The sequence below is a fragment of the Dickeya ananatis genome (assembly GCF_019464615.1).
Classification (GTDB): Bacteria; Pseudomonadota; Gammaproteobacteria; order Enterobacterales; family Enterobacteriaceae; genus Dickeya; species Dickeya oryzae.
The window spans coordinates 4,377,883-4,608,568 of record NZ_CP040816.1 but is presented as its reverse complement, the minus strand read 5'-3'; the positions used below and the strand labels follow the sequence as shown (position 1 = coordinate 4,608,568).

200 protein-coding genes, 8 tRNA genes, 3 rRNA genes and 1 pseudogene (1 of these 212 cut by a window edge) are annotated in these 230,686 nt (G+C 55.0%); 80 read left to right on the top strand and 132 right to left on the bottom strand.

Features of this window, described 5'->3' with window-relative positions; all coding sequences use genetic code 11:
* Together glgX and glgB are read right to left on the bottom strand one after the other, a co-directional pair.
* Positions 1 to 1,146, bottom strand: the 5' portion of a protein-coding gene (gene glgX / locus FGI04_RS20575) for a glycogen debranching protein GlgX (RefSeq protein WP_407337182.1). Its footprint begins 825 nt before the window's first position; the window shows 1,146 of its 1,971 coding nt (coding positions 1–1,146); it begins with the start codon at positions 1,144 to 1,146; the stop codon falls past the left edge of the window.
* Positions 1,146 to 3,329 (bottom strand): 1,4-alpha-glucan branching protein GlgB, encoded by a 2,184-nt coding sequence (glgB, locus tag FGI04_RS20570; protein WP_407337181.1) that lies wholly within the window; start codon positions 3,327 to 3,329, stop codon positions 1,146 to 1,148. The genes glgX and glgB overlap by 1 nt, the downstream gene beginning before the upstream one ends.
* Before the next feature lie 380 nt (positions 3,330 to 3,709).
* On the opposite strand from glgB, the gene FGI04_RS20565 reads away from it, so the two are divergent.
* Positions 3,710 to 5,395 carry a sensor histidine kinase gene (locus tag FGI04_RS20565; RefSeq protein ID WP_407337370.1) on the top strand — a complete coding sequence of 562 codons (1,686 nt, stop codon included), beginning with the start codon at positions 3,710 to 3,712 and terminating at the stop codon, positions 5,393 to 5,395.
* A 171-nt stretch (positions 5,396 to 5,566) separates the two neighbouring features.
* Here FGI04_RS20565 and cspE read toward each other — a convergent pair whose 3' ends face one another.
* The 3 genes from cspE to asd form a co-directional block, all read right to left on the bottom strand.
* Positions 5,567 to 5,779 carry a transcription antiterminator/RNA stability regulator CspE gene (gene cspE, locus FGI04_RS20560; RefSeq protein WP_012768004.1) on the bottom strand — a complete coding sequence of 71 codons (213 nt, stop codon included), beginning with the start codon at positions 5,777 to 5,779 and terminating at the stop codon, positions 5,567 to 5,569.
* Between the two features lie 367 nt (positions 5,780 to 6,146).
* Positions 6,147 to 6,563, bottom strand: coding sequence for a nickel-responsive transcriptional regulator NikR (gene nikR / locus FGI04_RS20555; RefSeq protein WP_407337180.1), 417 nt, complete (start codon positions 6,561 to 6,563; stop codon positions 6,147 to 6,149).
* A gap of 247 nt (positions 6,564 to 6,810) precedes the next feature.
* Positions 6,811 to 7,911 (bottom strand): aspartate-semialdehyde dehydrogenase, encoded by a 1,101-nt coding sequence (gene asd, locus FGI04_RS20550; protein ID WP_342699307.1) that lies wholly within the window; start codon positions 7,909 to 7,911, stop codon positions 6,811 to 6,813.
* 199 nt (positions 7,912 to 8,110) lie between these two features.
* Here asd and FGI04_RS20545 point away from each other — a divergent pair, with 199 nt between their 5' ends.
* Positions 8,111 to 8,704 carry a YhgN family NAAT transporter gene (locus tag FGI04_RS20545; RefSeq protein WP_019845825.1) on the top strand — a complete coding sequence of 198 codons (594 nt, stop codon included), beginning with the start codon at positions 8,111 to 8,113 and terminating at the stop codon, positions 8,702 to 8,704.
* A gap of 99 nt (positions 8,705 to 8,803) precedes the next feature.
* On the opposite strand, the gene gntT is transcribed toward FGI04_RS20545, so the two are convergent.
* On the bottom strand, positions 8,804 to 10,120 hold the full coding sequence (gene gntT / locus FGI04_RS20540) for a gluconate transporter (RefSeq protein ID WP_407337179.1): 1,317 nt from the start codon (positions 10,118 to 10,120) through the stop codon (positions 8,804 to 8,806).
* Positions 10,121 to 10,176: 56 nt separating this feature from the next.
* On the opposite strand from gntT, the gene FGI04_RS20535 reads away from it, so the two are divergent.
* Together FGI04_RS20535 and FGI04_RS20530 are read left to right on the top strand one after the other, a co-directional pair.
* Complete coding sequence (locus FGI04_RS20535; RefSeq protein ID WP_342699309.1) at positions 10,177 to 10,317, top strand: hypothetical protein; 141 nt, start codon at positions 10,177 to 10,179, stop codon at positions 10,315 to 10,317.
* Between the two features lie 107 nt (positions 10,318 to 10,424).
* The gene (locus FGI04_RS20530) at positions 10,425 to 10,943 is read left to right on the top strand and encodes a gluconokinase (RefSeq protein ID WP_342699310.1); all 519 of its coding nucleotides are present in this window, start codon (positions 10,425 to 10,427) and stop codon (positions 10,941 to 10,943) included.
* Positions 10,944 to 10,951: 8 nt separating this feature from the next.
* On the opposite strand, the gene gntR is transcribed toward FGI04_RS20530, so the two are convergent.
* Positions 10,952 to 11,950 carry a gluconate operon transcriptional repressor GntR gene (gene gntR, locus FGI04_RS20525; RefSeq protein ID WP_342699311.1) on the bottom strand — a complete coding sequence of 333 codons (999 nt, stop codon included), beginning with the start codon at positions 11,948 to 11,950 and terminating at the stop codon, positions 10,952 to 10,954.
* Between the two features lie 533 nt (positions 11,951 to 12,483).
* Here gntR and FGI04_RS20520 point away from each other — a divergent pair.
* Entirely contained in the window at positions 12,484 to 12,906 is a 423-nt protein-coding gene (locus FGI04_RS20520; RefSeq protein WP_407337178.1) for a mucin protein, read from the top strand.
* A gap of 59 nt (positions 12,907 to 12,965) precedes the next feature.
* Here the strand turns inward: FGI04_RS20520 and FGI04_RS20515 are convergent, their stop codons facing one another.
* The 4 genes from FGI04_RS20515 to glpA all read right to left on the bottom strand — a co-directional run bounded on the left by FGI04_RS20515 (position 12,966) and on the right by glpA (position 18,322).
* Positions 12,966 to 13,664 (bottom strand): pirin family protein, encoded by a 699-nt coding sequence (locus tag FGI04_RS20515; RefSeq protein ID WP_342699313.1) that lies wholly within the window; start codon positions 13,662 to 13,664, stop codon positions 12,966 to 12,968.
* Positions 13,665 to 14,239: 575 nt separating this feature from the next.
* The gene (gene glpC / locus FGI04_RS20510; RefSeq protein ID WP_342699314.1) at positions 14,240 to 15,442 is read right to left on the bottom strand and encodes an anaerobic glycerol-3-phosphate dehydrogenase subunit GlpC; all 1,203 of its coding nucleotides are present in this window, start codon (positions 15,440 to 15,442) and stop codon (positions 14,240 to 14,242) included.
* The gene (gene glpB, locus FGI04_RS20505; protein ID WP_407337177.1) at positions 15,439 to 16,689 is read right to left on the bottom strand and encodes a glycerol-3-phosphate dehydrogenase subunit GlpB; all 1,251 of its coding nucleotides are present in this window, start codon (positions 16,687 to 16,689) and stop codon (positions 15,439 to 15,441) included. The genes glpC and glpB overlap by 4 nt, the downstream gene beginning before the upstream one ends.
* Positions 16,679 to 18,322 carry an anaerobic glycerol-3-phosphate dehydrogenase subunit A gene (gene glpA / locus FGI04_RS20500; protein ID WP_210175189.1) on the bottom strand — a complete coding sequence of 548 codons (1,644 nt, stop codon included), beginning with the start codon at positions 18,320 to 18,322 and terminating at the stop codon, positions 16,679 to 16,681. The genes glpB and glpA overlap by 11 nt, the downstream gene beginning before the upstream one ends.
* Before the next feature lie 300 nt (positions 18,323 to 18,622).
* Between glpA and glpT the strand changes: the two genes are divergently transcribed.
* The gene (glpT, locus tag FGI04_RS20495; RefSeq protein WP_407274171.1) at positions 18,623 to 19,972 is read left to right on the top strand and encodes a glycerol-3-phosphate transporter; all 1,350 of its coding nucleotides are present in this window, start codon (positions 18,623 to 18,625) and stop codon (positions 19,970 to 19,972) included.
* 186 nt (positions 19,973 to 20,158) lie between these two features.
* Positions 20,159 to 21,247, top strand: coding sequence for a glycerophosphodiester phosphodiesterase (glpQ, locus tag FGI04_RS20490; protein ID WP_407337176.1), 1,089 nt, complete (start codon positions 20,159 to 20,161; stop codon positions 21,245 to 21,247).
* Here the strand turns inward: glpQ and yigL are convergent.
* Both yigL and pldB read right to left on the bottom strand, forming a co-directional pair.
* Positions 21,226 to 22,035 carry a sugar/pyridoxal phosphate phosphatase YigL gene (gene yigL, locus FGI04_RS20485; protein ID WP_407337175.1) on the bottom strand — a complete coding sequence of 270 codons (810 nt, stop codon included), beginning with the start codon at positions 22,033 to 22,035 and terminating at the stop codon, positions 21,226 to 21,228. The two genes, glpQ and yigL, sit on opposite strands and share 22 nt — an antisense overlap.
* A gap of 52 nt (positions 22,036 to 22,087) precedes the next feature.
* Positions 22,088 to 23,080 (bottom strand): lysophospholipase L2, encoded by a 993-nt coding sequence (gene pldB, locus FGI04_RS20480; protein WP_407321914.1) that lies wholly within the window; start codon positions 23,078 to 23,080, stop codon positions 22,088 to 22,090.
* A gap of 113 nt (positions 23,081 to 23,193) precedes the next feature.
* Here pldB and rhtB point away from each other — a divergent pair, with 113 nt between their 5' ends.
* On the top strand, positions 23,194 to 23,814 hold the full coding sequence (gene rhtB, locus FGI04_RS20475) for a homoserine/homoserine lactone efflux protein (RefSeq protein WP_016942899.1): 621 nt from the start codon (positions 23,194 to 23,196) through the stop codon (positions 23,812 to 23,814).
* 58 nt (positions 23,815 to 23,872) lie between these two features.
* Here the strand turns inward: rhtB and rhtC are convergent, their stop codons facing one another.
* From rhtC to pldA, 3 genes are all read right to left on the bottom strand, one after another.
* Positions 23,873 to 24,496, bottom strand: a complete 624-nt coding sequence (gene rhtC / locus FGI04_RS20470) for a threonine export protein RhtC (RefSeq protein WP_168361269.1) — start codon at positions 24,494 to 24,496, stop codon at positions 23,873 to 23,875.
* Positions 24,497 to 24,609: 113 nt separating this feature from the next.
* Positions 24,610 to 26,454 (bottom strand): ATP-dependent DNA helicase RecQ, encoded by a 1,845-nt coding sequence (gene recQ / locus FGI04_RS20465; RefSeq protein WP_434964874.1) that lies wholly within the window; start codon positions 26,452 to 26,454, stop codon positions 24,610 to 24,612.
* A 183-nt stretch (positions 26,455 to 26,637) separates the two neighbouring features.
* Positions 26,638 to 27,507 (bottom strand): phospholipase A, encoded by an 870-nt coding sequence (gene pldA, locus FGI04_RS20460; RefSeq protein ID WP_342699322.1) that lies wholly within the window; start codon positions 27,505 to 27,507, stop codon positions 26,638 to 26,640.
* A 224-nt stretch (positions 27,508 to 27,731) separates the two neighbouring features.
* Between pldA and FGI04_RS20455 the strand changes: the two genes are divergently transcribed.
* Both FGI04_RS20455 and rarD read left to right on the top strand, forming a co-directional pair.
* On the top strand, positions 27,732 to 28,202 hold the full coding sequence (locus FGI04_RS20455; RefSeq protein ID WP_023640956.1) for a thioesterase family protein: 471 nt from the start codon (positions 27,732 to 27,734) through the stop codon (positions 28,200 to 28,202).
* A gap of 101 nt (positions 28,203 to 28,303) precedes the next feature.
* The gene (gene rarD / locus FGI04_RS20450) at positions 28,304 to 29,227 is read left to right on the top strand and encodes an EamA family transporter RarD (RefSeq protein ID WP_342699323.1); all 924 of its coding nucleotides are present in this window, start codon (positions 28,304 to 28,306) and stop codon (positions 29,225 to 29,227) included.
* Here rarD and FGI04_RS20445 read toward each other — a convergent pair.
* From FGI04_RS20445 to lptM, 8 genes are all read right to left on the bottom strand, one after another.
* Positions 29,183 to 30,241 carry an AbrB family protein gene (locus FGI04_RS20445; protein WP_342699324.1) on the bottom strand — a complete coding sequence of 353 codons (1,059 nt, stop codon included), beginning with the start codon at positions 30,239 to 30,241 and terminating at the stop codon, positions 29,183 to 29,185. The two genes, rarD and FGI04_RS20445, sit on opposite strands and share 45 nt — an antisense overlap.
* A 176-nt stretch (positions 30,242 to 30,417) precedes the next feature.
* Entirely contained in the window at positions 30,418 to 31,368 is a 951-nt protein-coding gene (gene corA, locus FGI04_RS20440) for a magnesium/cobalt transporter CorA (RefSeq protein WP_038905912.1), read from the bottom strand.
* Positions 31,369 to 31,740: 372 nt separating this feature from the next.
* Positions 31,741 to 33,903 (bottom strand): DNA helicase II, encoded by a 2,163-nt coding sequence (gene uvrD / locus FGI04_RS20435; protein WP_038905913.1) that lies wholly within the window; start codon positions 33,901 to 33,903, stop codon positions 31,741 to 31,743.
* 86 nt (positions 33,904 to 33,989) lie between these two features.
* On the bottom strand, positions 33,990 to 34,706 hold the full coding sequence (yigB, locus tag FGI04_RS20430) for a 5-amino-6-(5-phospho-D-ribitylamino)uracil phosphatase YigB (RefSeq protein WP_342699326.1): 717 nt from the start codon (positions 34,704 to 34,706) through the stop codon (positions 33,990 to 33,992).
* Positions 34,706 to 35,614, bottom strand: coding sequence for a tyrosine recombinase XerC (gene xerC, locus FGI04_RS20425; protein WP_038905916.1), 909 nt, complete (start codon positions 35,612 to 35,614; stop codon positions 34,706 to 34,708). Before xerC ends, yigB begins: the two co-directional genes overlap by 1 nt.
* On the bottom strand, positions 35,611 to 36,312 hold the full coding sequence (locus FGI04_RS20420) for a DUF484 domain-containing protein (RefSeq protein WP_342699328.1): 702 nt from the start codon (positions 36,310 to 36,312) through the stop codon (positions 35,611 to 35,613). The genes xerC and FGI04_RS20420 overlap by 4 nt, the downstream gene beginning before the upstream one ends.
* Positions 36,309 to 37,133 carry a diaminopimelate epimerase gene (dapF, locus tag FGI04_RS20415; RefSeq protein ID WP_342699329.1) on the bottom strand — a complete coding sequence of 275 codons (825 nt, stop codon included), beginning with the start codon at positions 37,131 to 37,133 and terminating at the stop codon, positions 36,309 to 36,311. Before dapF ends, FGI04_RS20420 begins: the two co-directional genes overlap by 4 nt.
* 88 nt (positions 37,134 to 37,221) lie before the next feature.
* Entirely contained in the window at positions 37,222 to 37,389 is a 168-nt protein-coding gene (gene lptM, locus FGI04_RS20410) for an LPS translocon maturation chaperone LptM (protein WP_020477063.1), read from the bottom strand.
* Between the two features lie 77 nt (positions 37,390 to 37,466).
* On the opposite strand from lptM, the gene cyaY reads away from it, so the two are divergent.
* A complete protein-coding gene (gene cyaY, locus FGI04_RS20405; protein ID WP_012886475.1) occupies positions 37,467 to 37,787 on the top strand; it encodes an iron donor protein CyaY in 321 nt (106 codons plus the stop codon).
* 134 nt (positions 37,788 to 37,921) lie between these two features.
* Here cyaY and FGI04_RS20400 read toward each other — a convergent pair whose 3' ends face one another.
* Entirely contained in the window at positions 37,922 to 40,480 is a 2,559-nt protein-coding gene (locus FGI04_RS20400; protein WP_407340033.1) for a class I adenylate cyclase, read from the bottom strand.
* A 328-nt stretch (positions 40,481 to 40,808) separates the two neighbouring features.
* Between FGI04_RS20400 and hemC the strand changes: the two genes are divergently transcribed.
* The 4 genes from hemC to hemY all read left to right on the top strand — a co-directional run bounded on the left by hemC (position 40,809) and on the right by hemY (position 44,916).
* Entirely contained in the window at positions 40,809 to 41,747 is a 939-nt protein-coding gene (hemC, locus tag FGI04_RS20395; protein WP_407337174.1) for a hydroxymethylbilane synthase, read from the top strand.
* A complete protein-coding gene (gene hemD / locus FGI04_RS20390) occupies positions 41,744 to 42,484 on the top strand; it encodes a uroporphyrinogen-III synthase (protein ID WP_407337173.1) in 741 nt (246 codons plus the stop codon). Before hemC ends, hemD begins: the two co-directional genes overlap by 4 nt.
* Positions 42,485 to 42,589: 105 nt before the next feature.
* Complete coding sequence (gene hemX, locus FGI04_RS20385) at positions 42,590 to 43,717, top strand: uroporphyrinogen-III C-methyltransferase (protein ID WP_407337172.1); 1,128 nt, start codon at positions 42,590 to 42,592, stop codon at positions 43,715 to 43,717.
* Positions 43,718 to 43,719: 2 nt separating this feature from the next.
* On the top strand, positions 43,720 to 44,916 hold the full coding sequence (gene hemY, locus FGI04_RS20380) for a protoheme IX biogenesis protein HemY (RefSeq protein WP_407337171.1): 1,197 nt from the start codon (positions 43,720 to 43,722) through the stop codon (positions 44,914 to 44,916).
* A 710-nt stretch (positions 44,917 to 45,626) separates the two neighbouring features.
* Here hemY and FGI04_RS20375 read toward each other — a convergent pair.
* The 8 genes from FGI04_RS20375 to FGI04_RS20340 all read right to left on the bottom strand — a co-directional run bounded on the left by FGI04_RS20375 (position 45,627) and on the right by FGI04_RS20340 (position 52,169).
* Positions 45,627 to 46,787, bottom strand: coding sequence for a M20 peptidase aminoacylase family protein (locus FGI04_RS20375; RefSeq protein WP_407274184.1), 1,161 nt, complete (start codon positions 46,785 to 46,787; stop codon positions 45,627 to 45,629).
* Between the two features lie 64 nt (positions 46,788 to 46,851).
* Positions 46,852 to 47,613 carry an amino acid ABC transporter ATP-binding protein gene (locus tag FGI04_RS20370; protein ID WP_342699343.1) on the bottom strand — a complete coding sequence of 254 codons (762 nt, stop codon included), beginning with the start codon at positions 47,611 to 47,613 and terminating at the stop codon, positions 46,852 to 46,854.
* A gap of 9 nt (positions 47,614 to 47,622) precedes the next feature.
* Positions 47,623 to 48,294: an amino acid ABC transporter permease gene (locus FGI04_RS20365; protein WP_342699344.1), complete on the bottom strand. Its 672-nt coding sequence runs from the start codon at positions 48,292 to 48,294 to the stop codon at positions 47,623 to 47,625.
* A gap of 72 nt (positions 48,295 to 48,366) precedes the next feature.
* A complete protein-coding gene (locus tag FGI04_RS20360) occupies positions 48,367 to 49,146 on the bottom strand; it encodes an amino acid ABC transporter substrate-binding protein (protein WP_407337170.1) in 780 nt (259 codons plus the stop codon).
* A gap of 13 nt (positions 49,147 to 49,159) precedes the next feature.
* On the bottom strand, positions 49,160 to 49,684 hold the full coding sequence (locus tag FGI04_RS20355; RefSeq protein ID WP_210193522.1) for a GNAT family N-acetyltransferase: 525 nt from the start codon (positions 49,682 to 49,684) through the stop codon (positions 49,160 to 49,162).
* An 11-nt stretch (positions 49,685 to 49,695) separates the two neighbouring features.
* On the bottom strand, positions 49,696 to 51,060 hold the full coding sequence (gene purB, locus FGI04_RS20350) for an N-acetyl-S-(2-succino)cysteine lyase (RefSeq protein ID WP_342699347.1): 1,365 nt from the start codon (positions 51,058 to 51,060) through the stop codon (positions 49,696 to 49,698).
* A gap of 344 nt (positions 51,061 to 51,404) precedes the next feature.
* Positions 51,405 to 51,743: a nuclear transport factor 2 family protein gene (locus tag FGI04_RS20345; RefSeq protein WP_407321933.1), complete on the bottom strand. Its 339-nt coding sequence runs from the start codon at positions 51,741 to 51,743 to the stop codon at positions 51,405 to 51,407.
* Positions 51,744 to 51,821: 78 nt separating this feature from the next.
* A complete protein-coding gene (locus FGI04_RS20340; RefSeq protein ID WP_407337169.1) occupies positions 51,822 to 52,169 on the bottom strand; it encodes a dehydroquinate synthase/iron-containing alcohol dehydrogenase family protein in 348 nt (115 codons plus the stop codon).
* Between the two features lie 255 nt (positions 52,170 to 52,424).
* Between FGI04_RS20340 and FGI04_RS20335 the strand changes: the two genes are divergently transcribed.
* Positions 52,425 to 53,234: an amino acid ABC transporter substrate-binding protein gene (locus FGI04_RS20335; protein ID WP_407337168.1), complete on the top strand. Its 810-nt coding sequence runs from the start codon at positions 52,425 to 52,427 to the stop codon at positions 53,232 to 53,234.
* 101 nt (positions 53,235 to 53,335) lie between these two features.
* On the opposite strand, the gene FGI04_RS20330 is transcribed toward FGI04_RS20335, so the two are convergent.
* From FGI04_RS20330 to trxA, 17 genes are all read right to left on the bottom strand, one after another.
* Positions 53,336 to 53,412: transfer RNA gene (locus FGI04_RS20330), tRNA-Pro, on the bottom strand.
* A gap of 36 nt (positions 53,413 to 53,448) precedes the next feature.
* Positions 53,449 to 53,534, bottom strand: a tRNA-Leu gene (locus FGI04_RS20325).
* 19 nt (positions 53,535 to 53,553) lie between these two features.
* Positions 53,554 to 53,629: transfer RNA gene (locus FGI04_RS20320), tRNA-His, on the bottom strand.
* Positions 53,630 to 53,711: 82 nt separating this feature from the next.
* Positions 53,712 to 53,788 (bottom strand) — tRNA-Arg (locus tag FGI04_RS20315).
* A 147-nt stretch (positions 53,789 to 53,935) separates the two neighbouring features.
* Positions 53,936 to 55,330, bottom strand: coding sequence for a bifunctional threonine/serine APC transporter ThrP (gene thrP, locus FGI04_RS20310; RefSeq protein ID WP_407340035.1), 1,395 nt, complete (start codon positions 55,328 to 55,330; stop codon positions 53,936 to 53,938).
* Between the two features lie 289 nt (positions 55,331 to 55,619).
* Entirely contained in the window at positions 55,620 to 56,354 is a 735-nt protein-coding gene (wecG, locus tag FGI04_RS20305) for a lipopolysaccharide N-acetylmannosaminouronosyltransferase (protein WP_407321940.1), read from the bottom strand.
* Positions 56,351 to 57,691 carry an ECA oligosaccharide polymerase gene (gene wzyE, locus FGI04_RS20300; RefSeq protein WP_407337167.1) on the bottom strand — a complete coding sequence of 447 codons (1,341 nt, stop codon included), beginning with the start codon at positions 57,689 to 57,691 and terminating at the stop codon, positions 56,351 to 56,353. Before wzyE ends, wecG begins: the two co-directional genes overlap by 4 nt.
* Complete coding sequence (locus FGI04_RS20295; RefSeq protein ID WP_407337166.1) at positions 57,684 to 58,769, bottom strand: TDP-N-acetylfucosamine:lipid II N-acetylfucosaminyltransferase; 1,086 nt, start codon at positions 58,767 to 58,769, stop codon at positions 57,684 to 57,686. The genes wzyE and FGI04_RS20295 overlap by 8 nt, the downstream gene beginning before the upstream one ends.
* The gene (gene wzxE / locus FGI04_RS20290) at positions 58,766 to 60,016 is read right to left on the bottom strand and encodes a lipid III flippase WzxE (protein ID WP_342699355.1); all 1,251 of its coding nucleotides are present in this window, start codon (positions 60,014 to 60,016) and stop codon (positions 58,766 to 58,768) included. Before wzxE ends, FGI04_RS20295 begins: the two co-directional genes overlap by 4 nt.
* Entirely contained in the window at positions 60,016 to 61,146 is a 1,131-nt protein-coding gene (gene rffA / locus FGI04_RS20285) for a dTDP-4-amino-4,6-dideoxygalactose transaminase (protein WP_407337164.1), read from the bottom strand. The genes wzxE and rffA overlap by 1 nt, the downstream gene beginning before the upstream one ends.
* 34 nt (positions 61,147 to 61,180) lie before the next feature.
* Positions 61,181 to 61,885, bottom strand: a complete 705-nt coding sequence (gene rffC / locus FGI04_RS20280; protein ID WP_342699357.1) for a dTDP-4-amino-4,6-dideoxy-D-galactose acyltransferase — start codon at positions 61,883 to 61,885, stop codon at positions 61,181 to 61,183.
* Positions 61,886 to 61,932: 47 nt separating this feature from the next.
* Positions 61,933 to 63,195, bottom strand: coding sequence for a UDP-N-acetyl-D-mannosamine dehydrogenase (gene wecC / locus FGI04_RS20275; protein ID WP_407337162.1), 1,263 nt, complete (start codon positions 63,193 to 63,195; stop codon positions 61,933 to 61,935).
* Positions 63,192 to 64,322, bottom strand: a complete 1,131-nt coding sequence (gene wecB / locus FGI04_RS20270) for a non-hydrolyzing UDP-N-acetylglucosamine 2-epimerase (protein ID WP_407274197.1) — start codon at positions 64,320 to 64,322, stop codon at positions 63,192 to 63,194. The genes wecC and wecB overlap by 4 nt, the downstream gene beginning before the upstream one ends.
* Positions 64,323 to 64,414: 92 nt before the next feature.
* A complete protein-coding gene (wzzE, locus tag FGI04_RS20265) occupies positions 64,415 to 65,443 on the bottom strand; it encodes an ECA polysaccharide chain length modulation protein (protein ID WP_407337161.1) in 1,029 nt (342 codons plus the stop codon).
* A gap of 230 nt (positions 65,444 to 65,673) precedes the next feature.
* Entirely contained in the window at positions 65,674 to 66,747 is a 1,074-nt protein-coding gene (gene wecA, locus FGI04_RS20260) for a UDP-N-acetylglucosamine--undecaprenyl-phosphate N-acetylglucosaminephosphotransferase (RefSeq protein WP_407337160.1), read from the bottom strand.
* A gap of 238 nt (positions 66,748 to 66,985) precedes the next feature.
* The gene (gene rho / locus FGI04_RS20255) at positions 66,986 to 68,245 is read right to left on the bottom strand and encodes a transcription termination factor Rho (RefSeq protein WP_042873323.1); all 1,260 of its coding nucleotides are present in this window, start codon (positions 68,243 to 68,245) and stop codon (positions 66,986 to 66,988) included.
* A gap of 412 nt (positions 68,246 to 68,657) precedes the next feature.
* Entirely contained in the window at positions 68,658 to 68,984 is a 327-nt protein-coding gene (gene trxA, locus FGI04_RS20250) for a thioredoxin TrxA (protein ID WP_012886502.1), read from the bottom strand.
* 119 nt (positions 68,985 to 69,103) lie between these two features.
* Here trxA and rhlB point away from each other — a divergent pair, with 119 nt between their 5' ends.
* The 3 genes from rhlB (at position 69,104) to FGI04_RS20235 (ending at position 73,937) form a co-directional block, all read left to right on the top strand.
* On the top strand, positions 69,104 to 70,390 hold the full coding sequence (rhlB, locus tag FGI04_RS20245) for an ATP-dependent RNA helicase RhlB (protein WP_168366668.1): 1,287 nt from the start codon (positions 69,104 to 69,106) through the stop codon (positions 70,388 to 70,390).
* A gap of 7 nt (positions 70,391 to 70,397) precedes the next feature.
* The gene (gene ppx, locus FGI04_RS20240; RefSeq protein ID WP_407274199.1) at positions 70,398 to 71,894 is read left to right on the top strand and encodes an exopolyphosphatase; all 1,497 of its coding nucleotides are present in this window, start codon (positions 70,398 to 70,400) and stop codon (positions 71,892 to 71,894) included.
* Positions 71,895 to 72,122: 228 nt separating this feature from the next.
* Positions 72,123 to 73,937 carry a glycosyl hydrolase family 28 protein gene (locus FGI04_RS20235; protein ID WP_407274200.1) on the top strand — a complete coding sequence of 605 codons (1,815 nt, stop codon included), beginning with the start codon at positions 72,123 to 72,125 and terminating at the stop codon, positions 73,935 to 73,937.
* A gap of 68 nt (positions 73,938 to 74,005) precedes the next feature.
* On the opposite strand, the gene rep is transcribed toward FGI04_RS20235, so the two are convergent.
* On the bottom strand, positions 74,006 to 76,030 hold the full coding sequence (gene rep / locus FGI04_RS20230) for a DNA helicase Rep (protein ID WP_342699363.1): 2,025 nt from the start codon (positions 76,028 to 76,030) through the stop codon (positions 74,006 to 74,008).
* Positions 76,031 to 76,213: 183 nt separating this feature from the next.
* Between rep and ppiC the strand changes: the two genes are divergently transcribed.
* A complete protein-coding gene (gene ppiC, locus FGI04_RS20225; protein ID WP_012767933.1) occupies positions 76,214 to 76,495 on the top strand; it encodes a peptidylprolyl isomerase PpiC in 282 nt (93 codons plus the stop codon).
* 362 nt (positions 76,496 to 76,857) lie between these two features.
* Here ppiC and putA read toward each other — a convergent pair whose 3' ends face one another.
* Positions 76,858 to 80,835, bottom strand: coding sequence for a trifunctional transcriptional regulator/proline dehydrogenase/L-glutamate gamma-semialdehyde dehydrogenase (gene putA / locus FGI04_RS20220; protein WP_407337157.1), 3,978 nt, complete (start codon positions 80,833 to 80,835; stop codon positions 76,858 to 76,860).
* Between the two features lie 393 nt (positions 80,836 to 81,228).
* On the opposite strand from putA, the gene putP reads away from it, so the two are divergent.
* A complete protein-coding gene (gene putP / locus FGI04_RS20215; protein ID WP_210174832.1) occupies positions 81,229 to 82,728 on the top strand; it encodes a sodium/proline symporter PutP in 1,500 nt (499 codons plus the stop codon).
* A gap of 38 nt (positions 82,729 to 82,766) precedes the next feature.
* Here putP and FGI04_RS20210 read toward each other — a convergent pair whose 3' ends face one another.
* Both FGI04_RS20210 and ilvC read right to left on the bottom strand, forming a co-directional pair.
* Positions 82,767 to 83,153 carry a hypothetical protein gene (locus FGI04_RS20210; protein ID WP_342699365.1) on the bottom strand — a complete coding sequence of 129 codons (387 nt, stop codon included), beginning with the start codon at positions 83,151 to 83,153 and terminating at the stop codon, positions 82,767 to 82,769.
* Between the two features lie 105 nt (positions 83,154 to 83,258).
* The gene (gene ilvC / locus FGI04_RS20205) at positions 83,259 to 84,737 is read right to left on the bottom strand and encodes a ketol-acid reductoisomerase (RefSeq protein WP_407337155.1); all 1,479 of its coding nucleotides are present in this window, start codon (positions 84,735 to 84,737) and stop codon (positions 83,259 to 83,261) included.
* A gap of 163 nt (positions 84,738 to 84,900) precedes the next feature.
* Here ilvC and ilvY point away from each other — a divergent pair, with 163 nt between their 5' ends.
* The gene (gene ilvY / locus FGI04_RS20200) at positions 84,901 to 85,788 is read left to right on the top strand and encodes an HTH-type transcriptional activator IlvY (protein WP_407337153.1); all 888 of its coding nucleotides are present in this window, start codon (positions 84,901 to 84,903) and stop codon (positions 85,786 to 85,788) included.
* Positions 85,788 to 86,552 (top strand): lysozyme inhibitor LprI family protein, encoded by a 765-nt coding sequence (locus FGI04_RS20195; RefSeq protein WP_342699367.1) that lies wholly within the window; start codon positions 85,788 to 85,790, stop codon positions 86,550 to 86,552. Before ilvY ends, FGI04_RS20195 begins: the two co-directional genes overlap by 1 nt.
* A 3-nt stretch (positions 86,553 to 86,555) precedes the next feature.
* On the opposite strand, the gene FGI04_RS20190 is transcribed toward FGI04_RS20195, so the two are convergent.
* The 8 genes from FGI04_RS20190 to FGI04_RS20155 form a co-directional block, all read right to left on the bottom strand.
* The gene (locus FGI04_RS20190) at positions 86,556 to 87,296 is read right to left on the bottom strand and encodes a DUF2461 domain-containing protein (protein ID WP_342699368.1); all 741 of its coding nucleotides are present in this window, start codon (positions 87,294 to 87,296) and stop codon (positions 86,556 to 86,558) included.
* Between the two features lie 110 nt (positions 87,297 to 87,406).
* The gene (gene ilvA, locus FGI04_RS20185; RefSeq protein ID WP_342699369.1) at positions 87,407 to 88,951 is read right to left on the bottom strand and encodes a threonine ammonia-lyase, biosynthetic; all 1,545 of its coding nucleotides are present in this window, start codon (positions 88,949 to 88,951) and stop codon (positions 87,407 to 87,409) included.
* A 5-nt stretch (positions 88,952 to 88,956) separates the two neighbouring features.
* Positions 88,957 to 90,807, bottom strand: coding sequence for a dihydroxy-acid dehydratase (ilvD, locus tag FGI04_RS20180; protein WP_407337152.1), 1,851 nt, complete (start codon positions 90,805 to 90,807; stop codon positions 88,957 to 88,959).
* A gap of 72 nt (positions 90,808 to 90,879) precedes the next feature.
* Positions 90,880 to 91,806 (bottom strand): branched-chain-amino-acid transaminase, encoded by a 927-nt coding sequence (ilvE, locus tag FGI04_RS20175; RefSeq protein ID WP_016943923.1) that lies wholly within the window; start codon positions 91,804 to 91,806, stop codon positions 90,880 to 90,882.
* A gap of 23 nt (positions 91,807 to 91,829) precedes the next feature.
* Positions 91,830 to 92,087, bottom strand: a complete 258-nt coding sequence (gene ilvM / locus FGI04_RS20170; protein WP_012886517.1) for an acetolactate synthase 2 small subunit — start codon at positions 92,085 to 92,087, stop codon at positions 91,830 to 91,832.
* Positions 92,088 to 92,122: 35 nt separating this feature from the next.
* Positions 92,123 to 93,769: an acetolactate synthase 2 catalytic subunit gene (gene ilvG / locus FGI04_RS20165; protein WP_342699371.1), complete on the bottom strand. Its 1,647-nt coding sequence runs from the start codon at positions 93,767 to 93,769 to the stop codon at positions 92,123 to 92,125.
* Between the two features lie 139 nt (positions 93,770 to 93,908).
* Positions 93,909 to 94,007 (bottom strand): ilv operon leader peptide, encoded by a 99-nt coding sequence (ilvL, locus tag FGI04_RS20160; protein WP_071526243.1) that lies wholly within the window; start codon positions 94,005 to 94,007, stop codon positions 93,909 to 93,911.
* A gap of 131 nt (positions 94,008 to 94,138) precedes the next feature.
* Complete coding sequence (locus FGI04_RS20155; protein ID WP_342699372.1) at positions 94,139 to 95,362, bottom strand: MFS transporter; 1,224 nt, start codon at positions 95,360 to 95,362, stop codon at positions 94,139 to 94,141.
* A 347-nt stretch (positions 95,363 to 95,709) separates the two neighbouring features.
* Between FGI04_RS20155 and FGI04_RS20150 the strand changes: the two genes are divergently transcribed.
* A complete protein-coding gene (locus tag FGI04_RS20150) occupies positions 95,710 to 97,236 on the top strand; it encodes a YifB family Mg chelatase-like AAA ATPase (RefSeq protein WP_342699373.1) in 1,527 nt (508 codons plus the stop codon).
* A gap of 62 nt (positions 97,237 to 97,298) precedes the next feature.
* On the opposite strand, the gene FGI04_RS20145 is transcribed toward FGI04_RS20150, so the two are convergent.
* Positions 97,299 to 97,637 carry a MaoP family protein gene (locus FGI04_RS20145; protein WP_434964873.1) on the bottom strand — a complete coding sequence of 113 codons (339 nt, stop codon included), beginning with the start codon at positions 97,635 to 97,637 and terminating at the stop codon, positions 97,299 to 97,301.
* Positions 97,638 to 97,756: 119 nt separating this feature from the next.
* On the opposite strand from FGI04_RS20145, the gene hdfR reads away from it, so the two are divergent.
* Positions 97,757 to 98,584, top strand: coding sequence for an HTH-type transcriptional regulator HdfR (gene hdfR / locus FGI04_RS20140; RefSeq protein ID WP_342699374.1), 828 nt, complete (start codon positions 97,757 to 97,759; stop codon positions 98,582 to 98,584).
* A gap of 363 nt (positions 98,585 to 98,947) precedes the next feature.
* Here hdfR and FGI04_RS20135 read toward each other — a convergent pair.
* The 11 genes from FGI04_RS20135 to pepQ form a co-directional block, all read right to left on the bottom strand.
* Positions 98,948 to 99,023 (bottom strand) — tRNA-Trp (locus FGI04_RS20135).
* A gap of 8 nt (positions 99,024 to 99,031) precedes the next feature.
* A tRNA-Asp gene (locus FGI04_RS20130) sits at positions 99,032 to 99,108 on the bottom strand.
* A gap of 67 nt (positions 99,109 to 99,175) precedes the next feature.
* A 5S ribosomal RNA gene (gene rrf, locus FGI04_RS20125) occupies positions 99,176 to 99,291 on the bottom strand.
* Between the two features lie 125 nt (positions 99,292 to 99,416).
* Positions 99,417 to 102,322, bottom strand: a 23S ribosomal RNA gene (locus FGI04_RS20120).
* A 167-nt stretch (positions 102,323 to 102,489) separates the two neighbouring features.
* Positions 102,490 to 102,565, bottom strand: a tRNA-Ala gene (locus FGI04_RS20115).
* Between the two features lie 112 nt (positions 102,566 to 102,677).
* Positions 102,678 to 102,754, bottom strand: a tRNA-Ile gene (locus FGI04_RS20110).
* Positions 102,755 to 102,823: 69 nt separating this feature from the next.
* Positions 102,824 to 104,365: ribosomal RNA gene (locus tag FGI04_RS20105) — 16S ribosomal RNA — on the bottom strand.
* Together the 16S, 23S and 5S rRNA genes with 4 tRNA genes alongside form the textbook arrangement of a ribosomal RNA operon.
* Positions 104,366 to 104,739: 374 nt before the next feature.
* Positions 104,740 to 105,279, bottom strand: a complete 540-nt coding sequence (gene hemG / locus FGI04_RS20100; protein WP_407322040.1) for a menaquinone-dependent protoporphyrinogen IX dehydrogenase — start codon at positions 105,277 to 105,279, stop codon at positions 104,740 to 104,742.
* A 19-nt stretch (positions 105,280 to 105,298) separates the two neighbouring features.
* The gene (gene trkH, locus FGI04_RS20095) at positions 105,299 to 106,750 is read right to left on the bottom strand and encodes a Trk system potassium transporter TrkH (protein ID WP_016943417.1); all 1,452 of its coding nucleotides are present in this window, start codon (positions 106,748 to 106,750) and stop codon (positions 105,299 to 105,301) included.
* Between the two features lie 40 nt (positions 106,751 to 106,790).
* Positions 106,791 to 107,405 (bottom strand): IMPACT family protein, encoded by a 615-nt coding sequence (locus FGI04_RS20090; RefSeq protein WP_407322041.1) that lies wholly within the window; start codon positions 107,403 to 107,405, stop codon positions 106,791 to 106,793.
* Positions 107,405 to 108,736 carry a Xaa-Pro dipeptidase gene (gene pepQ / locus FGI04_RS20085; RefSeq protein ID WP_342699183.1) on the bottom strand — a complete coding sequence of 444 codons (1,332 nt, stop codon included), beginning with the start codon at positions 108,734 to 108,736 and terminating at the stop codon, positions 107,405 to 107,407. The genes FGI04_RS20090 and pepQ overlap by 1 nt, the downstream gene beginning before the upstream one ends.
* Positions 108,737 to 108,920: 184 nt before the next feature.
* Here pepQ and fadB point away from each other — a divergent pair.
* Positions 108,921 to 111,112: pseudogene (gene fadB / locus FGI04_RS20080) on the top strand (fatty acid oxidation complex subunit alpha FadB).
* Positions 111,113 to 111,124: 12 nt separating this feature from the next.
* Positions 111,125 to 112,288, top strand: coding sequence for an acetyl-CoA C-acyltransferase FadA (gene fadA / locus FGI04_RS20075; protein WP_342699022.1), 1,164 nt, complete (start codon positions 111,125 to 111,127; stop codon positions 112,286 to 112,288).
* A gap of 209 nt (positions 112,289 to 112,497) precedes the next feature.
* Here the strand turns inward: fadA and fre are convergent, their stop codons facing one another.
* Both fre and ubiD read right to left on the bottom strand, forming a co-directional pair.
* Complete coding sequence (gene fre / locus FGI04_RS20070; RefSeq protein WP_342699023.1) at positions 112,498 to 113,199, bottom strand: NAD(P)H-flavin reductase; 702 nt, start codon at positions 113,197 to 113,199, stop codon at positions 112,498 to 112,500.
* Between the two features lie 49 nt (positions 113,200 to 113,248).
* Positions 113,249 to 114,745: a 4-hydroxy-3-polyprenylbenzoate decarboxylase gene (gene ubiD, locus FGI04_RS20065; protein ID WP_407274208.1), complete on the bottom strand. Its 1,497-nt coding sequence runs from the start codon at positions 114,743 to 114,745 to the stop codon at positions 113,249 to 113,251.
* 330 nt (positions 114,746 to 115,075) lie between these two features.
* Between ubiD and rfaH the strand changes: the two genes are divergently transcribed.
* Complete coding sequence (gene rfaH / locus FGI04_RS20060) at positions 115,076 to 115,564, top strand: transcription/translation regulatory transformer protein RfaH (RefSeq protein WP_342699025.1); 489 nt, start codon at positions 115,076 to 115,078, stop codon at positions 115,562 to 115,564.
* Positions 115,565 to 115,636: 72 nt separating this feature from the next.
* On the opposite strand, the gene hemB is transcribed toward rfaH, so the two are convergent.
* From hemB to argC, 12 genes are all read right to left on the bottom strand, one after another.
* The gene (hemB, locus tag FGI04_RS20055; protein ID WP_012882944.1) at positions 115,637 to 116,659 is read right to left on the bottom strand and encodes a porphobilinogen synthase; all 1,023 of its coding nucleotides are present in this window, start codon (positions 116,657 to 116,659) and stop codon (positions 115,637 to 115,639) included.
* Positions 116,660 to 116,661: 2 nt separating this feature from the next.
* Positions 116,662 to 117,456, bottom strand: coding sequence for a 3'-5' ssDNA/RNA exonuclease TatD (gene tatD, locus FGI04_RS20050; RefSeq protein WP_342699026.1), 795 nt, complete (start codon positions 117,454 to 117,456; stop codon positions 116,662 to 116,664).
* A gap of 113 nt (positions 117,457 to 117,569) precedes the next feature.
* Positions 117,570 to 118,340 (bottom strand): Sec-independent protein translocase subunit TatC, encoded by a 771-nt coding sequence (gene tatC, locus FGI04_RS20045; protein WP_012882942.1) that lies wholly within the window; start codon positions 118,338 to 118,340, stop codon positions 117,570 to 117,572.
* A gap of 3 nt (positions 118,341 to 118,343) precedes the next feature.
* On the bottom strand, positions 118,344 to 118,973 hold the full coding sequence (gene tatB, locus FGI04_RS20040) for a Sec-independent protein translocase protein TatB (RefSeq protein ID WP_407274209.1): 630 nt from the start codon (positions 118,971 to 118,973) through the stop codon (positions 118,344 to 118,346).
* A gap of 3 nt (positions 118,974 to 118,976) precedes the next feature.
* Positions 118,977 to 119,231 (bottom strand): Sec-independent protein translocase subunit TatA, encoded by a 255-nt coding sequence (gene tatA / locus FGI04_RS20035; RefSeq protein WP_342699028.1) that lies wholly within the window; start codon positions 119,229 to 119,231, stop codon positions 118,977 to 118,979.
* Positions 119,232 to 119,319: 88 nt separating this feature from the next.
* Positions 119,320 to 120,957, bottom strand: a complete 1,638-nt coding sequence (gene ubiB / locus FGI04_RS20030; protein WP_342699029.1) for a ubiquinone biosynthesis regulatory protein kinase UbiB — start codon at positions 120,955 to 120,957, stop codon at positions 119,320 to 119,322.
* Positions 120,954 to 121,562, bottom strand: coding sequence for a ubiquinone biosynthesis protein UbiJ (gene ubiJ / locus FGI04_RS20025; protein ID WP_342699030.1), 609 nt, complete (start codon positions 121,560 to 121,562; stop codon positions 120,954 to 120,956). Before ubiJ ends, ubiB begins: the two co-directional genes overlap by 4 nt.
* A gap of 13 nt (positions 121,563 to 121,575) precedes the next feature.
* Positions 121,576 to 122,331: a bifunctional demethylmenaquinone methyltransferase/2-methoxy-6-polyprenyl-1,4-benzoquinol methylase UbiE gene (gene ubiE, locus FGI04_RS20020; RefSeq protein WP_026357851.1), complete on the bottom strand. Its 756-nt coding sequence runs from the start codon at positions 122,329 to 122,331 to the stop codon at positions 121,576 to 121,578.
* A gap of 134 nt (positions 122,332 to 122,465) precedes the next feature.
* Positions 122,466 to 124,007, bottom strand: a complete 1,542-nt coding sequence (gene rmuC / locus FGI04_RS20015) for a DNA recombination protein RmuC (protein WP_407322045.1) — start codon at positions 124,005 to 124,007, stop codon at positions 122,466 to 122,468.
* 211 nt (positions 124,008 to 124,218) lie between these two features.
* Positions 124,219 to 125,592: an argininosuccinate lyase gene (argH, locus tag FGI04_RS20010; protein WP_407337150.1), complete on the bottom strand. Its 1,374-nt coding sequence runs from the start codon at positions 125,590 to 125,592 to the stop codon at positions 124,219 to 124,221.
* A gap of 116 nt (positions 125,593 to 125,708) precedes the next feature.
* Positions 125,709 to 126,482: an acetylglutamate kinase gene (gene argB / locus FGI04_RS20005; protein WP_407337149.1), complete on the bottom strand. Its 774-nt coding sequence runs from the start codon at positions 126,480 to 126,482 to the stop codon at positions 125,709 to 125,711.
* Positions 126,483 to 126,506: 24 nt separating this feature from the next.
* Entirely contained in the window at positions 126,507 to 127,511 is a 1,005-nt protein-coding gene (gene argC, locus FGI04_RS20000; RefSeq protein ID WP_015848217.1) for an N-acetyl-gamma-glutamyl-phosphate reductase, read from the bottom strand.
* 214 nt (positions 127,512 to 127,725) lie between these two features.
* Here argC and argE point away from each other — a divergent pair, with 214 nt between their 5' ends.
* Positions 127,726 to 128,877 (top strand): acetylornithine deacetylase, encoded by a 1,152-nt coding sequence (gene argE / locus FGI04_RS19995; protein WP_342699035.1) that lies wholly within the window; start codon positions 127,726 to 127,728, stop codon positions 128,875 to 128,877.
* A gap of 376 nt (positions 128,878 to 129,253) precedes the next feature.
* Positions 129,254 to 131,893 (top strand): phosphoenolpyruvate carboxylase, encoded by a 2,640-nt coding sequence (gene ppc, locus FGI04_RS19990; protein WP_407274213.1) that lies wholly within the window; start codon positions 129,254 to 129,256, stop codon positions 131,891 to 131,893.
* Between the two features lie 60 nt (positions 131,894 to 131,953).
* Here the strand turns inward: ppc and FGI04_RS19985 are convergent, their stop codons facing one another.
* Both FGI04_RS19985 and udp read right to left on the bottom strand, forming a co-directional pair.
* The gene (locus FGI04_RS19985) at positions 131,954 to 132,736 is read right to left on the bottom strand and encodes a tyrosine-protein phosphatase (RefSeq protein WP_407337147.1); all 783 of its coding nucleotides are present in this window, start codon (positions 132,734 to 132,736) and stop codon (positions 131,954 to 131,956) included.
* 295 nt (positions 132,737 to 133,031) lie between these two features.
* Positions 133,032 to 133,793 carry a uridine phosphorylase gene (udp, locus tag FGI04_RS19980; protein WP_038903005.1) on the bottom strand — a complete coding sequence of 254 codons (762 nt, stop codon included), beginning with the start codon at positions 133,791 to 133,793 and terminating at the stop codon, positions 133,032 to 133,034.
* A gap of 300 nt (positions 133,794 to 134,093) precedes the next feature.
* On the opposite strand from udp, the gene FGI04_RS19975 reads away from it, so the two are divergent.
* Positions 134,094 to 134,921, top strand: coding sequence for a dienelactone hydrolase family protein (locus FGI04_RS19975; protein ID WP_016943442.1), 828 nt, complete (start codon positions 134,094 to 134,096; stop codon positions 134,919 to 134,921).
* A gap of 169 nt (positions 134,922 to 135,090) precedes the next feature.
* On the opposite strand, the gene metE is transcribed toward FGI04_RS19975, so the two are convergent.
* Positions 135,091 to 137,358 (bottom strand): 5-methyltetrahydropteroyltriglutamate--homocysteine S-methyltransferase, encoded by a 2,268-nt coding sequence (gene metE, locus FGI04_RS19970; protein WP_407274214.1) that lies wholly within the window; start codon positions 137,356 to 137,358, stop codon positions 135,091 to 135,093.
* A 104-nt stretch (positions 137,359 to 137,462) separates the two neighbouring features.
* On the opposite strand from metE, the gene metR reads away from it, so the two are divergent.
* Entirely contained in the window at positions 137,463 to 138,401 is a 939-nt protein-coding gene (metR, locus tag FGI04_RS19965; protein WP_016943444.1) for an HTH-type transcriptional regulator MetR, read from the top strand.
* Here metR and FGI04_RS19960 read toward each other — a convergent pair.
* The 6 genes from FGI04_RS19960 to FGI04_RS19935 form a co-directional block, all read right to left on the bottom strand.
* On the bottom strand, positions 138,304 to 139,203 hold the full coding sequence (locus tag FGI04_RS19960) for a carboxylate/amino acid/amine transporter (RefSeq protein WP_407337146.1): 900 nt from the start codon (positions 139,201 to 139,203) through the stop codon (positions 138,304 to 138,306). The two genes, metR and FGI04_RS19960, sit on opposite strands and share 98 nt — an antisense overlap.
* A gap of 110 nt (positions 139,204 to 139,313) precedes the next feature.
* A complete protein-coding gene (pagP, locus tag FGI04_RS19955; protein WP_407337145.1) occupies positions 139,314 to 140,009 on the bottom strand; it encodes a lipid IV(A) palmitoyltransferase PagP in 696 nt (231 codons plus the stop codon).
* 258 nt (positions 140,010 to 140,267) lie between these two features.
* The gene (gene cysE, locus FGI04_RS19950; protein ID WP_012882922.1) at positions 140,268 to 141,089 is read right to left on the bottom strand and encodes a serine O-acetyltransferase; all 822 of its coding nucleotides are present in this window, start codon (positions 141,087 to 141,089) and stop codon (positions 140,268 to 140,270) included.
* A 130-nt stretch (positions 141,090 to 141,219) separates the two neighbouring features.
* Entirely contained in the window at positions 141,220 to 142,239 is a 1,020-nt protein-coding gene (gene gpsA / locus FGI04_RS19945) for an NAD(P)H-dependent glycerol-3-phosphate dehydrogenase (RefSeq protein ID WP_407337143.1), read from the bottom strand.
* Complete coding sequence (gene secB / locus FGI04_RS19940) at positions 142,239 to 142,709, bottom strand: protein-export chaperone SecB (RefSeq protein ID WP_342699041.1); 471 nt, start codon at positions 142,707 to 142,709, stop codon at positions 142,239 to 142,241. The genes gpsA and secB overlap by 1 nt, the downstream gene beginning before the upstream one ends.
* Before the next feature lie 97 nt (positions 142,710 to 142,806).
* Positions 142,807 to 143,238, bottom strand: a complete 432-nt coding sequence (locus FGI04_RS19935; RefSeq protein WP_342699042.1) for a rhodanese-like domain-containing protein — start codon at positions 143,236 to 143,238, stop codon at positions 142,807 to 142,809.
* A 237-nt stretch (positions 143,239 to 143,475) separates the two neighbouring features.
* Here FGI04_RS19935 and envC point away from each other — a divergent pair, with 237 nt between their 5' ends.
* Both envC and FGI04_RS19925 read left to right on the top strand, forming a co-directional pair.
* Positions 143,476 to 144,750, top strand: a complete 1,275-nt coding sequence (gene envC, locus FGI04_RS19930) for a murein hydrolase activator EnvC (protein WP_407337142.1) — start codon at positions 143,476 to 143,478, stop codon at positions 144,748 to 144,750.
* 2 nt (positions 144,751 to 144,752) lie between these two features.
* Positions 144,753 to 145,682 carry a divergent polysaccharide deacetylase family protein gene (locus tag FGI04_RS19925; RefSeq protein WP_407274216.1) on the top strand — a complete coding sequence of 310 codons (930 nt, stop codon included), beginning with the start codon at positions 144,753 to 144,755 and terminating at the stop codon, positions 145,680 to 145,682.
* Positions 145,683 to 145,718: 36 nt separating this feature from the next.
* Here FGI04_RS19925 and tdh read toward each other — a convergent pair whose 3' ends face one another.
* Both tdh and FGI04_RS19915 read right to left on the bottom strand, forming a co-directional pair.
* Complete coding sequence (gene tdh / locus FGI04_RS19920; RefSeq protein ID WP_038902995.1) at positions 145,719 to 146,747, bottom strand: L-threonine 3-dehydrogenase, zinc-binding type; 1,029 nt, start codon at positions 146,745 to 146,747, stop codon at positions 145,719 to 145,721.
* A 10-nt stretch (positions 146,748 to 146,757) separates the two neighbouring features.
* Positions 146,758 to 147,954, bottom strand: coding sequence for a glycine C-acetyltransferase (locus FGI04_RS19915; protein WP_407322049.1), 1,197 nt, complete (start codon positions 147,952 to 147,954; stop codon positions 146,758 to 146,760).
* A 278-nt stretch (positions 147,955 to 148,232) separates the two neighbouring features.
* Between FGI04_RS19915 and rfaD the strand changes: the two genes are divergently transcribed.
* From rfaD to FGI04_RS19890, 5 genes are read left to right on the top strand one after another with little or no spacing between them, the layout of a single operon-like run.
* Positions 148,233 to 149,165 (top strand): ADP-glyceromanno-heptose 6-epimerase, encoded by a 933-nt coding sequence (rfaD, locus tag FGI04_RS19910; RefSeq protein ID WP_038902993.1) that lies wholly within the window; start codon positions 148,233 to 148,235, stop codon positions 149,163 to 149,165.
* A gap of 30 nt (positions 149,166 to 149,195) precedes the next feature.
* Complete coding sequence (rfaF, locus tag FGI04_RS19905; RefSeq protein WP_407274218.1) at positions 149,196 to 150,248, top strand: ADP-heptose--LPS heptosyltransferase RfaF; 1,053 nt, start codon at positions 149,196 to 149,198, stop codon at positions 150,246 to 150,248.
* Positions 150,245 to 151,216 carry a lipopolysaccharide heptosyltransferase RfaC gene (rfaC, locus tag FGI04_RS19900; RefSeq protein ID WP_407274219.1) on the top strand — a complete coding sequence of 324 codons (972 nt, stop codon included), beginning with the start codon at positions 150,245 to 150,247 and terminating at the stop codon, positions 151,214 to 151,216. Before rfaF ends, rfaC begins: the two co-directional genes overlap by 4 nt.
* Positions 151,217 to 151,228: 12 nt before the next feature.
* Complete coding sequence (gene rfaQ / locus FGI04_RS19895) at positions 151,229 to 152,314, top strand: putative lipopolysaccharide heptosyltransferase III (protein WP_038902988.1); 1,086 nt, start codon at positions 151,229 to 151,231, stop codon at positions 152,312 to 152,314.
* Entirely contained in the window at positions 152,311 to 153,429 is a 1,119-nt protein-coding gene (locus FGI04_RS19890) for a glycosyltransferase family 4 protein (protein ID WP_342699047.1), read from the top strand. The genes rfaQ and FGI04_RS19890 overlap by 4 nt, the downstream gene beginning before the upstream one ends.
* Positions 153,430 to 153,479: 50 nt before the next feature.
* Here the strand turns inward: FGI04_RS19890 and FGI04_RS19885 are convergent, their stop codons facing one another.
* The 3 genes from FGI04_RS19885 to FGI04_RS19875 are packed head-to-tail and all read right to left on the bottom strand — an operon-like array spanning position 153,480 to position 156,915.
* Positions 153,480 to 154,688 carry an O-antigen ligase family protein gene (locus FGI04_RS19885; RefSeq protein ID WP_342699048.1) on the bottom strand — a complete coding sequence of 403 codons (1,209 nt, stop codon included), beginning with the start codon at positions 154,686 to 154,688 and terminating at the stop codon, positions 153,480 to 153,482.
* Positions 154,685 to 155,794 carry a glycosyltransferase family 9 protein gene (locus FGI04_RS19880; protein WP_342699049.1) on the bottom strand — a complete coding sequence of 370 codons (1,110 nt, stop codon included), beginning with the start codon at positions 155,792 to 155,794 and terminating at the stop codon, positions 154,685 to 154,687. The genes FGI04_RS19885 and FGI04_RS19880 overlap by 4 nt, the downstream gene beginning before the upstream one ends.
* Positions 155,791 to 156,915 carry a glycosyltransferase family 4 protein gene (locus tag FGI04_RS19875; RefSeq protein WP_407322054.1) on the bottom strand — a complete coding sequence of 375 codons (1,125 nt, stop codon included), beginning with the start codon at positions 156,913 to 156,915 and terminating at the stop codon, positions 155,791 to 155,793. The genes FGI04_RS19880 and FGI04_RS19875 overlap by 4 nt, the downstream gene beginning before the upstream one ends.
* A 544-nt stretch (positions 156,916 to 157,459) precedes the next feature.
* On the opposite strand from FGI04_RS19875, the gene waaA reads away from it, so the two are divergent.
* The 3 genes from waaA to coaD are packed head-to-tail and all read left to right on the top strand — an operon-like array spanning position 157,460 to position 159,997.
* Positions 157,460 to 158,737, top strand: a complete 1,278-nt coding sequence (waaA, locus tag FGI04_RS19870) for a lipid IV(A) 3-deoxy-D-manno-octulosonic acid transferase (protein ID WP_342699051.1) — start codon at positions 157,460 to 157,462, stop codon at positions 158,735 to 158,737.
* Entirely contained in the window at positions 158,737 to 159,528 is a 792-nt protein-coding gene (locus FGI04_RS19865) for a glycosyltransferase family 2 protein (RefSeq protein ID WP_342699052.1), read from the top strand. Before waaA ends, FGI04_RS19865 begins: the two co-directional genes overlap by 1 nt.
* Entirely contained in the window at positions 159,518 to 159,997 is a 480-nt protein-coding gene (gene coaD / locus FGI04_RS19860) for a pantetheine-phosphate adenylyltransferase (RefSeq protein ID WP_016943464.1), read from the top strand. Before FGI04_RS19865 ends, coaD begins: the two co-directional genes overlap by 11 nt.
* Positions 159,998 to 160,055: 58 nt before the next feature.
* Here the strand turns inward: coaD and mutM are convergent, their stop codons facing one another.
* The 4 genes from mutM to radC form a co-directional block, all read right to left on the bottom strand.
* On the bottom strand, positions 160,056 to 160,865 hold the full coding sequence (gene mutM / locus FGI04_RS19855; RefSeq protein WP_016943465.1) for a bifunctional DNA-formamidopyrimidine glycosylase/DNA-(apurinic or apyrimidinic site) lyase: 810 nt from the start codon (positions 160,863 to 160,865) through the stop codon (positions 160,056 to 160,058).
* Between the two features lie 139 nt (positions 160,866 to 161,004).
* Positions 161,005 to 161,172: a 50S ribosomal protein L33 gene (gene rpmG, locus FGI04_RS19850; RefSeq protein WP_012763802.1), complete on the bottom strand. Its 168-nt coding sequence runs from the start codon at positions 161,170 to 161,172 to the stop codon at positions 161,005 to 161,007.
* A gap of 11 nt (positions 161,173 to 161,183) precedes the next feature.
* Positions 161,184 to 161,420 (bottom strand): 50S ribosomal protein L28, encoded by a 237-nt coding sequence (gene rpmB, locus FGI04_RS19845; RefSeq protein WP_012763801.1) that lies wholly within the window; start codon positions 161,418 to 161,420, stop codon positions 161,184 to 161,186.
* 238 nt (positions 161,421 to 161,658) lie between these two features.
* The gene (radC, locus tag FGI04_RS19840) at positions 161,659 to 162,324 is read right to left on the bottom strand and encodes a RadC family protein (RefSeq protein ID WP_023638639.1); all 666 of its coding nucleotides are present in this window, start codon (positions 162,322 to 162,324) and stop codon (positions 161,659 to 161,661) included.
* A gap of 210 nt (positions 162,325 to 162,534) precedes the next feature.
* Here radC and FGI04_RS19835 point away from each other — a divergent pair, with 210 nt between their 5' ends.
* The 4 genes from FGI04_RS19835 (at position 162,535) to slmA (ending at position 165,562) form a co-directional block, all read left to right on the top strand.
* The gene (locus FGI04_RS19835; protein WP_342699053.1) at positions 162,535 to 163,020 is read left to right on the top strand and encodes a ferritin-like domain-containing protein; all 486 of its coding nucleotides are present in this window, start codon (positions 162,535 to 162,537) and stop codon (positions 163,018 to 163,020) included.
* A 153-nt stretch (positions 163,021 to 163,173) separates the two neighbouring features.
* Positions 163,174 to 164,430, top strand: coding sequence for a bifunctional phosphopantothenoylcysteine decarboxylase/phosphopantothenate--cysteine ligase CoaBC (gene coaBC / locus FGI04_RS19830; RefSeq protein WP_050570875.1), 1,257 nt, complete (start codon positions 163,174 to 163,176; stop codon positions 164,428 to 164,430).
* Positions 164,399 to 164,857 carry a dUTP diphosphatase gene (gene dut / locus FGI04_RS19825; protein WP_012882898.1) on the top strand — a complete coding sequence of 153 codons (459 nt, stop codon included), beginning with the start codon at positions 164,399 to 164,401 and terminating at the stop codon, positions 164,855 to 164,857. Before coaBC ends, dut begins: the two co-directional genes overlap by 32 nt.
* 108 nt (positions 164,858 to 164,965) lie before the next feature.
* Entirely contained in the window at positions 164,966 to 165,562 is a 597-nt protein-coding gene (slmA, locus tag FGI04_RS19820; protein ID WP_012882897.1) for a nucleoid occlusion factor SlmA, read from the top strand.
* A gap of 48 nt (positions 165,563 to 165,610) precedes the next feature.
* On the opposite strand, the gene pyrE is transcribed toward slmA, so the two are convergent.
* On the bottom strand, positions 165,611 to 166,252 hold the full coding sequence (gene pyrE, locus FGI04_RS19815; protein ID WP_342699054.1) for an orotate phosphoribosyltransferase: 642 nt from the start codon (positions 166,250 to 166,252) through the stop codon (positions 165,611 to 165,613).
* A gap of 98 nt (positions 166,253 to 166,350) precedes the next feature.
* Positions 166,351 to 167,067 (bottom strand): ribonuclease PH, encoded by a 717-nt coding sequence (rph, locus tag FGI04_RS19810; RefSeq protein WP_016943471.1) that lies wholly within the window; start codon positions 167,065 to 167,067, stop codon positions 166,351 to 166,353.
* Positions 167,068 to 167,245: 178 nt separating this feature from the next.
* Here rph and FGI04_RS19805 point away from each other — a divergent pair, with 178 nt between their 5' ends.
* From FGI04_RS19805 to FGI04_RS19755, 11 genes are all read left to right on the top strand, one after another.
* Positions 167,246 to 167,647, top strand: coding sequence for a YidH family protein (locus tag FGI04_RS19805; RefSeq protein ID WP_050570758.1), 402 nt, complete (start codon positions 167,246 to 167,248; stop codon positions 167,645 to 167,647).
* Positions 167,648 to 167,652: 5 nt separating this feature from the next.
* The gene (locus tag FGI04_RS19800) at positions 167,653 to 167,985 is read left to right on the top strand and encodes a DUF202 domain-containing protein (protein WP_342699055.1); all 333 of its coding nucleotides are present in this window, start codon (positions 167,653 to 167,655) and stop codon (positions 167,983 to 167,985) included.
* 251 nt (positions 167,986 to 168,236) lie between these two features.
* The gene (gene dgcN, locus FGI04_RS19795; RefSeq protein ID WP_226100712.1) at positions 168,237 to 169,244 is read left to right on the top strand and encodes an N-acetyltransferase DgcN; all 1,008 of its coding nucleotides are present in this window, start codon (positions 168,237 to 168,239) and stop codon (positions 169,242 to 169,244) included.
* 4 nt (positions 169,245 to 169,248) lie between these two features.
* Positions 169,249 to 170,214 carry an N-acetyl-D-Glu racemase DgcA gene (gene dgcA, locus FGI04_RS19790; protein ID WP_407337141.1) on the top strand — a complete coding sequence of 322 codons (966 nt, stop codon included), beginning with the start codon at positions 169,249 to 169,251 and terminating at the stop codon, positions 170,212 to 170,214.
* 20 nt (positions 170,215 to 170,234) lie between these two features.
* Positions 170,235 to 172,127, top strand: a complete 1,893-nt coding sequence (locus FGI04_RS19785) for an ABC transporter ATP-binding protein (RefSeq protein WP_407274226.1) — start codon at positions 170,235 to 170,237, stop codon at positions 172,125 to 172,127.
* A gap of 218 nt (positions 172,128 to 172,345) precedes the next feature.
* Positions 172,346 to 173,902: a glutathione ABC transporter substrate-binding protein gene (locus FGI04_RS19780; protein WP_342699058.1), complete on the top strand. Its 1,557-nt coding sequence runs from the start codon at positions 172,346 to 172,348 to the stop codon at positions 173,900 to 173,902.
* A gap of 17 nt (positions 173,903 to 173,919) precedes the next feature.
* A complete protein-coding gene (locus tag FGI04_RS19775) occupies positions 173,920 to 174,840 on the top strand; it encodes an ABC transporter permease (protein ID WP_342699059.1) in 921 nt (306 codons plus the stop codon).
* Positions 174,841 to 174,848: 8 nt separating this feature from the next.
* Positions 174,849 to 175,751: an ABC transporter permease subunit gene (locus FGI04_RS19770; protein WP_038902969.1), complete on the top strand. Its 903-nt coding sequence runs from the start codon at positions 174,849 to 174,851 to the stop codon at positions 175,749 to 175,751.
* 11 nt (positions 175,752 to 175,762) lie between these two features.
* Positions 175,763 to 176,818 (top strand): DmpA family aminopeptidase, encoded by a 1,056-nt coding sequence (locus FGI04_RS19765; protein ID WP_407337140.1) that lies wholly within the window; start codon positions 175,763 to 175,765, stop codon positions 176,816 to 176,818.
* Positions 176,819 to 176,849: 31 nt separating this feature from the next.
* The gene (locus FGI04_RS19760; protein ID WP_342699061.1) at positions 176,850 to 177,671 is read left to right on the top strand and encodes a M55 family metallopeptidase; all 822 of its coding nucleotides are present in this window, start codon (positions 176,850 to 176,852) and stop codon (positions 177,669 to 177,671) included.
* 29 nt (positions 177,672 to 177,700) lie between these two features.
* Positions 177,701 to 178,663 (top strand): isoaspartyl peptidase/L-asparaginase family protein, encoded by a 963-nt coding sequence (locus tag FGI04_RS19755; RefSeq protein WP_407337138.1) that lies wholly within the window; start codon positions 177,701 to 177,703, stop codon positions 178,661 to 178,663.
* A gap of 81 nt (positions 178,664 to 178,744) precedes the next feature.
* On the opposite strand, the gene FGI04_RS19750 is transcribed toward FGI04_RS19755, so the two are convergent.
* Genes FGI04_RS19750 through FGI04_RS19725 form a run of 6 tightly spaced genes read right to left on the bottom strand, consistent with a single transcriptional unit; the run spans position 178,745 to position 185,342 of the window.
* The gene (locus FGI04_RS19750; RefSeq protein ID WP_407337137.1) at positions 178,745 to 180,256 is read right to left on the bottom strand and encodes a serine hydrolase domain-containing protein; all 1,512 of its coding nucleotides are present in this window, start codon (positions 180,254 to 180,256) and stop codon (positions 178,745 to 178,747) included.
* Positions 180,253 to 180,993: an ABC transporter ATP-binding protein gene (locus tag FGI04_RS19745; protein WP_168363820.1), complete on the bottom strand. Its 741-nt coding sequence runs from the start codon at positions 180,991 to 180,993 to the stop codon at positions 180,253 to 180,255. Before FGI04_RS19745 ends, FGI04_RS19750 begins: the two co-directional genes overlap by 4 nt.
* 13 nt (positions 180,994 to 181,006) lie before the next feature.
* Positions 181,007 to 181,837 carry an ABC transporter ATP-binding protein gene (locus tag FGI04_RS19740; protein ID WP_342699064.1) on the bottom strand — a complete coding sequence of 277 codons (831 nt, stop codon included), beginning with the start codon at positions 181,835 to 181,837 and terminating at the stop codon, positions 181,007 to 181,009.
* The gene (gene nikC, locus FGI04_RS19735; RefSeq protein WP_342699065.1) at positions 181,838 to 182,740 is read right to left on the bottom strand and encodes a nickel transporter permease; all 903 of its coding nucleotides are present in this window, start codon (positions 182,738 to 182,740) and stop codon (positions 181,838 to 181,840) included.
* Entirely contained in the window at positions 182,737 to 183,747 is a 1,011-nt protein-coding gene (locus FGI04_RS19730; RefSeq protein WP_016943495.1) for an ABC transporter permease, read from the bottom strand. Before FGI04_RS19730 ends, nikC begins: the two co-directional genes overlap by 4 nt.
* On the bottom strand, positions 183,747 to 185,342 hold the full coding sequence (locus FGI04_RS19725) for an ABC transporter substrate-binding protein (protein WP_168364642.1): 1,596 nt from the start codon (positions 185,340 to 185,342) through the stop codon (positions 183,747 to 183,749). The genes FGI04_RS19730 and FGI04_RS19725 overlap by 1 nt, the downstream gene beginning before the upstream one ends.
* 200 nt (positions 185,343 to 185,542) lie before the next feature.
* Between FGI04_RS19725 and FGI04_RS19720 the strand changes: the two genes are divergently transcribed.
* From FGI04_RS19720 to FGI04_RS19705, 4 genes are all read left to right on the top strand, one after another.
* Positions 185,543 to 186,625: a dipeptidase gene (locus FGI04_RS19720; RefSeq protein WP_407322061.1), complete on the top strand. Its 1,083-nt coding sequence runs from the start codon at positions 185,543 to 185,545 to the stop codon at positions 186,623 to 186,625.
* Between the two features lie 127 nt (positions 186,626 to 186,752).
* The gene (locus FGI04_RS19715; RefSeq protein ID WP_342699068.1) at positions 186,753 to 187,661 is read left to right on the top strand and encodes a LysR family transcriptional regulator; all 909 of its coding nucleotides are present in this window, start codon (positions 186,753 to 186,755) and stop codon (positions 187,659 to 187,661) included.
* A 129-nt stretch (positions 187,662 to 187,790) separates the two neighbouring features.
* Positions 187,791 to 188,654: a YicC/YloC family endoribonuclease gene (locus tag FGI04_RS19710; protein ID WP_407322062.1), complete on the top strand. Its 864-nt coding sequence runs from the start codon at positions 187,791 to 187,793 to the stop codon at positions 188,652 to 188,654.
* Positions 188,655 to 188,870: 216 nt separating this feature from the next.
* The gene (locus tag FGI04_RS19705) at positions 188,871 to 189,602 is read left to right on the top strand and encodes an NYN domain-containing protein (RefSeq protein WP_407337136.1); all 732 of its coding nucleotides are present in this window, start codon (positions 188,871 to 188,873) and stop codon (positions 189,600 to 189,602) included.
* A 238-nt stretch (positions 189,603 to 189,840) separates the two neighbouring features.
* Here the strand turns inward: FGI04_RS19705 and FGI04_RS19700 are convergent, their stop codons facing one another.
* Positions 189,841 to 190,146 carry a hypothetical protein gene (locus FGI04_RS19700; protein ID WP_407322063.1) on the bottom strand — a complete coding sequence of 102 codons (306 nt, stop codon included), beginning with the start codon at positions 190,144 to 190,146 and terminating at the stop codon, positions 189,841 to 189,843.
* A 1,034-nt stretch (positions 190,147 to 191,180) separates the two neighbouring features.
* Between FGI04_RS19700 and FGI04_RS19695 the strand changes: the two genes are divergently transcribed.
* The gene (locus tag FGI04_RS19695) at positions 191,181 to 191,513 is read left to right on the top strand and encodes a helix-turn-helix domain-containing protein (protein ID WP_407322207.1); all 333 of its coding nucleotides are present in this window, start codon (positions 191,181 to 191,183) and stop codon (positions 191,511 to 191,513) included.
* 7 nt (positions 191,514 to 191,520) lie between these two features.
* Here the strand turns inward: FGI04_RS19695 and FGI04_RS19690 are convergent, their stop codons facing one another.
* Positions 191,521 to 191,778 (bottom strand): helix-turn-helix domain-containing protein, encoded by a 258-nt coding sequence (locus FGI04_RS19690; protein ID WP_038909282.1) that lies wholly within the window; start codon positions 191,776 to 191,778, stop codon positions 191,521 to 191,523.
* Between the two features lie 98 nt (positions 191,779 to 191,876).
* Here FGI04_RS19690 and FGI04_RS19685 point away from each other — a divergent pair, with 98 nt between their 5' ends.
* Positions 191,877 to 192,197: a helix-turn-helix domain-containing protein gene (locus FGI04_RS19685; protein WP_407322067.1), complete on the top strand. Its 321-nt coding sequence runs from the start codon at positions 191,877 to 191,879 to the stop codon at positions 192,195 to 192,197.
* 464 nt (positions 192,198 to 192,661) lie between these two features.
* Here FGI04_RS19685 and bhsA read toward each other — a convergent pair whose 3' ends face one another.
* Positions 192,662 to 192,907, bottom strand: coding sequence for a multiple stress resistance protein BhsA (bhsA, locus tag FGI04_RS19680; protein WP_038906679.1), 246 nt, complete (start codon positions 192,905 to 192,907; stop codon positions 192,662 to 192,664).
* Between the two features lie 584 nt (positions 192,908 to 193,491).
* Between bhsA and FGI04_RS19675 the strand changes: the two genes are divergently transcribed.
* The gene (locus FGI04_RS19675) at positions 193,492 to 194,130 is read left to right on the top strand and encodes an acyl-homoserine-lactone synthase (RefSeq protein ID WP_012882863.1); all 639 of its coding nucleotides are present in this window, start codon (positions 193,492 to 193,494) and stop codon (positions 194,128 to 194,130) included.
* On the opposite strand, the gene FGI04_RS19670 is transcribed toward FGI04_RS19675, so the two are convergent.
* Positions 194,096 to 194,848: a helix-turn-helix transcriptional regulator gene (locus tag FGI04_RS19670; protein WP_038902957.1), complete on the bottom strand. Its 753-nt coding sequence runs from the start codon at positions 194,846 to 194,848 to the stop codon at positions 194,096 to 194,098. The genes FGI04_RS19675 and FGI04_RS19670 overlap by 35 nt on opposite strands.
* 642 nt (positions 194,849 to 195,490) lie before the next feature.
* Here FGI04_RS19670 and FGI04_RS19665 point away from each other — a divergent pair.
* From FGI04_RS19665 to FGI04_RS19595, 15 genes are all read left to right on the top strand, one after another.
* On the top strand, positions 195,491 to 195,802 hold the full coding sequence (locus FGI04_RS19665; RefSeq protein ID WP_342699070.1) for a hypothetical protein: 312 nt from the start codon (positions 195,491 to 195,493) through the stop codon (positions 195,800 to 195,802).
* Positions 195,795 to 197,129 carry a type III PLP-dependent enzyme gene (locus tag FGI04_RS19660; RefSeq protein WP_407322068.1) on the top strand — a complete coding sequence of 445 codons (1,335 nt, stop codon included), beginning with the start codon at positions 195,795 to 195,797 and terminating at the stop codon, positions 197,127 to 197,129. Before FGI04_RS19665 ends, FGI04_RS19660 begins: the two co-directional genes overlap by 8 nt.
* Positions 197,126 to 198,055, top strand: coding sequence for a hypothetical protein (locus FGI04_RS19655; RefSeq protein ID WP_407337135.1), 930 nt, complete (start codon positions 197,126 to 197,128; stop codon positions 198,053 to 198,055). Before FGI04_RS19660 ends, FGI04_RS19655 begins: the two co-directional genes overlap by 4 nt.
* Before the next feature lie 9 nt (positions 198,056 to 198,064).
* On the top strand, positions 198,065 to 199,648 hold the full coding sequence (locus FGI04_RS19650; protein ID WP_407337134.1) for a class I adenylate-forming enzyme family protein: 1,584 nt from the start codon (positions 198,065 to 198,067) through the stop codon (positions 199,646 to 199,648).
* Between the two features lie 5 nt (positions 199,649 to 199,653).
* The gene (locus FGI04_RS19645) at positions 199,654 to 199,962 is read left to right on the top strand and encodes an acyl carrier protein (protein WP_342699074.1); all 309 of its coding nucleotides are present in this window, start codon (positions 199,654 to 199,656) and stop codon (positions 199,960 to 199,962) included.
* Positions 199,959 to 201,518, top strand: a complete 1,560-nt coding sequence (locus FGI04_RS19640; RefSeq protein ID WP_342699075.1) for an AMP-binding protein — start codon at positions 199,959 to 199,961, stop codon at positions 201,516 to 201,518. The genes FGI04_RS19645 and FGI04_RS19640 overlap by 4 nt, the downstream gene beginning before the upstream one ends.
* Complete coding sequence (locus FGI04_RS19635; RefSeq protein ID WP_342699076.1) at positions 201,499 to 203,022, top strand: AMP-binding protein; 1,524 nt, start codon at positions 201,499 to 201,501, stop codon at positions 203,020 to 203,022. The genes FGI04_RS19640 and FGI04_RS19635 overlap by 20 nt, the downstream gene beginning before the upstream one ends.
* 137 nt (positions 203,023 to 203,159) lie before the next feature.
* Positions 203,160 to 203,591 carry a VOC family protein gene (locus FGI04_RS19630; protein WP_038902949.1) on the top strand — a complete coding sequence of 144 codons (432 nt, stop codon included), beginning with the start codon at positions 203,160 to 203,162 and terminating at the stop codon, positions 203,589 to 203,591.
* Positions 203,588 to 204,721: an acyl-CoA dehydrogenase family protein gene (locus FGI04_RS19625; protein ID WP_407274254.1), complete on the top strand. Its 1,134-nt coding sequence runs from the start codon at positions 203,588 to 203,590 to the stop codon at positions 204,719 to 204,721. Before FGI04_RS19630 ends, FGI04_RS19625 begins: the two co-directional genes overlap by 4 nt.
* 64 nt (positions 204,722 to 204,785) lie before the next feature.
* The gene (locus FGI04_RS19620) at positions 204,786 to 205,235 is read left to right on the top strand and encodes a hypothetical protein (protein WP_407337368.1); all 450 of its coding nucleotides are present in this window, start codon (positions 204,786 to 204,788) and stop codon (positions 205,233 to 205,235) included.
* A 93-nt stretch (positions 205,236 to 205,328) separates the two neighbouring features.
* On the top strand, positions 205,329 to 206,252 hold the full coding sequence (locus tag FGI04_RS19615; RefSeq protein WP_342699079.1) for a 3-oxoacyl-[acyl-carrier-protein] synthase III C-terminal domain-containing protein: 924 nt from the start codon (positions 205,329 to 205,331) through the stop codon (positions 206,250 to 206,252).
* A 100-nt stretch (positions 206,253 to 206,352) separates the two neighbouring features.
* Entirely contained in the window at positions 206,353 to 207,489 is a 1,137-nt protein-coding gene (locus tag FGI04_RS19610) for an acyl-CoA dehydrogenase family protein (protein ID WP_407322073.1), read from the top strand.
* Positions 207,473 to 208,330 (top strand): hypothetical protein, encoded by an 858-nt coding sequence (locus FGI04_RS19605; RefSeq protein WP_434964872.1) that lies wholly within the window; start codon positions 207,473 to 207,475, stop codon positions 208,328 to 208,330. The genes FGI04_RS19610 and FGI04_RS19605 overlap by 17 nt, the downstream gene beginning before the upstream one ends.
* On the top strand, positions 208,330 to 209,280 hold the full coding sequence (locus FGI04_RS19600) for a beta-ketoacyl-[acyl-carrier-protein] synthase family protein (RefSeq protein ID WP_407274256.1): 951 nt from the start codon (positions 208,330 to 208,332) through the stop codon (positions 209,278 to 209,280). The genes FGI04_RS19605 and FGI04_RS19600 overlap by 1 nt, the downstream gene beginning before the upstream one ends.
* A gap of 303 nt (positions 209,281 to 209,583) precedes the next feature.
* The gene (locus FGI04_RS19595) at positions 209,584 to 210,246 is read left to right on the top strand and encodes a GIN domain-containing protein (protein ID WP_407274257.1); all 663 of its coding nucleotides are present in this window, start codon (positions 209,584 to 209,586) and stop codon (positions 210,244 to 210,246) included.
* 69 nt (positions 210,247 to 210,315) lie between these two features.
* On the opposite strand, the gene FGI04_RS19590 is transcribed toward FGI04_RS19595, so the two are convergent.
* The 5 genes from FGI04_RS19590 to FGI04_RS19570 form a co-directional block, all read right to left on the bottom strand.
* Positions 210,316 to 211,083 carry a 4'-phosphopantetheinyl transferase family protein gene (locus FGI04_RS19590; protein ID WP_407337133.1) on the bottom strand — a complete coding sequence of 256 codons (768 nt, stop codon included), beginning with the start codon at positions 211,081 to 211,083 and terminating at the stop codon, positions 210,316 to 210,318.
* The gene (gene vfmI, locus FGI04_RS19585) at positions 211,052 to 212,371 is read right to left on the bottom strand and encodes a two-component system sensor histidine kinase VfmI (protein ID WP_342699085.1); all 1,320 of its coding nucleotides are present in this window, start codon (positions 212,369 to 212,371) and stop codon (positions 211,052 to 211,054) included. Before vfmI ends, FGI04_RS19590 begins: the two co-directional genes overlap by 32 nt.
* Positions 212,364 to 213,764, bottom strand: a complete 1,401-nt coding sequence (vfmH, locus tag FGI04_RS19580) for a two-component system response regulator VfmH (protein WP_342699086.1) — start codon at positions 213,762 to 213,764, stop codon at positions 212,364 to 212,366. Before vfmH ends, vfmI begins: the two co-directional genes overlap by 8 nt.
* A gap of 199 nt (positions 213,765 to 213,963) precedes the next feature.
* On the bottom strand, positions 213,964 to 216,405 hold the full coding sequence (locus tag FGI04_RS19575) for an ADOP family duplicated permease (RefSeq protein ID WP_342699087.1): 2,442 nt from the start codon (positions 216,403 to 216,405) through the stop codon (positions 213,964 to 213,966).
* 4 nt (positions 216,406 to 216,409) lie between these two features.
* The gene (locus tag FGI04_RS19570) at positions 216,410 to 217,117 is read right to left on the bottom strand and encodes an ABC transporter ATP-binding protein (RefSeq protein WP_012882842.1); all 708 of its coding nucleotides are present in this window, start codon (positions 217,115 to 217,117) and stop codon (positions 216,410 to 216,412) included.
* A gap of 566 nt (positions 217,118 to 217,683) precedes the next feature.
* Here FGI04_RS19570 and vfmE point away from each other — a divergent pair.
* Positions 217,684 to 218,247: an AraC family transcriptional regulator VfmE gene (gene vfmE / locus FGI04_RS19565; RefSeq protein ID WP_012882841.1), complete on the top strand. Its 564-nt coding sequence runs from the start codon at positions 217,684 to 217,686 to the stop codon at positions 218,245 to 218,247.
* Positions 218,248 to 218,334: 87 nt separating this feature from the next.
* Here the strand turns inward: vfmE and FGI04_RS19560 are convergent, their stop codons facing one another.
* The 9 genes from FGI04_RS19560 to FGI04_RS19520 all read right to left on the bottom strand — a co-directional run bounded on the left by FGI04_RS19560 (position 218,335) and on the right by FGI04_RS19520 (position 230,463).
* Positions 218,335 to 219,366, bottom strand: a complete 1,032-nt coding sequence (locus FGI04_RS19560) for an alpha/beta hydrolase (protein WP_407337132.1) — start codon at positions 219,364 to 219,366, stop codon at positions 218,335 to 218,337.
* Entirely contained in the window at positions 219,353 to 220,708 is a 1,356-nt protein-coding gene (locus tag FGI04_RS19555; RefSeq protein ID WP_407337131.1) for an MATE family efflux transporter, read from the bottom strand. The genes FGI04_RS19560 and FGI04_RS19555 overlap by 14 nt, the downstream gene beginning before the upstream one ends.
* Positions 220,709 to 220,730: 22 nt before the next feature.
* Entirely contained in the window at positions 220,731 to 221,342 is a 612-nt protein-coding gene (locus tag FGI04_RS19550; RefSeq protein WP_342699090.1) for a VfmB protein, read from the bottom strand.
* Positions 221,332 to 221,598, bottom strand: a complete 267-nt coding sequence (locus FGI04_RS19545) for an acyl carrier protein (RefSeq protein ID WP_023638599.1) — start codon at positions 221,596 to 221,598, stop codon at positions 221,332 to 221,334. Before FGI04_RS19545 ends, FGI04_RS19550 begins: the two co-directional genes overlap by 11 nt.
* Before the next feature lie 13 nt (positions 221,599 to 221,611).
* Positions 221,612 to 222,544, bottom strand: a complete 933-nt coding sequence (locus FGI04_RS19540) for a 3-oxoacyl-[acyl-carrier-protein] synthase III C-terminal domain-containing protein (protein WP_342699185.1) — start codon at positions 222,542 to 222,544, stop codon at positions 221,612 to 221,614.
* 348 nt (positions 222,545 to 222,892) lie between these two features.
* Positions 222,893 to 227,365: an indigoidine synthase IndC gene (gene indC / locus FGI04_RS19535; RefSeq protein ID WP_407337130.1), complete on the bottom strand. Its 4,473-nt coding sequence runs from the start codon at positions 227,363 to 227,365 to the stop codon at positions 222,893 to 222,895.
* A 147-nt stretch (positions 227,366 to 227,512) separates the two neighbouring features.
* Positions 227,513 to 228,205, bottom strand: a complete 693-nt coding sequence (locus tag FGI04_RS19530; RefSeq protein ID WP_342699092.1) for an HAD family hydrolase — start codon at positions 228,203 to 228,205, stop codon at positions 227,513 to 227,515.
* 11 nt (positions 228,206 to 228,216) lie between these two features.
* Positions 228,217 to 229,167, bottom strand: coding sequence for a pseudouridine-5'-phosphate glycosidase (locus FGI04_RS19525; RefSeq protein ID WP_342699093.1), 951 nt, complete (start codon positions 229,165 to 229,167; stop codon positions 228,217 to 228,219).
* Between the two features lie 402 nt (positions 229,168 to 229,569).
* Entirely contained in the window at positions 229,570 to 230,463 is an 894-nt protein-coding gene (locus FGI04_RS19520) for a carboxylate/amino acid/amine transporter (RefSeq protein WP_342699094.1), read from the bottom strand.
* Between the last annotated feature and the right edge of the window lie 223 nt (positions 230,464 to 230,686).

The window sequence follows — 230,686 nt, the reverse complement described above, 5'->3', positions numbered from 1 at the left end:
CTGGCCCAGTTGGTAGCCACCAGGGCCAATATCCCAGGGCTCAGCGATCAACTTGCAGTCGCGCAGCGAGCGGTGGTTACGCAGCGCGGTAAAGAACGGGGCCGAAGAAGAAAAGTCCGGCGTGCGCCCCAAAATTGTCGCCAGATCAAAACGGAAGCCATCCACATGGCAGGTTTCATGCCAGAACGTCAGGCACTCAATCACCCACTGCAACACCGCCGGGTTATCCAGCCGCAACACGTTGCCGCATCCCGCCCAGTTGTAATAATCGCCCTCCCCGGTCAGCCAGTAGTAACTGGTGTTATCGATGCCGCGCAGCGACAGCGTAGGGCCGTCTACGTCCAGCTCTGCGCTATGATTGAACACCACATCCAAAATCACCTCGATGCCCGCTTTATGCAGCGCCCGCACCGTGTCACGGAATTCGTTGAGCGGGTCATCCCCCGCCGCCAGGCTGCTGTCCACCGCGAACGGCAGCAGCGTGTTGTACCCCCAGTAATTGCGCAATCCCATCGACTGCAACCGGGGCTCGTCGGCATGCTGCTGGACAGGCATCAACTCCAGTGTGGTCACACCCAATTGCGTCAGGTACTCCAGCATCACAGGATGCGCCAGCGCAGCGTAGGTGCCACGTATCGATGCCGGAATGCGCGGGTGGCGTCGGGTCAAGCCGCGTACATGCGCTTCGTACAACACGGTGTGATGCCAGGGCGTGCGCGGAAAGGCATCGCCCTGCCAGTCGTAGCGTTCATCCACCACCACGCTGCGTGGCATCACTTCCGCGCTGTCCTCGGCATCGGGGTAGTCGTAACCGCCGTGCAGCCGCTCGTCATCCACCACCCAGCCATCCATCTGGCGAGCGCAGGGGTCAAGCAACAGTTTCCTGGCATTGAAACGCAGGCCACGTTTCGGGTCGAACACACCATCAACACGGTAGCCGTAACACAAGCCCGGCTGGGCATCCGGCAAATAGCCATGCCAGATATCACCGGTACGGGCCTTCAGCGGCAGGCGTTGTTCCCGCAGACCGTCAAAAATACACAATTCCACCTTCGAGGCTCCGCAAGAGAACAACGCAAAGTTCACCCCTTCGCCATCAAAGTAAGAGCCTAACGGTCGGGGACGACCCGCCAGCAGTTCAACCATTACGCCTCCCTCACCAAATACAGGGTGGAGAGCGGTGGCAGTGTTAATACCAGCGATTGTGGCCGGGAATGGCTGCCGACCGCTTCGCTGCGTACCAGTCCCTGATTGCCAATATTGCTGCCGTGATAATGCATGGAGTCGGTATTCAGCACTTCGTGCCAGTGCCCCGGCTGATTGATACCGACGCGATATCCGTCCCTCGGTACCGGCGTAAAGTTGCTGATAACCAGCATTTCATTGCCGTCAGCATCGCGCCGGATAAAAGCGAATACCGAATTCTCGCGATCGTCTACCACCACCCATTCGAATCCCTGATGCAGGTAATCGCATTGATAAAGCGGCGGGTGTTGGCGATAGCAATAGTTGAGGTCGCGCACCAGTTGCTGTACACCGGCATGCCAGCCCTCGGGCTCATCCAACAGATGCCAGTCGAGGCTGGTGTCGTGATTCCATTCTCGTCCTTGCGCAAACTCGCTGCCCATAAACAGCAGTTTCTTACCGGGATACGCCCACATGAAACCGTAATAGGCGCGCAGGTTGGCGAACTTCTGCCAGGCATCGCCCGGCATCCGGTCGAGCAAAGAGCGCTTGCCATGCACCACTTCATCGTGCGACAGCGGCAGGACGAAGTTCTCGCTATAGGCATACAACATGCCGAAGGTCAGCAGGTCGTGGTGGTATTTGCGATGCACCGGGTCCAGTTGCATATAGGCCAGCGAGTCATGCATCCAACCCATGTTCCATTTGTAGTGAAACCCCAAACCACTGTGTTCCGGCGGCAGCGTCACTCCGGCATAATCGGTAGATTCTTCGGCGATAGTGACCGCACCGGCACGGTGCTGACCCAGCATCTGGTTGGTGTAACGCAGAAAACCGATCGCCTCCAGGTTCTCTTTACCACCGTAGTGGTTCGGCACCCATTCGCCGTCACGGCGGCTGTAGTCCCGGTAAATCATCGACGCCACCGCATCCACCCGCAGTCCATCGACGCCAAACCGTTCGGTCCAGTACAACGCGTTACCCGCCAGATAGTTACGCACTTCGTGGCGGTCAAAGTTATAAATCAGCGTGTTCCAGTCCTGGTGGTAGCCCTCTTTCGGGTCGGCATATTCGTACAAGGCGGTGCCGTCAAACCGCGCCAGACCGTAGCTGTCGGTCGGGAAATGGCCGGACACCCAATCCAGCAGCACATTGATGCCCGCCTCATGAAACGCATTGACCAGATAACGGAAATCCTCCGGTGAGCCGAAACGACGAGTCGGCGCATACAGCCCCAATGGCTGATAGCCCCAACTGGCATCAAACGGATGTTCATGCACCGGCATCAGTTCAACATGGGTAAAGCCCATTTCTTTCACATAAGGCACCAGTTGGTCCGCCAGTTCGCGGTAGCTGAGCCAGAAATTATTGTCGGTATGCCGCCGCCATGACCCCAGATGCACCTCGTAGATGGAAATCGGCGACTGCAAATCGTTGGCGGATTGCCGCGCCTCATCTACCGGCAGCGCAGGCGGCAGCCCACTCACCACTGAGGCGGTATCCGGGCGCATCTGTGAGGCAAAGGCATACGGGTCGGATTTCACCAGCACATTGCCGTAGCAATCGATAATTTCGAATTTGTACAACTGCCCTACCCTAACGCCTGGGACAAACAGCTCCCACACGCCGTTCTCACGCCGCAAACGCATCGGATGGCGACGCCCATCCCAAAAATTGAAATCGCCCACCACCGAGACCCGCTGGGCGTTCGGTGCCCAGACGGCAAAACAGGTGCCCTCAACACCATCCAACGTGGACGGATGTGCACCCAGTGTTTCAAACGGTCGTAAATGGCGCCCCTCCGCCAGCAACCAGATGTCTAACTCCTGCAATAACGGGCCAAACCGATAAGGGTCATCAATGACATATGTCTCCTGCTGCCAGGTGACCGCCAGCCGATAGCTGAATGGTTTTTTACGACGAGGAATTACTGAAGCGAAAAAACCACGTGGGTCCTGACACGCTAAGTGCGCCACTTTGCGTCCGCTGTGTGCATCCACCACGTGAACTTCACTGGCGTCTGGAAGCAGTGCGCGTACTTCCAGCCCTGACGATGTGACGTGCATACCCAATACTGCAAAAGGATCGGCGTAATGGCCGGAAACAAGGAGATTAATGATGTTCCGATCGGAAAATCCTGACATGGCATCCGTCCTCTGAATTAACCATCTGAATAAATTAAAGATGTTAAAGATACAGGTCACTTCTTCAGCACTCTTATTGGTATGCGAATGCCCTGAGTCAATAACAGAAAAGGAACCAGCCTGACCCCCATAAAAAGAGAGCCGACCTGAAAAGGTGCAACAGCACCGTAATAGTTGATGCTGAAAAGTATTCTTCAGGTAAGCCTAAGATTCAGCTTAGTCAAGAAAAGAGAAAATATTTGAGATATTGGATAAATTTTTACTTCCAACAACTATAAGAAAAAATAATTAATCATAGCGTTAGCGAATATTGATCTTATTCGGGTTACCTTGGTGTACAACACGTAGAATTGCTTGATCCAACAAGGAGGTGTGTGGAGATGGTTAGCCAGGTTGATTTGATTCTGTCATTGCTGCAACAAACGTGCGTCTATCTGGTCATCGCTTATTTGCTGAGCAAAACGCCGCTGTTTATTCCGCTGACGCAGGTTACCCTTCGTTTGCCGCACAAACTGATCTGCTACCTGACGTTTTCCATGTTTTGCATCCTCGGCACCTATTTCGGCCTGCATATTGACGACTCCATCGCCAATACTCGCGCCATCGGTGCACTGTTGGGCGGCGTGCTGGGGGGGCCAACGGTCGGCGTACTGGTCGGGCTGACCGGCGGTCTGCACCGCTATTCATTAGGTGGCATGACCGCACTGGCGTGCATGGTGTCCACCATCATGGAAGGGTTGGCCGGTGGCCTGCTACACCGTTATATGCTGCGTCGCCACCGTATCGACCTGTTGTTCCAGCCGTTGGTTATCGCGGCTGTTACGCTGCTAGTGGAAATACTGCAGATGAGCGTCATCCTGCTGTTGTCGCACCCGTTTGGCGAGGCGCTGACGCTGGTTAAGAACATCGCCTTGCCAATGATCATCACCAACAGTATCGGGGCAGCCATGTTCATGCGGATCCTGTTGGACCGCCGGGCCATGTTTGAGAAATACACATCGGCGTTTTCTGCGCGCGCCTTGCAGATTGCGGCAAGGGCGGAAGGGGTATTACGGGAAGGATTTAATCCGGATACCGGCCTGCGGGTAGCCCATATCTTGTATGAAGAACTGGGTGTTGGTGCCGTCGCCATCACCGATCGGGAAAAGCTGCTGGCTTTTGTCGGCACCGGCGACGATCACCACACCACCGGTTCGCTGATTATGTCGTCCTATACCCATCAGGCTATCGACAACAATCAGGTGGTGTACGCTGACGGTAACGAAGTACCGTTTTGCTGCCCGTTGTCGTCACACTGCAAATTGGGGTCTACACTGGTTATCCCACTGCGTGGCGAAGAGCAACGAGTCATCGGCACCATCAAGCTGTATGAACCGAAAAACAAGTTATTCTCCAGCATAAACCGCACGCTGGGCGAAGGTATCGGCCATTTGCTGTCGGCTCAAATCTTCGCGGGTCGTTTCGAGCAGCAAAAGCAGTTACTGGCACAATCCGAAATCAAACTCCTGCATGCACAGGTGAACCCACATTTCCTGTTTAACACCCTAAATACCTTATCGTCGATTATCCGCCGCAATCCGGATCAGGCCCGTCAGTTGGTGTTATCGCTATCGACCTTTTTTCGTAAAAACCTCAAACGTAGCGGTGATGAAGTCGCGCTCAGTGACGAACTGGAGCACATCAACGCCTATCTTGATATTGAAAAGGCCCGTTTCGCCAATCTGCTGACAGTGGAAATCGCCGTTCCAACGTCGCTCAGGGCCGCCAGATTACCCGCCTTTTCCCTGCAACCGCTGGTGGAAAATGCCATCAAGCACGGCATCGCCCACATGCTGGATAACGGTTATTTGCGCATTGGTGCCCGTACTCACGCCAATATGTTGGAGCTCACGATAGAAGATAACGCCGGGACTTATTACCCCCGCAACGGTAGTGACGGGCTGGGGATGAATCTGGTAGACCGACGTATCAAGGCGCGCTACGGCCATCATTACGGCATTACCGTCACCAGCGAACCGGAACGCTTTACCCGCGTTCGGGTTCGCGTACCGCTGAGGGTAGGATAAGAGCGTGTCAGGCTGGCGCAGTCATACTCATGCCTGAAATAAAACTCATGCCTGAAATAAAAAACGGCTTCCCCTGGGGGAAGCCGTTCTTAGGCTGATCTCGGCATCACATCACGTCACTGCTCCGGCTAACGCCATCTTCGCTATCGTCGGTGAGGATGACCCGGGAAATTACAGCCCTACTACGTTCTCAGCAGAAGGACCTTTCGGACCGTTGCCGATAACGAATTCCACTTTCTGGCCTTCGTACAGCGTTTTGAAGCTGTCGCTCTGAATTGCAGAGAAATGTACGAATACGTCTTTGCTGCCATCAGCCGGGCTGATAAAGCCAAAACCTTTAGATTCGTTAAACCATTTTACTGAACCAGTCATTTTATTAGACATCATATTACCTCGTAATTTTTTTCCAGCCCGTTTAAGGGCAACAGGGGTCTGCAATGCAGGAAATACTTATGAGCAAGAAAAAAAGAGATTCAGGGGAAGTGATATCTGGGGATAACGCTTGGACTGAGGACTACTTTAGTAAAATGCCTGACATAAATAGGTCTGACTAACAAACCGTGCGGCTATTAACGCATTCATCAGGCATGAAAGCAAGCATTATGTATTATTACGGCTGGAAAATATTTTATATTTTTTATAATTCATACGGTTAATGGGTTGGCCCCGGTACGTTTTCGCCACGACCACAACCGACGCTGACACCAGCCTGACCCACAAACCGGCTGACGATCTATCTGTGTCGCCGTATTTATGCCTTAGCGCTCTGTTCCATCGGGATCAGATTCAGCTGTCCGTGACGCACGCCGGTCTGAGCGATGACCGAAGCGGCAAACTGCTCTACACGATCGGTAGGGCCACGCAAAATCACGGTTTCCACGCATTCATCATGGCTGAGGTGGGTGTGCATGGTGGACACCGTCAGGTGATGGTGTTCATGCTGCATACCGGCCAGTCGGCTCGATAACTGACGCTCGTGATGATCATACACATAGCTCAGCACCGCCACACACTCGGCATTTTTATCCTGTGCTACCGTCATTTCGCCCAATTCACGCCGCAACATGTCGCGAAACGCTTCCGATCGGTTGGCATAGCCTTTTCGCAGCATCAGTGCATCCAACGCCTCAGCCAGCGGGTCATCCAGAGAAATCGTCAATCGTTGCATCTCAGCCTCACAAAAAAGCGCAAAAAATCCTCCGGCGTGGTGCCACGCAGGCCGTCCCATTATGCCGGGGTTCATCATGATGATCGTGATTCAGCGCAAAACGGCGCTCAAATCCCTGACGGACAAACAAGAATGGACAATACCGCGAACCATTGCCAGAAAAAGATCGCCACCTCCTAAGGAGAAGGTATGGGGATAGGAAGAACAGTAAAACGCGCCCAACGGGCGCGTTTTAGCGGGAACGGAATTACAACAGGATGCGCAGCATGCGGCGCAGCGGTTCGGCAGCGCCCCACAGCAGCTGGTCACCAACGGTGAAAGCGGACAGGTACTGCGGCCCCATGTTCAGTTTACGCAGACGGCCCACCGGGGTAGACAACGTGCCGGTCACCGCTGCCGGGGTCAGTTCACGCATGGTGATTTCGCGGTCGTTCGGCACCACTTTCACCCAGTCATTGTGGGTAGCCAGCATGTGCTCGATTTCCGGAATCGACACATCTTTTTTCAGCTTCAGCGTGAACGCCTGGCTGTGGCAGCGCAGCGCGCCGATACGCACGCACAAACCATCCACCGGAATGGTGCTGGCGGTATTCAGGATCTTGTTGGTTTCCGCCTGGCCTTTCCACTCTTCACGGCTCTGGCCGTTTTCCAGTTGTTTGTCGATCCACGGGATCAGGCTACCCGCCAGCGGCACACCGAAGTTTTCCACATCCAGACCGCCGCGTGACAATGCCGTCACTTTGCGCTCGATATCCAGAATGGCGGAAGCCGGGTCACTCAGTTCAGCGGCGACTTCAGCGTTCAACTGGCCCATCTGAATCAGCAGTTCACGCATATTGCGCGCACCAGCACCGGACGCCGCCTGATAGGTGGCAACGGATGCCCACTCCACCAGATCGTTGGAGAACAGGCCACCCAGCGACATCAGCATCAGGCTGACGGTACAGTTACCACCGACAAACGTTTTGATGCCTTTATCCAGACCAGACTGGATAACGCCGTGGTTAACCGGGTCCAGAATAATAATCGCGTCATCTTTCATTCGCAGAGAAGATGCTGCGTCGATCCAGTACCCCTGCCAGCCACTTTCACGCAGCTTTGGGTAGATTTCATTGGTATAATCGCCGCCCTGACAGGTGATGATAATATCCAGCGCGCGCAGCGCGTCGAGATTGTAGGCATCCTGCAGGACACCCTGCTGGCCGCCCAGCGCCGGTGCTGGCTGACCGTGCTGCGACGTAGAAAAGAATACCGGGCGGATTAAATCAAAATCGCGTTCTTCCACCATGCGCTGCATGAGTACCGAACCGACCATTCCGCGCCAGCCAACAAAACCAACATTTTTCATGGTAACCGTCCTGCCTGGGGGTGACAAAAAGCAATCCGACTGCCATTTCAGGCAGGGAGCATAGTTTAAAGTGATGTCTGTCAACCTTACAAAATGTATCAGAAGTCGCAAGTGAATTTATTCGATGACTCAGGCGTTTTCAGCAACAGGCCTAATGTGCCTGCCAGAAGACGGAGGATGAAAGGAGCTTACCACCACCATGACTGAAATGATCTCGGCAACCGTCCTGTTGCTGTTAATTATGGATCCGCTCGGCAACCTGCCAGTGTTTATGTCTGTTCTGAAACACCTGGATCCCAAACGGCGACGTGTGGTGCTGATTCGGGAGATGATCATCGCACTGGGGGTGATGCTGGTGTTCCTGTTCGCGGGCGAGAAGATTCTGGCAATACTGAATCTGCGTACCGAAACCGTGTCTATTTCCGGCGGTATCGTGCTGTTTTTGATTGCCATCCGCATGATTTTCCCAACGCAGGAAGGCTTTACCAGCGGCTTGCCCGCCGGCGATGAGCCGTTTCTGGTGCCGTTGGCTATTCCGATGGTGGCCGGGCCATCGATTCTGGCCGCACTGATGCTGCTCTCCCACCAGTACCCGAATCAATTGCCGCATCTGACACTGGCGCTGCTTATTGCCTGGGCCATTACGGTGGTCGTGCTGCTGTTATCGAACCTGTTCCTGCGATTGTTGGGCGACAAAGGCGTCAATGCGCTGGAACGGCTGATGGGGCTGGTACTGGTCATGCTCTCCACACAAATGTTTCTGGACGGTATTCGGGCCTACCTGAAACTGTAGCATCTGGACGTTGTTGCCTCAGGCCATTCTCTCAGTCTCCCGCACCAGGCGGAGACTGAGAGAGAAGGGTTATCCCCGACCCAGATTAATCACACTCAATCACACCACGTAGCTCAGCAGCAGGGTGCCAACCAGACCACACACCGCGATAATGGTTTCCAGCGCTGACCACGACTTCAACGTTTCCGGAATGCTCAGGTTGAAATACTCCTTGAATAGCCAGAAACCGGGGTCGTTGACGTGAGAGAAAATCACGCTGCCGGAGCCCACAGCGATCACCATCAATTCCGGGCTGGCACCGGTAGTAGCGATAAGCGGCGCGACAATCCCGCCCGCAGTCAGCGCAGCCACGGTGGCAGACCCTAATGCCAGGCGCAGCACGGCGGCGATAAGCCAACCCAGCAGCAACGGCGACACGCTACTACCGTGCATCATCCCGGCGATGTACTTGTCTACGCCGCTGTCTACCAGCACCTGTTTAAACGCGCCGCCACCACCGAGGATCAGCAACATCATGGCGATGATTTTAATCGAGTCGGTAATGGTGCCCATCACCTCATCCATGCTGCGACCACGGTTCAGGCCGAAGGTAAAAATCGCGATCAGCACCGCAATCAGGGTCGCCATCACCGGGTCGCCGAAGAACTCGGCATACGGCAGCAATGCATGTCCCTTCGGTAATATCATTTCCGCCACGGCGCGCAGCGCCATCAGGATAACCGGCACCAGTGCAGTCATTACGCTGACGGCAAAGCCCGGCATTTCCTCTTCGGTGAACTGTTTCGGGTTATACAGCCCTTCCGGAATCGGCTTATCGATCTTTTTCAGAAAACGGGCGTAAACCGGCCCCGCCAGAATCACCGTCGGGATCCCCAGCAACGTACCGTAGAGCAGGGTTTTGCCCATGTCGGCATGGAATAGCGAAGCAATCGCTGTTGGCCCTGGATGGGGCGGCAGAAAACCGTGGGTGACAGACAATGCCGCCGCCATCGGCACACCAGCGTACAGTAATGGGATGCGGGCTGAGGCCACAATGCTGAACACCAGCGGCAACAGCAGTACAAACCCCACTTCATAGAACAGCGCGAAACCGACGGTAAACCCGGTCAGCACAATCGCCCACTGGATATGTTTACGGCCAAAGCGATGAATCAACGTGGTGGCGATCCGCTGTGCACCGCCGCAGTCCGCCAGCAATTTTCCCAGCATAGCGCCAAATCCCATGATCAGCGCCAGGCTACCCAGCGTACCGCCCACCCCGTTTTTGATGGAAGTCATCACTTTTTGCACCGGCATTCCCTGCATGACGCCCACAGCCAGTGCAACCAGAATCAATGCGATAAAACCATTCAGTTTAAAGCGGATCATCAGCACCAACAGCAGTGCGACACCCACAGCGACAATCACGAGTGGCATAACTCTCTCCGGCAACCCCTGTCTGCGCGAGCCGGGCAACAACAGGGGATTTTCTTATGTTTTGCGAAGGCTCCCGGTGTGACATCGGCACCTTCGCTACAGTAGTGGCGTACCTGCGTCATGACAGGCATGCATCGTTGCATCCCGTCGGGAGCATCCACCCATGTGATGGCTGTCATGTGGCGGCTATCGCGTGACAACTATCACAATGCACGATGTTACCGGTATCATGATACCGGTAACATGTTAAAATACGAAACCTGCGCGACGCATTTAATTTACAGTTTGGGATAGAGATCAAATTATGTCAGGACAAAGTATTATTCTGATGGGGGTTTCCGGCAGCGGGAAATCCAGCGTGGGAGCCCAGTTGGCACGAGCCATTCACGCCAAGTTTATTGATGGCGACGATCTGCATCCCAGGGCCAATATCCAGAAAATGGCCAGCGGCCAGCCGCTCAATGACGATGACCGCGCCCCCTGGCTGGAGCGCCTGAACGATGCTGCCTACAGCCTGCTGCATAAAAATGAAACCGGCATTATCGTCTGCTCCGCCTTAAAAAGGCGCTACCGCGATCGGCTACGCGACGGCAACGATGGCATGGTCTTTCTCTACCTGAAAGGCAGTTTTGACGTCATTTTGCAACGCCATCAGGCACGCGCCGGCCATTTTATGCCGACGGGTCTGCTGCAAAGTCAGTTTGATGCACTGGAAGAGCCGGACGAAACCGAAGCCGATGTCATCACCGTGGATATCAACGGCCCGATGGACCAGGTGGTAGCGCGGTGTGTCGAGGCATTGCGCGCTCGCCTGCCACGCTGACCTAGGGCCTAGACGCTTTCGCCCACCTGCAGGGTAAAGCCGACGTCCACACGGGTCGTCGGCAAGGTTTCACCGTGCAGACGCGCCAACAGTTGTGCCGCACCGAGCTCGCCAATTCGCTTACGCGGTGTCAGTACGCTGGTGAGCCGTGGTACCGTGGTTTGTCCAATATCATGGCCGTGGAAACCGGCAATCCCCATCTGTTCGGGAACGCGTAACCCCTGCCGCTGGCATTCGAACATGGCACCAATCGCCAGGTCATCATTAGTACAGAACAGGCTATCGAGCTGTGGGTATTCCGCCTGCGCACGACGCAACAGATCGCCGCCCAACGTGTAAGACGAAGGGCTTTCACTCATCACGCTGTAGCTGGCAAGCCCAGCCTCCGCCATCGCTTGTTCGTAACCTCGCTTCTTTAATAACGTGCGTTCATCCTGACGTGCGCCGAGGTACACCACGCGGCGGCGACCACGCGCAATCATATAACGCGTCATCTGGCGTGCGGCGTCCACATTATCAAACCCCACCGCCATATCGAGGCAGGGGGAGACCGAGTCCATCAATTCCACGACCGGGATCCCAGCCACCGCAATCATCTGACGGGTACGCGCCGTATGGCTGCGCTCAGCAAGAATCAACCCGTCGATGTTATAAGCCAGCAGCGACATCAGACGCCGTTCTTCCACTTCCGGCTGGTAGCCGTAATGCGCCAGCATGGTTTGATAGCCTTGCGATTCCGCCACTTTTTCAATGCCACGCAACACCTCGGCAAACACCTGGTTGGTGAGCGATGGCAGCAACACGCCGATGGCCCGGCTGGTGGAATTAGCGAGAATATGCGGCGTTCGGTTGGGAATGTAACCCAATTCATCCAGCACAGCGGCGATTTTGCCTCGCAACGCTTCAGAGACCTGTTCCGGGTTACGCAAATAGCGGCTGACCGTCATTTTAGTCACCCCAACCCGGTCGGCGACATCCTGCAACACCGGTCTTTTTTTCTTTATCATCCGTTGACATCCCCGCGACTCAAAACGCCGATTGTACTAAAGAAATGGTTAGCAGAATATCTATCTGAACACCGGTGATAACAATCGCATGACAGTATCCCGAAACCAACTTACTTATATTATTTCTTTATTATTAATTAATTTTGCAATAAATAGACATGCCAATAAATTAATTTCATTTTTAATAAAGTAATACGGTCATAAATGATTTTTTATTATAAGTCGTTTCACATACTACTATTGTATTCTTGCCGGAATGGCACCCATCATTACATGCCATAAAAAATGTCGGGAGACAGAAAATTGGCTTTCTGTGAAAGCGAACAAATCTGAATAGATACCCTCAATAAGTCGAGTTACCGGGCAACACGCTCACGTGTTGCACCGCACAATGCGTTGCGCCCTTTCAGGGCGAGTAATACGACCAACACAGCTATAACGTCAGCGCACCTACAACGTGAAGTATGACGGGTATCGATGCTGATCAATCTGGCTGCCACTGGCAGCATTAATAACACTCTGGAGACGATAATATGACTGGCATTTCTCAACTTGGAACGCACGTCCCAACCGTAGGATTAAGTCCGAAAATTACGGTCACCAAATCTGAAGAAACGGGCGGATATAATATCAATATAGATTCAATATCAGTTAACCCGGATATTACGCCCGAAAGCGGCGAGGAAGCCGTGCGTAGATTTCAGGCGCATATTGAAGCACAAAAAGCAGGTACCGAGCCGCCCCAGTCTGCCTACGTGACCATTTCAGAAGGCAAGCCCGTCACCGTGACCTACGGCGACTTGTCAAAAAAAGTCACCAGTACCGATAATCCTGTCACTACCACGGCGGGTCGCGCCGTTTATACGCCAGGCACCTCCAGCGACGGCATTACCATCCAGTCGATACCGGTGACAACCAGCAGCGAAGCGGATACTCCAACAACTCAGCCATCGTAAGTCTTGCCATCAAAAATAAAGGCGAGCTCACTGGGCTCGCCTTGACTGACATGCGCTGGTTACTTTACCGGCGGCAAATCAAACAACAGGATTTCGCTGTCTTCGCTGGCACGCACCGTGATGGCGTCTTCATCCCAGATAGCCAGCGCATCGCTGGTGGTCGCCTGCTGACCATTGATCTCAACCGTGCCTCGTACCACCTGAATCCATAACACACGGCCCTGTTGAGTCTGGTAGGACGAGGCTTCCTGCACCTTCAGCGCCCAGCGCCATAACGTCATGTCCTGAAATACTTTCAGCGATCCGTCGCGGGCATCCGGTGACAACACCAGCTGGCGGCCTTGCGGCGCATCGAAACGGCGCTGCTCATAACGCGGTGTCAGACCGGTTTTTTCCGGGATCACCCAAATCTGGTACAAATGCAGCAGTTTGTCCTGGCTGGCGTTGTACTCGGAATGGCGGATCCCGGTGCCAGCGCTCATTATTTGGAACTCACCCGCCGGGATCTGTTCCTTGTTGCCCATACTGTCCTGATGTTCCACGGTACCTTCCAGCACATAGGTGAGAATTTCCATATCCCGGTGCGGGTGGGTTCCAAAACCCTGCCCACCTTCGATATAGTCTTCATTGATCACCCGCAGTGCGGAAAACCCCATAAAATCCGGATCGTAGTAATCGGCAAACGAAAACGTGTGCCAGCTATCCAGCCAGCCGTGGTTAGCATGGCCGCGATCTTGTGCTTTGCGTAAATAAATCATGTTGCGCTCCTCGAATGTTTTTTTCAGTCTAGCGACCAGCCGGGAATAAGAAAGCCTAAAAAACTCACCGCTCTGTTCAAAAAATTTCCGGGAGAAATTTTTGATATCGCAATGCGATAGCCCGTAGGGTGGCGGCCAGGGATGGCTGCAACAGCATTAGCAGGAACAATATTTGGAAATCAGATTCCAAAAAATTCAGGATAAAAAAAAGCCAGCACCCGAGCTGGCTAAGTAATACTGGAAGCAATGTGAGCAATGTCGTGCCTTCACAGCAAAACCGCGATGAGTCACAGAGATGGATTCATTAGGCTTTCCCGGAACGCATGACAATAATAATCATTATCATTTGCATCTGTAAAGCGATTTCTTGTTCAATCTAAAGAAAATGTTCGCCGGGCAGCCAGTTCCGACTGACGTGCCGGTTATTCCTGCCAGTATCCAAAAAAATTATTTTTCAGAATCAAGTGGTTAATGTTTAACCATTGAAAAAGGAAGGGAAATAGCGCGGTGCGCCCTCCCGGAGCAAATAACCGGGAGGGCGAGGTGCAACATTGGCGCTTTACGCGGGCAGTACTTTATGCGGGCAGCGCTCTAGCCAGTAAGCTGAAGGGGTGTTCGCAGGTTTTACTGGTCGACATTTCAATCTGCCATTTGCAGGTCTCACAATCGGTAATCACCAGATCAGCACCACTGGCTTCGATCTGTCGGAACAACGGCGCGCCAATCCCCTGCGCGGTGTCATAGTTTTCCTTTTTAAAACCGTAAGTTCCGGCGATACCGCAGCACTGAGAATCCAGTACCTGTAACTCCAGCCCCGGAATGCGTCGCAGTAATTCCAGGGTATACGCCGTCCACCCCATTCGTTCGAGATGACAAGGCGTGTGATACACCACCCGCAGCGGCAACGGTTGCAACGGCAATGTTCGGCCTTGCTCCAGCAAGCGATAAAGGTGGCGAGTCGCCAGTTCTATGCCATCACGCACGTGGTGGTTGTCCAGCCCCAACAGATGGGGGTATTCATCGCGTAGCGTAAAGGTACAACTGGACGATGTTGCAATAACCGGCAGACCGCGACTGTTGATAGCCTCATCCAGAGAAGCCAGATTGAAGTTCGCCTGCTTGCGGGCCTTATCGAGAAAACGGTTGGCGATAAGCGCCACACCGCAGCACTTCTCTTTGGTGAGCAACTGAACCCCGACGCCCATCGCGTTAAACACACGGATCAGGTCACGGCCCAGTTGTGGATGATTGTAGTTAACGTAGCACCCGTGGAAATAAGCGACTTGCTCGGCAAACTGCAACTGCTGTGCCGCCTGCCGACGGTACCAACTGCGGAAAGTACCGTGGGAATAGCGCGGCAACTGGCGGCGATGGTCAATTTTCAGCGCCTTATCCAGCAACTGACGCATGGGTTTCAGCCCAGTTAGCGTATTCACCAGCGGCGCAAATGGCGTCGCGACAGACCCCATCAAATCAGTGTGGCTGAGAATGGCGTCACGCAACGTCGGACGATGCTGGCTATGGCTGGCTTTGGCACGCTGAATGATGTCGCCAATTTTGACATCCGATGGGCACGCCACCTCGCAGCGTTTGCAGTTGGTGCAGTACTTCAACGCTTCGTCAAATAATGCCGGGTCTTTGCGCCGTAGCCGCTCGCCATCTGGCCCCGCTTGTTTTGGCCCTGGGTAGAACGGATTGACGCGTGCGACCGGGCAGGCAGTAGTACAGACGGTACATTTGATGCAATTCTCAAAACTGGTGTCAGACCGGCTCATCATCGGTTCTCCCTTGTGATCATCTCCGCGGCGTATAGCGCGCTCAGCAGTGAAACCCCGCCGCCACATCCCTGCCGTAACGGGTCATACCCCCGCAATACCGAGCCAATCGCATACAAGCGGTGTTGGGTGTGACCGTCGATAGCCGGGTGTAACTGCTCGTCCGCGATGACCCCAAATTGCAGATAGGGTTGAGCAGCAAACAGGTTGGACTGACTCCAGTCCTCGTGGGTCGGCAGGAAATCGACATCCAGGCCAAACACCGGCTCCACCACCCGATCGCGTTCCGCCACCAGACCGTTGCTGAAAAAACTTCCACTTGCCAGTACCACGTGCTCAGCACGCAGCGGTACCTCGCCGTGGCTGCGGGTATACAAGGCGACGCCCGCTTCACGTGCTTGTGCTGACAACACTTTATCTCCCGGCATCAGTGTCCCGCCGGTCTGGCGAAAACGCCCCAGCAGCGCCTGATGCAAGCGCATGCCCGGCAACGAAGGGGGTAACGTTGCCAGCAGTCCGACCGGTTTGCCCAATGCAGCATTCAATTGCCCCTGGGCTTCCAGCCCCAGACAGGCAGGCAATATAACGGCATCATTGCCGCTCGCCCGCGTCATCAGCTCTTCCGCCAGCGCCGCGATACCGGCCGGGGTATCCAGCACACGAGCGATAGCCAGTGAACGGAACTCACTGGCGTTCTGCCGTTGCGCATCCAGCTGCGGTAAGCGCAGATCATCGGCGCGTGCCGCAATCCCCTGTGCCTGCAATTCTCCGGCGACCAGCCGGGACTGAAAATCCATAAACCCTTCAATGCCAGCAACCAACGGCTGTCGCCACGCGGGTGACCCCGACAAGCCACGCGTAACGCTATCTGACGGGCTTAACCAGCAGGGGTGCCATTTGCCCAACGGGGTCAGGCGCTGGTGGTTGCCACCACTATCGCCGCGCAACCACAAACCACAGCGCGCCAGCAAGGCTTCGGCATCCGCCGCCAGCTGGCTGACTCGCGCTTTGCCCATCAGGGTATAAGGGTGGTAGGGTGCCTGCGCGGCCAGTTCATCCAGCGCGGTCAGCGGCTGCTCGACCGCAGTGCCGTCCGGCAATGTCGCCAGCAGATCCAGTGCGCCGGAGGCGAAGGTCAACGCACTTTGCCCGACGCTGACCACAGCACAGCGCTTGCCCTGCTCTTGCAGGCGAATGCCGCAGGTTAACCCCGCCAGCCCGCCGCCAATGATCACCACGTCATAATGCATCGCCGTTCTCCTGCTCCGGGCGTTCGGTCAGTCCGCACAAACCCTGATAAATCCAACTGGTAAATTCGCTTTCCCGCAACGTGTTTCCCCAGGCGATGGGCCGCATGCCCTTCCAGCGCTCGTTAAGGAACTGGCTCAGTTGCGACACCGCCTGTTGCGGCGTGGATTGCCCCAGTCGGCACAACAGGCCAGCGGCACGGCAGGCACACAATTCCCCCTGACAGGTCCCCATGCCGACGCGGGTACGTCGGCGCAGGTCAGTCAGGTTGTTCACCTGTAGCGACTCAACTGCGTAACGCACCTCGCCTGCCGTCACGGCTTCGCATTCGCACACCAGACTGCTGTCCACCCGGTGACCGGAGACCAGCGGCGCGGCACGATGCCCGTGGCGGTAAATCGCCGAACCACGCAGCGGTGCTGAAAGCGACGAAGCTGCCTGCGGTCTGTCCGGTTCCGTGGTTTCCGACCCCGGCAACGGGCGAGACGCCGTCGTACATTCGGCGCGGTGACCAAGCTTTTCGCAGACTTTGTTGGTTACCCATTCCGCCATCAGCCGATAGGTCATCAGCTTGCCGCCAGTGATGGTCACAAAGCCCTCCAGCCCGTCACGGCTGGCATGGTCCAGCAACACGATGCCGCGGCTGACGCTACGCCCGGAGGGGTCGTTATCACTCGCCACCAGCGGTCGCACCCCGGCGTAAGCACGTAAAATACGGGTCTGTGCCAGCTGCGGTGCCAGCATGCTGCCTTCGCGAATCAGCGTATCCACTTCCTCCGGCGTCACCGTCATGTGGTCAATCTGGTCGTAGTCGATACGGGTCGAGGTAGTACCAATCAGCGAGATAGTATCGCCGGGTACCAGAATGTCGGCATCAGCCGGTGGGCGGCAGCGGTTAATCACCCGGTTATTGATGCGGTGCCCCAAAATCAGCAACGCGCCTTTGGCAGGGAACATACGCACATTCAGGTCGGCATATTCGGCGATACGTTGCCCCCAAATGCCGCCCGCATTCACCACCACTTGTGCATAAATTTCACTGGCCACCTGACGTTTATGGTCGAAAACGCGCACGCCAACGACACGATCGCCCTGACGGAGTAACCCAATGACCTCGTGGTAAGTCAGCACTTCCGCACCGTGTTCACAGGCATCGATCATATTGGCGGCGGTTAACCGGAAGGGATCAACCGTACCGTCCGGCACGCGCACAGCACCGATCAACGCCGGATTCGCAGCGGGCTCCAGCCGCAAAGCTTCCTGTGGGTCGATGGCCTGCGCCCGGATACCCGCGCGCTGACAAGCGGCGATAAACCGGGTTTGATAGTCGATATCATCCTGCGGCAAGGTCAAAAACAGCCCATCGGTCGGCTCGATACAGTGACGGGCGATGCGCCGCAGAATCTGGTTTTCCTCAATACACTCACGGGCAGACTCCGCATCGGTAACCGCATAGCGCGCACCGCTGTGTAGCAATCCATGATTGCGTCCAGTGGCACCGGTGGCGATGTCATGCCGTTCCAGCAACAGACAGCGCAACCCGCGCAACGCGCAATCGCGGGCTGTCCCCGCCCCCGTGGCGCCGCCGCCGATAATCACTACATCCGTTTCTCGCCGCAAACCGTTGTTTGCCATTGCCGTTTTACCTCAGTCCGGATCATGCCTGTCTGTAGTGGGACATAAATCAGCGCCACAATGATTGATAAAGAACAAAAACACTCAAAAAACGAAAATAAAACCCGGAGACAACCGCAGATATGTGATTCAAATCACCCAAAAATGGAAAATCATTATTTCATTTGTGTTACTTAAAGCTCAAAATAGCGCCCGTCGTCATAAAAGTGTAACAATTGCGTACTGACTCACATTGACGATGACGCGCATTCGCTACGCTGACGCGCGTTATAGAAAATAACTATCGGGGATCGTTTATTTATGCTGAGTATTTTCAAGCCTGCGGCACATCGCCCGCGCGTGGCGGAACACCAGGTAGACCCGCTCTACCGCCGGTTGCGCTGGCAGATTTTTCTGGGGATCTTTTTTGGCTACGCCGCCTACTATCTGGTCAGAAAGAACTTCGCGCTGGCGATGCCCTATCTGGTCGAACAGGGTTTCTCCAAAGGTGATCTCGGGTTTGCACTGTCCGGTATTTCCATTGCCTACGGGTTTTCCAAATTTATCATGGGGTCGGTATCAGACCGCTCCAATCCGCGAGTCTTTCTGCCTGCCGGTCTGATTCTGGCCGCCGCGGTCATGCTGTTTATGGGCTTCGTGCCGTGGGCGACATCCAGCATCATGGTGATGTTTGTGCTGTTGTTCGTTTGTGGTTGGTTCCAGGGCATGGGCTGGCCGCCGTGCGGCCGTACTATGGTGCACTGGTGGTCACAGAAAGAGCGTGGCGGCATCGTGTCTATCTGGAACTGCGCCCATAACGTGGGTGGCGGCATTCCGCCGTTACTGTTCCTGCTGGGGATGGCCTGGTTCAACGACTGGAAAGCCGCACTCTATATGCCGGCCTTCGCCGCCATTCTGGTCGCGCTGTTCGCTTTCGCCATGATGCGTGACACCCCGCAATCCTGCGGTCTGCCGCCGATCGAAGAATACAAAAACGATTACCCGGTGGATTACAGTGAGAAAGATGAACAGGAACTGACCGCGAAAGAAATCTTCATGCAGTATGTGTTCCCCAACAAACTGTTGTGGTACATCGCTTTCGCCAACGTGTTCGTCTACCTGCTGCGTTACGGCATTCTCGACTGGTCGCCAACCTACCTTAAAGAAGTGAAGCACTTCGCACTGGATAAATCGTCCATCGCTTACTTCCTGTACGAATACGCCGGTATTCCAGGCACCTTGTTGTGCGGCTGGATGTCCGACAAAGTGTTCAAGGGTAACCGTGGCGCGACCGGGGTGTTCTTCATGACACTGGTGACCATCGCCACCGTGGTGTACTGGCTGAACCCGGCCGGCAACCCCAACGTGGATATGATCTGCATGATCGTCATCGGCTTTCTGATTTACGGCCCGGTTATGCTGATTGGCCTGCACGCGCTGGAACTGGCACCGAAGAAAGCTGCCGGTACGGCTGCGGGCTTCACCGGCCTGTTCGGTTATCTGGGCGGTTCGGTCGCTGCCAGCGCCATCGTCGGCTACACCGTCGATTTCTTTGGCTGGAACGGCGGCTTCATGGTCATGATCGGCGGTAGTGTGCTGGCGGTATTGCTGCTGGTGCTGACTATGATCAACGAGAGCAAACACAAAGCAGAACTGGCGAAACGCGCCTGATTCTGTCATCACGCCATGGTTTACTCACTGAAACCTCATTGACGGTGAAACCATGAGCCTTCTCCCCACCGGGTCGAACTGGCCCGGCGGGGGGTTATCAACACGCATTCATATGAAACAACCTGCTCATGTGAAACGCTGCAACACACACAGCTTATCTTTCTTCCACTGAAAAAGGACGCTGACATGATTCCTCTGTTCAAACCGTTATTGGCCGGTGTCGCACTGGCGATATCCCTCGGCGCACTGGCGCAAACCGGCGATAAAATCGTGATTGCTCACCGGGGTGCCAGTGGTTACCTCCCAGAACACACCTTGCCCGCCAAAGCGATGGCGTATGCGCAAGGGGCGGACTATCTGGAGCAGGACCTGGTGATGACCAAAGATAATGCGCTGGTGGTGTTGCACGATCACTACCTTGACCGGGTGACCGACGTAGCCAGCCGCTTCCCCGACCGTGCTCGCGCCGACGGCCGCTACTACGCCATCGATTTTACGCTGGCAGAAATCCGCTCGCTTAAATTCACCGAAGGGTTTGACCTGAAAGACGGCAAACCGGTGCAGAGCTACCCCAACCGCTTCCCAATGGGTAAATCGGATTTTCGTGTTCACACCTTTCAGGACGAAATCGAGTTTATTCAAGGGCTGAACCACTCGACCGGCAAAAACATCGGGATTTATCCAGAGATCAAAGCACCGTGGTTTCACCGTCAGGAAGGAAAGGATATTTCACGCGCAGTGCTGGAGGTGCTGAAGCAGTACGGCTACACCCAAAAAAGCGATCGGGTTTATCTGCAATGCTTTGACGCCAACGAGCTACAGCGCATCAAAACTGAACTGGAGCCCGCGCTGGGGATGAACCTGAAGCTGGTGCAACTGATCGCCGAAACCCGCTGGCAGGAAACCCAACAGCAACAACCGGACGGGCGCTGGGTCAACTATGACTACGACTGGATGCTCAAGCCGGGTGCCATGCAAAAAATCGCCCGTTATGCCGATGGCGTTGGTCCCGACTATCACATGTTGCTAAGCGGCGACACAGGCAAGATCACCATCAGCCCGCTGGTAAAAGAGGCGCACGCCAGCGGCATGGTGGTACATCCTTACACCGTGCGCGCCGACCGGCTGCCGAAATACGCAAGCGACGTCAACGCACTCTACGCCCTGCTTTACCGGCAAGCCGATGTCGACGGCCTGTTCACCGACTTCCCGGACAAGGCCGTCGCGTTCTTGCATAACGTACAACCGGTGACTCAGGCTCCATCACCTAGATAAAGACGACGCAGATACCGAGGCACCGCCTGTTCGATGTTGGTGCCGATCACCTCGTTATCCGGCAGCATGTCTTTCAGTCGCTGGTGGGCATTGTTCATGATGCAGCCCTTGCCCGCCATCGACAGCATTTCATAATCATTCATGCCATCGCCGAAGGCGATACAGTCCTTGATGGTGTGACCGAGAATTTTAGCGACCTGCTCCAGCGCATGGCCTTTGGAAACGCCGCCCGCCATCACTTCCAGACAGCTCAGGGTAGAGAAACTGACATTCACCCGATCGCCCCAGCGAGCGTTAAGCGCGTCTTCCAGCGGCAGCAGTTTGTCGTGATCCTCACAGGTGAAGAACACCTTGCCGACGCCATCCGTACCCAGCGTGTCCGGGTCGAACAGTTTGTAGCGGAACACTGTCTCGGTAAAAAAGCGTTCTTCCTCAGGACGAGAGCGACACAGAAACCACTCATCATCGCGATAAACATGCGTCATGATTTCCGGATGGTGATACACCATGCCATACAGCTCTTGGGCGATGTCGCGGTCCAGATTATGGCTGAAAATCAGCTCACCGTCGGTGTTATGCACCCGAGCGCCATTCGACGTAATCATGTAAGCGCTAATCGCCAGATTATCGCGAAGCTGCGCCACATCCATATGGTGGCGACCAGTGGCAAACACAAAATGAACCCCCTGTTCCGTCATCAGACGCAGGGTTTCCTTGGCATAGGGTGACAGGGTGTGATCGGGTGACAGCAGTGTGCCATCCAGATCGGAAGCAACAATCGGGTACATACGTTGAAATTCAACCTCCGCTGGTGCCGGGCGGCCGGGCCGCACAGACGTATTAATCATAATCGCTGAAATGTTGCAAAATCTGCCCGAAGGCATCGGCCCGCATCGCATCCTTTTCCGACAGAATGTCGTGACGGGCACCGCGAACGACGTAAGGGCGGCCTCCCACACACGGGTGACCGGCTGCCGCCAGCGCCTGACAAAAGGCATCCTGACTGCGGTTATCCACCACCTGCTCCTCTTGCGCCTGCAACAGCAGTAACGGTGTGGTGATGGCGGGTGCTTGTTGCAGTAACTGTTCTTCTACCAGTAACGCTTCCCGTACCCAATGATAGGTCGGGCCGCCGATGCGTAAATCCGGGTCATCGGCATAAAAACGGACATGACGGCGGTAGCGCTCACGGCTGTGCGTTAACTCATTGGCCATAAACGGCAACGGCCGCCACGGACGGGTACCAATCGCATAGTAATCCCTGATCCCGGGGCGACGTTCAGCCCACGCCAGAATGCGCCAGGCGAGCCAGCGCGGCATCGGCAACAGGATGCCGCACATCGGCGCGCACAACGCCGCCGCATCAAACGCCTGTGGCTGACGCGCCAGGAACTGCGCCAGAATCGCGCCGCCCATCGAATGGGCCAGCGCAAACCGCCGGGTATACGGCCCTGGCGCGACCTGCTGCTGCCACAGCGTCGCCACGTCGTCCACATAATCGCTAAAGCGGTTAACATGCCCACGATGGCCGTCTCTCAGCAACCGGCCGGAACGCCCCTGACCACGGTGGTCCATCATCAGAACGTCATAGCCGCACTGGAACAGGTCATAGGCCACCTCAGCGTATTTTACATAGCTGTCGGTACGGCCGGGCAATACCACCACCAGATGGCGATGCAACGATGAGGTAAAACGCACGAAACGCACAGGCACGTCATCCACCCCGATGAACATACCCTCCTGACGTTGTCGCCAGAAATCCAGCAAGGGACCAGTAACAAATGCGGCGTACTGCCACTCTCTGGTCAGCAGGCATTCCGGATACGGATTCATCAAGCTCTCCCGAGGTCAATCATGCCGAGCAGTTTGATTTTTGTGAGCGGTAGCACAAAGACAGGCGTTAGCGTATTGTGGCATAAAAAACCGCAATCAGGGAGCATTCACCCATGACCCAAGACTGGTGGCTAACCTACCTTCTCACCACGCTTATTTTAAGTCTGTCGCCCGGTTCCGGCGCTATCAACACCATGAGCACCAGCATCAGCCACGGCTACCGTGGGGCGGTTGCCTCCATCGCCGGGCTGCAACTGGGTCTGACTATTCACATCGTGCTGGTGGGGATTGGTCTTGGGGCGTTGTTATCGCAGTCGGTACTGGCATTTGATGCTCTGAAATGGCTCGGTGCCGCTTACCTGATCTGGCTGGGTATTCAACAATGGCGTAGCGCCGGGTCGCTGGATTTGCAGACGCTGGCAAACAGCATGCCGCGCCGCCGACTGTTTAAACGGGCGATATTGGTCAACCTGACCAACCCTAAAAGCATCGTGTTTCTGGCGGCACTGTTCCCCCAGTTTATTATTCCGCACCAACCTCAGGCGATGCAGTATCTGGTGCTGGGCGTCACCACCGTGGTCGTGGATGTGGTCGTGATGATTGGTTATGCCACACTGGCGCGACGCATCGCACAGTGGCTGAAAGGCCCGCGCCAGCTCAAGCAGCTAAACCGCACCTTTGGCTCACTGTTCATTCTGGTCGGCGCGCTGCTGGCTACAGCGCGCAAAGCCTGAATCCCGTATTACCGACTCGCCGCGCATGCCGTGGCGAGTTTCTCCCCGTAATTTTGCATCAACGCGAAATAATCAGATGGATGCCAAAGCCGGTAAACAGCGCGCCCGCCAGACCATCCACCCATTTCGCCAGCCGCTGATAACCACGACGCATGACTGGCAAGGCAAACACCAGTGCTACCACGCTGAACCACAGCAAGGTTTCCAGTGAAATGAGCGTGAACAGCCCCCAGCGTGCCGCCGCCCCCACGTCATCACCGACAAACAGCGAAAACACACTACCGAAATAAATCAGCGCTTTAGGGTTAGACAAGTTGGTTAACAATCCGCGCATAAAGGTCTTACCCCGCTGCGGCAATGCCACCTCGACGGTGCCATCCTCCTGATGAGCACGCTTACGCAACGCCGAGCGCAGCAATTGCCAGCCCATCCAGCACAGATACAAACCGCCGCCGACGGTGACAATGCGGTGCAGCCACGCCATGCGCTCCAGTAACAGGTGCAACCCCAGCAACGCGATAGCCGCCCAGACCAGTACGCCCAGTGTAATCCCCAGTACCCCCATCAGCGCTTCGCGACGAGAACGACTAATCGCCGTCTGGGAAACAAAAAAGAAATCCGGCCCTGGGCTCATCAGTGCAATCAAATGCACTAACGCCACCGTGAGAAACAACATCAACATGAGCAATCCTTTTTTCAGAGACAGAAAACGTTCAGATGCAGGAAAAGGCGATGACCCCGGCAAACGAGGTAATCCCAACAACCACAACAGCCGACAGGCAAACCCGACAAATATCAGTCGTCGCCGTTATCGAGATGATCACGAATCAACGTCATAAAGGGGACGCCAAATCGCTCCAGTTTCCGCTGACCGACGCCATTGACCGCCAGCAACTCACTGGCGGTCAATGGCAACAGTTCAGCCATTTCCAACAGCGTGGCATCACTGAACACCACGTATGGCGGAATATTGTCTTCATCCGCAATGGATTTACGCAATTTACGCAGCTTGGCGAACAGCTTACGGTCGTAATTGCCGCCGTAGCTCTTCTGACTGGCACGCGGCTTACTCAAACTGGCAACACGCGGCACCGCCAGTTGCAACGGCACTTCGCCGCGCAGTACCGGCCGCGCCGACTCGGTCAGTTGCAGGGCGGAATGATGGGCAATGTTTTGCGCCAGCAGGCCCAGATGAATCAACTGACGCAAAATACTGACCCACTGCTCCTGGGTTTTGTCCTTACCCAGGCCGTACACCGGCAATTTGTCGTGACCGAATTCGCGGATACGCTGATTATTGGCACCACGCAGCACTTCAGCGATATACCCGATCCCAAACCGTTGCCCCACACGGTAAACACAGGACAAGGCTTTCTGCGCGTCCACCAGTCCGTCATAACGCCGCGGCGGATCAAGGCAAATATCGCAGTTACCGCATGGCTGCTGACGATTTTCGCCAAAATAATTGAGCAGCACCAGACGACGACAGGTTTGCGCTTCGGCAAACGCGCCCATCGCATTCAGCTTGTGCCGTTCAATATCCAGTTGCATCCCCGCCGGTTTCTCTTCCAGACAACGACGCAACCAGGCCATATCCGCCGGGTCATAAAACAGCGCCGCTTCGGCGGGCAACCCATCGCGCCCCGCTCGGCCGGTTTCCTGATAATAGGACTCGATATTACGTGGGATATCGAAATGCACCACAAAACGGACGTTCGGTTTATTGATCCCCATCCCGAACGCAACGGTAGCCACCACCACCTGCAGGTCGTCGCGCAAAAACGCCTCCTGCACCTGCGCGCGGCGCTCGTTCTCCAGCCCGGCGTGATAGGCTCCGACACTCAGCCCACGGTTTTGCAACCGGGCACACAGGTCTTCGACTTTCGCTCGACTGTTGCAATACACGATGCCACTCTTACCACGCTGCCCATGTATAAACAGCCACAGTTGATCGAGCGGTTTGAATTTTTCCACCAGCGTGTAGCGGATATTGGGGCGGTCAAAACTGCTGACATTGACCAGCGGGTCGCGTAAATCCAGCAAACGGGCGATATCCTGACGGGTGGTGTCGTCAGCGGTCGCGGTCAGCGCCACAATCGGCAGAGTGGGACACTGCTGCTTAATCTGCCCCAGTGCGCGGTATTCGGGGCGGAAGTCGTGCCCCCACTGGGAAATACAGTGCGCTTCGTCAATGGCGATAAGCGACGTATTCCAGTGCGCCAGTTGGTCCAGAAAACCGTCGGTCGTGAGGCGTTCCGGCGCAATGTACAACAGTTTCAGCTCACCACAACGACAAGCGTTAAACACCGCCTGCTGCTGCTCACGACTCTGGGTCGAATTGAGGCACGCCGCCGCCACGCCGTAGGCCTGCAATTGATCGACCTGATCTTTCATCAGGGAAATCAACGGCGATACCACCAGCGTCAGCCCATCCAGCACCAGCGCCGGGATCTGATAACACAGGGACTTCCCCCCGCCGGTCGGCATGATCACCAGGCAATCGCGCCCGTTGATGGCGGCATTGATAATGTCCTGCTGGCCCGGCCGGAATTGCTGGTAGCCGAAGGTTTCGCGCAGTACCTGCATCGCCAGCATTTCTTTACTCAATACGTCCGCATTCAATACGTCTGCCGTAGACACGCCTTCACCGTTATTCACTGCCTTGAAAAAAGTTATTTACTGCTTTGGGAAAAACACAGGCTGGAAAACAAGCCGGGAAAAACAAACCGCCGCTATTTTCAGCGCCACCCGCTAAAACTGCAACGTTTGTTGCCGGGTTTTCTGTAACGGCCCGCAGCGATACCCGCAAGCAGAGCGCAATGACTACAACATGTCATTGAGCGTCACACCAATGCCGTAGCGGGTCTGGCGGTGGTTGTAATCGATCAGCGACTCGCCGTAACCACTGAATACCTTGGTATAAAAACGTACATGATCGGTGATCGGATAACTCCAGCCTATCTCGCCGCTGCCGTAACCGCTGTTCCAGTTATAACGCCCTTCGGCACTAAAAACGCTATCACCCCAACGGTAGCCGACACGCACCCGGTAATGGCCCATGTAGCGGATGATGTCCGGGTTATCATCTTCACTATCGTGCAAGCGAATCCAGGGTTTCACGTCAACCTGCCAGTTGCCGTTTTGCGCCATCAGGCGGGCATAGACCCGGTTCCAGCTCCGCGAGGTCGGGTCGGCACGCCCATTCGACTGATGATTAAATCCCCATTCCACATCGCGCAGCGTCCAGCCAGCAAAGCGATAATCGGTCGCCCAGCCAAGAAACAATTGCGGCTCATAGTTGGTTTCACGAAACGGAGAAGACTCACTCTTATTGGACATCTGCCACCAGGAACGCTGGGTATAGGATGCGCCCAACAGAGAGTTATCACCAGCGATGCCACGCCACAGCGGAAAACCCAGGCTTATCTGAAAGTTCACTTCATCTTTACGGGCATGATCAGCCCAGCTGTAACTCTCAATCGCCTGCTTATTGATATCGCTGGTGTAGGTATAAAGCAGGTAGTTGCTTTCATACGGGTAGAGAATAAACGGCGTATCATGCTGTTGCAGCAGACCGGCGATAATACTGCCCGGTACGGCTGGTGCATCATGAATTTCCTGAACGTGAGCCTCCTGCGCCTGCGCCGTCGCCGCCAGCATCAGCGCAACCGCTACCCCGCCTGATTTATACATGTACGTCATCTCCCAAAGGATCGTGATAGATAAGTGGCCCCAATAACGAACTGAAGTCGCGGCGAATAGTGTACACAGCGCATCCGGTTTACGCAGTTATCCTGTTCTTATCACTACCGCCAGTAGCAAGAAACCATAACGCCGCCTAAAATAACAACTCATTAACCAATAAAAACATAAAAATTAACCACCCTACCGGTGTTACTGTTATTAAGGACTCGCACATGCCTACTACACCGCTCACTCAGGATAGGATACGTCAGCGTGTCAGCGATATTTTTATCTATCAGATGCCGTTCAATCAGGAACTGGGCCTCACGCTGGACGCCTTTTCACCGGACTCGGTGACACTGCGTTTTAACCATCAGAACAAGCTGGTGGGTAACGCGTTGCAGCAGATCCTGCACGGTGGCGTGATCGCCGCCGGTCTGGATGTGGCAGCGGGGCTGGTCTGTGTGGGTAGCGCGTTGTTGCGCCACGACACCCTGAGCGAACAGGAGTTACAGCATCGGCTCTCACGCATGGGCACCATCGATCTGCGGGTGGATTACCTGCGACCTGGGCGTGGCGAACACTTTACCCTGACCAGTCATTTACTACGTGGCGGAAATAAAATCGCCGTCGCGCGGGCTGAGCTGCACAATGAAAAACACTCGCATATCGCCAGTGCCATCGCCACCTATATTGTGGGTTAAACACACCGTGGCGGGAAATCTCCTGGCGCACGGTAACAAGACACCCGCGCTGTGCTCCGGTACACTGGATTTTTTATTTGCGGGTGACTGGTTTCTTATCAATGAGCATGCCACAACACCGCCAGGGGGTTCTGTTCGCCCTTGGTGCCTATATCCTCTGGGGCATTGCCCCAATTTATTTCAAACAAATCAGGCAAGTACCGGCTAATGAAATTCTAAGCCACCGGATTATCTGGTCATTCTTTTTCATGCTGTTGCTGCTGAGCCTGTGCCGTAACTGGGGGGCGGTGCGTAATGCCTGCCGTCAGCCGCGCCAGCTATTGCTGCTGGCGATTACCGCCATACTGGTCGCCTGTAACTGGCTGACGTATATCTGGGCGGTCAACCATAACCACATGCTGGAAGCGAGTTTGGGCTATTTCATCAACCCGTTAGTCAGCGTGCTACTGGGAATGCTATTTCTTGGCGAGCGTTTTCGTCCGACACAATGGCTGGCGATGCTGCTGGCGGTGTGTGGGGTACTGGTACAGTTGTGGGTGCTCGGCTCGCTACCGGTGATTGCGCTCACCCTGGCTTTCAGCTTCGGCGTTTACGGCTTATTGCGTAAAAAGATCGCCATCGACGGCCAGACCGGGATGCTGTTTGAAACGCTGTGGCTGTTGCCTGCGGCACTGGTTTATCTGGAATGGCTGGCCGATTCCCCCACCAGCCAATTCAGTCAAAACCCGTTATCGCTCAATCTGCTGTTGATGGCGTCAGGCGTGGTGACAACGGTGCCGCTGCTGCTGTTTACCGCCGCCGCCGTACGCCTGCGCTTGTCTACACTGGGCTTTTTTCAGTATCTGGCACCGACGCTGACCTTCCTGCTGGCGATACTGGTCTACGGTGAAACCATCACACCAGACAGGCTGGTCACCTTTGCGTTCATCTGGCTGGCACTCGGCGTGTTTACGCTCGATGCGCTCTATACGCAGCGGCGGCTACGCCGCACCAGCCTCCGCGTGACGCGAGATGTAACGCGATAAAATCGGGCTGAAAATCAGGGTAGTGAACAGGCGCATCGTCTGCAGCGCCATCACAAACGCGATATCCACCCGGCTACCGGCGGCAATAATGGCGATAGAATCCAGCCCGCCGGGGCTGGTTGCCAGATAGGCGGTCAACATATCCACCGATAGCAGATGCATCAGCATCAGCGCCATCCCACCACACAGCAGCATGAGCGTGATAATCGAAAGCATCATTTTTGGCAGGGTACGCAGCGCCAGCAAAAACACCGGCCGGGTAAATGACAGCCCAACGCTCCAGCCAATCAAGGCATAAGCCACCGCCAGTAACCATTCCGGTGTTTGTAATGTCATGATGCCGGAAGAATGTAATAGTGACCCGACTATCATGGGCACCAACAGTTGGCCGGAAGGAATACGCAACAATCGGCCCACCCAGGCACAACTAAACGCCATCGCCAGCGTACCAGGGAAACGCCAGTCCAGCGTGGGGAACCAAACCAGTAACGCATTATTGGCTTCGGCACCCGGCCCGAGACTGGCTCGCGCCACAAACGCCGCCGACGCGGTCACCATCAATACCCGCAGGTACTGCATGAACGCCACCAGACGAACATCCGCGCCAAAGTCACTCGCCATCGCCACCATGGCCGACGCACCACCCGGTGATGCCCCCCAGGTGCCGGTCGTTCCCGGCAGTTCGCTGTAACGCATCAACAACCAACCGGACAAGCCGCTGGCAATCAGTGTCGATAACAGAATGAAGACCACCAACGGCCACTCTTTCATCAGTGGCGTCAGGATAGACAGGGAAAGACTTTGCGCGACCAGACAGCCCAGCACGGCATTACTGGCATAAAAGAACGTACGGGGGATACGAATGGCCGCACCGTTCAGGCCCATGACCACACCGACCAGCATCGGCCCCAGCAACAGCGCCGCCGGAACATGATAAAACTGTAAACCAAATCCCAACACCAACGATACTGCCAGCAGCATGAACCATTGTGTCGATGCGGAAAACCTCTCCATGCACAGTACCTGTTACAGCATCAAAACAAGAGTGGTTATTTTACCCTGCCAGCCCCATTGACGGGCATCTATCGGTGCTAAATCTGTCCGTTATCAATAATTATCAATGAAAGCGTACCAGAGACTCGTCAGCCTTGCGGTCAACGAGTCATCTATCGGGAGAAAAGGGGTAGGCGTTAGAGCCAGTTACGGCGTTTGAAGTACAGGTACGGTGCCAGACCGGCCAGCAGCATCAGCACCAATGCACCGGGATAGCCGTAGGCCCACTTCAGTTCCGGCATGAATTCGAAGTTCATCCCATAACTGGATGCCACCAGTGTTGGCGGCAGGAATACCACCGATACCACCGAGAAGATTTTGATGATGCGGTTCTGTTCGATGTTGATAAACCCCATCGCGGCCTGCATCAGGAAGTTGACCTTCTGAAACAGCGATTCGTTATGCGGCAACAGCGACTCGATATCTCGCAGAATTTCACGCGCCTGCTCTAATTGACCACTTGGCAGGCGGGCACGACGCACCAAAAAGTTGAGCGCCCGCTGGGTATCCATCAGACACAGGCGCACTTTCCAGCCCACATCCTCCAGCTCCGCCAGCGTCGACAGCGCGTCGTCATATTCATCACCCTGACGGCCATCCATGATCACCCGGCTCAGAGACTCCAGGTCGCTGTAGATATTTTCAATTTCATCCGCCAGCTGTTCTATTTTGGTTTCAAACAGGTCGAGCAGCAGTTCGTACGCGTTGCCATCGACCAGTGTTTGCGCGCGGGCACGCATGCGGTAAAGACGGAAAGCAGGCAACTCGCGCTCACGCAACGTATACAGACGGCCATCACGAATAGTAAACGCCACCGTGGAGTTACCGGCGTGATCGTCCGTGTCTTCAAAAAAGAAAAAGGAGTGAATATGCAGCCCATCCTCATCTTCGAAAAAACGGGCTGATGCTTCGATGTCTTCCAGTTCCGGTCGGGTCGCCAGGCTTTGCCCCAGCTGACTCTGCACGCACTCTCGCTCTTCGGCATCCGGCTCGACCAAATCCACCCATAACGAGGTAGTCAGATCGTCGCTTTCATCCAGTTCCAGGCGAGTTAAACGGCAGTTATCGAGTTTAAATGCGCTCAGCATAAGCCATGCTCCCAAAATGTAACAAAGAGGGACAAAACGCGATTGAAACACAGAAACTGGGTGGGAAACGTCACCATCAGGTTTCAGGCCATGAGACGGTGCTGACTCGATGCGAAAAACGGTATCGCTGATAACCTTAAAGGCTATCAGCACAGGGAAGATAGCCTTAGAAGTTATACCTAATCAGTAGGTTATTGAGCCAGTATCGACTGGGTGTGTCCAAGGCGTGGGTCCTCCGGGAATAATGATGGGCGCATGTTACGCTGAGATGAAAAAGACTGTCAACAGACAATCAGATGATTAGTCTGTGTTCACCCGTCACATCCGATGAGCACAGACTGAACACCCATACATCCCCATACCCCGACGGCACTATACCGCCTCCAGACGGGCATAGGCAGCCACCAGCCACTTGATACCCTGACCCACAAAAGCGACCTGGATACGGCAATGTTCACCGCTGCCTTCCACGTTAACAATGGTGCCTTCGCCGAACTTGGCGTGGCGCACCCGCTGCCCCAGCTTATACCCGGTGTCGCTCTGGCTGATTGGCGTCCCCAGGCGCTGATGATTGACCGGGCGCGAAACACTGGCACGCAGCCTCACCTCCTCCACACATTCAGGCGGCAACTCGCCAATAAAGCGTGACGGGCGGTGGTACGTCTCCTTACCGTATAACCGGCGGCTTTCGGCGTAAGTCAGGGTCAGTTTCTGCATGGCCCGCGTCACGCCGACATACGCCAGCCGACGCTCTTCTTCCAGACGGCCGCCTTCATCCAACGACATCTGGCTGGGGAACATCCCCTCTTCCATACCGACGACGAACACCTGCGGGAACTCCAGTCCTTTGGCGGAGTGCAGTGTCATCAATTGCACCGCGTCCTGATAGGCATCCGCCTGCCCCTCGCCAGCCTCCAGCGCCGCGTGAGACAAAAACGCCTGCAGTGGCAGTAAATCCTGATCTTCATCCTGATAGCTGAATTGCCGGGTCGCCGTCACCAGCTCTTCCAGGTTCTCTACCCTCGCCTGGCCTTTTTCGCCTTTCTCCTGCTCGTACATGCTCCATAAGCCGGAGTCGCGGATCACCCGGTCGGTCTGCACATGCAAGGGTAAGTCAGCGGTATCACTGGCAAGCGCATCCACCAGTTCCAGAAAACGCTGTAATGCCGCCGCCGCACGCCCGGCCAGCACCTTTTCCTGTAGCAACGCACGCGTGGCCTGCCACAGCGTCAACTGACGGTCGCGGGCGGTCTGGCGCACCACATCCAGGGTGCGATCGCCGATACCACGCGTCGGGGTGTTGACCACACGCTCAAAAGCGGCGTCATCGTTGCGGTTGGTCATCAAGCGCAAATAAGACAACGCGTCTTTGATTTCCTGTCGTTCGAAGAAGCGCATACCGCCATAAATCCGGTACGGCAGGCTTTGCTGCAACAACGCCTCCTCCAGTACACGGGATTGGGCGTTGCTGCGATACAAAATAGCGCATTCGCTGAGTGCACCACCCGCTTCCTGCCACACCTTGATGCGGCTGACGACAAACCGTGCTTCATCCAGTTCGTTAAAGGCGCAGTAGAGCGAAATCGGCTCGCCTTCAATACCGTCGGTCCACAGGTTTTTACCCAGTCGATCGCCGTTGTGGGCAATCAACGCGTTGGCGGCGTTAAGAATATTGGCGGTGGAACGGTAATTCTGCTCCAGACGGATAGTCGCCACATCGTTGAAGTCACGCAGGAAATGCTGGATGTTCTCCACCTGCGCCCCACGCCAGCCGTAGATTGACTGGTCGTCGTCGCCGACGATCATCACTTTGGCGCTATCGCCAGCCAACAGGCGGATCCAGGCATACTGGATGCGGTTGGTATCCTGAAACTCATCCACCAAAATGTTGTTAAAACGATCGCGATAATGCTGAAGAATATGCGGCTTGTTGAGCCACAATTCATGGGCGCGCAGCAGCAGTTCGGCGAAATCCACCAACCCTGCGCGATCACAGGCCTCCTGATAAGCCTGATAGATGCGCAACCAGGTCTGCTCCACCGGATTGCCGTAGCTATCGATATGCTGTGGCCGCAGGCCTTCGTCTTTTTTGCCGTTGATGTACCACATCGCCTGACGGGGCGGCCATTGTTTCTCGTCCAGATTCAATGCTTTAATCAGTCGTTTGAGCAACCGCAGTTGATCTTCGCTGTCCAGAATCTGGAAATCCTGCGGTAACCCGGCATCCAGATGGTGTGCGCGCAGTAAGCGATGTGCCAGACCGTGGAAAGTACCGATCCACATTCCACCCTGGCTGGTACCAAGCAGTTGATCAATACGGTGGCGCATTTCCGCCGCCGCCTTGTTGGTAAAGGTCACGGCCATGATCGAATACGGCGAGCAGTTTTCCACCGTCAGCAACCAGGCGATACGGTGCACCAGCACGCGGGTTTTGCCACTGCCTGCGCCAGCCAGTACCAGCATATTGCTGCGCGGTGCCGCCACGGCGTCACGCTGTTTATCATTCAGACTGTCGAGCAGGTCAGAAACGTCCATAGGCGTCGGTTATCCGTCAAAAGGGAACCCGGCCTCCGGATCGGAGACAAATTCCACTGATTATATATACAGTAAAAATAGCAGAATTATAGCAACGTGGTCAGCGATGCCAAACTGAAAATTTCCACATGCGGCAACAGTCGTGAATCGTGAATCTGCATCAGGTTGCCGTCACGCAGGTTAATCCAGCAGGATTGCACGCCGCTGCGGATCGCTCCTGCTACGTCGGTGGTCAGATCATCCCCCACATGTAGCAGGTTGTGCAACGGTAAATTCAGCCGCCCGGCGGCGAGTTGATACATATCATGGGACGGTTTGGAGCGACCATCCGGACCAGCGCGCAGAATAAACTGAAAATAGTCGCCAAGGCCGCAGGCATGGGGATCCGCATTGCCGTTGGTGATCGCCACCAGTGGCCAACGCTGCCCCAACGCACGTAATGTGTCGTGGGTTTCCTGCGGCACCGTGATGTCACTGCGCCAGCGGGCAAACTCCGCCATGACCGCATCCGCACCGGCTTTGGCCTCGTTTGGCGACATGCCCACCCGGGTCATCGCCAGATGTACGGAACGCCAGCGCCAGTGGGTGACATCGTGATAAATCTCCGGCTCTTGCGCCAGCAGTTCCTGGCGTAACTGTCGCAACCCTTCGCTGGTGAACGCCTGTAACCCGGGGTGGTAGTTCTGCAAAAACCGCAACGACTCCTGTTCCGTACGCCGGATAACGTCATGGTTATCGTACAGGGTATCGTCCAAATCGAATGTAATGGCATCAATCCGATCAAGCGGGCGATAAAAATACATCAGGATTTACCTCGTTTGGCGCGTGGGTGCGCGGCATCGTACACCGATGCCAGATGCTGAAAGTCCAGATGGGTATAGATCTGGGTGGTGGAGAGGTTAGCATGGCCCAACAATTCCTGCACAGCGCGCAGGTCACCACTGGATTCCAGCATGTGGGTAGCAAATGAATGCCGCAGTTTATGCGGATGAACATGGCTGTTCACCCCCTGTTTGACGCCCCATTCGGCAAAACGTTTCTGCACGTTGCGCATCGAAATACGCTTACCCAGGCTGGAGACAAACACCGCGTCATCCTCTGGCGCATAAATCTCGCGGATAGCCAGCCAGTGCGTCAACCAGGTTACCGCCGTCGCGCCGATAGGCAATTTGCGCTCTTTGCTGCCTTTTCCCATCACCCATATTTCGCCGCTCTCCAGATTGACGTGTCCACAATCCAGCCCAACCAGCTCCGCCAGACGCAGCCCAGCACCGTACATGACTTCCAGCATGGCGCGGTCACGCACCGCCAGCGGATCATTGAGATCGATATCCAGCAGGCGGTCCATTTCATCCACATCCATGTTTTTGGGCAGATGCCGCCCGGCTTTCGGTGCGGGCACACCGCGGGCAGGGTTGGCCTTGAGCTCGCCACGGCCCACCAGCCAGTCAAGAAAGCTGCGTAACGCAGACAACCGTTGTGCCAGACTGGCCGCGTTCAGGCCATCACGCTTGCTGCGGGCAACCACGGCGCGGACTCCCGCCGCATCCAGCGATGACCAGTCTGTCACACCAGATGCCGACAGCATCTCGATAATTACCTGTAACTGATGGGCGTAGCTGCGTTGTGTCAGCGGACTCAGTTGTCGTTCAACCCGCAGGTAACGCAGAAAGGCGTCTGCCGGGGCTGACAAGGGGGAATCGGGGTTCATAGGCGCTCAATCCATCGCTCCAGCAACACCGGCACGATCGTCGCCAGATGTTGCAGCAGCTCGGTACCCATGCCGTCCTGATAATGGTGGCTGTCACGGCTGCTGAAAATCAACAGCCCCAGGTCGCCCTGTTTTCCCATCAGCGACAGCGCGACCGAACCGACATGGCGCGCCTGCGGTAACAGGAGCAGCAGTTCGGGGCCGTTGAGGGTACCAAGGTAGTGATGTCGTTCGCCCAACCGCTGGATGCGCAAAGGCTCAAACAGTGTCCGGTTAAGGGCCAGATGGGTAAAATCGGAAGGCGCGCCGATACGCCAGCGATCGGTAAACAGCCGGATAGCGGCCCCCGCTAACCCCAATTGGCGCGCCCAACGGTGCAACCGATCGAGCAGGTCCTGCAAAGAGTCGGCGGTCGACAGTGCCATCTGCAACGTTAACAGCTGACTGAACAGAGCTTCGTTGCGGGTCGCCTGCTCCATCAGCAAGGCGATCTCCTCTTCCAAAAACTGGATGCGGTTACGCTGACGGGCCAGTTGCCACTCCACCAGCGATACGCTGCCTCGTACCGGGTGTGGAATGCGCAGGCTCTCAACCTGGCGGGCATGACGAATGAAAAAGTCAGGGTGCTGGTGCAGATGCTGTAACACCAGTTCGTCAGTCAACACCTGACGTTCAGCCTGCTCTTCCACATTTTTCATAGATGAATAAATCCATCATAAACATGGGTCGCCGGGCCGGTCATCAACAACGGATGACCGGGGCCGTCCCAGTGAATGTCCAGTTCACCGCCAGGCAGTTGGACTTTGACATCCGCCGCCAGCAGCCCCTGTTGGATGCCGACCGCCACGGCGGCGCAGGCTCCGCTACCGCAGGCTTGCGTTTCCCCCGCACCGCGTTCAAAGACACGCAACCGGATAAGATGAGGATTGACTACCTGCATAAAGCCGACATTGGCGCGCTCAGGAAAACGCTCATGGTTTTCCAGCAACGGGCCTTGTTCTTCCACCGGCGCGGTATCCACATTATCCACCTGAAGTACGCAATGCGGGTTACCCATCGACACCACACCGCACAACACCGTGTGTTCAGCGGCGCGCAAAATATAGGTTTTTTCCGGCTTAGCCGCCCGAAACGGCACCTGTTGCGGTTCAAAGTTGGGCTCGCCCATATTGACCCGCACCAGTTCATCTTCCGTCACCGACAGTACCATGCGACCGTTATGCGTACTGACGTTGATCTCACGTTTACTGGTCAACCCTTTCAGGCGGACAAAACGCGCAAAGCAGCGTGCGCCATTACCGCACTGCGCCACTTCACTGCCATCGGCGTTGAAGATTCGATAATGAAAATCCAGCTCAGGATCGTAAGGCGGTTCGACGATCAATAGTTGATCGAACCCCACTCCGCAATGCCGATCCGATAAGCGACGGATCAGATCCGGTGAAAAGTAGACATTCTGCGTCACGGCATCGACAACCATGAAATCATTGCCCAGACCGTGCATTTTGGAGAACTGCATTTCCTGACCCCGCTGCGTTAAACGGGCGCGGCAGCCATACTGTCGCAACCCGTGAGATTACCCTCAATCACCCTGCGTATCACGGCGGCTATTGCTGCCGGGCGGATGATGCTTGCGGAGCCTGGGTGTTTTGTTGCTGCGTTTTTTTAACCGGTGCTGGCTGCTCCGGCGGAAAATAAAGCGGGCCTTTTAAACCACAACCCGCCAGCGACAGCACCAGCAATGCCAGTGCGCCCTGACGAAAAAAAGTTTTCATTTCGTTAAAACCTGTCATTCGGAGACCTATGCTCTCTATAATCGCAGGTGGATCATGAAAATCAATAGGAATCGAATATGAACGATAGCGAGTTTCATCAATTGGCCGACGCGCTGATGCTGAAAGTAGAAGAAACGCTGGATCAGTTTGATGGCGATGCGGATATCGATTACGAAACCAATGGTGGCGTGATGACCCTGAGTTTTGAAAACGGCAGCAAGATTGTGATTAATCGGCAAGAGCCGATGCATCAGGTCTGGCTGGCGACCAAAGGCGGCGGCTACCACTTCGATTATCAAAACAACCGTTGGATTTGCGACCGCAGTGGCAGCGATTTCATGACGTTGCTGGCGCAGGCGTGCTCAGAACAGAGCGGCGAAGCGATTGATTTCGACTAACCCCGGGCAGGTCGTCACCGACACTAAAATGGGGCGCATTCGCGCCCCATTTTATTCGCTCTGTCAGTTAACCCCGAATGCCCTACGCGGCACTGCCCACGCCGCCTTTCCCATGTGTTAATCCCCACGTGGTACTACAGCATCTGCAAGCGCTGGTTCAACACCAGATTCTTCTTTTCCTCAGACGAGGGCGTCACGCACAAATGCGACAAAGCGCTGCTACGGAACGGGATCACCTGTGTGCGGCCATCCAGTTGAACAATCTGGTAGAACTGCGGCAGGTTGAAATTGATGAAGCTGGAGCCGTAGGTAAAGCGATCATGCGATGAGGAATAGAAGCGGCTGACGTCACGCACCAACTCTTCTTTGCTGCCTTCACAGTGATGATAGACTTCCACCCGGTTCGACTCATCCAGAATATAGATATTGAAACCCTGATTATCAGACTGATCTTCAAAGAAGAATTGGATAATACCTTCACTGGCGACACCATCCACCACCGGTGGCAGATGAATATGGTTGGTTTCGACCTGAACAGGCAGCCCCTGCAGCTTGTTGTTGGAAATCGCGCCGTAAAACTCCACCGCATTTTCCAGTTTCTGCGCCGACACGCTCAGGCGTTCGAAGAACAACCCCCAGGTTTCGCCCGCGACTTTGACCGCCTTGAAACGGCCCGGCTCCTGACGCGTGCTGGACAAGCGCAGTTCAATGCACTCGGACACCAGTTGCTGCACACGGGTACGGATAAGCCCGCGTAAATGCTGGCTATAGCAGAAGACCTCCAGCGACTCCGGTAGCGCAGCGTCCTGATGCATTTTGCCAAGAATGGTTTTCAGCGCTTCCAGCATCGCCTGCTCACCGCTGAAGTGCAGGGTTCGCACTTCATTCCAGGAATTGCGGTACAGCAAGTCAATGCTGCCGACCAAGCATTGCTGCTGCTGACCGAAGCTAAAGACATCCAACTGGCGGAAATCGAAATGCACCACCTGATTGCGGAATGTCGCCGTCGGGTCATGTTCCAGGTTGACGATAATCGCCAGATGGCGAATTTCACACGGGCTGTACAGCGCTTTCGGCGTGGGTGCCGCCACCCGCAACGGGAAGTGGCTGGACACATCCGATACCAGTTCCTGCAGCCGGGCGATGTCGCACAGTTCATGGCCTTTAATGTGCAGACGCGTAGACGATGTCAGCAAGCCATTAAAGTACGCCCAGGCCACCAGTTTGTTGAGATAGCGGTTATATTCCAGTGGCTGATGGCTGATGATGGCGTCCATCGACGGCGCCTGATTGTACAGATACCAGCCAGAGCGATTAGCACGCCCCGCGGGCACATAAATAAAGGTCAGATTCGGTTCCGACAGGTCAGGCGAAATCTGCGGGTTCACCAGCGTCACCTTACCCGGCAAGGCTTCAAACGCCGCGTACAACTTACGGGTCAGTACGCCGATATCCTGCGGACTGGCGCTGACGCTCAGGTTGTTGCGACGGGCGAAACGGATCAGGTTGCGATAGCTTTGCATCATGGCATCGAGCAATTCGTTGTGCGCTTCGCGCACCTGCCCAATTTTCCAGTTCGCCCGGTTGTCTAACATCACCAGCCGCTCATCGCTCCATCCCCATGCCTGCACCAGCTGTGTCAGGATCTGGCGACGCCAGGCGGTACACGCGCGCTCACGGGAAAGTTTTTCGCACACTTTAAGATAGAAACAGCGACGCACCAGATCCAACCGAGTCTGATCATCAATCGCATTCAGATACTGGGTCACACGCTCCAGCATCATGCAATACGGATCCAGCCCAAAAGACACGATCTCGCCGTTATGCAAACGCGCTTTGATCTCGCTCGACAGCAAACGGGTATTGGGATATTCCCAGGAGTAGGCTTCCAGCAGCAGCGTTTTCAATACCGCTTTGTAAGGCGAATCAATGCTCTTATACAACTGCCACAAGCTGGCGCCAAAATATTCTTCCGCCGACAGTGCGCTCAGGCCGCCGAGATCCAGCCATTCGTTTGGTGCCAGCGCGCCACGGGCATACAAAGACAGCACATACTCATCGTAGTGCTCCTCTTCTTCTACCGGCACCATGTTCCACAGGATGCGCTTGCCCGCCATGCGCACCGCCGTGCGATAAAACTCATCCAACAACAAAATGTGTTGGGTAGAACCGCAGTCTTCGCCACCCAGGCTACCGCTCTCGTTGTGGCGGAAACGGTTTTCATCCATTAGGAAGAAACTGACATCTACCCCCTGACCTGCCGCCCATTTTTCCAACAACAGACATTTCTGCTGTAACCGCTGACGCTCTTCGCTATCCAGCCAGGATTGGTGGCACACCCAAATATCGAGATCGGAACTGCAACTCTGCCCGATGGACGAGGTGCTGCCCATCGAATAGACACCGGTGATCGGCAATTCGCCTTTGCGATCCGGCGCAGACAACTCACCCCAGCGTAACTCCACGCTATCGAGGTAGTGTTGCTGTTTTTCATCGGGGAAAAAAAGACAAATGCCGTGCGGAACCTTGCCTTCCAGATAGCCAGGCATCAACGGATGATGATGATGTAATAAAACTGGCAAAAGACTGTAAACCTGCTTAAAAGCCGGTTTCATTGCTTCCAGAGCACGATCCACACGCAGTTGGTTGATCGCATCCAGTCTTTGCTTCAGTGTCTCGATGTAGAAGTACAAGACGTTTCGCCTGCTTATCCCAGTGCCTATAAAGAAGCCGTTGTTTTCCAGACTGCCCTGGATAGATATTGGAAGAATGGTGGGCAGAGTATTGCTGGAAACGTGATCAATTTAACACCTTGCTGAAAGGGCGTAAAGAAACTAAAGAAAGTCGGATTTGTTTATTGATGCTTCAGCATTGCACATATTATCGCCGCTTTTGCCACGTGCGGCTATCTCCGGCAAGGGTTTTCGATCTCCCCACTCTCGTCATTGCGACGGCCGGGCAACTGACACCGGCTTGCCTTCAATGGTACGATGGAAAAAAAGGATCAATACGGTATTAAGCATGGTAGACACTATTCTCAGGATCGCCACCCGACAGAGCCCGCTGGCACTATGGCAGGCCCACTTTGTGCAGCAACGGCTGGAAGCCTGTCATCCCGGTTTGCGGGTGGAACTGGTTCCGATGGTCACCCGCGGCGATGTCCTGCTGGATACACCACTGGCCAAAGTGGGGGGTAAAGGATTATTCGTCAAGGAACTGGAACTGGCGTTGCTAGAAAACCGTGCTGATATCGCGGTACATTCGATGAAGGATGTCCCCGTCGAGTTCCCTGAAGGGTTAGGTCTGGTGACCATTTGCGAGCGTGACGACCCGCGCGACGCCTTTGTCTCCAACCACTATGCCACGCTGGATGAGCTACCTGAAGGTGCCTGCGTCGGTACCTCCAGCCTGCGTCGTCAGTGCCAGTTGCGCGCCCATCGCCCGGATCTGGTGGTCCGCGACCTACGTGGCAACGTCGGCACCCGGTTATCCAAGCTGGATAACGGTGACTACGATGCGATCATTCTGGCCGTTGCAGGGCTTAAACGCCTTGGTCTGGAAAACCGTATCCGTACCGCCCTCAGCCCGGAACAGTCGTTACCGGCGGTCGGTCAGGGCGCGGTGGGTGTGGAATGCCGACTGGACGACGCCCGTACCCGCGCGCTGCTGGCACCGCTTAACCACGATGATACCGCCACACGGGTGCTGGCCGAGCGCGCCATGAACACCCGGTTGGAAGGCGGATGTCAGGTGCCCATCGGCAGTTATGCCGAACTGCAGGACGATACGCTGTATCTGCGGGCGTTGGTAGGGGCATCAGACGGTAGCCGCATTATTTACGCTGAACGCCGTGGCCCGCGTCAGGATGCCGAAGCGCTGGGTATCGACCTGGCAGATGAGCTACTCGAGCGCGGCGCGCGCGACATTCTGCAATCGGTTTATGGAGGAGCCTCGTCATGACGATTCTGGTTACCCGTCCCTCTCCTGCGGGTGAGCAGCTGGTAGCCCGTTTAAGAATGGCTGGCTTGCAAGCCTACCATAGCCCGTTAATCGAATTTTCTCCGGGCAGCGAATTGCCACAATTGCCCACCCTGCTACAGGCGCTGCGCCCCGGCGATTTGGTTTTCGCTCTGTCGCAGCAGGTGGTGGAATACGCCGATCCGGCGCTATCCCGTGCCGGGATGAGCTGGCCCGAGTCACTCACCTACTTCGCCGTAGGGCGCTCCACCGGACTGGCGCTGCATACCGTCAGCGGCTTAGCGGTGCACTACCCGCCGGAACGCGCGACCAGCGAAACCCTGTTGCAGTCCCCGGCGTTACAGCACGTCACGGGTAAGCAGGCGTTGTTACTGCGCGGCAACGGCGGACGAGAATTGTTGGGCGACACATTGCAGCAGCGTGGGGCACAAGTACGCTACTGCGAATGTTATCAACGTAACCCGGTGGTCTACGACGGCGCAGAACAATGCCAGCGCTGGCAACGCCTGGGCATCGACACACTGGTGATCACCAGTGGAGAAATGTTGCAGCAGTTCTATACCCTGGTACCTGATTATTATCGAACGACCTGGCTGCTTGATTGTCGGGTCGTGGTGGTTAGCGAACGCCTGGCTGGCGTGGCCCATGAGTTGGGCTGGCGCGATATTCGGATCGCCGATAACGCAGATAACGATGCATTGATGCGCGCGCTACAGTGATACCGAATAGCTAGTGATACCGAATAGACTGTTACGCTGCGGTCGTCACGCGGCGAAAGAAGAACCCGGACACTTACCATTACCCTGATCATAGGATGTACTCATATGACGGAACACATTACCTCCTCAACGCCCCCCGAAGAGGTGGTCGAACGGGCTGAACCCTCCTCTCCGCAAACGTCGCCGAAGACGCCCGGCGCACCACGCCACGGTCTGGTGCTGGGCGCTATCGCCATCGTGGTATCGCTGGCGTTAAGCGGCGGTGTGTATTATTACACCCATCAGCAGATGGTCCGCCAGAATGCCATGCTCAGCCAACTGCAAGGCCAGATTGCGGCGCTGCAAAAACAACAATCACAAGCGCAGCAACAATGGCAGCAGACGCTGGACCAACAGGCGAAAACCCTGAGTGCCGATGAACAACGGCTGGCGACGCTGACGCGACAAGCCGGCGAAATGCAGGAAAAACTGGCGACACTCAATAACAGCGACTCGAAAACCTGGTTGCTGGCGCAGGCTGATTTCCTGGTAAAACAGGCAGGCCGTAAACTGTGGAGCGATAAAGACGTCACCACCGCCGGTGCCTTACTGAAAAGCGCGGATGCCAGCCTGGCAGACATGAACGATCCGAGTTTGCTGGAAGTACGACGCGCCATTACCCACGACATCAGCATGTTGGCGGGTGTCAGTCAGGTGGATTTCGACGGTATCATCCTGAAAGTGAATCAACTGGCCGATCAGGTAGACAACCTGCGTCTGGCGGATACCGATACCGATGAAGCGCCGATGGAAGAAAACGACTCCACCTTGTCGGCCTCAGTGAGTGAATGGCGGCAAAACCTGAGCAAGAGCTGGCACAATTTCCTGTCGGATTTCATCACCATCCGCCGCCGTGACGACAGCGCTGAACCGCTGCTGGCACCGAATCAGGATGTCTATCTGCGTGAAAATATCCGCTCTCGCCTGTTAATCGCCGCACAAGCGGTGCCGCGCCATCAGAATGAAACCTACCGTCAGTCGCTCGAAACCGCCGCGACCTGGGTGCGCGCCTACTTTGACGAAAACGATCCGACCACCAAAGCGTTTCTCGACCAGTTGGATGCGCTAAGCCAACAGTCGGTGGCGATGGACGTGCCGAACGAACTGCAAAGCCAGCCACTGCTGGATAAACTGATGCAAACCCGGGTTCGCAACCTGCTGGCGCAGCCGTCCGCCACCCCACAGGAGGGCTGATTATGCTGAAGGTACTGCTGCTATTTGTGGTGCTGCTGGCAGGCATCGTGGTCGGTCCAATGCTGGCTGGTCATCAGGGTTACGTACTGATCCAAACCGACAATTACAACATTGAAACCAGCGTCACCGGGTTGGTGATTATATTGGTCCTGTTTCTACTGGCCTTTCTGGCGGTGGAATGGCTACTGCGGCGAGTATTCCGTACCGGGGCGCGCACACGCGGCTGGTTCATCGGACGCAAACGCACCCGGGCGCGTCAGCAAACTAAAGCTGCGTTGCTGAAACTGACCGAAGGCGACTATCTGCAGGTAGAAAAACTGCTCACCCGTAACGCCGACCACGCCGAGCAACCGGTGGTGAATTACCTGCTGGCGGCAGAAGCAGCCCAGCAACGCGGCGATGAATTCCGTACCCGTCAGTATCTTGAGCGGGCGGCGGAAATCGCCGACGGCGACCAGTTGCCAGTCGATATCACCCGCGTTCGCATTCAACTGGCCCGCAACGAAGACCACGCCGCTCGTCATGGTGTCGATCGTCTGCTGGAAGTGGCACCGCGCCACCCGGAAGTATTGCGTTTGGCGGAACAGGCGTTTTTGCGTACCCACGCCTACAGCGCCTTGTTGGATATTCTGCCTGCCATGCGTAAAACCCGGCTGCATGATGAACCCTCTCTGGATGAATTGCAGCAGCGCGCCACCATCGGTCTGATGGATCAGGCAATGTCGGAAGGCGGCAGCGAAGGGTTGAAACAGTGGTGGAAAAACCAGCCGCGTAAAGCCCGCCAGTCACTGGCGATGCAGGTGGCAATGGCTGAACGCCTGATCGTGTGTGATGACCCGGTGACCGCACAAGACATCATTATTGACGGGCTCAAGCAGCAGTTTGACTACCGACTGGTGCAGTTGCTTCCCCGGCTCAATAGTGGTCAACCGGAACCGCTGGAGAAACTACTGCGTCAGCGTCTGAAACAGCACAATAACGATGCACTATTACATAGCACGCTGGGGCAATTGCTGATGAAGCATGGCGAATGGCAACAGGCCAGCGATGCTTTCTCTGCCGCGCTGGCACTGCGACCAGACGCTTATGACTACGCCTGGTGTGCTGATGCCTTTGACCGACTCAAACGCCCTGAAGACGCCGCCCGCATGCGGCGCGACGGCCTGCTGCTGACGTTACAGACATCTCACGACGCCTGAAGTACCCCAAACCGGCGCGACCCTGCGCCGGTTTTTTTGCACTCGTTTTTCTTCCACTCGGTTTTCTTCACCACTTTTCTGATAACTGCTTGATTTAACAAAATAACGGCGAAAAAAAACGCTTGCCGACCAGCGACAAGCGTGCAATAAAAATCAGGTCTGAAAGACAACTTTAAGGTGCCCCACTCAACACTACGTCCAACCGCGATGAAACAGCACTTCATCAATAACCGGACGTCAGGCACCGTAAATGGCTCTGCGTCATTCCCAGGTTTATGAAGCCGAAGCAAACATAGAAGGTGGAATGAGCATCTACGTCTCTAATTAAGCATGAATGATGCCAACTTTTCAAACCCCACCGGATAAAAATCATTACTCATTGATAAATAAAACATTAAAAGCAGTGAGCCACCAAACACCAAAATGATTAACGTGCTGAAAAATCAAGCATTCTGGGTCAGAACTGTCGTTAAACAGAGACACCACAAGCACTGACTTTTATACTCTTTAAAATTCAAATGATTACATGTCTCTCATTGGCGACACCGCACCCCCCATCCTGTCGCTAAAAAACCACAACCGATACCGGGCAGGGATAGCACAAAAACAATCACCACCTCCCGAGGAGGTGGTTTAAAGCTGACAACAAAACGGCCACGGTAACCGTGGCCGCTGTCATCAATAAGGATAAGACGGGAATAACGACGGAATCAGGCTGTCTGCGACAACTGTTCCAGACTCTGCTTCGCCAGTTGGTACAGGTAGTGCGCAGTTGGAAACAGCGCCCGGTCATCCACCCGGAATTTCGGGTGGTGCAGCGCGTAAGGGCCACCCGACCCGACCATCATGAAGGTGCCCGGCAGTTTCTGCTGGTAGAACGCAAAGTCCTCACCAATCGGGCTGGCGTCAACACGACGGGCCTCAAACCCTTCGGCATCCGCCACCTGCAACGCAAAATCTACCCAGTGCGGTGTGTTCACCACCGATGGTGGCCCCGCATGCCAGATAAATTCGATTTCTGCACCGAAGGTGCTGGCGATACCGGCGACAATCTGACGGAAACGCTGTTCTATCAAGTCACGGGCCGCCTGACTGAACGTACGCACAGTACCTTCCACATAGGCGGTATCAGGGATCACGTTCCAGGTGCTGCCGCTGTGTACCTGGGTAATCGACACCACCGCATTGTTGTCTGACGGTACGGTACGACTGATGATAGTTTGCACCGCGGAAATCAGCTGCCCCAGAATAATGATCGGATCATTACCTTCATGCGGTTTGGCGGCATGGCAGCCCTTGGCGGCAATCTTGATTTCGAAACGGTCGACCCCGGCAGTCAGTGCACCGTCTTTACCACCAATCACGCCGACCGGTAACGTTGGGTCGTTATGAATGCCAAAAATGGCGCTGGCACCGTCAAGCGCGCCAACAGCAATCACTTCCGGCGCACCCAATCCGGTTTCTTCCGCAGCCTGGAACAGAATACGCACGGTACCTTTCAGCTCCGGCTCAATACGCTTGAGCAGGATCGCCGCCCCCAACGCCGCCGATGAGTGAAAATCATGTCCACAGGCGTGCATCACCCCAGCATTTTTTGAGCTGAACTCAACGCCGGACTCTTCTTCAATCGGCAGGGCATCAATATCGGAACGCACGACGACCAGTGGACCCTCTTGCAGGCCACCCACTTCCGCTACCAGACCGGTTTTGAGCGGCAGCTCAAGGATGCGAATGTCTTCTTTTTCCAGTACAGCACGGATTTTTTTCGTCGTTTCAAACTCTTGATTGGACAATTCCGGATGCTGATGCAGTTCATGCCGAAACGCCTGAATAAACTGCGCCAACGGCGCATACTGCGCATGCTCTTTCATGTCGGGGACTCCTCTTCTTCTGCCCCGTCATCACGGGGCGTGCCGCAGGTGAATAGGTTATCGATCAGATGTCGAACTCTGATGGTTCCTGAATCGTGGTGAGTTGCCGCAGGAAGCGACGGGTCTGCGGATTATCGGAGAAACTGATCACCTTCTCCGCCGGGCCTTGTTCAACGATGTGCCCATCAGCCATAAAGATCACTCGGTCCGCCACGTCTTTGGCGAACTGCATCTCATGGGTCACGATCACCATGGTGGTGTTTTGCCCCGCCAGTTTCTGGATAACCTGTAGCACCTCGTGCACCCGTTCCGGGTCAAGCGCCGAGGTCGGTTCGTCAAACAGAATCGCCTTCGGGTCCACCGCTAACGCACGGGCGATGCTGACACGCTGCTGCTGACCGCCGGACAACGTCACCGGGTATTGATGCGCTTGTGGCAACAACCCGACCATTTCCAGCAGTGACCGCCCTATCTCGTCCGCCTGCTTTTTCGCTATCTTCTTCACCACGATCAGCGCTTCGGTGATGTTCTCCAGCGCGGTCTTGTTTTTGAACAGGTTGTAGTTCTGGAATACCATCGCCGTCTGACGCCGGAGCGCATACGCGTCCTTGCTGCTATAGCGGCGGGTATCCAGCGATTGCTCGCCAATAGTAATCACACCGGACTCTGGCTTTTCCAGCAAATTCAGGCACCGCAGCAGGGTGGATTTCCCTGAACCGGAAGGCCCGATGATCGCGACCACTTCGCCCTCGGCGATATCCAGACTGATATTGTCCAGCACCACCTGGTCACCAAAACGTTTAGTCAGGTTTTTTACGCTAATCATATCGGCTCCTTAACGCTGCCGTGAGTGGCTGAGCTTTTTCTCCAACTGAGATTGCAGCCAGGAGTAGACCACGATGAGCATCCAGTAAATCAGCCCCACCACCAGGAAGGTTTCGAAGAAACGCAGCGACTCAGCGGCGATCATCTTGCCTTCGGCAAACAGCTCCGACACACCAAGCGCAAAAGCTACCGAGGTGTCTTTAATCAGTGAAATAAAGGTGTTGCCGGTCGCCGGCAGTGCATTGAGCATCGCCTGCGGCAACACAATACGGCGGTAAATCTGTACTTTGTTCATTCCCACCGACAGACCGGCTTCAGTTTGACCAAAATCCACCGACGCCAGCGCCGCACGAAAAATTTCCGCCATGTACGCAGAGTTCTTCAGGCTGAATCCGATAATGGCCGCCGTCATGGCTGATAAACCATTCAGTGACGGAAAAAGCTGGGGCAGACCGAAATAGATAATGAACAGCTGAACCAGCGACGGGATGCCGCGAAACAGCGAAATATAGAGTTCCACCAGTTTTGAGACCACCACAAACCGGCTCTCACGAACCAGCGCCAGCACCAAGCCTAAAACGATGGCAATCAGCATCGACACCACCGCCAACAGCAGCGTGGTGGGCAAGTACATCAGTACCTGGGGAAAGACCTTCAACAGGTAGGAAAGATCGATATTCATGAGCCATACCATTACAGCGAAAGCCAGTCTGCAATCGAACTGGCGTCGCAGAAGTTGAGTGAGCCGACGAGGTTATTTGCCCGCCGTGATATCCTCACCGAAGTATTTAACCGACAGGGCTTTCAGACGGCCATCGTTACGCATTTTGGTCAGCTCGTCATCGAACTTCTTACGCAGTTCGTCACCGTTCTGATCTTTATGGAACGGGAAGCCAACCTGCTCGACCACCAACGGCTCGCCCACCATCTTGAACGGCAGGTTGCGTTTGTTGATTTCCGCCAGCAGGATGGGACGGGAGTTGATGTAACCTTCAACACGCTTAGCCAGCGCATCGCTCATCGCGCCATCGCGGGTTTCATAGGTGCGAATCGTCACGCTGCCATCGGCAAAGGCCTTTTTCAGGTTGTTGACGTGGTTGGAACCCAGCACGCCCGCCACGGTTTTCCCTTTCAGGTCATCCAGCGTATTGATGTTGGTATTGTCTTTGTGCGTGACAATCTGGCTGCCGTAGTAGCTATAAGGCGTGGAGAAGTTGTATTTATCCTGACGTGCCGGGGTAATCGCCACCACGTTAGCAATCGTGTCCAGCTTATGTGCTTCCAGTTGCCCCATCAGGCCGCTGAAATCCGCCGTCACCCACTCCACTTTGTAGTTCAGATCGTTAGCGATGGTTTCTGCCACTTCTACGTCAAACCCGACCAGCTTGTTGTCCTGCTTGAAGGAGCTTGGGTAACTCTGCCCGGTGGCACCGATACGCAACACTTTTTCGTTACTGTTCTGAGAATCGCAGCCAGCTACCAGAATAGCGGCCGACAAGGCTAAAACAGGGAGGATAATTTTTTTCATTGTCATTGGATAACGCCTCTTAGGAGTGTTTCTTTTCCCAGTGGTGATAAAGATCCTGATCCAGGACTTTTCGCATATAAATCGTGAGGTGTCCTTTCCCTAAATCCGCCTGGCCGACTTCCTGAAAGCCATACTTCCGGTACATCTCCAGCAACCAGGGATGTTGCTTAGCGGTACCCAGCGTTACGGCAGGCGCTTTTAACTGATCTTTCAACACCGCCTGTTCCAGCCAGTCCAGCATCTGTTTACCCAGCCCTTGCTGCTTGAAGTCAGGGTGGGTCGCGAACCAGCCGATATGCGGTAAACCATAAGGACCGGGATTCGGCCCCCACGGATAGCGAAGGGTGACGGACGCCGCCAGACGACCGTCTTTTTCCATCACATACACGCCGTTGCTGCGCAGATGGCGGCGCACCATGTCAATGTCCGCATAGGCGGCATCAAACTTGATGCCCAGCTCACGCACCGGCGCGTAAGCGGCCAACGCCAACGCCAGAAACTCGTCATCATCGGCAAGCGTCGCCTGACGAAATACGGTACTCATGGCACCTCCCGTCATTCGGTCAGCAAGCCGGTGTTATCCGCGTACCGGATCACCTCGTCCACTTTCTGCGGGGCGCTGCCCACGTAATTCGCCGGATCCAGCCAGGTATCAATCGTCCCGGCCGTCAGGTGCTGCGACAGTACCGGGTGTTCCAGCAGCAACGCTTTAAATTCACGGTTTTGCTCAAACGCCGCCATAGAGCACTCGTAAACCAGATGATGAGCCGTTTGCTTACCGAGCAGTTTGCCGATTTCAAACATCACCTTTTCCGAGAGCAGCAGGCCATTTTGCAGATCCAGATTGGCACGCATCTGTTTTTCATTCACCGACATACCGCGCAGGATACCGAGCGCGTTTTGCAGTTGTGCCGACAGATAGATGTTGATTTCCGGCAGGGCTATCCACTCCGCACGCCAGCTCATGGCGTCACGCTCGTGTTCAACCTTCATTGACTCGTGGATCAGCGCGGCACTCTTGAACAGTGGTGCAGTCAGGCTGGCCAGCCCTTCCAGCGCGGCCGGATTACGCTTGTGCGGCATGGTGGTAGAACCGATCTTCCCTTCGGAGAAAGGCTCTTCGATTTCGTTGATTTCGGTACGCATCAGGTTATATAGCTCGTTGCCAATTTTACCGAGCGTACCGCTGATCAGCACCGCTACTGACGCGTATTCCGAGAAACGGTCACGGGCAGACTGCCAGCCAATATTGGGGGTATTCAGGCCCAGACGGGCAAGAGTATGGCGCTCGATTTCCGGCCCCAACTCGCCAAAAGAGGCGTAGGTACCGATAGCACCGTTAATGTTGCCGACCAGCACGCGATCACGAATTTCATTCAGACGCTGCAGGTGACGGACGAATTCGTCCAGCCATACCGCCAGCTTAAAGCCGAAAGTAGTTGGCATGGCCTGCATACCGTGGGTACGGCCGGTCATCAACGTATGCTGGTGCTTCTTAGCCAGCCGTTTCAATTCGATAGCGACCAGACGGGTATCGCGCACCACAATGTCGAATGCCTGACGTAATTGCAGCACCGTGGCGGTATCTACGATGTCCTGCGTGGTCACGCCGTAATGAATGTACTCACCCGCCTCGCCGCACTGCTTTTGGATAGCCGTGATCGTCGGCATCAGAGAGTGTTTCATACGCACCGCATCCTGAGCTATTTCTTCAATATTCAGGGCGCTGGCGTCAGCATGGGCAGCAATGGTGTCGGCCGCATCCTGCGGAATGACACCCAGCTCGCCCTCTGCCAGTGCTAACGCAATTTCCACGTCAACCTGTCGGGTCAGCCGGTTTTGCTCTGACCATACGGTGCGCATTTCTGGTGTGCCAAAGTTATTTCCAATAAGAAGAAAATCAATCAGATGTGATGCCATAACTCACTCGTTTACATTGTAATAATGGGGGAAAGAGAGGCGGGTCGAGACGACGCTGTCATTTGTCGAAAACTATATCACTGGCAATATTCGCGCCTATATACGCGATCGATCTAACATATTCTTTATTGTTTTATTATTTCCTTAGTGATTATTTGCCTTGCAAATAAATCGTCTTAAGAACAAATCAGATGGGTGGAGAGCAGGACGGGCGCGTGTTGTGGCATAACGATTTGTTAGCAATCGTCATTCATTGGCGCACCAAAGCGGGGCATGACACCCGCATAAACACACCGAGAGGCATGGTTTTGCGGGGATGGTGACAAAAACAACGACAAATACGGCTACGACGCAAAATAGAACCATGCGGTCGTAATCAGCCCATCGCTAACTTCAAACACGGCGATACTTTCGAGCACATCAGGACCCAGGCCGTAAATCTTTTCATGATCAAAAACCTGATTACCCAGCACAGTACGAGAGACCAGTTCAGCACGCAGCGCGGGGTTATTAAAACGATGCTCGCGATAAAACGCCTCCAGTGCCGCTCTCCCTACCATGGACGGGCTTTCCGCTGGCATACGATACGCCCGGAAATGCTCATGGAAACAGGCAGAAAAGGCGGCTAAATCATGGGCGTTATAAGCGGCAAACTGTTTTTCGACCGGTTCGACAATTGACATGCCCAACTCCATTTAAATGCAAATTTAATGAATAAAAATTCACACAAAGAAATACAGTAGTCAGGTATAAAAAGCAAATCAGGCGCTGTACTGCGTCGCAAGCGCAGCATGCCGAATCGCCTCTGGTGTGAGCGAAAATGGCAGTAACGCGGCACTGTCTTTGGGGAATTTAAATGTTTCAGACAACGTCTCTGCCAGTTCGGCATAGCGTGCCTCCGCTACCGGCAAATGCGCAGGAGCATCATAACGCTGTAAGTGTGCCAGCAAATCGGGCTCAACCGAGCCGTCACCACGCGCCAGCAGGGACTGTACACGTAATCCGAATCCTACTTTCTCGCCGTGTAGCCAGTCATGCAGATCAGGAACGTGTGTCATGCGATTATGAATCGCGTGGGCTACGCCAGGTGATGGTGGATCATCACGCATACTGTTAGCCAGGCCTGCCAAGGCAATATTGGCATCGTTGTAACCGCTCAAATAATGATAAGATATAACGTGATGGTATAAATTTCCCTTTATTTTGAATGATATAGTATTTCCTACAACCAACGTTTCATCACTGCTGTTACTCCTTATCCCGCTTTTTTCGTCTGTCATGCCCCCCAGAGTTGATGAGTACGTTGCGACATATACCGCTATCAAACTTGAGCCAAACCAGGAACATTCATACAGGAATTTATAATGAGAACCCGACTGACTCACTACCTCAGCGCCGCGCTATTCCCCGCCCTTGCAGCCGTGATGTTGAACGGCTGTGATAACAACACGAGTACACAGACACAGAACAACGTGCTACGTGTGGGCACCACGGGTCAAAGTTACCCGGGTTCTTATAAAGAGAACGGCACGTTAGTGGGTTATGATGTGGAAGTGGCAGAAACTATCGCCCACAAACTGGGTTACCAGATAGCCTGGACCACCGCTGATTTCAGTGGATTGATGGGCCAGTTGGAAGCAGGAAAATTGGATACTGTCGCCAATAATTTTGTGAAAACAACCGAGCGCCAGAAAAAGTACGATTTCACCAACACGTATCTCAACTACGCATCGCAAATCGTCACCAGCATAAACAACAAAGACATTCAATCTCTGGACGACCTTAAAGGTAAAACGGTATCTGGCGTGCTGGGGTCTACCCATGTCACCAATCTGCGCAACGCGTTCCCCAATAATGACGTCACCATTCGCACCTACGAAACCCGCGATGGTGCCATGAATGATGTTATCAATAACCGTGTTCAGGGCTACGTCAACTCACGCCCTATCCTGCTCGCAGAAATTAACAAACGTCACTTGCCGCTAAAACTGGTCGGTAACCCCATCTCTAACGAACAAGTCTCCTTCCCGTTTGCCAAGACACCGGAAGGTAATAAATTACTGGCGGAATTTAATCAACAGCTACAGGAACTGCGTCAGAATGGTCAGCTAAAAGCGTTGGCAGAGAAATATTTCGGCAGCGATAAGGTGCTGGAAAGCAGTAAAGCGGAATAAGTGACTTGTCACCTCAACCACGACGTTTTTTACCGCATTCCCGGTGTTAAAAGCAAAAAAAAAACGGCAGTCCGCCTGGACTGCCGCTTCTTCAGAATAGGTGGTCGGCGAGAGAGGATTCGAACCTCCGACCCACTGGTCCCAAACCAGTTGCGCTACCAAGCTGCGCTACTCGCCGATCATTTCTAACACGGTACTGCTATTTTCGTTTGTGTGGTGCGAAGAGAGGGACTTGAACCCTCACGTCCTGAGGACACTAACACCTGAAGCTAGCGCGTCTACCAATTCCGCCACCTTCGCGCGTCACAAACTTAAAATTTGGGGTGGCTAATGGGACTCGAACCCACGACAACTGGAATCACAATCCAGGGCTCTACCAACTGAGCTATAGCCACCATATACCACTGCTTTACTACGTATTCCGGTACTCGATTTACGGGGTAATAAGTACCTCCGCAGCTCCCGCGCCCAATCTAATGGCGCGCCCGACAGGATTCGAACCTGAGACCTCTGCCTCCGGAGGGCAGCGCTCTATCCAGCTGAGCTACGGGCGCGTAGCGCCGTTGCGGGTGGGGATAGTACGGATTTAATAGGGGGCTGTCCAGTGCTTTTTTCACAGAAATGATGCGTTTGCTTATGCTTTGCTCATTTACGGTCAAAACCCGGTTCAATCCACCGTCACCACCCGCTGTTCGCTGCGATTACTCCGCTTGTGCCTGCATTTGCGGCTGTTTTCTACCCAGCCCCAACACAACGTAAAGCACACTGACCGCCGCCAGGAAAATACCACCGACCACCAGCGACATCCGCGTGTCTTCGTTAATGTACATCCCAACCAGCACACAGATAAGGAATACCATCGTCAGGTAATTCACCCACGGGAACAAAATAGACTTAAACGGGTGACCAGCGATCGCCGCCTGATGCTGCTGACGGAAACGCAACTGGCTAATCAGCACCACAAACCAGGGGATCATACCCGGCAGTACGCTGGCGCTATAGACATACACGAACACTTTTTCCGGGTTAGGGATAATGTAATTCAGCGCAGACCCCGCCACCAGACACAGAATCGACACCAGCACCCCAACAGCCGGCACACCGCCTGCGGTTACCCGCCCTAACGCCGCCGGTAGCTGACGGTTGTTAGACAGCGAATACAGCATACGCCCACAGCTATACATACCGCTGTTGCAACCAGACAACGCCGCGGTCAGTACCACGAAGTTGATAATACCCGCTGCAGCGGTAATGCCGATTTTGGCGAAGGTCAGCACAAACGGGCTACCGGATGTGCCGATTTCATTCCACGGAAAAATCGTGACGATCACGAAAATGGCACCAACATAGAAAATCAGAATACGCCACAGGATGTTATTGATAGCTCGTTTCAGCGTCACCTGCGGATTACGCGCTTCGCCAGCGGTAATCCCGACCAGCTCCACCCCCTGATAGGACGCCACCACCAGACAGAGCGCAAACAACACGCCTTTCCAGCCGCCAGCCAGGAAGCCGCCATGTTCGGTCAGGTTCGCCAATCCGATAGACTGGCCGTGGTTGCCGATCCCAAAGAAAATAATCCCGACACCCACCACAATCATCACCACAATGGTGGTTATCTTGATCATCGAGAACCAGAACTCAAGCTCACCATACAGCCGCACCGCTGCCAGATTCGCGGCCGCCACCAGCGCCACCGCGCCGATCGCCGGTATCCACTGCGGTAATGTCGGGAACCAGTACTGCACGTAGACGCCGACGGCGGTAATTTCTGAAATCCCCACCGCCATCCACATAAACCAGTATCCCCAGGCCGTGAGATAGCCAAAGAACGGATGCAGGTAATTATGCGCATAAACCGCAAACGAACCGGTTACCGGTTCCAGAAACAACATCTCGCCCATCGAGCGCATGATGAAGAATACAAACACGCCCGCCACGATATAGGCCAACAGCACGGACGGCCCAGCCCATTTCAGGGCGCTTGCCGCCCCCATGAACAACCCCACACCGATGGTGCCACCCAGCGCGATAAGCTCGATATGTCGCGCTTCCAGCCCACGGTGGAGCTTGTCCTGTTTTTCTGTATTTGCCATATAACCTCTGTCTTCAATAGATCCTTTTTACGCCGGTATCAAAAGCGTTATTGTTTTATACCCGCCATGCTTTAAAGGGGATACCGACACGCTCCCGGCAAGGCATGACAGTCTCCCAACCGGAAAAACGGCCGAGAAGATACCGCAATGCAAACCGGATTCCTACCTTTCCTGTACCCAGACATGATGAAATAAACAGCGCGGCCAGACCTTGATCGCAACGATAAAGCTGGGAAAAAAGTGGGATGACTCACAGAAAACGCCAGACTGATACCGCGATAAGCCGCGTCTACAGTCTACCGCTGATATGCCAGGCCAGATAGCGCAACAGCTTGAGCTGACGGCGAAAGCGGCTGGGTTGCGTCAATAAACGATACAACCACTCCACCCCATGGCGTTGCCACACCAGCGGGGCACGTTTGACCAGACCGGTAAACACATCATAAGTACCGCCGACCCCCATATAGAGGGCAGAGGGGTATAACTGGCGGCAATCGCGTATCAGTAATTCCTGACGGGGAGAACCCAGTGCTACCGTTACCAGCTGGGCACCACTATCACGCACACGCTCCAGTACTGCCTGTCGCTGCTGTGGCGCAAAATAGCCATCCTGCGTACCCACGATGTTAACCTGCCACAGATCTCGCAACTTGCGCTCGGTTGCAGCCAACACCGACGGCTTTCCTCCCAGCAAAAATACCGGCGTTCCCAATTCACCGGCACGCTGCATCAGAGCCTCCCAGAGATCGGCACCGGCGATACGTTCCACCTGTGCGAGCGGATACTTGCGGCGAATAGAACGCACAACGCTGATACCATCAGCATAGTTACAATGCCCTTCCTGCAACATCAACTCACGCAATGTCGCCTCGCGATCCGCCGCCAGTACCTTCTCGGCATTAATGGCAATCAGCGTGCCTGCTTGCGGCGAACCACCCGCAAACAGAATCGAGACACACTGCGCCTTATCCCGAAACCCATGCACCGGGATGCCGCGAATAACATATTGCGGCACATCATTCATTCCACTTCTCCTTGAAACAGGGGGAGACTCACCACCACACCAGCACGCAGCAGCAGCCAATACAGCAACTTGGCAACAAACAGGCAGGCGGCAAAAATCAGGCAGAAAAACACCACCCGTGAGACAAAGGCATCAACGCCCTCACGCACCAGCACAATCAGATTAAACACCGCGCCAAAACAAAATGCCTGCGATACGGCGGACAGATAGCGATTTTCGGCCTGTCTGCCGTAATGGTAAAGACGGTCAAATCCCTTGATGAGCAGCCCGATGGCGACTGCACCTGGCGGGATCAGCAGTGGCCCTCCCATGATCAACAAGGAGCCGAGCAGCGTCGGCGATATCGCCAGGCCAGCATGGTAATTCAGCACTTCCCAGGTGAAATAGTTGGCACTGTTCAACACCAGTGCCGGTCGCTCCGGCCACAACCAGGTGGGAATAAAGACATAAAAATCCCGCACGATGGGTGCCAGCCCCTGCAAGGTAATCTCGTCGAGGTGCTGCCACAGTGTGGCCAGATTTTCCCAAGGCGAGAAGGTGTCACGCGTCAGATACAAAAAGGTGTAAAACGCCTCGTCACCGTGCACATCCAACCCGTAGCGTTTCAGTGCCAGCCAAAACATCGCTACTATCCCGCTAGCGCCCGCGGCTATCAGCATCCACACCGTAATCCAGCCGCGTTGCAGGCCGATAAACAAAAACAGGGCGAAGGCAATAATGATATTGGCGCGGGTCCCGCCCACCAGCAGGTACGTCAGCCCACCAAATGTCACCGTCGCCAACAGAAAAATCAGCCAGGCGCGTCGGGTCTGGTGCAGGAAATACCACATCAGCATGGCGGGAATAAAAAAATAGAAGAAGCGCTTCAGGACGACGCCGATAACATCGCGCGAGAAAATCTGGCTATACGAACTGAGTTTAAACAGCAGCAAGCCGTTGTTGGCAAAGAACACGGCAGCGGTTGATAGCGCGACCAGCGCCAGCAGCCCACAGGTCAACCCCACCTCCAGACGTGTCATGGTTAACGGCGAAGGACGAGATACCGGTGAAGCAGGCCGCAGCCGGGTTTTATAACTGACATAATAAATGGCATAAAACGCTGTCGCAGACAGTTGCGCCTGCAATAAATTCAGCGGTGACGCCGTTTCCACACCGAAGCGAAACGCCAGCACGGCCGTCAACGGAAAGCCAAAATAGAACGTCAGTAAGTACAGCAGCGAAAACAACACATTGAAGTTAAAGCGCCAGCGGCGGAACTCTCGCCCACAGAGCCAGAGCACCATGCCACCGCCTCCCAGCCAGACCAGCCACAACCCGAAAAACGCCCACTCAGTCATGGCTGTCCCCCGCGGCTAACGCCAGCGCATGTCGCCACCCCTGTTCATAGCCAGGGCTGAAAAATGCAATCTGCCGGGTATCCACCTGTTTTAGCTGTTCGCGCGCCTCGCGCACGCGGGCCTCGCTCAGCGGTTCATCATCCAGCAATACCGGCAGGTGCTGCTCCGCCAAATCCTGCCGAAATGGATTATGACGGCTGATAACGAACGGCACCCCCAGTTGAATAAACAAACACAGGGTGCCGATCCCCTGCTGACGATGAAACAGAAAGTAGCCCAGACTGCAGGTTTTCAGTAGCGCCAGATACTCATCAAACGCCAGTGATTCACGCAGCACCCGGCAGCGGTCTGCACCGAACAGCGCCACCCCATGCTGTTCGACCTGCTCAATCCAGCGATGATTTCCGGCCGGATACCCCATCGGTACGATCACTCGCACCTGCGAGCCAAACTGGCGATGAATAGCATCAAACGCCGCCAGATGACGGTTACTGCGGTCACCAGAATTACCGACCAGAATGGTCAGCGGCGCGCCCGGTACTTTCTCATTCGCCCCCATGACGTGTTGCCCCAACCGGGTGGGGAAATAGAGCAGTGACGTCGCCGCAGCCGGATAACGCTGTCGAAAATAGTCGCTATCGCCGCGTGTGGCGAACACCCGGGCGACCCGCCGTTGCGCCAGCCGCCGCAGGCGGTAAAACCAGCGATAACGCCAGCCCTGGGCCTCTTCATACATATCCGCCCCCCAGATATGCCAGTAGGCTTGCGCCGGGCGGATAGCGCCGAACAGCAACGCCAGCCACACCCACGGGTTAAACTGGCCGTGAAAAAAGAAACGGACGGAGCTATCTGCCCGCGCCTGCGCTACCACTGCTCGCGCCAGCGCTCTCTGGCTGGAAAACCGAGTGATATGCAACATCGGGTAATCAGACTCAGAGAGCGCCTTCGTCGACACCACCATAAACCGGTGGGACTGGTGCAATGGCAACGACGGCGCGAGCGTATCATTAAAGAAACGCAGCACCGTGTGGTTATGGTGGGAAATATCCGCCCCCAGGACATGAATAAGTGTGGTCATGCACGCCTGCAATACAGCATGAAAACGCCGCAACACAACAAAAAATAGAGCGCATAGGTTGCCAGATACGCCTGTGCGGCACCCAACGCGCCGTGCAATGGAATCAGCCAACGGGCAAATCCGGTCAACAACAAAAACTGACTAAGTTCAGCCAGCACATAAAACCGCAGCGACGCTCTGGCCACCACCAGATACCCAAAGACGTAAGCGCCCACTTTCAAAACATCGCCCGCCAGTTGCCATGCAAACAGGGTACGCATGGTCGAAAATGCCCCGGAGAACAGGATGTGAATCGCCACATCACGCATCAACCAGATAACCACTGCCACGAGCACCGCGACCGGCAGCACAAATCGCAAGGTACTAAAAATCTCATGCCGGACAGCGTGCTTATCCTGCAAACGCGCCAGCGTCGGCAACAGATAAACGCTAAAGGATGCGGTAATAAACTGCAGCCAGGCATCAGAAATGGTCGTCATCCCCTGCCATAGCCCGACCTCCTGCCAGGTGTAATGAGCGGCCAGCAGGTTTCGCATCATCACATAGCCTACCGGCATCGTCACCGCGGTTATCAACGTCATTAAGCTAAACCGGGTTAACTGACCAGCCAGCGGCCACGACCAGCATGGAGTAAGTGCTCGCAAACGTAATGGCGTGCGCCGAAATAACAACAGCAATGCGGGTAAACAGGCTAATGCCGGAACCAACGCCAGTCCGACCAACGCCCCGGTATAGGCCCCCAGCCAGAAACTTATGCCGTAGGCGACCACACCCAGCAGGCTACCCGCTATCACCGCCAGCGCGTTGCCTGGCGCATCCTGATACCCTTTCAGTATCGCCAGCAGCAGGCTGGCCAGCGCAATCCCCAGTTGCAGACAAGCCAGTGCACGAATGACCGGCTGGTAGGTGTCATCGCCAAACAACAAGCGCGATAGCGGCGCAGACAGCAACCATAGCGACAACGTCAGCAACAATGAGAAACCCATCGACAGCGATACCGCCGTTCCCAGCAGCGGGCTGGCGCGGTCATGCTCAGGCGGCGCGGCAGCCACCGCACGGGTAACGCCGTTGACAATCCCCGCGCCCGCCATCACCCCCAACACGGTAATCAACTGCCGGTAGTTACCGGCAAGCCCGACACCTTCCGGGCCGAATGCCACCGCCAGTAGTTTGATAATCACCAACCCTGTGCCAATTTTGACCAGCGTGGAAGCCGCCGTCCACAACGATGCTCGCGCCAGTGACATCAGGAAAAGAAACCCAGCGCGGCATGGATGACGGTGCACTGATCCGCATCAGACAAGTTGTAGAACAGCGGCAAACGCACCAGCCGTTCGCTTTCCCGCGTCGTATTCTGGTCGTCACCGACAAAGCGGCCAAACTGACGCCCAGCCGGGCTGGAGTGCAACGGAATGTAATGGAAGACCGCCAGTATGTCTGCGGCTTTCATATGGCTGATAAACGCCGAGCGCTCCGCTTCATCCCGCAGGCGCAGGAAAAACAGATGGCCGTTGTGACGGCACTCTGGTGGGATCACCGGCAATGTCACACGGCCTGATGCCGCCAGCGGCGCGAACGCATGGGCATAGCGCTGCCATAACAACACACGCCGTTCATGGATGCGCTGCGCTGCCTCCAACTGCCCCCACAGGTACGCTGCCTGAATCTCCGCCATCAGATAGCTGGAGCCGATATCGCGCCAGGTGTACTTATCTGCCTGACCACGAAAGAATTGACTGCGGTTGGTGCCTTTCTCACGGATGATCTCGGCACGTGCCGCCAGTTCAGGATCATTAATCAGCGTCGCCCCGCCTTCACCACCGGCGGTGTAATTCTTGGTTTCATGGAAACTAAAGCAACCGATATGGCCGATAGAGCCCAGTGGCCGGTCCTGATAGTGCGACATCATGCCCTGCGCGGCATCCTCCACCACAAACAATCCATACCGCTGCGCCAGCGCCATGATAGCGTTCATATCGCAACCGACCCCCGCGTAATGCACCACAACGATAGCGCGTGTCTTCGCGGTGATCGCCGCTTCAAGGCCGTTTTCATCCAGATTGAGGGTATCCGGTCGGATATCGACAAACACAATGGTCGCACCACGCAACACAAACGCATTGGCGGTGGAAACGAAGGTATAGCTCGGCATGATGACTTCATCGCCGGACTGGATATTCAGCAATAACGCCGCCATTTCCAGCGACGCGGTACAAGAAGGCGTCAACAGAACCCTGTCACTGCCGGAGTAGTGCTCCAGCCACTGCTGACAACGGTGGGTAAACGCGCCGTCGCCACTGAGTTTGCCGCTGCGCATCGCCGCCTGCATATACTCCAGTTCCGATCCCACCACTGGGGGTGCGTTAAAAGGAATCATCTCGTCACCCGCAGGGTCTTCATCCGTCGAACCTTCATCGATAAAACCAGTAGGCGGTGCTCTCCACCCGTGCGCCACTGCGCAGATAGAGCCGTAATGCCGCCAGGTTGCTGGTCTGGGTCGCCACCGTCAGCCGACGAATCCCGCGCTGCTGGCACCAGACCCGCGCGACCTGCATCAATCGCTGGCCAATCCCTTGCCCGGTCATACCAGGCCAGGCGGATAACACACCAATGCGCGCCGCATTGGGTGATGTCTGGCGTAACGTCACAAAACCTTGTAACGGCCCGCCCTGCGCCCCCAGTACCAGACAAGCATCATCAAAGGTGCCGTAGACCGCCTTTTCCACCCAACGGGCGTAAAAACGCCCGCAGTCATCCGGTCGATACCACGGCGAGCGAAAACGGCTCAGCACAAAACTTTTTGCCGCCGCCGCCCGCAATGCCGGGATATCGCCGACGTCGGCATCGCGCACCCCCACAGCAAACACCGCGCGGGCGGCGGGGACGACCGGCATACTGAAATCCACCTCACCTTCTGCCAACCGAAATCCCAGTTCTGACAAGGCATCGGCCGTCGGCAAATCACCTGCCGCCAGTTTCGCCTGGCATAGCTCATAGCGATCGAGATCAGTGGACGCTAACGGCGGTGCAATGTCGGTGAAACTTAAGCGCCCGCAGATACGTTGGAAAAACTCACTTTCCCAAACTAGCGGTTCAATTGCAGCACAAACAGGCATAGGCCACTCCGGTTAACGCAGAATCAACAGAGGCCACCAACGCCGTCTTACCGCCAGACGCCTTTGGTGTCCACCACCCAACGTTGCGCTACCTGCTCAGGGGCAATCGCCCTGAACTGCCGGTGATCAACCAGTAGCACCAGCATATCCGCTTCCTTTAGCGCGCGATCGCTATCCACCAGCGCCGCTTTTCCCTGTAAACCCGGCGGTAACTGCCGGATATAAGGCTCGACCACCCAGGTTGGGCCGGTATGCCATTGTGCAATCTGCTCCGCAATCGCCAGTGCAGGGCTCTCGCGCAGGTCCTCCACATCCGGCTTAAACGCCAGCCCCAGACAGGCGATGCACAGATCTCGGGCCGATTTCCCTCCCTGAACCAGCGCATCCGCCACCCTGATTTTGACCTGATCCACCACCCAGCGCGGTTTGTCATCATTCACTTCACGCGCGGTACGAATCAGGCGGGCCTGCTGTGGGTGCTGCGCCACGATAAACCAAGGGTCGATTGCGATACAGTGGCCGCCAACGCCCGGCCCCGGCTGCAAAACAGTGACCCGCGGGTGACGGTTGGCCAGTCGAATCAGCTCCCAGACATTGATCTGTTGCTCAGCACAAATCCGCGATAACTCATTGGCAAAGGCAATATTCACATCCCGAAAGCTGTTTTCCGTCAGTTTGCACATCTCTGCGGTACGGGAGTCCGTCGTCACACATTCCCCCTTGAGGAAAAGGCGATACAGCTCGCTGGCTCGTGCCGAGCAACGCGGCGTCATCCCACCAATCACCCGTTCGTGGCTGAGCAACTCCTCCATAATGCGGCCAGGCAATACCCGTTCAGGGCAATAAGCAATACGGATGTCCGACGCAACACCAGCCTGTTGAGGAAAGCTCAGGTCAGGGCGTGCCTGCGCCAACCACTCTGCCATGTGCTCCGTGGTACCGACCGGCGAGGTGGACTCCAGAATCACCACATCCCCCGGCTTCAATACTGGCGCCAACGATAACGCAGCGGCCTGTACCAACGACACATCGGGTTGATGGTCAGCCTTTAGCGGTGTCGGCACCGCGATGATAAACGCCTCTGCCGGTACCGGACGACTGCCAACCTGTAGATAGCCTTGCGCCACCGCCTGTTGCAGCGTCTGCGCCAGCCCCGGCTCCGCAATATGAGTATGGCCTTGCCTGACCGTCTCCACCACGTGCGGGTTCACATCCACGCCAAAAACAGACTGTTGTCGCGCCGCCAACACGGCGGCAGTCGGCAGGCCGATGTATCCCAGCCCCAGCACACAGATACGGTTAAAACTCATGCAGTCACCCGGTGTTGTTTCAAAACAGAAAGAATGCGCTGACTGGCTAACCCATCGCCGTAAGGGTTATGGGCATAGCTCATCGCCTGATACGCAGACGCATCCGTCAGCAGTCGGGAAACTTCACGAACAATCGTCGCGGTATCGGTTCCTACCAGCCGTACCGTACCCGCCGCCAACGCTTCCGGTCTCTCAGTGGTTTCCCGCATCACCAGTACCGGTTTTCCAAGCGAAGGGGCTTCTTCCTGGATCCCGCCCGAATCGGTCAGGATCAGCCAGGCACGGTGCATCAAATAGACGAAGGGCAAATAGTCCTGCGGCATTATCAGATGCACATTATCGATATCGCCCAGAATACGCTGGACCGGCTCCCGCACATGCGGGTTACGGTGCACCGGATACACAATCTGAATATCCGAATGATGGTGGGCAAGCGTCGCCAGCGCATGACAAATCCGCTCCATCCCCTCGCCAAAGCTCTCTCGCCGATGGCTGGTAACCAGCACTATTTTTCGCTCCGGCGTAAGAAAAGCGTACTTCTCCTGCAACTGAGCGCACAATGCCGCATCATGGAGGATGCGATCCCGTACCCAGAATAACGCGTCAATCACAGAATTCCCTGTCACCCAGATGCGTGAAGACGGCACGTGTTCACGTCGCAGGTTCTGCCGCGCGTTGGCCGTCGGCGCAAAGTGGTAGGTCGCCAGGCTGCCCGTCAGCAGGCGATTCGCTTCTTCAGGCCACGGAGAGGACAATGTGCCGGTACGCAGCCCTGCCTCGACATGGGCGACCGGGATACGGTGATAAAACCCCGCCAGGCTTGCCATCAGCGTTGTGGTGGTATCACCGTGCACCAGCATCAGGTCGGGCTGAAGTTGGGTCAATACCGGCCCTAATCCTGCAAGAATACGAGAGGAAATCTCCACCAGCCCCTGATCCGGCTGCATAATATTGAGATCATAGTCAGGCGTAATCTCAAACAGACGCAGTACCTGATCCAGCATGTCACGATGCTGTGCCGTCACGCAGACGTGGGATTCAAAGCAGGCATCCTGAGCCATCGCTCGTATTATCGGTGCCATCTTTATCGCTTCAGGGCGAGTGCCAAAGACCGTCAAAACTTTCACTGATGACTCTCTTTATTCCGGCCTGAGTTACGGTTTGCCGCCACGGTAAAACAAGGGTGACCGGCCCACCGCGCTATCAACGCGCTGAACATTTAATCACGCCGACGCCGCGCCAGCGCCAGTCCGGCCCCCATCACCAGACCAATGCTGCCCCACATCAGTAGCAGAAGATTACGACGTGGACTGTCGCGATGCACAGGCTCTTGCGGCGTATGCAAATAGCGGTAAGTATGAAACCTGTCCGCCAGCGCCGGACCGCTTTCCAGCATCGCCAGTACTGCCTGACGCGGTGCGTAATCCGCATCGAATGCCGGGCCATTGGCCTTCAGCATCTCCAGACGTGCCTGTAGCCAGGCCGAACCTTGCAGAAATAACGCCGAATCGGACGGTGCATCATGCTTCGGCTGTGTTATCCCCTGCTGGCGGGCGATAGCCAGTGCTTGCGTCACGCGCCGTAGCTCCTGGTCATGCGCCACCCGGGCAACCGCGTCCTCACGTTGCAGCCAGGTACGCTCAAACCGAATACGTGCTTCCCAGTTTCCCGCCAGGTCTTGGTTCAGATGATTGACGGCACGCTGGTTAGCAAACTGTATATATTGTCGTAACAGGTTACTGGCGTCTTGTGGGTTATCGGCCGCCAGCTTAAGGGTATCATTGGTTTTTTTAGCCTCATCGTGCGTTATAAACTGAATATCGTTGATAAGCGTATCCAGCAGGACAGCATCTGCCTTGTTGTCGTCTTTTCGACGTTCACGGTAATACGGTGACTGTAGCCAAAACTCGCGCCGGGTATCGTAGGCGGCAGCCTGCAGAGTAAACTCGGTATAGGCATCCGCCACGATAGTACTGCCATCCGGCACCACCGTTGACGATGCATCCAGCGAGCGCAGCCACTGCTGCTGTTCAAAAAACGTCGACAGCATCGCAACCGCCGGTTTATCCGTTACTGCCGTCGCGCGCCACACCGGTTGAGCCAGCCAGGAATACACCAGCGCCAGCAGTGCCAATAACGCCGCCGAGCCGACAATCCAGCCCTTGCCCTGCCATAACACCCGGCAGAGCTGGCGAATATCCAGTTCATTATCCAACGACACCGCCTGGGGGGAGATTTCCGGTTTCATTGTGTTTCCCGATTCGGTTTATAAAAATTGGGATTATGCCCAAAATAATTCGAGTTGCAGGACAACACGCTCGCGTGTTGAACAACGCAACGCGTTGGCCCATTAGGGCAAGGCTCATTGAGCCTTGTAACGCGGCGATGCAGCGAATCCCCAGGAGCTTACATCAGTAAGTGACTGGGGTGAGCGAGGAAAGCCAACGCACCTGCAACTTGAAGTATGACGGGTATATATCAACAATAGCGATGATTGCGCCAGTAACGCTGAATACGCCGGACAACGCGCGCCACTCGCCACGCCCGCGTAATGCAGTAGCCATAACCACCAAATACCAGCAAAAACAGCACAAACATCACGTACTCGGGAATCGCCAACCATTCACCGGCAATCCCCATGCCCGCCAGTAACGCGGCGGCCAGTGTAATCAACAGGCACGCCTGACGGGAAGTCAATCCGGCACGCATCAGCAGATGATGGATATGCTGACGATCCGGCGAAAACAGATTTGAGCCTTTGCGCAACCGGCGATAGACAATCGCCACCATATCCATCAGTGGAATAGCGATAACCCACAATGCCGTTACCGGCCGGATAGCACTCTCCGGCCCCTGAGAGCCTTGCAGCAGTAGCCAGATGGCGGTAAACCCCATCAGGGTACTACCCGCATCTCCCATGAAAACCTTATAACGTCGGCCGAAGCATTCAAGGTTCAACAGACTATACGGCAAGATGGCAGCAATCATGGCAAAACTCCAAAACGCCAGCGCGTTGCTGCCGTGGAGATAGAATAAAATGCCCAAGCCGACAAACAACACGCCAGACAACCCGCCCAGCAAACCATCGATGCCATCCACCATGTTGAAAGCATTGATAGCCGTCCATACCACCAATAACGTCATGGGATAACGCATCATCCCCAGTCCGATATCCCAGCTCGGCCCCAGAATATACCCCAGACGCAGCAACATCAGCCCGGCCAGCGCCATCATTATTATGGCAACAACCGTCTGTACCGTAGCCCGGATACCAATGCTGATGTCAAAGCGATCGTCCAGTGCGCCAACCAGCACCAGCAACCCCGCACACAGCAGGTAAACCGGGAAATGGGGAATCGACTCGGGAATGAAAAACGGCAACAGACAGACACCGGCGTAGACAGAAATTCCGCCAACCAGTGGCACCGCGCCACGATGGCGTTTACGGTGATTTGGTCTGTCGACCAGACCGGTTTTTCTCGCTACATGACGCGCCAGCAGCAGGGAGAAAAAAGAGCACAGGAATACGGCGACTAATTGAGCACTCATCATGATTCATTCACGCTTATCAGTGCCTGATGATACTACTGCGAATTATGCCAACCGAGGCTAATTTACCAAATTTTTCAGAAAGTTCCTGCACGTTCACGTAACAAAACATGATGCGTTCTGCCCGCATTAGCGCCACAGGATTGAAAACATGCAAGACCGGCCGAACAGACAGAAACAAAAAACGCCACGGATTCGTGGCGTTTTGTTTGATGACATAACCCGTTACTGGGAAAACCGGTTACGACCGTTTCATCATATCGAAGAATTCGTCGTTGGTTTTGGTCATCGCCAGTTTGTTGATCAAGAACTCCATCGCGTCGATTTCCCCCATCGGGTGGATAATCTTGCGCAGAATCCACATCTTCTGCAGCTCTTCAGACGTGGTCAACAGCTCTTCCTTACGGGTACCGGAGCGGTTGTAATCAATCGCCGGGAACACACGTTTCTCCGCAATCTTACGAGACAGGTGCAGTTCCATGTTACCGGTGCCCTTAAATTCTTCGTAAATCACTTCGTCCATCTTCGAGCCGGTATCGATCAGCGCGGTGGCGATGATAGTCAGGCTGCCGCCCTCTTCAACGTTACGGGCCGCACCAAAGAAACGCTTCGGACGATGCAGGGCGTTAGCATCCACACCACCGGTCAGGACTTTACCGGATGCCGGTACTACGGTGTTGTAGGCACGAGCCAGACGGGTGATAGAGTCCAGCAGGATAATCACGTCTTTCTTATGCTCAACCAGACGCTTGGCTTTCTCAATCACCATTTCGGCGACCTGAACGTGGCGAGAAGCGGGTTCGTCGAACGTCGACGCCACCACTTCCCCTTTCACCAGACGCTGCATTTCCGTCACTTCTTCCGGACGTTCGTCAATCAGCAGCACCATCAGCACGCAATCCGGATGGTTGTAAGCAATGCTCTGGGCAATGTTTTGCAGCAGCATGGTTTTACCGGCTTTCGGCGGCGCAACAATCAGACCACGCTGTCCACGACCGATAGGGGCGGCCAGGTCCAGCACGCGGGCGGTCAGGTCTTCGGTAGAACCGTTGCCACGCTCCATACGCAGGCGCGAATTAGCATGCAGCGGTGTCAGGTTCTCAAACAGGATCTTGCTGCGGGCATTTTCCGGTTTGTCGTAGTTGACTTCATTGACCTTCAACAGCGCGAAATAGCGTTCACCCTCTTTCGGAGGACGAATCTTACCGGAAATGGTGTCACCAGTGCGGAGGTTGAAGCGTCGGATTTGGCTGGGGGAAACGTAGATATCATCAGGGCCGGCGAGGTAGGAACTGTCTGCGGAGCGGAGGAAACCAAAACCATCCTGCAATATTTCCAGTACGCCATCGCCAAAGATATCTTCACCACTTTTCGCGTGCTGCTTGAGGATAGCGAAAATAATATCCTGTTTACGCATGCGAGCCAGATTCTCCAGCCCCATATTTTCGCCAAGAGTAATTAACTCAGACACTGGCGTATTTTTTAATTCGGTAAGATTCATAATGGTGGGTTCTTAAACTCGGGGTAAATCTCGAACTATTAACGTGAATGGTATGGCAGGAACATCCATGCCGCTTAACAGCCTTCAATCACCAGACACTGTGTTGCTCAGGCTTAATCGCACTGACGCTACGCACACTCATGGCAAGAGGTCGAAGACACCGTAAAACTAATTAATGTAAAACTGTCAGATTGCCAGACTGGACACTAACATAATGAAAATTAATGATTTCCAAACCTGACATGGGATAAAACTTTAGATTCTAACTTCAGGCTCAAGCCTAATGGCTTAAACTAAGGTAAGTACGATATGCAGTATTGACGAATCTAGCACGCTTCCCGGTGGGCGTCCAGCGGTCAGAATGAGAAAATCTCATCACCCCGCTGTCGCCCAGGAAAGCCAGTATGACGGATTACAGATTGGCGTTCAGGAACTCTTTCAGTTGCCCTTTGGACAACGCACCGACTTTGGTCGCCGCCACTTCGCCGTTTTTAAACAGCAGCAGCGTCGGGATACCACGAATACCGTATTTCGGTGCGGTAGCCGGGTTGTCATCGATGTTGAGCTTGGCGATGGTCAGTTTACCTTCATACTCGTCGGCGATCTCATCCAGAATCGGAGCAATCATTTTACAAGGACCACACCAGTCAGCCCAGAAATCAACCAGTGTCACATGTTCAGACTGCAGTACGTCTGTCTCGAAGCTGTCGTCCGTCAGATGAATAATTTTATCGCTCATGTTTTACTCCGCAGGATTATCTCTACCCAGTTGGTGTAGCATTAACCAACTATGAGGTTGACTTTATTTCACTGGATACGCTTTCGTAAAGCAATAGTTAACTGATATTCTACCACGCTATGAGCAAAACACACTTAACCGAACAGAAGTTTTCCGACTTCGCACTGCACCCGCAGGTTATTGAAGCTCTTGAAAATAAAGGCTTTCATAACTGCACGCCCATTCAGGCGCTGGCGTTGCCGCTGACGCTGTCGGGCCGTGACGTGGCGGGACAAGCGCAAACCGGAACAGGCAAGACGCTGGCGTTTCTGGCGTCTACATTTCATTATTTGCTGACCCACCCCGCACCCGCTGAACGCCAGACCAATCAACCCCGCGCCTTGATTATGGCGCCGACCCGTGAACTGGCGGTGCAAATCCATACCGATGCTGAAGCGCTGGCGAAAGCCACCGGTCTGCGGTTGGGGCTGGCTTACGGTGGCGACGGCTACGACAAGCAGCTAAAAGTACTGGAAGACGGCGTCGATATTCTGATCGGTACCACCGGTCGTTTAATCGACTACACCAAACAAAACCATATCCATATGGGCGCCATCCAGGTCGTGGTGCTGGACGAAGCCGATCGTATGTACGATCTCGGCTTTATCAAGGATATCCGCTGGTTATTCCGTCGCATGCCGCCGGCTAATCAGCGTCTGAACATGCTGTTTTCCGCCACCTTATCCTATCGCGTGCGCGAGTTGGCGTTCGAACAGATGAACAACGCCGAATATGTTGAAGTGGAGCCGGAGCAGAAAACCGGTCATCGCATCAAGGAAGAGCTGTTCTACCCTTCCAATGAAGAGAAAATGCGTCTGCTGCAAACGTTGATCGAAGAAGAGTGGCCAGATCGCTGCATCATCTTCGCTAACACCAAGCACCGTTGTGAAGAGATTTGGGGCCACCTGGCCGCGGATGGTCATCGTGTCGGGCTGCTGACCGGTGACGTAGCACAGAAAAAACGGCTACGCATTCTGGAAGAATTCACCCAAGGCAACCTGGATATTCTGGTCGCCACCGATGTGGCGGCACGCGGCTTGCACATTCCGTTGGTCACTCATGTATTCAACTACGACCTGCCTGACGATTGTGAGGATTACGTCCATCGCATCGGCCGTACCGGCCGTGCGGGTGCCAGCGGCTGTTCTATCAGCCTGGCCTGTGAAGAATACGCACTGAATCTGCCAGCCATTGAAGACTATATCGGCCATCGTATCCCGGTGAGCAAATACAACAGCGAAGCGCTGATGACCGGATTGCCCGAGCCTAAGCGCCTGAGCCGTCCACGCACCAGTGGTGGCCCTCGCCGTCCCGGCGCGCCTCGCCGCAGCGGTGCGCCTCGTAACAATCGAAAACGACCGGGTTGAGTTGCCGATGCTGAGCGCTTCTTCTCTTTATGCCGCAATCGATTTAGGGTCCAACAGCTTTCATATGCTGGTGGTGCGTGAGGTGGCAGGCAGTGTACAGACGCTGGCTCGCATCAAACGGAAAGTCAGACTGGCTGCCGGACTGGACGCGAATAACCGCCTCTCACCGGAAGCTATGCAGCGTGGCTGGCAATGTCTGGCACTATTCTCCGAACGGTTGCAGGACATTCCGCCACAACAAGTGCGAGTCGTGGCGACCGCCACATTAAGGCTGGCCACCAACGCGGATGAATTCCTGGAACGTGCCCAACAGATTCTGGGCCTGCCGATTCAGGTGATCAGTGGTGAAGAAGAAGCTCGGCTCATCTATCAGGGCGTCGCCCATACCACCGGTGGACCAGAACAACGGCTGGTGGTGGATATCGGCGGCGGCAGTACCGAACTGGCGACCGGTACGGGGGCCCGTCATACCCAACTCTTCAGCCTGCCAATGGGTTGCGTGACCTGGCTGGAGCGGTATTTTACCGATCGCGATCTGACCCTGGCGCATTTTGAGCGGGCCGAACAGGCAGCTCGTGAAATGTTACAGCCGGTAAAAGACATTCTGCGTCAGCAGGGCTGGCAAATTTGCGTCGGCGCGTCGGGCACAGTACAGGCGTTACAGGAAATCATGGTGGCGCAGGGGATGGATGAATACATCACCCTCAGTAAGTTGCGCCAGCTGAAACAGCGCGCCATCCAGTGCAGTAAGCTGGAAGAGCTGGAAATTGAGGGCCTTACGCTGGAGCGTGCGTTGGTGTTTCCCAGCGGCCTATCCATCCTGTTGGCTATCTTTCAGGAACTGGATATCGACTCCATGACGTTGGCAGGCGGTGCGCTGCGCGAAGGACTGGTCTACGGCATGTTGCATCTGCCAATTGAGCAGGATATCCGCCACCGTACTCTGAAAAACCTGCAACGCCGTTACCTGCTGGATAGCGAACAGGCGCAACGGGTCAGGCTGCTGGCGGATAATTTTTTACAGCAGGTCGCCCGCGACTGGCAGTTAGATGGCCGATGTCGGGAATTACTGGCTAGCGCCTGTCTGATTCACGAAATCGGCCTGAGTGTCGATTTCCGTCAGGCACCGCAGCATGCGGCCTATCTGGTTCGCAACAGCGATTTGCCGGGCTTCACACCGGCACAGAAAAAATTGCTGGCGACACTGTTACAAAACCAAAGCAACACCATCGACCCGATTCCCCTTACTCAGCAAAACGCCTTGCCAGTTACTCTGGCACAGCGGTTATGTCGCCTGCTGCGACTGGCGATTATCTTTGCCAGCCGCCGACGCGACGACACCCTACCGGCAGTGCGCCTGCGAGTAGAAGGCGATAGTCTGCGTGTCATTCTGCCGACTGGCTGGCTTGATCAACATCCTCTGCGAGCCGAAACCCTGTCGCAGGAAAGTCTGTGGCAAAGCTACGTGCACTGGCCACTTCTCATCGAAGAACACACCGTCTGACAGCAAAAAGGGGTAACAATTAGTTACCCCTTTTTTTTATCCCCTCGACTAGGTTTGTGATCGCTTCCGGGGAAAAAAGGAATACGGGATGTATTTTTATAAAACACCGTTTCTTTTTGGAAGTCATGCTGTACCTGGACCGAATACAGACTACTGCCTGAATCTGACGTCAATACGATTTCTGACGTCATTGCGTATTTTTGAAATAAACACAATGAAGGAACAAGGATGAAAACGCTCATATTTTTCCGGCGCCATACTCTGGCGTCGATGGTGTCGGCCTGCCTGATCAGTCTCCCGGCGCTGGCAATCGCCAGTCCTGCTCAAGTCCCGCAAAAGCTACAGGTACCGACGTTGTCTAACGATGACCACAGTGTGGTGCTGGTGTGGGACGCGCCAGAAGATACCTCCAATATCACCGATTACCAGATTTACCAGAACGGCCAGTTGATTGGACTCGCCAGCCAAAATAACGACAAGAACTCGCCAGCGAAACCGTACATCAGTGCGTTTTACAAAAATGACACGGCCAGTTTTCACCATCGCATTGTGGTACAAAACGCCAAAATCGATGGACTGAAAGCCAACACTGACTACCGGTTCACCGTGCGGGCCGTCTATGCCGACGGAACAACGTCCACGGACAGCAACACGGTCACCGCCACCACCACCGCCACGCCGACAGTCATCAACATTACCCAGTACGGTGCGAAGGGCGACGGCACCACGCTCAATACCAGCGCGATACAAAAGGCGATCAACGCCTGCCCAAGCGGCTGTCGCATCGATGTCCCAGCTGGCGTTTTCAAGACAGGCGCATTGTGGCTGAAAAGCGACATGACCCTGAATCTGTTGCAGGGTGCGACGTTATTAGGTTCGGATAACGCGGCGGATTACCCTGATGCCTATAAGATTTACAGTTATTCATCCCAGATGCGGCCTGCCTCGCTTATCAACGCCATCGACAAAAACAGTTCAGCCGTTGGGACATTCACAAACATTCGTATCGTCGGTAAAGGCGTTATCGACGGCAACGGCTGGAAACGCGGCACAGACGCCAAAGATGAACTGGGCAACAGCCTGCCGCAGTACGTGAAGAGTGATAACAGCAAGGTTAGCAAAGACGGTATTCTGGCTAAAAACCAGGTTGCTGCGGCCACCGCTACCGGCATGGATACCAAAACCGCGTACAGCCAGCGCCGTTCAAGCCTCATCACTCTGCGCGGCGTCAAAAACGCTTACATCGCCGATGTGACCATCCGTAACCCAGCCAACCACGGCGTGATGTTCCTGGAAAGCCAAAATGTGGTGGAAAACGGCGTCACCCATCAGACATTCAACGCCAACAATGGCGACGGCGTCGAATTTGGCAACAGCCAAAACATCATGGTATTCAACAGCGTATTTGATACCGGAGACGACAGTATCAACTTCGCCGCCGGTATGGGTCAGTCCGCGCAACACAAGGAGCCGACGCAAAATGCCTGGCTATTCAATAACTATTTCCGTCACGGGCATGGTGCGGTCGTACTGGGTAGCCATACCGGTGCCGGCATCGTCGATGTACTGGCGGAAAATAACGTGATAAGCCAAAGCGACATCGGCCTGCGGGCCAAAAGCGCCCCGGCTATCGGTGGTGGTGCGCATGGCATCATCTTCCGTAACAGTGCGCTGAAAAACCTGGCCAAACAGGTGGTTATCGTGACGTTAAGTTACGCTGACAACAACGGCACCACCGATTACACCCCCGCCACGGTACCAGCACGTTTTTATGACTTCACCGTCAAAAACATCACCGTGCAGGACAGCACCGGGTCAAGCCCATCGATTGAAATCAGCGGTGACTGCAGCAAAGACATCTGGCACAGCCAGTTTACTTTCAGCAATATGAAACTCAGCGGTGTAAGCCCGACGTCAATCAGTGACCTGAGCGACAGCCAGTTCAATAACCTGACGTTCAGCAACCTGCGTAGCGGATCTTCACCGTGGAAATTCGGTACGGTGAAAAACGTGACCGTAGACGGTAAAACCGTCACGCCCTGACCGTTAGCCTCAACACGCCGGGCCATCGCGCCCGGCATAGCTTCCCGCGTTAGTCTTTTCTTCCCGAGTTAGTCTTTGTCTCTGGCCTTCGCCAGTTGGGCGCGCAGGTTGGCCAGATGATTCTGCCCTTTCTGCATCCGCTCCTGTGGGCTGACGACTTTGCGTTCGGTTTCCCACATCACATCATCCTGCGGCAATTCCAGCAGGAAACGACTCGGCTCTGGGCGAATTAACTCACCGTATTGCCGACGCTCGCGGCACAAGGTAAACGTCAGTTCTTTCTGTGCCCGGGTAATGCCCACATAGGCCAGACGACGCTCCTCGTCGACATTATCCTCATCAATGCTGGTCTGGTGCGGTAACAACCCTTCTTCCATGCCGACCAGATACACGTAAGGGAACTCCAGCCCTTTAGAGGCGTGCAGCGTCATCAGTTGCACCTGATCCAGTTCTTCTTCGGCCTCGTTACGTTCCATCATATCACGCAGGGTAAACCGGGTGACGACCTGGGTCAGCGTCATCGGTTCATCCAAATCGCTGCCCTCCAGCATTTCCGTCATCCAGGTAAACAGCGTATTGACGTTTTTCATGCGCATTTCCGCGGCTTTCGGACTGGGCGAGGTTTCATACAACCAGCTTTCGTAATCCAGCCCGTGGATCAAATCACGTACCGCTTTCACCGGTTCCTGTTCCGCCAGTCGGGCAATGTCACCGATCCACTGCGTGAAACGCTGCAATGACTCCAGCCCGCGCCCGCTCAGGGTCTGGCTCAGCCCCATATCGAAGCTGGCGTTAAACAGGCTACGGTTGCGCTGCCTGGCCCACTCGCCCAGCTTTTGCAGTGTCGCCGGGCCGATTTCACGCTTGGGTGTATTCACGATGCGCAAGAATGCGCTGTCGTCTTCCGGGTTGGTCAGCACGCGTAAGTAAGCCAGCAGGTCTTTGATTTCCGGGCGAGAGAAAAACGACGTACCGCCGGAAATGCGATAAGGGATGCGGTTTTGCATCAACACTTTTTCGAACAACCGGGACTGGTGGTTACCGCGATAAAGAATGGCGTAGTCGCCATACTGGGTTTTGCGGATAAAGTGGTGGGCAATCAGCTCACCTACCACCCGTTCCGCTTCATGATCTTCGTTATTGGCGGTGATGATTTTCAGCTCTTCACCATATCCCAACTCGGAATACAGCCGCTTTTCGAACACGTGCGGGTTGTTGGCGATAAGAATATTCGCGGCCTTGAGAATTCGCCCAGACGAGCGGTAATTCTGCTCTAGCTTGACAACCTGCAATTGCGGAAAGTCCTGCTGCAACAGCGACAAGTTTTGTGGGCGAGCACCGCGCCAGGAGTAAATCGACTGGTCGTCGTCGCCCACTACGGTAAAGCGCGCCCGACTGCCTACCAGCAACTTCACCAGTTCGTACTGGCTGGTGTTGGTATCCTGATATTCATCCACCAGCAAATAACGCAGGCGGTTCTGCCAGCGTTCACGCACCTCTTCATTGCGTTTAAGCAGCAACGTTGGCAGCAGGATCAGGTCATCAAAATCCAACACGTTGCAGGCCCGCAGATGCTCGTCATACAGCCGGTAGCAATGCGCAAACAACCGGTCCCGCTCTGAGCGCGCCAGTGCTGCTGCCTGTGCAGGGTCAATCAGGTCGTTTTTCCAGTTGGACAAGGCAGACACAAGCTGTTGCAGCAAGTCCTTGTCGTTTTGCAGCCACAACTCCGTCAGCTCTTTTAACAGCGCCAGCTGATCCTGATCGTCAAACAACGAGAAGTTAGACTTCATGCCCAACGCCGCGTACTCACGCTTGATGATCTCAAGCCCCAACGTATGGAAGGTCGCAATCAGCAAACCACGGGTTTCCTGACGCCCCAGTGTTTGCGCCACACGCTCTTTCATCTCCCGAGCCGCTTTGTTGGTAAAGGTCACGGCTGCGATATGGCGGGCCTGATAGCCGCAGCCCCGGATCAGATGGGCGATTTTTTGGGTAATCACTCGCGTTTTGCCGGATCCCGCCCCGGCCAGGACCAGACAGGGACCGGTCACAAATTCAACGGCGTGTTGTTGGCTGGGATTCATGCGCATGATGTTTCGAGCTCGACGTTCAAACGGAAGGGGATTGTAACAGAACAGGATTGTAGCAAAAGTCCGGACCAGCGCGAGGTCTCCTTCCCCAAACAGGAACGCGCGCCGCATTTCCTTTCGTCACAAGGGGGTGCTAGGCTGTGACTGGTAACATCGGCTTTCCCTTTGCTCAAGGAGCGTACTATGGCAAATACCGCAGCAGCATTGCACATTCTGGTGGATACCGAACAGCAGGCCACCGACATTCTGGCTCAACTCGAGAAGGGAGCAGACTTTCAGCAGTTAGCAAAAAAACACTCGACCTGCCCGTCAAAGCGTAATGGCGGCGACTTAGGCGAATTCCGTAAAGGCGACATGGTTCCGGATTTCGACAAGGCGGTGTTTTCCTGCGAGCTGCTCAAACCCTTCGGCCCGGTCAAAACCCAGTTCGGCTACCACATTATCAAGGTGCTGTACCGTAACTAATGGGAGTAGAGGCGGCGAGATTCGTTTTTAGGCTGTTAACACCCCCTCTTACATTACAGGTGGGTGCTTTCTGGCATTAAAACTGTGCTGAGGTGGGCGACTTCGTCGGATGAGCCGCATGGACGCAGCGAAAGCCTGTGCCGTGCTGGGAGCACGTCACAGGCGGTCCGAACAGCGAAGGCGAACGCCGAAGGGACCGCGGTAGCGGCGCAGTTTAGCCATTAGCCAGAGGTCAAGGAGAGGCGGCGTTGAGCCTCTCCTTGTCGTGCGTGCGATGATGCAGCAAAAGAATAACCGATGTTATCAAGCACGAAACCTTCCACAGTTCCGACATAAATCACCGATAACAACCTCTGGTGTCATTAACCTATAGTCATCAGGCTGGCGTTGCCGCCCGCGGCAGCGGTGTTAATACTGAGCGAGCGCTCGATCAGCAACCGTTCCAGCACAATGTCAGTTTCGCCACGGGACAGCCCCTGCACACTAACAATCGCCCCATCGCGTTGCGCTAACTGCTCGCTAAACTGACGCAACTGATCGGCATCACCGTGGAAAATCACCGCGTCAAACCGGCTGCCGTCCGTTATGCCATCACGGCAGAATACCAGCCGTGCCTGTACCGGTTCAGGCAGGTGCCGATACAGCGCCTGTCGCTCCGGCGTTTCACGCCATAACGCCCGGCTGCCCACCGCCAGCACCGCCGCCAGTTGCACCAGCGCGTCATCGTCATTATCCGCCACACACAGCACCTGCTCTCGCGGCAACAACGTATAGGTATTACGCTCGCCGGTCGGGCCGGGTAATACCCGAATGGTGCCGCTCTGCGTCAGCCCGGCATAACGCTGGCAACAAGACTCCAGCACGTTACGCTGCGTCTGCCGCGCCCAGGTTTCCAGTGCTTGTAATCCGGCCAGCAGTGTCTGACGTGCGGTGAAATCGGCCGGGCGTTCGTTGTCCTGATGGGTGAATACCTGCGTTGCGGCATCATCCGGGCGATACGACAGCAACCGGTGCAGATAAAGCGGCCCGCCCGCTTTGGGACCGGTACCGGATAACCCCTCACCACCAAACGGCTGTACGCCGACCACCGCACCGACCATATTGCGGTTCACATACAGATTGCCCACCTTCGCCAGCCCCGTCACCCGCGCGATGGTTTCATCGATACGGGTATGCAGACCCAGCGTGAGGCCGTAACCGGCCGCGTTGATGTGTCGAATCAATGGCTCCAGTTGATGGCGGGAATAACGCACGATGTGCAGCACCGGACCGAACACCTCCTGTTGCAGTTCTTCCACACTGTCCAGCTCAATCAGCGTCGGGGGAATGAAATACCCGTGTCCCCATTCCGCCTCATCCCGGCTATTCGGCCAGGCGGCCTGAAACACCGGCCGCCCTTTGGCCCTCATCATGTGAATATGGTGACTAATCCGCTGCTTCGCATCGCCATCGATCAGTGGCCCAACATCGGTGGAAAGTCGCTCCGGGTTCCCCATGCGGTACTCCGCCATCGCCCCGCGTAGCATCGTCAGCGTTTTGTCCGCGACTTCCTCCTGCACACACAACAGCCGCAACGCCGAACAACGTTGACCGGCACTATCAAACGCCGACGTCATCACATCCGCCACCACCTGTTCGGTCAGCGCCGACGAATCAACAATCATCGCGTTGATACCGCCGGTTTCAGCGATGAGCGGCGTGGTACGCCCCTGCGGGTCGAGCCGTCCAGCCAGCGCGCGTTGTAGCTGAGAAGCGACAGCCGTAGAACCGGTAAACATGACCCCGCGTACCCGTTCGTCACGCACCAGTGCAGCGCCCACGGTTTCGCCATTCCCCGGTAACAATTGCAGCGCCCCGATCGGCACCCCAGCCTCATGCAGTATCTGCACTGCCTGCGCCGCAATCAGCGGTGTCTGCTCTGCTGGTTTAGCCAGTACACTGTTACCCGCCGCCAGCGCTGCCGCCACCTGACCGGTGAAAATAGCGAGCGGGAAATTCCACGGGCTGATGCATACCACCGGCCCCAGTGGGCGGTAATCATGATTGTTGAATGTCTCGCGCACCAATGCGGCGTAATAACGTAAGAAATCCACGGCTTCACGGACTTCCGCCACCGCATTCGCCAGCGTTTTTCCCGCCTCCCGTACCAGCAATCCCAACAGATGTTGTTGCTGGTTTTCCAGCAGGTCGGCCGCCCGCGACAGGATAGCGGCCCGTTCGGTGGCAGGCGTAGCGAACCAGATATCACCGGTGCTGGCTGCCTGCGCCAGCGCCAGTGTGACCTCCTGGGGCTGCGCTTCACGCACATAGCCCACCACATCACGCGGCTCAGCCGGGTTAACGACCGGTCGGGCCTCACCGCCGACATCGCCGTCGACAGCCAGTATCGGCTGTGCCTGCCAGGGTCGGGCGGCACTGCTTAGCAGCGCGCTGGATAGCGACGCCAGACGGTGCTCGCTGGATAAATCCAGCCCGCTGGCGTTGCGTCGCCCATTGCCATACAGCGCACGCGGCAACGGAATACGCGGATGCGGCAACCCAACCTGCCCATCCCGTACCGCCAGTACTTCCGCTTCCCTGACCGGGTCAGCCACCAGTGTTTCCAGTGCCACCGACGGGTCGGCAATCCGGTTGACAAACGAGGTATTGGCGCCATTTTCCAGCAAACGGCGCACCAGATAGGCCAACAAGGTTTCATGGGTGCCGACCGGGGCGTAAATCCGACATGGGCGGTTCAGTTTACCGTCCGCCACCTTACCCACCACCTGCTCATACAACGGTTCTCCCATGCCGTGCAGGCATTGGAACTCATATTGGCCTGGGTAGTAGTTGTTGCCTGCCAGATGGTAGATGGCGCTGAGCGTATGGGCGTTGTGGGTGGCAAACTGCGGGTAAATCAGGTTCGGCACCGCCAGCAGACGACGGGCACACGCCAGATAGGAGATATCGGTGTACAGCTTGCGGGTATAGACCGGGTAGTCTTCCAGACCATCCACCTGAGCGCGCTTGACTTCGCTATCCCAGTAAGCGCCTTTCACCAGCCGTACCATCAATCGCCGCTGACTACGACGCGCCAGGTCAATAATCGCGTCAATCACAAAGGGACAACGCTTCTGATAAGCCTGGATCACGAAACCGATGCCGTTCCACCCCGTCAGTTGGGGTTCAAAACACAACCGTTCGAGCAGGTCGAGAGACAGTTCCAGCCTGTCCGCTTCTTCGGCATCAATATTAATGCCGATATCGTAGTGCCGCGCCAACAGCGTTAACGACAGCAGGCGCGGATACAACTCGTCCATCACGCGCTCGTACTGCGCCCGGCTGTAGCGCGGGTGCAACGCCGAAAGTTTCATGGAAATACCCGGCCCTTCGTAAATACCACGCCCGCAGGCGGCTTTACCAATTGCGTGAATGGCCTGCTGATAAGATGCCAGATACGCCGTGGCATCATCACCGGTCATCGCCGCTTCGCCCAGCATGTCATAGGAATAACGGAAGCCTCGCGCCTCCAGCTTGCGGGCATTCGCCAATGCTTCGGCGATGGTTTCCCCGGTGACGAACTGCTCGCCCATCAACCGCATCGCCATGTCCACGCCTTTACGCACCAGCGGCTCACCGCTTTTGGCGATGATACGGTTCAACGCACCGGAGAGATGAGATTCATTGTGGGTCGACACCAGTTTGCCGGTCACCAGTAGCCCCCAGGCCGCGGCGTTGACGAACAGCGAGGTACTACGCCCAACGTGTGACTGCCAGTTACCGGTACTGATTTTGTCGCGAATCAGTGCGTCCCGCGTCGGTTTATCCGGAATACGCAACAGCGCCTCCGCCAGACACATCAACGCCACGCCCTCCTGCGATGACAGCGAAAATTCCTGCAACAGGCTCTGTACCATGCCTGCCCGGCCGCCGCTGTTTTTCTGCTGGCGTAACGTCGCCGCCAAACGGGCCGCCAGCGCGCTGGCAGCGTGCGACATCGCCTCTGGCATACGCGCTTGTTCCAGCAACATCGGTATCATCTCCGTTTCCGGCCGACGGTACGCCGCCGTGATCGCTGAACGTAGCACCGATTGCGGCAAAACCTGCTCTGCGAAGTCCAAAAACGGCTGGTGGGTTTCTTCTTGTGGCGATTGCGGCATAATCTCTGCCGCCTCACTCGGGTCTTGCCCGACCGGCGGAGGAATTTCAGGCGTGTCTGCACCACTTTCAAGGCGTTCGAGATAGCTGAAAATGGCCTGTTTAATCAGCCAGTGCGGCGTGCGATCGATGCGCTGCGCCGCGGCTTTAAGACGCTCACGCATGGCCTCATCGAGCTTGACGCCCATAGTCGTGGTGCCCATATCCGCTCCTGTTATGCGCCCTCAATACATCGAGTTGCAGAACAAAACGCTCGCGTTGGCCCAAAAGGCGAGGAAGAAAGCCAACGCACCTGCAACCTGAGGTATGACGGGTATAAGAAAGTGATGTTGGAAAGCAAAGCTACTATCCGGCATGTTGCAACTTTGTGCAACCTTGTTAATAAACTACGCTTTTCACCCTATTGCCGCCCATTCTTCTGAATGATCGCAGGCTTTACTGGCAATGCCAGCCGCGTTGGCATGTCGCTTTAGCCAGCCATCAGTTGAAAGGTGCAACCTGTAGCAACTATTATCGCGAATCCGTTCCGGCAAGCCGGACAGTGCCCGGCCTACCGGAGCGCAGGACTGACGGATCGCATCACAATGGAGAAAATAATGACGACGATGAGCACACCATTGCTGGTGACCTTTCTGGTGTACATCTTCGGGATGGTGTTGATCGGCCTGATGGCCTATCGCGCCACCCACAATTTTGGCGACTATATTCTGGGTGGACGTCGTATGGGGAGTGTGGTCACGGCGTTATCTGCCGGGGCCTCCGACATGAGCGGCTGGCTGCTGATGGGGTTGCCGGGGGCCGTCTTTCTGTCAGGTATCTCGGAAAGCTGGATAGCAATTGGCCTGACTATCGGCGCTTACCTGAACTGGACCTGGGTCGCCGGACGCCTGCGGGTACATACCGAGGTTAACCATAACGCGCTGACGCTGCCGGATTACTTCAGCCACCGCTTTGAAGATAAAAGCAAACTGCTGCGGGTCATTTCCGCGCTGGTGATCCTGGTGTTTTTCACCATTTATTGCGCTTCCGGCATTGTGGCGGGTGCCCGTCTGTTCGAAAGTACCTTCGGCATGAGCTACGACACCGCTTTATGGGCCGGTGCGGCGGCAACCATTGCCTATACCTTTATCGGCGGCTATCTGGCCGTTAGCTGGACTGACACCGTGCAGGCCAGCCTGATGATTTTCGCGCTGATCCTGACGCCGGTGATCGTCATTCTGTCGGTTGGCGGTATTGCACCATCACTGGCGGTCATTGAAAGCAAAAACCCGGCGAATCTGGACATGTTCAAGGGGTTGAACACCGTCGCGATTCTGTCGCTGCTGGGGTGGGGGTTGGGGTATTTCGGCCAGCCGCATATTCTGGCGCGCTTTATGGCGGCCGATTCACACCACACCATCCGCAATGCCCGTCGTATCAGTATGACCTGGATGGTGCTCTGTCTGGCCGGTGCCGTCACCGTCGGATTCTTCGGCATTGCCTACTTCACGGGTAACCCTGATCAGGCTGGCAACGTTGCTCAAAATGGTGAACGCGTCTTCATCGAACTGGCGCGTCTGCTGTTTAACCCGTGGATTGCTGGCGTGTTGCTGTCCGCGATTCTGGCGGCGGTGATGAGTACGCTCAGTTGCCAGCTGCTGGTGTGTTCCAGCGCCATCACTGAAGATTTGTACAAGCCGTTTCTGCGTAAAAACGCCAGTCAGAGAGAATTGGTCTGGGTCGGTCGTGCCATGGTGCTGCTGGTCTCAGTCATCGCGATTGCACTGGCGGTGAACCCTGAAAACCGCGTGCTGGGGCTGGTCAGTTACGCCTGGGCCGGTTTCGGCGCTGCCTTCGGCCCCGTCATTCTGATTTCCCTGCTGTGGCCACGAATGACTCGCAATGGTGCGCTGGCAGGCATGCTGGTCGGTGCCGTGACCGTGATCGTCTGGAAACAGTACGGCTGGCTGAATCTGTATGAAATCATCCCCGGTTTTCTGCTGTCCAGTGCGGCGATTATGGTCGTGAGCCTGCTGGGCCGGGCACCTTCTTCTGTCGTCACCGAGCGTTTCCAAAAGGCCGAACAGGTATTTAAGTCTGCACCGGCGGATGCCTGACCTTAAGATAACGATACGGCCCAGCGCATCGGGCCGTATTACGGGTGGGTCACGGTAATGCGGGTTTTCAGTGTTTCATAGCCGTCATGAAGGCGAACACGGTTATCTAACCGGTACACATCGCCAGTCAGGTTAATCACCAGTACACCCTCTTGCATACGGATATCGGCGTCACGGCTATTGGTCTTCAGGACCTCTTTGGCCTCCCCACCATTCACGCTGACGGTATACCGATAGACATCCCCTGCCATGGCACCACCGTTCCCCAGCTCCAGCAGATTCACCGTCACGTTGTTTTCAAGCCGGTATTGCCGTATCAACGTGTAATCGTCACCTGCCCCATAGAGAAAGGCCACCAGCATCACGGCCACGCCGACCACAGCAATACCGACTCTCCTTGAGAATAAAGAGAACGTCTTCGCCATTTTTATGTCCTGCATCGTTCATCCCTGCCCTACATTGTAAATTGAGTGCAAAAAAAACGGGGCGCAATCTGCGCCCCGCTCTCAGGAGGAAAGGTCCCGATGACCTTAGCCAGCGACCGCAATACGTTTCATATCGGTCATGTAGCCACGCAGTTTCTTACCCACAACCTCGATCGGGTGGTTGCGGATAGCTTCGTTCACGTCACGCAGTTGCGCGTTGTCCACACTGGTCGCTGCGACCGGTTTACCCAGATCGCCCGGCTGCAGGCTGTCCATGAACGCGCCTTTCAGCAACGGTACCGCCGCATTGGCGAACAGGTAGTTACCGTACTCAGCGGTATCGGAGATCACCACGTTCATTTCATACAAACGCTTACGAGCGATGGTGTTGGCGATCAACGGCAGTTCGTGCAGTGATTCGTAGTAAGCCGATTCTTCGATGATACCCGAGCTGACCATCGTTTCGAATGCCAGTTCTACACCCGCTTTTACCATCGCGATCATCAACACGCCGTTGTCGAAGTATTCCTGCTCAGCGATTTTACCTTCAAACTGCGGAGCGTTTTCAAACGCAGTTTTACCGGTTTCTTCACGCCAGGTCAGCAGTTTCACATCGTCGTTAGCCCAGTCAGCCATCATGCCGCTGGAGAATGCGCCGGAGATGATGTCGTCCATGTGTTTCTGGAACAACGGCACCATAATGCCTTTCAACTGCTCAGACAGCGCGAACGCACGCAGCTTGGCCGGGTTGGACAGACGATCCATCATCAGGGTAATACCGCCCTGCTTCAGTGCTTCGGTGATGGTTTCCCAACCGAACTGGATCAGTTTTTCCGCGTAAGCCGGATCAACGCCGTCAGCAACCAGCTTGTCGAAGCTCAGCAGAGAACCAGCCTGCAACATGCCGCACAGAATCGTCTGCTCGCCCATCAGGTCAGATTTCACTTCCGCCACGAAAGAAGACTCCAGCACGCCCGCACGGTGACCACCAGTCGCAGCCGCCCACGCTTTGGCGATCGCCATACCTTCGCCTTTCGGGTCATTTTCCGGATGAACGGCGATAAGCGTCGGTACGCCGAAACCACGTTTGTACTCTTCGCGGACTTCGGTACCCGGGCACTTCGGCGCCACCATCACTACGGTCAGGTCTTTACGAACCTGCTCGCCCACTTCAACGATGTTGAAACCGTGGGAATAACCCAGCGCAGCGCCTTGTTTCATCAACGGCTGTACCGCCTGTACCACAGCAGAATGCTGTTTGTCCGGCGTCAGGTTAACCACCAGATCCGCCTGCGGGATCAGTTCTTCATAGGTACCTACTTTAAAGCCGTTTTCGGTCGCTTTGCGCCATGAGGCACGTTTTTCAGCGATGGCTTCAGCACGCAGCGCATAGGCAATATCCAGACCGGAATCGCGCATGTTCAACCCTTGGTTCAGCCCCTGCGCGCCACACCCCACGATGACCACTTTCTTGCCTTTCAGGTAGCTGGCTTCATCCGCGAATTCGTCACGGCTCATGAAGCGGCATTTGCCTAATTGCGCCAGCTGCTGACGCAGGTTCAGTGTATTGAAGTAATTGGCCATGAGGCGTGCTCCATTTGATATTGTGTTTGCTTTATGTACGGGACAGCGATAACTACCGCCATCAGAATGCCATTATCATATGACAGGAAATACATTGCTTAAATTGATATATTAACAACGTCATATTGCAAGATTTGCAACACTAAAACGAGACACAGCGCGCATGGACTTACGGGACCTGAAACTCTTTTTGCACCTGGTGGAAAGCCGCCACTTCGGCCGCACCGCCAAGGCGATGCATATCAGCCCCTCCACGCTGTCGCGCCAGATTCAGCGGCTGGAAGAGGACATTGGTCAGGCGCTGTTTCTGCGTGATAACCGCACCGTGCGCCTGACCGATGCCGGAGAACACCTGAAAACCTTCGCGCAGCAAACCCTGCTGCAATACCAGCAATTACGCCTGATTTTGCAACAGCAGGGCCATTCGCTCAGCGGTGAACTACGGCTATTTTGCTCCGTCACCGCCGCGTATAGCCACTTGCCGCCGATCCTCGACCGTTTCCGAGCCAGGCACCCATTAGTGGAAATCAAACTGACCACGGGGGATGCCGCTGACGCACTGGATAAAGTGCAATCCAACGAAGCGGACCTCGGCATTGCTGGCCGGCCGGAAACGCTGCCAGCCAGTGTGGATTTCATGCCCATCGGCAAGGTCCCGCTGGTATTGATCATTCCGGCGCTGCCGTGCCCGGTGCAAACTCAAGCGTTGCAGCCGCACCCGGACTGGTCGCAAATCCCGTTTATCCTGCCAGAGCACGGCCCGGTGAGGAAAAGAATTGATGTCTGGTTCCGTCGTCAACACATTACCAATCCGCCTATTTATGCAACCGTCTCCGGCCATGAAGCGATGGTGTCGATGGTTGCTCTAGGCTGCGGTATCGCCTTGATCCCTGATGTGGTACTTGAAAACAGCCCGGAACCGGTGCGTAATCGGGTATCCGTATTAGAAGCACAAGCGATGGAACCATTCGAACTGGGTGTCTGCGTACAGAGAACACATCTTGGCACCCCGTTGATTGCAGCATTTTGGGAAACCTTACAGGAAAAATAATGAAACGATTGCTCGCTACATGGCTGCTGCCTCTGGCTGTGGGGTGCGTTGCGCTGCCGTCGCTGGCCGCCAGCTTTCCCTGCCAACAGGCCAGTTCGGCGCAGGAGAAGTTGATTTGCCAGACACCCGCGCTCAGTCAGTTGGACGACGAACTGGCGAAAGAGTGGCAGAAATCGCGCGCATTTCTTACCGGTAACGCGGAGCGTGTCGCACAGGACAAAATCCTGACGCAGTTCCAGCGCAGTTGGCTGTCCAGCCGAAATACCTGTCGGGATGAAGAGTGCCTGCGTCAGAGCTACCAACAGCAACTTAGCCGCCTGCGCTACCTCAACGACGTCACGCTGCACACCCTGCCGGACCCGATCGCCCGGCTGCGCCACAACAGCTGCTTTGACGGCGACTACAGCTACGAGTATTACCTGCAACTCCCGGCGCAGGAGTACGACGAGCTGAGCGATTACTTCAAAGAGATGTATGACCAGAAAGCGCCGTACCATCTGGTCAACGTCACGCTGAATACCGAAGACGGCGATATCACCGGCAATGGCTCGGTGGCCTTTCGCTATGCGACCAAACTCGATGACATCACGCTCAGCGCCCGCCAGATGACCGATACCCAGGCCATAGGCCAGACGGAAAGCAGCTTCGGCGGACAGAAAAAACTGCTATTGACCTGCGTGGATAACCGGCAGTTGCAAATCACCGTGTTTGACGCCGCCGGTGAAAGCTACCTGTTTGATTATTTGATGGGCCGGGGGAAATAACTCTCAGCGGCTAAACCACTTCTCATCCAAAAAGGCGGGGCTGACCTTTTCAGGCTCCGCCGCTTTCTTCATCGTCTCAATCTTCATCAGGTAATGATACAGCGGCTCCAGCCGGGTAAAGCCTTTCGCCAGCAGCGGCACCAGTTCACCACTAAACAACGGTTCCTGATCCTGCCGGGTGGTCATCACCGCAAACGATTTACGATTGTACCAGTGTGCCAGTTCTGCGGGCTGTTCCTTAACCAACGGTCGTTTATAACTCTCCCCCACCAGCTCAAACTCACGCCCCAGACACGCCGCCACATCCAGAAAACCCTGCGGATTATCGCGCAGCGTTTGCCGAAACAGCTCCATCGTGGTGCGGCTGGCGCTGTAATAGCCCAGCCCGTAGCTCCAATCGGTCGGCGTTAGCTCGAAAAAATAGACCGGCGCGTCGGTCCAATCTTTATGGGTGCGTTTAAAAGTGAACCACATCTTGTCACGATAGCGCGATTTATCATGGGAAAAGCGGGTATCACGATGAATACGGGATAACGTTTTGCCTACCGCCGGTTTGGTTTCGAAATGATCGTCAATCTGCAACATAGGGATAGACAGCGAGTCTACCAGCAAGCGAAACGGCGTCAGTAACTGATCGTTATACTCCTGCCGGTGATCTTCAAACCATTCTTTGCTGTCCTGCTGGCGTACCTGCTGCAAAAACGTCAGCGTCTGCGGTGAGAAGCCGTTGAATCCCGTAGCCATGATGTGATGTCCCTGACAGATAGAGGGTCAAGCCTACCGCAACAGGCCATAAAATAAAATGCGCCCGGCGGCATAACACCGTCGGGCGCATGGCATCAGGCTAACCGGTGTTAACCTTGCAGGAAAAAACGAAACGCCGGGTTCTGCGTTTCATCATGGCACTCATACCCCAGAGCCTGCAGATGTTGCTCGAATGCCGGGTCGTGTTCCGTGCGTTCAAACGCCGCCAGCACCCGACCGAAATCGGTGCCGTGGCTGCGGTAATGGAACAGCGAGATATTCCAGTGCGTACCCAGCGTATTGAGGAACTTCAGCAACGCTCCCGGCGATTCGGGGAATTCGAAGCTGTACAACCGCTCCTTCAATGGTTTGGATGGCCTGCCACCGACCATATAACGCACATGCAGCTTCGCCATCTCATCGTCAGACAGATCCACCACCTGATACCCACCCGCCTGCAATTCCGTCAGGATTTCATGACGTTCCGCATTGCCGCGTGTCAGCCGCACACCGACAAAAATACAAGCGTTGTCGGCATCCGCGTAGCGATAGTTAAACTCAGTGACAGAACGCCCGCCAAGCAACTGACAAAACTTCAGGAAGCTGCCTTTCTGTTCTGGAATCGTCACCGCCATCAACGCTTCACGTTGTTCACCCAGTTCACAACGCTCGGAAACGTAACGCAACCCGTGGAAGTTGACGTTAGCGCCGGACAGAATGTGCGCCAGCCGTTCGCCCTGGATGTTGTGCTGCTGGATGTATTTTTTCATCCCAGCCAGCGCCAGCGCCCCGGACGGCTCGGCAATCGCCCGCACATCCTCGAACAGGTCTTTGACCGCCGCGCAGATGGCGTCGCTGTCGACGGTAATCACATCGTCCAGATACTCCCGGCACAAGCGGAAGGTCTCGTTACCGATGCGTTTTACCGCCACCCCTTCGGCAAACAGCCCGACGCGTGGCAAGTCCACCGGCTGACCGGCATCCAACGCCGCTCGCAGGCAGGCGGAATCCTCCGCTTCAACCCCGATAACCTGGATCTGCGGCATCAGTTGCTTGATCAGCACCGCGACGCCCGATGCCAGACCGCCGCCGCCGACCGGCACAAACACGCGGTCCAGATGAGCATCCTGCTGCAGCAGTTCCATCGCCAGCGTTCCCTGCCCGGCGATCACCGCCGGGTGGTCGAACGGCGGCACAAAGGTCATGTGCTGCTGTTGCGACAGTTCAATGGCTTTGGCTTTGGCCTCATCAAAGTTGGCGCCGTGCAATAACACCTCGCCACCAAAATCGCGCACTGCATCCACCTTGATATCCGCCGTGGCGACCGGCATCACGATCAACGCCCGAATACCGAGACGGCTGGCCGACAGCGCCACGCCTTGCGCATGGTTACCGGCCGATGCCGTCACCACACCGTGCGATTTCTGCTCGTCAGTCAGGCCCGCCATCATGGCGTACGCACCGCGCAGCTTGAAGCTATGCACCGGCTGGCGATCCTCACGCTTGACCAGAATGACATTACCCAGCCGCGAGGAGAGCTTATCCATCCGTTCCAGCGGCGTAACTTGCGCCACTTCGTACACCGGCGCACGCAATACCGCGCGCAGATACTCTGCTCCGCCGGGTTCGGCAGGAAGAGGGAGTGATACTGCCATGGCGTTTAGCCCCCCAGCTTGCTCTTGTCCCGCACCGCGCCTTTATCCGCACTGGTCGCCAGGCTGGCGTAAGCGCGCAGCGCAAAGGAAACCTGCCGGTCACGGTTTTTCGGCGTCCAGGCAGCATCACCACGAGTCAATTCCTGTTCACGACGGCGGGCCAGTTCGTCATCGCTGACTTCCAGCGCGATACCGCGTTTGGGAATATCGATAGCGATCATGTCACCATCCTGCACCAGACCGATGGTACCGCCGCTGGCCGCTTCCGGCGACGCGTGGCCGATCGACAAACCGGAAGTACCGCCGGAGAAGCGGCCATCGGTGATCAACGCACAGGCTTTACCCAGCCCCATTGATTTCAGGAAGCTGGTCGGATAGAGCATTTCCTGCATGCCAGGACCGCCTTTCGGGCCTTCGTAGCGAATCACCACCACGTCGCCTGCCTGAACCTGACCACCCAGAATCGCTTCCACGGCATCATCCTGGCTTTCATATACCTTGGCCGGGCCGCGGAATACCAAGCTGCCTTCGTCTACACCAGCCGTTTTCACGATACAGCCGTCTTGCGCCAGATTGCCGTACAACACCGCCAGCCCACCATCCTGACTGTACGCATGTTCGCGAGAACGAATACAGCCCTCTTGACGGTCGGTATCCAGCGAATCCCAACGGCAATCCTGCGAGAACGCCTGCGTGGTACGAATGCCTGCCGGACCGGCGGCAAACATCTTTTTCACCGCCTCATCCTGCGTGAGCATCACGTCATAGGCAGACAGTGTTTCCGGCAGGGTCAGACCCAATACGTTATTCACGTTTTTATTCAGCAACCCGGCGCGATCCAGCTCGCCCAGAATGCCAATCACGCCGCCAGCACGGTGCACATCTTCCATATGGTATTTCTGGGTGCTCGGCGCCACCTTACACAAGTGCGGCACCTGACGTGACAGACGGTCAATATCCTCCATGGTGAAATCCACTTCGCCTTCCTGCGCTGCCGCCAACAGGTGCAGTACCGTATTGGTAGAACCGCCCATCGCGATATCCAGCGTCATGGCGTTTTCAAACGCCGCTTTGGAGGCAATGTTACGCGGCAACACGCTGGCGTCATCCTGCTCGTAATACTGTTTCGCCAGACCGACGATGCGCTTACCAGCATTGATAAACAGCTCTTTGCGATCGGCATGGGTGGCCAGCAGTGAGCCGTTACCCGGCTGAGACAGCCCCAGCGCTTCGGTCAGGCAGTTCATCGAGTTGGCGGTGAACATGCCGGAACAGGAGCCACAGGTCGGGCACGCGGAACGTTCAATCTGAGCACTGTCTTCATCGCTGACTTTCGGGTTCGCCCCTTGAATCATGGCATCAATCAAATCCAGCTTGATGATTTTGTCAGACAGTTTGGTTTTCCCGGCTTCCATCGGGCCGCCAGAAACGAAAATCACCGGAATGTTCAGGCGCAGCGACGCCATCAGCATCCCTGGGGTGATCTTGTCGCAGTTAGAGATACAGACCATGGCATCCGCACAGTGCGCGTTAACCATGTACTCCACCGAGTCAGCGATTAACTCGCGGGACGGCAGAGAATAGAGCATACCGCCATGCCCCATCGCGATACCGTCATCGACCGCGATAGTGTTGAATTCTTTGGCGACGCCACCGGCCGCTTCAATCTGCTCGGCGACCAGCTTGCCCAGATCGCGCAAATGAACGTGTCCGGGGACGAATTGAGTGAACGAGTTCACTACTGCGATGATTGGCTTGCCGAAATCGGCATCGGTCATCCCTGTCGCGCGCCACAGGGCTCTCGCTCCAGCCATGTTACGACCATGCGTGGTGGTGGCTGAACGGTACTTAGGCATACTCTGATTACTCCAGTTTAAGCGGATAGCCGGTGGCATATCGCCACCGGAAAAAAGTCAGTCATTGTTCGATTAACGGTTTACCGGATCCAGCCAGCCCCATTTGTCCTGGGTCTCGCCGGTAAACAGGCCGAAAAACGCCTGTTGCAGTTGTTTGGTGACAGGGCCGCACTTACCAATACCAACCTGAATACCGTCCACGCTGCGAACCGGGGTGATTTCCGCCGCGGTGCCGGACATAAAGACTTCATCGGCCAGATACAGCGATTCACGGGACAATACCTGCTCGCGGACTTCAAACCCTTTGTCCTTCGCCAGCTTGATAATGGCATCACGGGTAATACCCGGCAGCGCCGCAGAGGTAAACGGCGGGGTGAAAATCACACCGTCTTTCACTTCAAACAGGTTTTCACCGGCACCTTCAGACACGTAGCCATTCACATCCAGCGCGATCCCTTCCTGATAGCCATGGCGACGCGCTTCGCTGCCGACCAACAGAGAAGACAGGTAGTTACCACCGGCCTTGGCAGCGGTCGGAATGGTATTGGCTGCGACACGGTTCCAGGACGACACCATGGCGTCGATACCCTGATCCAACGCTTCTTCACCCAGATACGCACCCCACGGGAACGCAGCAATAATCACATCAGTATTGTAGCCTGCTGGCGGATTGACCCCCATGCCCACATCGCCGACAAACACCAACGGACGAATATAGGCGCTGGTCAGGTTATTACGACGCAGTGTTTCACGGCAGGCTTCCATCAGCTCATCAATGCTGTAGGAGAGCGGCATACGGTAAATTTTGGCGGAGTCATGCAAACGCTGCATGTGTTCGCGGTGACGAAACACCACCGGACCTTTATGGGAATTGTAGCAACGTACCCCTTCAAACACTGACGTACCGTAGTGCAAAGCGTGGGACATCACGTGGACTTTGGCATCCGCCCAGGGAACCATCTCGCCATTGAACCAGATATAGTCTGCTTTCTTCGTCATTATTGCTTTCCTTACCGATGCCATCAGGCACGTATTTGTTGTGATGTGAGCGGCTGGATCTCCACACAGGCGATGTCCAGCAGTTTGCTTAATTGGGTTGACAATAAATCTACTGACCGGTGGCTGGCAACGGTCATGTCTATCTGCACGTGATCGTCATTGTGCCCCTGCGTCATGTTCATGGCGCACACCTGAAAGCCACGATGACGGGTCACACGTAATACACGTTCCAGAACTTCCGGGCGATAGCGAGCCTGAATGGAAAGCTGATGATGTGTCATGGGAAAGTCTCCTGCCATTATTCTGTCTTATCGAATTATTCTGTCTTATCCAACATGGTTTCATTACCGGCGCCAGGGGGCACCAGCGGCCAGACATTCTCATTCTCGTCGATGGAAACATGCAGCAGGTAAGGGCCTTCGCTGTTGAGCAGCGCATCCAGGGCAGAGTCAATCTGGTCTTTACGGGTGATATGCTGGCCGGGAATGCCGAAAGCGCTGGCCAGTATCAAAAAATCGGGGTTATCGGAGAGGTTGGTTTCGCTGTAACGCTCGTCAAAAAACAGTTGTTGCCATTGTCGAACCATTCCCAGTCGCTGATTATCCAGCAAGACTATCTTCAACGGCAGGCGTTTTCGCTTGATGGTGCCGAGCTCCTGCACATTCATCATGAAAGAGCCGTCACCGGAAATACAGATAACGGTATTGTCAGGACGTGCCACCTGCGCACCCACCGCTGCTGGCACCCCAAATCCCATCGTGCCAAGCCCGCTTGAGGTGATGAAATTTTCCGGTCGGCTGAAGTGCATATGCTGCGCGGCCCACATTTGATGCTGACCGACATCGGTGGTGACCACCGTTTCAGCAGGCATGCGATCCGCCAGCGTACGCAGTAATGCCGGTGCATAGATAGCCTCGCCAGGATGGTCATAACGCCAGGTATATTCGGCTTTCATCATCACGGCATGCTGACACCACTCAGCAATATTCAGCGGCTGCTGCAATGCGGGCAACAGTTGGTTCAGATCGCCACGCAGCGCCACGTGCGCTTGTCGCAGCTTGTTCAGTTCAGCCGGGTCGATATCCATGTGGATAACACTGGCATGCGGCGCAAACGCGCTCAGCTTACCGGTCACGCGATCATCAAAACGGGCACCAACCGCGATCAACAAATCGCATTCCTGCACCAGCAGGTTAGCTGCTTGCGTGCCGTGCATACCGATCATACCAAGATAATAGGGGTAGTCTTTCTCTACTGCTCCCAACCCTTTGAGGGTCACCACCGCTGGAACCTGAGTGGTCTCAATAAAGGTGCGCAATGCTGGAACCGCCTGCGCCATTCCCACACCGCCGCCCACATACAGCACCGGTTTTTTCGCCTGCGCCAGCATCGCTCGCGCCTCTGTCACCTGCTGGATGGAAAACGGCATCACGTCATCCACTGGCATAAAGCAAGGCGAAAAATCACCCTGCGCCAGTTGGATATCCTTGGGAATATCAATCAACACCGGACCGGGACGCCCGCTACGAGCTACAGCAAAGGCTTCCGCCATGATTTCCGGTAATGACTCGATAGAATCAACCAGAAAGCTATGCTTGGTGCAGGCCAGAGACAGACCCAACACATCGATTTCCTGAAAAGCGTCCGTTCCGATCAGCGCCGAGCCAACCTGACCGGTAATGGCCACGATAGGGACCGAATCCAGTAGAGCATCCGCCAGCCCCGTGATCAGGTTGGTCGCGCCGGGACCTGATGTCGCGATACACACCCCGACGTTACCGGTAGAGCGGGCATAACCAATCGCGGCCATCGCAGCTCCTTGTTCATGGCGACAGAGCAGGTGTTCCACGCCACCATCATACAATGCATCGTAGACCGGCATGATCGCGCCACCAGGATAACCGAAAACCGTCTCCACTCCCTGCGCCCGCAACGCTTGTACCACCCACTGCGCACCATTCATAGTTATTTCCCCGACTCTGTCTGAGGAAAACAGGATTTTATGCTACTCGGCATTATCTGCTCCCTTATTGCCATTATCGGCCCATAAAAAAACCCCCGACCTTTCGGTGCGGGGGTTTTCTTGAATTCGGCCTTGATTTTTAAGCCATTCTTCGTCCAAGTGCTGCCCCGCACGGTGGGATAATAATCACCACCACGCTAATCACGACTAGGCTAATCACTAGGTTGAAGGCTTTCATTTCAGGTTGTTCATTAATCTACTGTCGAACGAATACCTACAGAGTTATCACAGCAAACCACACCGTGACAACTCTTTTTTCCATACCCTGTGGGCGACAATCGTTTCTTGCATCACAAAACAGCTTATTATTCATACGTTAACCTGCGTCGTACCCACGCTGTGTTTTTTTGCTGACCAACTGTTATCCGCGAACGCCGCCAGCACCGCAATCACAACCGCGACTACCCCTGCAACGCTCGCCATCGCCAGCCCATAATTATGGTTATGTGATTCGGCAATGCCCGCCTGTAGCGTGGCATTGACTGACGCAATCAGGTTACCGAGCTGGTAGACAAAACCAGGGAGTACCGCCCGTGTGTTACTCGGCACCAGCTCGTTCAGGAAGGTTGGGATTACCCCCCAGGCACCCTGCACCATAAACTGTATTAAGAATGCCCCCAGCCCCAGCATCCAGGGCCCATGAGAGAACGCCCACAGCGGGATAACCGGCAACGCCAGTAATGCAGCGGTCATAATCGCCTTCTTCCGACCGATACGCTCCGATAACGTCCCAAAAAAGATGCCACCGATAATCGAAGCAATATTGTAGCTAATGGCGATCATACTGACGGTTTTCGCATCAAAACCGTGTTGGATTTTCAAAAATGACGGGTACAGGTCCTGTGTACCATGGCTGAAAAAATTGAACGACGCCATTAACACCACCAGATAGACGCAGAGCTTCCAGTGTGTTTTCAACACCGGCAGCAACGCGGTGCTTTCCTTGCGCACTCTTGCAGCCCGCCATACCGGTGATTCTTCCACACAGAAATAGATAAACGGCAACAACAGGATAGGAAGCGCGCCAATGATAAACATGCCACGCCAGCCAATATGGTCAAACAACAGTCCGTAAACGACCGCAGCCAGTAAATAACCAAAAGGGTATCCCGCCTGGAAAATACCGGACATCAGCCCACGCGAACGGTCTGGAATGGTCTCCATCGCCAGTGACGATGCTACCCCCCAAATTCCCCCCATCGCCACGCCATACAGCACCCTCAACAGCAGAAATACGGTGATATTCGGTGCCGAGGCGGATAACAGCTCAAACAGGGAGAACATCACGATGTTCAGCATTAAAATCGGCTTGCGGCCAAATTTCTCCGCCAGCCGCCCCAGCAACAATGCACCGATAGGCCGAACAGCCAGCGTTAGCAGAATGGCCAGCGTCACCTGCTCAATGTTGACCGAAAAAGCGTGGGCCAGTTCGCTAAGCAGAAAAACCAGAATGAAGAAATCAAATGCATCCAGCGCCCAGCTCAAAAAGCTGGCAATCGCGGCATTACGCTGCAGAGGAGTCCAACCAAACATAATTTTATCCTGTCCTGTAGTAGAGACACTCGCATGTCCCGGCAGGCTGAACGGCAGGTGGTGCCGCAGTCGATGAGGCGATGTAAAAATCGCAGGCAATAATTTAAATAATTGTTAAATACGCCCATCGCGACCATTGAGCAATGCTATAAACAGTATAAATCTGTTGCGAACCCAGCCACCTTGTAACCCTTTATTAACAACATCCGGAAGCACGCACACAATTTCATGAATTCCGCCTGAGAAAGCAGATTGTTTTCTGACAGTGACTCGCATCGTAACGACATCGACCGTGTGCTAACACGCTCAGACAGGCATGATGCCCACGCCACAGGGAGGAGTAAGTCATGACACTGGCAGTGACCTATACGCGAGCAACCATCGGTATGCAGGCACCGGAAGTCTCAATTGAAGTACATATCAGCAACGGTTTGCCGGCACTCACGCTAGTCGGTTTGCCGGAAACAACGGTCAAAGAAGCACGAGACCGGGTACGCAGCGCGCTAATCAACAGCGGCTTTACCTTTCCAGCCAAACGGATCACCGTCAATCTGGCTCCAGCGGATCTGCCGAAAGAAGGGGGACGCTATGACCTTCCTATCGCGCTAGCCATTCTGGCAGCCTCTGAGCAAATTGCTGGCGAGAAACTTGCACACTATGAGTTCCTCGGCGAACTTGGGCTATCAGGCAGCCTGAGGGGCGTTCATGGCGCGATTCCTGCAGCCATGGAGGCGCAAAAGGCAGGGAGGGGATTAATCCTGCCGGAAGACAACAAACTGGAAATGACCCTGATTCCCCACGGAGATACGCTACTGGCAAATCACCTGTTGCAAGTTTGTGCTTTTCTGCAAGGGGAGACCGCCTTGTTGCGTGGCAGCGAGATCCCTCACAGCATATCCCCCCATACCTCAGCGCCAGACCTGAAAGAAATCATTGGTCAGGAACAAGCGAAACGTGCGTTGGAAATCGCTGCGGCAGGTGGACACAATTTGCTGTTACTCGGCCCACCCGGAACCGGCAAAACGATGCTGGCCAGCCGCCTGCCCGGTTTACTGCCAGAGCTTAATGACGATGAAGCACTGGAAAGTGCAGCCATCAATAGCCTGATAGATATTCAGCCGGGTCTGTCGCAATGGCGCAAAAGACCATTCCGTTCTCCCCACCATACCGCATCCATTACCGCCCTGGTCGGCGGTGGTGTGTTACCTAAGCCAGGAGAGATTTCACTGGCGCACAATGGCGTATTGTTTCTGGATGAACTGCCAGAATTTGAGCGGCGAGTGCTGGATTCACTGCGAGAACCGTTGGAGTCAGGAGAAATAGTGATTTCTCGTACTCGTGCCAAGGTGTGTTATCCCGCACGCTTTCAGTTAGTCGCCGCCATGAACCCCAGCCCGTCAGGGCACTATCAAGGCATCCATAACCGTATGCCAGCACAACAAATTCTGCGCTATCTCAACAGGCTCTCCGGCCCTTTTCTCGATCGTTTTGATTTATCTATTGAGGTGCCATTGCTACCACCAGGGATTCTCCGACAGCAGACACGCATCGGGGAAGACAGTGCAACCGTAAGGGCTCGGGTATTTGACGCCAGAAAACGGCAACTGGATCGCGTAGGCAGAATCAACGCACAAATGAAATCGGATGATATCGCCAGTTACTGCCGACTAAACCATGAGGACGCCACCTATCTGGAAGAGGTGATGAGCAAGTTAGGATTATCAGTCAGAGCCTGGCATCGGATACTAAAGGTTTCACGTACGATTGCGGATCTGGGGGGAGAAGAGCAGATACGTCGAGCTCACTTATCTGAAGCACTCAGTTATCGCTGCATGGACCGTCTGTTGATTCAACTCCACAAAAGCCTGGCATGAACCTGCTCTTGCTTTCGGCAGCAACCGACAGAAATGAAAATGGGGCCAGAGCCCCATTCAAATTAATCATCGCTTTCTGTGTACTCTTCCACCGTGTCCATTTGCGGTTTACCGCCAGACAGCGTATGGAAGCGTTTAGGGCGACGAATACGACTGATATACTTCGCCCAGATTTTTTCCAGTTCGGTCTGTACAGCACGTTCACCACGGCATACTGCGACAAACTGGGTTTCTTCTTCCGTCACCGGATGACGTTTGCCCGAATCAAGTTCGTTAAATGCCTGTCCATAGCGTTCCAGCAGTTGAGCTTCTTTAATCGTAAAGTCACCATGCCGGGAAAAACCACGTGGATAGAATTTGTTATCAAAAAAACGACTGGTTGTTGAGAAGCTTTCCGCCATCTTACACGCTCCTAATTCTCATATGGTCGTGCCGTTTATGGCGCGGAGTATTAGATAGGCTTGACTTCCTGTAAAACAAAACATTTAAATCATGACGACAAAAATTTTTGGAGAAAAGCATGGATACCGACTTACTGAAAACCTTTCTGGAAGTCAGCCGGACAAGACACTTCGGTCGGGCAGCTGAATCTTTGTATCTGACACAGTCAGCAGTGAGTTTCCGTATCAGACAACTGGAAAATCAACTCGGTGCTAATTTGTTCACGCGGCACCGTAACAATATTCGTCTGACACCCGCGGGTGAGCGCTTGCTGCCTTATGCGGAAAACCTGATCGGTACCTGGCAAATCGCTAAAAAGGAAGTCGCTCGCTCTCAGCAACATAGCCAGCTGTCCATCGGCGCGACTGCATCGCTTTGGGAAGCCTTCCTGACACCCTGGTTAAATGAGCTCTACCAGCAGCGCCCATTGCTACAACTGGAAGCCAGAATTGCACTGCGACAAACGCTAATTAAGCAACTCCATGAACGTCAGCTAGATTTACTGATAACCACCGAATCACCGAAGATGGACGAACTTTCCTGCCAGTTATTAGGTAATTTCTCCCTGTCGTTATTTGCTTCTGCCAACAATACACCAACCGAAGAGCGCCCCTATATCAGACTGGAATGGGGGGCGGATTTCCATCAATATGAAACCCCTTGGCTACCTGGCGATCAGGTGCCGTCACTCACCACATCCTCCGCGCATCTGACACGCCAGTTAATGACAGCCATTGGCGGATGCGCATTTTTACCGAGTGAATGGTCCCAGAGTTATCCCGAGCTTCTTGTGATTCCCGAAGCGAATACAATAGTTCGACCTTGCTATGCTGTCTGGCTTGAAAATGGCGACCAACAGGAACTGATTAAACAGTTACTGAAAACCCCACTGAACATAGCTTGTTAAAGCAGTATCTGGCGCACGATGCGATCTACCTGAAAGTCCTTGTGGCTTTCGGATGATCGGCTGCTGTGGGATATTAATAATCGCCTCACGTCACTATGTTGTTATTCGTCACAGATATACGGTCGGTGAGGAATCTGCTGCTATATCCCTTTATATCCCTTCCCTTCTGCCGTTCTGTTCCCACATAAAACACAGCGCTAGCGGCGTATGCCTATGGAGTCGCTTAAAGACCAGTCCTGGCTCAATAAATCCAAAGGGCGGTGTGGATATTCTTATCAACGGAAAAAGTATGGAATGGAAAAATCAGAGATCGACAGACGAAAAAAAAACCCTTCACGTTAACGTGAAGGGCTATTTTTGGTTTGGCAGGGGCGGAGAGGCTCGAACTCCCAACACCCGGTTTTGGAGACCGGTGCTCTACCAATTGAACTACGCCCCTAAATAGGGTGGCGGTGCGGACGGGACTCGAACCCGCGACCCCCGGCGTGACAGGCCGGTATTCTAACCGACTGAACTACCGCACCACCGATTCTGTATGTTATCAGAGGAGTCAATCCGATAACCGGTGTCTTACTTACACCACAATTTGATGCCTGGCAGTTCCCTACTCTCGCATGGGGAGACCCCACACTACCATCGGCGCTACGGCGTTTCACTTCTGAGTTCGGCATGGGGTCAGGTGGGACCACCGCGCTCTCGCCGCCAGGCAAATTCTTTTGACGTCTTTCAACGTCCTGATTCTTCATGTCGCCGTGTATCGCTACACCACGCCATCCAATCCTCGAACAAGCTAAAAATTCCGTCTCTCTCACCAAAACACCTTCGGTGTTGTAAGGTTAAGCCTCTCGGGTCATTAGTACTGGTTAGCTCAACGTATCACTACGCTTACACACCCAGCCTATCAACGTCCTCGTCTCGAACGTCCCTTCCGGGGAATCAAGTTCCCAGGGAAGACTCATCTCGGGGCAAGTTTCCCGCTTAGATGCTTTCAGCGGTTATCTCTTCCGCACGTAGCTACCGGGCAGTGCCATTGGCATGACAACCCGAACACCAGCGGTGCGTTCACTCCGGTCCTCTCGTACTAGGAGCAACCCCCCTCAATCTTCCAACGCCCACGGCAGATAGGGACCGAACTGTCTCACGACGTTCTAAACCCAGCTCGCGTACCACTTTAAATGGCGAACAGCCATACCCTTGGGACCTACTTCAGCCCCAGGATGTGATGAGCCGACATCGAGGTGCCAAACACCGCCGTCGATATGAACTCTTGGGCGGTATCAGCCTGTTATCCCCGGAGTACCTTTTATCCGTTGAGCGATGGCCCTTCCATTCAGAACCACCGGATCACTAAGACCTGCTTTCGCACCTGCTCGAGCCGTCACTCTCGCAGTCAAGCTAGCTTATGCCTTTGCACTAACCTCCTGATGTCCGACCAGGATTAGCTAACCTTCGTGCTCCTCCGTTACTCTTTGGGAGGAGACCGCCCCAGTCAAACTACCCACCAGACACTGTCCCCGGCCCGGATGACGGGCCCAGGTTAGAACATCAAACATTAAAGGGTGGTATTTCAAGGTTGGCTCCATGCAGACTGGCGTCCACACTTCAAAGCCTCCCACCTATCCTACACATCAAGGCTCAAGGTTCAGTGTCAAGCTATAGTAAAGGTTCACGGGGTCTTTCCGTCTTGCCGCGGGTACACTGCATCTTCACAGCGAGTTCAATTTCACTGAGTCTCGGGTGGAGACAGCCTGGCCATCATTACGCCATTCGTGCAGGTCGGAACTTACCCGACAAGGAATTTCGCTACCTTAGGACCGTTATAGTTACGGCCGCCGTTTACCGGGGCTTCGATCAAGAGCTTCTCCTTACGGATAACCCCATCAATTAACCTTCCGGCACCGGGCAGGCGTCACACCGTATACGTCCACTTTCGTGTTTGCACAGTGCTGTGTTTTTATTAAACAGTTGCAGCCAGCTGGTATCTGCGACTCCCGTCAGCTCCATCCGCAAGGGACTTCACCAGCAGGAGCGTGCCTTCTCCCGAAGTTACGGCACCATTTTGCCTAGTTCCTTCACCCGAGTTCTCTCAAGCGCCTGAGTATTCTCTACCTGACCACCTGTGTCGGTTTGGGGTACGATTCAATGTTACCTGATGCTTAGAGGCTTTTCCTGGAAGCAGGGCATCTGTCACTTCAGCACCGTAGTGCCTCGTCATCACGCCTCAGTGTTGACAGCAGACCGGATTTGCCTGGTCCACCCACCTGCACGCTTAAACCGGGACAACCGTCGCCCGGATGACATAGCCTTCTCCGTCCCCCCTTCGCAGTAACACCAAGTACAGGAATATTAACCTGTTTCCCATCGACTACGCTTTTCAGCCTCGCCTTAGGGGTCGACTCACCCTGCCCCGATTAACGTTGGACAGGAACCCTTGGTCTTCCGGCGTGCGGGTTTTTCACCCGCATTATCGTTACTTATGTCAGCATTCGCACTTCTGATACCTCCAGCAGCCCTCACAGGCCACCTTCACCGGCTTACAGAACGCTCCCCTACCCAACAACACATAGTGTCGCTGCCGCAGCTTCGGTGCATGGTTTTAGCCCCGTTACATCTTCCGCGCAGGCCGACTCGACCAGTGAGCTATTACGCTTTCTTTAAATGATGGCTGCTTCTAAGCCAACATCCTGGCTGTCTGGGCCTTCCCACATCGTTTCCCACTTAACCATGACTTTGGGACCTTAGCTGGCGGTCTGGGTTGTTTCCCTCTTCACGACGGACGTTAGCACCCGCCGTGTGTCTCCCGTGATAACATTCTTCGGTATTCGCAGTTTGCATCGGGTTGGTAAGCCGGGATGGCCCCCTAGCCGAAACAGTGCTCTACCCCCGAAGATGAGTTCACGAGGCGCTACCTAAATAGCTTTCGGGGAGAACCAGCTATCTCCCGGTTTGATTGGCCTTTCACCCCCAGCCACAAGTCATCCGCTAATTTTTCAACATTAGTCGGTTCGGTCCTCCAGTTAGTGTTACCCAACCTTCAACCTGCCCATGGCTAGATCACCGGGTTTCGGGTCTATACCCTGCAACTAGACGCCCAGTTAAGACTCGGTTTCCCTGCGGCTCCCCTATTCGGTTAACCTTGCTACAGAATATAAGTCGCTGACCCATTATACAAAAGGTACGCAGTCACACCTAAAAGGTGCTCCCACTGCTTGTACGTACACGGTTTCAGGTTCTATTTCACTCCCCTCGCCGGGGTTCTTTTCGCCTTTCCCTCACGGTACTGGTTCACTATCGGTCAGTCAGGAGTATTTAGCCTTGGAGGATGGTCCCCCCATGTTCAGACAGGATACCACGTGTCCCGCCCTACTCATCGAACTCACGACCTGTGCATCTTCGTGTACGGGACTGTCACCCTGTACCGTGCGCCTTTCCAGACGCTTCCACTGACACACAAGCCGATTCAGGTTCTGGGCTCCTCCCCGTTCGCTCGCCGCTACTGGGGGAATCTCGGTTGATTTCTTTTCCTCGGGGTACTGAGATGTTTCAGTTCCCCCGGTTCGCCTCATTAACCTATGGATTCAGTTAATGATAGTGTGACGAGTCACACTGGGTTTCCCCATTCGGGTATCGTCGGGTATAACGGTTCATATCACCTTGCCGACGCTTTTCGCAGATTAGCACGCCCTTCATCGCCTCTGACTGCCTAGGCATCCACCGTGTACGCTTAGTCGCTTAACCTCACAACCCGAAAGTGTCTCGGGATGCGAGTATTTTGAGAGACTCGAACAACACATGAATTCTCACTCACATGCTGTCGTTTCAATTTTTCAGCTTGTTCCGGATTGTTAAAGAGCAGAATACTTCGCAGCATACTGTTGCCAGTACACTCTGAAGTCATTCGTAAATGGTGGAGCTATGCGGGATCGAACCGCAGACCTCCTGCGTGCAAAGCAGGCGCTCTCCCAGCTGAGCTATAGCCCCATAGAATGCAACACGTAAACCTTTACCCGCCATTTCTTCTGAGACAAGGCGTGGAATAACGACGCATACATCAATATGCGAGTGATGTCACAACGCAGTATCAGGAGAAATCTGGTAGGCCTGAGTGGACTTGAACCACCGACCTCACCCTTATCAGGGGTGCGCTCTAACCACCTGAGCTACAAGCCTATAAGGTTTTACTGCTCATCTTCTTCATCAGACAATCTGTGTGGACACCACGCAGGCACTTCTACTCGGTAAGGAGGTGATCCAACCGCAGGTTCCCCTACGGTTACCTTGTTACGACTTCACCCCAGTCATGAATCACAAAGTGGTAAGCGCCCTCCCGAAGGTTAAGCTACCTACTTCTTTTGCAACCCACTCCCATGGTGTGACGGGCGGTGTGTACAAGGCCCGGGAACGTATTCACCGTAGCATTCTGATCTACGATTACTAGCGATTCCGACTTCATGGAGTCGAGTTGCAGACTCCAATCCGGACTACGACGTACTTTATGAGGTCCGCTTGCTCTCGCGAGGTCGCTTCTCTTTGTATACGCCATTGTAGCACGTGTGTAGCCCTACTCGTAAGGGCCATGATGACTTGACGTCATCCCCACCTTCCTCCGGTTTATCACCGGCAGTCTCCCTTGAGTTCCCACCCGAAGTGCTGGCAACAAAGGATAAGGGTTGCGCTCGTTGCGGGACTTAACCCAACATTTCACAACACGAGCTGACGACAGCCATGCAGCACCTGTCTCAGCGCTCCCGAAGGCACCCTCGTATCTCTACAAGGTTCGCTGGATGTCAAGAGTAGGTAAGGTTCTTCGCGTTGCATCGAATTAAACCACATGCTCCACCGCTTGTGCGGGCCCCCGTCAATTCATTTGAGTTTTAACCTTGCGGCCGTACTCCCCAGGCGGTCGATTTAACGCGTTAGCTCCGGAAGCCACGGTTCAAGACCACAACCTCCAAATCGACATCGTTTACAGCGTGGACTACCAGGGTATCTAATCCTGTTTGCTCCCCACGCTTTCGCACCTGAGCGTCAGTCTTCGTCCAGGGGGCCGCCTTCGCCACCGGTATTCCTCCAGATCTCTACGCATTTCACCGCTACACCTGGAATTCTACCCCCCTCTACGAGACTCTAGCCTGTCAGTTTTGAATGCAGTTCCCAGGTTAAGCCCGGGGATTTCACATCCAACTTAACAGACCGCCTGCGTGCGCTTTACGCCCAGTCATTCCGATTAACGCTTGCACCCTCCGTATTACCGCGGCTGCTGGCACGGAGTTAGCCGGTGCTTCTTCTGCGGGTAACGTCAATGGGTAAAGGTATTAACCTTACCCCCTTCCTCCCCGCTGAAAGTGCTTTACAACCCGAAGGCCTTCTTCACACACGCGGCATGGCTGCATCAGGGTTTCCCCCATTGTGCAATATTCCCCACTGCTGCCTCCCGTAGGAGTCTGGACCGTGTCTCAGTTCCAGTGTGGCTGGTCATCCTCTCAGACCAGCTAGGGATCGTCGCCTAGGTGAGCCTTTACCCCACCTACTAGCTAATCCCATCTGGGCACATCCGATGGCAAGAGGCCCGAAGGTCCCCCTCTTTGGTCTTGCGACGTTATGCGGTATTAGCTACCGTTTCCAGTAGTTATCCCCCTCCATCAGGCAGTTTCCCAGACATTACTCACCCGTCCGCCGCTCGCCGGCGGGGAAGCAAGCTTCCCCCCGCTGCCGCTCGACTTGCATGTGTTAGGCCTGCCGCCAGCGTTCAATCTGAGCCATGATCAAACTCTTCAATTTAAAGTTTGATGTGTTTTCCGAAGAAAACGGTGCTCAAAGAATTTACTGTTTATTCGTAATGAATTAACTGTTGTCACTCTTCAAGACTTTCACTAAATATTTTTAGTGAAGCGTCCTGCGAGTGCCCACACAGATTGTCTGATTGATTGTTAAAGAGCAGCGCCACTTACCGTGGCCGCGGGTCGCATATATTATGCTTTCCCGACAAGAAGTCAAGCGATATGCGCCTGATTTCTTACTGAAACTGCGCTGGCGTTTCGCCGTTGCCGTGTCAGTGGAGGCGCATTATAGGGAGTTATTCCGGCCTGACAAGCACTAATTTCAAAAAAATCACTGAACGTCTCTTTTTTCACCACTACGCCGATTTCACCCCGTCAAACCGCCTTTTTCTGGGTGAGTTGGCCAAACGACTGGGCAAAACGCGCCACCTGCTCCCAATCGGTATATTCAATCTCTTTGGTACTGTCGGTTTCACCGCCCGTCATGCGCATAATCAGTTGAATCATGACACGGTCGAACCAACGATAACGGGGATAGCGCAACGCCCCAGCAAACACAGCCCCCAAATCGGGCTGCCAGGGAGAGCGCAGCAGAAACTTGCGGGTATACGCGTTGGTTTGCAGCGAGCGTTTTTCAGGTTTACGGGCCGTCAGATTGACAGAAAAGAACGCACTGGGTTTTTGCTGTAATAATGCAAGGTGCTGACGGATGAATTTTTCCAGCGCTGGGTGAAAATGTCCATAGCGCACTGATGCACCAATCATCACCTTGTCGTACTTATCGAGATCGACTTCATGGACGCTCAGTATGTTGACAACATCACACTCCAGCGTCCCTTTCAGGTTATTGGCGATATAAGACGCTATCGCCCGTGTTTGACCATCCCGACTGGAAAACAATATCAATGCTTTCATAGCACGTTTCCTTTATCCGTTATTCCCGCCAAAAAGTGGGAGTAAATAACACCAGCATGGTGAACACTTCCAGACGACCAAATAACATGGTGACAATCAGAATCCATTTGGCGGCGTCATTCATGGACGTGAAATTGTCGGCTACTGTCCCAAGCCCGGGACCAAGATTGTTGAGGGTGGCAGCGACAGCGGCAAAAGCAGAGAAATTGTCGACTCCTGTCGCAATCACTGCCAGCATACTGATGATAAACACCAGCGCATACGCTGAGAAAAACCCCCACACCGCTTCCAGAATTCGTTCCGGCAGCGCACGCTGGCCGAGTTTAATGGTATAGACCGCATTCGGGTGAACCAGTCGCTTCAGCTCACGCGATCCTTGTAAGAACAGTAACAGGATACGAATGACTTTCAGGCCACCACCCGTTGAACCAGCACAACCACCGATAAACGCGGAGCAAAGCAGCAATACCGGCAAGAACAATGGCCAGGAGGCAATGCTATCGGTAGTGAAGCCTGCTGTCGTTGCCATCGACACCACCTGAAAAAACGCCTGGTTCAGCGTTTCCATACCCGTTTTGTACACACCATGCACCCACAAAACGAGGGTACAAATCACAACCAGCGACATCTGCACAAAGATAAACATGCGAAACTCGGGGTCACGCCAGTACACCCGTAAGCTACGACCGCTTAACACCGCAAAGTGCAAACCAAAATTACAGCCGGAAATCAGCAGAAATACCGCGACAATGGTATTGATGGTAGGACTATTGAAATAGCCGATGCTGGCGTCATGAGTTGAAAATCCACCGATGGCGATAGTCGAAAAACTGTGGCTGATCGCATCGAATACCGACATGCCAGCCAGCCACAAAGAGAAGGCGCATACCACCGTTAGCAACACATAAATCAGCCAGAGGGTTTTGGCGGTTTCCGCGATGCGGGGACGCATTTTATTGTCCTTCAGCGGACCTGGCATTTCGGCGCGATAAAGCTGCATCCCCCCGACGCCCAGAATCGGCAGAATCGCTACCGCCAGCACAATGATCCCCATACCGCCCATCCATTGCAGCATCTGTCGATAGAACAGAATCGCCTTCGGTAGAGCATCCAGCCCGACCAACGTAGTAGCGCCGGTGGTTGTCAGGCCGGAAAAGGATTCAAAAAACGCATCTGTCACCGAGAGATTGGGCCGTTCAGCAAACAAAAAAGGCAACGCCCCAACGCTGCCCAGCACCGTCCAGAACAACACGACGATTAAAAACCCCTCGCGGGCTTTCAACTCATGCCGGTGTTTACGGTTGGGCAGCCACAGCAGCAACCCCATAACCAACGCGACAATAAATGTCTGAATAAATGCACGACCAGCACCGTCACGGTAGATCAACGCCACCATGCCAGGAATGAACATGGTGCCGGAAAACAGAATGACCAGCAGTCCGACAATGCGGGTTATGGCACGCAGGTGCATCAGGGAGCCTTCCTTTAATGGTTCAAGAGTACGTGCTGGATTATTGTGAAATTGACTGCAAATGCAACGCACCACGACTAATATCGCGTAGTCGCCGCGCTGCTTCTTCCACTGCCGTTATAGGAAACGCCAGTTGGAGGGCAACATCACCCGCGTATTCCGTTGAGACGACGTTCCCCTGTAATGCCAGCACCACGCTCTCCACCTGCGGCAACAACGCATAGTCGCACTGCAATCGATAGTTCTGATACATCACTTTCTGCTGTACTGACAGTTGTTTCAACGCGTGCTGAACGCCACCGCCATAGGCTTTGACCAGACCGCCGGTACCTAACCTAATGCCACCATAATACCGTATCACTACCGCCACGATTTCACCGATGCCACTCCCCATCAATTGAGCCAGCATCGGTTTACCGGCGGTTCCCGAAGGTTCTCCGTCATCAGAAAAGCCGAGCTGTTGAGAGTCGACGGGGGAACCTGCGACATAGGCCCAGCAATGGTGGGCCGCCGAGGGATGCTGCTCACGAGCCTGCTGAATCACGTATCGAGCCGCTTCCACCCCACAGGCGGGTGCGAGCAGGGTAATAAAACGGCTCTTTTTAATGTCTTCATCGACGCTGACAGGCGCCGCGGGCACCGGATATGACTGCATCAGGCCAGATCGAGCGCACGAGTTAAGTTTTCGATGCGTTTGTCATGGACCACGATATTGTCTTCAATACGGATACCACCAAACGGACGTAACGCATCCAGCTTCTGCCAGTTGAAATGCTGGCGCAACTCACCCTGACGCCAGGGTTCGAGCAGAGAATCGATGAAATAGATACCCGGTTCGATTGTCAGTACCATGCGCGGCTCCAAAATACGGGTACAGCGCAAATAGGGATGGGCAGACGGCGCTGGCAAGATGGTGCCAGTGTCATCCTGCATAAACCCGCCGACATCGTGTACCTGCAAACCAAGCGGATGGCCCAGCCCATGCGGCAGGAACGGCGAGGTTACGCCCTGCTCTACCATCGCTTCTTCACTCAGCCCAGTCACCAGTTGATGGCGTTTAAGCAGCGATGCAACACGGTGATGCATCTGCAAATGGTAATCGGTATAACGCACACCGGCTTTCATCGTATCGATCAGCGCCAGTTGCTCGTGATTCAGGTCCCTCACCAGCGCCGCATACTCGTTGTCATGCTGCGCGGCATAAGTGCGGGTAATATCTGCCGCATAACCGTTATATTCCGCACCGGCATCCAGCAGGAAACTGCGCATTTCCGTCGGCACACGGTGTTCCAGTTGGGTGTAGTGCAGCACCGCCGCATGCTCGTTCAGGGCAACAATATTGTCATAAGGCACATCGGTATCACGGTGCCCCGTGGCAGTCAGGTACGCCAGATTAATATCAAACTCGCTCATGCCGGACTGGAACGCTTCGTAAGCAGCACGATGACCAACCACCGCGGTTTTCTGCGCTTCGCGCATACAAGCCAGTTCATAATCCGTTTTGTAGGCACGATGGTAATGCAGATAATCCAGTACGCCTTTCGGGTTGATGTGCTCCGGCGTAATCCCCAGACTTAGCGCACGCTGCGAAGCGGAACCGATATAAGCAACCTGCTGACGCTGGGCAGGCAGTTGCGCTGCAATATCATCGGCCTTGCGCAGCACCTGGATATCCAACGACGTCGTCCAAAAACTGTCCGGTACTGGCGCGACGTTATGCCAGTAATCAACGGGGGAATAGAACCACAGCTTCGGCGTATTGACCCCATCCACCCACAACCAGCAATTCGGCACCTGCGTCACTGGCAGCCAGGCTTTAAACTGCGGGTTAACCTTGAACGGATAGGCATGGTCATCCAAAAACGCCATCATTAACTCACCGGAGTGGATCAATAAGGCATCCAGATTATGCCGAGCCAGAACTGCCTGCGCGCGTTGCTGCAGGGTCGCCACATGTTGATGATACAAAGAAGCCAGCGTTTCCATCATAATCCCCATTGATAACCACCTGTTTTCCAGTGTAACACAGCCCCCCGATGACGGCAGCGTTGCTCAGCCTGTGATCCTCCCGGCAAATCCCTCACGCATTGTTTGCATTTCATTAACATCAAACCCACAATTTTCTTCACTATCTGGTCGTACCAGATAACGGATAACAGTGGAGAACACCATGATCTATCAAGGCGACACGCTGTACCTCAACTGGCTGGAAGACGGCATTGCCGAACTGGTTTTTGCCGCGCCTGGCAGCGTCAATAAACTGGACACCCGTACGGTGGCCAGTCTTGGCGAAGCCCTAAATCACCTGACGAAACACCCTTCGCTCCGCGCCCTGCTACTGCGCTCAGACAAACCCGCGTTTATTGCCGGAGCGGACATCACCGAATTTTTATCGTTGTTCGCTGCACCGCCAGAAACCCTTCATCAGTGGCTGACCGACGCCAACGCCATTTTCAGCCAACTGGAAGACTTGCCAGTGCCGACACTCTCTGCCATCAACGGTTATGCGTTGGGCGGAGGATGCGAATGTGTGCTGGCGACCGATTTCCGCCTGGCGACACCCGACGTTCGCATTGGCCTGCCGGAAGTGAAACTGGGGATCATGCCAGGGTTTGGCGGCACAGTTAGGTTACCGCGACTGCTGGGTGCCGACAGCGCGCTGGAAATCATTACCGCTGGTAAGGACCTGTCCGCCGACGAGGCCCTGAAAGTCGGGTTGATCGATGCGGTTACCAGCAACGATAAGCTGCTGTCATCAGCGTTGCATATGTTGCGTCTGGCGGCGGGGGATAAACTTGACTGGCGAGCCCGTCGACGCCAGAAAAACAAGCGCCGCTAAGGCTTAACCGCATCGAGGCAACCATGAGTTTTGCTACCGCCAGCGCACTGGTGCAGCAAGCAGCCGGTCCTCACTACCCTGCGCCAATGACAGCGCTCAAAACCATTGAAGCTGCCGCCAGATTAGAGCGTGACGCTGCGCTGAAACTGGAAACCGACAATTTCGTTACGCTGACTCAAACCACAGCGGCGTACGCGTTGGTCGGTGTCTTCCTGAACGAACAAGCGGTAAAAAGTACGGCCAAAAAATGGGCAGGCGACGCTTCGCTACCAGCACGCGTTGCGGTACTCGGTGCCGGGATCATGGGTGGCGGTATTGCCTGTCAGTCGGCACGTAAAGGAGTGCCGGTATGGATGAAAGATATCAACGAGAAAGCGCTGACGCTGGGGATGGAAGAGGCCGCCAAACTACTGAATGCACAGCTACAGCGCGGCAAGCTGGATGCCCTGAGCATGATGGGCATACTGGCTCGTATCCACCCGACATTGAATAACAATGGGCTGGAGCAAGCTGACCTGGTTATCGAAGCGGTGGTGGAAAACCCACAAATAAAGGCCAGAGTACTGGCCGATGTCGAGACCTGCGTCAGTGAGCAGACGTTGATCGTTTCCAATACCTCGACCATTCCCATCGGGCAGTTGGCCACCGCCTTGCAGCGACCGCAAAATTTCTGCGGCATGCATTTTTTCAACCCGGTACACCGGATGCCGCTGGTAGAAGTGATTCGTGGCCCCCAGACCGATGAGAAAACGCTGGCTCGCGTAGTCGCTTACGCCACCAAAATAGGGAAAACCCCGATTGTGGTAAATGACTGCCCGGGATTTTTCGTTAACCGCGTGCTGTTCCCTTATATCGCCGCGTTCTGTCTGCTATTGCGTGACGGTGCGGATTTCCGCGATGTTGATGCCGTGATGGAAAAACAGTTCGGCTGGCCGATGGGACCGGCTTACCTGCTGGACGTGGTCGGGCTGGATACCGCCCACCATGCTCAAGCGGTGATGTCAGCAGGTTTTCCTCAGCGCATGGCAAAAACCTACCGCGACGCGGTCGATGTCCTGGTAGAACACCAGCGTTTTGGTCAGAAAAGCGGGGCCGGCTTCTACCGTTACAGTCCGGATGCGAAAGGCAAACCACGCCGGGAGCAGGACGACCAGACCGATATCCTGCTGGACGCCGCCTGCGGGCCGAAGCGGACCTTCAGCGCACAAGAGATCACGCATCGCCTGATGGTACCGATGCTCAACGAAGTCGCACGTTGTCTGGAAGAGGGGATCGTTGCCACACCGGCGGAAGCCGATATGGCACTGCTTTACGGACTGGGTTTCCCTCCGTTCCATGGCGGTGCCTGCCGTTATCTGGACACATTGGGTAGCCAGCACTACGTGGATATTGCCCAATCGCTGGCGTCGCTGGGGCCGCTTTACACCATACCGGAAAGCCTGTTGCGGATGGCTAAGTTCCAGCAGCGCTATTACCCGGCGGTTGAACCTCACGCTGACCTTTCTCTTCACCAACCGGCATAAGGACGCACGACGATGGAAAATGCAGTGATTGTTGATGCAGTGCGTACCCCGATGGGTCGCTCCAAAGGTGGTGCGTTTCGTCAGGTTCGGGCTGAAACCCTGTCCGCGCATTTGATGCGCAGCCTGCTGAGTCGTACCCCAGCGCTGGAAGCGGATAAAATCGACGACATCTACTGGGGATGCGTGCAACAGACGCTAGAGCAAGGCTTCAATGTGGGGCGTAATGCCGCATTGCTGGCTGAAATTCCCCACTCGGTACCCGCCGTCACCGTCAACCGTCTGTGCGGTTCATCCATGCAGGCGTTGCACGACGCGGCACGAACCATCATGACGGGTGATGCCGAGGTGTGTCTGGTCGGTGGTGTCGAGCATATGGGACATGTGCCGATGAGCCACGGTGTTGATTTTCACCCCGGCCTTGGCAAAAACATCGCGAAAGCCGCAGCGATGATGGGGCTGACGGCAGAGCTACTGGCACGCCAGCACCACATCAGTCGTGAAATGCAGGACGCTTTCGCCGCCCGCTCACATCAGCTCGCCTGGGCTGCGACCCAGTCCGGGGCATTTCGCCATGAAATTATCCCCACCACCGGTCATAACGCCGACGGCGCGCTACATCCTTTTGACTACGATGAAGTCGTCAGGGCTGACACCAGTCTCGACGCTCTGGCGGCTCTGCGCCCGGCATTTGATCCGGTGAACGGTACAGTCACAGCCGGTAGCTCATCGGCATTGTCGGATGGTGCCGCCGCTCTGCTGGTGATGAGCGAATCCCGCGCGCTGGCGTTGGGGTTGACGCCACGGGTACGCGTGCGGGCGATGGCGGTCGTCGGCTGCGATCCTTCCGTGATGGGATTCGGTCCGGTACCCGCGACCCAAAAAGCGCTACAACGGGCGGGACTCGCTGTGAGCGATATTGGTCTATTTGAACTCAATGAGGCGTTTGCCGCCCAAACGCTGCCTTGTATCAAAGCATTAGGATTGATGGATAGCCTGGATGATAAGGTCAACCTGAATGGCGGGGCGATTGCATTGGGCCATCCGTTGGGGTGCTCCGGTGCACGTATTATCACCACGCTCATCAATTTGATGGAGCAACGAGACGTAGAATTCGGTGTGGCGACCATGTGTATCGGGTTAGGTCAGGGTATTGCCACGGTGCTGGAGCGGGTATAACGCGCCCGTATTGATGCCCACCTGCACCTGCCACCCATTGGCTACGCTTTATCGCGTTCATCTCCCCCGTCGGCGTCATTACGTCGGCGGGGGTGCCCTGAATGCATATAGCGCAGTAAACAACCTGCACCAGTATCCTGTCGGTGCTAAAACAACGTGGCCGGGCATAACAACCCGGCCACGACAGAACAGCAAGCAGACTGGCAAGATCAGATGAAAGAAAACGCGTCGCTGTACATGTGCGCAGGCTGTGCGCCACGTTCATTACAAAAACGCTCACGGGCGATTTTTGCCATTTCAAAACGCCCTGCGATATAAATATCGTGCGAGGCCAGTGTGCCGAAATCCTGGAGCACAGCGCTTAACACGGTACCAGAACGGCCATGCCACTGTTCGTCCGGCTGTTCAACGACCGGGATCACATTCAGGTTGGTATGCGCCTGCGCCAACGACTGCAACTCGCCCAAATCGTATAAATGACGCAGTTCACGTCCGCCCCAATAGACGGAAACCTGACGCTCTGGCTGGCGTGCCAGCACCGTCAGTAAAATCGAACGTACGTAAGAAAAACCTGTCCCACCCGCGATCAAAATCAACGGCCGGTCGCTGTCTTCGCGCAGCCAGGCGTCGCCATGGGGAATATCCACCACCAGCGACTTTTCCTTCAGGATGCGGTCCATCACTGCCATCGCATACAGGTTCATCTCGGAAGCGCCGATATGCAATTCAATAGACTCTTGCTCAATAGGCGTTGAAGCCATAGAGAACGGGCGCTTGTCACGTTCGTCCATTACTACCATCAGGTATTGCCCGGCACGGAAGGAAAAAGGTGCCGATGGCAATAAGCGCACCCGGTAAACCGTATCGGTGATAGCGTCCACCGACGTTACTGTACAGCTCAACGTTGTCATGCGATCCCTCTGTAGGGTCAAAACAAAACGGGGAACAGGATAAGCGACGTCAGCGCGGCTTACCACTGTCATTCAATATGGCTAACTCGTCCCATATGGCATCCACACGGGCGACAACCGACGGATCTTTGGTAATAGGATGACCCCATTCACGCTGTGTTTCTCCCGGCCATTTATTGGTTGCATCCAGACCCATCTTGGAGCCGAGTCCAGAAACCGGTGAAGCAAAATCCAGGTAGTCGATTGGCGTATTCTCCACCAGCAGCGTATCACGTGCCGGATCCATACGCGTGGTAATAGCCCAGATCACATCTTTCCAGTCGCGGGCATTAATATCGTCATCGCAGACGATAACAAACTTGGTATACATGAACTGGCGTAAAAAAGACCAGACGCCCATCATCACCCGTTTAGCGTGCCCGGCATACTGTTTTTTCATAGTAACGACCGCCAGACGGTAAGAACAGCCCTCCGGCGGTAAATAGAAGTCGACAATTTCCGGAAACTGCTTTTGCAACAGCGGCACGAACACTTCGTTCAGCGCCACCCCCAGCACTGCCGGTTCATCAGGCGGACGACCGGTATAAGTCGAATGATAAATAGCATCACGACGCTGGGTAACATGAGTGACAGTAAAGACAGGAAAATGATCCACTTCGTTGTAATAGCCAGTATGATCGCCATAAGGTCCTTCCGGCGCGATCTCATCCGCGTCGATATAGCCCTCCAGCACGATTTCAGCACTAGCCGGTACTTCCAGATCGCAGGACAGACATTTGACCACTTCCGTCTTGTGACCACGCAACAACCCAGCAAAGGCATACTCAGACAGCGTATCCGGCACCGGCGTTACCGCCCCGAGGATCGTAGCCGGATCAGCGCCCAACGCTACTGCTACCGGGAAACGCTCACCAGGGTGCTGTTGGCACCACTCCTGGAAATCCAACGCACCGCCACGGTGTGACAACCAGCGCATAATCAGTTTGTTACGACCAATCAACTGCTGGCGGTAAATCCCCAGATTCTGGCGCTCTTTGAAAGGCCCGCGCGTCACCGTCAGTCCCCAGGTGACCAGCGGGGCGACATCGCCCGGCCAGCAATGCATAATCGGAATCCGCCCCAGATCCACCTCTTCGCCTTCCCACACCTGTTCCTGACAGGGCGCGTTCGAAAGGCGCTTAGTTGGCATATTCAACACCTGGCGAAATTTGGGCAGCTTATCCACCAAATCGCGAAAACCGCGTGGCGGCTCAGGCTCTTTCAAAAACGCCAGCAAACGGCCGACATCCCGCAGCGCGCCAACCTCTTCCTGCCCCATTCCTAACGCCACACGTTTCGGCGTACCGAACAGGTTGCACAGCACCGGCATAGCGTAACCTTTCGGATTTTCAAACAGCAAAGCCGGGCCACCAGCACGCAAGGTGCGATCGGCAATTTCCGTCATTTCCAGGTAAGGATCTATCGGCTGATGGATGCGTTTGAGTTCGCCTCTCGCTTCAAGCTGTGCGAGAAATTCACGTAAGTCACGGTATTTCATGCTGATCATCAGAAAGGTCAGTGGTGGAGGTATTATAAAGGCTCTTGGTCATGCTGTCGCTTACCGACCATGCTATTTCTGGCACCATCCCCCGCTTAATACCCGTCATACTTCAAGTTGCAGGTGTGTTGGCGGCGTTCATTCACCCGAATCACTTACCTCATTAAGCTCATCGGGATTCACTCACTTGCCGCCTTCCTGCAACTCGAATTATTTAGGGTATATATTGATAATCAACACCGCCTATATTTAGGAATTTCCCCCAACAATTTTATCCCGCAAGGCGTAACGCTTTTGCTATCCTCTCCCGCGATAAAAGCCACAGAAAAAAGTGAAACTATGCGAGCCTGGTACCTACTTTATTGCAAGCGCGGCCAATTGTTGCGGGCCAAAGAACATCTGGAGCGTCAGGACGTGGTCTGCCTGAGCCCGATGATCGCGCTGGAGAAAATCGTACGAGGAAAACGAACCGAGGTCAGCGAACCGCTGTTCCCCAATTATCTGTTCGTTGAATTCGACCCGGAGCACATACACACCACTACCATCAGTTCAACACGTGGCGTGAGCCATTTTGTCCGTTTCGGCAACCTGCCGGCGTTGGTCCCTCAGCAGGTGATTGAGGATTTGCAACACCATCAGTGCGCCACCCATGTCGACCCGGAAACACCACAACCCGGCGATCAGGTCACCATCACCGAAGGGGTATTCAGTGGCTTAGAGGCCATCTATACCGAACCGGATGGCGAGGCGCGCTCCATGCTACTGCTCAATTTGCTGAATAAGCAGGTGCGGCAGAGCATCGACAATCGTCAGTTTCGAAAGGCCTGAACCGTCAGGGCCAGGCCCTGACGGCATGCTGTCATCGGCAGTGATTACAGTACAGCGATTACAGCGAGTTCATCAGCGACGTAACGCGTCGTCACGCAACCATTCGGCCACGCGTTTGGCGAAATAGGTCAGCACTCCATCCGCACCGGCACGCTTGAAGCACAACAGCGATTCCATCACCAGCGGCTGTTCTTGCAGCCAGCCATTCTGGATTGCCGCCATCTGCATCGCATACTCGCCAGACACCTGATAAGCGAAGGTCGGCACACCGAAGGTGTCCTTCACCCGCCGGACCACGTCCAGATACGGCATACCCGGTTTCACCATCACCATATCAGCGCCTTCTTGCAGATCCTGTGCGATCTCCTGCAACGCCTCATTCGTGTTGGCCGGATCCATCTGATAGGTTTTTTTGTTGCCGCCTTTCAGGTTGCCCGACGAGCCCAATGCATCGCGGAACGGCCCGTAGTAACAAGACGCGTACTTGGCGGAATACGCCATAATCTGGGTATTCACTAGCCCTTGTTCTTCCAGCTGTTCGCGAATCGCACCGATTCGACCATCCATCATGTCGCTGGGTGCCACGATCTCTGCACCGGCTTGCGCGTGAGACAGCGCCTGACGCACCAGAATCTCTTTGGTAATGTCGTTGACCACATAGCCGTCTTCATCAATGACACCATCCTGACCGTGAGTCGTGTAAGGATCCAGCGCCACATCGGTCAACAGTCCCAACTCCGGTACGGCATCTTTCAGCGCACGCACCGCGCGCTGCACCAACCCATCCGGATTGTAGGCCTCTTCAGCCAGCAACGACTTTTTATCCGCTTCGATCACCGGGAACAGCGACAGCACTGGGATACCCAGTTTGGCAATCACTTCCGCTTCTCTTACCAGCTCATCAATGGTCAGGCGATACACGCCCGGCATGGAGGGTACTTCCTGACGTCCCTGCTTGCCTTCCATGACAAACACCGGATAGATGAGGTCGTTAACCGTAACCTGATGTTCCGCCACCAGACGGCGGCTGAAATCATGGCGACGCAGACGACGCAGGCGACGTCCTGGAAACGCACCGGGAAAAACATTACTCATCATTATTCTCCTTTCTGGCCCGGGCGGAAAATCCGACGGGCGTTTTCATCCACATTTCTGCCAAGCCATTGCGCATCCTGGCTGCGCCAGAGCGCAACCTGATGGACGATATGCGGCAGAAAACAGGGTTCGTTACGGCGGGATGCAGGTTTAGGATGTAAATCCCGGGGTAACAGATAGGGCGCATCGGTTTCCAGCAACAACCGATCGTCCGGAATCCGGGGGAGTAGCTCGCGTAGCGCCAACCCACGACGTTCATCACACACCCAGCCGGTAATGCCGATCATCAATCCGGCACGCAGGCATTCATCCAGCTCGTCGCCTGAGCCGGTAAAACAGTGCAACACCACCGCGGGCAGTTTATCGAGCCACGGCGTCAGCAGCGCCATAAACCGCGCATGCGCATCGCGGCAGTGCAAAAAAACCGGCATGTCATGTTCAGCAGCAATCGCCAGTTGTGCGCTGAATGCCAGTTCCTGTTCTTCGGGAGTGGAAAAGTTACGGTTAAAATCTAACCCGCACTCGCCAATCGCCAGCACCTGCTCACGTCCTGCCAGTTGGTGAATCAACGCCGCAGTGTCATCACTCCAGCTACTCGCATCATGTGGATGCACACCGGCGGTTGACCAACAGTAATCGGGATATTGCGTGGCGAGCAGATATGCCTGCTCACTCTCTCTTGTATTGGTTCCAGTCAACAGCAAGCCCGTCACACCCGCCTGACGCGCCTTGCTTACCACCTGCTCGCGGTCTGAACGAAACTGTGAGCTGGTCAGATTAACGCCAATATCGAACATGCGCAGATATCCCAAAGTCCGTTATGGTGACCACCGTGGACACCCCCAAAAAACAACACCTCCCGAAAGAGGTGTCACAGTAAGAAGGCCGCCGTTTAACGGCGAGACGCCACTCAGGAAGACGGCGCAGATTCGTCAACGTCTTCTTCTTCCTCTGGCCGACGCCGTTTACCAACGTAGAACCGGGCGAAAAACACGCCGATTTCAAACAGCAAATACATCGGAATGGCCAACAGCGTCTGGGAGAACACATCCGGTGGCGTCAACAGCATCCCCACCACAAAGGCCCCCACCAGCACATAAGGCCGTTTCTGTTTCAGACTTTCCGGCGTAACGACCCCACTCCAGCACAGCAGCACGATGGCTACCGGCACTTCGAACGACACACCGAATGCCATAAACAACGCCATGACGAAATCAAGGTAGTTATTGATATCAGTCGCAATCAATACCCCCTTCGGCGCGGTCTGGGCAAAGAAACTGAACGCTAGCGGAAAGACGATGAAATAAGCGAACGCCATTCCCATGTAAAACAGCAGGCTGCTGGACACCAGCAACGGCATCATCAAACGACGTTCGTGCTTGTACAAGGCGGGAGCCACAAACGCCCACACCTGATACAACACCAGTGGCGCAGATAAAAACACCGACACGATCAGCGTCAGCTTTATCGGGGTGAAAAACGGCGAGGCCACATCGGTCGCAATCATGCTAGCCCCGGCCGGCAGTTGTTTAATGAGCGGCGCAGAGACAAACTGATAGATGTCATTGGCAAAGTAAACCAGTGCCAGAAACACGACCAGTACGCTGATAATGCTATTTAACAACCGCTTACGCAGTTCGATCAGATGGCTTATCAGCGGTTGAGTTTGATCAACAGCCATAGGTTAACGATCACCAGAAGGTTGAGAGGAAGAAGCGGGCGACACCGGCTCAGGTTTGGCCTTGCTTTCAGTATGGCTGGCAGTATGGCTGACGTTTTCCAATACCGGTGCCGCCGACACAGGCACGTTCGGCACCGTTGTCTCTGCCTGTATTTCTGCCTGCGCAGTCGGCTCAGTAGCCGGAACAGCCGCAACAGGAGACGGGGAAGCCGCATCATGCTTCACATTCTGCTCCGCATGGCTTTGCGCTTTCAGCTCAACTTCCAGCACGCCATCATGCGCGGCCTCTGGATCGGCAAGCGGCACATGCCCTGGCGCATCACTGTTATCCAGCTTGATACTGTGCGGACGCTTCATCGCTTCGGCAGCCTCTTTCAGCTCATCCATCGACGCTTTCAGCTCCGGCGACAAATTTTGCAACTGGCTAGCCTGTTCCACTTTCTTCAGGCTTTCCTGCAATTCCTGCAGTTTCATCTCCTGCGCCAGTTCATTTTGTACCGTCGATGCCAACGAGCGCAGCGCCCGTATCCACCCGGCCACCGTTTTTACCGCTATCGGCAAGCGTTCAGGTCCCAGCACCACCAGACCGATCACCATCACCAACAGCAGTTCACTAAACCCGATATCAAACACCGGTTACACCTGCTCTTTATGGTGGCTTTTCTCTTCCTGACTTGTCTGCGGCTTGTGCTCCGAAATGGATTTAGTCGCAAAGTCAGCGTCTTGCTGCTTGTCATCATTGGCCGCAGGCTGATCGTCACTCATTGCTTTCTTGAAGCCTTTGATTGACGCGCCCAAGTCTGACCCCAAGGTTCTCAGCTTATTGGTGCCAAACAGCAACACCACGATCACCCCGATAATCAATAGATTCCAGATACTAATACCGCCCATACTATGCTTACCTCTTTACTCAAAAGGAATTCATGTAACACGCTCATCAGTCAACGCCGGGATACTGATGAGGCGTTATTCAACGGGTTCAGCGAGTACTGCGCCAGCCGATAATCCAGGCCACAAAACCGGCAGCGAACAGGCCAGCCGGTACAATATCCGCTTCGACCTGGCTCACCAGCAGTATCGTCCCGCTCAGCAGCAACGTCGCTCCCACACCCAGCAGATAGCGAGCCTGACCATGGCGGGTACGTTGCGAACGCAACTCGCCAGTCAATAACTCCATGTTCTGCTTCAGCATTTTATGCTGACGTAAACTGTCGTAGAACAATTCGGGAATCTCGGGCAGCTTTTCTGCCCAAAACGGCGCTTTCTCTTTAAATGCCCGCAACATGGCCGGCAAGCCGACTTGATCCTTCAGCCAGGTTTCCAGAAAGGGCTTCGCCGTCTTCCACAAATCCAGCTGAGGGTAGAGCTGACGCCCGACGCCCTCAATGTACAGTAACGTCTTCTGGAGCAACACCAACTGGGGTTGCACTTCCATATTGAAGCGACGCGCCGTATTAAAGAGGTTCAATAATACATGACCGAAAGAAATTTCTGCTAACGGCTTTTCAAAAATGGGCTCACAAACGGTACGGATAGCAAATTCGAACTCTTCTACGTTGGTATCAGCCGGTACCCAACCAGAATCTACGTGCAGTTCAGCGACGCGACGGTAGTCACGGTTGAAAAAGGCAATAAAGTTCTCCGCCAGATAACGCTTATCTTCTTTATTCAGCGAGCCGACAATGCCGCAGTCAATCCCGATATACTGCGGATCTTCCGGATGTTCATAACTGATGAAGATATTGCCGGGGTGCATATCGGCATGGAAAAAGCTGTCGCGGAATACCTGAGTGAAAAAGACCTGAACACCACGCTCGGCCAGCAACGGCATGTTGACGCCATGCTGCTTCAGCGCATCGATGTCCGATACTGGAATACCGTAGATACGCTCCATGACCAGCACTTGTTCGTTGCAGTAATCGGAGTACACCTCCGGAACATACAACATCGGGCTGTTTTCAAAGTTTCGCCGCAACTGGATGGCGTTGGCCGCTTCACGCAGCAGGTTCAGCTCATCCAACAGCGTTTTTTCGTAATCGCGTACCACTTCACGCGGCCGCAAGCGACGACCATCCGGTAGCAATAGCGGTAACCAGCCAGCCAACCGATTCATCAGGCGCATGTCCGCCTTGATGACCGGCAATATATCCGGGCGAATGACTTTGATGACGATCTCTTTACCCGTTGTTTTCAGTCTGGCGGTATGCACCTGAGCAATCGACGCCGATGCCAGCGGCTTAGCGTCAAAATCATCAAACCAGGTTTCCAGCTTGCCGCCCATCGACGTTTCAATCTGGTGACGGGCCAGTTCGCCATCAAACGGCTCAACCTGGTCTTGCAGCATCGCCAGTTGATCGGCAATGGCTGGAGGAAAGAGATCACGGCGTGTGGACATCATCTGACCGAACTTGATCCACACGGGACCCAGTTCCTGCAACGCCAGTCGCAGACGCTCGCCCAGTGGCTGACCTTTGTGACGATTCGGTAACCAGAACAGTAAACAACGCCAAAGGCGTAGCGGCATGGTGAGAGGAATACGCGGGATCAGCTCATCCAGCCCGTAGCTCAGCAATACCCGGATAATCCGGTACAACCGCAACAATTCTCCCGGCGTCATGGCGCTCCCTCCAGTTTTGCCAGCCTGGCGGACAGTGCCTCCACCGATTGCGCCAATACATCCACTTCGTCAGCAAACCAGAGCCCTTCCAGCTTGCCGGGTGCCAGACGCCACTCCTCGGTTACGGTTTCCGACAGCGCCTGCTGCTGGCGGCATGCTGAACGCATCAACGTCCCCGCAACCTTACCCGCCGCCTGACTCAACCCTTCGGCCACCACATCACCCAGCCAGGGCGACAGCCATTCTGCCGGGTCAAACTCCGCCAGATCCAGCAAGGTGACAAACTGCTGCGCCACCTGAATATCCCCTTCCAGCACCAATTCACCACTGCGCATCAGCGTAGATAATTGCTGCCGGTCGCGCAATTTCATCAATGCAGGTAAGCGGGTTTGCAGCCAACAGTCTGGCTGCTCTGCCCACTGACTCACCACATCAAGGCGATATTCGGAAAAAACCAATACCAACGGCGTACCCAGTTCCGCCACATCCACTCGCAACGTTTTTCCGTGCAAACGCTGACGGGCGGCTTTCAGACTCCGGTCACGGAACAAAAGCTGGTTGAGCGCTGTTTCCAGTGCCGCCGTCAACACAGGCATTATCAACATGGGAGTATCCAACTCAGAATTTAAATCCGCGATGCAGCGCCACGATACCGCTGGTCAGATTGAAGTAATCCACACTGTCAAAACCGGCATCGACCATCATCCCTTTCAATGTCTCCTGGTCAGGATGCATACGAATGGATTCGGCCAGATAGCGGTAGCTACCGGCATCACTGGCAACCATTTCGCCAATACGGGGCAACACATGGAAAGAGTAGGCGTCGTAGACTTTGCTCAACGCCTTCACGGTAGGTTTCGAGAACTCGAGCACCAGCAAGCGACCACCGGGCTTCAGCACCCGATACATAGAGCGCAGTGCTCGCTCTTTTTCGGTGACGTTACGCAATCCGAACGAAATGGTGATGCAGTCGAAAAAATTCTCTGGAAACGGCAGCGCTTCTGCATTGGCCTGGACATAACTGACATTGCCCACCACACCGTTATTACGCAGCTTCTCGCGCCCTACTTTCAGCATTGAAGCATTGATATCCGCCAATACCACTTCACCTTCATCCCCCACCAGACGGGAGAATTTGGCGGTCAGATCGCCGGTACCACCCGCCAGGTCCAGCACACGCTGGCCACGACGTACACCGCTGCACTCAATGGTAAACCGTTTCCAAACACGGTGAATGCCAAATGACATCAGATCATTCATCAGGTCATATTTGGCAGCCACAGAATGAAAAACATCCGCCACCATGGCTTCCTTATCATCTTTCGCTACCGTGCGAAAACCAAAATGTGTCGTCTTATCCGAATCGTCTACCATGTTATCCACCTGCTTCTTCAACCTCAGGATCGCATTACCCATTAATGGGTAGCATTAATGGGTAGAGAGTGTACCAGACCCCGCTCAAAAGCGACCGCCCTTCTTTCCACCCTGTGCGCTGAACCTGATCAACATCATACCGCCGTGCCATTCGGCACATCATCCATGCCATCTACACTGTGTTCAGTCTCATCATCATGCGCGTTTTGTGACAATGCGAACAACGCATCAGGCGCCAAAGGCTCATCTTGCATCATGGGGACATTGACTGGTCGCTTGATCTCCACCCCCAATGCCCGGAACCCTTCGGCCTGACCAATCAGATTGCCGCGCCCGGACGCCAGCTTTTTCATCGCCTGACGGTAACCTGCCTGCGCTTTATCCAGCCCTTGCCCCAGCGACGCCATATCATCAACAAACAAACGCAGTTTGTCGTACAACCGTGACGCGCGTTCAGCGATTAACTGCGCATTGCGGCTTTGCTGCTCATAACGCCAGAGATTGTTAATCGTCCGTAACGCTACCAGTAAAGTCGTGGGGCTGACCAGCATAATATTGTGACGTAATGCCTCGGTGATCAGATCAGGCTGACGATCGATAGCCACCAGAAACGCCGGTTCAACGGGAATAAACATCAACACATAGTCGAGAGAACGCAATCCCGGTAGTTGTTGGTAATCTTTGCTGCCCAGCAACCGAATGTGATTACGGATAGACAACAGATGTTCATTCAGTGCCGCCGCTCGTTCAGCTTCATTATCGCTGTTGAAATAGCGCTCATAAGCCACCAGCGACATTTTGGCATCGATAACCACATCTTTGCCATGCGGCAGCCGGACAATCACATCCGGTTGCAGGCGGCTATTGCTAGCAGTCTGAACGCTGACCTGGATGTCATATTCATGCCCTTCACGCAATCCGGAACTTTCCAGTACCCGGCTCAACACCACTTCTCCCCAGTTACCCTGGGTTTTGTTGTCGCCTTTTAACGCATTAGTGAGGTTGATGGCTTCCTGCGCCATGCGGGCATTCAGTTGCTGCAAATTACGAATTTCATGCGCCAGCGTGTGTCGCTCACGCGATTCCGCCCCGAAGCTCTCTTGCACCTGACGGCGAAAACCATCCAGTTGCTCGCGTAATGGCGTCAACAGCTTCTCCATGCTCTGCTGGTTTTGCTGGTCCACCTTATGCCCGGTCTGTTCAAAGATACGATTGGCGAGGTTTTCAAACTGAGTGGATAAACGCTGCTCGCTATTCATCAGCAACCGCTGCTTCTCTTCCGCCGCCAGTCGGGTTTCTTCAAGGCGAATGGTGACTTCACGCAGCTCTGCTTCCTGCGCACCGTTGGCCTCACGCAATGCGCGCAGTTCCTGATTGAGCTGGGCGCACTCTTCACGCAGCTCTGCCAATTGCCGCAGTTTTTCCTCGCCCGCCGCCAGTTGCGCGTGTAGCGAACGTAACTCCTGCGTCTGTTGATCCAACCGCTGCTGGTCTTGCTGCCGCGCTTGCTGGTTTTCGCTCAGTTGCTGGCGCGTCTGCTCCAGCGCCTGCTGCTGTAACCGAAACTCGGTATCATGCCGCGCTTGACGCTGTTGTTGCAGCAGGCTGGCGGCCAGCCAGCCCAACAACAAACCAACGACGCCACCGCCGATGCCATAGAACAAGGAGATATCCACACCGCCCCCAGGTTATCAGTACCACTGCCCGCCAAGGTAAAGTGAGGCTGTATATCTGTCCAGAGGTTATGTGCGAAATCGGCCGGAAAAGCCGTCGAATAGCGAGAAAATGCGAGCCGACATCAGAAAGCAGAAGGTCGAAGACAGATAAAGGAGAAGGCAGAAAAAACAAAACCGGCCCGCAGGCCGGTTCTGATATCGATAAACAGGATTACGCCAGACGTTGCTTCGCATCGGCAATCGCGCGTGCGACCTGCTGTGGCGACACCCCGCCCTGTGCAGCACGCTTATCCAGACAGGATTGCAACGACAGCACCGGATAGACATCGTCTTCGATGACTGCGCTGAACTGTTTGAGATCCACCAGTGACAGCGCTTCCAGCGCTTTACCCTGACGAATCGCTTCCACCACCGCTTCACCAACGATGTGGTGCGCTTCACGGAACGGCACACCTTTGGCGACCAGGTAATCAGCCAGTTCGGTCGCGTTGGCGTAACCCTGCTGTGCCGCTTCCTGACAGCGCGGACGTTTCACCTGAATGCCTTCCAGCACCAGTGACGCCATCAACAGGCAGTCGTGCCAGGTATCCAGTGCATCGAACAGCCCTTCCTTGTCTTCCTGCATATCTTTGTTATAGGCCAGCGGCAGCCCTTTCAGCGTAACCAGCATACCGGCCAGCGCGCCCTGTACACGGCCGCATTTACCGCGGATAAGCTCCAATGCATCCGGGTTTTTCTTCTGCGGCATCAAGGAAGAGCCTGAAGTCACGCGGTCAGACAATTCGACAAACGCCGCTTCACCGCTGTTGAAGAAAATCAAATCTTCGGCAAAGCGCGACAAATGCACCATACCGATAGACGCATCAGACAGCAGTTCCAGTACGTGATCACGGTCAGAGACCGTATCCAGACTGTTGCGGGTAGCAGAGGCAAAGCCCAACCAGCCAGCCAACTGCTCGCGGTCGATAGGATAAGCGGTGCCCGCCAGCGCGCCGCAGCCCAGTGGGCTGACGTCCAGACGCTTGAGCGTATCCTCAAGACGGCTCTCATCACGTGCGAGCATTTCATGGTAAGCCAGACACCAGTGAGCGAAGGTCACCGGCTGTGCGCGCTGTAAGTGGGTATAGCCAGGCATCACCGCATCCTGATTCGCTTCGGCGGTAACGACCAACGCCGCTCGCAGATGACGAATCGCCTGCGCCAGCTCGCTCACCTGCGCCTTGCACCACAGCTTCAGGTCCGTCGCCACCTGGTCGTTACGGCTGCGCCCGGTGTGCAGTTTTTTGCCCAGATCGCCGACTTTCTCGATCAGTTTCTGCTCTACCCAGCTGTGGATGTCTTCCGCATCGCTTTGCAGGATAGCTTCCGGGTCTGCCTGCACCTCGGTTAGCAACGCATTGAGTGCCTGCTCCAGTTGCTGCTGCTCCTGAGCGCTCAGTACATTTACCGTCACCAAGGCTTTAGACCAGCCGATGGACCCGATAATGTCCTGCTCCGCCAGACGGTAATCAAACCGCAGTGAATCGTTGAATTGTTTAAAACGCCTATCTGCCGCCTGCGTGAACCGTCCGCCCCACAAAGCCATAACTACACTCCCGGTCTCTCTGATAAAAGCGGGCCAACTCCCGTTCAGCCCGTGATTGAACTGCCGTGTTCTTCCGGCGGTTTACGCGGGAAGAACACGTACGACATGCTGACGGATTACGCCAGAATGCGGGTACCGATAGACACGCCGCTGAACAGCATGGGTAACTGCTCGGCATGGCGCCAGCTGGCGATATCAACCGGACGACCCAGCGCTCGCGCCGCGTCCAGTGCCGCATTCACTTTAACGATCATACCGTCGGTAATAATGCCCTGAGCGATCAGCTCTTCCGCTTTACTGGCGGTCATTTCCGCAATGCGCTGACCTTTACCGTCCAGAATGCCGCTCACATCGGACAACAGAATCAAATCCGCGCCCAGCGTCTGTGCCAGCGCGGTGGCAGCCTGATCAGCGTTGACGTTCATCAGTTCACCGCCAGCGGTAATGCCGATGGAGCTGATAACCGGCAGATAACCGGCGCTCAGCAGAGTGTTGAGCAGTGCCGGAGAACCCGCTTCCGCTTTGCCCACATGGCCCAGTTCATCATTCAGTTGTGTTACCACGGTGCTGCCGCCATCCGCCAGACTCAGGCCCACCGCGTTAATGCCGTGACGAATCGACCAGGCCAGCAGGGTTTTATTGGCAGAACCAGCCAGCGCACCGGTAATAATGTCGATTTGATCGGCTGGCGTCACACGCAGGCCGTTTTTCTTGACCACCGGCAGCGACAGTTTCTTCATCAGGTCATCGACCAGACAACCGCCACCATGAACGATCACCAGCGGGCGCTGATGCTGTTGACGGTAAGCGACCAGCGCGGTGAACAGGCGCTCCAGCGCCTCTTCGCTATCCAGTAATACGCCACCTAATTTGATAATTAACGGATTCATCGGTCTTTGCGCCTCAGGGTGTCATCAGAGTAAAGATTGGGTTTCAGGGAAACCGAAGCGAATGTTCATGCACTGTACCGCCTGCGCCGCCGCACCTTTGAGCAGGTTATCTTCAGTAGCGACCACGATCAGGTGCTCGTCTTGCACCACGAAGCCGATATCGCAGAACGGCAATCCGACTACCGATTTCAGTGCCGGTACGCCTTTCTCATACAACCGCACCAGCGGTTTGTCGTGATAAGCGTTATGGTAGGCTTCCGCCACGTCCTGCGCGGTGACGCCCGGCTGCAAACGACAAGTAATCGTCGCCAGAATACCACGCGGGAAATTGCCCAGATGCGGGGTGAAAATCACCGGAATACCGAGATGGGTGGCGATTTCCGGATGATGGCGATGATTGAAGATGCCATACGGCTGCAGGCTGACTTCACAGAAACTGTTGGTCATGCTCGCCTTACGACCAGCACCGCTGACGCCACTGGTGGCATCAATCACCGGCCACTGGTTTGGGTTCAGCAAACCGCCTTCCACCAGCGGTTTCAGTGCCAGTTGAGACGCGGTGGGGTAACACCCCGGCACAGCGATAAGCCGCGCTTGCTTGATAGACTCTGCCTGCCATTCCGCCAGGCCATACACCGCCTGCGCCAGCCAGTCGGCGTGCTGGTGCTCGAAGCCGTAGTAACGGGTATAAAATTCAGGATCCTGCACGCGGAATGCGCCAGACAGGTCGAACACGGTACAACCGGCGTTCAGGAATTGCGGTGCAAGATCGTGGCTCACCTTGTGGTCAGTGGCCAGAAACACCACATCCACACCCTTTGCGGCCTCGGCCACATCGGTCAACGGTTGCACCGGTAAGTCGATAATGCCTTTAAGCTGAGGGTGCAGGTCAGAAATGCGTTTTCCCGCATCAACGCTTTGCGCAGAGACCGCTAAAGCGGTTATGTTCATCTGTGGGTGACGGTTCAGGTACAAGGCCAATTCAGCGCCAGTATAGCCACTTGCACCAACGATCAACGTGTTCAGCATGAGTTCGGTATACCTTTATTGCCAGATAGGTGGAACAGTAAGCAGGCTCATCAGCGCGGCCACGCTGTTCACCCACAACAGCCAGAAGAAACGATTATGCGACAATCTCGCCTCGCCGCACAGCTTGTGATTTCATTTCGCCTGGCATTATTGTATTTTTATTCACAATAAATGCATGAATATTGATACTATCCTAACCCAGAGGCTGTCAACAGTGAAGATGAATTTACCCCCTTTTATGGAGCTCTACCGGGCATTGATCGCCACTCCATCCATCAGCGCCACCGAGCGCGCGCTGGATCAAAGCAATGAGACCTTAATCAATCTGCTGGCGGGATGGTTTAGCGATCTGGGTTTTCATGTCGATGTACAGCCGGTTCCCGGTACGTTTAATAAATTCAATTTGTTGGCCCGTCTGGGTGAAGGTAACGGCGGACTGCTGCTGGCCGGTCACACCGACACAGTGCCGTTCGACGACGGACGCTGGACGCGCGACCCTTTTACCCTCACCGAGCATGACAATAAGCTCTACGGGCTCGGCACCGCCGACATGAAAGGCTTTTTCGCTTTTATTCTTGATGCGCTGCGCGATGTGGATGCCAGTAAGCTGACCAAGCCGCTGTATATTCTGGCCACCGCAGATGAAGAAACAACGATGGCGGGTGCTAAATATTTCTCCGAGTCGACCGGCATCCGCCCGGATTGTGCGATTATCGGCGAGCCCACCTCGCTGCAACCGGTACGCGCCCACAAAGGCCACATGTCGAATGTCGTTCGCATTCAGGGCCAGTCCGGTCATTCCAGCGACCCGTCACGCGGTGTTAACGCCATTGAGCTGATGCACGAAGCCATCTCTGAACTGATGGGGCTGCGCAACACACTTAAAGCGCGTTACCACAACCCGGCGTTCCATATCCCTTACCCGACCATGAATTTCGGCCATATTCATGGCGGCGACGCCGCTAACCGCATTTGCGCCTGCTGTGATCTGCACATGGATATCCGCCCACTGCCCGGCATGACGCTCAGCGATCTCAACGGCTTGTTGAGCGAAGCCCTGGCACCGGTTAGTGAGCGCTGGCCGGGCCGACTGACCATCAGCGAACTGCACCCGCCGATTCCCGGCTATGAATGCCCGGCGGACCATCAACTGGCACAGGTGGTGGAAAAACTGGTGGGGCAACCGACCGATGTGGTGAATTACTGTACCGAAGCGCCATTTATTCAGGAGCTGTGCCCGACGCTGGTGCTTGGCCCCGGCTCTATCAATCAGGCGCATCAGCCAGATGAATTCATCGATATGTCGTTTATCAAACCCACTCGCACCCTGATTACCCAGTTAGTGCACCACTTCTGCCAGCACTGATTTCGCCAGCCGATTTCACGTACTGCGTGTGTTCATCACTTGCCCGGCCTTAAGTGCCGGGCAATCTCCTGACAGCCAACCCATCAGTCTCAGCACCGCAGGCCCTCATCGTTTCTGCCTTCTTATTGCCGTTTTATCGTCCAATGGCTCGCCGCCTGCTTGCTTTCTCCATCGCCATAAGATAAGTGTCACTTATCAGCAAGCTTTTGTAATTAAATTTCACAAATTGCCTTTGTACCGGTTAAACGGGTACAACTGTAGTGATTAAAACACGTTCATTGACGAACAATGGCGAACATGGCTAGATAAAAGACAGTAACCACACAATTATTGTGTGTAATAAATTTACAAAATCATGAGGTGGGTCAGGGTAACTATGAATGAACAATATTCCGCCATGCGGAGCAATGTCAGCATGCTGGGTAAATTGCTCGGCGATACCATCAAGGATGCGCTGGGTGCCAATATCCTTGAGCGGGTTGAAACCATCCGCAAGCTATCTAAAGCGTCGCGGGCGGGGAGTGAAACACACCGTCAGGAGCTGTTGACCACGCTGCAAAACCTGTCCAACGAAGAACTGCTGCCGGTCGCCCGTGCGTTCAGCCAGTTCCTTAACCTGACCAACACCGCCGAGCAGTACCACAGTATTTCTCCGCACGGCGAAGCGGCCAGTAACCCGGAAGCGCTGGCGACGGTGTTTCGCAACCTGAAAAGCCGCGACAACCTGAGTGACAAAGACATCCGCAATGCAGTGGAATCGCTGTCTATCGAGCTGGTACTGACCGCACACCCAACGGAAATTACCCGCCGCACGCTGATCCACAAGCTGGTAGAGGTCAATACCTGTCTCAAGCAGCTCGATCACAACGACCTGGCCGACTACGAACGCCACCAAATCATGCGTCGTCTGCGCCAGCTGATTGCCCAGTACTGGCATACCGATGAAATCCGTAAAATCCGCCCGACGCCGGTAGACGAGGCCAAGTGGGGCTTTGCGGTGGTGGAAAACAGCCTGTGGGAAGGGGTGCCTGCGTTCCTGCGTGAACTCGACGAGCAAATGGACAAGGAACTGGGCTACCGCCTGCCGGTGGATTCGGTGCCGGTGCGCTTTACCTCCTGGATGGGTGGCGACCGCGATGGCAACCCGAACGTGACCTCTGAAATCACCCGTCGTGTGCTGCTGCTAAGCCGCTGGAAAGCCGCCGACCTGTTCCTGCGAGACGTGCAGGTGCTGGTGTCTGAACTATCGATGACGACGTGCACGCCCAAACTACAACAACTGGCTGGTGGCGACGAGGTGCAGGAACCTTATCGCGAACTAATGAAAAGCTTGCGTGCGCAGTTAACCACCACGCTGGACTATCTGGACGCACGCCTGAAGGGCGAACAGCGGGTGCCGCCCAACGATCTGCTGGTCACCAACGACCAGCTATGGGAACCACTTTACGCTTGTTACCAGTCGCTGCACGCCTGCGGCATGGGGATCATCGCCGATGGTCAATTGCTGGATACGCTGCGCCGGGTGCGCTGCTTTGGTGTACCGCTGGTGCGCATCGACGTGCGTCAGGAAAGTACGCGTCACACCGACGCGCTGGCGGAAATCACCCGCTATCTGGGGCTGGGGGATTATGAAAGCTGGTCTGAATCCGACAAGCAGGCGTTCCTGATCCGCGAACTGAACTCCAAACGTCCGTTGCTACCGCGGCAATGGGAACCGAGCGCTGACACGCAAGAAGTACTGGAAACCTGCCGGGTTATTGCCGAAACCCCACGCGACTCCATTGCCGCTTATGTTATCTCGATGGCGCGTACCCCGTCCGACGTGCTGGCGGTACATCTGTTGCTAAAAGAAGCCGGTTGCCCGTACTCTCTGCCGGTAGCCCCGTTGTTCGAAACCCTGGACGATCTGAATAACGCCGACAGCGTGATGATCCAGTTGCTCAATATCGACTGGTATCGCGGCTTCATTCAGGGCAAACAGATGGTGATGATTGGCTATTCAGATTCAGCCAAAGACGCCGGGGTGATGGCGGCCTCCTGGGCGCAGTACCGTGCACAGGACGCACTGATCAAAACCTGCGAAAAATACGGTATCGCGCTGACCTTGTTCCACGGTCGCGGCGGTTCAATTGGCCGTGGCGGTGCGCCAGCTCACGCCGCACTGCTCTCCCAACCGCCGGGCAGCCTGAAAGGTGGCCTGCGTGTGACCGAGCAAGGCGAGATGATCCGCTTCAAGTTCGGTCTGCCGGAAGTCACCATCAGCAGTCTGTCGCTTTACACGTCCGCCATTCTGGAAGCCAACCTGCTGCCGCCACCGGAACCGAAGCCGGAGTGGCATCACATCATGGATGAGTTGTCACGTATCTCCTGCGACATGTACCGTGGTTACGTGCGGGAAAATCCGGACTTCGTGCCCTACTTCCGCGCCGCCACGCCGGAACTGGAGCTGGGCAAACTGCCGCTGGGGTCACGCCCGGCCAAACGTCGGCCGAATGGCGGTGTGGAAAGCCTGCGTGCTATTCCGTGGATTTTCGCCTGGACCCAGAACCGTTTAATGCTGCCCGCCTGGCTGGGTGCTGGTGCGGCGTTGCAAGACGTGATCGACAAAGGGCATCAGAGCCAGCTGGAAACCATGTGTCGTGACTGGCCGTTCTTCTCCACCCGTATCGGCATGCTGGAGATGGTATTTGCCAAGGCTGACCTGTGGCTGGCGGAATACTACGACCAGCGGCTGGTGGACGAAAAACTGTGGTCGCTTGGCAAACAGTTGCGTGAACAGTTGGAAAAAGACATCCAGGCGGTGCTGACTATCTCTAACGACGACCATCTGATGGCCGACCTGCCGTGGATTGCCGAATCCATCGCGTTGCGTAACGTCTATACCGACCCACTCAACGTATTGCAGGCGGAATTGCTGCACCGCTCACGTCAGCAAGACATGACGGACCCACAGGTAGAACAAGCGCTGATGGTCACCATCGCGGGCGTCGCAGCCGGGATGCGCAATACCGGCTAGTCACCCGTCAACATAAACCGGGAGCTATCGCTCCCGGTTTTGCGCTAATCGCTAACGCCTTCACGCCAGATATTTATCCCGCAGCGCATCACGCGATGAGGCATCCAGACCGTAATCCTGCGCCAGCCAGTTATCCACCGACCCATGCTTCTCACGGATTGTATGCAGCGCCGTCACCAGAAACTCTTCGCGGGCGGAAAGCACGAAATCAAAGCGCTTCAGCGCCTTTTCACTCAGGCTCGACGCCAAATCTTCCAGCAACTGGCGACGGAACGGAATCAGGGTGGATTCGGTGATCAGATAATCTTCCATAACCGTTTGTTCATCCGCGCCCAGCGCGAACAGCACCAGCGCAGAACCAATGCCGGTACGATCCTTGCCCACCGCGCAATGTTGCACCAGCGCGCCATCGTCAGGCTGGCGCAGCAACGCCACCAAATGCTGGTAGGCCGGATTGCCGAACGGTAAACGGCGATACAGCTCCATCATGAACGCACGGGAATCGAATGCCTCGAGTTTTTCCGAGCCTAGCGTTTCCAGGCTGGCAGTGACCTCATGACGCAGCGGATTAGCCGGTACCGGATGGTAACGCGCACCAGACCACAGACGATCGGGCCGCAACGCCGCTTCGTCCTGATCACGGTAATCCACCACATGGGCCACCGGTACACTGGCAAGATGGTCGATATCCCGCTCGCTCAGCATATCCAGCGCACCGGAACGAAACAGCTTGCCACGCTTGATCTGCCGCCCATCCGCTACGCGGATACCGCCCAAATCACGAAAATTGACGCCGCCATCAAGCGGCAGCAACGAGGGATGTAACAATGAAGATGAAGTCATACCTTTCCCTGTCGTTATCAAAAATGAATTATCAAGGGTTAGCTATCAAGGATCCGTTATCTATGCTGAATGATTACGGTTAAACCATCGCCGAACGACGGCTACTGACGGGTATTATCCGGCCTGACAATTAAATTAGCATGAAGGCAGACAAACCGATGAACAGCTCGTGGGGTCGGTATACAGAAAGACAAAAGGCGGTACAAACACGCTCGTACCGCCCTGCCGGGCTAGCGACCCGGCGATAGCATCACAACTATTGATGACATCACAACTCGTGATGACACCATAACGCTCAGGCGCTCAGCAATTTGCGAGCCGCCGACAACACCACATTGACGGACGCGTGTTCCGCTTTTTGCATCGTAGCGGTATCGGGGATTTCCTGCTGGGTGCGGTTGACGATCACACCCGCGACCATACCAGCACGCAGCCCCTGACTGGCACACATCGTCAGCAGCGTAGCGGATTCCATTTCATAGTTCAGCACGCCCATGCTCTGCCATTCCGCCATAGACCCCTGAAAACGCCGTACGACCCGACCAGAAAAGGTATCGTAGCGTTCCTGGCCCGGATAGAAGGTATCTGAAGAGGCTGTAATGCCGACATGCAGCGTCGCCCCTGCTTCACGCGCCGATTCTGCCAGTGCACAGGTACAGGCAAAATCCGCCGCCGCCGGGAACTCCAGCGGTGCAAAGTGCAGGCTGGCACCGTCCAGACGTACCGCGGCGGTGGTGACCAGCACATCGCCCACCGCGATATGCGGCTGGATAGCACCGGTTGTGCCGACACGCAGGAAGGTACGCACACCCAGTTGCGCCAGTTCTTCTACCGCAATTGAGGTAGAGGGGCCGCCAATACCAGTGGAGCAGACAATCACCGGTTTGCCTGCCAGTTCCGCACGCCAGGAGGTGAACTCCCGGTGCGACGCCAGAAAGACCGGGTTCTCCATCAAGCGGGCAATCTTTTCCACGCGAGCCGGGTCGCCGGGCACTATCGCCAGCGTGGCTCCTTGCAAATCCTGTTTTGTTAAACCGAGATGAAATACATCGGACATAAACGCCTCCCAGGCAAGCCGTCAGGTACAGCACCATCTTAGCGCACAGATTGTCGCCGTTAAGTGAAGCACGTCGCTCATTGGAAAGTAACGAACATCTATTTACATTAATATCGTGATATTAATCACACTTTAGACTGTAATCACCCGTTATTGCGCCACACAATGTGGCACAGCGTGTGGCACCGATTGCCCTATCTGGTTGCCGAAATTCGCAATACACTACAAAGTTCCTACACTTGCTTAACGCGGGTGCGACATGTCCCGCTGGCAGATTCCAGTCTTGATAAAGGAAAGACAATGAAAACCGATGAGCTACTGACACTCAGAGAGACCACACGGGCATTTTCGCCAGCTGTCATGCCGCTGGCTTCTTCCGCCATTACCACCGATGCCGTCGGGCTGGTGGCCGGTGAAACCACGATACCTTCACAGGGTGATAATCTGCCGGCCTATCTTGCCAAACCCGAACAGGCCGACGGCCCATTACCGATTGTACTGGTCGTGCAGGAAATCTTCGGTGTACATGAGCATATTCGTGATGTCTGTCGGCGGCTGGCTAAACAGGGCTATCTGGCCATCGCACCGGAACTCTATTTCCGGCAGGGCGACCCGCAGCAGTACAGCGATATCCCCACATTGCTGAGTGAACTGGTCAGCAAGGTGCCAGACAATCAGGTCTTATCTGACCTTGACCATACCGCACACTGGGCGGTACGCCAGGGTGGGGATGCCAAACGTCTGGCAATTACCGGTTTCTGCTGGGGTGGACGCATCAGTTGGTTGTACGCCGCACACAATCCGCAGTTAAAAGCCGCGGTTGCCTGGTACGGCAAGCTGGTCGCCGAAAAAACACTGACCTCGCCCCAACATCCGGTAGATGTCGCCAAAGATCTGAGCGCCCCGGTGCTTGGACTATACGGCGGGCAGGACAAAGGTATTCCCCTAACACAGGTGGAAACCATGCGTCAGGCACTACGAGCGGTCAATGCGGATGCGGAAATCGTGGTTTATCCCGATGCCGATCACGCCTTCCATGCCGACTACCGTGCGACATACCATGAAGCCTCAGCCAAAGACGGTTGGCAACGTATGCTGGCGTGGTTCGCCCGCTACGGCGTGGTGTAATTTCACCGATAAAGCGAAAAGAAAAAATAAGGGAGACACTATCGTCTCCCTTGTTATTTCAGGATTTCAGGCGGTGATGTGGAACGCCCCAGCCCTCTGCGTCACATCCTGTGGTTCACGCGTGTCCTTTCATCCTTTGCGCCATTCCCCATCACCGTTTTCGGCTGACTTATTCCGCTGTTTCGCGCAGGCGCTTGGCTGCCTGCACCATGTTCGCCAGTGACTGACGGGTTTCCGGCCAGCCGCGCGTTTTCAGGCCGCAGTCCGGGTTCACCCACAGGCGTTCTGCCGGAATACGCTGGGCCGCCTTACGCAGCAGCGCTTCAATCCATTCGACGCTCGGTACGTTCGGTGAATGAATATCGTACACGCCTGGGCCGATTTCATTTGGGTACTCGAACTCTTCGAACGATTCCAGCAGTTCCATATCAGAACGCGAGGTTTCGATAGTGATAACGTCCGCATCCAGTGCCGCGATGGAGTCCATAATGTCGTTGAATTCGCAGTAGCACATGTGGGTATGAATCTGGGTATCGTCTTTCGCGACCGCCGCATTCAGGCGGAACGCATCGACAGCCCACTCCAGATACGCCGCCCAGTCGGAGCGATGCAACGGCAAGCCTTCACGCAGCGCCGGTTCGTCAATCTGGATGATGCCGATACCGGCCTGTTCCAGATCCGCCACCTCGTCGCGCAGCGCCAGCGCAATCTGCTTAGCAATAGTTTCACGGCTGACGTCTTCACGCGGGAAGGACCAGCACAGAATCGTAACCGGACCGGTCAGCATGCCTTTTACCGGCTTGCTGGTGAGCGATTGAGCGTACTTCGCCCACTCAACCGTGATCGGCTCAGGACGGCTGATGTCACCAATCACCACCGGCGGTTTAACACAACGGGAACCGTAACTTTGCACCCAGCCGTTCTGGGTGAACACGAAGCCATCCAGATGCTCGCCGAAGTACTCCACCATGTCGTTACGTTCAGCTTCACCGTGCACCAGTACATCCAGTTCCAGACGTTCCTGTTCCACAATCGCCTGTTTGATGTGCTCGGCAATGCCGATGCGGTAGTTCTGACCATCCAGACGACCCTGTTTGAAATCCAGACGCAGGCCACGGATTTCGGTGGTTTGCGGAAACGAACCGATGGTAGTGGTCGGCCAGTCTGGTAACTGGAAACGCGCACGCTGCGCTTGTGCACGAACCGGATACGGGTTCTGACGCTGGCTGTCTTGTGCCGTGATCGCGGCCAGACGCTTTGCCACTTCTGGGTTATTCACACGGGTCGATGTCTGGCGGGCGCGGATCGGTGCGCTATATGCTACCAGTTCGTCGCCATTGCCGCTGTTGAGCGCGCGGGTCAGCAACGCCAGCTCCTGGCACTTCTGAATCGCAAAGGCGAACCAGCTCTTCACTTCCTCGTCCAGACGAGTTTCGACGCTGAGATCAATCGGGCTGTGCAACAGAGAGCAGGAACTACCCAGCCACAATGTACGCTTGCCCAGCAACGGTTGCAGACGCTCGAACCAGCTCGCCAGATCGGCGCGCCACACGTTACGGCCGTTGATGACCCCCAGCGACAGCACCCAGTCGGCAGGCAACTGTGCATTGAGTGCGGCAGCATCGTCTTTGCCGTGAACCAGATCGACATGCAGCCCCTGCACCGGTAGTGCCTTGATCACGTCCAGATTCTGGCCGATGCTGTCAAAATAGGTGGTCAGCAGTAACTTCACCTGACCTTGCAGCGCAGCGTAAGCCGGTTTAAATGCCGCTTTCCATTCGGCATCCAGTTCCAGCGCCAACACCGGCTCATCAATCTGCACCCATTCGATGTTGCGTTTAGCCAGCTCAGCCAGTACCTGCTGGTACACTGGCAATACTGTGCTCAACAGATCCAGACGATCGAAGGTTTCCCCTTTAACTTTCCCCAGCCACAGATAAGTTACCGGACCCAGTAGCACGGGTTTCACCTTGTGGCCCAACGCTAATGCCTCATCGACTTCATCCAGAAGTTGAGTCCAGGTCAGTTTGAACTGCTGGCCTTTGGTAAATTCCGGCACCATATAGTGATAGTTGGTGTTAAACCATTTGGTCATTTCGGCCGCCGCCGCCGGATTACCGGTTGGGGCACGGCCACGGCCGATGCGGAACAAGGTATCCAGGTTCACGGAACCATCCGCATTCTGGTGACGGGCTGGCACGTTCCCCAGCAACAGGCTGGTGGTCAGCACATGATCGTACCAGGCAAAATCGCCCACCGGCAGCAATTCAACGCCAGCGTCTTTCTGCTGTTGCCAGTGACGGGCACGCAACTCACGGCCCACATTCAGCAGTTCTTCCTGCGTGCTGTTCCCTGCCCAATAGCTTTCCTGCGCTTTTTTCAGTTCACGACGCAGCCCGACACGCGGAAAACCGAGAGTGTGATTTAGAATTGTCATGCTTGAATCCCCATTTAGCCGTCCAGATGTTTACACATCCATAATCCGCAGGTAGTGTAGTCAGTACAAGCGCAATTTATTCACCGTCACTGTGAAGGACTCTCATGATCGAACTCAAACACTTACGGACACTACAGGCACTGCGCACCACGGGATCGTTAGCCGCCGCTGCTGCACAGCTCCATCAGACGCAATCGGCCTTGTCGCATCAATTCAGCGATCTGGAACAACGGTTGGGGTTCCGTTTGTTCGTCCGTAAGAGCCAGCCGCTACGCTTTACGCCGCAGGGGGAAATTCTGCTGCAGCTGGCTGAGCAGATCCTGCCGCAGATTCAACAGGCGCTTCAGGCCTGCAACGAGCCGCATCAAACCACCCTGCGACTGGCTATCGAATGCCACAGTTGTATCCAGTGGCTAACACCGGCGCTGGAGCAATTTCACCAGAGCTGGCCGCAAGTGGCCATGGACTTCAAATCCGGCGTCACCTTTGACCCACAACCCGCCCTGCAGCAAGGCGAGCTGGATTTGGTGATGACCTCTGACATTCTGCCGCGTAGCGGTCTGCACTATTCGCCGATGTTTGATTTTGAGGTACGACTGGTGCTATCGCCGGATCATCCGCTGGCTGCCAAGGCTGTCATCGTGCCTGATGATTTGGCGCAGGAAACGCTCATGATCTACCCGGTTCAACGCCAACGACTGGATGTGTGGCGTCACTTCCTGCAACCCGCTGGAGTCAGCCCGTCGCTGAAAAGTGTGGACAATACCCTGCTGTTGATCCAAATGGTGGCGGCACGCATGGGTATCGCCGCGCTACCGCACTGGGTGGTGGAGAGTTTTGAACGCCAGGGTCTGGTAGTCACCAAAACCCTGGGGGACGGCTTATGGAGCCGGCTCTACGCCGCAGTTCGCGACGGCGAGCAGCGTCAGCCGGTTATCGAAGCATTTATTCGTTCTGCGCGCCAGCATGCCTGCGAGCATCTGCCGTTTGTGCGGGACGCTTCACGACCCAACGCTGGTGCACCCACAAGGCCAGCGCAATAATCGCTGACCCGATAGCAAAGCTGGTCCAGTTCGGTGTTTTCTGCCAGAACGCGAAATTGACCAGCAACCCGGCCGGGACGTGAAAGTTATTCATAATACTCAACGTACCGGCATCCACCTGCGTTGCGCCATAGTTCCACATAAAATAGCCCAGGCCAGAAACCACCACGCCGAGAAACACCAGTACACCCCACTGTACCGGCGCGGTGGGCAGTTTGGCCACATTACCAAACAGCGCCCAGGCCACCAGGGTCACCAGTGCCGCACCAAGATAGAACCAGGAAAAGGCGCTGTGCTGCGGCATCGGATACACTTCCATCAGCCGCTTATACCCTACTTGCCCCAAGGCAAAACAGATATTCGCCGCCTGAACCAGCAACAATCCCCACCAAAAATGATCGCTGATGCCGTGGTAATGGATCACCGCCGCGCCCAGTACCGCCAGCAACGCACTGAATGCATACCCCCAACGCAAGCGGTGCCCGCTCAGCAAGTCGTAAATCAGCGTGACATACAGCGGCGTCATGACCGAAAACAGCAGAATCGTCGGTACATTCAGGTAAAGGTAACTACGGAACAGAAACAGGTACATGACGCCAAGCTGGAAAAACCCCACCAGCAAATACAACCCCAGGGCTTTAGCGGAATAACCGCGCCAGCGCAGGAAAGGCAGGAAGACTAACGCCGCCAGCACCAGTCGGAACATGGCGGAAAACCAGCTATCAACCTGACCGGCCAGGTATTCGCCTATCAGGCTGAAAGAAAACGACCAGATAATGGTGGTAATGATTAATAACGGCACGGCGTGACTCGCTCTATAACACGAAACAGATGAAGCATTGTAGTCGAGTCAGGCGGCTGAATTTCCCTCAATATGGTTTACATCAGAACAAAATATAACCATTCGATTACTCAGAATTGCCAGCGTAACCAGGCGAAAAATACGTTGCCGTTGTTATAGGTACCGGGAATATAGGTAGCCTGAAAAGACAGCCGTTGATAGCTGACCGACGCCAGCGGCAAGAGCACCGGGATTGGAATATAGTGCCAGTTATCCCGCATGGTGACACCTGCGGTAAACCCCAGCCCGAACTGGACATCCTGATCTTCCAGCGGCCGCCAGCGTTTTTCATATCCATAACCGCCGATCGGTTCCCACTTATTAAACGAGTCTTTAAACGCCATGACATACAAGGCATGCCAGTCGCCATCGCTATCCAACCGCGATACGCCGTACCCCGCTCCCCAGGGGCGCTCGTTGTACTTATCGGTTTTTGCCCTGTCGTAAGTCCAGCGGTTATGCCAGGTAATTGCTGGTACATACAAGTCCTGAGACTGCGGGTGTTGCCAGGTCTCCGACAGGTTATTACTGGCGCGTTGCCAGAAGCTCGGGGCCGGATCACGCCGGGTAGTACTATCATTCCGAGTAGTACTATCTCTCTGGGTAGTACTCTCATTCAGCGTAGTACTCTCACTCTGAGTCGTACGATCGATCAGCGTAGTGCTATCGGTCAGGGTATTTTCAGCGGACAGAGCGTCAAACGTCGGAATCAAGAACAGAGCAGACAACGCTAAGAGGCGGCTGTGTGATATCAGTATTAATCGCATAAACAACATTCCCAAAAGTCAATCGCCCACAACCCGCTCGGGTTGTCTGACGCGGGCTTTCCACCGCACGCCATGGGCCAGACACTGATATACAATGATTCTTACCGGGTTAAATACCCCTAAAACAGAAATGCCGGGTTAATACAGGGTTTTTGAGAAGTTTCTTAGCGAAAACAGAGGGTAAACGGCAGAAAGACGAGGAAAAGGGTGATGTTCATGGGTGGGGGTTCGGCTTGCCGTGTGGCAAACCGAAAAATATTAAATACCGTCGCCGTCCTCAAAACCACGCAGCGAGCCGTTGAAATACTGGTCCATATCCAGTGAGGGTTTATCAGTTTCCGGGCGGCCAACAATCCGCGCCGGTACGCCTGCCGCAGTGGTGTGCGGTGGTACTGGCTGCAATACCACTGAGCCTGCGCCAATCTTGGCACCACAGCCCACTTCGATGTTACCCAGAATCTTGGCACCTGCGCCTATCATCACCCCCTCACGGATTTTAGGGTGACGATCGCCATTGGTTTTACCGGTTCCCCCCAGGGTCACCGACTGCAAAATCGACACGTCATTTTCTACCACCGCCGTTTCACCGATCACGATGCCGGTGGCATGGTCGAGCATGATGCCACAACCGATGCGCGCTGCCGGGTGAATATCGACCCCAAACGACACGGAAATCTGGTTTTGCAGATAGATAGCCAGCGCCTGACGGTCCTGACGCCATAACCAGTGTCCGATGCGATAGGCCTGCAGCGCGTGAAACCCTTTCAGGTAGAGTAGCGGAGTCGAATACTTATCCACTGCCGGGTCGCGCAGTCGCACCGCCATAATGTCGCGTGCAGCAGACGCAATCATCTGAGGCTCAGCACGGTAAGCCTCCTCCACCACTTCACGAATAGCAATGGCCGGCATAATGGCATTAGCCAGTTTATTCGCCAGCATATAGCTCAACGCGCTGCCCAGATTTTCATGTTTTAGCAGTGTCGCGTGAAAGAAGCTGGCCAACATCGGTTCACACTCCGCCAGACTGCGCGCTTCTTCCTTAATGTGTTTCCAAACCAGCTCCAGCTCATCATTCGACATCGCGACACCTCTTTGAAAAACCGTCAATCCACCACGTTAATGCTGACTATTACCGACTACTTTCACCATGCACTATCAGAATAAAACAACAACGGGCCTCCCGTGGGAAGGCCCGAACAATCACTCACCGTCACAGGCTGGTGCTTTCGTCTTTACGTGCACGACCAAGCAGGCTTAACGCCGCCTCGCGTGCATCTTTCGCGCAATACAACACCTGCCAGAGTTGCTCGGTGATGGGCATCTCCACACCGTAACGCTGCGCCAGCGCCATTACTTCCTTGGTATTCCGATACCCTTCAACCACCTGACCTATTTGATTCTGGGCACTGACCACATCCATCCCTTGCCCCAGCATCATGCCAAAACGGCGGTTACGTGACTGGTTGTCGGTACACGTCAGCACCAGGTCGCCCAGGCCTGCCATGCCCATAAATGTGGAGGGATCCGCACCAAGTGCGACTCCTAACCGCGTCATTTCCGCCAGACCGCGGGTTATCAGCGCAGTACGCGCGTTGGCACCAAACCCCATACCGTCAGACATACCGGCACCGATGGCAATCACGTTTTTTACTGCGCCACCCAGCTGTACGCCGATAAAATCGGGGTTGCTGTAGACGCGAAAACTTTTGCCGCAATGCAGCAGATGTTGCAAATCGTCGGAAAACGACGGTTCAGTGGAGGCCAGCGCAATCGCGGTAGGTAACCCTGCCGCCAGCTCTTTGGCAAACGTCGGCCCGGAAAGCACCGCCAGCGGGATGCTATCACCCAACGCTTCGCGTGCGACATCCTGTAACAGACGCCCGGTCTCCGCTTCCAGCCCTTTGGTCGCCCACACCAGACGCGCATCTGAACGCAGGTGAGGCTTAAGCTGGCGCAGTACATCGCCAAACACATGGCTCGGCACCACCACCAGAATGTTGCGGCTGGCCGCCAGTGCCTGAGACAGGTCGGCTTCCAGTTGTAACGTATCCGGGAACGGCACATCAGGCAGAAACGCCTGATTGCAACGTGCCGCCTGTAACGCCTGAATATGCGCTGGATCATGCCCCCAGAGCACTACGCGGTGGCCGTTGCGGGCCACCGTGATTGCCAGTGCGGTGCCGTAGGAACCGGCACCGATCACCGTCATTGCAGCGTCAGACTGGCTCATCAGGCATTCAGCGTCTGTGCGGCGCCGTCCTGACCGGCCTGCTGTTCCAGATAATTCATGAACAGCGCGTCAAAGTTAACCGGAGCCAGGTTCAACTGCGGGAAGGTACCGCGAGAAACCAGGCTGGTGATGCACTCACGCGCATACGGGAACAGCACGTTCGGGCAGTAAGCGCCCAGGCAGTGAGCCAACTGGGTCCCTTCAATGCCGGCGACCGTAAAGATACCCGCCTGCTGTACTTCGCACAGGAACGCCGTTTCTTCGCCCAGGGTGGATGTCACGGTGACACGCAGCACCACTTCGTACACATCATCAGCTAACTGGGTGGAGGCGGTATCCAGATCCAGTTTCACTTCCGGGTTCCATTCTTGCTGAAACACCTGAGGCGCATTCGGCGCTTCAAAAGAGATATCCTTGGTGTAAATACGCTGGATCTGGAAAGTCAGTTCGACGTTGTTTTGTTCAGACATGTGAATAATACCCTTTCGTTAGATTTCCTTGCGCGCTTCCTTTCGCCAGGAAGGACACGCCATAAAACACACTAGCACCCCTTACAGGGACGCCATATTACTTACCGCGCACCAGCGGGAGATTTTCACCGCTCCAGCCAGCCAGCCCGTCTTTCAGCACCATAACGCGCTCAAACCCTGCTTTTAACAGGTGTTCGGCTGACTCGCGCGCCGACATACCGTTAGCGCACACAACGATCACCGGCTGTGCTTTATGTTTTTCCAGCTCGCCCACGCTGCCGTTCTTGATGTCGTTCGGCAACAAGTTGATGGCGCCAGCGATATGGCCACGACGATAATCATCACGATTACGGGTGTCGACCACCACCGCATCTTCTTTATTAATCAGTTGGATCGCTTCACCACGAGCCACTTCTTTTACTTTGGACAGTTTACTCTTCACCGTAAGCACAATGACCGCGACCAGCAGGGCAATCCAGGCCAGGCTCAGAATCGGGTGTCGGCTGATGAATGGCATAATCTCTTGCATGGGGTGTAACGACTCCGAAATCAGTTAAGCAATTCAAATACAGGGTGTCTGAGTATACCTGTGCGATACTGCAATTACAGCCTGTAAGCCAACATCGCATCATGATTCTGCGCGGCGGCTTGCATTTATCTGCGTGATCCGGCGGTGCGGGTGCGTGCGCGGTTGTCATGGATGGAAATAGAAATCCCTGACCATACAACTGGTAAGGCGCTGTTCATCGTGGAATAATCTTTCGCCATGAGCAGAAAAGCGTTCTCTGTACCGTTGCGAACGGGTCGTGACAAACTGTTAATCCGGTGCGCCAGTGTGCTTTGTGTTGGCGTGCTGCTATTGCCATGCTCCGCCTGGAGCGACGACAGCCAACAGCAGTTGAAATCGCTGCAACAAGACATCGCCGAGAAAGAAAAAAGCGTTCGGGAGCAGCAGCAACGCCGCAGTACCCTGCTTGAGCAACTGAAAAAGCAGGAACAGTCAATCGCCCAGTCGACCCGCCAGTTACGTGAAACCCGCGCGACGCTTGAACGGCTAAATCAGGATATCAGCGGTCTGAACAGCTCAATCGCGACACTGCAAACCCGGCAGAAAAAACAGGAAACCCTGTTGGCGCAGCAACTTGATGCGGCCTTCCGTCAGGGCCAGCACGGTGCGTTGCAATTGATCCTCAGCGGTGAAGAAAGCCAGCGTCGTGAACGCATCCTCGCCTACTTTAACTACCTGAATAAAGCCCGCGAAAAATCCATCACCGAGCTTCAGCAAACCCGCACCCAGCTTGCTACTCAGAAACAGCAACTGGAACAAAAGCAAACGCAACAAAAACGTCTGCTCGGTGACCAACAGCAGCAGCAAAACGCACTAGAGCAGGCCCAGAGCGAACGCCACAAAACTCTGGGCGCGCTGGAGAACGCACTGGAAAAAGACCAGCAACAGCTGACGGAACTACGCCAGAACGAAACCCATCTGCGCGATCAGATTGCTCGTGCAGAACGCGAAGCCAAAGCCCGGGCCGAACGTGAAGCCCGTGAAGCCGCCCGGTTGCGTGAAAAAGAAGAACAGGCCAAACGCAGCGGATCCAGTTATAAACCCAGCGAACAGGAGCGCTCATTAATGGCGCGTACTGGTGGCCTGGGTCAGCCAGCCGGTCAATCTGTCTGGCCGGTACGTGGTCGCACGTTACATCGGTTTGGCGAGACGTTGCAGGGCGAGTTGCATTGGAAGGGGCTGGTCATCGGTGCCGCCGAAGGAACTGAAGTACACGCCATCGCCGACGGTACCGTGCTGATGGCCGACTGGCTACAGGGGTACGGTCAGGTTGTCGTGCTGGAGCACGGCAAAGGCGATATGAGTCTTTATGGCTATAACCAAAGCGCACTGGTGTCGGTGGGTGCACAGGTGAAAGCCGGTCAGCCGATAGCGTTAGTCGGCACCAGCGGCGGGCAGAATCAGCCTGCTCTCTATTTTGAAATTCGGCGTCAGGGACAGGCGGTCAACCCCTTACCCTGGCTAGGAAGGTAGGTGTGCGTCCATTACTCCCTCGTCTGTTGACTCTCACTGGCGTATTGCTGGCGCTGCCCGTGTGGGCAGGCAAACTGGCGTTGGTGATCGATGATTTCGGTTACCGTCCGCATAACGAAAACCAGGTGCTGGCGATGCCGACGGCGATTTCCGTGGCGGTGTTGCCAAATGCGCCATACGCCCGGGAAATGGCAACAAAAGCCCATGCTCAGGGCCGGGAAGTGTTAATTCACCTGCCGATGGCCCCCATGAGCAAACAGCCACTGGAACGGGACACGTTACGCCCTGACATGAGCAGTGAGGAAATCGCGCGCATTCTGCGTGATGCGGTCAACAAGGTGCCTTATGCTGTTGGGCTCAACAACCATATGGGTAGCGCCATGACCGCCAGCCTGCCCGGTATGCAAAAGGTGATGCAGGCGATGAGCGCCTACCATCTCTACTTTCTCGACAGTATGACCATCGGCAGCAGTCAGGCCAGTCAGGCAGCGGCAGGTACCGGTATCAAGGTGCTCAAACGTAAGGTGTTTCTGGATGATACCCAGAACGTCGCCGATATCCGACACCAGTTCAGTCGTGCCGTAGAGATAGCGCAACGCAGCGGTTACGCCATCGCCATCGGTCACCCGCATCCCACCACGATTCAGGTATTGCAGCAGATGCTGCCGACATTGCCTGCCGATATCGTACTGGTACGTCCCAGTCAGTTGCTAAACGAACCGGAGCCACGCTATGCGCCGGTACCGACGTACCTTGCATCACAGCCAACCGCCCCGGCCCCGAAACGCCTGCGCCCGATTCAGGTCTGCGCCGTCAAACGTCCTTTACCGGCTATTTCTCAGCATGAACTGTGGCGGCAACTTGGACACAATATTGTGACCAGCCCGGCCGTCAGCTATCTGAAGCAACACTGGCAGACCTGGCTGGGATAACAGGACGCGCCGTTCTCCCCCACGAGCGGCGCATGACTACGACTCCCAGCTCAATACCACTTTGCCGGACTGGCCGGAGCGCATCACATCAAAACCTTGCTGAAAGTCATCAATCGCGTAGCGGTGGGTAATCATGGGTGACAGGTCCAACCCTGACTGGATCAGGGCCGCCATTTTGTACCAGGTTTCGAACATCTCCCGGCCATAAATTCCCTTGATGACCAACCCTTTGAAAATAATATCGCTCCAGTCTACCGCGACCGCTTCCGGTTGGATCCCCAGCATGGCAATACGCCCGCCATGGTTCATTACCGATAACAAGGTGCGAAAAGCAGCGGGTGACCCAGACATCTCCAGCGCCACGTCAAACCCTTCGGTCATCCCCAGTTCCCGCATTACGTCCGTCAGCGACTCCCGCGATACATTCACCGTACGGGTCACCCCCATCTGTTTCGCCAGCGCCAGCCGGTAATCGTTAACATCAGTAATCACCACGTGGCGAGCACCGACATGGCGGCACACCGCCGCTGCCATCACCCCAATCGGCCCGGCACCGCTCACCAGTACATCCTCCCCCACCAAATCAAACGCCAGCGCGGTATGCACGGCATTACCGAACGGATCGAAAATAGCGGCTATCTCATCCGGGATCGCCGCCGGAAGACGAAAGGCGTTATACGCCGGGATCACCAGATACTCGGCGAATGCCCCTGGCCGGTTCACACCGACCCCCGACGTATTGCGACACAAATGGCGACGCCCGGCCCGGCAGTTACGGCAGTAACCGCAGGTAATATGCCCCTCTCCCGAGACCCGATCGCCAATCCTGAAACCTTCCACTTCCTGACCAATCGCGACGATTTCACCAACATACTCATGACCAACCACCATCGGCACCGGAATGGTTTTTTGCGACCACGCATCCCAGTTGTAAATATGCACGTCGGTGCCGCAAATCGCGGTTTTGCGAATTTTAATCATCACATCGTTGTGGCCCGGTTCCGGTACCGGAACATCCGTCAGCCAGATGCCCGGCTCCGGGCGTAGTTTCGCCAGTGCTTTCATCGTCGCGTCCTCACTTCACCACGTTCAGACGGCGTCCCACTCGGACAAACGCCGTCACGGCCTGTTCAATCTGCGCTATCGTGTGCGCCGCCGACATCTGGGTACGAATGCGCGCCTGCCCGTGCGGCACCACCGGATAGCAAAAGCCGGTGACGTAAATCCCTTCCTGCCGTAACTCGGCAGCAAAGGTCTGTGCCAGTCGGGCATCGCCCAGCATCACCGGAATAATGGCGTGATCCGCACCGGCGAGCGTAAAACCGGCTTCGGTCATTCTCTGGCGAAACAAGCTGGCGTTCTGCCACAATTGCCGACGTAGCGCCTGACCGTCACGCAGCAAGTCCAGCACGCGGATAGAAGCGCTGACAATCGACGGCGCTAACGAATTGGAAAACAGATAGGGCCGGGATCGCTGGCGCAGCCAGGCCACCACGTCACGCCGCGCGGCGGTATAACCACCGGACGCACCGCCCAGCGCCTTACCCAGCGTGCCAGTAATTATGTCGACGCGTCCCATCACCTGACAGTACTCATGGGTACCGCGCCCATTCTCACCGACAAACCCCACGGCATGAGAGTCATCCACCATCACCAGCGCGTCGTAGCGCTCGGCCAGATCGCAAATCCCTCGCAGATTGGCAATCACGCCATCCATCGAAAATACGCCGTCGGTAGCAACCATCAGATTGCGCGCCCCTTCTGCCCGCGCCAGTTTGAGTTGTGCCTCCAGTTGAGACATATCGTTGTTGGCATAGCGATAACGGCGTGCTTTCGACAGGCGAATACCATCGATAATCGACGCATGGTTGAGTGCATCAGACACAATCGCGTCCTCCTCGCCCATCAGGGTCTCAAACAGCCCGCCGTTAGCATCAAAGCAGGAGGAGTACAGTATGGCGTCCTCCATGCCGAGAAACGCGGCCAACTGCCGCTCCAGCGTCTGGTGAATATCCTGAGTGCCACAGATAAAACGCACCGAGGCCATACCAAAGCCGTGGCTATCCAACCCAGCCTTCGCCGCGTCTATCAACGCCGGATGGTTGGCGAGCCCCAAATAGTTGTTCGCGCAGAAATTAATCAGCTCGCCGTCATCCGCCACCGTCACCAGCGCTTGTTGCGCCGAGGTGATCAGCCGTTCGTCCTTAAACAGCCCATCGTCGCGTAGCGCCGCAAGCTGAGTGGTCAGTTGTTGATAAAATGCATCTGGCATGGCACGGCTCTCCTTTTTGTCCGTCACGGGCATTCCCACGGGTAACGGCAGGTTGAATGGGGCAACACTCATGAAGGTAAAGGTAGTGGAGAAACGCGGACCGGGTTGGCGGGTTGCCCACAAAATGCCACCGCGATCACGCCGGAAATGCAAAGCGGTTAGCAAGAAAACGGTGGGAAAAGCAGCGTGGGATGTCTGTCGTGCGCCGAAATGTTATGATAGCGCCCAACAGGTGTGGGGCACGGTGCCCCACCAGCACGTTTAGCAAGGTAACTCCCATGATTATCGTAACTGGCGGTGCCGGTTTCATCGGCAGCAACATCGTAAAAGCGCTGAATGATAACGGGCACCGGGATATCCTGGTGGTCGACAACCTGAAGGATGGCACCAAGTTCGTCAATCTGGTCGATCTGGACATCGCCGACTACATGGATAAAGAAGATTTCATTGCCAGTATCGTTGCCGGTGACGATTTGGGTGATATCGACGCCATCTTCCATGAAGGAGCCTGCTCATCCACCACCGAGTGGGACGGCAAGTACATGATGGATAACAACTATCAGTACTCCAAAGAAGTGCTGCACTACTGTCTGGAACGCGGTATCCCGTTCCTGTACGCCTCTTCTGCTGCCACCTACGGTGGTCGCACCGATAATTTTGTGGAAGACCGCCAGTACGAGCAACCGCTCAACGTCTACGGTTACTCCAAATTCCTGTTCGACCAGTATGTGCGTGATATTCTGCCGCAGGCTGATTCGCAGATTTGCGGCTTCCGCTACTTTAACGTCTACGGGCCACGCGAAAGCCACAAAGGCAGCATGGCAAGCGTCGCATTTCACCTGAACAACCAGATCAATCAGGGCGAAAACCCGAAATTGTTCGCTGGCAGTGAGAACTTCAAACGTGACTTTATCTATGTCGGTGACGTAGCCGCCGTCAATCTGTGGTTCTGGCAGCACAACGTTTCCGGCATTTTCAACTGCGGTACCGGCAACGCCGAATCCTTCCAGGCGGTAGCGGACGCCGTGTTGGCCTGGCACAACAAAGACCAGGTGGAATACATCCCCTTCCCGGAAAAACTGAAAGGTCGTTATCAGGCCTACACGCAAGCAGACCTGACCAACCTGCGCGCGGCGGGTTACGACAAACCGTTCAAAACGGTCGCTGAAGGGGTCGCCGACTATATGGCCTGGCTGAACCGTAAAGCCTGACTCACTTTGCCGTAAGGAAACACGAACGGTATGAAAATTCTGGTTATCGGTCCTTCGTGGGTGGGCGATATGATGATGTCGCACAGCCTTTACCGAACCCTGAAGGCCGAACACCCGGACGCTATCATTGACGTGATGGCACCGGCTTGGTGTCGTCCCTTGCTGGCACGTATGCCCGAAGTCCGTCAGGCATTGTCCATGCCGCTCGGCCACGGCATGCTGGCGCTCGGCGAGCGGCGGCAACTGGGTGTTTCACTGCGTGAGCAGCAATACGATCGCGCTTATGTGCTGCCCAACTCCTTCAAGTCAGCCCTGGTGCCTTTTTTTGCCGCTATCCCACACCGCACTGGCTGGCGTGGGGAAATGCGCTACGGTTTGCTTAACGACCTGCGGGTGCTGGACAAAGCGGCGTACCCCTTAATGGTGCAACGTTATGTCGCGCTGGCCTATGACCGCCAACGTATTCGCAGCGCGGCTGATTTACCACAGCCTCTATTGTGGCCCCAGCTTACGGTGGACGACGCGGAAATCGCCGATATCGCCGCCGCATTTAATCTTACCGATACACGGCCGATTATCGGTTTCTGCCCGGGTGCCGAGTTCGGCCCAGCCAAACGCTGGCCGCATTACCATTACGGTTCACTGGCACAATCGCTTATTGATCAGGGCTATCAGGTGGTGTTGTTCGGCTCGAAAAACGACCATCAGGCTGGGGACGATATCCGGCAAACCCTCAGTGATGACGCAAAGGAACACTGCCTTAATCTGGCCGGACAGACCACGTTAGATCAAGCCGTGGTGTTGATCGCCGCCTGTCAGGCGGTTGTCAGTAACGACTCGGGTCTGATGCATGTGGCGGCAGCACTTAACCGGCCGCTGGTCGCGCTCTACGGCCCCAGCAGCCCGGACTTTACCCCGCCGTTGTCTCATCAGGCTAATGTTATCCGGCTCATCACCGGTTATCACCGGGTACGCAAAGGCGATGCCGAACAAGGGTATCACCAGAGTCTCATCGATATTCAGCCGCAACAGGTATTGGATGCCCTGTCACGCTATCTGCCCGTTAAAGGGGAGCTCGCATGAGGGTCTTGATCGTCAAAACATCGTCGATGGGGGATGTGCTGCACACACTGCCTGCTCTGACCGATGCCATGCAGGTCATTCAAGGCATCCAGTTCGACTGGGTAGTCGAAGAAGGGTTTGCTCAAATCCCCAGTTGGCATCCGGCGGTTGATCGCGTCATTCCGGTGGCGATTCGCCGCTGGCGCAAAAGCTGGTTCAGCCGGGAAACCCGTACAGAGCGCAAGGCGTTTAAAACACAGCTACGAGAAAAACGCTACGATGCGGTTATCGATGCGCAGGGATTACTGAAAAGCGCCGTGCTGGTGACCCGTCTGGCTTACGGCAACAAGCACGGTCTGGACTGGAAAAGCGCCCGCGAGCCGCTGGCCAGTTGGTTTTATCAATATCGGCACCCGATCGCCAGACAGCAACATGCGGTAGAACGTATACGGGAGTTGTTTTCCGTCAGCCTGAACTACCGTAAGCCCACAGAACAAGGCGATTATGCGATTGCCGCACGCTTCTTATCGGCACAGCCTGCCGATAGCCAACCGTATCTGGTTTTTCTGCATGCCACGACGCGAGACGAAAAACACTGGCCGGAGGCGCACTGGCGCGAACTGATAGCACTCGCAGAAACACGTGGATTACACATTAAACTGCCCTGGGGGGCGGAACACGAACACCAGCGAGCACAGCGGCTGGCAGCGGGATTTTCCCACGTCGAGGTACTGCCGCGACTGAGCCTGGAGCAAGTCGCAGGCGTGCTGGCAGGTGCGAAAGCCGTTGTCTCGGTCGATACCGGGCTTAGCCATCTTGCCGCGGCGCTGGACCGGCCCAACATCACGCTCTATGGCCCGACCGATCCGGGGTTGATTGGTGGCTACGGCCGAAACCAGCATGTCTGCCGTCCGGCGAATAGCCGCAATCTGGCCGATCTCCAGTCGGTTGATGTGTGGCAACACTGTGCTTCTTTATTGACTGAATAAGGCGGTTTTACTGTGACCTCACCGCGCAAGGTTGAACTCCGGCGAATCCTGATTACCAAATTCCGCCATCATGGCGATGTTCTGCTGACATCACCGCTATTTTCCATTCTGCGCCAGCGCTACCCGGACGCCCAAATCGACGCACTGGTGTTTGCTGATACGGCGGAAATGCTGTCGTTACATCCGGCCATCGACCATCTTTATACCGTCGACAAGAAATGGAAAAAACTGGGGGCGTTCGGCCATCTGGCAAAAGAGTGGGCGTTGCTGAAAACGCTGCGGGCACAACGTTATGACATCATCATCCACCTGACCGAAAGTATGCGTGGTTTATGGATAGCCCGTTTCGCTGGTATTCCACTCGGTGTGACCTTCCGCAACAGCTCACGCGATAAACTGTCGTTTTGGAAAAAGACCTTCCAACACCGCGTACCGCGCATCTCACGCCGCCACACCGTCGAATCCCATCTGGATACACTGCGGGTACTGGGGATTCAGCCAGAGCTGGAAGAACGCCGGTTACAACTGGTTGCCGGTGATGAAGCCGACCAGGCGGTAGACCAGAAACTGCGGGCTCAGCAGTGGCAGGGACAACCGTTTATCGTGGTGCACCCGACATCCCGCTGGCTGTTCAAATGCTGGAAAAGTAGCGCGATGGCACAGGCCATCAATACCTTGAGTGAACGCGGGCACACCATCGTTCTCAGCGCCTCACCGGCGGAAAGTGAGATGGCGATGATTGCCGATATCAAGTCGCAACTGACCCACCCGGTACTGGATCTCGCCGGCCAGCTGACGCTCAAACAATTGTCGAGCCTCATCGGCAAAGCGCAACTGTTGTTGGGTGTAGACTCCGTACCGATGCATATCGCGTCTGCGATGCAAACCCCCGTGGTGGCGCTGTTTGGCCCCAGTGGCGAAACCGAATGGGCCCCCTGGATGACCATCAACCGGGTGATCGTGTCTGACCGCCACCCTTGCCGCCCTTGTGGTAAAGATGGGTGCGGTGGCAGCAAGGTGAGCGACTGTCTGCAACAGATCAGCGTCCAACAGGTGCTACTGGCGGTTGATTCTGCACTATTGGAGGCACAAGCATGAAACTGGCCATCGTACGGCAGAAATACCGTCCTGACGGTGGAGCTGAACGCTTCGTTTCCAGAGCGCTCGATGCGCTCAGCAATCATCGATCGCTGGATGTCAGCGTGATTACCCGTAGCTGGGAAGGTGCTGAGCAGGCCAACCGCAATGTCATCATCTGTAACCCACGTATTACCGGCCGGATTCAGCGTGAAAGGGCCTTTGCACAGGCAGCCCAACAACATTTCGCCGGGTTCGATCTGGTGCAGAGCCACGAACGGATCCCAGGCTGCCATATTTATCGTGCTGGCGATGGCGTCCATCAAGTCTGGCTGACACAGCGTTCACGGGTGCTTAACCCGTTGCAACGACGGCTGTTATGGTGGTCTGGTTTTCATCGTTACGTGATGGCGCAAGAGCAGGCGATGTATCAGCATCCCTCGCTCAAAGCCGTGATCTGCAACTCGCAGATGGTTGCGGATGAAATTCGCCACCATTTTGGTGTGCCTGCCGACAAAATTCATCTGATTTATAACGGGGTGAACACCAGCACGTTTACTCCCGACCTGCGCAGCACCTACCGGCAGACTCTGCGCCAACAACTGGGTGTGGCAAACGATGCGCCAGTCATGTTGTTTGTCGGCTCTGGCTTCGAGCGCAAAGGACTGGCGGGTGCTATCCATGCGATAAGCGATGTTCCCCAACATCCGCACCTGATTGTGGTGGGAAAAGACAAGCACAGTCGCCATTACCAGAAACTGGCACAACGGCTAGGCGTCGCCGGACAGGTTCATTTCGTCGGCATGCAGCCGGATACTCGCCCCTATTATGGCGCAGCGGACATGTTGCTGTTGCCCACACTGTATGACCCATTCCCCAACGTGGTGCTGGAAGCCATGGCCAGTGGGCTGGGTGTGATTACATCACAACAGTGTGGTGGAAAAGAGTTTATCCAGTCAGGCGTGAATGGGTTCGTCTGTGATTCGCTGGATTACGATGGGTTGCGTCAGTCGGTACGGCTGGCGTGTGAAACGGGATTTGATGGTTTCGGCAAGCAGGCAAGGTCGAAAGTAGAACGCTATGATCTGGGCTTTCTGAGCAACAACATGCTCAGTCTTTATGAACAGTTGATTTAGTAGCGGTATGACAGGCGCACCGGTGATGCGCCTGCCACGTGTGGTTAGTTTCAGACAAAACGCTGATTATCGTAACGATACTGGCTAAGCCATAACGCAAAACAGAACATGCTCAGGTTGGCGTGCTCATGGTGGAACGTGGTATTCACCAACCCCACCACCAGCGTCACCACCAATGCGGAACACGCGCTCCCCCATGACAACCAGGAAACCGGCGACGCATGTTTCTTCGGTATATAGCGCACCAGCGTCACCCCCATCGCACCAAACAGACCGAAGATCCAGAAAGCCCCCCAGATACCATTCTCTGTCAGTACGTTGATAAAGATGTTATGGGCGTGGGAAACATGTGTGAACAGCGGCTTATCCGGCCATTTGTTGATGTCGATTTTCTTGAAGTTTTCCTTCCCGACACCAAACAAAGGGTGCTGTTTGAAGACATCAAACGCTGAACTCCAGATAACATCGCGATAACTCAGGACGTTATCCGCCGCCTCATTTTGTTCCTGTTTCACCACCACGCGGGCGTTACTGAGAACGGCCACGGCAATTAGCCCGGCAATAAACACCGCAGGCAACAGCAGGAATTTTTTACTTCTTCTGGCAAACCCCACACCCAATATCAGCACCACGACCAGAACCGCACCGAACGTAGCGCGGCTCTCACCGAATGCCACATAAACCAGAGATAATGCCAGCATCACAATCCACATCAGCCGCTTACCCATACTCAGGGTTGACCAGTAGCTGAACAAAAATGCCAGCGCCGTCCCGCAAATAATGGCGTTGTAGATGGCGGCATGGTTGACGTGGCCGACCGAGTTGAGCGTCCAGTACTGCTCACTGCCGGTGTAAAAGTGCGCCCACGCCCCATAAATCAATCCCACAAACGTACCCATCACAGCCCAGAACACCAGACCGATTTTCTGTTTCTCGTTAAAGCTGGCGCGATAAATCACCCAGCCAAACAAACTGTAACGGGCAACATCAGTCAGCGAGCCGACATCGGTGTGATAGGCAGCAAAAGGCAGCCCCACCAGGAACGAAAGCATGTAGAGAGCAAAAAACAGATCCCACCCTGACCATGAGCGTGTTTGCTTTTTCATCACCGCCTGGACAATGACCCACAGCAACAACAACGCCATGGAAATATTCTTGGGCGCTTCAGCCAACGGGTTAACAAAGATAGCCAGTGCGCTGAGAAAATACAGGCCTTGATTATCGGTACGTCGGGTGCTAAACGATAACTGAGTTGTCATTCAATCTTTCTCAACAAATGGATAAAAGCCGTCTGAATTTCAGAAAGGGTAATGTGTTGCATGCACGCTGACTGTCCATTGCAGAACTGCTTGCAGCGCGTTTCATTCCTATTACACCGTTCAAGCCAGGGTAATTCGCGACCAAACAGGGTGTGTTGGTCACGACAGGAAATGGGGTGAAAACCGATGTTGATAATCGGGTTATTGCGCCAGAAATGGCCAGGGCCAAACGCAAGCGGGTTACCTGGGCCATAGAGTGTCATCGTCGGGGTATCGACCCATTTCGCCAGATGTGCCACACCGGTATCAGCACAGATAAGCGCTTTCGCCCCTGCCAGCAACGCCAGCAATTGCGACAACGATAACTCGCCGGCAAAACTACGATAACGCCGGGTTGGGTCAATCGAATCAACGATATGTCGCTCGTTACCTCCACCGCTCCATACCGGGGTATAGCCTTGTGTCGCCAGCCAGTCAGCCAGCGCCAGCCACTGTTCCGGTGACCAGAAACGCACCGGATTACTGGCCCCAACGTGCAACACAACAAACGGCGAAGCAGGTGGCGGGAAATCATATACGGGAGCGACCCAACGCTCGGGGGGAGGCAACTCGCCATCCGTCAGCGTCGCCACCGCATCACCCCACGCCATCGGTTCATCTGGATAGTCACGGTATTCATTGACGGGCCAGCTTTTAGCGTTATGCAGTGCGGGACGATGAGCAACTATCCAACGACTCCCCGCTGCCAGAGCCAGCCAGCTGTAGCGGTTATCACCTGGGATCAACGCCAGATCATAAGGCCCGCTGTTAACAATCGCAGCGACCGAGGCTGCCGACGCCGGTTGATATGGAATGGGCACCACGCCATAGGGGTTCAGGCGATAAACCTCGACAAACGCCGGTTTACACAACAGCACAATCTCTGCCTGTGGATAATGACGACGTAGTTTGGCCAGCAACGGCGTCAGCATCACCGTATCGCCCAGTAACAGATTATGGGCGATCAGGATACGTTTCACCGTCGACGGTGCCCGCCGCCAGGGCTTTTTCAACAACGCCAACAAGGCACGCGGAAAAATCCGCAACCGGGCAGAGAATTTACTCATGGACGTGCCGAGCGCAAACTATTGCGAAAAATCGTCGTCATTTTGTCGAGCATAATGTCTGCGCCGAATTGCTCGGATGCGCGCTTGAGCGCCGCTTCGCTAAACCGGGCACGCAATACATCGTCGCCCATCAGTTGCCGCAGTTTTTGCTCCAGCAGTGCGGCGTTTTTCGGCTCGATCAGGTACCCGGTCTGCTCATTCACCACCGCTTCGTCAATCGCACCAACGTTGGTCGAAACCACCGGCAAACCACACGCCATCGCCTGCATGATACTCTGCGGTACACCTTCATTACCGTAAGAAGGCAGCACAAACAGATCCATGCTGTTCAGGCAATCCGGTACATCGTCACGGTTGCCCAGGAAAATAACGTTGTCAGCCAACCCCATCGCCGTGACCTGCTGTTCCAGAGCCTGACGCTGCGGCCCATCGCCCACCATCAGCAATTGCCAGTCGGGGAAATCCTTCGTCAACGTCTGCCAGGCTTCCAGCAGATAGGTGTGCCCTTTCCAGGAACGCATGGTCGCCAGAATCCCCAGCGTCGGCCTGTCCGGCACATCAATGGTCTGACGGGCAGTCTGCCGGGCAGATTGACGATAAAAATTCAGGTCGATACCGGTCGGTACCGACGTCATATGCGACAGCGGGTAACGGTTATCCCGGTGCAGTTGCTGACGCAACCGCTCACCGGTGGTGGCGATATGGCGGGTAGCCGTCATATACAACCAGCGGGTGGTCAGCGAGCGGTTGATATCGGTAGAAACATGGCGGGTACGCACCATCGGCGGCACCCGTTTTCCCAGTATCACGCCTGCAACCGCCACCAGCCAGGCATCGGTGGAACTGTGGGTATTGATAATATCAAACGCGCCACCATGCTGACGCAACCAGCCCACCAGCGCCGTCAACGACGACAGCCGTTTTTTCTCAATCGGTAACCCGACAACCGCAATGCCGCGCGCTTGCGCTTCGCGATAAATAGTCGAGTGAGGGCAACACAGGATGGTGACCTTGTGGCCACGCTTCATCATTCCCTGAGATTCCGTAAGAATACGAATTTCCTGCCCGCCCCAGCCACAAGAGGACTCGGTATGTAATATATTTAAAGATGTGTCTAACATCTTTTATACCTATATCAGATAAGACTTAAATCATAAACCGCCTATAATACATGAAGGTTAGCGAAGAATCCTGTACAAAATGCGTTCTTTATACCGTACAGAGAGGATTTATTTAAGATCGAAACCACAAAACGGAATGTCGCCAGGCTGTTCAACTTCCTGCCATTTTTCGGTAACAGCGCTTCGTCTAGCTATGCTAAAAACACACACATGGAAATAAATCATCACAATAAAAACATTATTCCCCACGCTGAAAAATCAGCGCAAAAATACATTAAACAGCAGAATAAAAAAAAGAAATAATATTTATTTATTCCGCTTTTATATTCTATTTTTTACCGTATTTATTCTGCGTTAATTTCCACACCTGATGAATAATCTTTTTATCATCAAGCATTAACCCAACACGTAACGATACAATTTCCAACACCAATTTCTGATTTTCTGGTACAGAGGAGTACACCGGCCGTACCCGGTTAAAATGATAGATTTAGCCGCTATAAATATATAGAATTCGCTATCGCCGACTCTAATACCGATGATTATGTTACAAACGCTGTACACCTTTTTGTTTTACATGATCCAGCCGCTTATCTGGCTGCGTCTATGGCTCCGGGGTCGCAAAATCCCCGCTTACCGCAAACGCTGGGGGGAACGCTACGGCTTCTACCAGAGCCAGGTAAAACCCGAAGGCATACTGTTGCACTCCGTTTCTGTCGGAGAAACGTTAGCAGCAGTACCGTTGGTCCGCGCCTTACGCCATCGCTACCCGTCATTACCGATTACCGTCACCACCATGACGCCGACAGGTTCCGAGCGTGCGTTATCCGCATTCGGCAAAGATGTTTACCACGTTTACTTGCCTTACGATCTGCCCGGTGCGATGTCGCGTTTTCTTGATCATGTCAAACCGCGTCTGGTCATCATCATGGAAACCGAGCTATGGCCAAACCTGATAACGGCGCTGCACCAGCGCGAGATCCCGCTTATCATCGCCAACGCCCGCCTGTCCGAACGCTCCGCTAACGGTTATCGCAAACTCGGCCGCTTTATGCGTACTCTGCTGCGCCGTATTACCCTCATCGCGGTACAAAATGAGGAAGATGGTGAGCGCTTTATCAATCTGGGACTGAAACGCTCACAGCTCAATGTGACCGGCAGCCTGAAATTCGATATCTCTGTCACGCCGGAACTGGCCGCCCGCGCCGTCACGTTGCGTCGTCAGTGGGCACCCCAGCGCCCGGTGTGGATTGCCGCCAGTACTCACGAAGGCGAAGAAAAGATTATCGTCGATGCCCACACCGAATTGCTGAAAGCGTTTCCCACGCTATTGCTGATCCTGGTGCCGCGCCATCCTGACCGCTTTGACGATGCCAAAGCCATCGTCCGTAAGGCCGGGATGGAATATACCCTGCGTAGCGCCGGCACGGTTCCGCCCGCCTCATCACACGTGGTGATTGGCGATACCATGGGCGAATTGATGCTGCTGTACGGCATCGCTGATCTAGCGTTTGTCGGCGGCAGCCTGATTGAACGGGGCGGACATAACCCGCTGGAACCTGCCGCACACGCCATACCCGTGTTGATGGGGCCACATACGTTCAACTTCAAGGATATCTGCGCCCGCTTACAGCAATCCGATGGGTTGATCACCGTGCGGGATACCGCTTCACTGGTGGAACAGGTCACCACGTTGCTGTCGGATGACGACTATCGCCGTTACCACGGTCATCACGCGGTGGACGTACTACATAAAAATCAGGGCGCTCTGCAAAGCCTGTTGACCCTGCTGGAGCCCTATCTGCCGCCACGGAGCCAGTAATGAGCCGAAAACGTCTTTCCGTCGTTCTTATCAGCCATAACGCAGCGGAACTGCTGCCTGACTGTCTGGCGTCGGTGACCTGGGCTGATGAAATTATTGTGCTGGATTCCGGCAGCAGTGACGACACGCTGGATATCGCCCGTCACCATGGCGCGCAGGTCTATCAGAACACCGACTGGCCTGGCTTTGGCAAGCAGCGCCAGCTGGCGCAGCAGTATGCCAGCGGCGATTATATCTTCATGATTGATACCGACGAGCGGGTCACACCAGCGCTACGGCACGCTATCGAAGCGGTGCTCGAATCCCCGGAGAGCGATGTCGTCTACCGTTGTGCCCGTCGAAACCTGTTTCTGGGGCGTTTCATGCGTCACAGCGGCTGGTATCCCGATGAGGTCATTCGTCTCTACCCCAAGCGTTACCACTACAACAATAATGCCGTGCATGAATCCCTTGATCATGGCACAGCCCGGGTGGTCTCTCTGGACGGGGATCTGAAACACCTGACCTGCCGCGACTTGTTCAGCTTTCAGAAAAAACAGCTCGCTTACGCACAGAGCTGGGCTAACGAGCGTTTCCTTCAGGGCAAGCGCTGCGGTTTCACCGCGATCGTATTGCACACCCTTGGCGCTTTCATCAAAACCTGGCTATTGCGCGCCGGCTTCCTCGACGGAAAACAAGGGTGGCTACTGGCGATCGTGAATGCGCAGTACACGTTTAACAAATATACTGGACTATGGGCTTTAAATAACCGGCGGGAGACTCGCCAGGAGCACCTGCACCATGAAGACTAGAGCTATCTACCCCGGTACATTTGACCCGATGACCAACGGCCATCTGGATCTACTGACGCGTGCGACCAGCATGTTTGATCACCTGATTCTGGCAATTGCCGCCAGTCCCAGCAAAAACACGCTGTTTACACTGGAAGAACGCGTCGCGCTGGCAAAAGAAGCCACGCAACATCTGCCGAATGTCGAAGTCGAGGGGTTTACCGACCTGATGGCCACATTCGCCCGGCAGCGGAAAGCGACCATTCTGGTGAGGGGGCTGCGCGCCGTTTCTGATTTTGAATACGAGCTGCAATTAGCCAAAATGAACCACCACCTGATGCCTACCCTGGAAAGCGTATTCCTGATGCCATCAGAGCAGTGGTCTTTCATTTCATCATCGCTGGTTAAAGAAGTCGCGCGTCATGGCGGCGATGTATCCCACTTTTTACCGCCCCCTATCGCTGCCGCTCTGCAGGAAAAATTAGCCTAAAGGGATAATACATCCTGGCTGCAGAAAGCCGCCGACATCAGCTGTTAGAAGTCGGCTCCTAACGCTGGCACCGCTTGCAAAAGAAGGTGCTGCGTTGTCCCTGCTTGATACTGTCGATCAGTGTGCCGCAGTGATGACAAGGCTTGCCATGGCGGCCATAGACCTGCAACTCCTGCGCGAAGTAACCCGGTTTCCCATCAGACTGCAGGAAATCACGCAGCGTGGTCCCGCCCTGTTCAATGGAGCGCTGCAATACCTGCTTGATGGACTGCACCAACTGATGCGCTTCTTGCTGCGACAGGGAACCGGCAGGCCGCTCCGGCAGAATACCGGCATTAAACAGCGACTCACTGGCATAGATGTTGCCAACCCCCACCACCAGTTTGTTATCCATAATCCACAGCTTGATTGGCGTTTTACGGCCATGGCAGCGGCTAAACAGATAATCACCTGAAAAGTCATCGCTCAATGGTTCCGGCCCCAAATGCGCCAGCACGGAACTGTTTGCCAGATCATCACACCATAACCAGGCACCGAAACGGCGTGGATCGGTATAACGCAGCACTTTGCCGCTATCCATAACTAAATCGACATGGTCATGCTTATCCGGTTCACTGTATTCGGGCAGCACGCGTAGACTACCGGACATGCCCAAATGGATGATAATCCACCCCGTCGGTAACTCAAGCAGCAGATATTTGGCACGGCGCTGCACACTCAACACCGGCGTATCACTCAGCGACAGAATTTCAGGAGAGACCGGCCAGCGCAGACGTGCGTTGCGCACCTCAGCATACAAAATGGTACGGCCGACCAGCCAGGGCGAAATGCCCCGACGACTGGTTTCCACCTCGGGTAATTCAGGCATGCGTCCTCCTGCGAAATGACTGACGGAAAATGGCGTACACTATAAGAAATGACGGATGGAAGTAAGATGCTACTTCAGACCTGTTTTGCTCAAGCGAAAAAAAACCCGGCCGAAGCCGGGTTTTTTAGATCCACTAAAATTACTTGATTTTAGCTTCTTTGTAGACAACGTGCTGACGCACAACTGGATCGAATTTTTTCAGTTCCAGTTTTTCCGGCATCGTACGTTTGTTCTTCGTAGTGGTATAGTAGTGACCAGTACCAGCAGAAGAAACCAGCTTGATCTTCTCGCGAACACCTTTAGCCATGATTCAGTTCCTTAATACTTTTCACCACGGGCACGCAGATCGGCCAGAACCGCTTCGATACCCTTTTTGTCGATAACACGCATACCTTTAGCAGATACGCGCAGCGTTACAAAACGCTTCTCACCTTCAACCCAAAAACGATGGGAATGCAGGTTTGGCAGAAAACGGCGTTTAGTCGCATTCATTGCGTGGGAACGGTTATTACCGGTCACCGGACGCTTGCCAGTAACTTGGCAGACTCGGGACATGTCTATTCTCCAAAAATCAAATCAGCTCGAGCTTCGTAGAGGGTGTTGGCCGCCTCGTCAGGCTCTAGAGCCCATCTCAGCAACTTCACTGAAAAGACTCTGTCATCAGGGTAAACCTGCTGAGATAGGCTCTTAACGCCACACCCAAGATTCTCAAAGGTGGCGTAGTATACGCTCTGAAGCGTATGCGCTCAAGTCCCGAACAACTAAAGATCCCCCAGGATCGCGGAAATATCTCTTAAAGCCACCCACGCTCGGCAAAAGAAACGTACTCGCCACGCCCGATTACCAGGTGATCAAGCACCCGAATCTCCATTAACTGGCAGGCTTGTACGATTTTTTCGGTAATGGAACGATCGGCCTGACTGGGCTCCGCCTGCCCAGAGGGGTGATTGTGCGCCAGAATCAGCGCGGCAGCATTGACTTTGAGCGCTTCGCGCACGATTTCACGCGGATGCACTTCCACACGGCTTATCGTGCCCGCGAACATCTCCTGATGACAAATCACCCGATGCTGATTATCCAGAAACATGACCAAAAAAACTTCCCGCTCCTGATGAGCCAGCAGCAATTGCAGATATTGCTGCGTGACATCAGGATTCAGCATGGCATCCTCCCGCGCCAAATGTGAGGAAAACAACCGACGAGCCAGTTCTGCCACCGCCTGCAATTGGGCATATTTGGAAATGCCGACCCCTCGCACCGCATTAAACGCGGCCCAGTCAGCCGTCATCAACCGATACAACGAACCAAACTGCGCTAACAGATTCTGCGCCAGTTCCATCACATGTATCCCTTCTACTCCCGTGCGCAAAAAAATCGCCAGCAGTTCAGCATCACTGAGCGCCTCTACGCCAAGGGACATCAATTTCTCTCGTGGTGCGCCCCCATCATTCCATGTCATAGCCACTCCTTTTCAGAATGGCCCCATCATCCCACGTGAGAAATCGGCGCTCGATAACCGTATTGCACCAGTGCGGTAACGCTCGCAATGATTTCTGCAAGCAGAAGAAAACCTCATAAACCAGATACCGCTCACGCTATTGCGTCACACGGCAGTGATAAAAGTGACTGACGCATCATCGTGACACCTCACACAGGAGTATCTTTTTTGATGAAGAGCCAATTGCTTAGCAAAGCCTGTCTATTACTCGTCACCTTATCCATCACCCCGCTTTATGCGCAGCAGCCGTTGGATAACGCGGCTAAAAACGCACTCCAGACGGCGCTGTACCATGAATATCACACCGAAGCGCTCTATGCCGCGGCCATCGAGAAGTTTGGTCAGGTTGCCCCTTTTAATAACATCATGCGGGCTGAGCAGAATCACGCCCATGCGTTAGCGCAGCTGATGCAAAATCATGGTATGTCCGTGCCGCCCAACACATTATCCGGCAGTACAGAAATGAAGAACACGCTGCCAGCGACGTTGAAGGAGGCCTGCAAAATGGGGGTTGATGCTGAAATCGCTAATCAGGCGCTATATGACAAAACACTACTGCCTGCCGTCAGTTCTCATCAGGACATCACGTTAGTTTTCCATCGGCTGCGCGATGCTTCCCAACAGAATCACCTGCCCGCGTTTAAACAGTGCCAATAATGCCTGTTCGTCTATGCCACGCCCCTCTTTGTGAGCGTGGCGGTAAAATCGCATCACGAAAACCGTGCCGCCGGGCACACCATCATCACCACGATGGATTGCCAACATTATGATAAAATGCTGGCTCTTTTGGGCTGAAAAACGGATATAACGATGACAGATTCTTCCAGTCTGCACGGGCTTTCCGGCGCATCGCTTGCAGGAAAACATATCGTACTGGGTATCAGCGGCGGCATCGCTGCCTACAAAGGCCCGGAGCTGGTGCGGCGTCTGCGCGAGAGGGGCGCGGAGGTGCGAGTGGTGATGACACCCGCCGCTGGCGCGTTTATCACGCCACTGACGCTGCAGGCAGTCTCCGGCCATCCGGTGTCGGACGATCTGCTGGATCCCGCTGCCGAGGCGGCGATGGGCCACATTGAGCTGGGAAAATGGGCAGACCTGGTGATTCTGGCACCGGCATCGGCGGATTTGATCGCCCGGCTGGCGGCGGGTATGGCGAATGATCTGCTCAGCACCGTCTGTCTGGCGACCGCCGCGCCCATCGCCATCGCGCCCGCCATGAATCAGCAGATGTTCCGCGCTGCAGCAACACAGCACAATCTGGGTGTGCTGGCAGCACGCGGCATGCTGATCTGGGGTCCGGATAGCGGTAGCCAGGCGTGCGGTGATGTCGGCCCGGGCCGCATGATTGACCCGCTAACCATTGTGGCATACGCCGACGCGCACTTTTCCCGTGTCAATGATCTGCAACACCTGAATGTTATGGTAACGGCAGGGCCGACGCGCGAAGCACTGGACCCGGTACGGTTCATCAGCAATCACAGCTCAGGGAAGATGGGTTTTGCCATCGCCGCCGCCGCCGCCGCACGTGGGGCGCAGGTCACGCTGATAGCCGGCCCGGTCAATTTACCGACACCGGACCATGTCACCCGTGTCGATGTTATTAGTGCTCAGGACATGCATCAGGCAGTGATGTCGCGCGCCGCTCAGCAGCACATCGTTATCGGGTGCGCCGCCGTGGCGGATTACCGGGCACACACCGTCGCTGACGAAAAGATCAAAAAGCAGGGTGATGAAATCAGTGTCACTCTGGTCAAAAATCCGGATATTATCGCGGATGTGGCGGCAATGAGCGAAAACAGGCCTTACGTCATCGGGTTTGCTGCCGAAACCAGTAATGTGGAAGAATACGCGCGCCAGAAGCTGGCCCGCAAACAGCTGGATCTGATTTGCGCGAATGATGTATCCCTTTCCGATCAAGGATTTAACTCGGAAAATAATGCATTACACCTTTTCTGGCCGGGCGGGGACAAACGCCTGCCGCACAGCAGCAAACACCTGTTGGGCCAACAGTTAATTGACGAGATTGTCAGCCGTTATGATGAAAAAAATCGACGTAAAAATTCTTGATGCGCGTATCGGGCAACAGTTCCCGTTGCCGACCTATGCGACCCCAGGCTCTGCCGGGTTGGATTTACGCGCCTGTCTGGACAGCGCTATCGTGTTGGCCGCAGGCGAAACCACACTGGTACCGACCGGTTTGGCTATCCATATCGCCGACCCGTCATTGGCGGCGGTTATCCTGCCTCGCTCCGGCCTCGGTCACAAACACGGTGTGGTGCTGGGTAATCTGGTGGGGCTTATCGATTCCGACTATCAGGGGCAGTTGATGGTGTCGGTATGGAACCGTGGCAGTCAGTCTTTCACCATTGAACCCGGCGAGCGCATCGCCCAGATGGTGTTCGTACCGGTAGTGCAGGCCGAATTCAATCTGGTTAACGATTTCGTCGATAGCGAGCGGGGAGAAGGTGGTTTCGGCCATTCCGGTCGCCACTGATACGCGTTATCCCTGCCTCCCAGGAAAATTATAAAGCCACAGCGTTGATGCGACTGTGGCGCTATCTGGTGTTTGTCCGTCACATTTTTATCAAGGGTCTTTTCTGACATGGCAGAGAAAGAAAATACGAAAAGGAATCGTCGCGAGGAAATTCTGCAGGCACTGGCGCAGATGCTGGAATCCAGCGATGGCAGTCAACGCATCACCACCGCTAAGCTGGCCGCCACCGTTGGCGTTTCAGAGGCCGCACTTTATCGGCATTTTCCCAGCAAGACACGGATGTTTGACAGCCTGATCGAATTTATTGAAGACAGCCTGACCACCCGTATCAACCTGATCCTGCAGGATGAAAAAGACACCTTTAATCGGCTACGGCTCATTTTGTTGCTGATCCTCGGCTTTGCCGAGAAAAACCCCGGTCTGACGCGCATTCTCACCGGTCATGCGCTGATGTTCGAACAGGACCGGTTGCAGGGCCGCATCAACCAACTGTTTGACCGCATTGAATCTCAATTGCGTCAGGTACTGCGCGAACACAAACTACGCGGCGGTGAAGCGTTTCGCCATGACGAAACGTTGCTGGCAAGCCAGTTACTGGCGTTCTGCGAAGGGATGCTCTCCCGCTTTACCCGCTCCGAGTTCCGTACCCTGCCCACGCAGGATTTCGAAACCCGCTGGCCCTTGCTGGCCGCCCAGCTTCAGTAAACGCACCGCGTGGCACATCGCCACGCCGCTTATTTCATACCCGCCCGGTTATACGCCGAATTGCGCACGGTAAGCATTCACCGCGTCCAGATGCACAGCCATTTCCGGTTTTTCCGCCAGCCAGCTAATCAGGTCGCCCAGCGTGATGATGGACGTCACGTTACACTGATAGTCGCGCTCCACTTCCTGAATCGCGGACAGTTCACCACGACCACGCTCCTGCCGGTCGAGCGCAATCAGCACTCCTGCCAGCGTTGCCCCTTGGGCGGCGATGATATCCATCGATTCGCGGATAGCCGTACCAGCGGTAATCACATCGTCCACCAGCATGATGCGGCCTTTCAGCGGGCTACCGACCAGATTGCCGCCTTCGCCATGATCCTTGGCTTCTTTACGGTTAAAGCAGTAGGGCACATCACGGTCATGGTGTTCCGCCAGCGCCACCGCCGTCGTGGTAGCAATCGGAATCCCTTTGTAAGCCGGGCCAAACAGCACGTCAAACTCCACATTGGCATCCACCAGCGCCTCGGCGTAAAAGCGCCCCAGCAACGCCAGGTCACGCCCGGTATTGAATAACCCGGCATTAAAGAAATAGGGGCTGATGCGCCCGGATTTCAGGGTAAATTCGCCGAACTTCAGAACCTGCTTGCTCAGTGCGAATTCGATAAACTGACGCTGATAGGCTTTCATGACTCCCTCTCCTGTAACGACGGTGGGGCTCCCACCGTCCACTGCATAGCATAAAAATGGATGGCATAAAAAAGCGACCACCTGGGTCGCTTTAACAATCAATCGGCCAATGCGGCCTTCTGCGCTCTGACAATATCTTCGATGCCCTGACGCGCCAGCGCCAGTAACGACAACAATTCGTCGTGGCTGAACGGCTCACCTTCCGCGGTGCCCTGCACTTCTATCATGCGGCCATCTTCGGTCATCACGACGTTCATATCGGTTTCTGCGGCGGAATCTTCCACGTATTCCAGGTCGCACACCGCTTCGCCGTTAACAATCCCGACCGATACCGCCGCCACCATGCCTTTCAACGGACTGGCTTTCAGCTTGCCGCTGGCCACCATACCGTTTAGCGCATCCGCCAGCGCCACGCAGGCACCGGTGATAGAGGCCGTACGGGTGCCGCCATCAGCCTGCAACACATCGCAATCCAGCGTAATGGTGAATTCACCCAATTTGTTCAGGTCTACGGCGGCACGCAGCGAGCGGGCGATCAGACGCTGAATTTCCAGCGTGCGGCCACCTTGTTTGCCTTTTGCCGCTTCACGGGCGTTACGGCTATGGGTGGCTCGCGGCAGCATACCGTATTCAGCGGTAATCCAGCCTTGTCCCTGACCTTTCAGGAAACGCGGAACCCCTTCTTCTACCGTGGCATTGCACAGCACTTTGGTATCGCCAAACTCCACCAGTACCGATCCTTCAGCATGTTTGGTGTAATGACGGGTTAATGTGAGAGGGCGAATTTGCTGGGCACTTCGGCCTGTTGGGCGCATGGCTCGTCTCCGGGCAGGTTCATTAAACTGGCGCGCATTATACGGTCTTCCCCCTGCCCTGCCTACCGTCAGTCACGATTAAAATTTCATCAATTTTTCCGGCATCCTCCGTACCATCGGCTGGAGAGCCACCAGTCAGCCATGTAGAATACCGGCATTATTTATCCGCAGGCTGCTGATGTTCATGAGTGACTCCGTCTCTTCACCACCTTCACCCACGCCGTCAGGCAAGAAAATTCCCTGGCAGCAACAGGGAACAACGCCGGATTATCGCTTTTCGCTGGCTAACGAGCGCACCTTTCTGGCCTGGATTCGTACCGCGCTGGCGTTTCTGGCCGGTGCCATCGCCATTGACCAGTTCGCCCCCACGCTGGGGTCACCCACCATCCGGGCCGGTATTTCAGCATTTCTGGCGCTGGCAGCGGCGCTACTGGCGTGGATGGCTTACCAACGCTGGGCCGATAACGAGCGGGCGATGCGTGCCGGGCAAGCGCTGCCGTATACCCGTCTGCTCGTCGCCGTCGCCAGCGTCGTGAGCCTGACGTCAGTTGCACTGGCGCTGATTATCCTGCTGATGTAACCGCCATGACCGCACCTGCCGACACCCCGTCGCGCGACCCAGGCCTGCAACCGGAGCGCACGCGGCTTGCCTGGTCGCGTACCGCCTTTGTGCTGCTGATCAACAGCCTTTTACTGCTCAAAGCCGGTTCGATCACCACCCAGCCGCTGATGCTGGCCACCGGGTTGTTCCTGCTGGTGATGGCGTTGGTCACGTATATCTGGTCGCGTCTGCGATTGCGCGCTCTGCAGCGCTATGGTCACCCTTGTACCCGGCAATCCATGCGAATGATGCAATCGCTGATGCTGATGGTGGTGGTCACGGCATTGAGCCTGTTGGTGGGGTTTACGACCGGCTAGACACAATCCCTCAACGAGTTTCCCGTCAATACAAAAGATTTTGATCTGCCTGTATTGTCATAACCCGCCGGTATACCTTGCGGGTATTTGAAAGAAAAAATCATTAAATAACAAATAACTAATTAAAAACAACTCCATAACATCAGGTTATACCCTACCCATAAACAAGCATTCGTCAGAAAAAAAGCATCGTGGAATAGTCTTAGACATCTTCTCTCATGTCATCACTATGCAACCACGGATAAGACATCATGCTGATTCCACAACCTTACCTGCTTTTTCTTGGCGATGTGACCGACCCGCTGGCGGTGAAAACGGCACGCGGTATTCACACCTGGCGCCCCGAACAGTGTGTAGGCCAGTTACGCCTGCCGGGCAGCACGGTGTCGCTGGGGCTCGATGATCTGGATATCCCCACCGCGGTGGCACGTGGCGCTAAAACGCTGGTACTGGGTACCGCCAACGCCGGTGGCTTTCTGCCGCCACACTGGCTGGACACCGTGCGTGCCGCCATCGAAGCCGGTATGAACATTGCCAATGGTCTGCACCAACGGCTGATTGATGTCCCCGGTTTACAAGCGCTGGCAGAGCAGCATCAGGTAGCGCTGTTCGATATTCGTCACATGCGCCCGGAATTAACTGTCGGCAGTGGTAAGAAACGCAGCGGTAAACGCGTACTGACCGTCGGTACCGACTGCTCGGTTGGCAAAATGTACACCTCGCTGGCGCTGGAAGCCGCCATGCGTGCGCAGGGGATGAAGGCGGATTTCCGTGCCACCGGTCAAACCGGGGTGCTGGTAGCGGGCGACGGCATCGCCATTGACGCCGTGATCGCCGATTTTATCGCCGGTGCGGCAGAAGCGTTGTCTCCCGCCAATGATGATGACCACTGGGATATCGTTGAAGGCCAGGGGTCGCTGTTTCATCCGTCCTACGCTGGGGTCACCACCGGTCTTATCCACGGTGCTCAGCCACACTGGCTGGTGATGTGCCATGAAATGGGTCGCCCGCACATGCGCCACCTGCCGCATCAACCGATGGTGGAACTGGATGAGTGTGTGGATGCCTGCCTGCGCGCTGCTCGTGTGACCAACCCGGAGGTGCAGTTGGCTGGTTTCGCCATCAACACCTCCAACTATGGCGAACAGGAAGCGCGTGAGTACTGCCGTGGCCTGAGCGAACGCTTCGGTGTTCCTGCCACCGACCCGATCCGATTCGGTATTGATGACATTGCGACGCTGCTGAAAACCCAGGGATAACCCGATGCGACAGATGCAAATTGAAACCGTAGAACTGCCGCTGGCCCGTCCGTTCGCTATCTCCCGCGGCACCCGTACCGCCGTCACCGTGGTGCGGGTCACACTGGAAGAGCGTGGCTTTATCGGCCGCGGGGAATGCACGCCCACCGCGCACTATCAGGAAACGGCCGACAGCGTAACCCGCCAGTTGGAAACCGTGCGTCAGGCAGTGGAAAACGGTATCAGTCTGGGAGCACTGCAACAGTCGTTGCCGCCGGGATCGGCCCGCAACGCCCTGGACTGCGCGCTGTGGCGACTGAATGCTGCGCTTGCCCGACAAACGCTGTGGCAACACCTCGCCATCGCGCCACCGCAGTCAATCATTACCGCCGAGACCCTGAGCCTCGACAGTCTGGAAAACATGGCGAACGCCGCCAAAGATGCGGTGTCGCGCGGCGCGTTGTTATTGAAGATCAAGCTCGACCGGGATCAGATTTTGGAAAAAGTGGCGGCAATCCGCCAGGCGGCCCCCAATGTCACGTTGATTGTCGATGCCAATGAGGCCTGGAGCGGGTTGGATCTGGAATCGTTGCTGCGCCAGTTAGCCGCTCATCGCATCGCGATGGTCGAGCAGCCGTTGCCCGCCGGACAGGACAGCGCGCTGGCGACATTTAAACACGCGATCGCGGTATGCGCCGATGAAAGCTGCCACCACCGGGGCGATATCGCCGCGCTGTGCGACCGCTACGAGATGATCAACATCAAGCTGGACAAATGCGGCGGACTGACCGAAGCACTAGCGATGGTGGCACAGGCACGTCAGCACGACCTGCGCATCATGGTTGGCTGCATGCTCGGTTCCTCGCTGGCAATGGAAGCCGCTCTGCCGGTGGCGCTGGCGGCCGAACACGTTGATCTGGATGGCCCGATTTGGCTGGCCGCCGACAGCTCGCCTTACCTGACGTATAACCTTGGCCGCATCTGGCTGTGACAGAACCTACCGGAGTGACGATGACGGATACCACCCTAACCGCAATCCCTGCTGCGACGGCCTCTGCCCCGACACCGCAGCCGGTGCTGGAGATAGACGACCTGAGCGTTAGCTTCAGCGGTCGCTCCGGCACCCATCTGGCGCTCAAGGGCGTATCCTTCAGCCTCAACAAAGGGGAAGTGGTCGCCGTGGTCGGCGAGAGCGGCTCTGGCAAATCCGTCACGTCGCTGACGGTCATGGGGCTGCTGGCCGCATCCGCCCGAATTGAACGTGGCGGCATTCGCTTTACCGATAGCACCGGTCGCCGCCATGACCTGCTGACCCTGAAGGACGATGCCCGTCGCCGCCTGCGCGGTCGCGATATGGCGATGATCTTTCAGGAGCCTATGACCTCCCTCAACCCGGTGCTGAAAGTGGGTGATCAACTCACCGAAGCCTTGCTCGACCACCACATGTGCGACGCGGCCAGCGCCGATAGCAAAGCGCGCGAACTGCTACGCAAAGTGCGGATCGCGGATATCGACCGGGTGATGAACAGCTATCCACATTCGCTGTCCGGCGGGATGCGCCAGCGGGTGATGATAGCCCAGGCGCTGGTCTGCGACCCGCAGTTACTGATCGCCGACGAACCCACCACCGCGCTGGACGTGACGGTACAGGCACGCATCCTGCAAATCCTGCGTAACCTGCAACGCCAGAGCAACATGTCAGTGTTGTTCATTACCCACGATATGGGCGTGGTAGCGGAAATCGCGGACCGCGTGGTGGTCATGTATCGCGGTGAGGTGGTGGAACAAGGCCGGGTCGAGGATATTTTCAATCGTCCGCAGCACGACTACACCAAAGCACTGCTGGCGGCGGTACCGCGACTGGGCGATATGCGCGACAGCGCCTGGCCCAGGCGCTTCCCGCTGCTAGGGCAGCAAAACGCGACAGCAGAACCGGATCACATGACCGCGCGTTATGACGCCCCGCCGTTGCTCGATATTCGTGGCCTGAAAGTGTACTACCCCATTCGCAGCGGCATTTTCTCTTCCGTCACCCACCGGGTACATGCGGTAGAGCAAATTGATTTCGCCGTCTGGCCGGGGGAAACGCTGGCGATCGTCGGCGAATCCGGCTGTGGCAAATCCACCACCGGGCGGGCACTGCTGCGTCTGGTGGAAAGCCAGACAGATAGCCTGTTGTTCGATGGTCAGGAGATTGCCGGTTTACATGACCGCGACTTCCAGCCGCTGCGCCGCAAAATGCAGATGGTGTTTCAGGATCCTTACGCCTCGCTCAACCCCCGTCTGACGGTAGGTTTCACCATTGCCGAGCCGCTGCTGCTGCACGGGTTGGTGAAGTCGCTGGAAGACGCCACCCCGCAGGTGCAGGCGCTACTGAAAAGCGTCGGCCTGCAACCGGAACACGCACAGCGCTATCCGCACGAATTTTCCGGCGGCCAGCGTCAACGTATCGCCATTGCCCGTGCGATGGCGCTGCACCCTCAGGTGATCATTGCTGACGAGGCCGTGTCGGCGCTCGATGTGTCGATTCAGGCACAGGTGGTCAACCTGATGATGGACTTACAGCAGAAGACCGGCGTGTCATGGATTTTCATCTCCCATGACATGGCGGTGGTAGAACGCATCGCCAACCGCGTGGCCGTGATGTACCTCGGTCAGATCGTAGAAATCGGCCCGCGTCAGTCGGTGTTCAACAACCCACAGCATCCGTATACCCGGCGTCTGCTGGCCTCGGTACCGATAGCCGACCCTGACCGTCGCTATACCCGTGAACTGGACGACAGCGAAATCCCCTCACCGTTGCGTAAGGCGAACGAGGTGGTGGAAAAAGCCCGCTACCGCGAAGTCGCCCCGCACCATTGGGTCAGCGAAGCCGGGTTCGGGTCGCCGTCAACAGGGGCCTGACGTTATTCATCGTCAATCGCACGTTATTGATCGTAAGACGTTATTGATCGTAAGTAGTAAACCGTAGCACCGTCCAACACCAGGGACACCCTAACTGCCCAAGGGCAGTCACCGCGTCGGCAACGTACTGACTACGGTGAAAATTAAACAGTAATAAAAACAAACAATAATAGAAAGCAGCACAACAACCAGCAACACAAACCATTACAGGAGACACCATGAAATCGTTACTACCCGCAGTAACTTCACGTCGTTCCGCTGTCGCACTTGGGCTGTCATTGTGTTTGGCCGCTGCCGCTCAGGCTCAGGATCTGCGCATTTCCATGTACGCTGACATCACCGGGCTGGATCCGCACGACACTTCAGATACCCTGAGTTACTCCATCCAGAGCGGGATCTTTGAACGTCTGTTCCAGTTCGACGACCAGATGAAACTGGTGCCTCAACTGGCAACCGGTTACACCGGCAACGCCGATGCGACCGAATACACCATCACGCTGCGTGAGGGCGTGACCTTTCAGGACGGTACACCGTTCAACGCTGATGCAGTCAAAGCCAACCTTGACCGTCTGGCCGACCAGAGCAAAGGGCTCAAGCGCAACAGCCTGTTTAATATGATCAAGAGTGTGACGGTCGTATCGCCGACACAGGTCAAAATCGAGCTGAATAAATCCTTCGGTGCGTTTATCAACACCCTGGCGCATCCGTCTGCGGTGATGCACAGCCCGGCCGCGTTGCAACAGTACCCGGATGAAACCCAGCTGCGTGTACACCCGGTCGGTACCGGTCCGTTCAAGTTTGTCGAATGGCAGCAGGGTAAAGACGTCAAACTGACGAAATACGACAACTACTGGCAGAAAGGCTGGCCGAAAGTTGATAACGTGACCTTCTACCCGTCGCCGGAAGACGCCACCCGCGTCGCCGCCTTGAAATCCGGCCAGTCTGACGCTATCTACCCGTTGCCGTCCGACCTGGTGAAAACCGTTGAAGACGACACCAAGCTGGCTGTCCAGCGTGACCCCAGCATCTATCTGTACTATATGGCTATCAACACCCAGCACGGCCCGCTGAGTGACGTGCGGGTACGCCAGGCGCTGAACTTTGCCATCAACCGGACTATGTGGCTGAGAGTGGGTTTCGCCGGTATGGGTCTGCCTGCTGCCTCGGCCATGGCACCGCGCGTGCAGTTCTTCTCCAGCCAGAGCGAGCCGAACTATACCTACAGCCCTGCGAAAGCGAAGGAGCTGTTGAAAGAAGCCGGTTACGAAAAAGGGCTGGAACTGAAACTGTGGGTCAGCAACGCCACCTCCGCTGTGCGCAGTGCGCAGTTCTTCAAACAGCAGCTTGAGCAGGTCGGCATCAAAGTCACCGTGACCCCGATGGACTCCGGTACCCGCAACGAAAAACTGTTCGGCGTGAAAGATCCGAAACAGGCTGAATTCGACTTGTACTACGGTGGCTGGTCACCGTCTACCGGTGATGCCGACTGGGCGCTGCGTCCGCTGTTTGCGACAGAATCCTGGGTGCCGAAAGCCTATAACGTGTCTTACTACAGCAACCCGGATGTGGACAAAGCTATCGTCGCCGGTCTGGCTACCTCAGATAACAGCAAACGTGCTGCCGCGTATGCCGATGCCCAGAAACTGATCTGGAAAGACGCGCCGGTGGTATTCCTGGGTGTACCGGACAACCTGGTCGGTAAAGTGAAAAATCTGTCTGGCGTTTACATGCTGGCGGACGGTTCTCTGATCTTCGATCAGGCTGAGTTCAAGTAATCGCACAGGGGATCACCATGTTTGCTTATATCGTCCGACGTTTGCTGGAAATGATCCCGGTCTTGCTGGTGATCTCCCTGTTGGTGTTCGGTTTTATCAAACTGTTACCGGGTGACCCGGCACGGATCTATGCTGGCCCTGACGCTCCCATTGAGGCGGTGGAAGCCGCCCGTGAGCATTTAGGGTTGAACGATCCGCTGCCGCAGCAGTACCTCCACTGGCTGACCGGGTTGGTTCACGGTGACCTTGGCGTCACCTACCGTACCCAACAGCCAGTGCTGAGTGTCATCAAAAAAAGTTTTCTGCCAACGCTGTGGCTGGCGCTGGCCGGTTTCGCCTGGTCGGTGATCCTCGGCCTGCTGATCGGCGTGTTTGCCGCGCTTAAACGGGGCAAATGGCAGGACTGGTCTTTGATGAGTCTGGCGGTAGGCGGCATTTCGATGCCGCCGTTCTGGCTCGGCCTGTTGTTAATTCAGTTTGTCGCCATGCCATTCGGCCTTTTCTCAGTCAGCGGTTACAACAAACCAACCGACATTATTCTGCCCGCGCTAACGTTGGGCGCTTCGGTCGCGGCGGTGATGGCGCGCTTTACCCGCTCGGCGTTTCTGGAAGTGATGCAGGAAGACTACGTGCGCACCGCCCGTGCCAAAGGGCTGCGCCAGCGGCTGATTGTCTGGAAACACGTGATGCGTAACGCGCTGATCCCGGTTATCACGATGCTCGGGTTGCAGTTCGGCTTTCTGCTGGGTGGTTCGATTGTGGTGGAAAGCGTGTTCAACTGGCCGGGGCTCGGCTGGCTGTTGATTGAATCCATCAAGAGTCAGGATCAGCCAGTGATTCAGGCACTGGTGATGCTGTTCGTATTTGAATTTATCCTGATCAACCTGCTGGTCGACCTGCTGTACGCAGTGGTGAACCCGGCCATTCGTCTGCGTTAGGAGCTGCGATGAACACCTCTCAAGAGCCGATCGTGGCACCCTCCTCCGCCCTGAACGACAGTACGATTCGTTCACCGTGGCGCGATTTTCTGCATGCGTTCATCCGCAACCCGATGGCGCTGGCCTCCGGCGGTTTTGTGTTACTGCTGGTGCTGGTGGCGGTGTTCGCCCCCTGGCTGGCTCCCTGGAACCCAATGGAGCCGGACTGGATGGCGCTTGGCGCGTCGCCTTCCGCCAGCCACTGGATGGGCACCGACGATCTGGGCCGCGATGTGATGAGCCGTATCATTTATGGCGCACGCATTTCGCTGTACATCGGTATTGTCTCCGTCACGCTGGGTATGGTGGCGGGCATCGCCCTCGGCTTGCTGGCGGGCTACTATGGACGCACTATCGACATGCTGATCATGCGCGGCTGCGACGTGCTGTTCGCGTTCCCCGGCATGTTGCTGGCGATTGCCGTGGTGGCAATCCTCGGCCCCGGCCTGAATAACGTGATTATCGCGGTAGCGGTATTCAGCGTGCCGGTGTTCGCCCGCATTGTGCGCGCCTCTACGCTCTCACTCAAACAGGCGGCCTACGTTGAAGCCGTCCGCTGCGCCGGTGCGCCGGACCGGGTCATTCTGTTGCGCCATATCCTGCCGGGTACCTTGCCGAACGTGATTGTGTATTTCACCATGCGTATCGGTACCAGTATTCTGACCGCTGCCGGGCTGAGTTTCATCGGCCTGGGGCCGGAACCGGATGTGCCTGAATGGGGTAACATTCTGGCGATGAGCCGTAGCATGATGATGGCAGGCCAGTGGCACGTCAGCGTCTTCCCCGGTTTAGCGATTTTCTGCACCGTACTGGCCTTTAACCTGCTGGGCGATGCGCTACGCGATACGCTGGACCCGAAACTGAAAAGCTGAGCGAACCGATCATGACACCTTATCAACAGGCGCAACTGCTACCGCTGCTGCAACGCTGGCGGACAGAGCGACAACTCGGTACACCGCGCCTGCCCTGCGGCCCGCATAACCGCCTGAGCGACGTACCCGGCGTGCGGGTCGGCCATGCTACGCTGGCCGGAGGCGAGATTCAGACCGGCGTGACCGCCATTGTGCCAAACAGCGATAACCTGTTTATACAACCGCTGCCCTGCGGTGCGGCGGTGCTCAACGGTTTCGCCAAACCGGTAGGGCTGGTGCAGATTGAAGAACTGGGACAATTACAAACCCCCATCCTGCTCAGCAACACCCTGTCAGTCGGCACACTCTTCACCGCGTTGGTACGCGACGCGATTGGCCACAATCCCGAACTGGGCCGCCGTTTGCCGACCGTCAATCCGCTAGCGCTGGAGTGCAACGACGGCTGGCTCAATGATATTCAGGCGCTGGCCGTCACCGAAGCGATGGCGCGCGCCGCGTTGGATAGCGCCACGGCGGATTTCGCTCGTGGCAGCGTGGGTGCCGGGCGCGGCATGAGCTGCTTCGCGCTCAAAGGCGGCATCGGCACCGCCTCGCGGCAGATTGCGGAACTGGACGCCACCCTGGGGGTACTGGTGCTGGCCAATTTCGGCACCCTGCCCGCCCTGACGCTGGACGGCGTGCAGGTTGGCGACGCCATTGCACCCCTGCTGCCGGAACTGACACCGCAGCAGGATGCCGGTTCCATCATCATTATTATGGCGACTGACGCCGCGCTTGATGCCCGTCAGTTGACCCGCATCGCCCGCCGCGCGGGTGCCGGGCTCGGTCGGCTCGGCAGCTATTGGGGTCACGGTTCCGGCGATATCGCGGTGGCCTTTTCCACCCAACCCACACCGCAGCCACCGGAAGACGCGCAACTGGAGCCGCTACTGAATGCCGCGGCCGACGCCACCGAACACGCGGTGCTGGATGCGTTGTTACAGGCCGAGGCCGTCACCGGTTTTCGCGGCCACCATCGCCCGGCCCTGACTCAGGTACTGGACCGTCTGGCACAAGATTTCGCATAACCGCCTGAGAACAGGCGATAAGGACGCTGACATGAAAGTATTTATTTCTGCGGATATCGAAGGCATCGCGGGTGTGATGCGACCGGAACAGTGCAGCCCCGGCACGCCGGAACATCAGATAGCACGCGGGCTGATGGAACAGGAAGTGAACGCCGCCATCGAAGGCGCGTTCGCCGGTGGTGCCAGCGAAGTGGTCGTGGCCGACAGTCATGCCGCCATGACCAACCTGCGCGCTGAAAACATCGACCCGCGCGCCCGTCTGGTGCAGGGCAAACCACGCGGTTTGTCGATGGTGGAAGGACTGCAACAACAGCAATTCGACGGTTTGATGTTCATCGGTTACCACAGCGCTGCCGGTGAGCACGGCGTACTGGCGCACACCATTAACGGCCGGGCATTTTACCGGGTGCGTATCAACGGCGAAGTGATGGGCGAAAGCGACATCTACGCCGCGGCAGGTGCTGAACTGAACACCCCGTTGTGGCTGGTCAGCGGTGACGACACGCTGCAAAGCTGGATCACACGTTACTACCCGGCGGCCGATTACGCCTGCGTGAAACGCGCCATTTCCCAGACCGCGGCAGAATCGCTCAGCCCGGAGGCCGCCCGCAACGCTATCCGGCTGGCAGCAACCCAGGCAGTGCAAAAAGCGCATAAAGAAACCACCACCCGTTTGCAGCCACCGTATGAGCTGGAACTGATGGTCGCCAAACCGGTACTGGCAGACCTGTTCTGCCTGATCCCAGGCGTCGTTCGCAAAGACGCCATCACCGTGGGTTACTCGTCACCCACCATCGCGCCGATCGTCAGCTTGCTGGGTGCCTTTTCCTATCTGGCAACCACGCAGAACTAATGCCCTGAACATAAGGAAGCACATCCAAGATGAAACCGGTCATTGTGATTCATGGCGGCGCAGGCGCGCTGAGCCGCACAGCGATGGACAGTGAAAAAGAACAGCGCTATCGCGCCGCGTTGCAGGCGATTGTCACCCGCGGGCAGGAGATTCTGGCTGCCAACGGCAGCGCGCTGGATGCGGTCACCGAAGCCGTACGTCTGCTGGAAGAGTGCCCGTTGTTCAATGCTGGCAAAGGTGCCGTGTTTACCCACCGTGGCACCCACGAACTGGACGCCAGTATTATGGACGGCCGCTCGCTGGATGCAGGTGCCATTGCCGGGGTTAACCATATCCGCAACCCGATTCTGGCTGCTCGCACCGTGCTGGAACGCAGCCCGCACGTGATGTTCACGGCAGAAGGCGCAGAAACCTTCGCCCGTGAGCAAGGGCTGGAGATGGTCGAGCCAGATTTTTTCTCCACCGACGAACGCTATCAGCAGTTACTAAAAGCGCAGGCGGGCAATGACAAGATCCTGCTGGATCACGACGGCGAACGCCAAACGCAAGGCGCTGATCCGCTCGATCCGGATCGCAAATTCGGTACGGTGGGTGCCGTTGCGCTGGATGCTGCCGGTAATCTGGCAGCCGCCACGTCCACCGGCGGCATGACCAACAAACGTGCCGGACGTGTCGGCGACTCACCCATCATTGGCGCTGGCTGCTACGCCAACAACCGCACCGTCGCGGTCTCCTGCACTGGCACCGGCGAGGTATTCATGCGTACCGTCGCCGCCTATGATGTCTCCGCACTGATGGAATACGCCAACCTGCCGCTGTCGCAAGCTGCCGATAAAGTCGTGATGGAAAAAGTGCTGGCGCTAGGCGGTAGCGGCGGACTTATCGCCGTTGACTACCAGGGCAACATCGCACTACCGTTCAACAGCGAAGGCATGTACCGCGGTTACGGGTATATCGGCGAGGAAGCCGTGGTGGGGATTTATCGGGATTAAACACCTGTCGGCGAAGGAAGTCGCACACCAGAAAGGAAAATCCGTTTTCCTTTCTGGTACCAATAGTTCAATCCGCCAACCTCACCCGCGCTGATACCGCACCACCCGGCTGCGATTTAGTAACAGCGTCAGGTAGCCGTCTTGTATCAACAACGAGAACCGTTTTTCCCACGGCCCGTCTTGCACGGTCGCCAGTGCACGGCCGTTGCCAAGCGGTTGCAGAGAACCGGCTATCGCCGCCGGACCGAGCCCCATCACGATACAGTCACCGTCGATCACCAGTTCGCTGCGGGTATCCGGCCAGTACCAGCGGCCTTGCAGGCCCGCCACGCTATCGTCGGCTTCCACCGGCCAGAAACGACACGGTGCGTGGCCGATTTCTCCGGCTATCGCCATACCGTCCTGCCGTAATCTCATCGGCAGATGGCTGGACAATGACATCGCCACGCCGGGCTCCTCGCTACGGTACAAGGTTTCCGTCGCCCCCAGCCAGCAGGCGCCTGGGCCTTGTACGTCCAGCCAGTGCCCGCCCTGCTCTGCAACATACAGCCCCGGCGTCAGGTCGTGGCCGCGCGTGGGCAGTGGCTGGTCCAGCAGCGCCGACATCACCCGCAGCACACTGTCGTAGGTAGCGACATCTTCGCGGTTAGCGACCAGCGCTACCCCCGCCTGTGATACCGGGTCGAGCAGGAAGTAACTCTTGTAACCGGCGTGAGAGCCGCCGTGCCCCACCAACTGTGCCAACCCAATGTGGCTGTGTGCCACACCGAGCCCGTAGCCAGTCACGCGGCCGTCACGCAGGTAGCGCGGCTGGGACAATCGTGCCAGCACACCCTCACCCGGCCCCTGATTCATTAGCAGCGCTTGCAGCCAGACGGTCAGGTCATGCACGCTGCCGGTGACACAACCCGAGGTAGACAAATGCAGCCCGGCGCAGGATAACTGCCAGCCCTGCGGCGCTCGCCAGTAGCCCGGCACCAGCCCCGGCACGATATCAAACCAGGTTTCCGGCGCGCTGAGGGCAATCCCCAACGGCTGGTTGATGTGCTGGCGCAGCAGGTCGGCAAAATAAATGCCCTTGGCTTTCAAGGCTTCTTCCACCAGCCGGTAGCCGGTGTTGGTATAGGAGATCTCGCTGCCCGCCGGGTAATTCAGCTCGCCATTCTCCGCCAGAAACGCCAGCAAGCTGTCAGCCGAGGTGGCGTTGTACACCGATAACCCCAGCAGCGACAGGCTTTCGCGCACATCCGGCAGGCCGGATGTCATATCCAGCGCCTGCCCGACCGTCACCTGACCGTTTTCGCCAGTCAGTTGCGGCAGATGCCTCTCGAGACTGTCCGTCAGCGCCAGTGCCTGACTGGCCGCTCCCGTCACCAGTGAGGCAAACAGGTGCTTGGTGACTGAGGCGAAACGTACCACGCTCTGGGTGGTAAACGGGGTGTTCTGCGCCAAATCCGCCAGCCCACCGCAGCAGGCGGCCCGGATCTGTTCGCCATCGAATAATGTGATAGCACCGCCCGGCTCACCGGGTTGATGCCAGGATTGTGTGATCGCCTGCGCTTCATCAATGGCGCGCTGCCAGTGTAATGTCATGCCGGTTCCTCCAGCGTCATGCTTAAATCGTACAGTTCCGCCGTGTGGGGGTGATGCAGGTTACGCGCCCGCAAGTCTTCCACACTGAGCTGTTCCACCATTTCGCCATGCTGCATCACACCGACGCGCTGGCACAGATGCGACACCACCGCCAGATTGTGGCTGACCATGATATAGGTCAGCCTACGCGCCTGACGCAGGTCTGTCAGCAGGTTGAGGATTTCCGCCTGCACCGAGACATCCAGCGCCGAGGTCGGTTCATCCAGCAATAGCACTTCCGGCTCGGCGATCAGTGCGCGGGCAATCGCCACCCGCTGGCGCTGGCCGCCGGAAAGCTGATGGGGAAAACGAAAACGCGCCGCGGCAGGCAGGCCGACTTCATCCAGCGCCCGGGTGATACGTTGTTCGGCACGATCGAATCGGTGCACCAGCAACGGCTCATGCAAAATACGATCGATAGTCTGGCGTGGATGGAGTGATCCATACGGATCCTGAAACACCATCTGCACCTGCCGGAAAAAGCTGCGATCCCGTCGGGCCAATTGCGCCATGCCGCCAAACTCGATGCGCCCTTGCCAGTGGGTATTGAGCCCGGCCAGCGCACGTAAAATGGTGGATTTGCCGGAACCGCTTTCGCCCACCATACCGAAACTGTCACCGCTCTCCAGTGCGAAGGACACCCCTTTCACCACCTCGAGGTTACCGAAGGCAATGCGCAGGTTTTCTACGTTAATCATGCATTTTCCCCCATCACGCGTCCCTCCAGGCCGGGTCGCGTTGCAGCACCGGCAGCCGAGCGCGCGGGTGTTTCAGCGACGGCAGGCAAGCCAGCAACCCCTGCGTATAGGGATGCTGCGCCTGTAACAGTTCGCTGGCCCGCAGCAGTTCGACGATCCGCCCGGCGTACATCACCGCGACGCGATCGCAAAAATGCGACACCAGCGGCAGATCGTGACTGATCAGGATAAGCCCCATGCCACGTTGCGAAACCAGATCGTTAATCAGGCAGAGGATCTCCGCCTGCACGGTGGCATCCAGCGCGGAGGTCGGTTCATCGGCAATCAGTAATTCCGGGTCGGGTGCCAGCATCATGGCGATCATCACCCGTTGCCCCATACCGCCCGACACCTCATGCGGATAACGCCCTGCCACCCGCTGCGGGTCACGAATGCGCACCTGATCCAACAGGTCGATGGCGGCATCCATTGCGGCACGGCGGCTGCCGCCTTTGTGCTCGCGCCAGGCCTCCGCCACCTGCTGGCCGATGGTCATCACCGGGTTCAGCGAATACTTCGGGTCTTGCAGGATAAAACCGACCCGCTTGCCGCGAATCTGGCGTAGCGTTTTTTCACTGGCACCGCGCAGGTCGATACCGTCAAAGCTCAGCTTGTCGGCCTGAACACGGGCGCTACCCGGCAGCAATTGCATCAGGCTACGGGCCGTCAGCGACTTACCGGAACCGCTTTCACCGACGATAGCGAATTTTTCCTTACCAACGCTGAAGCTAACGCCACGCACCGCCTCAAACGCTTCCGTCCGATTGGCAAACGCGATACGGAGATTCTCAATTTCCACCAGCATTTAGCGCTCCTTCGGGTCCAGCACATCACGCAGGCCATCACCCAAAAAGTTGAAGGCCAGCGAGGTCAGGAAAATGGCGACGCAAGGCACCAGCGGCACCCACCAGGCGTTGAACAGGAAACGACGCGCAGTAGCGATCATCGTGCCCCACTCCGGTGACGGCGGCTGTGCCCCCATGCCAAGAAAGCCCAGACTGGCGGCGGTGATGATGATGGAGCTCATGTCCAGCGTCACCCGCACAATCAGGCTCGGTACACACAACGGCATAATGTGGCGCAGAATGATGCGCAGCGGCGCGGCACCGGTCAGGCGGCTGGCGGCGATAAAATCGGTATGACGGAATTGCAGCGTTTCCGCTCGCGCCAGCCGGGCATACGGCGGCCAGGCAGTCAGCGCAATCGCCAGAATGGCGCTTTCCACTCCCGGTTTCAGCGCTGCGACAAACGCCAGCGCCAGCACCAGCCGAGGAAAGGCCAGAAAGATATCGGTCAGCCGCATCAGGATTTTATCCAGCCACCCACCAGCATAACCGGCGATACAGCCAACCAGCAGGCCGATGGGCGCGGTCAGCGCCACCACCGCGAGCACCATACCCAGCGTGGTACGCCCGCCGTAGACAATACGGCTGAACACATCACGCCCCAGTTCATCGGTGCCGAACCAGTGCGCCGCAGACGGCGCGGCCAACCGGTTAGACAGGTTCTGAAAACCGGGGTCGTAAGGGGCCAGCCAGGGGGCCACCAGTGCCAGCAGCATCACCACCGCGATGATGATCAACCCTATCATTGCCAGCGGATTGGTGCGAAACCCCAGCCACAGGCGGTAACGCTGCCCCCACACCGCCTGACGGCGTGTGGCGGGCGTTTCGTCGAGCAACCAGGCTCGTGAGACCAAAAAACTCATGTTACGCGGGGATCCAAAAGTCGATAGAGAATGTCAGCCAGCAGGTTCAGCAGCACATAGGCCGCGCCTACCAGCAACGTGGCACCCACCACGGGGTTCATATCTGCGTTGAGTAACGCGGTGGTGAGGTATTGGCCCAACCCCGGCCAGGAGAAGACGTTTTCTGTCACCACCGCACCTTCGAGCAGCCCGGCGTAGGTCAATGCCAGTACGGTGACCAGCTGTACCGCTACTGTGGGGAACGCGTGCCGCCAGACCACCCGACGGGACGATAACCCTTTGGCGCGGGCGGTGATCACAAACTCGCCGCTGAGTGCGTTAAGCATGAAGGTGCGGGTCATACGGGTGATATACGCCATGCTGAAATACGCCAGAATCAGCACCGGCTGCACCATGTGCGCCAGCGCATCACGCAGCGCGTCATAGTCGCCCGCCAGTAGCGAATCCACCGTCAGCAACCCGGTCACATGCGGCACCATGTCCTGAAAGAGGATGTCCTGCCGCCCCGGCCCCGGCGCAATACCCAGCACCGCATAGAACACCAGCAGGCTGAGTAACGCCAGCACAAACACCGGCAGTGAATGGCCCGCCAGACAGATGACGCGAATCACCTGGTCGACCCAGCGCCCCTGGCGCACCGCCGCCCACACCCCAAGCGGAATGCCGACCAGCGCCGCGACAATAATCGCCGCTGTCGCCAGTTCCAGCGTGGCAGGGAAATAGCGAGCAATATCGGTGGTGACCGGGTTAGAGGTCAGGACCGATCGACCTAAATCGCCGTGCAGCAGTTGATTCAGGTAGTGACCGTATTGCACCCACAGGGGCTGATCCAGCCCCATTTCCTGACGCACCCGCTCCACCACCGCCTGCGGGGCATTGTCCCCAACGGCGGCCAGCACAGGGTCGGTCGGCATAATCCGACCGATGAAAAAGGTCAGTACCGAAAGCCCCAACAGGGTCAACAACAGGCTGCCGAGCGTACTGCAAAAACGAATCAGTATCTGCATCAGGCTTTCTTCACCTGCTGGTAAGGCACCTTGCTTAAGACCGTCATGGTGACGTCGCTAAGATTCTTGCGACAGGCCAGCGTTTTTTCATCCTGCATCATCAGTGTGAACGGGCTCTGCTCACGGTGGTTACGTTGCAGGGTTTCGTACAGCGCGATGCGTTTGGCTGGGTCCTGCTCATGCAGCGCCTGCTCGGTCAACTGATTGAATTTTTCATCCGACCAGTTGCAACGCCACGCCAGCGTGCGGTTGCGCGCACCATCGCTGTTGTCGGTGTTGATGCAAAACGCTTCGGCATTGGAGTTCGGGTCAAAATAGTCGGCCCCCCACGCGGTCAGCGCCAGTTGCTGCTGGCGGGCGCGCATTTTGGTCAACACCTGACGGTTTTCCGCCGCGATCAGTTTCACGCGGATGCCGATAGCACCCAACTGGGTCTGGATCGCCTGCGCGATATCCGGGTACGGCTGCGCGGAGTAGTGATCCAGGGTAATGTCAAAACCATCGGGATAACCGGCGTCTTTCAGCAACGCTTTGGCTTTAGCGACATCCAGGTGGAACGGGTTATCGTCCAGCGCCGCCGGGAAGCCGCCCGGCAGGAAGCTCTGATGCACTTTGTGCGTGAGCGGCAGAATGTTTTTCTGGATGCTGTCATAGTCCAGCGCCCACTTGATAGCCTGCCATACCTGCGGCTTTTTCAGGAACTCGTTGGCGGTATTGCAAGACAGCAACATCACGCTGGCGATGCTCTGGCGCACCAAATGGTAGTTGCTGTCGTTCACTAACGGGCGGATCTGCTCGGTGGTCAGGTTGCGGGCGATATCCACGTCCCCTTTTTGCAGCATCAGCAACTGGGCGGACGGGTCAACAATGTGTTTAATCAGCACACGTTTGAAGGCATTGTTCGCCGGGAAGTGATCGTTTTTCTGCAAAATGATGCTTTCGCTGGCCTTCCAGCTCACCAGTGAGAACGGGCCGGAACCGGCGCTGTTCTGCTTCAGCCACTGGTTGCCCAAATCGTCGTTTTGCTGATTCGCCAGTGCGGCTTTTTTCTGCACGATGCTGCCCACCGGGGCTGACAGGCAATACAACAGGAAGGTTTCCGCCGCGGGTTTGTCGAGGTTTATCACCAGCGTGCTGTCATCTGGTGCGGTAATGTGCTGCTCGACATTGTCTTTGGTAAAGCCGAACTGATTGATGATGAACGCCGGGCTTTTATCCAGCTTCACCGCGCGTTGCAGCGAGAAGGCCGCATCGGTGGCGGTCACCGGCGAGCCATCGGCGAATTGGGCTTTCGGGTTGAGGTGAAAAGTGAACGTTTTGCTGTCGTTGGCCACTTCCCAACTGACGGCCAGATCGCCAATCACCTCTTGCGGATTGGCCGGGTTCGGCATCACCAAACGCTGATAGAGATTGCCGATAATTTCGGTTCCCACCGCCTCGAACCCTTCCTGCGGGTCGAGACTGGTCATGTTATCAAGCTGCATCGCCATCACCAGTATTGAGGGCGGCGTATCGGCAAACGCGGTGTTCACATTAAGCCAGGACAGGAAAGGTACGGTCGCGCAACCGGCAAGAAAACGTCTTCTGGTAACCATTAATCCCCCAAGTGTCTGATTTTAAAATATAAAAAAAGATATTTTTTCTTTTTGCGGCTTGACAGACATCACGGGCGCTGGCTTAAATGGTGACGCGGCGAACAAAATTTCTCCGCCTGAATGACCTGCACCAGGAAGGTGCACATCAGGTTCCATCTCAGAAAATCATTTTCCTTCAATCCAGTATCGGTACTTCATCCATGTCAGATTCGCCTGTGTCAGACAAGCCGCTTGAGCAGCACGCCGCACTCCCTGTCTTTGATGGTCACAACGACGTGTTATCACGTCTGTGGCGGCTTCATCGCGATAATCCGACCGACGCCTTTCTGAACGGGCCGTCGCAAGGTCACATTGACCTGCCCCGGATCCGGCAGGGCGGATTCGCTGGTGGCCTGTTCGCCACCTACGTTCCCTCTGCCAACGGTGATGCAACATCCATACCAGGTGGTAACGTTTCATTAACGACCCCGTCGATGGCGCAGGCGCGTGACATCAGCTTCTGGATGCTCTCCACCCTGTTGCGCCTTGAAGCGGCGTCTGGCGGGCAACTGCGAATCTGCCGCAGCGTGGCGGATATCCGCCGCTGCATGGCAGAAGGCGTGGTGGCCGCCGTGATGCACATTGAAGGTGCCGAGATGCTGGATGCCGAACTGGATCTGCTGGATATTCTCTACGCCTCTGGGCTGCGCAGCCTGGGGCCGTTGTGGAGCCGGCCGAATATCTTCGGTCAGGGGGTACCCTTTCGCTTTCCTTCCTCTCCGGACACCGGCGACGGCCTGACCGATGCCGGGCTGCGACTGGTACGCGCCTGCAACGCCAAACGCATTCTGGTGGACCTCTCCCACATGGATGAAAAAGGCTTCTGGCAAACGGCGGCGGTTTCCGATGCACCACTGGTAGCCAGCCACTCCAATGCCCACGCCTTGTGCGCCCAGTCGCGCAACCTGACGGACAGCCAACTGGCGGCGATTCGCGAACGCGACGGGTTTGTCGGCGTCAATTTTGGTACCTCCTTCCTGCGTGCCGACGGCCGTAAAGACCCGGCCGCCACGGTGCAGGAGATCGTCCGTCATGTGGAGTATCTGCTGGAAAAACTGGGAGAAAATGGCGTCGGCTTCGGTTCCGATCTGGATGGTACCACCATCCCCGGTGACATGAAGGATGTGGCCGGTTTCCCCATTTTGGTGCAAGCACTGGCCGGGCGGGGCTACTCGCGCACTCTTTTGGAGAAAATCTGTTACGGCAACTGGTTGCGCGTGCTGGAAGCCACCTGGGGCGAATAGCCAGCGGGCGCGGCTTGCGGTGGTTGCACCGCGTTTTTCAATTATCTGGCGTGAATTTTGCTTGTTTATACGTTGGATCGTGCTCCATCGGGCCGGTCGGGAACACTCCATATACAGGACTCAGGTTATGCGTTTACGCCACATCGAAGTCTTTCAGGCGATCGTTCAGGCCGGCACCATCAGCGGTGCAGCACGGCTACTCAACGTTTCCCAACCCAACGTCAGCCGGGTGCTGAATCACGCCGAACAGCAATTGGGATTCGCGTTGTTCGAACGGCGTTCGCAAGGCCTGGTCCCCACGGTGGAAGGGCAACGGCTGATGCCGGAGATAGAACAGCTCTACAGCCAGTTGCAGACAATTTCCCGCCTGACCGAGAACATTCGCAAAGGCCAGTGCGAAACCATGCGACTGGGTGCGGCTCACGCCTTCGGCCAGATGATTGTCGCCCCGGCGATGGTCGAGTTCCAGCAGCAGGTGCCGCTCATGAACATCGAACTGGTCACCGAGCACTTCAGCACCCTGTGCCAGAACATTCAGCAGCACCAGCTCGACCTGGCGCTGGTGTTCGGCCAGCAGGTGCCGCCAGATTTACTGGCCGAACCGCTGTGCCAGTCACGTATGGTAGCGATCCTGCCGAAAGACAGCCCGCAGCAAGGCCCGGTATCGCTGGACTGGCTGTGCCACAACAACCTGTTGATGATGCAACAGCAAGACCCGCTGGGCCAGGTGGTACACCGCGCACTGCATGATCGCCGCCTTAAACCCGCCGCATCGCTGTACATCAAAACCTATTCGGTGATCGCCGACATGGTGCTGGCAGGTGGTGGTACCGGTATTGTCGACCTGTTCACCGCCCGTCGTTACGCCGACCAGCTCAAAATCGTGCCCATCAGCCAGCCGCTGCCGTTCGAAGTGATGCTGATAAGCCGCCGCGATATCCCGCAATCCCGCGAGATCCTGCAACTCAAACAGGTGCTGAAAAGTAAGTGCCGTGAACTTGCCAGCCAGTGCCAGCCGCTGCTGGACGCCGCCTGATTCTCTCCTTGCGTTTCCGGCCACGGCACTGCCCGGCCGGAAGCCGTGATTTGTCAGCCCGTTACCGCTGTCGCTTTTAGTAAAGCGCCCGTTATAATTACCTCATCACTTCTTAACAGGTATGCACCGATGATTCGTAGCATGACCGCTTACGCCCGGCGAGAAATCAAGGGTGAATGGGGCAGCGCCGCCTGGGAGCTGCGCTCCGTAAACCAGCGTTATCTGGAAACCTACATCCGTTTACCCGAACAATTCCGAAGCCTGGAGCCGGTAATCCGCGAACGCATCCGCAACCGTCTGACCCGAGGCAAAATCGAGTGTGGCTTGCGTTTTGAGCTGGACCCGCGCTCACAGGGGCAACTGATCCTCAATGAACCACTGGCCAAACAGCTGGTCGCGGCGGCGAACTGGGTGAAAATGCAAAGTGACGAAGGCGAGGTCAACCCACTCGACGTGCTGCGCTGGCCGGGAGTGATGTCGGCACAGGAGCAGGATCTGGACGCCATCAGCACAGAGCTAATGCAGGCGCTGGAAGCCGCGCTGGATGACTTTATCCTCGCCCGCGAAAGCGAAGGCAACGCGCTCAAAGCGTTGATTGAACAGCGCCTGGTCAGCGTCAGCGCCGAAGTCGCCAAAGTCCGCGCTCACATGCCGAACATTCTGCAGTGGCAACGGGAAAAACTGCAAAGCAAGCTGGAAGAAGCGCAGGTGCAGCTCGACGGCAACCGGCTGGAACAAGAGCTGGTGCTGATGGCGCAACGCATCGACGTGGCCGAAGAACTCGACCGGCTGGAAGCCCACGTGCGAGAAACCTACAAAATCCTCAACAAGCAGGAAGCCGTCGGCCGCCGTCTGGACTTTATGATGCAGGAATTCAACCGCGAATCGAACACGCTGGGTTCCAAATCCATCAACGCCGACGTCACCGCCTCCGCCATCGAACTGAAAGTGCTGATTGAGCAGATGCGGGAGCAGATTCAGAATATTGAGTAAGGCTATCCCAAAGCGCCATGAAGTTTACAAGCCTATTTGCAGTACACGATTGGCGCATAGCCAAAAACTTACTGTTAAGCTAGGCAAGTTTGACGAGTAACCGGAAACAGGTTATTCTTAAGGCATCCAGCCCTGTAGCAGTACGCATTTCTAATTCATCCGAGAAATGCCGAGCCTTCAGGGCATTTTTTTATCTTGAATTCAAGGACGTTTTCCATGCCTACTGCCATTTTGATAGATGGTGCTTTTTTTATTAAAAGAATTAGGAATCTCGAACCCCAAAGCGCATACGATGCTAAACGGGTTGCAGACATGGTATGCCGATTAGCCCTTTTGCATTTAAAACAAAGGGTTGGTTATTCTAAAAAGGATGAGGCCATAACGGAAAATCGATCACTTTATCGTATTTTCTTCTACGACTGTCTACCAGTTGAAAAGAAGATGCATCATCCTCTTACAAAGAAATGTATAGATTACTCGAAATCTAAAGAAGCAGTATTTAGGAATGAATTACATCAAGAGCTACGAAAGAAAAGAAAGTTAGCTCTTCGATTAGGCAATTTATCTCCCGATATAACTTGGACTTACAAGCCTAATGTCATTAAAGACCTGATATCCGGTAAAAGAAAAACTGAAGATCTGATCGAAGACGATTTTACGGTATCTTTTCGGCAGAAAGGGGTGGACATGCGGATAGGTATAGATATCGCAACGTTGACTTTGAAAAAGCAAGTTCGGCAAATAGTGCTTTTCACCGGGGACTCAGATTTTGTACCTGCTGCTAAATTAGCTCGTCGAGAAGGCGTTGATCTTATTCTGGATCCTATGTGGTTCAAAGTGAACGAGAGTCTGCATGAGCACATTGATGGACTAAAAACTACGTATCCCAAACCTAAACCGAAAAAAGATACCGAATCAACGGATAGCTTTAAAACTACCGATGCATAGTAAAAAACTGAGTACGCAATTTTTCGAAAACTAAATTGACGAAAAATGTCGAAAGAATCCTATCATACGGGTGAATAGTCAGGAACCAGAACATTAACCAATAGCCCAACAGAACAGAATTCTGTATTGTGATACAGCCATATCATCTATAAAGAACCATAAATATACTGCAGGCAAAGAATGATACCTGCAGGGTTGATACCAGTTAATACGGTCCTTTGCCGGTCAAAGGACCACTTTATTTATGTAAATCCGTGTAGATGACTCCATCTAATCGGCATGCCATATCACTTAATCGACAAATTATTTTTTGGTTGTCAGCATCGTAAACATACGGTATGCCATCCTGACTAATCGCCACGTGGAAAAACCGAGAGTTTAAATTTTTAACTAATATTCCAGAATTATCGGCAGCTTGTGATCTATGAAGCTCAAAGATTTCGAAGTTATCGTTAGTAACAGTAGTATCTTTATACACCGAATGACCCATCTCTTCATTATTAGTATTTTTAAAGTCTAGGTATACTGTTTCACGAAAAAACATAATTTTCCTTTACATTCAATTAGTTAATATTTAATTTTTTGGGTGATTACCTGACATACTGAGTGCTTTCTGATAAACAGATAACAACCTGCATATACACTCCAAGTTCCAGCTGTGTTGGCTGCATTAGCTCACTAAAACCACCTATCTGCAAATCGAATTATTTTGATTATAAGAATTTTTCTAAAATTAAATTATCAATCAAATTACTTTTGATAAGATGCCAAAACCCCATCGAAATAACCTTTAGCAAAAGCTGCTTGTACGCTTCGATGCCTTACGGTACCCGCTTGACTATCGGGTAACATAGCATATGTCAATATGTAAGGATTTTTCTCTATCAAGTCCTAATGCATAACCTTTATCATAAGCACAACCAGCACATTTATGACGGCCACTAAATTTACTCTGATCGTCTGGCAGGTTACTAAAATCTTGATTGTAACGATGATTCTGTTGACAAGTCATTTTTACATACACTCCTAATAGTTGGCGTTGCTAATTATGAAAAAATAAAAATATTGCTGTCCCCCTCCTCAATTTATTTATCGAAGTGTAAATTTAGTTATCGCATGATTATTCGATATATCTTGTAAAATCAAAGGATTTTCATATCATTAGTAGTGATATGGCAATATATAATATCCTACCATCACAGAAATAGTATACGAACTATGGATAGTATTTTAAATTAATTTAAAAATAAGAATATTGATGGTTATCACGATTTTATTTTTCGTTAAATTTATAAAATTACGAATGAATTTTTCCGCTTTGATGACCGTTTTCGAGGTTATATCCCCAATTGGTATGCCAGCTTTTAAATAGACACCATGACACCATGACACCATGACACCATGACACCACCTATTATTGTAAGCATCCCACCAAACCTAACCATTCTCTTTTAAAAACCTTACAACGTACTGAATATATCCCAGTAAGGAGATGACTAACAGACAAGTACGCTTACATAACCATAACTACGATAATCGTAGTATCTAAAATTCATCATGACTACGAATATCGTAGCCATGAATACTTCCCAGCAACGCCACGATGTTTTCAGTCAACGTTTAAAGGATGCCCGCTTATTGCGTGGGCTGTCCCAGAAGGGATTGGGTATCGCTGCCGGAATCGATGAGTTTGTTGCCAGTGCACGCATTAATCGCTATGAAAAGGGTGTGCATGAAGCGAATATCGTGACCGCGAAGCGTCTCGCAGAAGCACTCAATGTCCCTCTGGCTTATTTCTATGCCGACGACGACAATCTGGCAAAAATGATCCTGTTGTTTGCCGACTTGCCCAGAGAGCAGCAGGAAAGAGTGCTGGCATCGTTAGACAATCGCCCGCCTGAAACAACGTGAAACGTGCTTAACGCGATTTCGTTCTTATCCTGATTTTACGATCAATCAATTCACCATCCTGACCGTAATACCGGCTCGGCCATATCTCGGCCGGGTGAATTCCCAACGCATCAGCAACCAGCCATTCCCCCTTAGGCCAGGGCCTGACCAATACATTCGCCAGTGTTGATGCACTCAAACCCGCAGAGCGGGAAAGCGCTGCCATTGAGGTACGTTGCTTGTGCAGAGCGGCGATAATATCTGCCTGATGCCAATCCTTTTTCATCCAGCCTCCTGACTCGTCACCGTTATGAAGAATAGTCACAGCAAATACTACGTTATTCGTAGTATCTCACTCAAGCAAAAACTACGATTCTCGTAGTCATGAAAGCAAAACAAAACTACCATGACGTTTTCTGTCAACGGCTTAAGCAAGCCCGGCTGGCGAAAGGTTTGTCACAGAAAAAACTCGGCATCGCTGCCGGAATTGATGAATTCGTGGCAAGCACCCGTATTAACCGCTATGAAAAAGGCGTACACGAAGCCAGCATCGATACCGCTCAGCAGCTCGCGGACGCGCTTGATGTTCCGCTGGCATTCTTCTATACCGCAGATGACCAACTGGCTGAATTGATGCTGGCGTTTTCGGTTGCATCACCAGAGCGAAAAGTGGAAATACTGGCGTTAGTAAAAACGACAAAGTAGGAAATATCACTCATTAGCAACTGTAGCGTCGACATAGATGGGGTTTGAAAACTTGCTGTTTCACGGCGTTTATTGACGTGAAATTTAAAAATAGCAAACCACTATCAACACCTCACTAACACCACAGGAGCGGGCATTTTTACTGTCATTCAAGAATCGTACACCCGATTGGCCACTCCTTGGGCTCTCCAGTATTGACCAGTTACCCGCCGTCCGCTGGAAGCTGCAAAACTTGGCACACATGCCACCAGAAAAACATGCGGATGCTTACAACCGACTCAAAGGGATCCTCAGAATGTAATCCCCCAGGGATGTCCTGTTACCTCTTCCCCACTCCATCAGCCATAAAAAAACCGGGCAGAGCCCGGTTAATAAAAACCTAAAAAATAAACACAGAAGAGGGGAGGGGGTTATCACAACAGGTGAGGTGGGGAGAGCGGGCCCTTCCCACCTCGTCAATTACATTATTTATACAGAACCGCGTTGCCGTGCAGCGTGTCGTCACCCTGAACGGACGTGATCTGGAATGATTTAGCGCCAGCGGCATCCGCTTTGGCAGCCAGTTTAGCCTGCAGGCCATCGAGCGTGTTGGCGCTGGCGGAGATGCTGCCGACTTCCTGGCCTTGTGGGTACTGGATTTCAGTTGCAGCAAAAGCGCCGACGGACAGAGTGCTCAATGCGATGGCAGTAAAGACAGTTTTCATGTTCATGATGGTTTCCTTTTTTGCGTCTTCGTTGTTAAGGGCATTCGTAAATGACAAGTCAATTATCACTATAGTAACTATACCCAACTTCACAAAAAGTGCGATCCATATCACATTCCTATGTCAGAAATATGAAACCACCGTGTATTCAGTCGATTACTGCCAGATCTGATCGGATGTTTTTTTAAGCGGCCGGGGAAATACAGAAAATCTGCCGGGTACACGGAATGGGGACTCAGGCACAGGATACGAGCCTCCCTAACGACGAGTTCACGGCGTTATTCTTCGCCATTCATCAAGCACATTCTGTCGAGGCAAGTACATGCGTTGTTAAATACGCCTGCATATTATTCCAAATATTAATTATTTCTTTGGTGGGTATTATCACACTACTAACCGGGAGTTATCTCACTTCTGGCATACGCCATAAACGTGGATAAGGAAATAATATGTCAACTAATTAAAATCAGTTTCCCTTAAATGACCTCAAATAATCACGCTGGAAAATCAAGCAATAAAAACGTTAAAATATCTCCCCACCAGGTAAGTTCCTGCGCAAGAAAGACATGAAGTTAAAGACAGGGGGAAATATGTTAGAAATATTTGATGTGAGTTTTAGCTTAATGTCAAATAACAAGTTGGATGAGGTGTTTACACTACGCAAAGATACATTTAAGGACCGTCTTGACTGGGCCGTCAACTGTATTAATGGGATGGAATTCGACGAATATGATAATGAGCACACCACCTACCTTTTAGGCGTCAAAGAGGGGAAGGTGATTTGTAGCGTCCGGTTTATAGAAATAAAATACCCCAATATGATTACCGGCACGTTTTACTCTTATTTCGATAATCTCAAGATCCCCGAAGGGAACTATATTGAATCCAGCCGTTTTTTTGTTGACCGTGATCGAGTAAGAAATTTAATTGGCACCCGTAATCCGGCATGTCTGACGTTATTCCTCGCTATGATTAATTACGCCAGAAAATACCATTACGACGGTATCCTCACGATTGTCAGCCACCCAATGTTGACCTTGTTAAAACGTTCTGGCTGGCGCATTTCCATCATTCAGCAAGGGCTCTCGGAAAAACAGGAGCGCATTTATTTGCTGCATCTGCCCACAGATGACGACAGCCGACACGCGCTGATTGAGCGCATTACCCAAATGACACAGGCCGAGTCCGAGCAGCTTAAGACCTTGCCTTTACTGGTTCCACTGGCTTGATCAGGTTCATTTCAACCCCAAGCCGGATGGCGTGTTTAGCATTCAGTACACCCAGTTTTTTGACAACATTGCCAATATGAAATTTAACGGTGCTGGTGGTAATACCAAGAATAAGTGCAATTTCCTGATACGTTTTTCCCATACTTGCCCAGTAGAGAATTTCATTTTCTCGTTGTGAGAAAAGATTAGGTTCCTGCGACTTGCTGTTGTTTTTGTTTTTGCTCATCTCCCGGTAAAGGGAGGTGAGCTTTTCGTGAGCGGAAATCAACAGCATTTGCAGTTTTTCTTTATTATTCTGGACAATCTCTTCCAGTTCTCCGCTGCGATTTTCTTCAAACATGAAAGACAATGTAGCCAGATTATTGCCCGGATCATGTAACACAAACGTATAACCGTTAACAATGTCGTATTCTTTGGAGAGATTGAATATTCTGGAGAATTTTAATTTTGAGCTGATAACCAGATCATCATCCCAGGAGAAGGGAGATATTTTATTAATCGCCGTCAGAATAACCGGGTCAATGTGTTGATAATTATTACTTCGATAAATCTCAACCCATTCCGACGGATAATTAGAAATAATGACCACATCCGTCGGTTTTTTCTTATTCATGATCAAATAGGCGTATTTCAGGTCGCCATAGCTCTTTAACTTTCGGTTAAGATAGTTTTGTATTGTGCTATTAATGAAGTCAACGTTAGAGAATGATATAGACATCTAACTCTCCCAAAATCGTGTACGACAGTGCAATCTGAACATGACGGCACGAAAGTATAGTATCAACCTATACCTAAGTCTAACTATCTTTCCCGGTACAAAATCCTTAGAATTTTCAAAAAATAACATCAAATATGAAAATAAAAAACTCTGATCGTCATTAACGATCGGAAAGCCAATTTGGCGCACACCAGGGAAATATTTATTAGTCTATTAATTATACCCCAAATAATTCGAGTTGCCGCAAGGTCGCAGCCAGATTCATCGCCAACAGCCGATGTTAAGCCGGTAACGAGTGATGATTGTGGTCGCCAATCTTGCCGGTAATCTGAAGTATGGCGGGTCAGTAGTGCTATTTTATTCTTAACCCTTCTCTCTCCTGTTACCGTTCGCAGGAGGGGGAAAGGTCATTTTATCCGCCACGATGATGCCATCACGTCGATTCCACTCCCTTCCCAACGCATGCTTCTGACATAAATCACCAGTAAACGCCGCGAAATACCGCCATCAGAATACATTATGGCCTTTTGCCGCCTAACTGACGATATGCCTCCCGGTACATCAACGGGCATGCAATCTCAAACAAAACGCCCGAAGACAACGCTGGTTATACTCCCAAAAACAACGATAAGGGGGAGTAGAATGGATTATACGGTAGTGGCGCATCACGATGATGACACATTGCATACCCTTCTGCGTGATAAACTCACCGCGATCGGCATCGATAACGGTCGTATAACCGAGATCTTTCAGGGCGCTGCCTTGTTCGGTGCCGAAGGGCTGCTGGACTCCATCAATATCGTCAGCCTGATTGCCGTACTCAGTGATCACTGCGAAGCAGCCTACAATCTGACCGGTGACCTGTTTGATCTGACAGATGACCGCGTGTTCGATGCCTTCCAGAATCTGACCAGTCTGACAACGTTCCTGCGTGAGCGGCTTCATCATGGCTGACCCTGCCGCCACCCAGCCTGACGCGCTGTTTGCTAACGGCTGTCTGTTTGCCGACGGTTATGTAGAAGAGATACCGGTTGCGACGATCGCCCGGCATGTCGGCACGCCTTTTTACGTCTACAGCGCCCGTCAGCTACGTCGCCAGCTTCAGCATCTCTATCAGCAACTGCCAGCCGGAACAGCGGTGTACTATTCTCTGAAGGCGAACCCGAACCTGTCGGTGGTGAAAACGCTGGTGGAGCAAGGGACGGGGTGCGAGGTGTGTTCGCCCGCGGAACTGGATACCGCGCTGGCAGCCGGTGTTTTACCGCAAAATATGCTGTATGTCGGGCCGGGCAAGTCGTTACCGGCGCTAGCGCACGCCATGAATTGTGGTATCCGGGCGATTGTGGCGGAATCCGTCACCGAGCTGGATAACATCAACCAGTTGGCGGCACAGGCTGGCACCGTACAAACGGTGGCGCTACGCATCAACCCGGATTTTAGCAGTGAACACGCCAGACTGGTGATGAGCGGAAAACCTACCCAGTTCGGGATGACGCTGGATACGTTGCAAACCGTGCTGGCTTGTCTGTCCCGTTGGCCTTCCCTTGCCGTGCGCGGTTTTCATGTCTATCTGGGAACGCGTATCCTCAACGCCCAGGCTATCGCCGACAATACCCGAAATATCCTGCAACTGACACTAAACCTGCGCGATCAACACCAGCTAACACTGGATTTTGTCGATATCGGCGGTGGTTTTGGCGTTCCTTATTTCCCCAAAGAAACAGCGCTGGATTTACCGGCACTGGGTGATGCTATCGCCCCCATTGTGGCGGATTTCCGCCGCCAGGCCGCCGATACGCAAATCATCATTGAACTGGGACGCTATCTGGTGGCGGAGGCGGGCCTGTTCGTCACCCGAGTCAACACCCTGAAAACCGCGGGTGGAAAGACATTCGCCATTTGCGATGGCGGAGCCAATTGCCACAGTGCGGCGGCAGGCTTGAACAGCATGCTGCGTAAAAATTTTCCGCTGTTACGGCTGGGTGATAATCACTCCCGGCCGGTGCAGCCTTATCAGGTCAGCGGACCGCTTTGCACCCCCACCGACCTGCTGGGCGATAACGTGCTGTTGCCGACGCTGGCGGTCAACGACCTGATCGGCATCACCCACTCCGGCGCTTATGGGTTAACTGCCTCACCCGGTTTGTTCCTCAGCTTCGGTTACCCAGCGGAAGTGATGGTAGATGGACACCGGCTGATTCAGATTCGCCAGCCGGAGACCACGGCACAGTTACTGGCTCGTCAACAGCCGGTTGAGCTCTGGCACGGAGAGGAATCATGACGTTGTGTATCCAGCCGGATGACCTGGTCTGGCGCACGTTTACACCAACAAGCGTACCTGAACGTGACGACGCATCACGGTTGCCACACCCGAGTCAGGCGCTGATGGCGGATTACCTGCGGGCTTTTTTTCGCTCTCACGGCGAAACAACCGAGCCGGACAGCGCGGTGCTGAACCGCTGGCTGAATAGCAGCCACTCCTTTACCGCGATGATGCAAGCGCTGTTACCTGAATTGCAGGCGCGTCATACATTACAACAGCTTGATGTGGTGGTATTTGCCCACTGGACCCCGGATAGCGACCTCGGCTGCGCCGTCTCTAATGCCCTGATCCACGCTTGCGAGGCTCACCATGCGTTCGGGTTTTCGGTCTCGGACCGCGGCCTGGCGGCTCCGTTGTTCGCCCTGCACGTCATCGATGACTATCTGGCCTGTGAAGATGACCGGCATGAGGCCTTGTTGATGATTGCCGATCAGGAGATCGCGCCTTATCCCAGCGAACGACTGGCGCAGTTGCGCCCCCAGAAAAACTGCTGCCTGATGCGGATAGAAAAACGGCCAGCCGGGCAGGCCAGCGGACTGGTGTTTGAAGGCTACTATCGCCAGCCTTACGCCGATAACGGCGACCTGACGGTGACCCTGCGCCACCTGCTCGCACGTTTGCCCATGCAAGAGACGCTACCACTGACGCTACTGGGTAGCCCGGCGCTGATTGAGGCGCTGCAAGGCGACGTTCCTCACTGCCAACGGGTGAGCGTGCCAGAGTCACTACTGTGTGCGGCCCCCTTTGTCTACCTGAAACACCAGGCACAACCGGGTCACCGTTACTTGCTGGCGGTACCCGAAGCGCGTCATCTCACCACCTGTGTGTTGCGTTATCAGCCGCACCACACCGGAATGTTCACCCGCCCTTCCTGTCCCCATTAAGGATGCTCCATGACGAACATTACCCATCTGACTCACTGGCTTGACCGGGCCGCCAAAGAAGCGGCCAATAAAACCGCCGTCATCGATACCGATCGCGAAATCAGCTGGTTTATGTTGCGCCTGCAAGCCCGACAACTGGCGGATTATTTGCGGGAAAAAGGGGTGGAGAAAGGTGACCGGGTGATCGTCTACATGCCAAATTCACTGACGTTCGTGCTTTATTTCTGGGCGTTGCAATATCTGGGCGCGATCTTCATTCCACTGAACCCGGAAACCAAGGCCGGTAAACTCAGCTGGCTGGTGGATAACGCCGGATGTCGCCTGCTGATAGCCGACCCAGCCCTTAACGATGAAATCATCATCGCTCAAGCCAGCGAGCACTGGCAGCAGTTTAATCGCCACACCCGCGTCTGTTTTAGCCACGAGGTGGTAGCGGCGCTGGTGAACGAACCGTACCGCATCTCCGTTGAGTGCGAGCGGCTCGCTACAGGTATTGACCTTGATCTGGCGTGTATTATCTACACGTCCGGTTCTACCGGTCACCCCAAGGGGGTGATGCTCAGTCGCCGCAATATGATTACCGCCGCCAGCTCAGTAGCCAGTTACCTGCACCTGCGCGACGATGACCGCATCATGTCGTTCATTCCGATGAGCTTCGACTACGGGTTATATCAGGTCATTATGTCTGCGCTGGCGCAGTGTACGTTAATCGTGGAGCCGGATTTCCGTCGGCCCCTGTTAGCACTGCAACGCATGGTCACCCTGCGCGCGACAGTGCTGCCTATCGTGCCGACCATGCTGCGTCTGATAGCACCGTTGGCTTCGCGCTACAACTTCGCTTCGATTCGTACCGTCACCAACACCGCCGCCGCGCTGCATACCGGCGATATCGACCAATTACGCCATATCTTTCCACACGCACGCATCTACTCGATGTACGGGCTGACCGAGTGCCACCGCTGCACCTATCTGCCACCAGAGTACCTTGCCACCCATCCGCAAAGCGTCGGCATCGCGATTCCGAATACCGAACTGTGGGTGGTGGACGACAATGGTCAGCGCCATACCCGCAATGCCACCGGTGAGCTGGTGATCCGCGGCGCGACGGTGATGTGCGGCTACTGGCGCAATGACGAGAAGAGTGCCGAGAAACTGCGCCCCGGCCTGTTGCCGGGCGAAAACGTCCTCTACACCGGCGATATCTGCCGGCTGGATGATCTGGGTCTGCTCTATTTCATCGGCCGTCGGGACGAAATGCTGAAAAGCTGCGGCGAGAAAGTCGCGCCCAAAGAAGTGGAAACCGTGCTCAACCGTCATCCGCAGGTGGTGCAGGTAGCCGTTGTCGGTATACCGCATGCGATTTACGGCGATGAAATCATCGCCTGTGTCGTTACCCGTGGCGATCTGAACGAAAAAGCATTGTCGCGCTGGAGCAAAACCCAGATGGAATCGTATATGGTGCCGCACCGTTTCCTGCTGATGCCGCAATTACCGCTGAATCAGAATGGTAAGGTCAACCGTACTTTGCTGCAGGAACAACTGATGGCAGGGACGCCGGTAGCCGCCTGCCCACAACCCGGATTGATGGAGTAACCTCGATGTCACGTGATACTGATTGCCCCGCTAACACCGACTACAACCCGGATTTTTATTACCAGAAGATCGTCACAGCGATCGGTATGGTGCTGGAAACCGATGACCTGTCGGAATTGCATCCGCACACCGATCTGGAGCGAGATTTAGGGTTTGAGAGCGGTATTTTCATCGAACTGATGATGTATCTGGAAGAGATGATCGAAGGGCTATCGATAGACCCGGTAACACTGGATAGCCAGCAGCTCAGCACCATCGATTCGCTCAGCCGCTTCATTCACTCACAACGGGAGCATGGCGTCTCTTGTGTATGATCGCATCGTGGCAATACCTGACTTCCCTGCTGGCGCGCTTCGATGGTGTGCACACCCCGGCCTGCCATCATATTGACGGTGAGCTGACTTACCACCAGTTGTACCACGGCGCGCTGGCGCTGGCGGAACACCTGCGCACGCATCATGCCGCCAGTGGTCGCCCGCAACCGGCACCAGTTATCCTCTACGGGCACAAGCACCCGGCCTGTCTGGTAGCCTGGTGGGCCTGCCTGTTAACCGGCCACCCGGTGGTCCCGGTCGAAACCGATAACACCGACGAGCGCCTGCGTTTTATCGCCAACAGTATTCAGGCCGGGCTGATGCTCAACGCCACCAGTCAGGCCGCGCCGCAGAGTGGTATCCCGACGCTGACGGTGTCACTGACAGCAGGCGATGACGCCACACCCCATCGACCCGCCGCCCAACTGGCTGATTTTTGCCATCAGATGGGGCAGGCGTTCGGCCAACACGCCGTCAGCGGCATCGCCTACATTATGTTCTCTTCCGGTACCACCGGCGCCCCCAAAGGCATCCAGGTGAGTTACGCCAATCTGGCGCACTTCGTTCGCTGGGCAGTCGAGGCCTTTCCCCTATCCGGCGCAATCAGCGGCAATATTCGTTACTGCTTTGACGTCGCCCAGTACGAGCTGTGGCTGGCGTGGCATTATCGCCAGCCAATTTCAGTGCTGGATTACCGCGATGTCATCAATACCCGCAAAATGATCGCCCGCCATGCCGATGCGGGTATCCAGACCTGGGTAAGCACACCGTCGCTCACCCGCAACTATCTGCGGGATCGGGCATTTTGTCAGGACAATCTGCCGTACCTGAAAACCTTTATCTTTTGCGGCGAAGTGCTGACTAAAGAGGTCGTCAGCTCGCTGTGGCGCACCTTTCCCGGTTGCCGCATCGTCAATACCTACGGCCCGACGGAGTGCACGGTCGCCATTACCGCCTGCGACATTACCCCCGATATGCTCAATGACGATACACCGCTGCCGCTGGGCTATGTGCGCCCGGGCGTCATTGTGCACATTGATGCCCCGGCGGACAGCGAACGTGGAGAAATCGTTATCAGCGGCCCGGCAGTGAGCGAAGGCTATCTGAACGCATCGCCGATTCAGGCATCACGCTTTGTTGTTCATCCCGACGGCACGCGTCACTACCGCACCGGCGATCTGGGCTCACTACGCTATAACCTGCTCTATTTTCACGGTCGGGAAGACAGCGAGTTAAAAATACAGGGCTACCGCATCGCCCTCGATGACATCGAAAATGCACTGCGGGAGCACCCACAGGTGCAGGATGTGATTGTCACCCCGTGGCTATTACACAACACCCCTCAGGGGCTACAGGCGTTTATCCTGTCCAGTCAGCCGGATATTTTGCCAGCACTGGCGGACTATTTACGCCGCTACTTTCCGCTCTATATGGTGCCCAAATTCTGGTATCCGGTAGACCACGCCGCGCTCAACCACAACAGCAAGCTAGACCGCCAGCGTATCGCGCAACAGGCGCTTGATAAGGGTAAACGCTATGTTTTCGTCAGTTCTTAATCCGATTCAGGCCCGGATACGGGAGAACCCACAGCATCTCGCCATCGTCAACGATGAAGGCAGCTATACCTTTGCGCAGCTAGGTGTGCGGGTGGGAGCCATACGTCAGGCGCTACAGCAGCACCAACCGCGCTGCGTGATGATTTACGGCCACAAACAACTGGACGCCGCCGCCGCCATGCTGGCCTGCGCGTTTGAGGCCATCACGTTCACCTTTGTCGATATCGCCAATCCGTCTACCCGTATCGCACATATTGTCGCGGTGACACAGGCGGACTTACTATTGCTGGCTTGCCCGCCACGTACCGCGTTACCGTCGCTATCCATCCCACTCTGTACTACCACCTCGCTGCCGGATACCCCATCGCACACCGTGCCGGTCAGGGCTGCACCTGAGCAGATATTTTATATTTTGACCACCTCCGGCAGCACCGGCGAGCCGAAAGGGGTCAAAATCACGCATGACAATTACGATGCATTGGCAGACTGGGCAATACCGATACTGCATGGACAACGGCCTGGCTTACATGTGAATCACGCCTGTTTATCGTTCGATCTGGGCATCATGGATATTTTCCTGACACTGGCGGCAGGTAAAGCATTAGTCATGCTGGACCATGCCAATAATATCCGCCCGCGTAAGAACCTCTCACTGCTAACACAACCTACATTGCGGATCGACAGTTGGTTTTCCACACCCGGTTTTCTTGAGGTGATGTGCTCAGACCCGAGCTTCAATCAGCTCACACTGCCCCATCTGACATGTATCGCTATTGGCGGGGAAGCGCTGTTGCCGCCACTGGTACAGACCCTGCATCAGCGTTTTCCACAAGCGACCTTGTTGCATTGCTATGGCCCAACCGAAGCCGCCTGTATGACACATGCAGCACGCGTGATGCCAGACGAACTCCCCGCCAGCCCTCCCTTATCACTCGGCCATGCTAACGGTCATAACAACGTCATCATTGTAGATGAACACGGTGAACCACTACCTGTCGGTATGACCGGTGAAATTGTACTTTCCGGCCCACAAATCAGCCCTGGCTACCTGCCGGAATCTGATCAGCGCAATCGTCTTTTTAGCTGGCGACAGGGCCAGCGCAGCTACCATACTGGTGATCTCGGCTATCTGGATGCACAGGGACATCTGTTTGTAAAAGGCCGCAACGATGGACAGATAAAATGGCTGGGCAACCGGATAGAAACCGGTGAAATTGAAGCGGTGGCAAACCAACTGGACGATGTACAGCAAGCTGTCGTGGTTGTCAGGAAACAGGATAACCATGTGACAGAATTAGTGTTATTCATACACCTCTCTCCTGATACCCGCGAACGGCGCGATAGCTTTCGGCGCTCTCTGGCACAACGGCTCCCCGCTTACATGATGCCGCGCATTATCCGCTTTACCGGCCCGTTTCCACTGACGCTACATGGCAAGACCGACCGTCAGGCCTTGATGCAGCAATGCGAAACCGATGTGCGGCCTGATCGGTGTGCAACCTGATCAATGTGCGACCTGATCAAGGCACCAGCTCAGCCATCTGTGACTCGCCAAAATAGCGGTAAGACCTGCAAGCAGGCATAAAAAAAAACCGCTGTTGCCGGTAGTCTGTTACAAACGGCATTGATGGGAGAAAAGTCATGAAATTCAGCCATCTTGGATATATCGTCAAAGATAGTGACGCCACTATCGCTGCGATGGCAACTTTTTTCCCCCAGATCACGGTGTATCGCAAGAAAGTCAGCGCCCAGCAGATTTACGTCACCTTCATGAATACCACCCGTCAGGATATGCAGATAGAACTGGTGGAGCCGCTGCCGGAAAACCGGCTGTTAAGCGGGATGCTGGACAAAGAACGCAAAGATTGCCTGCCGTACCATATTTGCTTTGAAGTCGATGACTTCAACCAGAAATACCAGCAGTTGCGTGCAGATGGCTGGCTGGCGCTGACGCGTCCGTTCCATGCCTACCCACAAGGACCGCTGGCCAGTCATCTGTACAAACCGGAGGCAGGCATCATGGAGATCATGTCCGGCAGTACCAGCCTGATCGCGCAAGGAGAAACCGCGTGAATGATTACGCTCGCTTCCTTTTGCCCTTAAAGCGTCTGATTGAAGACACCCTGTCTGAAGGACGCCACCTTGGCGGGCAAATCGACGTTGCCCCAGAGAAAGCGCGCCTGACGGCGCAGTACTCACTGGCTCCCATGCTCAATACGCTGGGTGTCCCCGCGGATTACCAGCCAACGAGCTGGCTGGAGGAACAGGACGACGCCCTGCGCGTATTGCCGTTACCTCTGCGCTGCGAGGCTTATGAGTCGTTCGGTTATATCGACCCTAACCTGCTATTCGCCGCGCCGGGCCCCGGTATGGCGGCGCTGGTCGTCGATAATATGGGCGACCAGGAGCAGCGAGATGCGTTCTTCTCCCAGTTTAATCGCGAACTGACCTGGAGCTGTTTTGCCATGACCGAACCGGAAGTTGGCAGCGACGCACAACAAATCCAGACCAGCGCCGTCAAGGTGGATGGCGGCTGGCTGATAAACGGCGAGAAGTATCTGATTGGTAACGGTGTCATCGCCGATACCGGCGTATTGTTTGCCCGTACCGCATCCGGTCCGCTTGGCATTAATGTCTTCACGTTTTCACCACGTCATCAGGATGGCGTGTTCGCCGAACGCATCCCCATCAACGGTATACCGGGCTGCAACGTATCGCACCTGAGGCTTCGTGATGTGTTCGTACCGGACAGTGCACTGCTGGGACAACACCTGAAACCGACCGAGCGCTTTGCCCGTTCCGCGATGGTAACGTTCGACTCATTACGCCCTTGTGTCGGCGCTATTGCGCTGGGTATCGCCCGTTCCGTACTCGATCTCACCCTGCAACAGCGTTGGTCTACACCGCGTGCTGCCTGGTTACTGAAAGCCCGACGTCAGTTACAGGCCGCGATGGCGCAGGTACGCATGGTCTGTGATCGTTTTGAGCAAGGCGAAAACTGTGGGCGCGACGCCGGACTTGCAAAAATTACCGCCACCCGGGTAGCCGAGCACGTGGTGATGGCCGCTATCCATCATGCGCCACCAGCCGCACTGGGCGAGTATCCTCGTCTGGCAAAAGCCTGGCGCGATGTGAAAGCCTTTGAATATACCGAAGGCACCACTTTCATCCACCTGATTAATCACGGTTATCGGGGGGCATAGTGTGGAATCTCCCGTTATCTCCCCCATCAACCACGCGATAGCACAGGAAGCCGGAAGTCTGACGGTGGAGACGCGCGCCACACCGCTTAGCACTGAACAACATGACTTGTTGTTACCCTGGTTTGCCCTGAATAACGCTAACCCTGACATGCCCTGGTTTCTGCATGAGCCGGTTCACAGTGATGAATTCGGCCTGCACGCCGCCGAGGTGATCGCACTCTGCCGCCATTTTTGTGCCCTCCATGCCAACAGCGTCCTGCTCTATGAGTATCATGGCGTGCCGCCCCAGTTTCGAACACCACTGTTGCAAAGCCTGCTTTATGCAGCACCGGGCTTTCATCGCAGTCTGGGGATCAAAGCTCAAGGGCGGACACTGGCCGAGCGTGATCTCGCCTGCACATTGCTGGATCATGATGGCACCGTACTCTACCTGAGCGATCCGTTGCGTCGTGTCAGCCCGTGCGCTGACGCACAACCGGTCACCTATCGCTACTGCCGGTTTTACCCGCACTAACGTTATCAGCCGCTATCATGATAATTCCCCTTACCACGACGCCGGACTCGCTGATCACGTTTCTCTTCCTTGCCCACTGTCAGGAGCGCACTTGTGTTGGGACACATTGAAGCGATAGAAATCGCATTCCCCCCCGACATTCAGTCGCTGGACGATGTCGCACAGGAAGTCGGCCTGAGTCGGCTTGATATCCGCATGTTTGACCGCTTTTACGGACTGCGCCGTTTTCATGGCGGCCCCGGCACGCTGGACGATCTGCTCACACCGGTTGTTGACCAGATACAACATAACCAACCGCAGGCGTTCGCCGCCATCAGCCATGTTGTGCACTGTCATACCGTTCCCTGTGTACGGGTGTTCGACACCGCCAGTCTGACCCCTTCATGGCTGAAGCGCTTCCCACGCCAGACCGAGTTTGCCAGCCTGACCATGGGCCACTGCGCGACCCCACTAACGGCGGCAGAATGGTTACTCAGACAGCTCTCGCCCGGTGCGTTTGGTTTGATGCTGATCGGCGAGAAAGCGTTTCACCCCAGGGTCAAACTGATCAAAGACACGACGCTGATGGGTGAAGCCGCCTGTGCAGTATTACTGACCCGCAACGGTAACGGACCGGCCATCCTCAGCCGCTACACTGGGCAGGATGGCCGCTTCAGTATCCAGCAAGGCGCTGATGAACATGAAACATCAGACTTTGGGCAACATTATGTCGATTTTACCCGCCAGCACCTGCAGGCAGCACTCGACAAAGCCGGGATCACCATGGACCGTGTCGACTGGATAGCACCACATAACGTCAACCTTGCGTCATGGCATCGTCTGGCGCAATTAATGCATTTTCCACGGGAAAAAATCTTTCTGGAAAATGTCCCGCGATATGGTCACTGCTTTGGTGCCGATCCGTTTATTAATTTGCACCAGTTGCAGCAACAGCAACGTCTGCACAAAGGCGATACCGTATTGCTGGTCAGCGTCGGGTTGGGTGCTACCTACTCCTCACTACTGATTGAAATTTGACCTAATTGCAATACCGGACAATACACCGCCATTATTCCCGATAAGGTACATAGTTATCGTGCGAATGGTATGTTTTGCGACTCGACTAACAGGACAGCTCATGAAAGCGCTTACGTTCAATAATGTATTAAAAGAATTGGATGCACTGGGCGAAAAATTACGGCATGCCGCCAGTCAGGTAGAATCCGATCGTCAGCAGGCACTGTCCTGTCTTGAGGATGAACTGCTTTATACCATCGCTTATATCGGCATTCCGCCCGAATTTATTCCCTTTCGACAGTGGGACTATCAGGCCTGCCACTATAGCGATCACATCGATATGCTGGAATACCTGAGCCGCTTTGACGCCAGCGGTTTGATGATGTTGCCCGGGGCTTCATTGTCAGCGCGAGCGGTGACGACCCTAGGTACGCCGGAACAACAGGCGTTCTTCTTTTCCCGCTTTAATAAGCCGCCCTGCTGGGCGTTTTTTGCCGTTACCGAGCCAGATGTCGGCTCCGATACACAATCGATCGCCTCGCTACTGACGCCGACAGCAAACGGTTATGTACTGAATGCCCGTAAGAAATTTATCGGTGGCGCGCAGCTGGCGTCCGTCGGGCTGGTTTTCGCTCGTGAAGATAACCGCCAACTGCTGGTCATGGTCGAGCCGGAACAGGCCGCGCCTCATATGACTATCACGCCGCTGCAACAGTTCGGATTACAGGGCTCCAATCTGACAGAACTCGAGATTAACGGACTCGCCGTTACGCCGGACCGTATTCTGGGTCACGACCGTAAAGGGCTTAATCAAGGGTTAGCCGCACTAGGACAGGTGTTTGAACGCCACCGTCCGATGGTCAGCGCGATGGCACTTGGCACCGCCTATGGGCTGCTGCAGGTGCTGGATAACACCCCTTTAACGGCCGACCACCAGCGCTGGCACGCACAGCAGTGGCGGACTTACCACCTGCTGCGTCGGCAATTGTCGGACATTGCCGTGCGCTACCAGTCAGGTCAGTCGCACTATCACACCACCAGCCAGCTCAAACGACACTGCACGCTGTTCGTGGAAACGGTTGCACACCGTATGCCGCACCTGTTGAGCGAACAAGCCTGGCTGGAAGACACGCCGTTACGCCGCCGTTGTCGTGATGCACTGGCATTTGAATACATGGAAGGCACCGCCAATATTCACCTGATGAACAGTTTCCGCTGCTATACCGCCAAGGGAGGCGTCTGTGCTCACGTATCTTGACCCACGGTCAATACTGCACCGCAGCTTTACGGCACCCATCAGTATGCCGCGACAGGCGATAAGCCCGGCGCAGGAGTACTATTGGCACAGCTATGCCTCCCGGTTTTTCGCCAGCAACGGCCTTGACTGGCATGAACGGCTGGCCAATTTGCAACACTGTAGCCAGACCAGCGATATAACAGCGTTTATCAGTATGATCAACCAGTTGCTGCCGGTTTACCGGGCCAGAAACGATCTATCGCATATTGATAGCGTGCTGATGGCACACTGGACGCCAGACCTGCACCTTGGCAGTTCGGTGATTAACTATGTCATTGAATCGCTAGGATTACCGGCCTGTCTGGCGCTGACTATCAGCGATCGCGGACCGGATGCGGCGCTGTTTGCACTCTCCAGCATTGCCAACTGCCAGCGTGAAGATAACCACGACTCGCTGTTGTTGATCGCCGACCAAAGCAGCCTGCCATACCATTCTGATTTGCTCGACTCGATCGCCCCGGAAAATAACGCCTGCCTGTTTTCCGTCTGTTGTCATGAGCGCGCGCTGCATTATCGGGGCTTCTGTCGTCACCCCCAGCCCACAGCACAAACATTACCGCAAACCGTCACGGCTTTATGCCAGCGTTTTGATCTACAGCGAAACCGATTATGCGTGGTAGCAGAACCGCTATTGCTGGCGACCTTACCGCCATCCATGAACGGCATCGCCACCAATCCGCATTTGGTCTGTGCGGCACCGTTTGTCGCGTTGGCGGAAAATTACCAGCCAGGCTGCGATTATCTGCTGTTGGTTCACTATCAGGACATGCTCAGTGCTGTCGCTCTGCAAGGATTGGAATAGTGCGTCTGACCCATTTTGTTACCTGGATACCAGAACGTCGGCTGAGTGCCAGCGACATCATCCAGGCGTCGGGTGCCAGCGCATCGGAAGCCCGGGTCTTCTCGCAGTTGTTCGGCTTCCGACACGTCGCCGCTCTCGATAATGACATACCGCTGGCGTCGGTATTCCATCGGCTGCTCAGTGAATTACAACACCAGTCTGCGCACTCCGAACGCCCGGCAGATGTGCTGATTTACGCGCACGGCATGCCGGTTCAGTCGCCAGAACAATCCCACTGGCTGGCGCAGCTTGGCCGTGAACATCCCTTTATTCATGCTCATGCGCCTTGCTACGAACTTGACCAGCAAAACTGCGCGACGCTGTTCTGGGCACTGGATCTGGCAAAACGGCTGTTATCGCAACAACGTGCAGAACGGGTGGTGATTATTGCTGGCGATACCTTTGCCGCCTACCCGATACAAGAACGCTATGTACCTGGTTGTTCGCTTGCTGGGGATGCTTTCGCCGCATTATTGCTGGAAGCAGAACCTGACGGACTACAACTGGATCGCGTCTTCATGACGCAACGGACAGAATTTCATGAAGGATTGTACGGTAGTGACGAGGCGTTGAAGGCCTTTTATCTCGCTCACGACGACATGGTCAATACCGCGCTATGGGGTGCGCTTTCCCATCGGCCAGATGTAGAACGGCATCGATTATTTATACTCCCCCACAATGTTAACCGATTAAGCTGGCTCAATTATTCCCGTCGTCACCACCACCCGCTGGAAAATATCGCACTGGGCCTCATGCCAGATATCGGCCATTGCTACACCACCGACCCGTTGTTGTTGTTGGATGCGGCACTGCCCGCTATCCGTTGCGGAAAACCACATGTCATGCTGTCCGTCGGTCTGGGAGCCTGGATCGGCAGTTGTCGGATCAGTTATACCGGCGCACCGGTTTAATGCCTTGCGGTTTAGCCCAGTGTGATTAGCCGGATAGCTTAGAACAATATTTAATCGTATTTATTCGGGAAACTCTCAATCTCAGACAACAATGGATAATTCTGCTATGCATAATAGCAATCAGGGAAAGCTTTCGTTGGCTTGCCAACGATAAGAGACAAGGACGTAACTGCCCCGCACCGCCCGGTACCAGGGATGCATCATCGGACGGATTGGCCAGACAAGGATTGGCTGGCCGCGGGTTCCCTCCTGATAAGGATATCAGGCTGGCAGATAAGGATAGCGACGGAAAAGGAGAGAGGAATGAAAGCGCTGCTTTGTTCCGCGTTGGTACTGCTGCCATTGACGGTGGCCTGTTCACCAACGAACCAGCAAAATGTGGATGTGCCCTCCTTTACGACATTGGATGTCAGCCGTGGCCTGAATGTCACACTGGTTTGCGGTAATGGATACCGCGTGGAGACCAGCGCCAGACAGGATGTTCTGGAAAAGCTGGTCATCCGCCCCCAGGGTCAGAGTTTAATCATAGAAAACCACGCCAGCGATGACAACGTCCTGCGTGATCATGACGCGACAGTCAGGATAACGGTCAGCGCGCCGATCACGGTTGTTAAGGCGCAGGCTGGTGTAACAATGTCCATTCCCGCCTGTGCGGTTTCACCGGATGCCTTCGCGGTCAACGGGAGTATGGGAACAGCAGTCAATGTTGCGGGGACAACACGTCGGCTCGACCTGTCGCTGGCGATGGGGGCCTCGTTTAACGCGCATGAAAAAGCATCCCATGAAAAGGCATTTTCAGCACAAGAAGCCGTCGTGAATATCGCGATGGGTGTTGATGCACAGTTATGCCACGTACGGCAGTTAAGCGGCACTATCACGACAGGTGCCAGAGTCCGGGTCGCGCCAGGCACACTGGTTCAGACCAGCAATGGTATCGCTGGTCTGGTCGAGCATGATGGTTGCTAGCCACTGAGGTAGCCGACAGCACTCATTGTGCCTGTACGCATCCGGTGCTCAGCTCACCTTGTAGCCCTGTTATCTTGTAGTCGCTTCATCTTGTGGTGTTTCATCCTGTACTGTTTCATCCTGTAATAGCAATAAGCGCCACGTATCCGCGTCGGTCGATGCATTGGGTAACAGGCAACAGCTTAGTGCAACCGCCGGTTCCCCCTCGACCCATTCCTCACGCAATCGGCACGCGACTACACTTCCGGAATCGACCACCTGGAGTGCGCCCTGATGGTCAGTCAGACAGCTAAATGATTCCAGCGACTTGTGTAACCCCACCCCCAGCGCTTTGATATAGGCTTCTTTACGGCTCCACAAACGGGTAAACGCCGACAGAAATTGCACGTCATCGAGCGACTCCAGCCAGCGGATTTCATCGTGGTGAAAAAAGCGTTTCGCGACTGCCCGTTTACGGTCCACCTGTCCCTGACAACCTTCGACATCCACACCGACCTGGCTGTAACGCGCAAAAGCAAACGCGAAGGCGCTATGGGTATGGGACAGATTGAACTGAATAGCCGGGTGTTGTGGTAAGAACGGTTTGCCATGCGGGTTGCGCGCAAAACACAGTGCAGAAGCATCCTGCTGGCATAATGGAGCCAGTAAAAGACGCAGCATGCCTTCTGCCAGTTGACGGGTTGTTAACGGCGCATCAGGTGCGAGACCGCAGGCCTGACGCGCTTGCATCACGATCATCGGGTCCGGTTCTCGCGCACGCGATACCACCACACAATGGGGGTACGGCCATGTTCTTGCCGTCAGGTCATCCCAACGGCAGGAAGATATTGACGACACAGCCTTCTGCATCCTTACGGTTCTCCAACGTCAGGTGTCCGTCATGCCCTTCAACAATCTGCCGGCACAGAATCAGACCAATGCCGCTGCCATGTGTCTTGGTGGTATAAAACGGTACGAACAGGTTTTCGATATTCGCCACCCCTTTACCCTGATCGATAATCTCGATGTGCAACTGTCGGGCGACAGCTTTCCAGCGCAGCACAATTTCCCCCTGCCCCGGCGGCATCGCCTCATCGGCATTTTTTAACAGGTTGATGAACATCTGCTGCATTTGGTTGGCATCAACCATCGCCTGCTGCGGTGCTTCACCGGAAAAAACCAGCTTACGCTGCGGGAACAGCATCGTCATTTGCATCATTAACCCGGCGATATCACACGGTTGCTTGTTCGCCGGTGGCAGGCGATTTAACTGACGATAGCTGCCAACAAACGTGATCAATTCGCGGGCACGATTGTTGATGATCTCCATCCCATTGACCAGATCCGGCGCTGACGGGTGCGAGTTATCCTTACGGAATACCTGTAACAACGTCTGGCTGATGGAGGCGATCGGCGTCAGCGAGTTATTAATCTCATGGCTAATCACCCGCAGCAGGTTCTGCCAGGTTTTCTGCTCTTCGTTACGCAGCAGTTTGCTCACGTCACTGATAAATAGCAGGTGGTTTTGTCGGCCATCCTCAATAAAGGAATCGTGACGAATCTGGAACATGCCACGAGTACCAGGAAAACGCCAGTCAACAGGCTCGGCATCGGATGGTTGCTGCAACAATCCCTCCAGGCCGAACTCCGACGCGGGTTGCCCGACCAATAACGACAATGGTTTGTTGATCAACGCCGCCGCCGCGTCGTTGCACCAGATGATGCGACGCTCGGCATCGAGCGCAAATACGCTGATGTTGATATTGGAGATCACCTTATGCAGCACATAGTAGGTTTCTTTTTGCTGCTGACGGCTGCGCGCCATCGCACCAGAGAGCTGGTTAATCTGGCGGATCAGATTATCAAACCCCCCGCTCCCCTTGGTCACACCGCGCAGGCTGAAATTCTCCTGCTCCAGCGCTTCCAGCAGGTTAGACACAACATGAATTTTGCCATTCAGGCGCTCAGAAAACGTAAAGCTACTGTAGATCAGGCAAAGAAAAATAATAAATACCGTCAGTACCTTAAGATATACCGACTGATCGGGGAACAGCCATAGCAGAAAATACCCCAGCAAACCCGCAATCGCTGCGACATTGAATGACAACAGGTGAGGAGGCTCAAAAGAGGAGTCGAGTTTACTCATGGTTAATTTTGTACTTTTCCAGTCGTCGATAAAACGCACTGCGACTCAGCCCCAGCGAGCGGGCCGCCTTGATGGCATTGCCGTCAAATTTCGCCATACGCTGACATAGCAGACGTTCTTCAATATCGGCCAGCGTCGCATCGGAAGCGAACTCCGGCTCGGCTTTCACCATTTTTTGCGGCGCAGTGGGGAGTGACGGAAAGATATCGTCACTGTTTAGCCGTGACGATCCGCACAGCAGTACCGCCCGCTCCAGCAAGTGACTCAGTTCGCGGATATTTCCCGGCCAGTGGTATCCATATAACGCCGCCTGTCCGGACGAACTGAGTCCCGGTGCCGACTTATTGTATTTTCTGGCATATCTGTCAATGAAGTTCAACGCCAGCGGCATGATGTCCTGCTGCCGTTCCGCCAGTGACGGCACACGTAGCTCAATGGTATTGAGACGGTAGTACAGATCCTGTCGGAACGTGCCTTCAACCACTCTGGCACCGAGGTCGGCGTTAGTCGCGGCAATGATCCGGCAGTTGGTCTTCAGTGTGCGAGATGACCCGACCCGTTCAAAACACCGTTCCTCAAGAATACGTAACAACTTGCTTTGCTGGGTCAACGGCAGGTTACCTACCTCATCCAGAAACAGTGTTCCTTTGTCCGCCAACTCAAAACGCCCGACACGACTTTCCCGCGCATCGGTAAACGCGCCTTTCACATGACCAAACATCTCGCTTTCGAACAGGTTTTCGTTGATACACCCCATGTTCACCGACACCATATTCTCGTCACGGCGTGAAGACAGCTGATGAATCACCCGGGCCAGCAGGCTTTTGCCTGTACCGTTTTCGCCCAGAATCAGGATGTTGGTCTCGGTTGCGGCCACCTGCTCCACCACCCGCATTAACTGCTTCATTGACGCGGATTCCACGACCCACTCGCCATTGAAATTGTCTTCCAGCTCCAGCTTGAGCAGTTTGTTTTCTTCTTTCAGCCGTTTACCAGAACGCTGGCTGAGGCTAAAAGAAATTTGCTGACGAATAACATTCAGCAGCCGCTCGTTGTCCCAGGGTTTCTGGATGAAATCGACCGCACCCGCCCGCATGGCACTGACGGCAATATCGACACTCCCCCAGCCCGTCATCGCCACGACCGGCAGATACTCGTCATACCGTTTGATCTCTTCGAGCAATACCAGCCCTTCCTGCCCGGAAGTGGTATCACGCTGATAGTTCATATCCATCAGGATCAAATCGAAATCATGCTGGGATAGCTGAACAGGCACCTGCTCAACGGCAGAACACAGTGTGACCTGATACCCTTCCATGGACAGTAACATCTGCAAGCTGGCCAGAATATGTGCGTCGTCATCAACAATGAGGATATGTTGCTTATCCGCCATACGGGTCCTTATCACTCTGGTTCATACTGAAATTTACACTGACAGTCACCGCCGCAGGCAACCCCTGCGGCGATGCCCTTACAGCATAATCGATCTGTGGTAACTATTAACGGCTCTGTTGCGGGAAACTGGAGTACCAGCCGGTATCCTGGCATGAGCGCACATGCCAGTGCTACAGGCAGCATAACGCCTGCTCAGTTTATTCATAGCGTATCGCATCACCCGGTTTCATCATGATGACACGTCGGGATGGGATCCAGGTGGCCAGTGCGACAATAATTATGATGAACAAGGCCACACCACCAAACAGCAGTATGAAGTTACCGCCACCATCACCATACACTCGGTTAATCTTAGGCGCGGCAAATATCGCGAGAGGTAGTCCTAGTGCCAGCCCGGCAAATAACTGCCGAAGTCCGGAAAACATGAGCATGCGAAGTAATCGGGTTGGTGTTGCCCCCAACGCCTGCCGGATACCGATCTCCTGGGTGCGCTGATTTATCGCATGCTGCGTCACACCATAAATACCGCTGGCTGCAAGCACCATAGCCGCAGCACCAAACAACAGGAATAAATTGGTGACAAACTGCACACCTATCGTATTACGCGTCAGTTGTTCACTCAGCGTCTGCGGCGGAGCACTGTCTATTACCGGACCTAACGAATTAAGTACGTTCATTAGCGGCTTTGAAAACCGTTGCGGTTGCGGAGCTTTAAGCATGATGGTCAGCGATGGATTGACCTGCTGAATTTGCATCAGGGAACGGTAAACCGTCGGGCGCGTTTTGAATTCGCTAAACGGCCGCCCATGGATAATATGTGAAACCACCCCGACTACGGTAAACCAGCGATAATCATTACCATCCCGAAAACGTAATCGCTTCCCAATCACCGTTTTTTCATGCGGCCAATATTTCTGGATAAACGAATCACTGACTACAGCAACTGGAGGGGAAGTATCCGTATCACTACGAGTAAACTCACGCCCGCTGAGCAATGTTGCACCCATGGTAGCGAGGCTACCGGGCATGACACGCACATCATTTACCAGTGAATAGGACAAGGTATCCTGACCCTCTTGTTCCATATTCTCTGTGACTACCTGATGAGGAAAAGTGAATTGGCCTGGCGTGCTGGATGTAATCGCTGTGGCTTGAACACCCGGGATAGCATTAATCTGCTCGATCAAACCGGAGTACAATTTCCGGCGACTATCATCATCTGAATAACTCTCCTGATCGACATCGATTTTAGAAACCAAAAAATGATCGAGCGGCACACCATAATCCGCTTTAGTCGCACGCATCACCAGAAATAATAGTAATACGCTGATACAGAGTATCGAACAGGACAGGGCAACCTCAATGACCACCAACGACCGACTAAAACGCCCGATTTTCCGCCCTTGATCGCTGTTAGCACCATCACGCAGCGCATAGGCAAATTTACCATTGGCAATTTTCCATGCAGGTAACGCGCTGGTAATCAACGCTGTCGTCAAGATCAGAACAACAGCATCCAGAATGACATCACCATCCAGTGATAAATGCCACCACACTGGTACCTTGTTTGGTACGAATTTAGGGAAAATATAATTGGTTATATCCAGTCCCCATGAAGCCAGCAGCACACCAATGACACCGGCGATGGAACTGATGATCAGGCTTTCCCACAGCATCTGCATCACCAGCCGGGACGTTGGCGAGCCCAACGCCATCCGAATGGCGATTTCTCGGGTACGTTGGTTTGAGCGCGCCAGCAGCAGGTTGCCTACGTTGAAACAAGCGAGCAACAAAATAAAACCCACAGCCGACAACATAACGAAGAAAGTTTGAGCGGTCTCTTCTCCAGTAAAACTCTCCTGGAAAGACAACACATTAGCGGAAATACTCTTTCCAGTTTTAGCATACTGGTGAGTAACTTGCTGCATGAGGCCTTGCAGTTCGTGGCGGGCAACAGCCGTCTTGACACCTTTTGGTAATCGCCCATAGACAAATACCTCTGGTGCCTGCTCCCGATTAGGGAAGAGCTTAGGATCAAGGCGTGAAGGCAACCACAGATCATGGTAGAAAGGAAAAGCAAATCCCTTGGGCATCACCCCGACCACACGGGTATTGATACCACTTACTTTGACAGTTTGATTGAGGATATCACTACGGCTATTAAAGTAACTTTGCCACAGCTGATAGCTGATCACCGCCACCGGCTCAGCGCCAGATTGCATATCCAACTGGGTGAAAGCGCGACCAAGAAAAGGAGTGACTCCGGTATAACTAAACATATCTGGTGTGTTGTACACCGCAATATATCGAACTGCCTTTTCCTCATCTTTCAGGTCAACATAATCCGCATAGAAATAGCTTATATCTGTCAGTTTCGTCGCTTTTTGCCGAATAAATTCATAATCCAGAAAATTTAGCCCAGAATCATTCAGGCTTTCGCCATTCATTGTCGGCGTCACCATCACCATACCTTCCCCTCTAGGGTACGGCAGCGTCTTGTACATGATGGTATTGATGACGGAATACATATAGAGCGCCAGCCCCAACCCGCAAGCCATAACGGTAATGGTCAGCACGCTAAATCCCGGGCTTTTAAGCAGCAAGCGCAAAGCGTAACGGATATCAAACCAGAAATTCATCGTACTATACCGCCTGACGCAATTGTCCATTCTCACCATCTGCCACGACCTGCCCGTCAGACAGGACAATGGTACGCTGAGCGCGCATGGCGGAACGGGGATCATGGGTGACAATGCAGATGGTCGCGCCGTCCTGATGCAATTCATCCAGAATATTCATCACCGCCTCGGCATTGGCGGAATCCAGGTTGCCGGTCGGCTCATCCGCCAGCAGCAGTGACGGTTTGCCAACAATCGCCCGCGCTACGGCAACCCGCTGTTGCTGACCACCGGAGAGTTGAGAGGGATAATGCCGCACCCGATGCGACATGTTGACTTTCTCCAGTGCCTGAATCACCCGAGCTTTCTGTTCCGCCCGCGACAAGTCATTACGGTAAGTGAGCGGCAACGCGACGTTTTCCGCGATGGTCAAATCGCTTATCAAATTAAATGACTGAAAAATAAAGCCAATTTCACGATTGCGCAGTCGGGCCATTTCACGACGGCTGATGCGTTCAACATCAGTCCCATTCAAGCGGTATTGCCCTTCTGTGGGCGTATCCAGCAATCCCATGATGGACAGCAGTGTCGATTTCCCGCAGCCGGACGGCCCCGCGATGGAGACGTACTCTCCCGAGTGAATAGAAAGGTTTATCTTGCTAAGGGCATGCGTTTCAATTTCATCGGTAAGAAAAATTTTATGCACATTATCAAGTTGAACCAGCACCGTCATGGGAAATCCTCAGTGTATAAATAGAGTCAGCCTTCCTGAGACCGAGGGTATCTTACAGGCTGTCGACCACTCACTTTTATCTCTGGTTTTAAAAATGCGTCTAAAATACACAAGTTATCCGCAAAACTGGCTTCACCTTTTCTGAATTTAGCAGCACAAATCATACCAACTATTCCCCAGGCACCGTTCCCGAACGCCCTTTCCATTTCGCTTTATCCCAGCAGGCAGGCAAACCACGGATATCTATCCACGGCTACCGGAACCGACCTCTCGCCGATGCCACACCCACTCTCTCACCACACCACAGGCTCGCGTTGCCTACAGACCAATTGCGAGACGAAAAATCCCATGTTCGATACGTCATCGTCCCATTAATGGGATCACTTATAGATAGGCGTAAGAATTTCCCTTTAAAAACAAGTAACAACAACATGGCACACAATTTGCGTTAGACAGATCGTACGTCTGACCAAGGGACAATAATCAACCACTGAATTCGCCGCTGTAAGGATTTTTGGATTTAGCTGGACCAGACACGGGGAATCTATTTTTTTTGGGATGACACCATGAGCTTACAGAACACCTTTGCCCATACCGTAGATAACGATATTTTTAACAATAACCTGATTCAGGACATGTATCGTCGTCACCCTAACCTGCGCAAAACACTCGCAGCGAACAATAAAGCGACCAGCCTGGCGGGAATTATTGACTATATCATCGACAATATCGGCAACAATATTACGCTGGAAGATCTTGAAGCGGTCAGCGGTAAATCAAAATTCGATATCTGTCGTCTCTTCAACCAGGTGTATAACATTACGCCGATGCGCTGGATTTGGCGTGTCAGGCTGACACTGGCCAAAGAGATTATTCACATTTCGCCTAATTGGTCGCTCACCGATATTTGTTACGCGTGCGGATTTTCCTCGCTGCCACACTTCTCGCGTTGCTTTACCAAGACGTACAACATTGCACCGCTGAAATACCGTAAAACCGTGTCGCTGGAACGGGAAAACGATTCACCGCGCACCCTGCAAAACATGAGCTTCGACATCATTTTCGGCAAACAGCGTCATCTGTTTTCTCGCCATGTGCTGCTGGACAACATTCATAATCTCTGTAATTAACCCGAAGCCCGCCATGAGGCGACGCATGGCGGGCCCGCGTTTGCAGGTGCACGAGCTTCGATACCATCAATGCCGCGCGTTACCGCATTATGACGCGGCACGATCAATAAGTGACGTTATCTGCGTGTCGATTCCGGCATTCGCATCCGCGAAAAACGCCAGAATACGCTGGTGTACCAGCGGGCTGCGTAAAATGCCCAAATGCCCCAGCCCGCGGGTGTAGAAAAGCTCGCTATGAGCAAGCGCCTGATGGATAGCATCAGCCACATCAGGGCGAACTCGGGCGTCCTGCCAGTCATGACAAATCAGCGTCGGGCAATCCAGCGTGCGGTACAACGCCTCACCCACCCAGTCGGGATGAAAGCCAAAACGCTGCGCATAAATGGCTTTCATAGGGGCGGCCAGCAATGCCGATACCGATGCCCCCGCCAGAAACCTGTCGATCATGCCGCCAAAATTGTCCGGACTGGCCAGCAGCACCAAGCGCTGCGCCGCCAGCCCTTGTGCCAGTGCCAGGCTACACACCAAACCACCGCTGGAATGCCCAACCACCGCGTAAAACGGCCCATAACGCCGCTCCATCTCAATGACTAGACTGGCCAGCTCATAATTGGACACCCGCTTTCCTTCAGACAACCCATGCGCCAGCAGATCCGGCATGATCACCGCGTATCCCTGCGCTTTTAGCGCCTCGCACAGCGGTCGGAACATGATGCCGCGCCCTTCCCAGCCGTGCACCAGCAGCACGGTTTTTGTCGGCGTCTCCATCGGGGGTGGTACCCAGCGAAACACATACACCGTCTGGTGCCGGAAACCGATTTTTTCCTGCAGAAAACCGGCCAGATACTCATGATCGACCTGTTTGTAGGCGATATAACGTGTAGTCTCAAACAAACACAACAGATAGCGCGCCGCCAGATGCAACGACAAGCGCTCCAACAGCCACAAATCCGCCAGACGCAATGCACGGCACAGGCGGACATAATGGGTTTCCGGCTTGATGTGCACTTTAAGCAGCAGCGACGGCCGGCGCTTTAGTCTCACCAGCACGCGGTAATAATTGTATTGCACCAACGTCGCCAGCCACATCAGCGGGTAGCACAGGTTATACAGCAGCATCCTGTTCTCCCAGCGCGCAAGCCAGCAACCGATACTCACGCAGGAACACCACCGCATACGCCAGACTGAACGCGACGATCAAACCGGCAATCGCCTGTATATCGCTAAAGTAACGGTGAGCACCCAACGCAACCGCCACCATCAGCAACTCCAGCACCAGCGTGAATAGCAATACCCGTCTTCCCCTATCCATCTGCTCCAGCAGCGTCTGTAATGCCGCCACCAGTGAGGTGAGAAAAAACGTCGGCAATAGCAACCACAGCAGTATCTGACTGGATTGCCGAATGACCTCGTCGTTGGAAAAACCGGCCAGAATACCGTTGCGCGACCAGCATACGCCAAGGGTCAGTGCCAGATAGGCCAAAACAATCAGCCAGACACCATTATTCAGCAGCGCTACCAGCCGTGATGCCGGGTGGGTGTGGCGGCGCTGATTAAGCAAAATCGCAATCGCAGATCCGGTCGCCACCGCAGGAATGATGAAAAAAGCCCGCAGCTTTATCACGATCAGGAAGGCAGGCAGGAAACCCGCCCCCAATGCCGCCACCAGCGGAAAGAGAACCATTGAACTAAAGAACACCACCAGCATGGAAAACCCAACCGGCAGCCCCGCATTAGCCAGCAACGCCAGCAAACGCGGTGCAAACGCCCGCGGTCGCTCATCCGGTACCGGTGTGGCCGCCTGACGCAACGACCACAACCCAGCGGGCAGCAACACTAGTGCCGGAAGGCTATTGGCCAGTAACACCGCCTCAAAGCCAAGCTGGTAGACATGAAATCCCAGATAACATCCCGCCGCGCTCAGCAGCACATAGCTGCACATCAGCGTCATGGCCGACACGGTGCGTCCCTGCCCACGCAACGCGGCGTTACACATCTCCAGCGCCAGAAACGGCGTCATGGATAGCAGATACGCTGGAGCGGCGGTTCGCATCAACGCCAGATCCGGGCTGTTCATCCAGTCAGACAAGGGCAACGCCAACACACGGCATACCAGTGCCGCCAGTGCCGTCACCACTAAGCCAAGCGCACCTAACAGCAACGTACTATGCCAGATGCGCTGTCGCGGCCAGTCATGGCGTGAGCGGGCACTGAACACCTGATTAGTGATCGCCAGACATTCCAGAATAGCGATAAAGAGAAAGTTGAACGGCTGTAAAAAAGAGAGCGTCAGCAACGTCTGGCTTTCAGCGCCATTACCCAAAATCGCAATCTGCATATTCTGAGACAACGACACCACCACCGCGGTCACCATCATCGGCCATGCTAACGCCACTATCTGCCGTATATCCCCACTCGCAGTCGGGGCAGCTCTGGACATCACACGCGAGATCAGGCTCATGGTTCCCCACCCTCGTTTCGTCTTAGGCCGCTGCTAGGCTGCTCGCCTTGCCATAAATGCTGTAAAGCATCATGGAGAAATAGGATAGACTATGGGTATTGCCTAACAGGAAACCGTGTCCACCCATCATCTTTTCCGCTTCATTATTAAGCTGGGTAATCTGGTAGTGGTCATCCTCCAGCCCAACAACGTCACCTTCCCGCACGCGTTGATACTGCTGCTCCAGCAACAGCGACGCCTTTCCCGCCACATCGGCAAAACTGGCTTTGATCAATTGATGGCGGGTCGTTTTAGCGCCAAAGCTGTAACGGCCGGATAAATGCTGCCAGCTCATGGTTTGTATGCGGGCCAGCACCCCCAGGCGGGCGGCACAGACCAGTATCGGAAAACTGGCTGGCAGCACGATGGTCTCAGTGCCACGCACCGCGTCCAGACCGAGATGAGTCAGCACCCGATCAAACAGGCGCTGGGACTGGCTCTCGTCGGGCAGGCTGCTGATGTCCTGAATCTGATATCGGATTGGATGAACGTATTGCGCCTCTTCTGAGGGCGGCTGCAACAACACTGTCAGCGCGTCAGACAACGGTTGTTCGCGAAAGGCCTCCCAGACCTGTTTTATGCGTTCAACTGACATGCCGCACCTCCGACAACACATTGGCATTCAGCCAGCCTATCAGGCTACCTACCGTGGTGAAGGCATCCATATTGATTTGGTCAGGATCGAACAGCAGTCCGTCGATGCTATCTTCAAGCGTCAACAAAAATTGCACAAACATCACTGAGTCCAGATCGAGATCGTTATCAAAGTCCGTTTTTTCATTAATCTCGATGTCGTCATTCTCCATGACTTCACGTAACGCCTGTTGAATAGTGATTAATAGCGCAGACATGTCTGTCTCCTGTTTACATATCAATTTGCTGTATCAGCGCGCAGGAAAGGGTGACGCCCATTCCCATTGAAAAACAAAAATAATTTTTCGCGCGGCCGGTTGTAGTTTTCATGAGTGAAGAAAAATTAAATAACACGTCCGAACAATACAGATGCCCATAATCAGAAACCTGTTGGCTGAATAAGCGCTCGCCCATATTCAGGCGTTGCGCCATCTGACGTAATAACGGAACATTCAGGTTGCAGGGAACAAAATAGTCCATATCGTCCATGCTCATGCCGCTATCCCTCACGGCATCGACAATGAAACGGCATAACTCATCCAGCAGGCAGCCATTAAGCGCAGCTTTTTCCTGCCGGGTCATATTATCTGGGTTGTTATAAAAACGGCTCAGGTGCCGGACTGCCGTAAATGTCACCTGCCACGGGCTGCTCGCGGCATTAAAGAGCGCGGCTACCGGTAACTCGCCTTGTACACCGACCGTAAAGCGGTTGATTTCGGGGTGAAACGCTTTTTCTCCCGTCAACAGCAACACCGGTCTGTTGTCGCGGACTGCGCTACGGCGCACCAGATGTAAAGCTGATAACGCGCTGGCGCAGTGATTCAGACTCAGTGTCGCGACATCCCAGTGCCCCAGTCGCTGGTGCTGCAGAATGTCATCCAGCCAGTGGCTATCAAAGAAGGTGTTATGCGTCTGCGTCTTGGCGTAAATCAACAGCCCCTCGCGCGAGGGCAATGTCGGCCAGTCATCAACCACGCCAGCCACCACAGACTCCAGCATCGCCTGATGGCTGTCCGGGCGCATCGGTACCGACCTTAACTGGTATAGCTTTTCCATCATGCGACGCTGCCCTTCGCGCAGCTGGTGCGAGTCCCCCAGTTCCGCCAGAGGAAAACGTCGAATGCGCTCCGGCGCCTCATGATGGATGGCATTCAGGCAAAACATGTCGGTTTCTGATGAAGTTCGCACGGCTATCGTCCCCTTATCGTACCGAGGCTCAAGTACAGACCCGTCATAGACAGATGCACAGAGTGAAGCTGTGTCCCAGCAGCACCGCTCATGACTTGCTTGCAATCGCAGTCAGCATGGAACACTTTGCCAACAAACAAATTTTGTTTTTATCCGCAGTTGCCACCCCCCACGTTTCAGCACACTTTTCGTCTCAAAAATGGGATTTACACGCCAAAATATGGGATTTTCATCGCAAAATAGCGAAAAAATCGGCTCAATAGCGGGACAAGGCTGGAAAAAACGCGCGGGGAACCGCCCGCGCGTTTTATGCCTGTCGTCGTCTCACCCCACCTGGCTGGAAGGCAATTGTTGATACTGGATAACGCTTGCCAGCTCGGCTATCCCCGCCGCTTTCAGCATGCTGTAGTGATCTGCCATCAGTTCCATCACGGTCGGCGGCAGGGCAGAGAACCCACTGTGGTCCTCATTCTCAATGAATGAATAATCATCCCCCTGAGCCTTGATGATGGTGACAGGCGCTTTCAGTTGCCGCTGTTGTAACTCGCTAAAGGTGTAGCTGAACTCGAAGGTCTGCGAAACAATGCGAGTAATCCGCCTGACCAGACCGTCATCCAATGCCGGATTAAGCGCCGTAATAAATGCCACAAACCCTTCTTCGTCGCGTACCGTTTCCAGACAACGCGTCAGCGCCGGGTCGGTAATACTGCCGATAAATACCGAAAACAGAATGGTCAGGTAACCGGGGTTATCAAAATCGGCGGTCCGGTGCATGGCAACGACCCGTTCATCGCGTAATTTCGGCGACCCAGGTGCCAGTAAATAAAGACTTTCCACCACTTCGCCCGCCTGCTCCAGTTGCCAGGCCGTTTCGAACGCGACACGGGCACCGAAAGAATACCCCCACAGCGTATAAGGACCGTGCGGCTGATGCTGACGAATCAGTTCAATATCTTTAGCGGCCATCTCGCTGATGGTAGCGTAAGGCTCCTCACCTGGATTGATGCCGTGCGCCTGAATGCCAAAGAACGGTCGTGCCGTCCCCATTTGGCGCGCCAGTAAACGCAGGTTCATACAGTAGCCACCCAGCCCAGGCCAGCAGTAGATGGGTGTCTGACGCCCTTTGGGTTGCAACTGCACAAGGCGAGACACCGGTTCCTGACGCGCACGGCTCAGCCACGCCGCCAGCTTTTCAACGGTAGGTGCCTGAAACAGCACCTGAAGCGGCAGGCTGGCATTCAGCGATGTGTTCAACTCATTAATCAGGCTGACCGCGATCAGCGAATTGCCGCCCGATTCGAAGAAATTGTCATCGACCGACATCTCCTCACGCTTGAGCTTCGCCTGCCAGATGGACAGGATTTGCTGCTCCAGCGGAGTACGGGGGGCCACGATCGTCTTATGCTTTAATTCAACATCGACGTTCGCCAGCGCTTTCATGTCGATTTTGCCGTTTACCGTCAACGGTAACGCATCCAGAATCAGCACCTTGTTCGGCATCATGTAGTCCGGCATGAACGCCGCCAGATCATCACGAATCATCTCCGCCGGCCCTTTCATGTGTACCGCGTCTTCTTTCATGCCTTCGCTGTATTTCTGCTCATCGCTGATGCGTCCACCGATGAAGAAATAGTACGGCCCAGTCCGACGACCGAGTATCTGCCAGAAACGACGAGCGGCAGGCAAGTCATGGCCGGTTTCCGAGCTATAACCGGAAGACATCAGCCCGATGTTCATGTTGTTCATCTGCAAATGCTGCAGTTTGCGCCCCACATGCACATACCCTTCCCAGCCTTCGGTCAGGCTGGCGATACTGATGCCAAACGACGAACGCTCATAAACGGCCTGATTGATGGCGATAACATGTTTCTTATCGATCACCTCATCGGCAATGTGCTCCAGGTCGCCACGGATATAGCGGTAGGTCCCGACGGGCAGATCGGCAATACGCGTCCCGGCGGTCTGCACGTAAATCTCCAGACCATCGTCCGCAGGCAAACGGGGCCCGCACAGCACATCGCACGCCCCCAGATAATCATCATCCGGGTCAATCGCCAGCGGTGTTGGGTCCGGCACGGCGGCGTCACACAACGCCACACCCAAGCCATAATCCGGCAGGACGGTATCCAGCATACCGATGATGTGCCCCATTTCGATTTGCAGTACTTCCCGGATATTGTTCTTGTAAATCGGTTCGATCGCGCTTTGCTTTCCGACAAAGTGCAGTCTCAGGCCACCCGGTGGCAGCGATGTCTGCTCACTGACCCGGATCAACTGGTGGTGAACCGGCTGATAGTAGTAGTACCCCGCGGCTAATCCGGCTATGCCGTTCAGCTCCAGAAAAACCTGGGTCGCGTACAACGCTCCCGGTGAGGCATAGGTGTATTTGGGCAACAGCCGCTCTTCACTGGTGAACTGGCCGAGATAACGCAATCCGCGCCCCAGTTCGTCCAGCGTCAGGTCGCCTGGCTGTCGGGCAGCCGCCGTCAACAACGGCTCGCGCAGCAGCGACAGCACATCGTCACGCCCGACGGCACCACCGTCGTAAAACCGGTAAGTTTTGCGGGAAAACGCAGTGCGCCGCTGTTTTTCATCGGCGTCTTTGCCCGGCAGGTCGAGGGTATAAGGGTGGCTACTTTCCGGAAATTCCCGGCACCCTTTGTTGGCCAGCTGCAACATCACCTGCGCTTTATTGGCTTTGGACTGATGATGCGAACCGTGGTTACCCTGATCCATCAGCGCCGCTTCGCGGGCATTCAGTTCGATAAACGAAATCAGGTTCTGATAGCCGGTGAAAGGATCATGCTTGACGATCACCGCCGCGGCTTTCACCCATTCATGGGTTTCGATAGCCGAACGAATCTCATCCAGCTCAACACGGTACCCCCGTAATTTCACCTGATTGTCAGCACGGCCGACATACTGGACCGTACCATCGGGATTCCAACTGGCGATATCGCCGGTTTTATACAAACGTCGGCCCGCGTCGGTCGGCGCGAAAGGATCGGCAATAAAACGCTCGGCGGTCAGGTCATCGCGATTCAGGTAGCCTCGCGCCACTCCATCACCACCGATGTACAGCTCCCCAATTTTACCCACCGCCACCGGCGTCAGGCAGTTATCCAGAATGTAATAGCGGGTATTCGCCACAGGAGTGCCGATGGACAGCGTATCCGGGCCCTGACGGGTCACCGCGGGGTCGACACAAAACGCGGAACTGTTGATCGTACACTCGGTTGGGCCGTACAAATTGACGAGCTCACAATCAGGCAGTGTCTCCAGACATTCCAGCGCCAGATGCTTTTGTAACGCCTCGCCGCCGCTGAACACGTGCCGCAGCGCTGGACACTCGCTCAGACGCTCGGTATCCAGCAACGCCTGCAATAATGTCGGTACGCACTGCAACGTGGTCACTTGGTATTCCGCCAGCATGTCCACCAGTTGTTCCGGATTCCGATACACCCCTGGCTCCCCCATCACGACCTGGCAACCACAGGCGGGCGATAAAATCTCCCACTGCGCCGCATCAAAGCTCATCGGCGTTTTCTGCAAAATCACCGTTTCGTTATTTAATGCGAACGAGTGCGCCAGCCAGTTCATCTGATTTAGCACGCTGTGATGCTCTATCATCACGCCTTTCGGCTTGCCGGTGCTGCCGGAGGTATAAATGACATAAGCCAGGTGATGCGGCGCGATATGGATGGCGGGCGCGTCAGACAGCGCCGAGGGGTGCTGACGCACAAACGCCTCGACGTCATCCGGCGTGACCACGTGTATACCCGGCGGCGCCAGCGCCAGCAGCCGCTCACGCAAATGAGGTTGGGTAACCACGATACGTGTCTGGCTATTTTCCAGCATATAAGCCAGCCGGTCTTCCGGGTACTCCGGCGATAACGGCAGATAGGCATTGCCAGACAGCAAAATCCCCCACACTCCCACCATCAGCGTCAACGATGGCTCGACAAACACCCCCACACAACGCTCATGCTCCGCACTCTGCGCATTCAGGTAATGCGCCAATATACTTGCCTGATGGTAGAGCTGCCGATAGCTCAAGCGCTGATCGCGAAACACCACCGCAGTCTGCTCCGGCTGATTCAGCACCTGGCTTTTCAGCCGCTCAACGACGTTTTTCTCTCCCGACCAGACATGTTCGGTCTGGTTAAAAACATGCAATACGTGTTCGCTCTCGGCCTCATCAATCAGGCCGATATCTCGCAGCGTTTCGGCCCCATCACTCCCGGCATAGTCTGTTATCTGACGCCATACCGCAGGTAGCTTTTGAACCAACCCGGCGCTGAAACGATCCGGGTTAAATCGTAGCGTCAACATCACCGTCTCGTCTCGGTTGTCGACATGGCAGACCAGCGACCGCACCGGCTCATTATCCATTGGCGGCTGCCACGTTAATTCCAGGTCAAAGACATCATGGAACGTTTGTTGCGCCCCCAGCGTGAGCACCCTGACACCACAGTTATTTTCTTGCTGAATCGCATTCGGTCTTATCCAATCCATCATATTCTGAATAAAACCGGCAATCGGCGTCGTACTATTAAGCTGAATATTTAATGCAATAATATTTGCACAAATATGAGGGTTATTTTCCCAGTTCGCTATTTCTTGTGGTGGCAAATGAAAGCCCACCACCATTTCCTCATTTCTGCTAATACGTGATATTGCCAGCGTCATTGCGGCAAAGAGGTAACGAGCTAAAGAAACATCGTCATAATTCGATAATAATCCTTTATTTAATACTAACACCGGATAATTGAGCGTGTTATTTGAGATGTTATCCATTACAATCCTCATTTATGAATCAGTAAAAATATATTGAGTGGTTTTCTTGCAGGAGTGAGACGCCGTACGAAGCACTTGGCCCAGATTCCTGTTCTCAGGCCAAGTGCATGTTCGGAACACATTAACGACTAAAAAAATCAGACAATATCAATAATAAGACACCGGGGAAGAAGACGACTTTAATAACGCGTGGGCAGCCCCGACTACCTCGCCAAACGTATCGACAATGACCTGTGGCTCCGCCGATTTAAGCTGACCGGCATGGTGAATCCCCCAGGTGACCGCGATGGCGGTAATACCTGCCTGTTTCGCCATTAACAAATCATGGGTGGTATCCCCAACCATCGCGGTGGTAGCGGCCTCAGCCCCCAGACGCGACATCGCCATCAGCCCCATTTCAGGATGGGGTTTGGGATGCGTCACCATGTCAGCGCCCAGTACCAGATCGAAGAACGGTGCCAGCCCTGCCGCATCCAGCAACGCGCTGGCGCTGGCAAACACCTTGCTGGTGGCGACCGCCAGCATATACCCCTGACGCTTGAGCAAAGACAGGCCATCCACCACGCCGGGAAAGACTAGCCTCGGTGCCTGCGGCAACACCTGCTCACGGAAAACCGACTGATATTGCCTGATAGCCTGTGCTATCCGTTCGTCCTCAACCGGTAGCGACAGGAGTTGGCTAAATGCCTTTTCCAGCGGCAAACCAATAGTGGCGCGAATGGCGCTGCGGTCCCCAACCGGCATACCTAAATCGCGTAATGCCGTTACAAACGCACTAACAATGCCGCTCGGTGTATCAACCAGCGTACCGTCAAGATCAAAAATGATAAGTGGCTTCATGAGACATATCCTTATACCTGATTTTGCTGCCGCAGGTAGTCGGTATGAGCACAGGCCAGACGGCCCGCCAGCGCCGCAGTACTGATCAACACCGACATGTTCGCTTTCACTGTCCGTCCTTGTGTCGCTTTGGCGACGGCACGCATCAGATACGGCGTGGCACCCGGCCCGCGAATACCTTCATGTTCTGCCTGAATCGCCGCCTCACGGATAATCGACTCGACTTCGTCCTTATCAATGGCGTCGCTGTCATGAATGGGGTGGGTAATCAGCACCGAACTGCGGTTACCCAGCTTCCAGTGCATTTCAATGGTGCGGGCAACAACGTGCGGATCGTCCAACCGGTGAGGGCTGGGAAAGCCGCTGGAGCGGCAGTAAAACGCGGGGAAATCGTCAGATTGATAGGAAATGATAGGTACGCACTGGGTTTCCAGATATTCGAGCGTCAGACCCAGATCGAGAATACTCTTGGCACCAGCACAGACCACCGCCACCCGGGAGCGGGTGAATTGGATCAAGTCGGCGGAGATATCCATCGACTTTTCCGCCCCACGGTGCACGCCGCCAATCCCTGCCGACGCGAAGAAAGGAATCCCCGCCAGGTCTGCTGCCACCAGCGATGACGCCACGGTGGTCGCGCCTTTGCCGTTCTGAGCCAGAATCACCGGGATATCACGGCTACTGGTTTTCACAATCCCTTTCGTCGCCCCAAAACGCTCGAGGTCAGCATCCGACATACCAATCAAAAACCGACCGTTTTCGATGCCAATCGTCGCGGGAATCGCCCCTTCAGCGCGAACAGCCGCTTCAATATTTCTGGCGGTAGCGACATTGTCAGGGTAAGGCAAACCGTGAGCAATCACGGTCGACTCCAACGCTACGACCGGTTTACCGGTATACAGCGCATCTTTTACTTCGTCGCTAAACCGCAGCAATTCATGCTCAAAATCCGTTTTAGACATAATATTCTCTCATCCTGGGGGGTGATTATGTCAGGTTATATCCGGACGATGTCTTTCCCGCAGACGCAGGTATGACTCACGTCTGGCATCAATGACATAGCAATCATTAATTACATAATATTATCGATAATAACGCATCCTGAGTTACCATCGATTCATGTTAATCACCAGTGGCTACATTCAACCATTGGCGTATTACCCATTTATTAAATTAAAAAAACATTTTCTTGTCTGCAAGATATAAACGATTGTTCTAATTACTCAAATGTATGAACTCACTATTTTTCTATCATGCAGGTTGCATGACGCTATAAAAGGACGATGTGTTGCGTTTTCAATACATCAACCATATTGCCATGAACACAAATTACTTCTACTTTTTACTTGCTGATGAACATTATGTCATTTAGAAATCAGTTTGGATTGTTTTAATTGTGTCGATTTTTTTCTTCTGCCAAAGAATGAAATATCCTGCACGATAATAATTGCCGAGAAAATTAATACCACGCCAATTAATTGTGGGCTGGACAGTCCCTGATGAAGGAATAAAAAGCCCAGTAACAGAGCAACCATTGGGCTGAGGAAGCCCAGCATAGACATGATCACCGGGGAATTGGCCTCAAGACCAGAGAACCACATGAAATAGGCCAGCAGGGAACCGGGGATCGCCAGATAGAAATAGCCGGCGAGATTGGTCAAGGTGAAGGCATACGGCAGTGGCTCCAGAAACATCTGTACCGGCAGAATCACTAACCCGCCACAAAACAACTGCCAGCCGGTAAACGTCAGCATCGTCATCCCTGCCGGGCGACCCCATTTCTTGGTCAGCACCAGACCAGACGCCATACTTATCGTCGCCACCACCGATGCCACCACCCCAGCCGGATCCAACGGTTCTTGCGGTAAGGAGATCAGCAACACAATGCCAATGCCGCCGATAATGGCAGCCACCATTTGTTTCTTCAGCACCGGCTGCATCAGTAGCAGGAAAGACAGCAGGATGACGATCAGCGGCTGAAGCGACCCCACCAGAGCGACAACGCCGCCGGGCAGACGATAGGCTGCGAAAAACAACATCACAAAAAACACACCGATATTGAGCGCGCCCAACACGAACAAGCGCCATAACCAACTGACTGACGGCAGCTTTTTACCAAAAATAAAAATAAGACCGGCGGGTAACGCACGAATCAATGCAGCCAGCAACGGTTTATCGGCAGGAAGAAACTGGGTAGTAACAAAATAGGTGGTTCCCCAGACACAGGGAGCATAAAAGGCGAAATCTTTTAATTTCACGGAATAGACCTTCCTCAAACTGTTCCTGTCAAAAAGCACGATTCGGTTTGAACCGACTCAGCCTGAGGCATGTACCGCCTCCCTGGCCGTACAGAAGGCGCACATCCATGTGCAGTTCTCCTGACTTACTTACTTGCGATCTTCCTGTATCCTGACACATCACATCCTGTGATGTTGTTTATCAACATCGTATATTACGATTTCGTAATATACACAACCGTAA

Bases quoted from the DNA above. Each gene is read 5' to 3' on its own strand.
- glgB (WP_407337181.1), bottom strand. From the start codon at position 3,329: ATGTCAGGATTTTCCGATCGGAACATCATTAATCTCCTTGTTTCCGGC.
- FGI04_RS20565 (WP_407337370.1), top strand. From the start codon at position 3,710: ATGGTTAGCCAGGTTGATTTGATTCTGTCATTGCTGCAACAAACGTGC.
- cspE (WP_012768004.1), bottom strand. From the start codon at position 5,779: ATGTCTAATAAAATGACTGGTTCAGTAAAATGGTTTAACGAATCTAAA.
- nikR (WP_407337180.1), bottom strand. From the start codon at position 6,563: ATGCAACGATTGACGATTTCTCTGGATGACCCGCTGGCTGAGGCGTTG.
- asd (WP_342699307.1), bottom strand. From the start codon at position 7,911: ATGAAAAATGTTGGTTTTGTTGGCTGGCGCGGAATGGTCGGTTCGGTA.
- FGI04_RS20545 (WP_019845825.1), top strand. From the start codon at position 8,111: ATGACTGAAATGATCTCGGCAACCGTCCTGTTGCTGTTAATTATGGAT.
- gntT (WP_407337179.1), bottom strand. From the start codon at position 10,120: ATGCCACTCGTGATTGTCGCTGTGGGTGTCGCACTGCTGTTGGTGCTG.
- FGI04_RS20535 (WP_342699309.1), top strand. From the start codon at position 10,177: ATGTTTTGCGAAGGCTCCCGGTGTGACATCGGCACCTTCGCTACAGTA.
- FGI04_RS20530 (WP_342699310.1), top strand. From the start codon at position 10,425: ATGTCAGGACAAAGTATTATTCTGATGGGGGTTTCCGGCAGCGGGAAA.
- gntR (WP_342699311.1), bottom strand. From the start codon at position 11,950: ATGATAAAGAAAAAAAGACCGGTGTTGCAGGATGTCGCCGACCGGGTT.
- FGI04_RS20520 (WP_407337178.1), top strand. From the start codon at position 12,484: ATGACTGGCATTTCTCAACTTGGAACGCACGTCCCAACCGTAGGATTA.
- FGI04_RS20515 (WP_342699313.1), bottom strand. From the start codon at position 13,664: ATGATTTATTTACGCAAAGCACAAGATCGCGGCCATGCTAACCACGGC.
- glpC (WP_342699314.1), bottom strand. From the start codon at position 15,442: ATGATGAGCCGGTCTGACACCAGTTTTGAGAATTGCATCAAATGTACC.
- glpB (WP_407337177.1), bottom strand. From the start codon at position 16,689: ATGCATTATGACGTGGTGATCATTGGCGGCGGGCTGGCGGGGTTAACC.
- glpA (WP_210175189.1), bottom strand. From the start codon at position 18,322: ATGGCAAACAACGGTTTGCGGCGAGAAACGGATGTAGTGATTATCGGC.
- glpT (WP_407274171.1), top strand. From the start codon at position 18,623: ATGCTGAGTATTTTCAAGCCTGCGGCACATCGCCCGCGCGTGGCGGAA.
- glpQ (WP_407337176.1), top strand. From the start codon at position 20,159: ATGATTCCTCTGTTCAAACCGTTATTGGCCGGTGTCGCACTGGCGATA.
- yigL (WP_407337175.1), bottom strand. From the start codon at position 22,035: ATGTACCCGATTGTTGCTTCCGATCTGGATGGCACACTGCTGTCACCC.
- pldB (WP_407321914.1), bottom strand. From the start codon at position 23,080: ATGAATCCGTATCCGGAATGCCTGCTGACCAGAGAGTGGCAGTACGCC.
- rhtB (WP_016942899.1), top strand. From the start codon at position 23,194: ATGACCCAAGACTGGTGGCTAACCTACCTTCTCACCACGCTTATTTTA.
- rhtC (WP_168361269.1), bottom strand. From the start codon at position 24,496: ATGTTGATGTTGTTTCTCACGGTGGCGTTAGTGCATTTGATTGCACTG.
- pldA (WP_342699322.1), bottom strand. From the start codon at position 27,507: ATGTATAAATCAGGCGGGGTAGCGGTTGCGCTGATGCTGGCGGCGACG.
- FGI04_RS20455 (WP_023640956.1), top strand. From the start codon at position 27,732: ATGCCTACTACACCGCTCACTCAGGATAGGATACGTCAGCGTGTCAGC.
- rarD (WP_342699323.1), top strand. From the start codon at position 28,304: ATGAGCATGCCACAACACCGCCAGGGGGTTCTGTTCGCCCTTGGTGCC.
- FGI04_RS20445 (WP_342699324.1), bottom strand. From the start codon at position 30,241: ATGGAGAGGTTTTCCGCATCGACACAATGGTTCATGCTGCTGGCAGTA.
- corA (WP_038905912.1), bottom strand. From the start codon at position 31,368: ATGCTGAGCGCATTTAAACTCGATAACTGCCGTTTAACTCGCCTGGAA.
- uvrD (WP_038905913.1), bottom strand. From the start codon at position 33,903: ATGGACGTTTCTGACCTGCTCGACAGTCTGAATGATAAACAGCGTGAC.
- yigB (WP_342699326.1), bottom strand. From the start codon at position 34,706: ATGTATTTTTATCGCCCGCTTGATCGGATTGATGCCATTACATTCGAT.
- xerC (WP_038905916.1), bottom strand. From the start codon at position 35,614: ATGAACCCCGATTCCCCCTTGTCAGCCCCGGCAGACGCCTTTCTGCGT.
- FGI04_RS20420 (WP_342699328.1), bottom strand. From the start codon at position 36,312: ATGAAAAATGTGGAAGAGCAGGCTGAACGTCAGGTGTTGACTGACGAA.
- dapF (WP_342699329.1), bottom strand. From the start codon at position 37,133: ATGCAGTTCTCCAAAATGCACGGTCTGGGCAATGATTTCATGGTTGTC.
- lptM (WP_020477063.1), bottom strand. From the start codon at position 37,389: ATGAAAACTTTTTTTCGTCAGGGCGCACTGGCATTGCTGGTGCTGTCG.
- cyaY (WP_012886475.1), top strand. From the start codon at position 37,467: ATGAACGATAGCGAGTTTCATCAATTGGCCGACGCGCTGATGCTGAAA.
- hemC (WP_407337174.1), top strand. From the start codon at position 40,809: ATGGTAGACACTATTCTCAGGATCGCCACCCGACAGAGCCCGCTGGCA.
- hemD (WP_407337173.1), top strand. From the start codon at position 41,744: ATGACGATTCTGGTTACCCGTCCCTCTCCTGCGGGTGAGCAGCTGGTA.
- hemX (WP_407337172.1), top strand. From the start codon at position 42,590: ATGACGGAACACATTACCTCCTCAACGCCCCCCGAAGAGGTGGTCGAA.
- hemY (WP_407337171.1), top strand. From the start codon at position 43,720: ATGCTGAAGGTACTGCTGCTATTTGTGGTGCTGCTGGCAGGCATCGTG.
- FGI04_RS20375 (WP_407274184.1), bottom strand. From the start codon at position 46,787: ATGAAAGAGCATGCGCAGTATGCGCCGTTGGCGCAGTTTATTCAGGCG.
- FGI04_RS20370 (WP_342699343.1), bottom strand. From the start codon at position 47,613: ATGATTAGCGTAAAAAACCTGACTAAACGTTTTGGTGACCAGGTGGTG.
- FGI04_RS20365 (WP_342699344.1), bottom strand. From the start codon at position 48,294: ATGAATATCGATCTTTCCTACCTGTTGAAGGTCTTTCCCCAGGTACTG.
- FGI04_RS20360 (WP_407337170.1), bottom strand. From the start codon at position 49,146: ATGACAATGAAAAAAATTATCCTCCCTGTTTTAGCCTTGTCGGCCGCT.
- FGI04_RS20355 (WP_210193522.1), bottom strand. From the start codon at position 49,684: ATGAGTACCGTATTTCGTCAGGCGACGCTTGCCGATGATGACGAGTTT.
- purB (WP_342699347.1), bottom strand. From the start codon at position 51,060: ATGGCATCACATCTGATTGATTTTCTTCTTATTGGAAATAACTTTGGC.
- FGI04_RS20345 (WP_407321933.1), bottom strand. From the start codon at position 51,743: ATGTCAATTGTCGAACCGGTCGAAAAACAGTTTGCCGCTTATAACGCC.
- FGI04_RS20340 (WP_407337169.1), bottom strand. From the start codon at position 52,169: ATGCGTGATGATCCACCATCACCTGGCGTAGCCCACGCGATTCATAAT.
- FGI04_RS20335 (WP_407337168.1), top strand. From the start codon at position 52,425: ATGAGAACCCGACTGACTCACTACCTCAGCGCCGCGCTATTCCCCGCC.
- thrP (WP_407340035.1), bottom strand. From the start codon at position 55,330: ATGGCAAATACAGAAAAACAGGACAAGCTCCACCGTGGGCTGGAAGCG.
- wecG (WP_407321940.1), bottom strand. From the start codon at position 56,354: ATGAATGATGTGCCGCAATATGTTATTCGCGGCATCCCGGTGCATGGG.
- wzyE (WP_407337167.1), bottom strand. From the start codon at position 57,691: ATGACTGAGTGGGCGTTTTTCGGGTTGTGGCTGGTCTGGCTGGGAGGC.
- FGI04_RS20295 (WP_407337166.1), bottom strand. From the start codon at position 58,769: ATGACCACACTTATTCATGTCCTGGGGGCGGATATTTCCCACCATAAC.
- wzxE (WP_342699355.1), bottom strand. From the start codon at position 60,016: ATGTCACTGGCGCGAGCATCGTTGTGGACGGCGGCTTCCACGCTGGTC.
- rffA (WP_407337164.1), bottom strand. From the start codon at position 61,146: ATGATTCCTTTTAACGCACCCCCAGTGGTGGGATCGGAACTGGAGTAT.
- rffC (WP_342699357.1), bottom strand. From the start codon at position 61,885: ATGCCTGTTTGTGCTGCAATTGAACCGCTAGTTTGGGAAAGTGAGTTT.
- wecC (WP_407337162.1), bottom strand. From the start codon at position 63,195: ATGAGTTTTAACCGTATCTGTGTGCTGGGGCTGGGATACATCGGCCTG.
- wzzE (WP_407337161.1), bottom strand. From the start codon at position 65,443: ATGAAACCGGAAATCTCCCCCCAGGCGGTGTCGTTGGATAATGAACTG.
- wecA (WP_407337160.1), bottom strand. From the start codon at position 66,747: ATGATGAGTGCTCAATTAGTCGCCGTATTCCTGTGCTCTTTTTTCTCC.
- rho (WP_042873323.1), bottom strand. From the start codon at position 68,245: ATGAATCTTACCGAATTAAAAAATACGCCAGTGTCTGAGTTAATTACT.
- trxA (WP_012886502.1), bottom strand. From the start codon at position 68,984: ATGAGCGATAAAATTATTCATCTGACGGACGACAGCTTCGAGACAGAC.
- rhlB (WP_168366668.1), top strand. From the start codon at position 69,104: ATGAGCAAAACACACTTAACCGAACAGAAGTTTTCCGACTTCGCACTG.
- ppx (WP_407274199.1), top strand. From the start codon at position 70,398: ATGCTGAGCGCTTCTTCTCTTTATGCCGCAATCGATTTAGGGTCCAAC.
- FGI04_RS20235 (WP_407274200.1), top strand. From the start codon at position 72,123: ATGAAAACGCTCATATTTTTCCGGCGCCATACTCTGGCGTCGATGGTG.
- rep (WP_342699363.1), bottom strand. From the start codon at position 76,030: ATGCGCATGAATCCCAGCCAACAACACGCCGTTGAATTTGTGACCGGT.
- ppiC (WP_012767933.1), top strand. From the start codon at position 76,214: ATGGCAAATACCGCAGCAGCATTGCACATTCTGGTGGATACCGAACAG.
- putA (WP_407337157.1), bottom strand. From the start codon at position 80,835: ATGGGCACCACGACTATGGGCGTCAAGCTCGATGAGGCCATGCGTGAG.
- putP (WP_210174832.1), top strand. From the start codon at position 81,229: ATGACGACGATGAGCACACCATTGCTGGTGACCTTTCTGGTGTACATC.
- FGI04_RS20210 (WP_342699365.1), bottom strand. From the start codon at position 83,153: ATGGCGAAGACGTTCTCTTTATTCTCAAGGAGAGTCGGTATTGCTGTG.
- ilvC (WP_407337155.1), bottom strand. From the start codon at position 84,737: ATGGCCAATTACTTCAATACACTGAACCTGCGTCAGCAGCTGGCGCAA.
- ilvY (WP_407337153.1), top strand. From the start codon at position 84,901: ATGGACTTACGGGACCTGAAACTCTTTTTGCACCTGGTGGAAAGCCGC.
- FGI04_RS20195 (WP_342699367.1), top strand. From the start codon at position 85,788: ATGAAACGATTGCTCGCTACATGGCTGCTGCCTCTGGCTGTGGGGTGC.
- FGI04_RS20190 (WP_342699368.1), bottom strand. From the start codon at position 87,296: ATGGCTACGGGATTCAACGGCTTCTCACCGCAGACGCTGACGTTTTTG.
- ilvA (WP_342699369.1), bottom strand. From the start codon at position 88,951: ATGGCAGTATCACTCCCTCTTCCTGCCGAACCCGGCGGAGCAGAGTAT.
- ilvD (WP_407337152.1), bottom strand. From the start codon at position 90,807: ATGCCTAAGTACCGTTCAGCCACCACCACGCATGGTCGTAACATGGCT.
- ilvE (WP_016943923.1), bottom strand. From the start codon at position 91,806: ATGACGAAGAAAGCAGACTATATCTGGTTCAATGGCGAGATGGTTCCC.
- ilvM (WP_012886517.1), bottom strand. From the start codon at position 92,087: ATGACACATCATCAGCTTTCCATTCAGGCTCGCTATCGCCCGGAAGTT.
- ilvG (WP_342699371.1), bottom strand. From the start codon at position 93,769: ATGAATGGTGCGCAGTGGGTGGTACAAGCGTTGCGGGCGCAGGGAGTG.
- ilvL (WP_071526243.1), bottom strand. From the start codon at position 94,007: ATGAAAGCCTTCAACCTAGTGATTAGCCTAGTCGTGATTAGCGTGGTG.
- FGI04_RS20155 (WP_342699372.1), bottom strand. From the start codon at position 95,362: ATGTTTGGTTGGACTCCTCTGCAGCGTAATGCCGCGATTGCCAGCTTT.
- FGI04_RS20150 (WP_342699373.1), top strand. From the start codon at position 95,710: ATGACACTGGCAGTGACCTATACGCGAGCAACCATCGGTATGCAGGCA.
- FGI04_RS20145 (WP_434964873.1), bottom strand. From the start codon at position 97,637: ATGGCGGAAAGCTTCTCAACAACCAGTCGTTTTTTTGATAACAAATTC.
- hdfR (WP_342699374.1), top strand. From the start codon at position 97,757: ATGGATACCGACTTACTGAAAACCTTTCTGGAAGTCAGCCGGACAAGA.
- hemG (WP_407322040.1), bottom strand. From the start codon at position 105,279: ATGAAAGCATTGATATTGTTTTCCAGTCGGGATGGTCAAACACGGGCG.
- trkH (WP_016943417.1), bottom strand. From the start codon at position 106,750: ATGCACCTGCGTGCCATAACCCGCATTGTCGGACTGCTGGTCATTCTG.
- FGI04_RS20090 (WP_407322041.1), bottom strand. From the start codon at position 107,405: ATGCAGTCATATCCGGTGCCCGCGGCGCCTGTCAGCGTCGATGAAGAC.
- pepQ (WP_342699183.1), bottom strand. From the start codon at position 108,736: ATGGAAACGCTGGCTTCTTTGTATCATCAACATGTGGCGACCCTGCAG.
- fadA (WP_342699022.1), top strand. From the start codon at position 111,125: ATGGAAAATGCAGTGATTGTTGATGCAGTGCGTACCCCGATGGGTCGC.
- fre (WP_342699023.1), bottom strand. From the start codon at position 113,199: ATGACAACGTTGAGCTGTACAGTAACGTCGGTGGACGCTATCACCGAT.
- ubiD (WP_407274208.1), bottom strand. From the start codon at position 114,745: ATGATCAGCATGAAATACCGTGACTTACGTGAATTTCTCGCACAGCTT.
- rfaH (WP_342699025.1), top strand. From the start codon at position 115,076: ATGCGAGCCTGGTACCTACTTTATTGCAAGCGCGGCCAATTGTTGCGG.
- hemB (WP_012882944.1), bottom strand. From the start codon at position 116,659: ATGAGTAATGTTTTTCCCGGTGCGTTTCCAGGACGTCGCCTGCGTCGT.
- tatD (WP_342699026.1), bottom strand. From the start codon at position 117,456: ATGTTCGATATTGGCGTTAATCTGACCAGCTCACAGTTTCGTTCAGAC.
- tatC (WP_012882942.1), bottom strand. From the start codon at position 118,340: ATGGCTGTTGATCAAACTCAACCGCTGATAAGCCATCTGATCGAACTG.
- tatA (WP_342699028.1), bottom strand. From the start codon at position 119,231: ATGGGCGGTATTAGTATCTGGAATCTATTGATTATCGGGGTGATCGTG.
- ubiB (WP_342699029.1), bottom strand. From the start codon at position 120,957: ATGACGCCGGGAGAATTGTTGCGGTTGTACCGGATTATCCGGGTATTG.
- ubiJ (WP_342699030.1), bottom strand. From the start codon at position 121,562: ATGTTGATAATGCCTGTGTTGACGGCGGCACTGGAAACAGCGCTCAAC.
- ubiE (WP_026357851.1), bottom strand. From the start codon at position 122,331: ATGGTAGACGATTCGGATAAGACGACACATTTTGGTTTTCGCACGGTA.
- argH (WP_407337150.1), bottom strand. From the start codon at position 125,592: ATGGCTTTGTGGGGCGGACGGTTCACGCAGGCGGCAGATAGGCGTTTT.
- argB (WP_407337149.1), bottom strand. From the start codon at position 126,482: ATGAATCCGTTAATTATCAAATTAGGTGGCGTATTACTGGATAGCGAA.
- argC (WP_015848217.1), bottom strand. From the start codon at position 127,511: ATGCTGAACACGTTGATCGTTGGTGCAAGTGGCTATACTGGCGCTGAA.
- ppc (WP_407274213.1), top strand. From the start codon at position 129,254: ATGAATGAACAATATTCCGCCATGCGGAGCAATGTCAGCATGCTGGGT.
- FGI04_RS19985 (WP_407337147.1), bottom strand. From the start codon at position 132,736: ATGACTTCATCTTCATTGTTACATCCCTCGTTGCTGCCGCTTGATGGC.
- udp (WP_038903005.1), bottom strand. From the start codon at position 133,793: ATGTCCGATGTATTTCATCTCGGTTTAACAAAACAGGATTTGCAAGGA.
- FGI04_RS19975 (WP_016943442.1), top strand. From the start codon at position 134,094: ATGAAAACCGATGAGCTACTGACACTCAGAGAGACCACACGGGCATTT.
- metE (WP_407274214.1), bottom strand. From the start codon at position 137,358: ATGACAATTCTAAATCACACTCTCGGTTTTCCGCGTGTCGGGCTGCGT.
- metR (WP_016943444.1), top strand. From the start codon at position 137,463: ATGATCGAACTCAAACACTTACGGACACTACAGGCACTGCGCACCACG.
- pagP (WP_407337145.1), bottom strand. From the start codon at position 140,009: ATGCGATTAATACTGATATCACACAGCCGCCTCTTAGCGTTGTCTGCT.
- cysE (WP_012882922.1), bottom strand. From the start codon at position 141,089: ATGTCGAATGATGAGCTGGAGCTGGTTTGGAAACACATTAAGGAAGAA.
- gpsA (WP_407337143.1), bottom strand. From the start codon at position 142,239: ATGAGCCAGTCTGACGCTGCAATGACGGTGATCGGTGCCGGTTCCTAC.
- secB (WP_342699041.1), bottom strand. From the start codon at position 142,709: ATGTCTGAACAAAACAACGTCGAACTGACTTTCCAGATCCAGCGTATT.
- FGI04_RS19935 (WP_342699042.1), bottom strand. From the start codon at position 143,238: ATGCAAGAGATTATGCCATTCATCAGCCGACACCCGATTCTGAGCCTG.
- envC (WP_407337142.1), top strand. From the start codon at position 143,476: ATGAGCAGAAAAGCGTTCTCTGTACCGTTGCGAACGGGTCGTGACAAA.
- tdh (WP_038902995.1), bottom strand. From the start codon at position 146,747: ATGAAAGCACTGGCGAAACTACGCCCGGAGCCGGGCATCTGGCTGACG.
- FGI04_RS19915 (WP_407322049.1), bottom strand. From the start codon at position 147,954: ATGCCAGATGCATTTTATCAACAACTGACCACTCAGCTTGCGGCGCTA.
- rfaD (WP_038902993.1), top strand. From the start codon at position 148,233: ATGATTATCGTAACTGGCGGTGCCGGTTTCATCGGCAGCAACATCGTA.
- rfaF (WP_407274218.1), top strand. From the start codon at position 149,196: ATGAAAATTCTGGTTATCGGTCCTTCGTGGGTGGGCGATATGATGATG.
- rfaC (WP_407274219.1), top strand. From the start codon at position 150,245: ATGAGGGTCTTGATCGTCAAAACATCGTCGATGGGGGATGTGCTGCAC.
- FGI04_RS19890 (WP_342699047.1), top strand. From the start codon at position 152,311: ATGAAACTGGCCATCGTACGGCAGAAATACCGTCCTGACGGTGGAGCT.
- FGI04_RS19885 (WP_342699048.1), bottom strand. From the start codon at position 154,688: ATGACAACTCAGTTATCGTTTAGCACCCGACGTACCGATAATCAAGGC.
- FGI04_RS19880 (WP_342699049.1), bottom strand. From the start codon at position 155,794: ATGAGTAAATTCTCTGCCCGGTTGCGGATTTTTCCGCGTGCCTTGTTG.
- FGI04_RS19875 (WP_407322054.1), bottom strand. From the start codon at position 156,915: ATGTTAGACACATCTTTAAATATATTACATACCGAGTCCTCTTGTGGC.
- waaA (WP_342699051.1), top strand. From the start codon at position 157,460: ATGTTACAAACGCTGTACACCTTTTTGTTTTACATGATCCAGCCGCTT.
- FGI04_RS19865 (WP_342699052.1), top strand. From the start codon at position 158,737: ATGAGCCGAAAACGTCTTTCCGTCGTTCTTATCAGCCATAACGCAGCG.
- coaD (WP_016943464.1), top strand. From the start codon at position 159,518: ATGAAGACTAGAGCTATCTACCCCGGTACATTTGACCCGATGACCAAC.
- mutM (WP_016943465.1), bottom strand. From the start codon at position 160,865: ATGCCTGAATTACCCGAGGTGGAAACCAGTCGTCGGGGCATTTCGCCC.
- rpmG (WP_012763802.1), bottom strand. From the start codon at position 161,172: ATGGCTAAAGGTGTTCGCGAGAAGATCAAGCTGGTTTCTTCTGCTGGT.
- rpmB (WP_012763801.1), bottom strand. From the start codon at position 161,420: ATGTCCCGAGTCTGCCAAGTTACTGGCAAGCGTCCGGTGACCGGTAAT.
- radC (WP_023638639.1), bottom strand. From the start codon at position 162,324: ATGACATGGAATGATGGGGGCGCACCACGAGAGAAATTGATGTCCCTT.
- FGI04_RS19835 (WP_342699053.1), top strand. From the start codon at position 162,535: ATGAAGAGCCAATTGCTTAGCAAAGCCTGTCTATTACTCGTCACCTTA.
- coaBC (WP_050570875.1), top strand. From the start codon at position 163,174: ATGACAGATTCTTCCAGTCTGCACGGGCTTTCCGGCGCATCGCTTGCA.
- dut (WP_012882898.1), top strand. From the start codon at position 164,399: ATGATGAAAAAAATCGACGTAAAAATTCTTGATGCGCGTATCGGGCAA.
- slmA (WP_012882897.1), top strand. From the start codon at position 164,966: ATGGCAGAGAAAGAAAATACGAAAAGGAATCGTCGCGAGGAAATTCTG.
- pyrE (WP_342699054.1), bottom strand. From the start codon at position 166,252: ATGAAAGCCTATCAGCGTCAGTTTATCGAATTCGCACTGAGCAAGCAG.
- rph (WP_016943471.1), bottom strand. From the start codon at position 167,067: ATGCGCCCAACAGGCCGAAGTGCCCAGCAAATTCGCCCTCTCACATTA.
- FGI04_RS19805 (WP_050570758.1), top strand. From the start codon at position 167,246: ATGTTCATGAGTGACTCCGTCTCTTCACCACCTTCACCCACGCCGTCA.
- FGI04_RS19800 (WP_342699055.1), top strand. From the start codon at position 167,653: ATGACCGCACCTGCCGACACCCCGTCGCGCGACCCAGGCCTGCAACCG.
- dgcN (WP_226100712.1), top strand. From the start codon at position 168,237: ATGCTGATTCCACAACCTTACCTGCTTTTTCTTGGCGATGTGACCGAC.
- dgcA (WP_407337141.1), top strand. From the start codon at position 169,249: ATGCGACAGATGCAAATTGAAACCGTAGAACTGCCGCTGGCCCGTCCG.
- FGI04_RS19785 (WP_407274226.1), top strand. From the start codon at position 170,235: ATGACGGATACCACCCTAACCGCAATCCCTGCTGCGACGGCCTCTGCC.
- FGI04_RS19780 (WP_342699058.1), top strand. From the start codon at position 172,346: ATGAAATCGTTACTACCCGCAGTAACTTCACGTCGTTCCGCTGTCGCA.
- FGI04_RS19775 (WP_342699059.1), top strand. From the start codon at position 173,920: ATGTTTGCTTATATCGTCCGACGTTTGCTGGAAATGATCCCGGTCTTG.
- FGI04_RS19770 (WP_038902969.1), top strand. From the start codon at position 174,849: ATGAACACCTCTCAAGAGCCGATCGTGGCACCCTCCTCCGCCCTGAAC.
- FGI04_RS19765 (WP_407337140.1), top strand. From the start codon at position 175,763: ATGACACCTTATCAACAGGCGCAACTGCTACCGCTGCTGCAACGCTGG.
- FGI04_RS19760 (WP_342699061.1), top strand. From the start codon at position 176,850: ATGAAAGTATTTATTTCTGCGGATATCGAAGGCATCGCGGGTGTGATG.
- FGI04_RS19755 (WP_407337138.1), top strand. From the start codon at position 177,701: ATGAAACCGGTCATTGTGATTCATGGCGGCGCAGGCGCGCTGAGCCGC.
- FGI04_RS19750 (WP_407337137.1), bottom strand. From the start codon at position 180,256: ATGACATTACACTGGCAGCGCGCCATTGATGAAGCGCAGGCGATCACA.
- FGI04_RS19745 (WP_168363820.1), bottom strand. From the start codon at position 180,993: ATGATTAACGTAGAAAACCTGCGCATTGCCTTCGGTAACCTCGAGGTG.
- FGI04_RS19740 (WP_342699064.1), bottom strand. From the start codon at position 181,837: ATGCTGGTGGAAATTGAGAATCTCCGTATCGCGTTTGCCAATCGGACG.
- nikC (WP_342699065.1), bottom strand. From the start codon at position 182,740: ATGAGTTTTTTGGTCTCACGAGCCTGGTTGCTCGACGAAACGCCCGCC.
- FGI04_RS19730 (WP_016943495.1), bottom strand. From the start codon at position 183,747: ATGCAGATACTGATTCGTTTTTGCAGTACGCTCGGCAGCCTGTTGTTG.
- FGI04_RS19725 (WP_168364642.1), bottom strand. From the start codon at position 185,342: ATGGTTACCAGAAGACGTTTTCTTGCCGGTTGCGCGACCGTACCTTTC.
- FGI04_RS19720 (WP_407322061.1), top strand. From the start codon at position 185,543: ATGTCAGATTCGCCTGTGTCAGACAAGCCGCTTGAGCAGCACGCCGCA.
- FGI04_RS19715 (WP_342699068.1), top strand. From the start codon at position 186,753: ATGCGTTTACGCCACATCGAAGTCTTTCAGGCGATCGTTCAGGCCGGC.
- FGI04_RS19710 (WP_407322062.1), top strand. From the start codon at position 187,791: ATGATTCGTAGCATGACCGCTTACGCCCGGCGAGAAATCAAGGGTGAA.
- FGI04_RS19705 (WP_407337136.1), top strand. From the start codon at position 188,871: ATGCCTACTGCCATTTTGATAGATGGTGCTTTTTTTATTAAAAGAATT.
- FGI04_RS19700 (WP_407322063.1), bottom strand. From the start codon at position 190,146: ATGTTTTTTCGTGAAACAGTATACCTAGACTTTAAAAATACTAATAAT.
- FGI04_RS19695 (WP_407322207.1), top strand. From the start codon at position 191,181: ATGAATACTTCCCAGCAACGCCACGATGTTTTCAGTCAACGTTTAAAG.
- FGI04_RS19690 (WP_038909282.1), bottom strand. From the start codon at position 191,778: ATGAAAAAGGATTGGCATCAGGCAGATATTATCGCCGCTCTGCACAAG.
- FGI04_RS19685 (WP_407322067.1), top strand. From the start codon at position 191,877: ATGAAAGCAAAACAAAACTACCATGACGTTTTCTGTCAACGGCTTAAG.
- bhsA (WP_038906679.1), bottom strand. From the start codon at position 192,907: ATGAACATGAAAACTGTCTTTACTGCCATCGCATTGAGCACTCTGTCC.
- FGI04_RS19675 (WP_012882863.1), top strand. From the start codon at position 193,492: ATGTTAGAAATATTTGATGTGAGTTTTAGCTTAATGTCAAATAACAAG.
- FGI04_RS19670 (WP_038902957.1), bottom strand. From the start codon at position 194,848: ATGTCTATATCATTCTCTAACGTTGACTTCATTAATAGCACAATACAA.
- FGI04_RS19665 (WP_342699070.1), top strand. From the start codon at position 195,491: ATGGATTATACGGTAGTGGCGCATCACGATGATGACACATTGCATACC.
- FGI04_RS19660 (WP_407322068.1), top strand. From the start codon at position 195,795: ATGGCTGACCCTGCCGCCACCCAGCCTGACGCGCTGTTTGCTAACGGC.
- FGI04_RS19655 (WP_407337135.1), top strand. From the start codon at position 197,126: ATGACGTTGTGTATCCAGCCGGATGACCTGGTCTGGCGCACGTTTACA.
- FGI04_RS19650 (WP_407337134.1), top strand. From the start codon at position 198,065: ATGACGAACATTACCCATCTGACTCACTGGCTTGACCGGGCCGCCAAA.
- FGI04_RS19645 (WP_342699074.1), top strand. From the start codon at position 199,654: ATGTCACGTGATACTGATTGCCCCGCTAACACCGACTACAACCCGGAT.
- FGI04_RS19640 (WP_342699075.1), top strand. From the start codon at position 199,959: ATGATCGCATCGTGGCAATACCTGACTTCCCTGCTGGCGCGCTTCGAT.
- FGI04_RS19635 (WP_342699076.1), top strand. From the start codon at position 201,499: ATGTTTTCGTCAGTTCTTAATCCGATTCAGGCCCGGATACGGGAGAAC.
- FGI04_RS19630 (WP_038902949.1), top strand. From the start codon at position 203,160: ATGAAATTCAGCCATCTTGGATATATCGTCAAAGATAGTGACGCCACT.
- FGI04_RS19610 (WP_407322073.1), top strand. From the start codon at position 206,353: ATGAAAGCGCTTACGTTCAATAATGTATTAAAAGAATTGGATGCACTG.
- FGI04_RS19595 (WP_407274257.1), top strand. From the start codon at position 209,584: ATGAAAGCGCTGCTTTGTTCCGCGTTGGTACTGCTGCCATTGACGGTG.
- vfmI (WP_342699085.1), bottom strand. From the start codon at position 212,371: ATGAGTAAACTCGACTCCTCTTTTGAGCCTCCTCACCTGTTGTCATTC.
- vfmH (WP_342699086.1), bottom strand. From the start codon at position 213,764: ATGGCGGATAAGCAACATATCCTCATTGTTGATGACGACGCACATATT.
- FGI04_RS19575 (WP_342699087.1), bottom strand. From the start codon at position 216,405: ATGAATTTCTGGTTTGATATCCGTTACGCTTTGCGCTTGCTGCTTAAA.
- FGI04_RS19570 (WP_012882842.1), bottom strand. From the start codon at position 217,117: ATGACGGTGCTGGTTCAACTTGATAATGTGCATAAAATTTTTCTTACC.
- vfmE (WP_012882841.1), top strand. From the start codon at position 217,684: ATGAGCTTACAGAACACCTTTGCCCATACCGTAGATAACGATATTTTT.
- FGI04_RS19560 (WP_407337132.1), bottom strand. From the start codon at position 219,366: ATGCTGCTGTATAACCTGTGCTACCCGCTGATGTGGCTGGCGACGTTG.
- FGI04_RS19555 (WP_407337131.1), bottom strand. From the start codon at position 220,708: ATGAGCCTGATCTCGCGTGTGATGTCCAGAGCTGCCCCGACTGCGAGT.
- FGI04_RS19550 (WP_342699090.1), bottom strand. From the start codon at position 221,342: ATGTCAGTTGAACGCATAAAACAGGTCTGGGAGGCCTTTCGCGAACAA.
- FGI04_RS19545 (WP_023638599.1), bottom strand. From the start codon at position 221,598: ATGTCTGCGCTATTAATCACTATTCAACAGGCGTTACGTGAAGTCATG.
- FGI04_RS19540 (WP_342699185.1), bottom strand. From the start codon at position 222,544: ATGTTTTGCCTGAATGCCATCCATCATGAGGCGCCGGAGCGCATTCGA.
- indC (WP_407337130.1), bottom strand. From the start codon at position 227,365: ATGGATAACATCTCAAATAACACGCTCAATTATCCGGTGTTAGTATTA.
- FGI04_RS19530 (WP_342699092.1), bottom strand. From the start codon at position 228,205: ATGAAGCCACTTATCATTTTTGATCTTGACGGTACGCTGGTTGATACA.
- FGI04_RS19525 (WP_342699093.1), bottom strand. From the start codon at position 229,167: ATGTCTAAAACGGATTTTGAGCATGAATTGCTGCGGTTTAGCGACGAA.